The sequence below is a fragment of the Hoeflea ulvae genome, assembly GCF_026619435.1.
Taxonomy (GTDB): Bacteria; Pseudomonadota; Alphaproteobacteria; order Rhizobiales; family Rhizobiaceae; genus Hoeflea; species Hoeflea ulvae.
Window position 1 is genome coordinate 176,387 of the sequence record NZ_JAOVZQ010000001.1, and the last position, 223,642, is coordinate 400,028.

Here is a 223,642-nt window from a genome sequence, read left to right on the forward strand (position 1 = left end):
CCTGCTTCAATCGCCACGATACCCATGATCGCAAATGCAAGCGGATCGTATCCAAGGGTCGAGGCCAGCGGCGCGAACATGGGAACGGTGAGAAGAATGATGGACACCGAGTCGATGAACATGCCCAGGACGAACCAGACCGCCACCATTATGGCCAGGATCAAGAACGGTGAATCGCCAAGGTTCAGGAACAGGTCCTGAATGAAATTGGTAATCCCGCCCAATGCCAGCAGTCGGGAATACATCTGGGCCGTGATCAGCAGGAACAGCAGCGGTGCGGAGATCCGTCCGGTTTCAAGCACTGCCTCGCCCAGTCCGCGCAGATTTACACCTTTCAGGACAGCCATCGCCAGCGCAAGCAAAACGCCCACTCCAGCTGCTTCGGTTGGCGTAAACACGCCAAACCAGATGCCGCCCAGAACGATGACAATCAAACCGCAGACACCCAGGCCGCCAAGCTTCTCCCTGCGGGCTTCGGCAGGATCGCGGGTATCAAGCTCATCCGGTAAACCGGACGCGCCAGTTTCGCCGAAGGCTTCAGGTTTGAGCAGCGCAAAACCGATGATGAAGATGAAGAACATCCCCGTGAGCACGAGCCCCGGAATAACGCCCGCAACAAAGAGACGGCCTATCGACTGCTCCGAAATGACGCCCCAGACAATCAACAGGACGCTAGGCGGGATCAACATGCCGAGCGAGGCGCTGCCGGCGATCGAGCCAAGGGCAGCAGCCTTGTCATAATTGTGCTTGACCATCTGCGGATAGGCGATGCGCGAAAACGCTGCGGCCGAGGCGATGCTGACACCGGTCACGGCACCGAACACCGCGTTGCCCACCACGGTGGCGAGCGCCAGCCGGCCTGGCAGTCGCTTCAACCCGCGGTTTATCAGATTGTAGAGGTCGGTTGCAGTTCCCGACCGGGCTATGAACTCCCCCATGAGCACAAACAGGGGAATGACCGCGAACACATAGTCCCGTATGGCTTCATAGGTCGTGTTGGCCAGAAGTGATCCGGCAATATCGAGACTGCCGGTCAGATATGCGAGACCAAAGAAACTGCAAAGGCCAAGAGCGATCACGACAGGTACGCTGCACAGGATAAGGCCAATCAGTATTGCAATGATTGCAAGTGCAAATTCGGGACTACCCATGGGGCGAGATCTCCTGCGTCGACGAGGAAGCGAAAAGGAAGTGAGAAGAGCCTGAAGGCTGGCGTGCTACAGGTCGACGACTGAACCGGTTGGTTCAGGCTCCCCGCCGGCTGCCTTGGCTATCAAGATGAGATAGTTCAAAACCGCCAGAATGGCGCAGCTGACGATGACAACCTTGACGGGCCACACAGGAACCTGAAAGGAAGCGTGCCCCTCGAATTCCAGCGTCCGGATGGCGCTCATCATCGGCGACCAGGATGCCCAGGCAATCAAGGAAAACAACACCATGCCCAGGGCGGACGTGACGGCTTCAAGAACTGCCTTGCCGCGCTTACCGACCCGGTTGACCAACAATTCCGACCGCAACATGCCGCCGATTCGCACCGCATAGCTCAGCTGAAGAAACGCAATGATGAGAATTCCATTGGCAACAATCTCTGCGATGCCGATGACCGGCTTGTTGAAGATAAAGCGCATGATCACGTCAAATGCGATCAGGACGGCAACGAAGAGCAACAGAGCGGCCGCAACATACTTGAGGGTCTGATTTATCAAACCTACTGCATTGTCAATTTTTACCAGCATGTTAAGTCCGCTCTGTTGAGAGTTCGTTTGGTGGCGCTTATTTAACTTCGTAGCGATAAGGCCAGGCGTGACCGAGCTTTTCGACCTCGTCCATGTAGAAGTTAAGCACTTCGGTTCCCTTGAAGCCGCGCGAGTTCAACTCCGTCGCCATGCGATTGGGGAAATCCTTCAGCGCAGTCGCCCAGTCGGCTTTTGCCGCCTCGGAGATTTCAGTAACCTCGACGTTCAACTCACGCAGCTTGTCGAGTCCTTCCGCATCGTTGCGTGCGCAGACCTCTGCGGTGACGTCGGACCATTCAGCTCCCATCTCCTTGATGATCTCCTGAACTTCAGGGGGCATACGCTCCCAACTCTGCTTGTTGATCGTAACTGCGTTGAGATACTGCGCACCAAAATCGGTCTTGGTGAAATAGGGCGCCACTTCATTGAGCTTGAATTTGTGCCACCATGCCGATGCGCTCAAATACCCTTCGTAGACGCCCGACTGGATTGATTGGTAGGCTTCATTGAGGTTTGACGAGACAGCCGTGGCTCCGACGATCCAGTCGAGATTTGTCCCGGCGCCAGCAATCTTGTGGCCTTCAAGGTCAGCAAAATCCGACCACGCGAAATTCGAACCGAGCCCGTAGTTTTCAAGGCAGGCCCCGCCCAGATAGATCTGGTTGTGCTCAGTCTCGAAGGACGTGTACATTTCAGGAAACTGCTCGAACGTATTGCGCGCAGCTTCCGTCACCACTTTCGCGTCCGGTGAATTGAACGGCAGGAAAAGTGTGAACGTCTGCAGATATCCGTTGGACGGCTCGAAAATCAGGGAAATGAACCCGATATCGAGAATACCATCGCGTGTTGCCTCAAGCACCTCGGTGACCTTCGCCACCTGGCCGGCATGGAGCTCCTGGATGTTGACAGTGTGCTCGGTGCGCGCTTCCACGCGCTTTTTCAGTTCCGGAGCAAACCAGTCATGAGCACTTTCCGTATAGGCCAGCAGGCCGATCGGATGGCCAGAGCCCATGCGGATGTTGATCTCGTCAGCCTGAACCAGGCTGGATGAGGAAAGCAGGACTGCTGACAGAATTAGACCTTGCACGGTTTTTGACATTTTTACCCCTCTGTGGTGATCGATATACATCTGACTTATCGCTTGAAAACGCCAAGCGATGCTTTTGTTGATAATTAAAGGATTCCAGAACAAGCGGGGTTACACAATCTTGAAAATTTGTAAGCCTGATATAAATTTCATTTATGGAGACGATTCAGAATCGTTGAGTTACCGTTCACTCAACAACCAGTTTTTGGTTTAGGAGACTTCTTTGGAACTGCGCGACCTTCATTCGCTAATCGGAATTTCCGAGACAGGCAGCCTGTCTGGCGCCGCCAACAAACTCAATCTGACACAGCCGGCACTCAGCGCGTCGCTGAAGCGATTGGAGGCTGAATTGGGCGTGTTGCTGGTCAGGCGTCATTCCCGCGGAGCCGAGCTCACGCATGAAGGCAAATTCGTTCTTCAGAAAGCCTACGACATCGTACGTGAAGTTGCCGAGGTGACGTCGGTCGTCGAAAGCTTCTCGGAAGAACCGGTAGGCTTGGTCAGGGTTGGACTTCCGACCACCATTGCTGCCGGTCTTATCACCGAATTTTTCCATTGCTGCGGTCACGTTTTCCTCAGATTCGCATCAATGTTGTCGAAGCCATGAGCGGCCGGCTGAGCGAACTCTTGCAATTGGGCAGTCTCGACCTTGCGCTCATGTTTGACATCCAGCCCATGTCGGGTCTACGAACCGAGCCTGTCCTGAGTGAGAAGCTTTGCCTTCTTGTTCCGAGGGATCATCCACTGGCCGGGAAACAGGGCGTCAGGCTTGATGAGATTACGCAGCTCAATCTTGTATTGCCGAGTCCCAGCAATTCTATCCGCAAACATATAAGTGGTGCCTGCGAAGCCGAGGGACTGTCTTTGAATGTGGTCGCGGATATCGATTCTTACGGTGGGCTTCTTGGACTGGTCAAACGTGGGTTCTGCACCATCTTGCCGACTTACCTCGCCCTACAACATGCCGACCGGGCTGAGATGGTCGCCGTTGATTTCATAAGGCCGGAACTGGAATGGACGGTCCACTTAGCTGCGCGGCATGACGCAACCCGCCCGAGGGCGAGCCTGGTTACCGGGCAGTTGCTCACGGAAGTGTGCAAGAATTTGGTTTCAGAGGGCAAATGGCCCGGCGAAATCATCAATCGAGCGTAGAAGCAAATGCCAGACGCAAGTCGAGGCCTTTATCAAGGGCATTCATGTATCCACTCCAGTCCCCAGTCAAAGGGATAGCTGCGGCTTCAAGAACTACCCACCCTTATCAATCGCATAAATGGGAAATGTTGTTAGTCGCATCGGCAGTGTGTCACAAGCACCAATGAGATCCTGCAACAACCATGCCGTAATGTGGTACGAAATGTGGGCCGCAAACAAAGAATATTTCTATTTCTCATAAAAAACAACAAGATAAGTCACAAAATGGCGGAGAGGGTGGGATTCGAACCCACGGTGGAGTTGCCCCCACGCCGCATTTCGAGTGCGGTACTTTCGACCACTCAGCCACCTCTCCGCGTCTTGGTCGGCGCAACATCAGTGCGCGGGCGCTTCCATAACCGGCAAGGCGCGCTTGCACAAGCATTAAGTTTGGCCTCGCGCCACCCAGCCGCACCGAAACGGCAAATTGGCTTGACTCTCGGCCCCGCCTCACGTATCTCGCGACCCGAATGCGGCGTGGGGCTTCCTGCGCCGTTGGCCTTTGGCTGGGCAGTGCCACATTGGCACCCCGGCAAGGCTCCACCCGGCCGCTCCGGCAACGGACCGGCCGATTCGTTCCGACTGGCAAAAAGACGGCCCGCCACAAGGCGAGAGCCGGACGAACACGAAAGGACAAAAGATGTTCGCAGTCATTAAAACCGGCGGTAAGCAGTACCGCGTCGCCGCCAATGACGTTCTGACGATCGAAAAGCTCGAGGGCGCCGCTGGCGATACCGTCGAGTTCAACGAAATTCTCATGGTCGGCGAAGGCGCCGGCGCAACCGTTGGCGCTCCGCTTGTCGAAGGTGCCCTGGTTGTTGCAGAAGTTGTCGAGCAGGGCCGCGCCCGCAAGGTTATCGCCTTCAAGAAGCGCCGCCGGCAGAACTCCAAGCGCATGCGCGGTCATCGTCAGCACCAGACGGTCGTCCGGATCATCGACATCCTGACCGGTGGCGCCAAGCCTTCGAAAAAGGCTGCCGCGAAGAAGGAAGCCGCACCCAAATCGGCTGACGCAGCGCCGGCAACCCTGTTCACCGCGCCGAAGGGCAAGTCCGATGACCTGACCACGATCAAGGGCATCGGCCCGGTCGCAGCCGGTCAGCTCAACGAGCAGGGCATCACCACCTTTGCCCAGATCGCCAAGCTCAGCGACAAGGACATCGTCCGCATCGACGAAGCCATGCCGTTCAGCGCTGACCAGATCTCGGACTGGCGTGACCAGGCCAAGGCACTCGGCAAGTAATCAACCGCCCGTTCGGGCCCTGGCGGCCACAGGCCGCACGTGAGACAATCGCCCCAAAGGGCGGAACAGGAGCAGACCCATGGCACACAAAAAAGCTGGCGGTTCAACGCGTAACGGTCGCGATTCCGAATCCAAGCGCCTCGGCGTGAAGAAGTTCGGTGGCGAAGCCGTGATTTCCGGCAACATCATCCTGCGTCAGCGCGGCACCAAGTGGCATCCCGGCACAGGCGTAGGCCTGGGCAAGGATCACACCATTTTTGCCGTGCAGCCGGGCAATGTTGACTTTCGCAAGAAAGCCAACGGCCGAACCTATGTATCTGTCGTCGCGAAAGCGGAAGCAGCCGAATAAGCCGGATCGCAGTTTACAGGCCGGCGTCTCATCGACCCGGCCCTTGCAGGCGACCTCCGGACTACCGGAACAAGGAAAGGGGAGATGGGACACCATCTCCCCTTTTTCTTTGTCCAAACCGGAGCAACCACCATGAGACAGGATCCCCACAGCAGCCCGGGCGTCAGCGCCAGGGCGCCCAGAGACAGCTTGAGCGACAGCAGCATAAGTCCAAGCGATTCGGAGAGTTTCGAACAAAGGGCACCAAGCTTTGACTGCCCGGTTCTGCTCACCGAAAACCTGGTCCTGCGCGCGCCCCACGCGGAAGACATCGACGCCATTGCCATTCTCGCCGACAATCCGGCCATCGCCACCATGGTGGCGCGCATTCCGCATCCCTATGGACGAACCGACGCCGAAACCTTCGTGCGAACATCGTCCAAACGCGAGAATGGCAATTGCGTCTATGCCATCACCGAAACCGAAACCGGCAAGCTGCTTGGCTGCTGTTCGCTTGACAGCACCGAAGATGGCAATGCGCTCGAGCTTGGCTACTGGATCGGCGAACCGTTCTGGCGGCGCGGCATTGCCACCGAGGCGGTTCATGCGCTGGTCGACATGGCCTTCCGCACCCGCGAGATCAGCCATATCGACGCCTGTTGCCGGGTGATCAACCCGGCGTCACGCCGGGTGCTGCAAAAAAGCGGTTTCCAGTTCCAGGGCAGCGGCATGGTCAACATTCTGGCGATCAACGGCAGTGCCGCGGTCGAACGCTACCGGCTCGACCGCAAGACTTGGGTCTCGCTGATCGGCTGGTCGAATGAAAGCAGGCCGAGGACCTGATCCCCGGCTCGAACCAATCCGGCAGGCCGTTGCCGGCGTAGAAGGGTCATGACCCCCGAAAAGGATTTCATCATGACCCTTCCGCGCCGCTTCAGCCTGCTGGCTGCACTGCTGCTTTCCGCCCTCATCTCACTGCCCGTACACGCAGCCGAGCTACGGCTTGAGGATTTCTTCAAGGGCAAGACCTATGCCTATGGCTCCTTCGGCGCCATCACCGGGCTCAGGCGGTCCTTCCGGGTCGACCTCACCGGCACGGTGCGCGGCAAGGTGCTGACCCTGCGCGAGGATTTTCGCTATGATGACGGCGAACGCGACACCAAGACCTGGATCTTCACCCGCACCGGGCCCCGCACCTATTCCGGCACGAGGGAGGGTGTTGTCGGCGAAACCACCGTGCGGATTTCGGGCAACACCGCCCGCTTCACCTATCGGGTCGATCTCGATCCCGGCGGCAAAGCCAATATTGTCCGCTTCCATGACAAGCTGGTGCTTGAAGACGACGGCACGCTGCGCAACACTGCGCTTGTCACCAAATTCGCCTTGCCCATCGCCCGTGTGAAGGTCAATTTCGCACCGACATTGGCGGGTGCTGAAGCGATCAGACCCTGAGGCGGACCGGCGCGCCGCATTGCCGCCCGTCGCAATTGCTTTGACCTCGCCGCCTCAGCCGTTTATCGATGCCCTGTAAAGCCGGAGGCATGCGCCCGTCCGGCCGCCTCGCGTTCAAAGCCCGGATCGGTACAGCCAGATGAAGTTCCTCGACGAAACCAAGGTCTATATCCGCTCAGGCGACGGCGGCGCCGGCGCCGTCTCGTTCCGGCGCGAGAAATATATCGAGTTCGGCGGACCTGACGGCGGCGATGGCGGCCGCGGCGGAGATGTCTGGGTGGAAGCCGTCGACGGCCTCAACACGCTGATCGACTACCGTTTCCAGCAGCATTTCAAGGGCAAGACCGGCACCCATGGCATGGGCCGCAACCGCACCGGCGCCAATGGCGACCCGGTCACCCTGAAAGTGCCGGCCGGCACCCAGATCTTCGAGGAAGACAACGAGACCCTGATCTGCGACCTGACCGAGGTCGGCCAGCGCTACCGGCTGGCCGCCGGCGGCAATGGCGGCTTCGGCAACGCCCATTTCAAATCCGCCACCAACCAGGCGCCGCGCCATGCCAATCCCGGCCTTGAAGGCCAGGAAAAGAACATCTGGCTGCGGCTCAAGCTGATCGCCGATGCCGGCCTGATCGGCCTGCCCAATGCCGGCAAGTCGACCTTCCTCGCCGCCGTCACCCGCGCGCGGCCGAAGATCGCCAATTACCCCTTCACCACGCTGCACCCCAATCTGGGCGTGGCCACCATCGACGGCCGTGAATTCGTGCTCGCCGACATTCCCGGCCTGATCGAAGGCGCCCATGAGGGCGTCGGCATCGGCGACCGTTTCCTCGGCCATGTCGAGCGCACCCGGGTGCTGCTGCACCTGGTCTCGGCGCTGGAGGAAGATGTCGCCCAGGCCTACAAGACCGTCCGCCATGAACTCGAGGCCTATGGCCACGGCATCGCCGAAAAGCCCGAAATCGTGGCACTCAGCCAGGTCGATGTGGTCGACGCCAGCGAGCGGGCCGAAAAGGTTCGCGCCCTGAAGAAGGCTTGCGGACGCGCACCGTTCGAGATTTCCGCCATCACCAGTGAAGGCATGACCGGCACCTTGCGGGCGCTGCGCGACATCATTGTCGGCGCCAAGGCCGAAGAGGACGCTGCCAAAGCGCCTGCTGCCGGCACCAAGGGCGATGCGGACAGCTGATCATGACGGCGATGCGCAAACCCGTATCCGCGCACAAGCGGATCGTCATCAAGATCGGCTCGGCACTGCTGGTCGACCGCGACAGCGGCCTAAAGGCCGCCTGGCTTGAATCGCTGTGCGCTGATATTGCCGCGCTGAAGGCGACCGGCGCCGAGGTTCTGGTGGTCTCCTCCGGCGCCATCGCCATGGGCCGCACCGTGCTCGGGCTCGCACCGGGCGGACTGCGGCTCGAGGAAAGCCAGGCTGCAGCCGCCGTCGGCCAGATCGCGCTGGCCCGCGCCTGGTCCGCCAGCCTGTCGGAGCACGGCATCGTCGCCGGCCAGATCCTGCTCACGCTTGGCGACACCGAGGAACGGCGGCGCTACCTCAATGCCCGCGCAACCATCGCCGAACTGATGCGCCACAGCGCGGTGCCGATCATCAACGAGAACGACACCGTCGCCACCAGCGAGATCCGCTATGGCGACAATGACCGGCTCGCCGCCCGTGTCGCCACCATGACCGGCGCCGATCTTCTGGTGCTGATGTCGGATATTGACGGGCTCTACACCGCGCCGCCGCATCTTGATCCCGACGCCCGTTTCCTCGAGATCATCGACGCCATCACCCCGGAGATCGAGGCCATGGCCGGCGACGCCGGGTCGGAACTCTCCCGCGGCGGCATGAAGACCAAGATCGATGCCGGCAAGATCGCCACCGGCGCCGGCTGCGCCATGATCATCGCTTCCGGCAAGACCGAGCATCCGCTCTCGGCCATCGACAAGGGCGCCCGCTCGAGCTGGTTCCAGCCCTCGGGCACGCCGCAGACCGCGCGCAAGACCTGGATCGCCGGACAGCTCGATCCTGCCGGCCGGATGATCATCGACGCAGGTGCGGAAACCGCGCTGCGCTCCGGCAAGAGCCTGCTGCCCGCCGGTGTCCGCGCCGTCTCGGGCGAGTTTCACCGCGGCGATCCCGTCGCCGTCTGCGATGCCGCCGGCCGGGAAATTGCCCGCGGTCTGTCTGCCTATGATTCCGATCAGGCCAGACGCATAGCCGGCTGCAAATCCACCGAGATCGAGGCGATCCTGGGCTATTCCGGCCGCGCCGCCATGATCCATCGCGACGACATGGTCATCGGCTGACAGCTTCGGGCCGTCTCACCGCTTTACGGCGTCCCGCCGATTGCGTAAGAAAACCGCCTGACCGTGCGCCCGGAGAGCCGCCATGCTGGAAAAGACCAAGACCCAAGCCGACATCACCGCCCTGATGGCCGATATCGGCCAGCGCGCCCGGGCCGCGTCACGGCCTCTGGCAGTCGCCGGCACCGATCGCAAGAATGCCGCGCTCAACGCCATGGCCGACGCCATTTCCGCCCGCAGCCGGGAAATCCTGGCAGCCAATGCCATCGACGTCGAAGCCGCCGAGGCGACCGGCATGGCAGCCTCCTTTCTCGACCGGCTGAAGCTCGATGACGGCCGCATCGACAGCATTGTCAGCGGCATTCGCGCCATCGCCGCCCTGCCCGATCCCGTCGGCAGCGTCATCGCCGCCTGGGAACGGCCCAACGGGCTGAAGATCGAGCGGGTGCGCACGCCGCTCGGCGTCATCGGCGTGATCTATGAAAGCCGCCCCAATGTCACCGCCGACGCCGGTGCGCTCTGCCTCAAGGCCGGCAATGCGGTGATCCTGCGTGGCGGATCGGATTCCTTCCATTCCTCGCGCGCCATCCATGCCTGCCTGGTCGACGGGCTGACGACCGCCGGCCTGCCCGCCGATGCGATCCAGATGATCCCGGTCTCCGACCGCTCAGCCGTCGGCGAATTGCTCACCGGCCTCAATGGCGCCGTCGATGTGATCGTGCCGCGTGGCGGCAAGAGCCTTGTCGCGCGCGTGCAGGCCGATGCCCGCGTGCCGGTCTTTGCCCATCTCGAGGGCCTGTGCCACATCTATGTCGACAAGTCCGCCGATCCCGCCATGGCCCGCGCCATTGTCGTCAACGCCAAGATGCGCCGCACCGGCATCTGCGGCGCCGCCGAAACCCTGCTGCTCGACAAGGACATCGATCGCCAGGTCGCGGCCGGCATCCTCGCCGATCTCGTCGCCGATGGCTGCGAAATCCACGGCGATCCGGCGATCATGGAACTGGCGCCGCAGGCAATCCCCGCCACCGAGGATGACTGGCGCACCGAATATCTCGACGCCATCATCGCCGCGCGCTTTGTCGACGGCATCGCGGGCGCGATCGACCATATCGCGCAGTGGTCATCCAGTCACACCGAAGCGGTGATTGCCGAAGACCCGGCCGTGGCTGAGCGCTTCTTCGCCGAAGTCGATTCGGCGATCCTTTTGCACAACGCCTCGACCCAGTTCGCCGATGGCGGCGAATTCGGCATGGGCGCGGAAATCGGCATTGCCACCGGCAAGATGCACGCCCGCGGCCCGGTGGGCGTCGAGCAACTGACCTCGTTCAAGTATCGCGTGTACGGTACCGGACAGATCCGGCCTTGAGGGCGACGCGCGCCGGGGCCGCCTCATACCTGAAAATGCCCTATGTCGAGAAGGGCATGACCGTCGGCCTGTTCGGCGGCTCCTTCAACCCGCCGCATCAGGGCCACGAACTGGTGGCCGAGATCGCCCTGCGCCGGATGGATCTTGCCCAGCTGTGGTGGATGGTGACGCCGGGCAATCCGCTCAAGAGCCACAAGGAACTGGCAAGCCTGGAAGACCGCGTGGCCATGAGCCGGGCCATCGCTCCCGGCCCCAGGGTCAAGGTGACCGCCTTTGAAGCCGCCCACAACCTGCATTACACCGCCCAGACGCTGGCTTTCGTCAAGGCGCGCAATCCCGGCGTCCGCTTTGTCTGGATCATGGGTGCCGACAATCTCAAGCATTTCCATCACTGGCAGAACTGGCGCGGCATCGCCGAAACCTTCCCCATCGCGGTAATCGACCGGCCCGGATCGACGTTGGCCTATCTGTCGTCGAAAATGGCCAAGACCTACCAGCACGCCCGTGTCGATGAAGACGATGCGGCCGTTCTGCCGTTCCTCAGGGCGCCGGCCTGGACCTTCATTCATGGTCCGCGCTCGTCGCTGTCCTCGAGCGCCATCCGCAGCGAGCAGGGCAACAAACAGGGCCCCACATCTTGAAAAACGCCGCTGACAATGACTATCTTGAGGGTGCGTCGCGGCCGCGTTGAAGGTTGCGGCGGTTGTTGGACTGTTCAGGACAAGGAAAGGAACCACTCTGAGAACAGAACACGCGAAGGGAAACGCCGAAGGCGATTTCTCACAAGCGACGGGAAGTGGCGAACGAGCCGCTTTGCGCCAGCTTCAGCTGGTCCGCGACATTCTGGCGGACTCCAAGGCAGAAGATATCGTAGCCATCGACATCGCGGGCAAATCGGCGCTGGGCGACCACATGGTCGTGGCATCGGGCCGGTCGAACCGCCATGTGGCATCGATCTGCGATCGCCTGATCACCGAACTCAAGACTGCCGGTTTCGGCAATCCGCGGGTCGAGGGTCTTTCGACCGGAGACTGGGTGCTGATCGACGCCAACGATGTCATAATCCATGTTTTCCGGCCCGAAATCCGGGAGTTCTACAATCTCGAAAAGATGTGGCAGACTCCGGAACTGGCGGACGAGAAACTGCACTGACCGGCGCGCTCTGAGCGGTCTCGCCCAGCCTTCGGGCGGCAACCGATAGAGCGCGGGATCCGTTTACAGTGCCCTTGCACCCTGCAGATGTCCCCGGGCGTGACCGGTTCGGGGCAAAAGCCCTCTTTGCCCTTGCCCGTCGGCGGCGATCCGGCCTTCGCCGCGCAAGGGCCGCACAATCTGGAACACGGCCACAATGCGCATAACCCTGTTTGCCGTGGGGCGGCTCAAGGCCGGACCCGAGAACGAGCTTTCCAGCCGCTATCTCGACCGCTTCGCCAAGGCCGGCAGCGCGCTCGGTCTGGATTTCGCCCGCACCATCGAAGTGGCCGAAAGCCGCGCGTCCACACCCGATCTGCGCAAGAAGGAAGAGGCTGCCCAGCTTGCCCGCGCCATTCCCGACGGCGCGGCGCTGATCCTGCTCGATGAGCGCGGCAAGACACCGGATTCGCCGGGATTTGCCGATCTGCTGGCCCGGCTGCGCGATGATGGCCGCCGCGACCTGGTGCTGGCGATCGGTGGCGCCGATGGTCTGGACCCGGAGCTGATGGCAAAGGCCGACGCGGTGATCTCCTTCGGCCGCATGACCTGGCCGCACCAGCTGGTGCGGATCATGGCCGCCGAACAGCTTTACCGCGCCGTCACCATCCTGGCCGGTCATCCCTATCACCGGTCCTGACGCCCCGGTTCAAGTCACATGGCCGTTCTGCCGGGCCACGGCGGCCCGGGCTCGCAAAGAATTGATCGCTCCGGCAATATGGTTCATGGAGCATTAACGCCGGTCTCGTTAGGGTGAGCCTATGTCGAGTTTCCGATATGAACGGACTGTGCCCGGATCCCTCCGGGCCGCTGCCGGGCGTGCATCCCTGAACCGGGCTGCGCCGGGCTCACCCGCCCTTGCCCTCTGTGCGCTGGCCCTATTCGGTCTGGCCCTTGCCGGCCCTGCGCAGGCCACCGATCCGACCGAACTTGATTCCACCACCATTGCCAGCGAACTGGAGCAGCAGGAGCAGACCAACCGGGTCGAACTGCAGTCGGTCGCCGACCAGGCCGCATTGGCAACAAAGGCGCTGGCCGCGCTTGAAACCGATGTCGCCGCCCTGCGCGCCGACCAGCAGGCGCTCGATCAGCAGATCGCCGAAACCGCCTCGCGCCGCGCCATGCTGGACGAGCGAGATCACTTCCGGCGAACAGGCCTTGACCGGGCTTTCCGAACGCCAGGCATCGGTGCGGCTGTCGCTGGTATCGCGCCGCGCGGTGCTTGCCGAAGTTCTTGCCGCCCTGCAGCGGATCGGCCGCGACCCGCCGCCGGCGCTGCTGGTTAGCCCCGAAGACGCGCTGTCCTCGGTGCGCAGCGCTATTCTGCTCGGTGCCGTGGTGCCGGAAATCCGCGCCGAGACCGAAGCGCTTGCCGGGGATTTGCAGGAACTGGCGGCCCTGCGGCAATCCATCGCGCTGGAGCGGCAATCGCTGGCAAAGGCGCTTGAGGACAATGCCGCCGAAGAACTGCGCCTCGCCAATCTGGCCTCGGAAAAGACCGCCCTGCTGGCCGAAAGCCAGCGGCGGATCGAGATCGAGCGCCAGCGCGCCGAAGCCCTCTCCGAGCGCTCGAGCGAACTCGAAGCCGTGATTGCCAGCCTGGCCGACGAGATCACCACGCTGAAGCAGGCCGCCGATGCGGCCCGGCTGGCCGAGGAAGAGCGCCAGCGCCAGTTGGCCGAGCGGCTCGAGCGGGCGCGCGCCTTCGCCGCAGTGGCAGTGCCCGACAAAAACCGCATTATGCCGGCATATGCATTCTCGAAATTGCCCGGAACGCTGGCCCATCCCGCGGCCGGCGAGACCATCGGCCGGTTTGGCGCCGATGACGGCACCGGGCACGGATTGACGGGCGAGGTTCTGGCCACCGAGAAAGGCGCGACTGTTTACGCACCCGCCGATGGCTGGGTTGCCTATGCCGGGCCATTTCGCAATTATGGCCAGATCGTCATTCTGGACACCGGAGACAATCACCATGTGGTTCTCGCCGGCATGGAAGAAATCGAGGTCCCGGCCGGAAGGTTTGTGGTTTCCGGCGAGCCCCTGGCGAAAATGGGGGAGACGAGATTTGCCGGTTCTGCAGCTTTGACGCTGGCATCGGAGCGCCCTACGCTCTACATTGAGATAAGAAAAGACGGTCAACCAGTCGATCCGCGCCCTTGGTGGAAAGACGAGATGTCTTCGAGAAAGGCAAGCAATGATACGTAAGGTCACACTATTGGCTGTCGGCGCCCTGATGGGTGCAACGGCTGTCAGCGCAATCAACTCCTATGGCGGCTCGGCTGAAGCGGCGGGTTCGGCTACCTACCGGCAGCTCGCGATCTTCGGCAATGTGTTCGAACGCGTCCGCGCGCAATATGTTACCCCGCCGGAAGAAGACAAGCTGATCGAAAACGCCATCAACGGAATGCTGTCCTCGCTCGATCCGCATTCGAGCTATCTCAACCAGGATGCTGCCGATGACATGCGTACCCAGACCCGCGGCGAATTCGGCGGGCTCGGGATCGAAGTCACCATGGAAGACGAGCTGGTCAAGGTGATCACGCCGATCGACGACACGCCCGCTGCACGCGCCGGCGTTCTCGCCGGTGACTTCATCTCCGAAATCGACGGCGAAGCCGTTCGCGGCCTGTCGCTCGGCGAGGCAGTCGACAAGATGCGCGGCCCGGTCAACACCTCGATCGAGCTGACGGTGCTGCGCGAAGGCGCCGACATGCCGATCAAGATCAAGGTCGTGCGCGACATCATCGCGGTCAAGGCCGTGCGCTATCGCGCCGAGGAGGATGTCGGCTATCTGCGGGTGATTTCCTTCACCGAGAAGACCTATGACGACCTTTCCGACGCGATCGAGAAGATCACCGAGGAAATCGGCTCCGACAAGCTCAAGGGCTTCGTGCTCGATCTCCGGCTCAATCCGGGCGGTCTGCTCGACCAGGCAATCAGCGTTTCCGACGCCTTCCTCGATCGCGGCGAAATCGTCTCGACCCGCGGCCGCAATCCGGAAGAAACCCGCCGCTTCAATTCGCGCCCGGGTGATCTGACCGGCGGCAAGCCGGTGATCGTGCTGATCAATGGCGGCTCCGCCTCGGCCTCCGAGATTGTTGCCGGCGCCTTGCAGGATCATCGCCGTGCAACCGTTCTGGGCACCACCTCGTTCGGCAAGGGCTCGGTGCAGACCATCATCCCGCTCGACGCCAAGACCGCGCTGCGGCTGACCACGGCGCTTTACTACACGCCCTCAGGCACCTCGATCCAGGGCACCGGCATCAAGCCGGACATCCGTGTCGAGGAACCCGTGCCCGAGGAACTGCGCGGCCGCGTCAAGCCATCCGGCGAGAGCGAACTGCGCGGTCATATCCAGGGCGAGAACGAGGACGAAAAGGGCTCCGGCTCGATCGCCTATGTGCCGCCGGATCCGAAGGACGACGTCCAGCTCGGCTATGCGCTGGATCTGCTGCGCGGCGTCAAGACCGATGCGGCCTTCCCGCCAAGCCCTGAAGAGGCTGCGGTCAAGAACTGACCTGACACTGTCCCGCCGCCCCGCTTGCGCCGCTCCGGCTTGCAAGCGGGGCGGCGGACTGATTCAATCAGGCCGCATCGGGACGGGGACCGAAAAACGTGGGCGACAATATCCATCAACCGCTGGGTCAGAACCGCAAGCTCGCCAGGCTGCCGGCAGGCAGGCCCCGACGCGCCTGGACGCGGCCCCTGCTGTCGGTGGCGGCCCTGTGCCTGGTCATCGGCGGCGCGGCCTGGATGTCGCTCTCCGGATCGGGCATCGGCGTTGGTGAGCCCACTCTGGTTGCCACGCAGGCCAAACCGGAACCCGCAACCCCCGATCCGTCTGTCGATATCGCATCGGGTGAGGCGGGCAGTGCGGCAGACACCCCCGCCGTGGATGAGTCGCTGAGCCATCTGTCTGGCCAGTCCGGCGCCGATATCGCCATCACTCTTGATGATGACGGCGAGGAAATTCACAAGATCAGCCCGGTACAGCGCCCCGACAACCGCCCTGTGCTGCTCAAGGCGCCCGGCCAGGTTGGCCAGAACCCGCGCCTGGCACACCTTCCCGACCCCGCGGTGATCGAGACCACCGCCGAAGGCAAGCTGCCGGTGCGCGGTCCCGATGGCGAGCGCGCCTTCGACGTCTATGCCCGGCCCTGGTCAGGAACCCGCGGCACCCGCGTCGTCATCATCGTCGGCGGCCTTGGTCTCAGCCAGACCGGCACCCAATATGCGATCAAGACGCTGCCCGAGGAAATCACCCTGGCCTTCGCCTCCAACGGCAACAGCCTGCAGCGCTGGATGCAGGAGGCGCGGCGCGCCGGCCACGAGATCCTGCTGCAGGTTCCCTTCGAGCCGATTGACTATCCCGCCAATGACCCCGGCGCCGGTACGCTGACGGTCGAGGCCGGCGCCGAGGCCAATCTGGCCGATCTGCACCGGGCCATGGCCCGCACCACCAATTACACCGGCATCACCAATTTCATGGGCGGGCGGTTTCTCGCCGATGCCGACGCGCTGGAGCCGATCATGCGCGACATCGCCGCGCGCGGCATCATGTTTGTCGATGACGGCACCTCGGCACGCTCGCTGACCGATCAATTCGCCAAAACCCTCGGCATTCCTTTCGCGGCATCTGACATGGTACTCGACGCGACCCAGGAGCGCGGCTACATTCTATCCAGGCTTGACGATCTGGAACGGACCGCCCGGCGCAATGGAACCGCCATCGGCGTGGCCTCCGCCTTTGACGTCAGCGTCGACGCCATTGCCATCTGGGCAGAGGAAGCCCGGGCACGCGGCATCGAGATCGTATCGGCCTCCGCAGCGGCGGACGACCCGGAAAGATAAGCAGGAAACGATGAGCAAGAAACAGACCGTTCGCCCCGGGGCCGAAGATCTTCCCTATCGCCTCTGCGCCGGCATCATGGTGCTCAATCCGCAGGGGCTGGTCTGGGCCGGCCGCCGCATCTCCGAGGGCAACACCGAATATGATGGCTCGCCGCAGCTCTGGCAGATGCCCCAGGGCGGCATCGACGCCGACGAGGACCCCTACAAGGCAGCGCTGCGCGAACTCCACGAGGAGACCGGCATACGCTCCGCCCAGCTGCTTGCCGAGGCGCCCGACTGGATTGACTATGACCTGCCCGAGCACATGATCGGGATCGGCCTGAAGGGCAAATATCGCGGCCAGCGGCAGCGCTGGTTTGCCATGCGCTTTACCGGCGATGAATCCGAGATCCAGATCAACCCGCCGCCGGCCGGCAACCAGCCCGAATTCGATGCCTGGGAATGGAAGCCGATGCAGGATCTGCCCGGCCTGATTGTGCCGTTCAAGCGCAAGGCCTATGATCAGGTGGTCGCAGCTTTCTCACACCTTGCCGGGAGCCAGGCATGAAACTGATTGGCCTGCTGGGCGGAGTGGGCTGGAAAACCACGGCAACCTACTACCGGATGCTCAACGAACGCATGCAGAAGGAATTCGGTGCCCCGCACACGGCGCGGGTGCTGCTGCATTCTGCCAGCAGCAGCGCCATCATCAGCAGCCGCGAAGAGGGTGACCGGGTCAGGCAGGCCGCAGTTCATGCCGAGGCCGCACTCAGCCTCAAGGATGGCGGTGCCGATTTCATCGTCATTGCCTCCAATGCCATACATGAATTTGCCGATCACATCGCCAAGGCCTCCGGCCTCGACCTGTTGCACATAGCTGATGCCACCGGCGCCGCGATCAAGCGCGACGGCTTTCGCAATGTGGCGTTGCTCGGCACCCGCGCCACCATGGAAGCAGATTTCTACCAGGAGCGGCTGGGCAAGACCTATGGCGTCAGCGTGACCACGCCCGACCAGGCCGAGCGGGCCGAGGTGGACCGGATCATTTTCGAAGAACTGGGTCACGGCGTCATGAGCAGCGGCTCGCGCATGTACCTCGCCGGCCTGATCAGCGCCATGTGCAAGCGCGGCGCCGAGGCCGTGGTGCTCGGCTGTTCCGAACTCACCTCGCTGGTTCCCACCGACAGCGGCATGCCGCATGTCTACGACACCACCCGGCTGCACGCCGCGTCCGCGGTGCAGCGCGCATTGGGAAACAAGCTCCATGTCTGACCGCAATGGCATCGCTGCCAGAACCAGCTACCGCGAAAGCGGCCCTGCCGATCTTGCAGCCATCCAGGCGCTCGAATCCATCGTCTATGCCAATGCCGCCGCCGGTCTCTCGGCCGGGCTGATAAACGGCCAGGATGAGACATTGTCCTGTGTCGCCGAACTCGACGGCCAGATCATCGGCCATATCCTGATGGTTGAGGTCACAGGTCCAGATCGCGCTTTGGCGCTCGCGCCGCATGCGATCCTGCCAGCCTGGCGCGACATGCAGATCGGCACCGAACTGGTCCGCTTCGCACTCGACCTCGCGCGCCGGCGCGATTGGCACTCGGTCTTCGTATTCGGCCAGCCGGATTATTTCTGCCGCTTCGGTTTCCGCTCGGACACCGCCGACTGCGCCGAAACTCCTGCTCAGGGATCGCGGTTCCTGGCTCTGGAACTGCGGCAGGCCGCACTTGCCGGCTGGTCCGGGCGGCTGGACTACCCACAGGCCTTTGTCGAACTGGCGGTCATGCCCAGGCGGCAGTGACGCGGCTGCAAGGTTGAGCGCCGGCCACGAAAAAGGCGGCCCGAGAGCCGCCTGATCAATTCCGCAAAACCATGTCGAAGGCTCAGATCGCCGCTTCCAGCGTGGTCAGGTGATCGAGATATTCCTGCGCCTTCTGCTTGACGGCATCGGTGGATGCATCCGCCACGTCTTCGCGTGCATCCTGAAGCCGCTGGGCAAGGTCGCTACGGTCGATATCACCCACTGCCACAGCCGATTCGGCGAGCAATGTGCAGCCCTCGGGCACGATATCGGCAAATCCGCCGAACACGACGAAACGTTCGCTGTTGCCTTCGGCTGTCACCACGGTGACCACGCCCGGCTTGATCGTGGTCATGGTCGGTGCGTGATGCGCCATCACCGTCATTTCACCGTCGGTGCCGGGAATGACGACTTCGGTCGCGGTTGCCGAGAAAAGCAGCCGTTCCGGGGATACGAGTTCAAAATTGAAGCTGTCAGCCATGACGTTCACTTTATCGCAGTGCTGTTCGGGTGCACCGCGCAACCCGGCCGGAGCCGGATTGCGCGGGCAATTTCAGGTTCAGGCTACTTCAGCGGCGAGGCGCTGGGCCTTTTCAACGGCTTCTTCGATGGTTCCGACCATGTAAAAGGCAGGCTCGGGAAGGTGATCGTAATCGCCGTTCACCAGGCCCTTGAAGCCCTTGATGGTGTCGGCCAGATCGACCAGCTTGCCGGGCGCGCCGGTGAACACTTCAGCCACGAAGAACGGCTGCGACAGGAAGCGCTCGACCTTGCGGGCGCGGGCCACGGTGACCTTGTCCTCTTCCGACAGCTCGTCCATGCCGAGAATGGCGATGATGTCCTGAAGCGACTTGTAGCGCTGCAGGATTTCCTGAACCGCACGGGCCACTTCGTAGTGCTCGTCACCGATGATCAACGGATCGAGCATGCGCGAGTTGGAATCGAGCGGATCCACAGCCGGGTAAATGCCCTTTTCGGCGATCGACCGGTTCAACACGGTGGTCGCATCAAGGTGGGCAAAGGTCGAGGCAGGCGCCGGGTCGGTCAAGTCATCGGCCGGCACGTAAACGGCCTGCACGGAGGTGATCGAGCCCTTGTTGGTGGTGGTGATGCGTTCCTGCATCGCACCCATGTCGGTGCTCAGCGTCGGCTGATAGCCCACAGCGGAAGGAATACGGCCCAGCAGCGCCGACATTTCCGAACCCGCCTGGGTAAAGCGGAAGATGTTGTCGACGAAGAACAGCACGTCCTGGCCATCGTCGCGGAACTGTTCCGCAATGGTCAGACCGGTCAGGGCGACGCGGGCACGTGCGCCTGGAGGCTCGTTCATCTGGCCGAACACGAGGGCGCATTTGGAGCCTTCGCCGCCGCCTTCCTTGTTCACGCCGGATTCGATCATCTCGTGATAGAGATCGTTGCCTTCGCGGGTACGTTCGCCAACACCGGCAAACACCGAGTAACCGCCATGCGCTTTCGCGATGTTGTTGATCAGTTCCTGGATCAGAACGGTCTTGCCGACGCCGGCGCCGCCGAACAGGCCGATCTTGCCGCCACGGGCGTAAGGGGCGAGCAGGTCGACCACCTTGATGCCGGTGACGAGAATTTCGGCTTCCGTCGACTGTTCGGAGAATTCGGGAGCGTCCTGGTGGATGCCGCGGCGGACCTGGGTCTTGACCGGGCCTGCTTCGTCAACCGGCTCGCCGATCACGTTGAGAATGCGTCCGAGCGTCTCGACGCCGACCGGAACCGAAATCGGCTCGCCGGTGTCGACCACTTCCTGGCCGCGAACCAGACCTTCGGTCGAGTCCATGGCGATGGTGCGAACGGCGTTTTCACCCAGATGCTGCGCAACTTCGAGCACCAGGCGGTTGCCCACATTGGTGGTTTCGAGCGCGTTCAGGATCGCCGGCAATGTGCCTTCGTCGAACGTGACGTCCACAACAGCGCCGATCACCTGGGTGATGCGGCCGGTCGCGCCGGCTTTCACCGCTGCGGTTGCAGTTGTGCTCGCCTTTGGTGCGCGCGCTGCTGCGGGCTTCTTGACCGCTGCGGGTTTTTTCGCCGCTGCGGGCTTGGTTGCCGGGGTAGCTGCCTTAGCCATGTATCTTACCCTCTTCCGTGTACCTTAGAGCGCTTCCGCGCCCGAAATGATTTCAATGAGTTCCTTGGTGATCTGGGCCTGCCGCTGGCGGTTGTAGCTCATCGACAACTTGTCGATCATCTCGCCAGCATTGCGGGTTGCGTTGTCCATGGCGGACATTTTCGCGCCCATTTCACCTGCAACGTTTTCGAGCAGCGCCCTGAAGATCTGCACCTTGATCGAGCGCGGCAACAGATCCTCGAGGATTTCCTCTGCACCCGGCTCGTAGTCGTAGATCGCCGAGGCGCTTGCGTCGGCGCTCACGGCTCCGGTGGTTGCCGGGATCAGCTGCTGCCCGGTCGGGACCTGGCTGATGACCGACTTGAACTCCGAATAGTACAGAGTGCAAACGTCGAAGCCGCCCTTTTCGAACAGATCCATGACCTTGCCCGCGACCAGTTCGGCCTGGGCAAAGCTCATCTGCTTGACGTCGCGGAAATCCACGCGCTCGATGATCAGAGCCGAATATTCGCGGCGAAGGATGTCGTAGCCCTTCTTGCCGACGCAGAGGATCTTGACGGTCTTGCCGTCAGCCAGCAGGCGGCGAACCTGATCGCGGGCATAGCGGGCGATCTGGCTGTTGAAGCCGCCGCACATGCCGCGTTCAGCGGTGCAGACGACGAGCAGATGCACATCGTCCTTGCCGGTGCCGGTCATCAGACGCGGCGCCTCGTCACCACCACCCACAGCTTCGGCGATGTTGGACATCACCGCTGCCATGCGTTGCGAATAGGGCCGTGCGGCCTCGGCCGCCTCCTGCGCACGCCGAAGCTTCGCCGCGGCGACCATCTGCATCGCCTTGGTGATCTTCTGCGTCGCCTTGACGGAGGCGATCCGGTTTTTCAGATCCTTGAGTGAAGGCATCCGTTATCCGTCCTCGGTCTTATGCCGTTAAGCAAAGGTTTTTGCGTAAGTGTCGACTGCGGCCTTCAGATTCGACTTGGTGTCGTCGCTGAGGGCCTTTTCCTTGCGGATGGTCTCGAGCACATCTTTGCCTTCGCTGCGCATGTAACCCAGCAGGCCCTGTTCGAACCTGCCGACCTGCTTGACGTCGACCTTGTCGAGATAGCCGTTCACGCCGGCAAAGATCACCGCAACCTGTTCTTCCGTCTTGAGCGGCGAGAACTGGGGCTGCTTGAGCAGCTCGGTCAGGCGCGCACCACGGTTGAGCAGACGCTGCGTCGCGGCATCGAGATCGGAACCGAACTGCGCAAAGGCCGCCATTTCGCGGTACTGCGCAAGCTCGCCCTTGATCGATCCGGCAACCTGCTTCATCGCCTTGACCTGTGCGGCCGATCCCACGCGGGACACCGACAGACCGACGTTCACGGCAGGGCGGATACCCTGGAAGAACAGTTCGGTTTCAAGGAAGATCTGGCCATCGGTGATCGAGATCACGTTGGTCGGAATATAGGCTGACACGTCGTTGGCCTGGGTTTCGATCACCGGCAGAGCCGTCAGCGAACCGCTGCCATTGGCTTCATTGAGCTTGGCGGCGCGCTCGAGCAGGCGCGAGTGAAGATAGAACACGTCGCCGGGATAGGCTTCGCGACCGGGCGGACGGCGAAGCAGCAGCGACATCTGGCGATAGGCAACGGCCTGCTTGGACAGATCGTCATAGGCGATCAGGGCATGCTTGCCGTTGTCGCGGAAATATTCGCCCATTGCGCAACCGGCAAACGGTGCGATGAACTGCAGCGGTGCGGCGTCGGATGCGGTCGCGGCGATCACGATCGAATACTTCATCGCGCCGCGGTCTTCGAGGACCTTGACGAACTGGGCAACCGTCGAGCGCTTCTGGCCGACCGCAACATAGATGCAGTAGAGCTTTTCAGCGTCGGGGCCGTTCTCGTGAATGGCCTTCTGGTTGAGGATCGTGTCGAGAATGATCGCGGTCTTGCCGGTCTGACGGTCACCGATGATCAGCTCGCGCTGGCCACGGCCGACCGGGATCAGCGCATCGATGGCCTTGAGGCCGGTTGCCATCGGCTCATGCACCGATTTGCGCGGCATGATGCCGGGGGCCTTGACGTCGACGCGGGCGCGCAGCTTGCTCTTGATCGGACCCTTGCCGTCAATCGGATTGCCGAGCGCGTCAACGACGCGGCCGAGCAGTTCCGGACCAACCGGCACGTCGACGATGGCGCCGGTCCGCTTGACGATGTCGCCTTCCTTGATGTCCCGGTCGGAACCGAAGATCACGACGCCGACATTGTCGGCTTCCAGGTTGAGCGCCATGCCGCGAATTCCACCGGGGAATTCGACCATTTCACCGGCCTGGACATTGTCCAGACCGTAAACGCGGGCGATACCGTCACCGACGGACAGGACCTGACCGACTTCGGAGACTTCGGCTTCCTTGCCGAAATTCTTGATCTGGTCTTTGAGAATTGCGGAAATTTCCGCGGCGCGGATGTCCATCAGCCAACCTCTTTCAGTGTATGCTTAAGGGTGGAAAGTTTAGTGCGAAGCGATGTGTCAACCTGGCGTGAGCCAACCTTGACGATCAGACCGCCAAGCAGCGACGCATCGACTGTGACGTCAAGCGTCACGGTTTTCCCGGTCACGCTGGAAAGCGTGGCCTTGAGTTCTTGTTCCTGTTCCGGCGACAGCGCATGGGCGGTCGTCACATCGGCGGTGACCTCGCCGCGGTCACGGGCGACAGCCTCGTGATAGGCGCGGATCATCATCGGAACGGCAAAGAGCCGGCGGTTGCTGGCAACGACCTTGAGGAAGTTGCCGACCAGGCCGGTAATGCCCGCCTTTTCAATCAGTGCAATGATCGAACGGGACTGGTCTTCAGCCGAAAAGACCGGGCTGTCGACCAGACGCTGCAAATCGGTGCTGCCGTCGATCATGACCTTGAAACGGTCGAGATCCTTGGCCACTGCATCAACCGAATTGGCTTCAACTGCCAGCTCATAAAGCGAGGAGGCATAGCGTTCGGCGACACCAGAAATATGATGGGAGTTATCTGCCACGGGCGGGATTGTCTCTCATTGGCATCCAAGAGCCTGCACTCGACCGGAATCCGGAAAGGCAAGCCTTTGATTTTGTTTCGGTAAATTTCGGGACCCCCAAGCTCGAAAACTTGTTTTTCCCGAAATGCGCGGTCCGTCTAGCATAGAGCGCGGGGAGTCGCAACACGCCGGAGGCAGCATATGACACCTGCTTTAGCATGACATGCCCCGATCTCGCGGTTTGAGCAAGCGGCAAAACACGATAGCGCTCAGAGCCAGCCCAGTCCATAAAGCAGTGGCGCAGCCGCCAGAACGATCTCGATGACCACCGAGACCAGATTGTAGGGGGTCACGCCCCGGTCCGACAGCATCGAGATGATTCGCCCGAATGCGGTGAACGCCCAGCCCGCTCCCAGCGTCAGATAGATCAGCGGCTGGGCGAACAGCAGCGCGCAGATGCCCACGCCAAGGTAGAATCCGGCCATGGTGGCGCGCGATTCCGACACCGCTTCGGGATGGTCCGGCGCGGTCTGCAGCCGCAGGATCCTGAGCGACAGCCGCGGCGCAAACAGCAGCAGCAGGCCGAACCCGACGGTCGCCAGGGCCGAACTCCAGGCCAGCCATTCGCCCTGTGTTGTCGGCCAGTAAAACTCGATCATTGACGCAATCTCCGCTTGATTCCTGGGTGCCTGCGCGGCGCGCCAGCGCCAAAGTGACGCATCGGGACGTACCGCCGCCACAGGCTTGATGCCGCCTTAGCACGGGCGCGCCCGCCGCCAAAGCCCCGGCCTGTGGTTCAGCGGCGGCCCTGTCAGTCGGGCGCGGCCATGGCCCGTTCCCTGCGGGCAATCGTCCGCTCCCGGTTCATGATGTAGAATCCGCTCAGGCAGATGATCGATGCTCCTACCATGGTCCAGCCGTCGGGGACATCGCCAAAGACGACAAAGCCGAGCAGGGTCATCCACAGCAGCTGCGAATAGACGAACGGCGCCACCTTGGACGCGCTGGCCAGCCGGCTGGCCTTGACCAGCAGCGCATGCCCGCCCATTCCCAGCACGCCGAGGCCGGCCAGCAGCGCAAAATCGAACACCGACTGCGGCATCTGCCCGTAGATCAGCGCCGGCGGCGCCAGCAGGACCGCGGCAAAGATGCAGGAATAGAACACCAGGCTCGACTGGCTTTCCTGCATCGCCAGCTTGCGGGTCAGGATCGAGTAGAGCGAATAGGTCACCGTGGCGGCGATCGACCAGACAATGGCCGGGGTGAACACGTCGGTTCCCGGCCGCACCACGATCAGCACGCCGACAAAGCCCACCATGATCGCCGCCCAGCGCCGTATTCCGGCCCATTCCCCCAGCAGCGGCCCGGCCATCGCCGTCACCATCATCGGCACCGACAGGAAGATGCTGACGGTCTGCGCCAGCTGCAGATCCCGCAAAGCCATGAAATTGAGCAGCGTGGTGGCCGGCAGCAGCAATCCGCGCAGCACCTGCAAGGGTGCGCTGGTCATCCGGTACATGTCGGCCCGGCGCCAGCCCTGGAAGGCAAAGAAGGCGATCACCGCATGGCTGAGAAACCGGCACCAGACCACGAAGATTGTCGCATAGCCGATGGTGACCAGATATTTGGCGGTCGTATCCAGCGCCGCAAACGACATGAAGGTGCACAGCGCCATGACCATGGCCACCGCCGGCATGGCTTCGCGGTCAACATCGTGCCGCACCGGGCGGTGGATAGGTTCGAAATCCAAGGCAAGGCTTTCTGTGCGGCGCGCGCGTCAACAGCAACAGGCGCGGAAACACCAGACATGCACCCCAAACCACGCATCTGTCAAAGCCTGCCGACCAGGTCGGCGGCTCTGGCGCGCGAATATGCGCAACACCAGATCGTCGGGTCTCCGCCTTCGCCCCGCCGCAAGCCCGCGCGGGATCGTGAAAACGGCCGCAACCCGGAGATTGCGGCCATGAGGACAATGTCGTCAAATTTAGGAAGGCTCAGAGACCAGCGCAGTCTAGGCCATTGCGGCCTGCACCATGGCGCTGTCGACGAACTGGGTCATGCGGACAATCTTGCCGTCCTTGACCTCGTAAAGATGAGCAAAGCTTGCCCGCATCGACTTTCCGGTCGCCACATAGGTGCCCTGGTATTCGCCAAAGGCAGCAACCCGGTCGCCGTCTTCCATGAATGTATGGACCTTGGCGGCATAGCCGTCCCATTCCGTGGCCAGTCGCTGAAACACGCCCTTGATGATGGCGTCAGGGCCGACATAGGTTCCCGCATAGGGAAAACCTGCCGCTTCGGTCCATGAGGCATCCGGAGCGAGAGCGGCCATAAGGGCCTGGCCGTTCTCTTCCGAACTACCCTCGTAGGTCGCGCGGACCAGATCGAGGTTGGCCCCCATGATCAGCCCCACTTCATTTCGCCGGTGGCAACCTTTGCCCCCAGCTCGAGATTGGCAACGCCGCCCAGATCAGGGAAGCGGGCCTTCATGGCCGCAATCAGCTCAGCCGAATTGCCGGCCTTGGCCAGCTCTTCTTCAAAGGCCAGAAGATAGGCCTTGGTATACTCGACAGCCACCACGCCCAGCGGTGCATCAGGAGTCATGTGACCCGGAACAACCACTTCGGGATTGCGCGCGATGATGGCATCAAGATTGGCGACCCAGGCAGCGCGCTGTTCCTTGGTCTGCGTATCGGCAACCCAGACATGCACGTCGGAGAAGATCATCACGCCGCCGAACACGGCCTGCAGGTCTTCCGACCAGAGATAGCGGCGATTGGCGAGGCCCTCTGCAGTCACGATCGAGATCTCATGTCCGTCGACGCTCAGCGTCGGCTCATCATAGACCGCAGGTATCACCACCTCGTCGACCGATTTCGGACCGTTATCGCCGAGCTGCGGACCCCAGGTCGCGATCTTCTTTTCCACATTGGCATTGATCGCCGCGACCGTGGCGCTGGCTGCGATGACGCGGGCGTCGGGGAATGCCTCGACGATCGGGCGCAGACTGAAGTAGAAGTCCGGATCGCTCTGGCTCACATAGATGGTGGTCAGCTTTTTCCCGGTGGCCTTGATTTCTTCAGCCAGCTTGCGGCCGTCTGAAAGCGTGAAACCACCGTCGATCAGCAGGGCTTCGGTTTCGCCCGTCACCAGCACGGGTGCGCGGTTGAAACCAGTCTCGCCGGCTGGATAATGCGTCCAGGTGAGACCCGCTTCAGCTGCCTTCGAACCGGTTGAGGACATTAGCGTTGCGGCGCCTGCCGCTGCAGTGAGTTTCATGACAGTTCTCCTGGTAAACATGGGGCTTTTCTTTCTTTTGAGAGGGATTTCGGGTGAGAAGATTTCAGGCGAGCCCGAGGGCAGCCAGCATGGGTTGGGTTCCGGAATAAAGCGCGCTTGCGTTCATCGGCTGGCGCGCGTCGCCGGTGCCGACGATCAGGGCGGGAACACCTTGAACGTGGAATTTTGCCATTGTGGCGTGGGCCTCTGCCGTGCGCTCTTCAAGCAGACGCAAAAGCGCCTCATCAGGTTCGATCACGAGGGCAGCGGATTGGATCAGGCCAAGGCCGCGCAGCAGCTCGGCAACGACCGTGGCGGACGTGATATCCTTGCCGCCGACATAGCGGGCTTCCTGGATCGTCTTGAGCGCCTCGATCACCCGCTCAGGGGCTTCCATCGAGACAGCGGTTACAGCCCGCGTCGCAATCGACGAATCGAGCATCGCACCCTTGGCGCCCAGCACGTCGCGCCGGTAAGCCTCGCTGAACGCGCGGCCGCTCAGTTGCGCAATCCGCTGATCTGCCTGCCAGGCCTGGGCTGCAAAGCCTTCCATCGACCGGGCGCCACGGCCTGAAAACAGGCCGGTCGCAAGCGGCTGAAGCTCGATGGAGGGATGCTTGGCAAGCTCGGCAACGGTCGCCGAGGCGCCGTAGCACCAGCCGCAGAGCGGATCGAACAGATACTGCAATGTGAGTGTCTTGGTCATGCTCTGTTGGGTCATGGTCTGTCTCCTTGGCCCTCAACATGGTGGATTCAGCGGATTAGTAAAAGACAAACGATTTTGACATATTGTTTGCCTAGTACTAACAATCAAATCCATGACAAAGGGCTACAATCTCAACCGCCTCGCCTATTTCGCCGCCGTGGTCGAAACCGGGTCCTTCACCCGCGCGGCCGAGCGCCTGAAGGTGACCAAGGCGGTGGTCTCGAGCCAGATCACCCAGCTGGAGCAGGAGATTCAGGCAACGCTGCTGATCCGCAGCACGCGCAAGGTCAGCGCGACCGAGGCGGGGGAGATCTTCTATGCCCGCTGCGCCACCATTCTTTCGGAAGCCGAGGAAGCTTTCCAGGAGCTGTCACAGATGACAGCCGTGCCGACAGGAACGCTGCGTTTGACGGCACCCAACGACTACGGCACCGCAATCGTCACGCCGGTGGTCGCCGCCTTTCGCCGCCAATACCCGTCCTGCAAGGTGGATTTCCACCTCGGCGAAAGCCGCAGCGACCTGATGACCGGTGAGCTGGATCTGGCAATCCGCGTCGGCTGGCTCACCGATTCGGCTCTGCAGGCGAGAAAGATCGGTGGCTTCCGCCAAGTGCTGGTCGGCGGAAGCGACTATCTCTCCCGAGTGCCGGAGATCAACCATCCCGACGACCTTCAGACGGTCGATTTTGTCTCCAATGCCATGATGACCGAGCCCGATATCTGGCGGTTTGCAAACGCGAAAGGCGACGACGTGACGGTGCAGATGCAGAACACGTTCTCCATCGACAGCACACCCGCCCTTCTTGAAGCGGTGAAGGCCGGCGCGGGACTTGCCGTCCTGCCGGACTACCTGGTCCAGGACCAATTGCAGACAGGCAATTTGCAGATCATCCTGCCCGGCTGGAGCCTGCGGGATGGCGGCATCTACACTGTCTATCCGCCCTCGCGCTTCCGCCCGGCAAAGGTGACGGCCTTCGTCTCGATGCTCATCGTCGCCGAAAAAGCCCGCATCAGCCGGTGATGGAACCGGAACTCAGGCCTGCTCGAACATTTCGCGAATCACCCTGCCGGCATTGCGTGCTTCCACCTCCGAATCGCGCACCAGCGCGTCGAAATGCTCGGTCAGGGCGCTGACCTGCTTGCTGTCGCGATAGACCAGGTAGAACTGCCCGACATAGACCGCCGCCAGCAGCCGGCCGAAAATCGACACCGGCGCCGAATAGACCTTCTTCGAATCATAGAGATAGAGCCGCAGCGAGGGGTAGAGCCCGGTGCAGCGCTCCACCATGAACTCGACCTGCGCCGCCCGCACATCGCGATCGAGCCCTTCCCAGTAGCCCTCGCCGTTCACCAGCGAGCGCAGCTTGTCGGTCGAGACGCAGATCTCGTAATCCGATCCGGGCGCGCGCAGCCATTCAAAGGTCTCGCGCATGGCGCCATGCGCCTGTTGCGGGGTCTTGTTCAGGAATGCGCCATATTCCCATTCCAGCACCGCTTCGGTCTTCAGGATGTCGGGCAGCGAGGCCGGCACGTGCCGGATCTTGTGCCCGGCGGCTTCCTGGTGCCAGGCGATGATCTGCTCGTCCGCCGGTGTGCGCTGCGCCGTGGCCATGCGAAAGTTCGCCGACAGCACTTCCGCCGCTGATTCCGGCCGGTCCGACAATCCCAGCAGCCAGTCGGCACTCACCCCCAGCGCCTCGGCGCATTCCGCCGCCAGATGCGCATTCGGCAGCCTTGTCTCGTCACCGGCCAGCAATTGCGCGATCGTCGAGCGGTCGACACCGGCCGCTCGCGCCAAGGCGCTACGGCTCATGCCAGTGAGCGCCAGCCGGGCGGCCAGACGGGTGCGAAACAGCTCTGCGCGGTCGTGTCTATGCATTGCTTCACTTTCACACGCTTGGTGATTTTAATCAACATTAGTGCGTCTCTGCCGCAAAGATACAGAATTCCGCCGCCCGCCCAAAACGCCTAGACAGCCCCTGCCGCAACCAGCACAGGGAGCCGCCGCAGACCATGGAATCCAAACTCAGAACCATCGCCAAGGCCATCACCTGGCAAGCCCTCGGCCTCGCAGTGACGGGCGCACTGGCCTGGTTCCACACCGGCTCCATGGTGACCGCCATGAGTTTTGCACTGACCACGGCCACCAGCGGCCTGGCGTTTTTCATCGTTCATGAACGGGCGTGGGCGCGAGTGAGATGGGGGATTGGTCGCGAGAGAGCGTGAATGCCGACCTCCGACACAACGCTTTGCATCGACACTTTCGGCCCAGAGCTGCCACTCAGGCTTAGTACCGTAAATGTCGGCTCCGAGGCCATTGCCGCAATAGGGGCCCGACGGCATCCATTCGCCCTCGGGCCGCAGGGATCGCTTACTTGATCCTGAGGTTGTCGAAGTCCTGCCGCAGCGGTGCAGTGTCGTAGATGATCGTAAGTTTTTCGAACCGATCTCGCGCGCTGTTCAGTTCGAACACATCAACACATTCGAACGACACCTGCTTTCCGTCCGCCAAGGTCCACTGATAGCGGAAGTGCAGGGCAACCGATTTCGATGTTTCGGACGTGTCGAACACATTTAGCAAGGAGGTTTCCGACCTGCTCGTGTCCTTGAAAAGTTCGGCATAGAAATCAAAGGCGTTTCGGACCCCATAGAGCGGGGATACAACTTTCGCGTTCTCGCTGAAGAGGGCGCGAACATCCTCGAGACTTCCTTCGTTCAGGGCTTTCAAATAGTCGAGACAAATCTGTCTGGTGGTCATTTCAATCTCCGTTGAAAGAGCCGCAACCAGGGTGCCTGAAAAAGCAAACCGCCCAATCACGGCGGTTTGGATCAGCAACGTCATCCACCGCCTCAGGGACGAGGATAATAGGTGCCTTGAGCAAGTAGGAAACGATGGTTGATCATGGTGGCTCCGGTATCAATGGCGGCGCGAAAAAGCAAGCCGTGTTCGTCCGATTGGTAACTTCGTCCCGCACAGCAGACGTTGAATCATGGCACAGCAAACGTCCGCTTCCCGCCCATTTTCACCAATACAGGACCTGTGGCGAATGCGTGAAACGCCCGTGGAACGTCCATCCCCCGCCCCCCTCACAAAAAACTCTGCGGATCAATATCCACCTGCACCTGCACCGAGCCGCGCGCTTTCGGGCCCTTGGCCAGCATCTGCCGGATGAAGCCCTGCATGTCGCGGCCGCGTTCGCCGTGGACCAGCAGGCGGAAGCGGTAGCGGCCGCGGATCAGGGCCAGCGGGGCTTCGGCCGGACCCAGCACCATGATGCCGGGCATGGCGGGTGCGGCCGCCCGCAGCGCCCTTGCATGCCCCTCGGCTTCCGGCTTGGTGGCGGCCGAGATGATCACCGAGGCGAGCCGGCCGAAGGGCGGCAGCATCGCGCGGCTGCGCTCGTCGGTTTCGCGCTCGTAAAACGCTTCCGGATCGCCCGAGGCCAGCGCCTGCATCACCGGATGCTGCGGCTGAAAGGTCTGGATCAGGCCAAGACTCTTGTGACCCGAACGCCCGGCGCGCCCGGTCACCTGCGACAACAGCTGATAGGTCCTCTCGGCCGCCCGCGGATCGCCATTCGACAGACCGAGATCGGCGTCGACGACACCCACCAGCGTCATCAGTGGGAAATTGTGTCCCTTGGCCACCAGCTGCGTGCCGATGACGATATCGGCCTCGCCCCCGGCGATCGCCTCGAGTTCGATCCTGAGCCGCCGCGTGCCGCCGGCCATGTCGGATGACAGCACGATGGTGCGGGCATCCGGGAAATGCTTGTCCGCCTCCTCGGCAATCCGCTCGATCCCCGGGCCGCAGGCTGCCAGATGATCCAGCGTGCCGCAGGACGGGCAGGCGTTCGGCGTCGGTTCCGTATGGCCGCAATGATGGCATTGCAACTGGCTGCGAAAGCGGTGTTCGACCAGCCAGCTCGAACATTGCGGGCACTCGAAGCGGTGGCCGCAGACCCGGCACAGGGTCAGCGGCGCATAGCCGCGCCGGTTCAAAAACAGCAGCGACTGCTCCTTGCGTTCCAGCGTCTCCGCCATGGCTTTCAGAAGCACCGGCGACAAAAACCCGCCGCGCGCCGGCCCGTGCCTGCGCAAATCGACCAGTTTCAGATCGGGCAGCACCGCTTCGGCATAGCGGCTTGGCAGCACCAGGTGCCGGTACCGGCCCTGGGCCGCATTGACGCGGCTTTCGATCGACGGCGTCGCGGAAGCCAGCACCGCCGGGATGCCGGCCAGCCGGGCGCGCACCACCGCCATGTCGCGGGCATTGTAAAACACCCGGTCTTCCTGCTTGAAGGCCGGGTCGTGCTCCTCGTCGACAATGATCAGCCCGAGATCGGCAAAGGGCAGAAACAGTGCCGAGCGGGCGCCGGCGACGACGCTGACCTGGCCTTCCGCCGTCTGCCGCCAGACCTTTTCGCGCATGCGTGGCGCCAGTTCCGAATGCCATTCCGCCGGCCGCGCCCCGAAGCGCTGGTGAAAGCGGTCGAGAAAGGCGCTGGTCAGCGCGATTTCCGGCAGCAGGATCAGCACCTGTCGGCCCTGGCGGATGGCCTCGGCAATGGCCTCGAAATAGACCTCGGTCTTGCCCGATCCGGTGACACCGTCGAGCAGCGTCACATTGAAGCCGCCCTCGGCCACCGACTTGCGCAATTCATCCGCCACTTCGGCCTGTTCCGGCTCCAGCGACGCCGGCATGTAGTCGGGATCAGGCGCTGCCACCACCGGCGGCGGCGGCAGCCGCACCGGCTCGAACACGCCCTGCGCCGAAAGCCCGTCAATCACGCTGGCGGTCACGCCGGCGGCATGCGCCAGCCCGCTGCGGGTCCAGGCCAGCCCGTCACCGGCCTGTTCGAGCACGCGCTGCCGCGCCACGGTCATCCGTTCCGGCCGCGCCGCAGTCAGCCGCAGCGCATCGATCATCGGTTCGGGATCGAACGCCGCCGGCGCCCTGAGCGCCATCCGCGCCACCAGCCCGGGCGGCGAGAGCGTATAGGCCGAGACCCAGTCGATGAAGCGCCGCATCGTCTCGACAACCGGCGGACACTCGAACACCTGGACGATTTCGCGCAGCTTGTCGGGGTTGATCACGTCCGCCTCGCCATCCCAGACAATGCCCGGCACCAGCCGCGGCCCCAGCGGCACCTGGACGATCTGCCCGGGCTGCGCATCCACCCCTTCGGGCAGCGCATAGGAATAGGCGCGCTCGGCCGGCATCGGGATGAGCACCGGAACCACTTTGCGCGGAAACAGCCCGCCTGAAATTTGTCGCGAATCTTTGGTCATGTGGCGTGACCTTGCCCCCGCTTTGAGCTAAAGGGAACCCAGATTTGATCAATGGTACGCCGGATCTGCCGGCCATGCAGCTTGGGAGACTGAAATGAAGTTTTTTGTCGATACCGCAGACGTCAACGAAATCCGCGAGCTCAACGAACTGGGTCTGATCGATGGCGTCACCACCAATCCCTCGCTGATCATGAAATCCGGCCGTGACATTGTCGAAGTCACCAAGGAAATCTGCTCCATCGTCGAGGGTCCGGTTTCCGCCGAGGTTGCGGCCACCGAATATGACGCGATGATGAAGGAAGCCGCGGTTCTGGCCAAGATCGCCGACAACATCTGCATCAAGCTGCCGCTGACGCTCGACGGCCTCAAGGCCTGCCGGGCGCTGACGTCTGACGGCCACATGACCAATGTCACGCTGTGCTTTTCTGCCAACCAGGCGCTGCTCGCCGCCAAGGCCGGCGCCAGCTTCATCTCGCCCTTCATCGGCCGGCTCGACGACATGGCCATCGACGGCATGGAACTGATCCGCGAAATCCGCCAGATCTACGACAATTACGGCTTCGACACCGAAATTCTCGCCGCCTCGATCCGCACCGTCAACCATGTGCGCGAAGCGGCCCTGATCGGTGCCGATGTGGCGACCATCCCAGCTTCCACCATCAAGGCGCTGGTCAAGCACCCGCTGACCGACAAGGGTCTGGAAGCATTTTTGGCCGACTGGAAGAAGACCGGTCAAACCATAGCCTGACTTGAAAGCAGTTCTGACGATTATAAACGGCCCGAGCGTCCCCGGGCCGTTTTTGTTGCTCCGACCCTTGCCAAAAAGGCGAATCCACCACGACGGCCCCAGCAATCGAGTAGAAACGACCTTCTCCCGTATTCGTGGCGCTAAAATCCGCATTCGCCACAAAATCGTTACCCGTCAACTGCCCCCCTACGCAGCGTAATGGCTTGGCCACAAGATTGCCCCTGATGCAAACAGCATCCAATACGTTAAGGTAATCGTTGCCGTTTCGGCTAAAGCGAAGTCTGACCACCGGCCCGGCATTGGCAGTCCCACGTTTGACTCAATGTTTGGTTGCCCGCCGTAACCGCTTGGCGACAAGAGCAAACCATTCTTCAAGTTCCTGTACGCTTTCCTCGGAAAGATTGTCTGGGTATGTGAACATTACCTCACCCTCTAAGGCATCAAAAACCATGCGCTTAACTTGGCCTGGGGCGCTCGTGTTTGCCTGCTGCACATAGTCTTGTGGCGCATTCTGACTCATTCTGTCAGCCTCTTGCTTTTCAGATCGAGGCGATTCCGACTCTACAATATCGTCATTTCTAGTTTCTTCGGATTCTCCAGCAGCCGCCACGTATTCGCAAGTTTGCAGATAAGCAGGCACCACGGATTTTACGGCAGCACTTGTGAATTCTTGTCTCAACAGATGAGCCCTTAAATTGCCTTCCGAGGGAACGGTCTCAGGAAATCTCTGCCTAAGAGACGAAAATAGATCAGGAGTGAACGCGGCTGCCTGAATCGCTTTGGCGCGCCCTTCTTCGCTCTCTGGTTCGATCAAATCAAGAGCAAGGGTGGTAAGCTGCAACATCCCCTTGCCTGCGTCAGAAGTCAGGCCAAACTGTTTCAGAGACGCCAGAGCAGTCGCTGAAGCCCCATTGAGACTAGAATATCCCATGTGCTGAACAGCAGACTCTCGGTCCACTGGGTTCATTCCGTCTTTCTCGAAGATCCGCCTCACCATCTCTTCCGCCTCCTGCAGCGAGATCGCCGGATATCTTGGGCTCCTAACTCTTTGTTTTATTTTCATAAATATCTCCAGTTCTCGAATAGATCTATTTGATACGTGCAGGATACGCATAAAGGGAGAGAAAATCCAGCGAAATGGCGTATAAGCCTTGACGCGAGAATGGACGGATGTAAGGTCAGACTCATCCGCCGCACTGAGTCGCGGGGCTAAGCTAGGAGGTTACGAAGATGTGTCAGATATAAACGAACCAGCCCGCAAAGCGCTTCACCACTTTGCAGGCTGGAAAAAAGAGGGCGGGGCGCAAATGCCCTGCTCCACCTTGGCCCGAAAATGGTTTCGGGTCAGAACAATGACCGTATAACGGACACTAACAGATTGACCATGATTCATTCCCGAATCCGCGTCAACCGTTATTTGGTCGCTTCCCTTCGAGAAAGGAAGGACATGCACGACCTTGAGCTTACCGCCGAAATGGCGGCAGTTATCAAGCTGGCCCGTAGTCAGAACATCCCTTATTCGTGGATTACGGGTTACTACCCTGGCCTCAACTTTGGCCGTATTGCGGACGTGATGGGAGGCAGGCGGTTTGCCGAAGTGCCGCCTGCCCCTGATTTTCCTCCCGACTTCCCGGTTGCTCTGGCAGCCTAAGAACTGGGGCGGCCTCCGGGTCGCCCCTATTCTATTCCCATAGCTTATGGTGCGGGTTCGCGTCGTGATCGCCGCCGGATATTCGAACGGCTCTCAACAAGCTAAAGCGACGCGAATATCAATCAGGCCGGGGAGGATGAATAACTCAGCCGGCCTGGCTCCAGCCGGCGGGAGCGGCCTCGAATGCCCGGTCCGGGTCTTTGGCAAGCCCGTGCACCGTATGATATTCCAGCGCCTTGACCGCCTCGGCCGGATCGGAATCGAGGTCCTCCGGCAGGATCGTGCCGCCCACGGTGAAGCGGAATGTGTGGCGCTTCTTGTTGAGCAGCTCGTGGAACACGGTCATGTCCCTGAGTTCGGTCGAATGTTTCGACAGCCAGTAGAACAGCCCGGAATTCCGCGCCGAGATATTGACCGGAACGATCGGAAGCCCGTGCCGGCGCGCCAGCGTCACCGCCGACACCTTCCAGGGCCGTTCGGTCAGCTTGTTCTCGTGCCAGAAGGCGATGCGGCCCGAGGGAAACAGCACCGTGGCCTTGCCGTCCTGGACTGCGCGGTTGGTCAGCTGCAGCGTCTCGCGGGTCTTGTCGCGGCTCTTGTGCTCGTCGCGCCATTCCACCGGGATGATGATTTCATTGAGCCGCGGACTGACCCGCACCGCGTCGCGGTTGGCGAAAATCATCATGTCGGGACGGTGCTGGCTGAGAAAATCGAACATCGCCACCCCGTCGGCAATGCCGGTCGGGTGGTTGGCGACCAGCAGAAAGCCGCCCTGTTTGGGGATCCTGTCCGCACCGCGCGACTGGATGTCGAGCCGCAGCAGGTCGCTCAGGTGCTGCAGCGCCTCGCGCCCGGTCAGCGAGCCGACGGCATCGGCCATCCGCACGGCAGCACCATATTGCAGCGTCGCATACAGAAACGGCCGCATCAGCGGCCATCCGGGATGGGCAACCAGCCGGCCGCCGCGCTCGGCGATCAGCTGATCGATGATATGCCCTGGGCGTCCGTGGGCAAGCACCTGCAAACGGTCTGAAATCTCCGCCACATAAGCCATGGACTCGACCCCTCTGGATTCCGCGTTCGCACGTCTATGGCAAGACAATGTGATGCCATGATGACATCGGGCGAACGCTCCCGTTTACTCCGCGCTAAGGCTCCAATGCAATAGTCAGGTCTTGGTTCCGCGACAAATCGCGGACCGGTCACTGGAATTGTCATGCAGCAACCGCTTGTCATCGCCGCCCCGGATGTCATTCTCGAACAGCAACGCTGGCTGCGCCAGCTGATTGACGAGCGCCGCCTGTCGCCAAAAACCGCAGATGCCTATGAGCGCGATGTGCGGCAGTTTTTGGCCTTCCTGACCCGGCACCTGGCCGGCCCTCCGAAAATTTCCGACCTGGCGGATCTGCGCACGCTCGATCTGCGCGCCTTCATGGCCGAGCGGCGGCGCGATGGCGCCGGCGCCCGCACCCTTGGCCGCGGGCTTGCCGGCATCCGCTCCTTTTTGCGCCATCTCGAACGCAAGGGCATGGCCAATGCCGCCGGCGCCTCGGCCACCCGCTCGCCGCGCCAGCCCAAATCCCTGCCCAAGCCGCTGAGCGCGCGCGACGCCCTGCGCGTCGTCGACGCCGATCTGCAGCTCTCCGACGAGCCCTGGGTCGCCGCCCGCAGCGCGGCTGTGCTGACCCTGCTCTATGGCTGCGGGCTGCGCATTTCCGAAGCCCTATCGCTTACCGTCAATGATCTGCCGCGCGATGGCGAGACGCTGCGAATCACCGGCAAGGGCGGCAAGACCCGGATCGTGCCGCTGCTGCCTGCGGCCGGGGAAGCCATCGCCGTCTACCGCAAGCTCTGCCCGTTCTCGCCCGATGCCGACACCCCGCTGTTCCGCGGCGTGCGCGGCGGCCCCTTGCAGCCGGCCATCGTTCAGAAGGAAATGCGGCGTCTGCGCGGTGCGCTGGACCTGCCCGACAGCGCAACCCCGCACGCGCTCCGGCATTCCTTCGCCACCCATCTTCTGGCCGGCGGCGGCGATTTGCGCACCATTCAGGAATTGCTCGGCCATGCGAGCCTGTCGACCACCCAGGTCTATACCGGCATTGATTCGAGCCGGCTGATCGAAATCTACGACCGGGCCCATCCCCGCGCCTGAAACCGGTCGCCCTTCCTGCGGGTCCTGACGGCGCTGAAACACCGCTCGAACCACGATCATCGTGCCGTTTCCCGGCATGATCCGCAGCCGATTCCGGGGTTAACGCCGCATTTACCATTCCGAGAATCCCGGGCCGCAATTAACCGGTTGGTCGCGCTTGAGCGGTTAGACTGCTGTTCGAATCCACAACGGACGGCCAGACCGATGCAGCACCACTCCTATGTCTCTCAGTTACGGACCACCTGCGCCGGACTTCCGGGCGTGATGTTCTGCCTGGCTGCATCCCTGCCCTTCGCGCTGCTGATCCTGCTTGCGGTCGGGCTGTTCTTCGGCGTCGGCAAGTCCCGCGCCACCGAAATTCCGGCCTGTGACGGCAAGAGCCTCGTGACCACGCTCGAATCCGGCAAGCTCGCCGAAGCCCGCGCTCAGGCCAAGGCCACGAACAACGGTTCCGGCCTGCTGTGGAAGGTCGAGAAGGCCGGAACCCCGGCATCCTGGCTGTTCGGCACCATGCATGTCACCGATCCGCGTGTCACCCGCCTGCCCGACGCCGCGCAAAGCGCCTTTGACGCCGCCGGTACCGTGGTCATCGAAACCGTCGACATTCTCGATCCGGCCAAGGCCCAGGCGGCACTTCTGTCCAAACCGGAACTGACCATGTTCACCGATGGCAGCACGCTGAAGTCGTTTCTCAGCGACGAGGACGCAGGCCTGGTCGAAGCCGAACTGTCGCGCCGCGGCATTCCGCTGGCGCTGGTCTCGCGCATGAAGCCCTGGATGATCGCCGGGCTTGTGGCATTGCCGCCCTGTGAACTGGCGCGCAAGACCGCCGGCGCCGAATTCCTCGACGTCAGGATCGCCAATACCGCCAAGGCCGAAGGCAAAACCGTGCTCGGGCTGGAAAGCATTGGCGAGCAAATGGCGGCGATGGCCGACCTGCCGATGGAGTTTCACATTCGCGGCCTGGTCGAAACCATCAAGCTCGCCGAACTGATGCCCGATATCATGGCGACCATGACCGAGCTCTATCTCGAAGGCGAGATCGCGCTGATCATGCCGGTGATCATGGCCTCGGGGCCGGATGGGGCCGATGAGGACATTGACGGCTATGCCGAGTTCGAGGAACGCATCGTGCGCATGCGCAACCATGTCATGGCCGAACGCGCAGCGCCCATTCTCGCAAAGGGCGATGCCTTCATCGCCGTCGGCGCGCTGCACCTGCCCGGTGACGAGGGGCTGGTCTCCCTGCTTCAGACCGCCGGCTACACGGTCAGTTCCGTCCGGTAACAATCTGTGACGCCCGGCGCATCCAGCGCGCCGGAACCTATCTCCCTGTCACCGCGTTTTTTCCGTGTGACAGACAAAGGAGATGTCAAATGGTCGAATACAATCCCTACCCTCGCTCCGGCGACAAGGTTCGTCCGAATGAGCGTGTTCATGAAACGACTGTCGTCAGATCCGGCAACAACAATGGCGTGATTGCCGCAATCATCCTGTTCTTCGTGCTGGCCTTCGCGGTCTTCGCTTTCTGGTCAAACGATGAAGCGGGTGTCCGCGACACCGCTGCGCCTGCCGTCAGCGAACAGGTCGCCCCTGATGCGGCTGTAGACCCGGCCCGCCCGGTTCCCGCACCTGATGCTCCGGCCGAGGTCGCACCGGCAGCCCCCGATGCCGCGGCACCTGCAGCCAATGACGCTGCACCGGCTGGCAATCTGTAACACCGGAACTACAAGCAACAATGCTTCCCCCGCCGCCCGGTTCTGCCGGGCGGTTTTGCGTTGCGAGTACGGAAAAAGTTTATCCGGCCCGCGACAGCGCCGCTGCGACAATGCGTTTGTGAAACGGCATGATAACGGCCAGATAGGCACGGCCGAACCGGTTGTGCCGCCTGACCAGGGTCATCAGCCGCACGGCGGTGCCCGCGGGCCGGACATCGGTTTCAACGACAATGCGGAAATCGAGATGGCTGTCGTCGAAGCCCAACACGATCTCGCGTGCAGTGTTGCTGATGATTGGAAACATGCCGATGCGGCGCGTGCCCGCAGCCGCGGTTTCGGGATCGCCCTTGAGACCGCCCTTGAGACCGAACGGCCGGACGACAAGATTTCGCAGCGCCATCAGCGGCGCCACCCATGAGGGCAGACGCCCGAACGCCTGATGTGCTGCCTGCTCGGCATTCAAGCCGTTCTGATCGCTCTGCACTTCGAAGCAGTCGGCCCAGTCCGCACCCGGCAAGGCCGGATGCGGCAGGTCGACCTCGATCTCCCGGGCCTTCATTGCGCTCGCAATTTTCGCCGCAGGAAAATCACCGGATTACATGTGCAGCGGCTTGAAGAAGGTCGCCAGCGCTGCCTCTTTCACCGCTTCCGACATGGTCGGATGGGCATGGCAGGTGCGGCCGAGATCCTCGGACGAACCGCCGAATTCCATCAGCACGGCGGCTTCATGGATCATCTCGCCGGCTCCGAAGCCGATGATGTGGACACCCAGCACCCGGTCGGTTTCAGCGTCCGCCAGCACCTTGACGAAGCCGTCGGAGGCGAGCATTGCCCGCGCCCGTCCATTGGCCGAGAACGGGAACTTGCCGGTTTTGTACTTGATGCCCTCGGCCTTGAGCTCTTCCTCGGTCTTGCCGACCGCTGCCACTTCCGGATTGGTATAGACCACGCCGGGGATCACGCCGTAATTCACATGGCCTGCCTGACCGGCCATGATTTCGGCCAGCGCCACGCCCTCGTCCTCGGCCTTGTGCGCCAGCATCGGACCGACGATCACGTCGCCGATCGCGTACACGCCGGGCACATTGGTCTGGTAGTGGTGATCGGTGCGCACCCGTCCGCGCTCGTCCAGCACCACGCCTGCGTCTTCCAGGCCCAGGCCTTCGGTAAACGGCTTGCGGCCGGTAGCGATCAGCACCACGTCGGCGTCAATGGTCTCGGCTTCGCCGCCCTTGACCGGTTCGAAGGTCACCCCGGCGCCGTCGCCTGATTTTTCAACGCCGGTCACCTTGGCGCCGAGCTTGAAGGTCATGTTCTGCTTGGCGAGAATGCGCTGGAACTGCTTGGCGACTTCGCCGTCCATGCCGCCCAGAATGGCGTCGAGATATTCGACCACGGTGACCTTGGCGCCGAGCCGGGCCCAGACCGAGCCCATTTCCAGGCCGATCACGCCGCCGCCGACCACCACCATGTGCTCCGGCACCTTGTCAAGCGCGATGGCCCCGGTCGAGGACACGATAACGCTCTCGTCGATATCGACCTTGACGCCGGGAATGCCGGCGACATCGGAGCCGGTGGCGATGACGATGTTCCTGGCTTCGAGTTCGGTCACCTTGCCGTCATTGTCGGTGACCGAGATCTTGCCTTCGCCCAGCACCTTGCCATGGCCGAGAAAGCTGTCGATCTTGTTCTTCTTGAACAGATAGGCGACGCCGTCGACATTGGATTTCACGGTGGCGTCCTTGTGCGCCATCATGTTTTCCAGATTGAGCTTGGGCTTGCCGACCTCGACGCCGAGATTTTCCATGCCGTGACTGGCATGCGCGAAAACTTCGGACGCATGCAGCAGCGCTTTCGACGGAATGCAGCCGATATTCAGGCAGGTGCCGCCGAAGGTTGCGCGCTTTTCCACCACAGCCACTTTCAGGCCGAGTTGCGCCGCCTTGATGGCGCAGACATAGCCGCCGGGTCCGGAACCGATGATGATGACGTCGTAGCTCATGGTCTTGTCCTTATGATCCGAAATTCATTCCTGGCAGGCTTTCAAACGAAACACGTCACCGGGAAGTTTAGTTACTTCTTGGCTCTGCCACGCCTGCGAGCGCATCACCGCCGCGCCGAAATCAGGCAGCAGCAGGCTTTCGCCTGCGGCATGGGCCGCATCCAGCACCGGCAGCCATCCCGCCCCGCCCGTGGCGTCGACCGCGTAGAGCGGCCCTTCCCAGACGGTGCAGGCGGCAATCTCGGCGCCGGTGGCGTCACCCTCGGGGCATTGATGCAGGATCACCCCCAGGGCCGGTCCGGCGCGCCCGCCATCATCACCACGCCATCCATCCTAACACCATTTCCGGCAAAACTCAGGCTGAACCGGTGTTGCATGCCATCGGCATCCGACAGCGGCCCGGCAAAGGCGATCTCCGCCCCGGATGCCGGATCCGCATAGACCGCCAGCGCCTGCGGGCAGGCGGCGATTGCCGATGGGGCGCCTGCAACCAGCGAAAGGGCCGCAAGCGCCAGGAGCCGTGCCGAAGCCATCATGGCCGTCCTAGAGATCGAGAACCAGACGTTCCGGATCTTCCAGGCTGTCCTTGACCCGCACCAGGAAGGTAACGGCGTCCTTGCCGTCGACAATCCGGTGGTCATAGGAAAGCGCCAGATACATCATCGGACGGATCACCACCTGGCCGCCGACAGCCATCGGCCGTTCCTGGATCTTGTGCATGCCCAGAATGCCCGATTGCGGCGAGTTCAGGATCGGCGAGGACATCAGCGAACCATAGACACCGCCATTGGAGATGGTGAAGGTGCCGCCCTGCATGTCGGCCATCGACAATTCGCCATCGCGTGCGGCGCGGCCCAGACGGCCGATTTCCTTCTCGATATCGGCTATGCCCATCTGGTCGGCATCGCGCACGACGGGAACCACCAGGCCCTTTTCGGTGCCGACGGCGACGCCGACATGGCAATAGTTCTTGTAGATCAGATCGGTGCCGTCGATCTCGGCATTGACCGCCGGGATCTCCTTCAACGCATGCGTTACCGCCTTGGTGAAGAAGCCCATGAAGCCGAGCTTGACGCCATGCTTCTTCTCGAACAGGTCCTTGTACTTCTTGCGCATCTCCATCACCGCGCTCATGTCCACCTCGTTATAGGTGGTCAGCATCGCGGCGGTGTTCTGGGCTTCCTTGAGGCGGCGGGCAATGGTCTGCCGCAGCCGGGTCATCTTCACCCGTTCCTCGCGGCTTTCATCGCTTGCCGCGGATGCCGGACGCGGGGCCTGCGGGGCAGCGGCCGGCGCGGCGGCACTTCCCTTGCCGATCGCGTCAAGCACGTCGCCCTTGAGCACCTGGCCGCGCTTGCCCGAGCCGGACACGCTGCCTTCGGCGATGTTCTTTTCCGCCATCAGTTTCTGTGCCGAGGGTGCGGCCGGCATGTCGGTGCCGCTCTTGGCGGCAGGTTCTGCGGCCTTGGCAGCAGGCGCCTCGGCCTTCGCGGCCGGCGCTTCGGCCTTCGCCTCCAATTTGGCCGGAGCGGCCCCTTCGGCACCTTCGGCGATCTGCGCCAGCAATGCATTGACCTCGACGGTTTCGCCGTCGGGCGCCAGGATTTCGCTCAGCACACCGGACACCGGCGAAGGCACCTCGATGGAGACCTTGTCGGTTTCAAGCTCGACCAGCGGTTCATCCACCTTGACGGTGTCGCCGACTTTCTTGAGCCAGGTGCCGATGGTGGCTTCGCTGACGGATTCGCCGAGGGTCGGGACGCGGACTTCAGTAGCCATGATATGTGTTTCCGTTCTTTTTTCAGACAGGTCTCAAAACTGGCGCGCGGGCGGGTCAGCCGCCCAGCGCATCCTCGAGGAAGGCTTCAAGCTGCGCAAGGTGGCGCGACATCAAACCGGTCGCCGTCGACGCCGAGGCCGGCCGGCCGGTGTAGCGAACGCGCTGGTATTTGGCGTCGATATGAGCCAGCACCCATTCCAGATAGGGATCAATGAACGACCAGGCACCCATGTTCTTGGGCTCTTCCTGGCACCAGACCATCTCGGCATTGCGGAAGCGCGACAATTCGTTGATCAGCGCCTTGGCCGGGAACGGGTAGAGCTGTTCCACCCGCAGCAGGTAGACATCGTTGATGCCGCGCTTTTCGCGTTCCTCGTACAGGTCGAAATAGACCTTGCCGGAACAGATCACCACGCGGCGGATCTTGTTGTCCTTGACCAGCTTGATCGGCTCGTTCTTGAGCACTTCGGCATCGTCCCACAGCAGTCGGTGGAACGAGGTCTCGCCCGACATTTCCGCCAGCGTCGACACCGCCCGCTTGTGGCGCAGCAGCGATTTCGGCGTCATCATGATCAGCGGCTTGCGGAAGTCGCGCTTCATCTGACGCCGCAGGATGTGGAAATAGTTCGACGGCGTGGTGCAATTGGCCACCTGCATGTTGTCTTCGGCGCACATCTGCAGGAACCGCTCCAGACGCGCCGAGGAATGCTCGGGTCCCTGGCCTTCATAGCCATGCGGCAGCAGGCAGACGAGGCCGCACATGCGCAGCCACTTGCGTTCGCCGCTGCTGATGAACTGGTCGAACAGCACCTGGGCGCCATTGGCGAAATCGCCGAACTGGGCTTCCCACAGGGTCAGCGCATTCGGCCGCGCCAGCGAGTAGCCATATTCGAACCCGAGAACCGCTTCTTCCGACAGCATCGAGTTGATGACTTCGTAACGCGCCTGGTTGGGCGACAGGTTGGCCAGCGGGATGTAGCGCTCCTCGGTCTCCTGATCGTAGAGCACCGAATGCCGCTGGCTGAAGGTGCCGCGCTCGACATCCTGCCCGGAGAAGCGGATCTTTGTGCCCTCCATGACCAGCGAGCCGAAGGCCAGCGCCTCGGCAAAGGCCCAGTCGATGCCCTCGCCGGTCTCGATCATCTTGGCGCGGTTGTCCATGAACCGCTGGATGGTGCGGTGCGCCTTGAAGCCTTCCGGCACTTCCGAGAGTTTCTTGCCCAGTTCGCGCAATTGCTTGAGCGGCATGGCGGTCTTGCCGCGGCGCTGCTCATCCTGGTTGTCGGCGGTGCGCAAGCCCGACCATTGCCCGTCAAGCCAGTCGGCCTTGTTCGGCTTGTAGCTCTGGCCGATGTCGAATTCGCCTTCGAGATGGGCGCGCCAGTCGGCCTTCATCTTCTCGAATTCGCCCTCGGTGATCACGCCTTCCTCGATCAGGCGGCGCGAATAGACCGTCACCACCGTCTCGTGGCTGCGGATCTTCTTGTACATCTTCGGCTGGGTGAAGGAAGGCTCGTCGCCCTCATTGTGGCCGAAGCGGCGATAGCAGAACATGTCGACCACCACCGGCTTGTGGAAGGTCATGCGGAATTCGGTGGCCACCTTGGCGGCATAGACCACGGCTTCGGGATCATCGCCATTGACGTGGAAGATCGGCGCCTCGATCATCTTGGCCACATCCGAGGGATAGGGCGACGAGCGCGAGAAGCCGGGATTGGTGGTGAAACCGATCTGGTTGTTGATGATGAAATGCACGGTGCCGGCAACGCGGTGACCGCGCAGGCCCGACAGGCCGAGGATTTCCGCGACCACGCCCTGGCCGGCAAAGGCCGCATCGCCGTGCAGCAGCAGCGGCATCACCTTGGAGCGCTCCTTCAGCGGGATGATGTCGCCTTCGAACACGGTGGCCATCATGTCCTGCTTGGCGCGGCACTTGCCCATCACCACCGGATTGACGATTTCCAGGTGCGACGGGTTGGCGGTCAGCGACAGGTGCACCTTGTTATTGTCGAACTCGCGGTCGGACGAGGCGCCAAGGTGATACTTGACGTCGCCCGAGCCCTCGACCTCGTCGGGCTTGAACGATCCGCCCTTGAACTCGTGAAACACCGCCCGGTGCGGCTTGGCCATGACCTGGGTGAGCACGTTGAGCCGGCCGCGATGGGCCATGCCGAAGACGATCTCCTTCAGCCCCATATTGCCGCCGCGCTTGATGATCTGCTCGAGCGCCGGAATCAGCGATTCGCCGCCGTCGAGGCCGAAGCGCTTGGTGCCCTTGTACTTGACGTCGATGAACTGCTCGAAGCCTTCCGCCTCGATCAGCTTCTGCAGGATCGCCTTCTTGCCGTTCTCGGTGAACTCGACGCCCTTGTCCGGGCCTTCGATGCGCTCCTGGATCCAGGATTTTTCTTCCGGGTTGGAAATATGCATGAACTCGACACCGAGCGTCGAGCAATAGGTGCGCTCGAGGATGTCGAGCATCTCGCGGATGGTGGCATATTCCAGACCGAGCACGTGATCGATGAAGATCTTGCGGTCGTAATCAGCCTCGGTGAAGCCATAAGCCTCCGGCGACAGCTCGTTGTAATCATTGTCCGGCTGCTGGGCAATTCCGAGCGGATCAAGCTTGGCATGCAGGTGGCCGCGCATGCGGAAAGCCCGGATCATCATGATGGCGCGCACCGAATCGCGCGTCGCCTGCAGCACATCGCCCGAATCCACCGGCTGCCCGGCGGCCTTGGCCTTGTCCTTGAGCTTGTCACCGACGGCCTTTTCGATCGTGCCCCAATTGCCGTCGAGCGCCGAGACCAGCTCGCCATTGGCCTGCACCGGCCAGTTGGCCTGTGTCCATGACGCGCCGGCTGCGGATTTGCGGACCTGATCGGGATCGTCCTTCAGCTCGGCGAAAAAGCCTTCCATTCGGCCGGCACGCTGCCGGGGTCGTCCTGGAAGCGGGCGTACATTTCCTCGATGTAGTGGGCATTGCCACCATACAGGAACGAGGTCTGCGCCATGATGTCGTTGGCTTCGTCGTTGCGTGCCATGGTTTTCACCTTTTTCCGGGCCGTTGTCTGGCCCTTTTCCCTAGACTCTGTGGCTTGCGCCGCGTTTACGCCGCGAGCCTGCCCAACCCGACCGCCAGCGCCGCAGTGTCGCTGTAGACCTGGTAGCGAACGATCCTGCCGTCGCGTAGCGTGAACATGTTGACTGTTTCCGTCCGCACCTTGCGTGCCGTCGCCTTGACCGTCCATTCGCCCCTGAGCACCGTGATCACGGTGTCTCCGGCCACATGGACTGCAAGCGGTTCGACCGTGTCGATCACCAGGTGATCGCCCACGGCCGCAATGAATGCCTCGAAGCCTTCAAACCCGGTCCAGTCCCCGGCCCAGGGCAGAAGCCCCTCAGGCGCCGGGTAATGAACCTCGGTATCGTCTGACACGACGCCGCGCAGGGCCTCTCTGTCGCCCGCTTTCAGCGCGGCGTAGTAGCGGTCCAGCGTTTCGCGCACGGCGTCGCTCATTGTTCCAGCCCTTGATTAGCCCCGGGATTACCCCTTGAGGACTTCAACCAGCGTTGTGCCAAGACGTGCAGGCGACGGCGACACCGTGATGCCTGCCGCTTCCATCGCAGCGATCTTGTCGTCCGCGCCGCCCTTGCCGCCGGAAATCACGGCGCCGGCATGGCCCATGGTCCGGCCTTCCGGTGCGGTGCGGCCGGCGATGAAGCCGACCATCGGCTTCTTGCGGCCCTTCTTGGCTTCGTCGATGAGGAACTGCGCCGCGTCTTCTTCAGCCGAGCCGCCGATCTCGCCGATCATGATGATCGACTTGGTCTCGTCATCGGCCAGGAACATTTCCAGCATGTCGATGAATTCGGTGCCCTTGACCGGATCGCCGCCGATGCCGACAGCCGTGGTCTGGCCGAGGCCTTCATTGGTGGTCTGGAACACGGCTTCATAGGTCAGCGTGCCCGAACGCGACAGGACGCCGACGGAGCCCTTCTTGAAGATCGAACCGGGCATGATGCCGATCTTGCATTCGTCCGGCGTCATCACGCCGGGGCAGTTCGGGCCGATCAGCCGCGACGACGACTTGTCGAGCCGGGCCTTGACCTTGATCATGTCCTGCACCGGGATGCCTTCGGTGATGCAGACGATCAGCGGAATTTCCGCCTCGATCGCTTCCAGGATGGCAGCCGCGGCGCCCGATGGCGGAACATAGATCACCGAGGCATTGGCGCCGGTGACGTCCTTGCCCTCGGCGACGGAGGCGAAGATTGGCAGATTGGTGCCGCCCGAACCTTCCCAGGTGGAGCCGCCCTTTTTCGGGTGGATGCCGCCGACCATCTGCGTGCCGTGATAGGCCAGCGCCTGCTCGGTGTGGAAGGTGCCGGTCTTGCCGGTCAGGCCCTGAACCAGGACCTTGGTGTTCTTGTCAATCAGAATGGACATGGATCAGGCCCCCTTCACTGCGGCGACGATCTTCTGCGCAGCATCATCCAGATCATCGGCTGAAATGACGTTGAGACCGGATTCGTTGATGATTTTCTTGCCGAGATCGACGTTGGTGCCTTCAAGGCGAACCACCAGGGGAACCTTGAGCCCGACTTCCTTGACCGCAGCGATCACGCCTTCGGCAATGACGTCGCACTTCATGATGCCGCCGAAGATATTGACCAGGATGCCTTTGACGGCCGGGTCGGCGGTGATGATCTTGAACGCGGCCGTGACCTTTTCCGTGGTGGCGCCGCCACCGACATCGAGGAAGTTGGCAGGTTCCTGGCCATAGAGCTTGATGATGTCCATCGTCGCCATCGCCAGGCCGGCGCCATTGACCATGCAGCCGATATTGCCGTCGAGCGCGACATAGGCGAGGTCGTATTTCGACGCCTCGATTTCCTTGGCATCCTCTTCGGAGAGGTCGCGCAGCTCGACAATGTCTTCGTGGCGGAACAGCGCGTTGTTGTCGAACGACACCTTGGCGTCGAGCACCCGCAGCCGGCCGTCCTTCATGACGATCAGCGGATTGACTTCCAGCAGCGCCATGTCCTTTTCGACAAAGGCCTTGTAGAGGATCGGGAACAGCTTTTCGCCGTCCTTGGCCGCTTCGCCGGTCAGTTCCAGCGCGGAATTGAGCGTCGCCAGATCAGCCGCGGTGACGCCGGTTTCGGGGTCGATGGCGACGGTGATGATCTTTTCCGGCGTGTCGTGGGCGACCGCCTCGATGTCCATGCCGCCTTCGGTGGAGACCACGAAAGCGTTGCGGCCGACGGTGCGGTCGACCAGGATCGAGAGATAGAGTTCGCGCTCGATGTCGGCGCCGTCCTCGATATAGAGACGGTTGACCTGCTTGCCGGCATCGCCGGTCTGCTTGGTGACCAGCGTGTTGCCGAGCATTTCCTTGGCATGCGCCTTGGCTTCGTCGATCGAGAAGGCCAGCCGCACACCGCCCTTGGCGTCGGGGCCGAGTTCCTTGAACTTGCCCTTGCCGCGACCACCGGCATGGATCTGGCTCTTGACCACGTAAAGCGGACCGGGCAGCGATTTTGCCGCCGCTTCCGCCTCGTCAGCGGAATGAATGGCGACCCCTTCGGCCACCGGCGCTCCAAAACCCTTCAAGAGGGCCTTGGCCTGGTATTCATGGATGTTCATGGGAACTCCTGGATTGAGTGGGCTGCAAAGCCGCGCTTACTTCAAATTCGGGGCGATGGCGATGCAGGCTTCGCAAAGCCCGGCGACCGATTCCACCGACTTGTCGAAGGCCTTCTGCTCGGACTTGTTGAGCTCGATCTCGATGACCCGCTCGATGCCGCCGGCGCCGATGATGCAGGGCACGCCGACATACATGTCTTTCACGCCATACTGGCCCGACAGGTGTGCCGCGCAGGGCAGAACCCGCTTCTTGTCCTTGAGATAGCATTCGGCCATCAGGATCGCCGAGGAGGCCGGAGCGTAATAGGCAGAGCCGGTCTTGAGCAGTTTGACGATCTCGGCGCCGCCGTCACGGGTGCGCTGGATGATTTCCTCGAGCTTTTCCTTGGTGGTCCAGCCCATCTTGATCAGGTCGGGCAGCGGAATGCCGGCAACCGTCGAATAACGCGCCAGCGGCACCATGGTGTCGCCGTGGCCGCCGAGCACGAAGGCCGTGACGTCTTCGATCGAGACATTGAATTCTTCGGAGAGGAAATGGCAGAAGCGGCTCGAATCGAGCACGCCGGCCATGCCGACAACCTTGTTCTTCGGCAGGCCGGAGAATTTCTGCAGCGCCCAGACCATCGCGTCGAGAGGGTTGGTGATGCAGATGACGAAGGCATTCGGGGCATATTTCTTGATGCCGGCGCCAACCTGTTCCATCACCTTGAGGTTGATGCCCAGCAGGTCGTCGCGGCTCATGCCCGGCTTGCGGGCGACACCGGCGGTGACGATGCAGACATCGGCGCCTTCGATGGCCGAGTAATCATTGGCGCCGGACATGCGGGCGTCAAAACCTTCGACCGGAGCGGACTGGGCGATGTCGAGCGCCTTGCCCTGCGGCGTGCCCTCGGCAATATCGAACAGGACGACGTCGCCGAGTTCTTTCAATGCGGCCAGGTGGGCGAGCGTGCCGCCGATCATTCCCGAACCAATCAATGCAATCTTGTTACGCGCCATTTCGAAACTCTCCGCAGGTCGTTGGTCTCTGGAACCCGCAAAACGCCTGGCCCCGTTTTCGGGATTTCGAATAGACCTATTGAAGGATAGTGGCAACTCCTACTTTTGGTGCCAGCTTTTTCAATCGGTTAGCTTTTGAATTTCTTACGTAAACGTCAAAGTTTTTTGTCCGCCTTGCGCAAATTCACCGCCTCGCTCGCCCGGCTTGTCTCCAGATAAAGCGTGCTCTGCATCTCGTTGAGCCGCGAGGCGGTGCGGGCAAACTCGAAACTTTCGGTGCCGGTCTTGCCCATATACAGCCCCTCCGGATCGGCGGCGGCCGAGATGAACAGCCGGTTCTTGCGGTCATACAGCGTGTCGATCAGGGTGATGAAGCGTTTGGCGGCATTGCGGCTGGTTTCGCTCATCACCGGCACCTGGTCGACAAACACCGTGTGGTAGCGATCGGCAATCGCGGCATAGTCCGAGGCTCCGAGCGCTGCCTCGCACAGATCGGCAAAGGAGAACCGGGCAGCGCCCGCGCCGGCCTGCGGTACCGCCACGTCGCGGCCCTTGACGTGAACCGTTTCGGCCGTGGTCATCTTGCCCGCGGTCGCCCGTGTCCAGGCCAGATCCATGGCATTGCTGCCCTCGCCCTGACTCAGCCGGTGATAGACCGGCAGCCGCGTCGTGGTTTCCATCCGGTAATCGGTCATCGCATCGAGATTGACCACCTCGACATTGTCCTTGAGCAGCTTGATGAACGGCAGGAACAATTGCCGGTTCAGGCCGTCACGGTAAAGCTGGTCCGGCTCGACATTGGATGTTGCCACCAGCACGCAGCCCTGGCTGAACAATTGCTCGAACAGCCGCGACAACAGCATCGCGTCGGTGATGTCGGTGACCGAGAACTCGTCAAAGCACAGGACCCAGGCCTCGCCGATCAGCTGTGTCGCCACCGGCGGCACCGGATCGGCTTCCCCGGTCTCGCCGTTCTTGAGCTTTTGCCTGTGCGCATGAATGCGGTCATGGGCGTCGGCCATGAAATCGTGGAAATGCGCCCGCCGCTTGCGCTTGGCCGGCACCAGTTCGAAGAACATGTCCATCAGCATGGTCTTGCCGCGGCCGACAGCGCCATGCACATAGAGGCCGCGCGGCGGCTTGGTGGATTTCTGCTTGCGCCCGAACATCCAGCCCAGCGCGCTGGACTTGCTTGCCAGCCGGCGGTTGGAGACTTCGAGCAGAAGCGTGTCCAGCCGCCGCGCCAGTTGCACTTGCGCCGCATCCTCGGAAAACTCACCGCTCTTGACACGCGCCGCATAGGCGGCCGCAACGGTATCCAGTTTCTTCCAGGTCATGAACCAGGCCTATCGCGTGAAGCCGCGCCCTGTGCTGCCTTAGCGCGAAAGCGAGATCGGCTGACCCGAAGAGGTCGATCCGTCATAGCGTTCATTGGCCGACTGGTAGAGCCGGGCGACCTGGTTGCCGCTGGAATCGGACAGGATCACCTGCTTGCCCTGGACGTCCCATGCCGAAATGGCTGCAGCACTGCCGACGCAACCGCGCGAGGCGGCGCGGTAACCGCCGGTCCATTTGGTCAGCGACAGGAACACGTCACAGGTGGTTCCGCCGGTTCCCGCGGACCAGCGGCCGATCAGCGCTTCGCGGGTCAGCTCCGGCGCATTGGCGGCGGCAACTTCCGGCGCAACCGTCGAGACTTCCGGCGCGGTCGGCGCTGTCGGGAATTCGCCCGGCGCGGCCATGGTCGGAGGCGCGAGCTGTCCGGACTGTACGCCACCCACTGGCGCGGGCATCAACGGAGCCGGCCGCTGCTGGGTGTTCATGCCGCTGAATGATGTCCGCTGGCAACCGCCAAGCGCTGCGGCGACCGCGACTGCGACCAGCAAGGTGTGCATTTTCATGAGAGATAGCTCCGGTTAGGCGAAACATGCGCTTCGCTGTTCGTCCCCTTAAGACGCATAAAATGGCCATAGGATGGTAAATGCAAGGTTTACCGGTCCTGGAACCGCATCAACAACGCATTATCAGCGAAATAGTTTAGGAAAACCTTCATCTTTCCAAAACTCCTTGCTGAACGCCAGCCTGTGCCACCGATCATCGCCGGCTGCAACGCCCCTTGCAGCTTCCCGGCCCCGTTGCAGCCCTCGCCCCGACGAGACAGCAGGGCCGAGGACCGTTGTCCGGCATGGCCTATTTGACCACGCCATAATGGGCTTCCTCGCCCCACAGTGTCTCGATCTGGCTGTCGCGCCCGCAGGCGCGGCGGTAGTAATTATAGCGCACCGGGCTCTTGGTGTAGAAATCCTGATGATAGTCTTCCGCCGGCCAGAATGTGGGAGCCGGCTCGATGGCGGTGACCACCTCTTTGCCCAGCGCCGCCTCGGCTTCCGCCTTCGCGGCCTTGGCCTGGGCCGCCTGCTCGTCATTCAACGTGTAGACCGCTGTGGTGTAGCTGTAGCCGCGATCACAGAACTGGCCGCCATCATCGGTCGGATTGACCGTGCGGAAGAAGGTCTTGAGCAGTTCCGCATAGCTGACCATCGCCGGATCATATTTGATCTCGACGGCTTCCCGGTCGCCATTGGCGACATGCGACTTGTAGGTCGGATTGTCGGCCTTGCCGCCAATATAGCCCGATATCGTCTCGGTCACGCCCTTGACGTGGTCGAAATCCGATTCCACGCACCAGAAACAGCCGCCGGCAAACACCGCCACGCCGGTTTCGTCGGCATTGGCAGGTGCGGTGGCCAAGGCGCAGGTCATCAGGGCGGACGATAGCAGCAATCTGATCATGGAAGTCTCCTCTGTCTGAGCAGAACCTAGCCCAGAGCGCGCCGATGACAACACACGGTTCCGCACAAAACCGTGAAGCGCCGCTTAGCCGGCACCTCCGGCAGACGCGCTCAGCTGACCGCGTCGAACACGTCCAGCGCCTCGGCGCCATAGATCATCGAGGGTCCGCCGCCCATATAGACGGCGACACCGATGGTCTCGACGATCTCCTCGCGGGTCGCGCCATATTTGTGCGCCGCCTTGGCATGAAACGCCAGGCAGCCATCGCAGCGCGCGGTGATGCCGATGGCCAGCGCGATCAGCTCCTTGGTCTTGGAATCCAGCGCGCCGGGCGCGATCGCCGCCTGCGCCAGTTGCCCCAGCCCCTTGGCCTGCTCCGGCATCGCCTTGCGCAACGCCGCCATGCGCTCATTGGTCTGGTCGATGAAGGAATTCCAGTTGGTTTCGGCCATTTCGTGCCCCCGCTTGTGTTCAGTGTCTGGGGGGCACTGATACCAGCCCGGGCGAAGCACGGATTTGATCGCGGTCAAACCGGCGATTCCGTTACCCGTGGGTGGGCCAGGCGCGGTGCTCGTCATCGATGACAAAGACATGGCGATGGCGCGTACCAGCGACCGGATGATCGCGCAGATGCGGATGATCGGGCGGCAGGTCGCGGTGCTCATGCTCGACCACCTGGCTGTCGTCCGCCGGCCAGGCCGCAACGGCCAGCAAGGCGCCGGCCAGCGCAATGGTCCCGAGAATTGCCATCGCCACCGGCAGGCCGAGCGCATTGCCGGCCCAACCGGCGACCGGATAGGTCATCAGCCAGCAGAGATGCGACAGGGTGAACTGCGCCGCAAACAGCGACGGCCGGTCTTCCGCATGCGCCGAATTGCGCAACAGCCGCCCCGACGGGGTCAGGATCGCCGCATAGAACAACCCGCTCAGGGCCCACAAGGCCAGGAACCAGCCCCAGCCGGGCAGTCCCAGCGTGAACTGATAGACGGCATGCCCGAGAGTCAGGCCGGCCAGCAGGAAGCCTGCAGTGACCATGATGCGGCGATCGGTCAGGCGGTCGAGCAGCCGCGGCAGCACAAGGGCTGCCAGCATCGAGCCGCCGCCAAATGCCGCCAGCGCATAGGCCACCTGCCGGTCGCCCATGCCATATTCGCCGCGCACCACCACCACTGTGTTGACCAGCACGAAGGCGCCGGCCGCCGCGGCACTCAGGTTGAGCGACAGCAGGCCGCGCAGCCGCGGCGTTGCGACATAGATGCGTATGCCGCGAGTCAGCCGGTCGAGGAACGGCCGCATCTTGGCCTGCGGTTTCAGCGCCGGGATCGGAGCCGCCAGAACCAGCAGCGCCGATCCGATGAAGCCCAAAACCGTGCCGCCGAACAGCCAGTGATAGCTGATGAAGATCAGCAGAAATCCCGCCAGCGCTGGGCTCAGCAGGTTTTCCAGATCATAGGCCAGCCGCGACAGCGACAGCGCCCGTGTGTAATCGCGCTCATCGGGCAGAATATCGGGAATGACCGCCTGAAACGCCGGCGTGAAGGTTGCCGACGCCGCCTGCAGCACGAAGATCAGACCGTAGATGTGCCAGACTGAATCGATGAATGGCAAACTCAGCGCCACCGCAGCGCGCACCAGGTCGGCGCCGATCAGAACCCGTTTGCGCGGCCAGCGTCCGGCCAGCGCATTGGCAACCGGCGCCAGCCCGACATAGGCGATCATCTTGATGGCAAACACCGTGCCGAGCACCACGCCGGCGCGCTCGCCGGCGAGATCATAGGCCAGCAGTCCCAGCGCCACGGTGAGTAGGCCAGTGCCTATCAGCGCAATCACCTGCGCCGAAAACAGCCGCGCATAGATCGGATGCTTGAGAACCTCTATCATCGCCGCAAGCTAGCCCATTGCGGGTCCGCAGCGATAGAGGCCGATCAGGCAACCAGCGCGGTTTTTCCGCGGCTTGCCGCAGATCGTCAGGGAGCCGGGCGGACCGGTGCGGCTAGGTCTTTTTGACCCTGCCCGTGTCGATCAATTGCTGGAACATCTCGATCACCGCCGTGTCGACCGGATGATAGTCGAGACCAAGCTCGCGCTCCGACTTGGAATGATCGGCCCGCCAGGGATGGCCCATGTTCCGCGACACGAAATCCCGCGACAGCGATTTGTCGACCAGCGGACCGATCAGCCACAGCAGCCATTTCGGCAGTTCGCGGGTCGGGAACGGCCAGCGGTCGCCGAAATGGCTGCGCAGAATTTTCCCGGCCTGGAGGAAGGACACGGTTTCCGACGAGGTGATGTAGCGGCCCTGTGCGCCCAGGACGAAGCCGGCACGCATATGCGCCTCGGCGACATCGCGGACATCGACCATGCCGATTTCAAGCGGCGGTGCACCGGCCTTCAGCGTGCCGTCGCCGAACTGCTTGACCAGATTGTGCGATTCCGAGGTCGAACTGCCCGAAAGGGTCGGCCCCATCACCAGCGAGGGATTGATGGTGACCAGCTGCCAGCGGCCCTGTGCCCTGGCGATCTCCCAGGCGGCCTTTTCAGCCTCGACCTTGGAGAAGGAATAGGGCGAATGGGTGAGCGAGGAGGTGGTATTCCAGTCATCCTCGGTGAGCACGCCGCCGGGCGCTGCGGCAACATCGATATTGTCGCCATAGATCGCCGCGCAGGAGCTGGTCACCACAACCCGCTGCACGGATTGAGTGGCATTGGCGGTTTCCAGCACATTGCGGGTGCCCTTGACCGCCGGATCGACGAGATCGCGCTGCGCATCGTCAAACTTGCTGGTGAATGGCGAGGCGGTGTGAAACACCACCGCACATCCGGCCATGGCTTCGGCATAGCTGCCCTGGTCGAGAAGATCGGCCTTGAACAGCTTGAGCTGTCCCGGAAGTTCGGCAGCCAGCTTTGTCAGATGTTCGGTCTTCTTGCTATTGGAGGGATCGCGGACGGCCCCGTGAACGGTAAAGCCTTCCTCGAGCAGACGCTTGACCAGCCATCCTGCGACGAAGCCGGTGGCGCCGGTGACAAGGACAGGATGATCCGTGGTGTAAACGGGCTGGGGCATGGGTGTCTTTCCGATCGGCTGCAGAAGCTGCGGCAGGATTTCCTGCCGGGCGAAGCGCGCCGCAAGGCAGCGCACGAGCAATACCTGTGGCCGGGGTCACCGAAAACAAGGCCGGCCCCCACAATCAGCCGCTTCCGTGCTTTCATCTCATCCATAAAATGGACGCGCCAGTTCTTTTGCCATCAGATCAAACACCAGCCGCACCCGCCGGCTGGTGTGAACTTCGCGGTGCGTCACCAGCCAGACCGGAATCACGATCGGATCGAGATCCGGCAGGACCTGAGCCACATCCGGCTCGGCGTCTCCTATGTCGGCGGCCATGATGCCGATACCGAGCCCGTGGCGGACATGGCTCCACTGCACCAGGTGGCTTTCCGACACGATTGGAAAATTGGCTTGCGTCAATGAAAGTCCGAACCGGGTCATGGCCGCGATGAACTCGCCCGAGCGGTTGAAGCCGATAAAATCAGCCTCGCAATATTCCTCCGGCGTCGAGGGATTGCCGATGCTGTCGAGATAGCCCGGCGTTGCGTAGATCCGGCCATGGATGTCGCGGATCTTGCGCGCCACCAGATTGGGCTGGGTCGGCCGGTAGTTGCGGATGGCGATATCGGCCTCGCGGCGCCGCAGATCGCTTTCCGAATTGGTGGCGACAATCTCGACATCGATCCCCGGCGCCATCTGTCGGAGCTGCGCAATGATCGGCGGCAGCCTGAAGGCCGAATCAACTTCGCTGGCGCTGATCGACACCGTGCCCTCGATGGCCTGCGCCTTGCCCGAGGCGCTGAGCGACATCCGCGCCGCCGCCTCGCCCATGGCGCGGACATGGTCCATCAGCTCGAGCCCGCTCGGCGTCAGCGTGAGCCCGCGGCCGACGCGCTCGAACAGCGCCACCCCGAGTTCCTGTTCCAGCGCCGAGACCTGGCGTCCCAGCGTCGGCTGCGCCATGCCGAGCGCCCGCGCCGCCGCCGACAGCGAGCCTTCCTCTGCGGTGACCAGAAACGCCCGCGCCCGGTTCCAGTCGAAATTGACAGATTTCCAATCCATGCGAAAATGCATATCATATCGGCATGTTTGGTCAATTTATTCTGCGTGATCGCATGAGTATATCCGGGTCAGAAACTGGAGAGCATTCCCCATGAAAGCCATCACCTATTTGAAGTATGGACCGCCCGCAGTCCTCACCCTGGCCGACCGCCCCAAACCGGTTCCAAAGCCCGATGAGGTGCTGGTGCGTGTGCACGCCAGCAGCGTCACAGCTGCCGACTACCGCGCCCGCAGCCTTGATCTGCCGGCCGGCTTCGGCCTGATCGGCAGGCTGGTGTTCGGGCTGTTCCGCCCCCGCCGCCAGGTGCTCGGCGCACAATTTGCCGGCGTGGTCGAAGCGGTCGGCGCGGATGTCACAAGCTTCAAGCCGGGCGACCGGGTCTTCGCCTATCCCGGCGCCCGATTGGGCGGTTATGCCGACTATGCCGTGATCAGCCAGACCGCGGCGATCGCCATCGCGCCGGACAATCTCGAACTTGATCAGGCGGCCATCCTGTCCTTTGGCGGCGCCACCGCGCTCAATTTTCTGCGCGACAAGGGCGGCATCAAACACGGTGACAGCGTGCTGGTCATCGGCGCTGCCGGCGGTGTCGGCAGTGCCGCCGTGCAGATCGCCAGATCCTTCGGCGCCACTGTCACCGGCGTTGCCTCCAGCGCCAGCCTCGACATGGTCCGCGCGCTCGGGGCCGATGCGGTGGTCGACTATAGCCGCGAGGACCCGTCCGACGCCCGCGACGCCTATGACATCATTCTCGACACCAGCGGCACCGCCACCTGGGCCCGCTATGGCGCCGCGCTGAAACCCGGGGAAGGCTGCTGCTGGTCTCATCCAGCCTGTGGCATTTGCTCGGCTCCCTGATGGCCCGCAAGACTGGCGGCCGCAAGGCGATTGGCGGCTATGCGCCGGAACGGGCCGAGGATCTCGCCTTTCTGGCAGGCCTTGCCGCAAACGGTGAGTTTACCCCTCCGATCGACCGGCGCTTTCCGCTCGAGCAGGCAGCCGCAGCCCATGCCCATTTTGAAAGCCGCGGCCGCAAGGGCAATGTGGTCATCACGCTGGAACCGACCTGACACGGCCGGGGCCGCACCAGAATGACAGCGTTGAAATTCCCCTCGGGAGTGCATAGACACGAAGGCAACAGCGGGACGCGGCCCGCACCCAAAATCTGGCGCAGGGGCCAGGGAAAGACAGATCTCGCATGACGCTCCCCAATGATCTCAAGCCCTCCACAATCGCAGCCCAGGCCAATGGCGCCATCGACCTGCCATCGGGCGGGGTAGTGCCGCCGCTGCAGCCGTCGACCACCTTTCTGCGCGACGAGGATTACGCGCTGGTCAATCCCGCCAATATCTATTCGCGCGACAATTCCGACATCGTCCGCATCGCTGAGAACGTGCTCGCGCGGCTGGAAAATGCCGAAGAAGCGCTGCTGTTTCCCTCCGGCATGGCGGCGATTGCGGCGATGTTCCGCACCCTGCCCAACGGGGCTACGGTCGTGGTGCAATCCGGCATCTACTGGGGCACCACCAAATGGCTCAGGGATTTTGCTGCCCGCCGCCAGATCACCCTGCATGAGGTCGACGCCGCCGACGCAAGCGCGCTGGAAAAGGCCTGCGCAACCCACAAGCCGGATCTGGTGTTCATCGAGACGCCGTCGAACCCCTGGCTGAAGACCGTCGACATCGCCCACGCGGCCACATGCGCCCATGCCGCCGGCGGTCTGCTGGCTGTCGATTCCACCGCCGCCACGCCGGTGCTGCAGCGCCCGCTTGAGCATGGCGCCGACATCGTCATGCACTCGGCCACCAAGGCGATCAACGGCCATTCCGATGTGCTGGCCGGCGTGCTCGCCACCTCTTCACCCGCAGCAAAGATCTGGACCGACATCAAGGCCGACCGCCACGACGCCGGCGCCGTCATCGGCCCCTTCGAGGCCTGGCTGTTGTTGCGCGGCATGCGCACCCTGCCGCTGCGCGTTGAGCGCATGTGTCGTTCAACGCAAACAATCGCCGAATATCTTGCCACACATCCGAAGGTGGCGGACGTTTACTATCCGGGTCTCGCTAGCCATCCCGGCCATGAGATTGCCGCGCGCCAGATGCAGGGCGGTTTCGGCTGCCTGATGTCCTTCCTGGTCAAGGGCGGCGCCGAAGAGGCGCTTGCCGCCGTCGGCAAGCTCAAGCTGTTTCACCGCGCCACCTCATTGGGCGGCGTCGAAAGCCTGGTCGAGCACCGCCACACAATCGAACCCCACACCGGCATCCCCGAAAGCCTGATCCGCGTCTCCGTCGGCATCGAGGACGCCGGCGACCTGATCGCGGACCTGGGACAGGCGCTGGGGTGAATTCGATACTCGGGGGCTCCCAAATCTCCCCCTTGCGGGGGAGATGTCGGCGTAGCCGACAGAGGGGGTTGAGTTACGCTATGCTCCGAAAGGCTGGTGGGTGCCGGCATATTACCCCCCTTGTATGTTCGACCCGCGCCTTGATGGTATTGTTTTGGCGTGATCCCCCGGAGGTGGCCACCTCCGGGGGATCTGGCGGGCGGGACCGTTCCCCCTTGGTTTGAACCGAGACAGAGCTTGGTCCGTCCGTCTTCACGTTTGTCCTGAACAGATGATGGGGAGCAAGTCCCGCATGCAAGGCAAGGTATCGTTCGAACAAGACGCGACGTCCGCAGTTTATGTCGGTGTGGACGTCTGTAAAGAGTGGCTCGACATTCATGTCCTTCCGCAGGCTGAAAGCCGGCGGTTCGGCAACGACAAGGCTGGCATCCGCCAGTTCAAGCGGATGCTGACCAGACTGCGGCCCGATCGCATCATCATGGAGGCGACCGGCAAGTTCCATCGTCCCGCTCACCGCTCGCTCAGTGGAGATGGTTTTGCTGTGGCGATCGTCGATCCGTGGCGCGCCCGGCAGTTTGCAGGCTGCTACGGCTATCTGGCCAAGACCGATCGGCTCGATGCCCGCATGCTGGCGCTGCTGGCTGCCGCACTTCGGCCGCAGCCGAGTGCGCCTCCAAGCCCGGACATCGAGGCCCTGCGGGAGCTGGTCAATGCAAGGTCGGGCGCCCAAGGCGAGCTCACGGCGCTGAAGAACCGTTGCAAGGCGGCCGATGTCGCCTTTCTGCGGGCAGAGCTTTGCCGGCTCATCGGGGTGCTGGAGCGGCATGTCGAACGGCTGGATTCCGAAATCGAACGCCGTATCGCCGCCCAGCCGGATCTTTGCCGCAAGGCCGAGATCCTGACCTCTGTTCCCGGCATCGGCCGTATCACCGCCAGCGCCCTGATCGCCGGAATGGACGAACTCGGCTCCTGCACCGGCAAGCAGGCGGCGATGCTGGCGGGCGTTGCCCCGATCGCCGACGACAGCGGCGAAAGGCATGGCCGGCGCTCCATTCGAGCGGGAAGGCGCGCCCCGCGGCGCGCGCTCTACATGGCCGCCCTGTCGGCACGGCGCTACAATCCGGCGCTTGCCGCCTTTGCCAAGACGCTCCAGGCTGAAGGCAAACCACCCAAGGTCATCCTTGTCGCCATCATGCGCAAGCTCGTCGTCCTGGCCAATTGCCTGCTCGCCCAGAACCGACTCTGGACACCAACTCCGCCTTGACAGCAAACACAGATGCTCTGTCACTTCGTGACATCTCCCCCACAAGGGGGAGATAATTGGACGCCAGCTTCGGACACAATCGGACACACAAAGGGGGCGCCTGAGCGCCCCTTCTGAACTGTGTATCTCGGACGGCCTACACCCGGCGCTCGACCATCATCTTCTTGATCTCGGCAATCGCCTTGGCCGGGTTGAGACCCTGGGGGCAAGTCTGGGCGCAGTTCGTGATTAGGTGGCAAGGACGAGAATCCCGGCGATTGAGCGGGCTTTTATTTGCCGTCGTAATACGATCTGCCGTAGTCCACAGTTTCAGCTTTACAGCTTTGGCAAGCGTAAACAGCTGATCGGCCCTCGGCTTCCTTCCGGTAATTCATTGGAGACAGCCGATGCTCGACTTCAAAACAGTGCTGACAGTACCATGGCGCTTTTTCAGGGCCATCGGGGCTGTTTTCTGCGACATACACAAAGGCACCACGTTCAAGCCGATATGGCACGTAGCTATCTTTCTTAGAGAGAAATGATTTAATCTCTCTGATTTCGCCTTCGAGTTGCAGATTCCTGTCTACTATTTCATTGTTGACCGCTCTCAGGTCATTCACCCGCTCACTCGCGTCCAAAAGCTGCTCGCGAACCTCACTCAGCTTCGCCTTCGCTTCGGAGTTCTGCACAAGCGGGGCTACGTCTTTAACAAGTCCACTGGTTTGCTTGAGTAATGTAATCGTGGCGCTGATCTTGTCAGCAATATCAGACCAATCGGTCATTCACGAATCTCCAAATCAACCTAGAGAGTAAACATACCACATTCTCGCGTGAGTGTGTTAGAGACAACAACACACTCCATTCCCATGAATCTCCCCCTTTGCGGGGAGATCAGGAGAGCGCAATGCTTGCAGCGGCAAACAGACACAACAAAAAAGAGGCGCCTGAGCGCCCCTTCTGAACTGTGTGTCTCGGCCTGGCCTACACCCGGCGCTCGACCATCATCTTCTTGATTTCGGCACCCGGCGACGCCCGCAGCCGCTGCAAGCGGCGAGGACGCGCAAGGCGATTGTCGATTGCCGTCCTACACCCGGCGTTCCACCATCATTTTCTTGATTTCGGCAATCGCCTTGGCGGGATTGAGACCCTTGGGGCAGGTTTGCGCGCAGTTCATGATGGTGTGGCAGCGATAGAGCCGGAACGGATCCTCGAGATCATCGAGCCGCTCGCCGGTGGCTTCATCGCGGCTGTCGATCAGCCAGCGATAGGCCTGCAGCAGCACGGCGGGGCCGAGATAGCGGTCGCCGTTCCACCAGTAGCTCGGGCACGAGGTCGAGCAGCAGGCGCACAGGATGCACTCATAGAGCCCATCGAGCTTGGCCCGGTCTTCGTGGCTCTGCTTCCATTCCTTGGCCGGCGTCGGCGAGACTGTTTTCAGCCACGGCTCGATCGAGCGGTGCTGGGCATAGAAATGCGTCAGGTCCGGCACCAGATCCTTGACCACCGGCAGATGCGGCAGCGGATAGACCTTGACCGCGCCATCGATCTCGTCGAGACCCTTGGTGCAGGCCAGCGTGTTGGTGCCGTCGATATTCATGGCGCAGGAGCCGCAGATCCCCTCGCGGCAGGAGCGCCTGAGCGTCAGCGTCGCGTCGATCTTGTTCTTGATCCACAACAGACCGTCGAGCACCATCGGCCCGCAATCATCCATATCGATGTGGAAGGTGTCGATGCGCGGGTTTTCCGCATCATCCGGCGACCAGCGATAGACGCGGAATTCGCGGGTGTTGGAAGCACCCGCCGGCTTCGGCCAGGTCTTGCCCGGCTTCGGCTGCGAATTCTTGGGAAGTGTGAGTTCAACCATTGTCTCTGTTCCCTCTTAATACACGCGGGCTTTGGGGGCGATCTTGGCGAGATCGATGCCCTCGGCGATCAGCTCGGTGTGGACCGGGCGATAGTCGAGCGTGACCTTGCCGGCATCATCCAGCCAGGCCAGCGTGTGCTTGCGCCAGTTCTCGTCGTCGCGGCCGCCGAACGGGCCATCGACATAGTCTTCGCGGGCATGGCTGCCGCGGCTTTCCTTGCGGGCTTCGGCGCCATAGACCGTGGTGATGGCGCAGGCCATCAGGTTTTCCAGCTCCAGCGTTTCCATCAGATCCGAATTCCAGATCAGCGACCGGTCGGTCACCTTCACATCGGGAAGTTCGGCCCAGATCGCGCTCATCCGCTTGCAGCCCGATTCGAGCGAGACCTGGGTGCGGAACACCGCCGCGTCGTCCTGCATGGCGCGCTGCATCTTTTCGCGCAGATCCGCGGTTGTCTGCGAGCCATTGGCATGGCGCAGCCGGTCGAAGCGGGTCATGATCTTCTCGAACGAGGTCTCGTTGACCTGCGGGATCGCCGATTTGCGGTCGATGACTTCGCCGGCGCGGATTGCTGCCGCACGGCCGAACACCACCAGGTCGATCAGCGAATTGGAGCCCAGACGGTTGGCGCCATGCACCGAAGCACAGCCGGCTTCACCGACGGCCATCAGGCCCGGCGTCACCCGGTCGGGCGCTTCCGTGGTCGGGTTGAGCACTTCGCCCCAATAGTTGGTCGGGATGCCGCCCATATTGTAATGCACCGTCGGCAGCACCGGGATCGGCTCGCGGGTCACGTCGACGCCGGCGAAGATCTTGGCACTTTCCGAGATGCCCGGAAGCCGCTCGTTCAGCACCGCCGGATCAAGATGATCGAGATGCAGATAGATGTGGTCCTTGTTCTTGCCGACGCCGCGGCCCTCGCGGATTTCCAGCGTCATGCAGCGCGAGACAACATCGCGCGAAGCCAGATCCTTGGCCGACGGCGCATAACGCTCCATGAAGCGCTCGCCTTCGGAATTGACCAGATAGCCGCCTTCGCCGCGCGCTCCTTCCGTGATCAGGCAACCTGCGCCGTAGATCCCGGTCGGGTGGAACTGCACGAATTCCATGTCCTGCAGCGGCAGGCCGGCACGCGCGATCATGCCATTGCCGTCACCGGTGCAGGTATGCGCGCTTGTGGCCGAGAAATAGGCCCGGCCGTAACCGCCGGTGGCCAGCACCACCATCTTGGCGGAAAAGCGGTGAATGGTGCCGTCGTCGAGGTTCCAGGCCACCACGCCGGTGCAGCGGCCGTCTTCTTCCATCAACAGATCGAGCGCGAAATACTCGATGAAGAACTCCGCATTGTGCTTGAGCGACTGGCCATAGAGCGTGTGCAGGATGGCGTGGCCGGTGCGGTCGGCCGCCGCACAGGTGCGCTGCACCGGAGGACCTTCGCCGTAATTCTGCATGTGGCCGCCAAACGGCCGCTGGTAGATGCGGCCATCCTCGGTACGCGAGAACGGCACGCCGTAATGCTCCAGCTCATAGACCGCCTTGGGCGCTTCCATGGTCAGATACTGCATGGCGTCGACATCGCCGAGCCAGTCCGAGCCCTTGACCGTGTCGTACATGTGCCACTGCCAGCTGTCCGGCGTCATGTTGGTCAGCGAGGCGGCAATGCCGCCCTGGGCTGCAACCGTGTGCGAGCGGGTGGGAAACACTTTCGAGATGCAGGCGGTGCGAAAACCCTGTTCGGCCATGCCGAGCGTGGCGCGCAGTCCGGCGCCGCCGGCTCCAACAACAACCACATCATATGAGTGATCGACTACCGTGTAGTCGCGTCCGCCAATGTTGACGCTGGACGTCATTACCATGGTCTGTCAGCCTCCGAAGCCGAGTTTGAGCACCGCGAACAGCGAAACGGCGCCGATCACGATTGCAAAGAATATGTTGAGGATCAGAAGCGCCACCTTCATGCCCTCGGCATGGATATAGTCCTCGATGATCACCTGCATCCCGAGCTTCATGTGAATGAGGCCGGAAATCAGCACCAGGCCCATCACCACCGCCACCAGCGGATTGGACAACGCCCCGGCGACCACCGCATGGGGTTCGCCATTGTAGACGACAAGGAAGCCGACGAAGAAAAGCAGCAGCGGCACATTGGCGACCGCCGTCAGCCGCTGCCGCCAGAAATGATCGGTGCCTTCCTTGGCGGTGCCCAGTCCGCGGACCCGGGAGAGCGGCGTGCGCATGTTCTTGGTGTTCATGTCCATCGTCTCCTAGAGCCGGATTGCGTAGCCGATGATCCAGATCAGGATCGTCAGGGTGATCGAGCCGGCCAGCGTGGCCCAGGCCATCTTGGTCGAGGTTTCGGGATCGAAGCCGCGGCCGGTGTCCCAGATGAAATGGCGGATGCCGCCAAGCATGTGATGCATCAGCGCCCAGGTGTAGCCCAGCAGCACCAGCCGCCCGAGCCAGGATCCGAAAATCCCGTTGACCCAGTCGAAAGTGGCCTCGCCCGAGGCGGCGGCGAACAGCCACCACGCCACCAGCAACGTGCCGGCATAGAGCGCCATGCCGGTGAGCCGGTGAACGATCGACATCACCATGGTCGGGATTTGCTTGTAGATGCTCAGATGCGGCGACAATGGCCGGCTGTGTGTCACATTGGTCATCGGGACCCTGTCCTTCTTTCCCTCAAGGAAAGCCACGAGCGGCCCCGCGAAGCAGGGCCGGTGGCCGTGATTGCGTTTTAGTGCCTTATATGCACCGCGTCAAAGCCGCTTTGGCTTTACGTTCAAGCCTTTGGTCGAATTCGCAAGCTTTGCCACGGAGAAAGGCCGCTTCAATCGATTGAGGTGGCAGATCGCACTGCAATATATTTGACGCAAATGGCCGCGCCGGGTCACCTGGGATGGTCGAATCGGATTTCCCAGCTGGAAAAATCCGCCTTGGTGGCGATTTTCTCGTAAAGCTTGCGCCCGTCTTCGGGCAGCCGCGGCGCGTTGAGCACCAGCCGCGACCAGCCGCGGGCGTCGCTTTCCTCGGCCAGCATGTCGAGCATCGCCTGGGCGATGCCCATGTTGCGGTGCAAATGGCTGACATAGAGATGGTCGACCTGGCCGCAGCGCATGCCGGTGACCGGATCGGGCAGATCGTAAAACACCGCAAAGCCGACCAGCTCGCCATCGAGCCGCGCTCCAAAGATCTGCGCCACCCGGTCCTGCAGCAGCGTCTCGGCATAATAATCATCCGGACGCCGCGGCGCGCCGCGCTTGAGCGACTGCACATAGGCCGCCAGCAGCGGCGAGAAATGGTGTGCATCCTTGAGATGCAGCAGCGAGATGTCGATGGTGTCTGGCATGTTCATGAAGCCATGTTTCGTTCAAACACCGGTTGCGGTCAAGCCTGCGCGATGTCGCAGGAGGGCGCTCACGCCCGGCCTTAGCACCCCGCCGCACGGTCCGGGGCCGGATTAAGGTTAACGGGAGATGACCGGCGCGCATGGATGACACCGCCGCGGCTCTGCGGCACAATGAGGCCAAATTCGCCTGCGACACAGGCCGCTGCAAAGCAGCCGGGCGCAGCCTGACTGCGAATGCGTTTGCCACCGGCACAAGGACACCGTCATGACCCAGATGCAGACCCCGCGCCGCCGCGCTGCCCATGCAGCCTTCGCCCTCATGATCGGGCTTGGCCTGTCCGCGCCCGTCTTCACGCCGGCCCTGGCCTTCGAGCCGACAGCGCCTTCGGCCAAGGTCAAGCCGCTGCGCCACCACAAGAACCGCCATGGCGGCAACACCACCATCATCATCATCGACAAGGATGAACGGCCGAGCCGCTCCTCCGTGCCCCGGCCCGGCGCCAGGACCACAACCACAGGCGCCGGAACCAGCGGCCGCATCAAGCGCGACGATGACACCACCCGGGTCATCATCAAGCAGTCGCGCAGCACCGCCAGCCAGAAGCGCAAGGGCCCGAAAGTGATCATCGTCGACAAGAACACCCGCAACCGCTGCGCTGGCGGCGGCGTCTGCGTGATCCGGCCATAAGGTCTGGCCTCATTCGCATCGCACCAAACTCGGGCCTTCCAGTGTCACTGTAACATCGGAACGGCGCGAGGGGATGTTTTTGGTCTGCAATTACCCCCACCCGGCTCTGTCTTGCCATGCAAGCCAGTCGCCGACCTCCCCACAAGGGGGAGGTGGGGATCAGGTCATCCCGATCATGTGTTGCCTATTTCCAGTCGCGGATATCGACGAAATGGCCGGCGATTGCCGCGGCGGCAGCCATGGCGGGCGAGACCAGGTGGGTGCGGCCCTTGAAGCCCTGGCGGCCTTCGAAATTGCGGTTCGAGGTCGAGGCGCAGCGCTCATAGGGCTTGAGCCGATCGTCATTCATGGCCAGGCACATCGAGCAGCCCGGCTCGCGCCAGTCAAAGCCGGCCGCCTTGAAGATCACGTCGAGACCTTCGGCCTCGGCCTGATCCTTGACCAGGCCGGAGCCCGGAACAATCATCGCGTCGACATTCGGATTGACGGTCTTGCCTTCGACCACCGCGGCAGCGGCGCGCAGGTCTTCGATGCGGCCATTGGTGCAGGAGCCGATGAACACCCGGTCGATCGTGATGTCGGTGATCTTCGTGCCGGGCTTGAGGCCCATATAGTCGAGCGCCCGCCATTTCGAGGTGCGCTTGGCTTCGTCCGGGATCAGGTCGGGATCGGGCACTTCGCCGGTGACCGCGATCACATCCTCGGGCGAGGAGCCCCAGGAAACGATCGGCGGCAGCGAGGCGGCATCGAGACGGACGATCTTGTCGTAATGGGCGCCCTCGTCGGAGACCAGCGACTTCCAGTACTCGACCGCCATGTCCCAGGCCTTGCCCTTCGGCGCGCGCGGACGGCCCTTGATATATTCATAGGTCTTTTCGTCTGGCGCGATCAGGCCGGCCCGCGCCCCGCCTTCGATGGTCATGTTGCAGACCGTCATGCGGCCTTCCATCGACAGCGCGCGGATCGCATCGCCGGCGAATTCGATGACATGGCCGGTGCCGCCGGCGGTGCCGATCTCGCCGATGATGGCAAGGATGATGTCCTTGGCGGTAACGCCGTCGGGCAGTTCGCCATTGACTTCGACCAGCATGTTCTTGGCTTTTTTCTGGATCAGCGTCTGGGTGGCGAGCACATGCTCGACTTCCGATGTGCCGATGCCGTGGGCCAGCGCGCCGAAGGCGCCATGCGTGGAGGTGTGGCTGTCGCCGCAGACGATGGTTGTGCCGGGCAGCGTGAAGCCCTGTTCGGGACCGACAATGTGGACGATGCCCTGGCGCTTGTCGTTCTCGTTGAAATATTCGACATTGAACTCGGCCGCATTGGTGGCGAGCGCCTCGACCTGGATGCGGCTTTCCTCGTTCTTGATGCCCTGGGCGCGGTCCGGCGAGGTCGGCACATTGTGGTCGACGACGGCCAGGGTCTTTTGCGGTGCACGCACCTTGCGGTGGGTGGTGCGCAGGCCTTCAAACGCCTGCGGGCTGGTCACTTCGTGGACAAGATGGCGGTCGATATAGAGCAGGCACGTGCCGTCGCCCTGCTGATCGACCATGTGGTCGTCCCAGATCTTGTCGTAGATTGTGCGCGGTGCGGTCATGATGGTGGTCCGTGTAGAATGAAGGAAAAAAGACGGAGCGAAAACGCGCCGGCCCGATGCCGGCAGAGACTCAAGGCCTCAGGCGCTGCGGCCGGAAATGGCCCCGGACACGCGCGCGAAAAACCGCGCCGGCAGGCGCTTGTGGTCCTGCAGCACAACAATCCGAGGTGCGAGACATCTGAATTTCGATCCCATGGCGCGGTTCATACCAAGTTTTGCCGGCGCGGGCAACGAAATTGGACATCAGGGCAATGGCTGCCCGCGCTGCATGATTTTCCGGTAGAACCCGGCCTGAAGGTCGCGCGGCATGACAACGTCAGCGCCGGTGTCGCGTCTGATCCAGTCATCAAGCTGATCGGCCGGCACCGCGGCGCGGCGCGATCTTGGCCGCAGCACGAATTGGCATAGCTTCGCCAGTCCACCAAGCCACGGCAAATGGTCCGGCGACGCGGGTTTCCGGTCGCTCATCGCTCTTTCCTTTTGATCTTTTGTGGTGTTAGCTTGCCGCGACAACGCTTGTAATTCCAACGGAATTATCATCTGCCCCCATTCAGAGAACTTATGGATGAAGCTGTCGCGAAAATTCCCGCTCAATGCCCTGCGCGTGTTCGAGGCTGTCGCCCGGCATGCCAGTTTTTCGCGTGCGGCAGATGAACTGGGGATGTCGCAGACGGCGGTGAGCTATCAGATCAAGCTGCTGGAGGATATTCTCGGAGAGCAGCTTTTCCTGCGGCAGCCACGCCAGATCGTCAACACCGATGCCGCCAAACGCATGCTGCCCAATGTCGGCACCGCTTTTGAACTGTTGAGCGAAGCCATGATGTCGGCGCGCCAGGCCTCAAGTGAAACACTGGAGATCCACTCCTCGCCGACCTTTGCCTCACACTGGCTCGCCCGCAATCTCGGCAGCTTTCAGCTGGCTTATCCGGCGATTGCGGTGCGCCTGATTCGGGTCAGCAAGATCACCAAATTCGATCGCGATCCGGCTGATGTCGCGATCCGTTGGGGCATCGGCCCATGGCCCGACCTGGATTGCCACCTGCTCGGCCGCTTCACCTATGCGCCGATGTTGAGCCCGGGACTGGCCGCCAGCATCGGAGGTGTGAAACAGCCGGCAGATCTGCTCAAGCTGCCGCTGATCGGCGCAGAGCAGGATGCCTGGCGGCACTGGTTTACGGCAATGGGCGAACCAGTCCCGGATCTGTCAGCCCACAAACGGTACAATTACATCGAGCAGGATCTGTGCGGAAACGCGGCGCTCGCCGGTGAGGGTGTCGCCATGCTCAACCATATCTATTACCCGGACGAACTCGCCTCGGGCCGGCTGGTCGCGCCTTTCCGGACGCCCAGCGGTGACGATATCGGGGTCTGGCTTGTCTATCCGCATAACCGCCGCAACACGCCCCGAATCAAGGCATTCCGCGACTGGATCCTCAGCGCGGTTGCGGCCGACAGGGCTAAGATCGAGCCGCGGGCGCCGGAGACTGCGGCCGGCTAGTTCCGGCTGCGGTCTAGCTGCATCTGGAAATAGCGCATCTGGTTTTCCGGGATCCGGTCGGTCTTGACCCGGCCCTTGCGCAGGTCGAACAGGAACTTCGCCTCCTCATTGGGATCGTTGAATTCGAAACTCGGATTCATCTGCGGTGTCAGGATCGGATCGTAGAGCCGGCCCGACTGGATGGCGTCAAGCCTGCGTCCGCTGCGATAGGAATCGGCCGAGGCGACCGCCGGCAGCAGCAGCGCCCCGATGACGGCGATCAGGAGTGTGCGTTTCACGGGTATGATCCTTCCGGGCTGTGCAACAATATCCGTTCCATGTGGGGTCAGGCCGGCCGCTTGCCAAGGCTCCGGGTGGCGCTGAGCCGGTCACACTGGCGTGATCCGCCGGGCATTTTTCGCGAATACTAGCGGCTGCTGGAGCCGCCGCGCTCCTCATCGGCCCGCCGCAAGCGTTTTTCCAGCGCCCTGAGCCCCAGTGGACAATCCGACGGTCAGCAGCAGATAGACATAGGCCACGATCGAATAGGTCTCGAAGAAGCGGAACGAGCCCGAGGCATAGACCTTGCCCATCTGGGTGAGATCGGCGACGCCGAGCACCGAGACCAGCGAGGAATCCTTGATCATGGCGATGAAATCATTGCCCAGCGGCGGCAGGATGGTGCGGATCGCCTGCGGCAGCACGATGAAGCGGAAGCGCTGCACCGGGGTCAGCCCCAGCGCCTTGGCGGCTTCGATCTGGCCCTCCTCGACGGCGAGGATGCCGGCGCGGAACACCTCCGAAATGAAGGCGGAATAGCCGATCGTCAGCGCCATGATCGCCCGCCACAGCAGCGAGACATCGCGGGTCAACAAGGGCTCGACCAGCCCCGCCTCGATCAGCGGCGAGGCCAGGAAATTCCAGCCGATGACAAAGCCGGGCGCGCCGACGAAGGCGATGTAGAACAACAGCACCAGGATCGGGATGCCGCGGATGATCTCGACATAGAAACGGGCGATCTGCCGCAGCAACAGCGATTTCGACAGGCCCATCACCGCCAGGAGCAGCCCGAAGGCGGTGGCAAGCGCGAAGCCGACCAGCGTGACGAAGATCGTGATCCACACGCCCTTCGAGACGATCGTAAAGATCTGGCTGTAGAGATCGTTGATCGCGATCTGAACAGCAAGAAACAGCGCGATGGCACCGGCAGCCAGCAGCCACCAGGGAAAGTCGGTCTTGTCGGCCTGTTTTGGCGCTGCTGTCACGGGATTGATTTTTCCATCAATGCCTCAGCGGGCGGCGGCCTTACAAACAGCTGTTCGCGCACGCCGCCGTGCCACTGATCGGCATCGCTTTGCGAGCGCAGTCCGAAGCCGTGACGTTCATAGAGCGCGCGGGCCGCCTCAAGCCCGGCAAATGTGGTGAGCCAGACCCGGCCGGAAGCAACCCGGTCGGCGTGATCGATGGCCAGACTCATCAGCTGCTTGCCGAGCCCGCTGCCGCGCGCCGCACCCGAGACCACGAACCAGCGCAGATGCGCCCCGTCGGCGCCGCCGCCCGACACATCCATCGAAATCGATCCGACCAGCGTGTCACCGCGCCAGGCAGTGACAAACAGGTCGCGTTCGGGATCGAAGCGGGCGAGGAAGTCCGACAGCTCAGACGCCAGCTTGGTTTCGAATTTCACCCCGAAATCCCAGGCCTGCGCATAGTAATCCATATGCAGGCCGACAACGCCGGCAAGCGCTCCCGGCCTGTATCCGTCGATTGCGATCGACACGGCTGCGCTAGCCGCCGAGCTTGTAATCGAGGAACCATTTGGTGTTGAGCGCATCGATGGTGCCGTCTTCCTTCATCGCCGCAATCGCCGCATTGACAGGGCCGACCAGATCGGAGCCCTTGGGGAAGATGAAGCCGAAATCATCGGCGCCGAGCGGGCCGCCGACCAGCTTGAGGCCGCCATCCGACGCCTCGACATAGCCCTTGCCGGCAACGCCGTCAGTCAGCACCATGTCGACATCGCCGGTCTTGAGCGCCTGCACGGTGGCGCCAAAGGTTTCCATCAGCTTGATGCGCGCATTCTGCTCGTCGCCGTCGAGCACGTCATAGACGGCGACATAGAACGGCGTGGTGCCGGGCTGGGCGCCGACCAGGCCATCCTCGAAGGCTGCGAAACTGACCGCATCGTCGAACCGGTCCTCGTCGCCGCGCACCAGCATGAACATTTCCGAGCGCAGATAGGGATCGGAGAAATCAACCTTCTCCTTGCGGTCTTCCTTGATCGAGATGCCGGTCATGCCGATTTCGTACTGGCCGTCGGAGACCGCCTGGATCATCGCGTCCCAGGAGGTGTTCTGGTACTCGACGGAAAAATTCAGCCGCTTGGCGATCTCGTTCATCGCGTCATATTCCCAGCCGATCTGCTCGCCGGTCTTGGGATCGATGAACTGCAGCGGCGGATAGGCGTTTTCGGTGACGACGACGACGGTCTTGCCGTCGAGATCGGGCAGATCCTGCGCCTGCAGGCTGGCAGCACCCAGGCCGATGACGGCCGCCGCTGCGGCCATGGACAGTTTGAAAAACGACATGATGCTCTCCCTATGAGGTCTCGGGCGCGGACGGGGTCCCGGAATGAATTGCAGCCTGCTGCCTGTTGACGTGCAGCGCCTGGCTGCACTTTGCAATGCGGTGCCGCAGGCCGCAAGGGGTGGAGCGGAATGAGCGCTGGATGTGGCCTCCGCGGGACCCAAATCTCCCCCTTGCGGGGGAGATGTCACGAAGTGACAGAGCATCTGTGTTTGCTGTCAAGGCGGAGTTGGTGTCCAGAGTCGGTTCTGGGCGAGCAGGCAATTGGCCAGGACGACGAGCTTGCGCATGATGGCGACAAGGATGACCTTGGGTGGTTTGCCTGCAGCCTGGAGCGTCTTGGCAAAGGCGGCAAGCGCCGGATTGTAGCGCCGTGCCGACAGGGCGGCCATGTAGAGCGCGCGCCGCGGGGCGGGCCTTCCCGCTCGAATGGAGCGCCGGCCATGCCTTTCGCCGCTGTCGTCGGCGATCGGGGCAACGCCCGCCAGCATCGCCGCCTGCTTGCCGGTGCAGGAGCCGAGTTCGTCCATTCCGGCGATCAGGGCGCTGGCGGTGATGCGGCCGATGCCGGGAACAGAGGTCAGGATCTCGGCCTTGCGGCAAAGATCCGGCTGGGCGGCGATACGGCGTTCGATTTCGGAATCCAGCCGTTCGACATGCCGCTCCAGCACCCCGATGAGCCGGCAAAGCTCTGCCCGCAGAAAGGCGACATCGGCCGCCTTGCAACGGTTCTTCAGCGCCGTGAGCTCGCCTTGGGCGCCCGACCTTGCATTGACCAGCTCCCGCAGGGCCTCGATGTCCGGGCTTGGAGGCGCACTCGGCTGCGGCCGAAGTGCGGCAGCCAGCAGCGCCAGCATGCGGGCATCGAGCCGATCGGTCTTGGCCAGATAGCCGTAGCAGCCTGCAAACTGCCGGGCGCGCCACGGATCGACGATCGCCACAGCAAAACCATCTCCACTGAGCGAGCGGTGAGCGGGACGATGGAACTTGCCGGTCGCCTCCATGATGATGCGATCGGGCCGCAGTCTGGTCAGCATCCGCTTGAACTGGCGGATGCCAGCCTTGTCGTTGCCGAACCGCCGGCTTTCAGCCTGCGGAAGGACATGAATGTCGAGCCACTCTTTACAGACGTCCACACCGACATAAACTGCGGACGTCGCGTCTTGTTCGAACGATACCTTGCCTTGCATGCGGGACTTGCTCCCCATCATCTGTTCAGGACAAACGTGAAGACGGACGGACCAAGCTCTGTCTCGGTTCAAACCAAGGGGGGAACGGTCCCGCCCGCCAGATCCCCCGGAGGTGGCCACCTCCGGGGGATCACGCCAAAACAATACCATCAAGGCGCGGGTCGAACATACAAGGGGGTGGCCTCTCACCTTGGACTGGTCCATCCGAACACGCCGAAAAATACCCCCTCTGTCGGCCATGCCGACATCTCGCCTGCAAGGGGGAGATCGGACCGCGCAGCAGATCTCGTTGCCGCGCGCGAAAACGCCGGGGTTTGGGAAATTCGGTCCGGAGAGCCGCACGCGGGCTTTGCCTCTGGAAATGGGGTAGTATTGGGTGGCGCAGCGCGCGCGCGGCCCGAGCATCGCCGGATGATGTCCGCATCCGACAGGCGGTGCCTTGCACCCCCGGGGTTTTACGCCCGCCCGGATTGCTCCGGCCACAGCCTGGACCGGCCGCGGGGGATGGTTTTCGTGGTCCGGCACGTCTTTCGGGTCAGTAACCCAAAATCCGCCACAGGCCCGTTCCGGTGCCGCAATCAACTCCGCCCGAGGGCGGGATCTGCCGGTGAGGCAGGATCTGCCCGAAGGCAGCATGACTGCAAACCCGGCCCGGTGGCTGGCTTGGCCGGTTTTTTCAACCGGCTGCCAGCGGAGCCACGATGGTCACCGCCTCCTTCCGCGATCTGCCGCACGTTCCGGCACATCCCGAAAGGCCTTCCACCCGCCTGGTCGAGCACGTTCACGTTCCATCCGGCAGCGGGAGCACGCTGATGATGGCACGGGGCTGCAGGATGTGGAAAAAATGTCGGAGAATATTGATGGGATGGACGGGGCGCTGTGCCAGATTGTCGTCATGCCGGACCCCGATCCGGCATCCAGCGGGCGAGCGTCTGCGAGCCGGTAAACTCCTGCGGCATCATGGTTTTCGGCAAGACGCTCGCCCGCGTCCGCAGAAGCGGACGCAACTGGATCCCGGCTCGGGGGCCGGGATGACGAAGCGAGGGAGCGGCGTTCGATCTTGCGGGTTTTTCCCCGTCAATTCACCAATTGCAGCGTCCAATCCCGCCTTGCGGTGGCGTCCGGAGGACGGGGCGAGACCCGTGGTTTTCGCCAGCAGCCACGACCGAGGGGGCATGTGGCGTTTTATGCTGACAGCGCAGTGTTTGCTGTGACCTTGCCCCCCTCTGTCGCCTACGGTGACTCTCCCCCGCAAGGGGGAGATTGGGCCGTGCCGACACCCAACGCCCTCAATCCTCGGATTTGTCCTCATTGGCTTCGGGGTGGGTGCCGTCGGAGACGCTGCCGGGATGCGGGTCGGAGACCTCGCGGTCGGGCTTGGCGGGTGCGGATCTGGGCTTGTCTGCCTGCGGGTCGGTTTTCGGGGTCATGGCACTCTCCTGTAAAGCTGTGAAACTCCGCAGGCTGCGGGATGGTTCCCGGGGTCTCGCAGGATGATGCCGGTGGGCTTGGGGTGACTGGTTTCGCCATTGCGGCTGTCCCCGAGAGGCATGCTCGGTCACCACTTAAAATTTGCCGCTTTTGCTTGGTTGTCGCGACGACGACCCCACCCGGATCGGCTGCGCTCACGCTTGCCTCTCTGACCTCCCCTCAAGGGGGAGGTGGCAACCGGGCTTCTGCTCAACACCCCAAAACGCAAAAGGCGCCGGTTGCCCGGCGCCTTGAGGGACGGTCCCGAAGGAGCGTCGAATTCGGAGGGAGCGGCCTATTCGCTCTTGGCTTCTTCGGTTGCTGCCGCGTTTGCGGCTTCAGCGGCTTCGGCTGCCGACTTTTCGGCGGCCAGGGCCTGGGCTGCGGCAACCTTCTCGGCTTCGATGCGGGCCTTTTCGGCTGCAAAGGCCTGGCGCTCGGTGTCGTTGAGCTTGCGGGCGCGGGTGCCGGTGTTCTCGACGATACGAGCCGACTTGCCGCGACGATCGCGCATGTAATAGAGCTTGGCGCGGCGCACCTTGCCGCGGCGGACCACTTCAACGGCTTCAACCAGCGGCGAGAACATCGGGAACACGCGTTCCACGCCTTCGCCATAGGAGATCTTGCGAACGGTGAAGCTTTCGTTGAGGCCGGCGCCGGAGCGCGCGATGCACACGCCTTCGAAAGCCTGCAGACGGGTCCGCTTGCCTTCCGTCACACGCACTTGGACCCGCAGCGTATCGCCGGCGGAGAATTCAGGGAACTTGCGGGATTCTTCAATCTTGGCTGCCTGTTCGGCATCCAGTTGAGCAATGATATTCATGGTCCTTGACCTTTCTTTCTTCTCAAACGGTCAGAGCGCTCTCAGCTTGCCAGGTCGGAATTCCCCTTCGGGACATTCCTTCTGGCTATGCCGGTGAAGGCAGGAGCGGGTTCACCATTCATTGTTTGGCAGGCGCCGTATGCACGGCTCTCGGACATTGCCGATCGCGGGCAGATACACCATCACCGCGGTTTTGTCACGCCCGCCCGGGCAATTTTGTTGCGGCCCTTGTGGCGCGGCGCCGGTGATGCTCTAAAACCGGTCCGATCCTCTCGCTGCAGTGTCCCGATGTCCGTTTTCGATGTTGTCCTCCTGTTTTCCGCCGGCTTTCTGTCGAGCGTCGTCAACGCCATTGCCGGCGGCGGCACCTTCCTTACCTTCGGCGCCATGACGCTGGTCGGCGTGCCGCCGATCATGGCCAATGCGACCTCCTCGGTGACCCAGTTTCCGGGCTATGTTACCTCGGCGCTGGCCTATCGCAAGGAGATCCGCGAGGCCGGGCGCGAGGTCTGGCTGCTGGCCGGACTGTCGCTGCTGGGAAGCCTGGTCGGGGCGCTGATCCTGGTGTCGATGTCCAATCCGTCGTTCCGGGCGCTGGTGCCCTGGCTGCTTTTGGGCGCCACGCTGATCTTCGCGGCGGGACCCTATCTGCGGCCAAAGGCCTTGCACGCGGAACAGCCTGTTTCCCGGCTGGGCATGATCGGGCAGTTTGTCACCTCGATCTATGGCGGTTTCTTCGGCGCCGGCATGGGCATCATGATGCTCGCCGTGCTCGGACTGACCAAGGGCGGCGACTATCACAAGCTCAATGCGCTCAAGAATGTCATCGCCGTGGTGATCGCCTTTGTCGCCATCCTGGTGTTTTCCAGCGGCGGCGTGGTTGCCTGGCTGCCGGCGGTGATCATGATCCCGGCCGGCGCGCTGGGCGGCCATGCCGGGGTCTGGGCAGCACGGCGGGTGCCGCAGCCGGTGATCCGCGCCATCGTCGTCGGCGTCGGCCTGCTGCTGAGCTGGTATTATTTCACCAGCTGATCTTAAGGTGTTTCATCGGGCTCGAGCAGATCGGGCCGCCGCGCGCGCGTCAGCCTGAGCGATTCCGCCTCGCGCCAGGCCTCGATCGCCTTGTGATTGCCGGAAGTCAGCACCGCCGGAATCTCGCGATCCTCGAAGACCTGCGGCCGGGTGTAATGCGGATGCTCGAGCTGGCCGGTCTCGAAACTTTCCTGGGTGCCGGACTGGGCATTGCCCATGACGCCGGGCAGCACCCGGATCACCGCATCCAGCAGCGTCAGCGCCGCGGGCTCGCCGCCCGACAGAACATAATCGCCGATCGAGACTTCCTCGAGATCACGCGCCTCGATCACCCGCTGGTCGACGCCCTCGAAGCGGCCGCAGACGATGACGGCGCCGGGACCCTCGGCCAGTTCGCGCACCCGCGCCTGCGTCAGCGGACGCCCGCGCGGGCTCATCAGCAGCCGGGGCCGGGAGTCGTCGCGGGGGCTGACCGCATCGATCGCCGTTGCCAGCACATCGGGCCTGATCACCATGCCGGCGCCGCCGCCCGCCGGAGTGTCATCGACCGAGCGGTGCCGGTCGGTGGCGAAATCACGTATATTGACGGCCTCGATCGACACGTCGCCCCGTTCCAGCGCCCGCCCGGCCAGCGAATGGCCGAGATGACCCGGAAACATGTCGGGATAGAGCGTCAGAACGGTGGCGCGAAAGCTCATCGGTCGCCGCCGCCGTCGCGATCCTCGCCGTCTTCGTCGTCATCGCCGGTGTCGATCAGGCCGGCGGCGATCGGATCGACCAGGATGCGGCCGGCCTCGATATCGACCTGGGGCACGGCGGCGAGCGTGAACGGGATCACCACCGGCTTCTTGCCCTCGTCGCGCAGTTCCAGCAGGTCGCCGCCGCCGAAATCGAGCACGCCCGAGACCTCGCCCCAGAACTGGCCGTCGGCATCCCAGGCTTCCAGACCTTCGAGATCGGCGTGGAAATATTCGCCTTCCTCCAGCTCCTCGTCGTCCAGGCTGGAACGGTCGATGAACAGCTCCAGACCCTTGAGCGCTTCCGCCGCATTGCGGTCATTGATGCCGCGCAGACGCACCACCACGACGGTCTTGGCGGCGCGGGCATCGAGGATTTCGAAACGGCGGCCATCGCTGGTGTAGAGCGCGCCATATTCGGCCAGCGCCATCGGATCCTCGGTGAACGGCTTGATCCGCACCTCGCCGCGAATGCCCTGGGCTGCGCCGATGACGCCGATGAGAACGGGATGGTCAAGCTTGGTCATGGACAGCTCCGGAATGACGGGTAACGCGAAACGGGCGGCCTGGAACATCCAGGGCCGCCCGCACAACTGCGCCGAATCTGCGGGCGGAACTTATTCCGCAGCGGTTTCGGCAGGGGCTTCTTCAGCCGGGGCAGCAGCGGCTGCGGCTGCATCTTCAGCGGCCTTGGCGGCAGCAGCGGCTGCATCCTCTTCCTTCTGCTTTTTCTCGGCGACGCGTTCCTGCGCCTTCTTGCCGGGCTTGGCCTTGTTCGGGTTGTTGCGCGCATCGCGGGTCATCATGCCGGCTTCGGCCATGAAACGGGCAACGCGGTCGGTCGGCAGCGCGCCGTGGTCGAGCCAATGCTGGATGCGTTCCTGGTTGAGGCTGACGCGGGTGGCGTCGTCCTTGGCCAGCATCGGGTTCCAGTAGCCCAGACGCTCGATGAAGCGGCCATCGCGCGGGCTGCGCACGTCGGCAACGATGACGTGGTAGTAAGGACGCTTCTTGGAGCCACCGCGGGCCAGACGAATTTTCAATCCCATTTTCTTTTCCTTCGTTTTAACAAGTGTGTTGTGTGTTTGCGTGGATGCTGTCGGACGCTTCTCAGCGCCAGATCGGTGGTGTCATTTCGCGCCGGCCTGCCTGTGATGCTGGATGACTTCGCGAATGACGAATTCGAGAAACTTTTCGGCAAAATCCGGATCGAGATCGGAGGATCTGGCCAGTTCGCGCAGCCGGGCAACCTGCTCGGCCTCGCGGTTGGGGTCCGATGGCGGCAGATCGGCGGACGCCTTGAGCGCGCCGACCGCCTTGGTCACCCGAAACCGTTCGGCCAGGATGTGGACCAGCGCCGCGTCGAAATTGTCGATCGACCGGCGATATTCCAGCAATTTGGCATAGGCCTCGGTGTCTGTGCTCATGACCGGTCCCTCACTTCTTCTTCGGCAGGCCGGGAAGGCCGCCGCCGAGACCGGGCAGCTTCGGGCCGCCCAGGCCTGGCAGACCACCCGGCAATCCGCCGGGCAGCTTGCCGCCGCCCGCGCCGGGCATGCCGCCGCCAAGACCCGCGGCCTCGGCCTGTTTCTGCAGCGCTTCGAGCTGCTTGGGATCCATCTTCGACAGATCCGGCATGCCGCCGCCCATCATGCCGCCCATGCCGCCGGGCAGGCCCATCTTCGAGGCGAGACCGCCCATGGCCGCGCGCATCATGCCGCCGCCCTTGCCCTTGCCGCCCATGGCTTTCATCATGTCGGCCATCTGCCGGTGCATCTTGAGAAGCTTGTTGATCGCCGCCGCATCGGTACCCGAGCCCTCGGCGATGCGTTTTTTGCGCGAATGCTTGAGCAGCTCCGGATTGGCCCGCTCGGCCTTGGTCATCGAGCCGATGATGGCGAGCTGGCGGGCAAATGTCTTGTCGTCCATGCCGGCCGCCGACATCTGGTCCTTCATCTTGCCCATGCCGGGCATCATCCCCATGATGCCGCCCATGCCGCCGAGCTTCTGCATCTGGCCGAGCTGGTCGGCCATGTCGTTGAGGTCGAACTTGCCCGCCTTCATCCGGGCGGCCATGACCTGCGCCTTGTCGGCGTCGAAATTTTCCGCCGCTTTCTCGACCAGGCTGACAATGTCGCCCATGCCGAGAATACGGTCGGCGACGCGACGGGGGTGGAATTCCTCCAGCGCGTCCATCTTCTCGCCGGTACCGATCAGCTTGATCGGCTTGCCGGTGACGGCCCGCATCGACAGGGCTGCACCGCCGCGGCCATCGCCGTCCATGCGGGTCAGCACCAGGCCGGTGATGCCGACGCGTTCGTCGAAATTGCGGGCCAGATTGACCGCGTCCTGGCCGGTCAGCGCATCGGCCACGAGCAGGATCTCGTGCGGATTGGCGCGCTTCTTGATCTCGGCCATTTCGGCCATCAGCGGTTCGTCGATATGGGTGCGGCCGGCGGTGTCGAGAATGACCACGTCATGGCCGCCAAGCTTGGCCGCCTGCACCGCGCGCGCGGCAATATCGGTCGGCGACTGGCCGGCGATGATCGGCAGGGTGGCGACACCGGTCTGCTCGCCGAGCTGACGCAGCTGCTCCTGCGCTGCCGGACGGCGGGTGTCGAGCGAGGCCATCAGGACCTTCTTGCGGTCGCGCTTTTCCAGCCGCGAGGCAATCTTGGCCGAGGTCGTGGTCTTGCCCGAACCCTGCAGGCCGACCATCATCAGCACCACGGGGGCGGCTGCATTGAGATCGATGGCGACGCCTTCTTCGCCAAGAAGTGCAACCAGCTCGTCGTGAACCAGCTTGACCACCATCTGGCCCGGCTTGATCGACTTGACGATCTCGGCGCCGACGGCCTTTTCGCGCACCCGGTCGGTGAAACCGCGCACCACTTCCAGCGCCACGTCGGCCTCCAGCAGCGCGCGGCGAACCTCGCGCATGGCTTCCGACACATCCTTGTCCGACAGGGCGCCGCGCCCGGTCAGATTGTTGAGGATGGAGCCAAGCCGGTCCTGGAGATTTTCAAACATTTGGTCGTCCTGTTTTTGCCGAAGGAAACGCTTCAGCTCATATGGGACGAACATCAGACAAAGCCAAACAGCACCCGAGGGCGCATCGCGCTGTCGGGTGGTGACCTCCGGGATCGATTTATACCAATAAGGGTCCCGGTCGGCGGCTCGGAGTCATGCTCGTCGCAGATTTGAGCGGGATAAACAGGAAAAGCGGCGGAAAGTCAAGGTTGGGAAGCCCTGAGGCCTCAGCCGGCGATTTCACGGCGCGCCAGATCGGCCAGAAACGCTGAGCGGGTAAGGCCGCGCTGACGCGCTGTTGCATCGACCGCTGCCAGCAGTCCGGCATCCATGGTGATATTGGCCTTTGTGGTGCGGCCCGAAAGCCGGATCACCGGCACGGCGAGCAGGAACGCGCCCTCCCTGAGATCGCGCGCCACATCCGCATCATCGCGCACCGCTTCAAGGGTGCGGGCCTGCGGCAGCGCTTCACCCTCAAGATGCAGCGCCAACGCCTCGCTGGCATTGGCCAGCAGATCGTCCAGTTCATCAGCAGCAGAAAAACAGCCCGGAACATCGGGGAAATGAACCCCGAAGGCGCTGTCCCCGTCCTGATGCACGACACCGATATAATGACGCATGATAAACCTCGTTGTCAGTCGAGCCAGCCGGCTTGTTTGCAGATGGCGCGGACGGTTCCGATCGGCAGGTCCTTTTCCGGATGTGGCACCGTTACGATCTTGTCGTTTTTCTTGAACTTGTGGTGCGAGCCGGTGATCTTGACCAGCTCGAAGCCATCCTTCTCAAGCCTCCGAATGATCTGCCGACTGTTCCGCTCCATCGGAAACGCTCCATTATGCGCATATATATACGCCTAATTAGGTCGGAAATCAAGTTTGATAGGAAGTGACAAAAGATCCGTCCTGCCCATGTCGCAATCAAATTATGGACATAATTCACAAAAATTTAAACAGGTTAGGTGAAAGAACTCGTTTATTGACGATCGAGGTAGAGCCGCAACTGCCCAACTACATTAGCCTGGAAAATCTCTCGACCAGTCAGCTGTAAATGGGCTCCATAATGCGCCTTGTACATCCAGCAGCAGACAAAACTTCCTGCCCCAAATCCAATTTACCTCAGCGTCTGCATACCCCGGTCAAGCAGCTCACGAATAAACCGCTGATATTTCATGCCGCGTTTTTCAGCCTCGGCCTTGATGGCTGCGAGCTGGCGTTCCGGCAGGCGCATGTTGAGGCGTGCGCTCTTGTCTTCAAACTCATAGCGAACGGGCTTCATGGCGCTCCAGTCATATTCGGACAGGTCAGCCTCCTCGACAAATTTTTCAGCCTCTTCATCACTTTTGAAGGTTGGCCATTGTTTTAGCTTGCTCATATCGTTTCACCTCCTTGCGGTGCATGTAACGGGCGCTTATCGGGCGAATGAACATGCCTGTTTCACGTTGCCGATGCGTCAGGACGACAAAGACATGGCGGCCGGTCAGCGCCTGCCCGGCCGTGAAGTAACGCCCTTCATCAGGGTGGGGGTCAGGCATCAGAAATTCGATGGTCCGCAAGACGTGTTCGATTTCAGCCTTGCTGACCCCGTGCTTTCCGCATTTGGGCCAGTTGCCGCTGTCCCATTCGATGCCTGCGAACTTCATCGCATCAGTATGCACGATTGTACACACAAACGAAAGCAAATCTGCCGCCCGAATACAGCCGCGTCCAATCCATCACCGGCACCCCGGTGCGACACCCTGCCGCCCTCTCCATTCCGCCAGGCTGCAAGATTTCGCTGTCCTCGTCCTTGAATTTGTGTGGCTGTGGGGCAATTATCCGTCACCCAGGCTCAGCGTGAAGGCGAAGAATGTATCCGAATTACACAAGGTCCGAACGCATTGCCGACGGCAGCATGCACGCCATCGGCGTTAGCGGGGCGGTGCTTGGCGCCATCCTGTTGCTGATGTGGTCTGTCCCGGTAGCCTCGTCCTGGGAAATTGCGGCTATAACGGTCTATGCGATCACCCTGATCGGCACTTTCTCGGCCTCGGCGTTTTATCACATGACCCCGTGGGAGAGCATAAGGCCGGTGTTGCGCCGGATCGATCATGCCGCGATCTATCTGAAGATCGCCGGCACCTATACGCCGCTGGTGGTGATGATCGGCAGCGGTCTCGCCTATGTCGTGCTCGCCGTCGTCTGGGCGCTGGCGGTGATCGGGATGGTGCTCAAGCTGGTGTTCTGGACCACGCCCGGCCAGTTTGGCCCCGCACTCTACCTGATCATGGGATGGATGAGCGTCGTGCTGTTCTGGTCGTCCTGGTCGGACCTGCCTATTGGCTATATTGCCGCCGGAGGCCTGCTCTACACCGTCGGCGTGGTGTTCTACGCGGCCAAGAAAATGAAATTCTCCAACGCCATCTGGCATGGCTTCGTCATCGCGGCCTCCGCCTGTTTCTTCGTGGCCATCACGGTGGTGACGACACAACCCGGCCTCCTTTAATAGTATCTTCGACGGAACCGATCGGGCCGCGTCAAAGCCATGGCCGCATCTTAGGCCTCCATCAGCCGCTAGAAAACAGCCTGCCCTTGAAAAAATACCAGTTAATATGATTTAATCATATCAACTTAAGGAGTGGCTATGGGCAAGAACACGTCTGTCATCCTCGGCAGTCACTATGAAAAATTTGTCGGCACACAGGTCGGAAGCGGCAAATATGGCTCGACCAGCGAGGTGATAAGGGCCGGGCTGCGGCTCCTGGAAGAGCGCGAAACCGCAGTCAGTACATTGCAGGCAGCACTTGCTGAAGGCGAAAACAGCGGGCTCAGCGCGCGCAGTCCCGATGAGATCATCAGCGCCGTGATCCAGAAGCGGCGCGAGAATGACGCGCTATAGGCTCACCAAGGCTGCCGATCAGGATTTCGAGAGGATTTTCGAATTCGGTATTGATCGGTTCGGGCTTGCGCAGGCGCTCGAGTATCAGAACGGCATGAAACAACGTTTTGAGCAACTGGCCGCGCAGCCGACCCTTTATCAGTCCGTTGACCACATTCGCCAAGGCTACCGTCGCAGCGTCTATCAGGCGCATTCGATCTACTACAGGATCGATCGGGACTTCGTCCTGATCGTCCGCATTCTCGGCCGCGAAAACCCGTCCACATCACTGCCGGATCAGGATGGCGGCTAAACCGGGCTGAGACGCATGCGTCGCCTCATACCGAAGCCCTTCCCGCATTGAGGTCCATACATCTCGCTAAAGCTCATCCGGCCATTTTTGGGCGGCGTGGATCACGGTCAGTATATCAACGTGGTTTTCCGCGACACGGTAAACGATGATGTAGGGACTATCGGCCAGAACCAGCTCACGCGTGGTCCTGATCCTGCCGGCGCGGCCCATCGCGGGATGCGCGGCCAGGGCGTCCACCGCGGTCACGATGCGGGATATGACCCGGGCGGCCGCTTCGGGATTGTCCTGGGCAATATAGGCACCGATGTGATCAAGCCGGCCAAGAGCGCGGCGCGTCCACCTGATTGTCCGCCGGGTCATGCCCGGGGAGCAGGCTGCACATATTTGGCAATTACGCGGTCAACTTCATGGGCGCTGGCAAACTTGCCGCTCTCGGCTTCGGCAAGCCCTGCCTCGATTTCGGCAAGCTGCCATTCTTCACGGGCGACAAAATCCTCGATTGCTTTTGCGGCCATCCAGGAGCGGGACCGATCCTGTTTTTCGGCGAGCTGCTCCAGCCGCCTGGCGGTCTCGTCTGGCACGCGGACGGTAAAGGCGGACATGGTCAAGGCACTCCCTGGTTCAATGTGATTTTAGCTGAACCACATTGAACCAGCAAGGTTCATATTGTTCCGGGGCGATTTGCGGGCGGATCTGAAACGGTGTGGTGCAACCGAAGCCCGTCGCAAGTCACTCCTCTCAAAACGGCCAGACCCAGGCAATCATCGGCACGCCCACCACGATGACGATCACCTCGAGCATCAGGCCCATGCGCCAGTAGTCGCCGAACTTGTAGTTGCCCGGGCCCATGATGATGGTGTTGTTCTTGTGGCCGATGGGGGTGAGGAAGGCGCAGGAGGCGGCCACTGCCACGCCCATCAGGAACGGGTCGGGGCTGGCGCCGATGGAATGGGCGACGGAGACGCCGATAGGTGCTGCGATCAGCGCGGTGGCGACATTGTTGAGAAAATCCGACAGGGTCATGGTGATGATCATCAACACCGCCAGCACGCCCCAGGCCGGCAGATTGGCGGTCTGGGTGACGATCAGATTGGCAATCAGCTGGCTGCCGCCGGTTTCCTCCAGGGCTGCCGCGACAGGAATCAGGCACGCCAGCAGCACGATCACCTTCCACTGGATCAGCGCGTAAAAGTCGCGCCCGCCGATGATACCCAGGCCCAGATAGGCAACGACGCAGAGCCCGAGCGCGATGGCGAGCGAGGTGATGCCCAGCACCGACAGAGCGATTGCCGCGGCGAAGATGGAGATGGCAGAGAGCGCCTTGGTCCGCTGCAGCACCTCGAGCCGGCGGTTTTCGAGCGGCAGCACGCCGAGCCACTGGCTGGCGGCGGCGATGTTCTTGTCGGGTCCGATCAACAGCAGCAGGTCGCCGGCCTTGATCGGCAGATGGCCCACCCGCTCGCGAAACCTGCGGCCCTGCCGCGAGATCCCCAGCAACGTGACGCCGTGGCGCTGGATCAGCCGCAGCCCCAGCATGGTGCGGCCGACCACGCTGGCCTCCTCGGGCACGATGGCCTCGACCAGGCTCAGTGACTTGCCCATCAGCCCGCCATGTTCCTCGGTGCCGATGGTGTTGAGTTCGGCCGCGCCCATGAAGGCCTCGATCTGTTTCGGATCGCCCTCCAGCACCAGGAAATCGCCTTCACGGATCTCGCGCGCCTGGGAAAAGCCGGGCAGCCGCTTGCCCTGCCGGGCAAGGCCCAGAATGGAGACATCGTTCTCGTCGGCCAGCGGGTAGAGTTCGCCCACCGACAGGCCGATGGATTTGGAGCCTTCCTTGACATGCGCTTCGGCGACATAGAGTCCGGCGTCGCCTTCCAGCGACATCGCGTCGGCGCGGGCCGGGATCAGCCGCCAGCCGATGAAGGCGACATAGGCGATGCCGGTGATGGCCACGGCAAGCCCGACGGGGGCGAAATCGAACATCGAAAACGGTTGGCCCAGCACATCCTGGCGGTATTGCGCAATCACGATATTGGGCGGTGTGCCGATCAATGTGATCATGCCGCCCAGAATGGTGCCGAAGGACAAGGGCATCAGCGTCAGCGACACCGCCCGCTTGGCCTTGCGCGCCGCGTCCATGTCGAGCGACATCAACAGCGCAAGCGCTGCGACATTGTTGATGATCGCCGACAGGACGGCGCCGGCCACCGCCATGATGCCGATATGCACCGGAAGCGCGCGGTCGGGGCTGGTGACGAAACGGGCGATGAATTCGACCGCGCCGGAATTCATCAGCCCGCGCGAGACGATCAGCACCAGCGCGATGATGACAACGGCGGGGTGGCCAAAGCCGTGAAAGGCCTCATCTGGCTCGATCAGGCCGGCCATCACCGTGACCAGCAGCGCCACGAAGGCAACCAGATCATAGCGGATGCGGCCCCAGACCAGCATGCCGAACAGGACGATCAGAATGGCAAAAAGCATGATCAGGTCAGTCGACATCGATCCGGTCCCCATTGCGGCATGCCCGTGCAGGCCTGCGACTTGGGTTGCATGGCCGCCAGCAGGGGTCAACCTGTTTTGCAGCCGGCGCGGCCGGGACCGGTCGGGATCCGTGCCACGGTCCCGGCCGGTCTTGTTTCTAGTGGGCCAGATAGGCGTTGGTGGTCCAGGACGACACGTCCGGCATCGTCTCGAGCACATCGCCATTGGCGTCACGCAGGATCCCGGCGGAAAACAGGAAGCCGGTGATGCCGGTGACCAGCGCCGGATCGATCAGCCCGACGGCTTCGCCTTCATCCTTGAGGAAGCCGCCATCGACCAGGGCCTGCATCGAGGCGTGGACCAGCTCGGGATTGGACAGCATGCCGCCGGTTTCGGCGATCAGCATGTCGGCGGCGGCCTGCGGGTTTTCCGCGGCGAAGCCATAGCCGCGCTGCGCCGCCTTGACGAAAGCACCGGCGGTTGCCGTGTTAGCCGCAAGCCAGGTGGCGTTGCCGCCCAGAAAGGTGGTGTGCTGGTCCGGCACGCCGTAATCGGCATAGCTGAAGGCGCGTTGTGGCCGGCCAAGCAGCACGGAATTCACACCCTCCCAGGTGCTGACTTCCAGCGTGAAATCCACCGAGCCATTGGCGAGCGCTTCATAGGCCGAGGTGCCGAGCGTTACCGTGTCGAATGTGCCCTCGCCGCCATCATGCTTGATGATCGAGGAGATCAGCGCGTTTTCCCAGGCGCTGCCGAAGCCTGCATAGATCTTTCCATCAAGATCGGCGGGACGCTGGATGTCGTCGCGCTCGCCATTGAACACCAGCCGTCCGGTCTCGTGCTGCACCACCGCCATCACCGCGGTCATGTCAGCACCCATGGCGCGCTGGCTGTGGAAGCCGACGGCGCTCAGGATTCCGAACTGGGCGACACCGGTCGACACCAGCGTGCCCGACGAGGTGTCCGTATAGGGCAGGATTTCGACATCGAGACCGGCCTCGGTGAACCAGCCTTTGGCCTGGGCGACATAGAGCCCGACATGGTTGGTGTTGGGCGTCCAGTCGAGCGCAACGGTGAGCTTTTCCGCGGCCTGCGCCGGCAGGGCAATGAGCAGGGCGAGGGCTGTGAGAACATGTTTCATGGTCAGTCTCCGGTTTGGGTGAGAAGGGTGTCGAGCAGTTGGGCTTCGAGCTGGACGGCTTCGGCCGAAGGCGCGTGGCCGAGGCGGGGACGGGGGCCGGGCACGGTGAATTCGGCGATGATCCGGGCGGGCCGACGCGAGAACACATAGATCCGGTCCGACAGCGCCACTGCCTCGCGCACATCATGGGTGACCAGCAATGTGGTCCACTGCGCCTGGCTCCAGCGGCGCTCGAACCAGCCCTGCATCTCCGCCCGGGTCAGCGCATCGAGCGCGCCGAAGGGTTCGTCGAGCAATTGCACGGCGCGGTTCTGCACGATGGTGCGCAACAATGCCGCGCGCTGGCGCATGCCGCCCGAAAGTTGCGCCGGATAATGCTGCTCGAAACCGTCAAGCCCGAAGGCCGCAAACAGCGGCAGCACCCTGGCGCACGCCTCAGTCCGATCCATGCCCTGGACTTCCAGCCCGAGAATGACATTGTCGATGATCCGCCGCCACGGCATCAGCGCGTCGCGCTGCGGCATGAAGGCGAAGGCTTCGGGCTTTGAGGACAACGGCGCGCCATTGACGCTGATGCTGCCGCGATCCGCAGACAAAGCACCGGTGAGCAGCCGGAACAGGCTGGACTTGCCGCATCCGGACGGCCCGAGGATCGAGACGAACTCGCCTTTGGCCACATGCAGCGAGATGTCGTCGAGCACCGCGGTGGCGCCCAGGGTCAGCGAGACTGAATCGAGCTCCAGCGCAATGGCATTGCCGGGCGCGCTCATGGCGCAGCTCCCGCATGGCGCCAGCCCAGCACGATGCGTTGCAATAGCGCCGTGGCGCCGAACAGCACCAGCGTCAGCAACGAACTGATCACCACGGCGGCCAGCATCAGGTCCGGGCGAAAACTGTTCTTGGCGTTGAGAATGACGATGCCGAGACCGGCGCGGGCGCCGACATATTCGGCAAATATCGCCGCCACCACCGCATAGGTGATCGAGATCCGCAGGCCCGCGAAGAAATAGGGCATCGCCGAGGGAAAGCGGGCGCGGCGGAAAATGCTCCACCGCGAGGCGCCCATCGAGCCGAGCAGCGCCTCGATGTCGGGCTCGGTGGAGTCGTAGCCATCAACCAGCGCCACCAGCATCGGGAAGAAGGTGACCAGCGCCACCAGCAGGATCTTCGGCGTCAGCCCGAAACCGAACCACAGCACCACCAGCGGCGCGATCGCCACCAGCGGCAGGGTCTGGCTGATGACGAACACCGGAAACAGCGCCCGTCTGAGCTTCGGGGTGAAATCGATCAGCAACGACAGCGCGATGGCCACCGAGACCGAGAATGCGAAGCCGATCAGCGTTGCCTGCAGCGTCGGTAGCGTGTTGGCCCAGAGCATGTCGCGATTGGCGACGATCTGGCCCGCCACCCGCGAGGGCGCGGGCAACACCAGCGGCGAGATGCCCGAGACCCGGACATAGATCTCCCACAGGCAAAGCGCGGAAAGCACGCTTAGAATGGCCGGCAGACCCTGGACAAGCCTTGCCGCCGGAGCACCGGACGGAAACTGAGCCATGGGATCAGCTGATCGAAGGGCTGTTGGCGGAAACCGTCAGATCAATGGTGACATGGCCCGCAGGTGGACCGAAGCGGCAGAAGGCCTCCTGCAGCGTGGCAAACACCGGGCCGGAATCGCCGGTCAGCCTTGTGCAAAAATTCTTCGACCGGTCGAAACAGCCGCTTGATTTGAGAAAGTCGATGCAGCCCATGATCTCGGCCATGTGGTCGCCGGCACCCATGACGTAGAGCGAGAACTGCGCCCGGGCGGTCTCGCCGGTCTCGGGCGCTTCAGCCAAGGCGGCCAGTGCCCCGGCCTGGCGGCTTGCAAGCGGCTCGGAGGGATTGGCCAGCGCTCCGGTCTGGCAGATCGGATCATCGGGTTCGCCGGGGCATCCGCGCGACAGCGTGGCGCGAAGCACGACATGATGCCGGGAAGCGGCGGCGGCGACATAGAGATCGCGCAGGGCCGGAAACAGCACTTCCGGCGGGCCGACAATCAGCGTCGAGATATCATCGGTCTCGATCCTGAGCCGCTCGCGATACGGATCGAGCGCCGAGAGCGACGACAGGATCACGTCGACGAACCCGTCGGTCATGGGGTAAAGGGAGATTTGCGCGCCTGCGAACATCTTGGTTCCTCCTTGCTACGCTGGCATTATCCAGATCAGCTTCGAGGGTACGTGGGCTTGGCGCCCACATCTCAGCCGCGGCTCTACGCGGCACCCCTGTGGTGAGGCGCATTCAACAGGATTTGCATGCAAATGCAAGGGTTTTGCCGCCCTCCCTGCAGATTTTTTTGGCGGTCTTGGAACCACTGACAGGAAAGGTCAGCGGTCCCGTCCGACGGGATCATGACAGAGCGCGAGCGCGGACATCCAGTTGCAACTCGGATGGATCAGGGCAACGCTGCCTTGCGATCTGCCGGAACCACGGGCATGTCGTGGCCTCCCGCAGGGCCCTTGCCAACGGACCCTTCCCGCGCCATTCCGTCGAGATGCTCTCCCCAGACGGTGTCATTGTTGCGCCCGGAAATCTTGGACCGGTACAGAGCGATGTCCGCCGCCTTTGAGCATGCGGCCAGCGACGTTCCGGCTTCGGGAGCGACTGCAATTCCGGCCGAAAAGGACAAGGCGTCCTCCAGCTCGGCAATGGTCCGGGTGGCATATTCATGCCGCCACTGTGCGCATCGCGCCAGCGCCTGGTCGCGGCTCGTGTCCGGCAACACGATGAGGAATTCCTCACCGCCATGGCGGAACGCCATTTCCGAGTCGTTCAAGCTGTCGCTGAGGATCGTGGCAAAGGACGCCAGGACCTTGTCGCCGACATCGTGCCCGTAGCGGTCATTGACCTGCTTGAAATAGTCCAGATCCACGATGATCAACGACACCGGTTCCTGTCCGCTCGCACCCGACAGCACCGGCGGGATGACGGTGCTGGCGTGGCGGCGATTGAAAAGCCCGGTCAGATGGTCGTGAAATGCCTGCTGTTCCAGCTTTTGCTGCAGACGCAGGTTTTCTTCAAGACGAAGCTTCAGCGCCTGCCCGGCATCGGAGAGTTCTTTCTGCGCGGCTTCGCGGGCGGTGACGTCGCGCAACACGATCATGACACTGCCTTGCCGGCCCCATGGTTCCAGCGGCTGGATGGACACCTCGAAAATCTTCCCCATGGCGGTGAAATGAACGAGGGGCTTTCTGCTCTCCCTCTGTGCGTTTGCTGCGAGGAATTGCATCAGCGGATTGGATGACGGGAGTTTTGTCCCCACGGTTTCAGCGCTGAATCCTGTCAGTTTCTCTGCCGCCGGATTGACCTCGAGAACCAGGCCGCTTGGCTCCAGCACCACGATCGGATCCGGCAGGATCTGGAAGATGATGTCTCGCGCAATCGGCGGTGCGATGAACAGCTTTCCGCGATGATGCGCAAACAGGACGGCCATCACGGTCGCGCTGAAGGCAAATGGCGTAGGGTCATCGTTGAAGAGCCGGAATTCGAACAGGACGAAAGCCGCATTGCATGCCCAGGGCACACATGTTGCGACCAGGAGCGCAATCATCTGGCGCCTGTGCAGACGAGACGCCCGTTTCAGCTGCGAAATCGACAGCAGGCAGGCCATCAGCATGCACAGATACATTCCACCCAACAACGCATAAAACAGCCATCCATAGGCGAAGCTCGGCCGCTCTGTGTTGATGATGCCGGTGTAGATCCAGTGGTGATAGCCATCCGTCAGCGCAGCGAAACCTGCAAGCGCGCTGAGGACGAGCATGAGGGCGATTGGCAGGGGTCTGGTAACCCGGCTGAAGCCTGCATGATCAAGAAAGCCTGCCGACCAGAACAGCGGCGTGGCGATGATGCCGAACCAGGCGAGTCGATTGAAGAGGATCTTGTCCGACAGTTCCGCACTGTTGAGCCGCAGCACGACCATGGCGATCCACCAGACCGACGCCACCGCCGCCAGCGCGAAGGCTATGCGCCCCGGCGCTACCGGCGACCGGATGATTCGTCCGACAACAAGGATCGCGAGCAGTGCGATCACCAGCAGGGTCGGGGTCGAATAATTCATCGTCGGTCCTCAAGGCGTTCCGGCAGAGCGGGTTCCGCCGCGCAGCCAGGGATTTCTGATCCAGCCATACGCGAGTATTCCTAACGAAGCTTTGTCATCCGCCACCTAATCTTGCCGCCCTGAACCCGGGCCGGCAAGCCGCGACGCCGCCGCGCTGCGGCCTGCAGGATGGTTTGTGACGGCACCGGCCAGACAAGGATCGCGCGGCGCCGGAAAGGATTTCCCGGCACCGCGTCTGGTTTTCATCACCTCATGGGGCTGAAGCCTGTCTCAGTGCGACCGCGCGTTTCCAAGGAAGGACACCTTCATCTTGCCCGAATAGGCGTTCATCTTGGCGCCGAACAGGGCGTGGTGCTTCTTGGCCAGGTAGGAATATTCGCTTCCGCGGCAGTCGAGCATCTTGATCTGTCTGTAGCCCGAGCGGCGCAGGTTCTCGGCACCGCTGCGGCAATCCTTGCGGCTCACCTTGACCACTTCATTCTTGCGGCCGTTGCGGTGATCGCGGGTGGTGTCCTGCTTGGTGAGGCGGTGGTCGCGGGTCTGGACCGGCGCCGGCGCCCGGTGATCGCGGATCTTGCGTTCGACGGTGGCACGATGATCGCGGGCATTGATCGATGAATCGGCGGCCCGAACCGGGGTCTGGGCGAGGACGGCTGCCAGGCTGGCGGCGGCGAGGGTGAGAATGGATTTCGTCAACATGATGTGGCTCCCTGTGATGTGTGCTTCAATGACCCCACCATGACCCGCAGAGCTTGAACCGTTTCTGAAGCCAGCATTCATGGTCGGTTCATCTTGCCTGTCCGGCTTAGAGGCCGAAGCAGTCCGCACCGTTGCGGGAGCCCGCAAACAGTGTCAGAACTGAGCTCTCACCCGAGCCTGACCTGCTGCCATGCCGGACCCGAATTCATGAAATACATCCTCCCGGTTCTGATCCTGCTGATCTCGTCGGCCTCCGGCGTAAGCGCAAGAACCATCTGCACCCTCATCGCCGATGCCAAATCCGGAGAGCTGTTGCTGAGCCAGGGGGATTGCAGCACCCGGGTCACCCCCGCCTCGACCTTCAAGATCCCGCTCGCGCTGATGGGATTTGAGTCGGGCTATCTCACCGGCGCACATGCACCGGTTCTGCCTTATAAGGCAGGCTATCCTGACTGGGGCGGGAGAAACTGGACCCAGCCCACCGATCCGCAGCGCTGGATGAAATTTTCTGTCGTCTGGTACTCCCAGCAGCTCACGGCTGCCTTGGGCATGGCGGAATTTCAACGATACACGCAGGCTTTCGGCTACGGAAATGCCGATGTCTCCGGCGATCCGGGCAAGAACAACGCGCTTGAACGCGCCTGGATCAGCTCTTCGCTCAAAATTGCACCGATCGAGCAGATCGCGTTCCTGCGTGGGCTGGTCAATGGCGATCTGCCTGTCAAACCCGCCGCCCGTGATCTGACCTTGGCACTGGTCGAGGCCACACCTGCGGCCGGCGGATGGACGATTTTCGGCAAGACCGGAGCTGCCTGTCCGCGCCAGGCGGACGGATCCTTCGACAGGGCGCGCGGCTGGGGCTGGTTTGTCGGCTGGGCCGAAAAAGGCGACCGGACTGTGGTGTTTGCGCGGCTCAACCAGGATGAAAAACGCGAAAAGGGCTCCGCCGGGATCAGAAACAAACAGGCGTTCCTGAAAGCGTGGCCCGAGCTGATCTCGTCCGGTCCGTGATCGCCGGCCATGCAATCCGGGCCGGTCAATTCCGTCCTGCCTTGACCGCATGGCCCTCGCCCCCATATTTCAAACCATGAAACGTCGCTCCTTTCTCAAATTTTCCGCGCTTGCCGCCCTTTTCGGCCTTGGCGCATCGGGGACCTCCATGGCTCTTTCCCGCAATGCCAACCGCTATCATTCCGGTCCGGTCAGCGATCATTTCGACGGGACGCGGTTCTTCAATCCCGACGGCGCCTCGCCCAAGGGATTTTCCGATCTGCTGAAATGGAAATTCGGCGGCACCCAGGTGAAATGGCCGGCGACCGTCACCAGCCCCTTTGCCCCGGCACGGCCCGACCCCCGGGTCGAGGGCGATGCGCTGAAGATCACCATGGTCGGTCACGCCACCATGCTGATCCAGACGGCCGGGCTCAATATTCTCACCGACCCGGTCTGGTCCGACCGCGCCAGTCCGCTCTCCTTTGCCGGGCCGAAGCGGGTCACCGCTCCCGGCATTGCATTCGAGGATCTGCCCGAGATCGACCTGGTGCTGCTCAGCCACAATCATTACGACCATCTCGATCTTGTCACACTGGCGCGGCTCAGACAGGCGCACAATCCGCTGGTGGTCACGCCCTTGGGCAATGACGCCATCATCCATGCGCACACGCCGAGCATGCGGGTGATCACCGCCGACTGGGGCCAGTCGGTCGAATCCGGTCCGGCCACCATCCATTTCGAGCCCTGCCATCACTGGTCGGCGCGCGGCATGAACGACCGTTCGATGGCGCTCTGGGCGGCCTTTGTGATCGAGACCGCCGGTGGCAAGATCCTGCATATCGGCGACACCGGCTTCGACAAGGGCCGGCCCTACAAGAACGCCCGCGAAAAGCACGGCAAGTTCCGCGCCGCGATCCTGCCGGTTGGCGCCTATGAGCCACGCTGGTTCATGAAGGATCAGCACCAGAATCCCGACGAGGCGATTGACGGCTTTCTGATGTCGGGCGCCGAATTTGCGCTGGGCCATCACTGGGGCACCTTCCAGCTCACCGACGAGGGCCGCGACGCGCCGGCGGAGGTGCTTGATGCCAAGCTGGCCGAAAAAGGCGTGGCCAAAGACCGGTTCCGGCCGCTGCATGCCGGCGAAAGCTGGGAAGCGCCCGCCACGAGCGTTTAGGCGCTGAGCCTGGTGGCCCCGCACTGGTAATTGCGGTGCATTTTTGCCATATAGGCCGTCAACAGCAACGGATGCGCAGCATGGAACCGATGGTCCCTTTCGCCAAGATGAACGGACTGGGCAACGACATTGTCGTCATCGACATGCGCGGCCGCAGCGATGCCGTGACTGCGGAAGCCGCGATTGCGCTGGCGTCCGGCGAACGCACCGGCTTTGACCAGATCATGGCGATCCATGACACCGAGATTCACGGCGTCGATTACCGCATCGACATTCTCAACCGCGACGGCACCCGCGCCCAGGCCTGCGGCAACGGCACAAGATGCGTGGTGCAGGCGCTGGCATCGGAAACCGGACGCAAGAGTTTCACCTTCAAGACGCTGGCCGGCATTCTCAATGCCGAAGAGCACGAGGACGGGCTGATCTCGGTCGACATGGGCGTGCCGGAATTCCGCTGGGACAGGATCCCGCTGGCCGAAGAGTTTTTCGACACCACCCGCATCGAATTGCAGATCGGCCCGATTGACGCGCCGCTGCTGCATTCGCCCTCGGTGATGTCGATGGGCAATCCGCATGCGATCTTCTGGGTCAAGGACGATGTCTGGGCGCATGATCTCGAGCGCTTCGGACCATTGCTGGAAAACCACCCGATCTTTCCCGAACGCGCCAATATCTCGATTGCCCGGGTGATCGATGCGTCGACCATGGATTTGAGAACCTGGGAGCGCGGCGTCGGCCTGACCCGCGCCTGCGGCTCGGCCGCCTGTGCGGCCGCCGTCTCGGCCTCGCGCACCGACCGCACCGGCCGCGTCGTCACCGTCAACCTGCCCGGCGGGCCGCTGAAGATCGACTGGCGCGCCAACAATCACGTGGTCATGACCGGCCCGGCCGAATGGGAATTTTCAGGCCGGGTCAATCCCGCAACCGGCGGCTGGCTGGCTGAAGAGGCGGTAGCGTGAGCGGTGTCCGCGTCCTGACATTCGGATGCCGGCTCAACACCTTCGAATCCGAGACCATGCGCACCGCGGCTGAGACCGCCGGGCTCAACAATGCGATTCTGGTCAACACCTGCGCGGTGACCGCCGACGCGGTGCGCCAGGCCGGGCAATCGATCCGCCGGGCGCGGCGCGAAAACCCCGATGCCCGCATCGTCGTGTCGGGCTGCGCCGCCCAGACCGAGCCGGAGACCTTTGCGGCGATGGCCGAGGTCGACGCGGTGATCGGCAATGACGACAAGGGCCGGGTTTCGACCTATCGCAAATTGCCGGATTTCGGCGTCGCCGAGAGCGAAAAGATCCGCGTCAACGACATCATGTCGGTGCGCGAGACCGCGCCGCAGATGATCGAGGCGGTGTCCGGCCATGCCCGCGCCTTCGTGCAGGTGCAGAACGGCTGCGATCATCGCTGCACCTTCTGCGTGATTCCCTTTGGCCGCGGCAATTCCCGCTCGGTGCCGATGGGCGCGGTGGTCGAGCAGATCGCCAAGCTGGTCGACAATGGCTATGACGAAGCCGTCATTACCGGGGTCGACGCCACCAGCTATGGCGCCGACCTGCCCGGACAGCCAAAGCTCGGCACGCTGGCCGCCACCATTCTCAGGCAGGTGCCGGAGCTGAAACGGCTAAGGCTGTCGTCGATTGATTCGATCGAGGTCGACGACACGCTGATGGATCTGATCGCCAGCGAACCGCGCTTCATGCCTCATCTGCACCTGTCGCTGCAGCATGGCGACGACATGATCCTCAAGCGGATGAAACGGCGGCACGGCCGCGACGATGCGATCAAGTTCTGCCGCACCGTGCGTGATCTCAGGCCGGGATTTGCCTTCGGCGCCGATCTGATTGCCGGGTTTCCGACCGAGACGGAAGAGATGTTTGCCCGCTCGCTCGACATCATCGACGAATGCGGCATTGCCTTTCTGCATGTCTTTCCCTATTCGCCGCGGGAGGGAACCCCGGCGGCACGGATGCCGCAGCTTGACCGCGGCCTGATCAAGCAACGCGCCGCGCGGCTGCGGGCCCATGGCGACAAGGCCTATGACGCGCATCTTGCGGACATGGCCGGAAAGGGCGGCACGCATTCGGTGCTGGTCGAGTTTTCAGGCACGGCGCGGACGGAAAATTTCACCCCGGTGGTTGCGTCAAACGCGCCAAGGGGCCAGATGGCGGTGATACGGGTGACCGGACGGGATGGCGATCACCTGACCGGCGAACTGGTTGGCACGGCAGCGGACGACGGGACCCCTCTCCCGACCCGCGCCACGGGCTGACCCCAGCAAGGACGGCAGACAGGCATGGCGCTCAACTTCATCAAGAAAGTTTTCTCCTTCGGGCGGAACAAGGAAGTCGTGCCGGATCCCGCGACCGAACCGGCACCGGAGGCAGCAACACAGAGCCTGCCCGAGACGGCGCCTGCCCCAGAGGCACCCGCAGATGCGCCAGAACAGTCCTTCCCCCAGGACGGCGCCATGCAGTTCACCCCGGAGACAGCCCCCGCGGACGAGCTGTCGCCGCCTGCACCTGCCGACGAGGACCATGCCGGCGAACCGCCAATCCCGGATCAGCCGGCCGAAACCGCGGCCGAAGCCCCGGACGAGGGGCTGCCCCCCGAGGAGATCACCGCCGATCCGGCGATTGCGCCTGCACCCGACGGCGAGATCCCGCCCGCGCCCGAAACTGCGCCCGAGCTTGCAGTGACGCCTGCACAGCCGGTCCATGCCGAGCCCGTGGCCGAAGGCCCCGAGGACGGGCTGGCGCCGGAGGAACTAACCGCCGATCCCGCCATTGCGCCGGTCCCCGATGAGACTCCTGCTCCTGCGGTCGCACCGGTTCCGGAAGAAGGGCCCGAACCCGCAGCACAGTCCGAGCCCGAGCCCGAGCCCGAGCCGGCAGCACAATCCGAGCCGGAACCAGAGCCCGCAACCCAGCCCGAACCGGAGCCGGCACCGGCGCCGCTGCCGCGCAATGTGGTGGTTCGCGACACCGTTTCTGCGCGCGAGCCGGTTGTGGCGCCCGAGCCCGTGCAGGAAGAGAAATCCAACTGGTGGCAGCGTCTGCGCAAGGGACTGTCGCGCACCTCGGGCCAGCTCACCGGCCAGATCAGCGGCATCTTCACCAAGCGCAAGCTGGACGAGGACACGCTGGAAGAACTGGAGGATATCCTGCTGCAGGCCGATCTCGGCGTCGAGACCGCGATGCGGATCACCGATGCGCTGTCGGCCAGCCGCTATGGCAAGGACATTTCACCGGCGGAAGTGCAGAAGGTGATGGCCGACGAGATCACCCGCGTGCTCCAACCGGTGGCCAGGCCGCTGGAGCTCGATCTCAGCCACAAGCCGCATGTGATCCTGGTGGTCGGTGTCAACGGCACCGGCAAGACCACCACCATCGGCAAGCTCTCTGCAAAGCTCAGCGCCGGCGGGCTGAAGGTGATGCTGGCAGCCGGCGACACGTTCCGCGCCGCGGCGATCGAGCAGCTCAAGATCTGGGGCGACCGCACCGGCTCGAAAGTGGTTTCGACCAAGCTCGGCGCCGATGCGGCGGGGCTGGCCTATGAGGCCTTCGAGACCGCGCGCACCGACGGCGCCGATGTGCTGATCATCGACACCGCCGGGCGGCTGCAAAACCGCACCGAGCTGATGGACGAGCTGGCCAAGGTGGTGCGCGTGATCGGCAAGCTGGATCCGGAAGCGCCGCACACGGTGCTGCTGACGCTGGATGCCACCACCGGCCAGAATGCGCTGGGCCAGGTCGAGATCTTCAAGAATGTCGCCGGCGTCAACGGACTGGTGATGACCAAGCTCGACGGCACGGCGCGCGGCGGCATCCTCGTCGCCATTGCCGCAAAACATAAATTGCCTGTCTATTTCGTCGGTGTCGGCGAGGGTGTAGACGATCTCGAACCCTTTGAGGCGGCCGATTTCGCATCCGCCATTGCCGGACAACCGGCCGGAGACATGACATGAGCGCCCCCATCGAACACGGCAACAACAAGCCACCCGAAGCCGGGGCTGCCGAGACCGAAATCCATGTGTTCGAGCGCGATCCGGGCGATCCGCAGCGCAAGCATGTCAATCCGCTGCTCAAGCTGGTGCTGGAGCTGGGGCCGCTGATGGTGTTCTTCTTCGCCAATGCCCGGGGCGCCTGGATCTCCGAGCGGGTGCCGTTCCTGGCCGATATCGGCGGTCCGATCTTTGTCGGCACCGCCTGTTTCATGATCGCCACCGCGATTGCGCTGACGGCCTCCTGGATGCTGACCCGGACGCTGCCGATCATGCCGCTGCTGTCGGGCGTCATCGTGCTGATCTTCGGCGCGCTGACGCTGTGGCTGCAGGACGAGACCTTCATCAAGGTCAAGCCGACCATCATCAACACCATGTTCGGCGTGATCCTGCTGGGCGGCCTTCTGTTCAAGAAATCCTTCCTTGGCTATGTCTTCGATTCGGCCTTCAAGCTCGATGCCGAAGGCTGGCGCATCCTGACTTTCCGCTGGGGCCTGTTCTTCCTGCTGATGGCGCTGATCAACGAGGTGATCTGGCGCAATTTCTCCACCGACTTCTGGATCACCTTCAAGGTCTGGGGCAACATGCCGCTGTCAATCGTCTTCACGCTGATGCAACTGCCGCTGATGCAGCGCCATGCACTGCCCGAAGAGGTGGAACAGAAGCAGGCCTGAGACGCCGATGCGGCCGGAAGGCCGTTGCCGGCCTGAAGCCGGAACCCGGGCGAAACCAACGGAGGACTGAGCCAGATGAATGAAATAGCAAAGCGCACAGCTCTTCAAAGCCATGCTGCCTATCTGGCGGGAGACCATGATTTCCAGTCTGACATAGACATCATGACCGGCAGCGAGGTGATCGGCACGGTGTTGGAAACCATCATGCTGGCCACCAATATGCGCTTTGCCGCCGTCGCCCGGGTGACGGCCGACCGCTGGGTCGCATGCCGTACCGTTGACGAGGTCAATTTCGGCCTTGTCTCCGGCGACGAGATCGAAATCCGGTCAACCTTCTGCCAGTCGGTCCGCACCACCGGACAGCGGGTGCTGTTCAATGATGTTGCCACCGACGATGTGTATCAGAACCACCCCATCGCGATGAACTTCGGCATTGTCAGCTATGCCTCGATCCCGATCTACCGCAGCGATGGCAGCTTCTTTGGTACTTTATGCGCCATCGACACCGAGGTGCGCGATGTCAAGCATCCGCGTGTTGTCGCCATGCTGGAAATGTTTGCCAGCGTGATCAGCCAGACGCTGGAGAACGAGGAACAGTTGGCCGCTCAGGAACTGCTGCTCAGAAAAGAGCGTGAACTGGCGCAGATTCAGGAAGAATTTGTCGCAGTTCTGGGTCACGATCTGCGCAATCCGGTCGCTGCATTCGGTGCAGGGCTTCGCCAGCTTGAAAGACACCCCGAACCTGGAAAAATCACAGCGGTTCTGCCGCTGATGCGCTCCTCGATGCGCCGCATGAACGAACTGATCGACAACATCATGATGCATGCCAAATCCCGTCTGGGCGGCGGCATCCGCATCGCGGCAACCCCGGACGCGCCGCTTGCACAAGCCATCAACGACGTGGTGGAGGAAATCCGCATGGCAGCGCCGCAGCACCGGATCGACCTCGATTTGCGCTTCGACGGACCCGTACATTGCGATGCCTCGCGCATTGCCCAGGCGGTTTCGAACCTGTTGTCGAACGCCACCAATCACGCAACTCCCGGTTCGGCAATCGCCGTCACGGGCACGGATGCCGGCGGTGAAGTGTCAATCACGGTCTCCAACCGCGGCGAGCCGATCCCCGACAACCTCATCGGCGATCTTTTTCGCCCCTTCCGGCGCGGGCAGAAGGCAACAAGCGAAGGGCTGGGACTGGGGCTGTTCATCGCCGCATCCATCGCCCGGGCCCACAATGGCAGCCTTGATGTCGAGTGCCAGGACGGCATCACCGCCTTCGCGCTGAAGCTGCCCCGTCCTGCCGGCAACCCGGTGCTCGAAAGCGAAACACCGGGTGACCGGCAGCACGACTGACCCGGGCACACTGTTTGTCACGAGGCTCCAATGAAGCGCGCGAGCTTGCCCAGGGTCTGCTGGCCCAGCTCGACTGCGCCAAAACCCTTGGCCTCCTGGAACTCGGCTGCGGTAGCGAACACCATGCCCAATGTGATTTTGGTGGCCCCGTCCTCCTCCTCGAAGGCGACCCAGGCATCGGCGTGTTTTGGCCCGTTCTCGCCCCAAAGCAGCGTGTAGCCGATCCTGTCTCCGGTCTTGACGTCGCCATAGAGGTGATGATTGGGGTAGACCGTGCCGTCCGGCCCGATCATGTCGAACACCCATTCGCCACCGGCGCGCAGGTCGATCCGCTTCGTCTTGCAGGAAAACCCGTCCGGGCCCCACCATTTGGGCAGCGATTCGGGATTGAGCCAGGCGCCCCAGACTACATCGCGCGGCGCCTTGATCACTCGGCTGAGCAGCATAGTCCGCTCGCTCACCGCGTCGAGATTATCGAGCCCGGCGCCGTATCCCTGGCGGTAGCCATATTCCATGTCTTCCGACAGCGATGACAGCTGCACGGTCACGACCATCCGGCTGCCTTCGCCCTGGCTGGAGAAATTTGCCGTCACCAGCGACGCCGACTGGGTGATCCCTTCTGACGAGATCACCTCGTAATTGACGCTGCACAGGGCGGGCTGCAGTTCCAGCCAGCCAGCCTCGCAGCGGGTGTCGGGATGGCCGTCCACCTTGCACAGCGAGATCTCGCGTCCGCCGACACGGGTATCGGCCTCGAGAAATTCCACGGTGACCGTGGGCGAAGGCGGAGCCCAGAGCGCCCGGGCGGCCGGCGCGGTCCAGGCTTCCCACAGGGTTTCGACCGGCGCGGCGAACTGCCGCTCGAAGGTCAGCATGGCAAAACGTCCGCCCATCACGCGAGTCCTTTCGCATAGGTTTCAAGCTGCGTCACCACCGTGCCCCAGCCGTCGAAAAAGCCCATCTTCTCATGCTTCGCCCTGGTATCGGGGTTCCTGTGCCGGGCAATCGCGGTGTAGCTGGTGCCGCCGTCCGGGGTATCGGACAGAAGCAGGATCGCGGTCATGAAAGGCTCGGACGCCGGCTTCCAGCCTTCGCTGTAGGCGTCGGTGAACACCAGCCTTTCCTGTGGCACCACCTCGAGATAGACGCCGGAATTTTCCATGATGTTTCCCTCGACATCGAAGGTGGTGTTGAACCGCCCGCCAACCCGCAGATCGATCTCCACCGCCGTCACCTTGTGGGGGGCGGGGACGAAGAAATGCGGGATGTGCTCAGGCATGGTCCAGCATTCCCATACCAGATGCCGCGGCACCGCCAGCGTGCGGGTAAAGTTCAGATCCGTGGCCGGATCCAGCTCCAGGTTCAGTGTCATTTCTTTCGCTCCTCCATCACCATTTTCACATAGTCGTCCAACCGGTCGAGCCGGGATTCCCAGATTTGCTTCTGCTCATCGAGCCATGTCCGCATCGGCGTCAGCGCCTCGGGCACGATGGCGCAGGTGCGCACTCTCCCGTCCTTCGAGGTCGCGATCAGGCCTGCGTCTTCGAGCACCGAAAGATGCCGCATCACCGTGGGCAGACGCAGTCCGGTGGGCTCGGCCAGCTCGCTCACCGGCGCGGCCCCCTTGGCCAGACGCGTCAGCATTGCCCGCCGGGTCGGATCCGCCAGCGCGTGAAAGAGGTTCGAGAGTTCGGTGTTATGCTTAGCCATACAGCTAAGTATCCCGGCCGCGAGCCGTCGTCAAGAGACAGTTAGCAGATTGGCTAGGTATTTTGCATCAACCCGGCCGTCGCCCGATATCCGGCGATCTCACATCAGGCTGCGAATGCAGCATGGGGGGCAGATCCCGTTTCGGCCCGGCTACCAGACCGACTTGCCGTTGACGATATTTTCCAGATCCATCCGCAACCCGTCTTCAATTGCGCTGGAGCCGCTTGCCAGAGGCCGGTCCGCCCCGAAACTGGTGCGATAGGTTCCGGGCGAGACACCCAGCCTGCGGGCAAACACCCGGCGCAGGGTTGCCGTGGTGCCGAATCCGGCATTGATCGCAACGGCCTGTATCGACTGGTCCGACCCTTCGAGCAGCCTGCGCGCCATGCTCAGGCGAACATCCTCGATATAGTGCGAGATCGTGTTCCTGGTGATTTCCGTGAAGCGCCGGCCCAGCGACCGCTTGCTCATCGCCGCCTGGGCGGCGAGCACGTCAAGCGACAGATCCGCTGCCGGGTTTTCCCAGATATGCAACTGGACCCGGCGGATGCGGGGGTCTTCCGTCGCCTCGGCCATCAATTGCGAGCTGAACTGGGATTGCCCGCTCTGGCGCCGCAGGACCATCACCATGAAGCGCGCAATGTCGAGCGCGAGCTGCCGGCCATGATCCTTCTCGATCAGGGCAAGCGCCATGTCGATGCCGGCCAGCATTCCTGCCGAGGTCCAGAACTTTCCGGACTGGACAAAGATCGCGTCCCGGTCGACCTCGGTGGGCACATCCGGATCCGCATCCATGCGCATGGCCTCGAGCCAGTGCGTTGCAATGCGGTGCCCTTCCGCCACTCCCGACGCCAGCAGCACCGCCGAGCCCGTGCACACGGATCCCATGTTCACGCAACGCGGCTCCAGCTTCCTAACCCAGGACAAGAGCGTCTCGTCCTGTGCCGCGGCAAAACAGCCCGGTCCGCCTGCGATGAGGAGCAGATCCATCCGGCCAGGAAGATCGGTGCAGCCGCATGTGGGGTCGAGCTTCAAAAAACCGCCGGCCACAGGCACCGAAGCTCCGTCGACAGAGGCGGTGACCGGATCGTAAAGCCGCCGGCCGGTGAGGAAATTCGCCAGCCCGAAGGGCTCGAGCGGGCCGCAGACGTCCGATGATGCAACCTGCGGATAGATCAACATGACGACCCGGCGCGGCACAGCGCTGATACGCTCAATATTCATCAGATGATTCCATCACAAACCCGCCGGTTGAGGCTCCCTCAACGCACAATCTGGTCGAAAAAACAGGCCGCAAGCGCATTGAAGGAACATGTGACGCCAAGAATAGCACATCTGCCGCCAAAAGTGTCCCGCCCGGCTTCGGCAACCGGGCGTACTGGGCTAGCATCCCCAAAAATCAATGACAACTTCTAGTGGTCAGTCAACAGAGGGAGAGATCATGCCATGCTGAATTATCTTTTGAGAAAAATGCGGCTGTCAGTCGAAGCCGGGCATGAGGCCTGCGGGACGATGTCGCGCCGCAGCTTTCTGGCCGGCGCCGGCACCGTCATCGGCACGGCCTGCATCTCCTCCAGCCTCGGCGTTGCCGACGCGTCGGCGGCCCCTCTTCCCGCCGCTTCGCCGGTTGACGAAGACAACGATCTCATTGAACTGGCGCAGTCCCGCCGCCGGGAAGACGAGCGCAGACGGGATGACCGCGGAGGACGCCGGCGTGACGACCGCGGCCGGCGCCGGGATGACCGAGGCGGCCGCCGCCACAGCCGCAGGGATCTTGAACGCCAGTGCCGGCGCTCGAAGCGGTTCCGCCGCGAAAACCGCAGGCTCTGCAATCAGGTGACCGGAAGGACTTTTGGACGGCGGGGATCCTGTATCCAGATCGGACCCCTGCAGATTTGTGAATAGGCCTCGAATCCGGGTGTGATACGCCCGTGACAGACAGACTGCGCCCCGGGAGACGCCTCTTGGGGCGCAGTCGTGTAAAGGTTATCGATGCTGATGCGGGGACCATGAGTGCCCCGTCATCGCCGCCTGGAGAAAATTCCGAAGATCCCAGCGCAATCGCGGGTGTCTTCAGCCGCAGGCGAACCGCCGTGGCTATCCCGCATTGCCGAACGGTCCGGCATAGCCCTTTTCCATGACCTCGCGCTCATGGCCGAGCATCCAGTGCACCGTCGGAAAGGCGATCTCGTCCACCGGCAGCTTGTTCCAGTCGAACAGCTCGACCTCGAGGCTTTCCTCGCCGACACCGTAGAGCGCTTTGCCCGCGCCCGGATCGATGAGTTCGGCACGCCAGATCAGTTGCACCTGGCTCAGATGCGGAACGGAATAGATCGCCAGCAATTGGCCGAGTTCGAGATCGGCCAGCGCCTCTTCGCGGGCCTCGCGGCGGGCGCCGTCTTCCGGCTTTTCGTTGAGTTCCAGATAGCCGGCCGGCACGGTCCAGAAACCGCGGCGGGGTTCGATGGCGCGGCGGCACAAGAGCACCTTGCCCTCGTGCCGCACCACCGACCCGACAACGATGCGCGGATTCTGGTAATCGACGAAACCGCAGGTGCGGCAGACATCGCGGACATGGGTGTCGCCGGCGGGAACCAGGCGGTCGAATTGTTTCTCGGTGCTCATGAAGGCAAGGATAGGGCCCGCACCCGGCTATGGCGAGGGCGGCGGCACGCCGTGTCGCGAAAAAGCATCTCAGCCAGCCGGCGCCATCGCCTTTTCAATCGCCGGCAACAGCTTGTCGCGCAGGCTTTCGACGGTGAACGGGCCGATCTGCTTGAACAGGATCTCGCCATCGGGGGCGACCAGATAGGTTTCCGGGATACCGTAGACACCCCAGTCGATCGCCGATTTGCCGACCGGGTCGATGCCGACGGCGGAGAACGGATTGCCGAGCTCGCCCAGGAACCTCAGCGCATTGTCGTTCTTGTCCTTGTAATTGATGCCGACCAGCGTGATCCGCGGATCGCGCGACAAATCCAGGAGGATCGGATGCTCCTGGCGGCACGGCACGCACCACGACGCCCAGACATTGACCAGCGCCAGTTTACCTTCGATCGCCGCATCGGTCAGCGCCGGAACCGGCGCGCCATTGGCCGTCAGCCCTTCCAGCGGCGGCAGGCTCAGCGACGGCGCCTGCGAGCCGATCAGCACCGAGGGAATTTCGCTGGCGTCCTTGCCCGAGCCGAGCTGGTAGAGAAACACGCCGGCCAGCGCGATGAACAGGATCAGCGGCAAAAAGGCGATCAGCATCCGCCTGCGGCCGGGGGCGGCCGGAGACGCGTCCCGGGTCTCTTCGCTCATGATCCGGCTCCCCTGGCGGGCCCTGAGCGCCGCCGCACGCCTTGCGCCTCGAGCTCGGCCAGTTCCGCCCGGCGGGCGCGGCCGTCAAGCAGGATTCCGATCAGCAGTCCGGCCAGCGTCACCGCTGTCGACGCGTAGGAGACAAACACGAAGGCTTCATGGCTCATCATGGGCGCGCACCTCCGGCGCCGATTGCCTGCGCCGCCTGACGCCGCATGGCCTGCACCCGCCGCCTGAGAATTTCGTTGCGCATCGCCATCAGATGCAGTGTGAAGAAGATCAGCGTATAGGCAACAGCCATCACCAGCAGCGGATAGAGCATCGAGGGATGAATGGTCGGGCCGTCAAGCCGCATAACGCTGGCCGGCTGGTGCAGCGTGTTCCACCAGTCGACCGAAAACTTGATGATCGGGATATTGATGAAGCCGACCAGGGTCAGCACCGCGGCCGGACGGGCGGCGCGGGCCGGATCATCCATCGCCCTGTGCAGCGCCATCAGCCCCAGATACATCAAAAACAGCACGAAGACCGAGGTCAGCCGCGCGTCCCACACCCACCAGGTGCCCCACATCGGCCGGCCCCAGAGCGAACCGGTGAGCAGCGACAGGAAGGTAAACGCTGCACCGATCGGCAGCGCCGTCTTGGCCGCGACATCGGCCAGCGGATGGCGCCAGACCAGCGTGCCGATCGAGGCAATCGCCATCACCGAATAGCACATCATCGCCAGCCACGCCGCCGGCACATGGATGAACATGATCCTGACCGTGATGCCCTGCTGGTAATCCTCGGGGGCGGCAAAGGACATGTAGAGCCCGACCAGCAGCGACACGACCGCCGCTGTGGCCAGATAGGGCAGGATTCGCCCCGACAGGGCGAGAAACCGGGTCGGATTGGCGAGGCTGGTAAACCAGCCCTGGGATGCGGTGGTGTCACTCATGGCTTTTTTCTAATGCTTGCCGCGTCCGGTTTCAATGCGGCAAATCAATCCGCCGCTCCTTTGAGCGCCGCAGCCGCCGCAACCGGGCCCAGCGCGGCAAAAAACAGCGCAATCGCCGACAGGATCATGAAAGGCGGCAAAAACGGATCGGGATCGGTCACCGCCGCATAGGATGCGCTGACGCCGAAAATCAGGATCGGGATCGCCAGCGGCAGGATCAGGATCGAGACCAGCAACCCGCCGCGCGGCAGCACCACGGCGACAGCGGCGCCGACCGCGCCGATGAACGAGATCGCCGGCGTGCCGACCAGCAGCGTGAGCATCACCGCCCCGGTCGCCGTCGCGCTCATGTTCATCAGAAGACCCAGCAAGGGCGCGGCCAGCACCAGCGGCAGGCCGGTGGCGAGCCAGTGGGCCAGGCTTTTGACAAACACCGTCAGCACCAGCGAAAACCAGTCCTGCATCACCAGCATGTCGAGCGAGCCGTCCTCGCGGTCGGCCTGAAACAGACGGTCGAGGCCGAGCAGCGAGGCCAGCAGTGCGCCGATCCACAGGATCGCCGGGCCGATCCGCGCCAGCAGATTGAGATCCGGACCGATGCCGAAGGGAATGACCGCCACCACGGCGAGGAAGAACAGCACGCCCAGCATCGCCGCCCCGCCCGAGCGGGTGGCAATCGCCAGATCGCGTTTGAGCAGCGCCATCATGTCCACGACTCCCCGGAGCTTGAGGCCGCGCGGTGAACGCCGGAGAGTTCGAGCGACTGGATATTGTGGAGCCCCAGCGGCTGATGCGTAGCGGCAATCGCCAGCCCGCCCTTCTTCAGATGATCGCCAACCAGATCGGCAAACAGCTGGTCCGAGCGCTTGTCGAGCGCCGCCGTCGGCTCATCAAGCAGCCACAAGGGCCGCGCCGCCACCAGCAGCCGCGCCAGCGCAATGCGGCGCTGCTGGCCGGCGGAAAGATAGCCAAAGGGCAGATGCGCGACGCCGGTGAGGCCCACGGCATCGATCGCCGCATCCACCGACAGGCCCTCGCCGCTGTCGCTTGCGTGAAAGCTTTTCCAGAATGCCAGGTTCTCGGCCACCCGCAGCTCGCGCTTCATGGCGTTGCGATGGCCGAGATAATGGGCGAAATCTGGCACCGGCAGCACCGCGCCGTCATCGCCGGTGAGCAGGAAACGGCCCGAATCAGCCGCCAGCAGGCCGGCAAGCAGCCGCAGAAGCGTCGATTTTCCAGATCCGTTGGGTCCGGTGATGACCAGCGCCTGCCCGCGCGACAGCGAAAAGCCCACATCTTCGAACAGCACGCTGTCGCCGCGCCGTCCCTTGAGTTTCGTGGCTATCGCCTGCATCGGCCCCCGCATTCGGCCCGCTCGCGGAGCCCGGCTGTCCAGTTTCTTACCATCGCCCAGAAAACATTCGACAAAAAATATCGAAATGGGCCTTTGGTTGATCTGGCACGTTCTTACGAAATTATCTATAAGGCCCGCAACCACGCCAGCGGTCGGCGTGAATTCCACCTAGCGCCGAACATGACACCCCGCGAAGGCGTCACGGGCGGACAGCGGAAATGACCGTACCCGCACCCTTCTCCGCGCCGCCGGCGCGCGACAAGGTGTTTGCCTTCAAAATTCGGCTGAACTGACGAAAGCGAGTTGCCTGTGGCCAAATCACTCGACAGCTTCAACTGCCGTTCCGTCCTCAATGTCGAGGGCACCGACTATGTCTATTACAGCCTGATCGAGGCCGAGAAGAACGGCCTCACCGGGATCTCGAAACTTCCTTTTTCGATGAAGGTGATTCTCGAGAACCTGCTGCGCAACGAGGACGGCGGTACAGTCAAGAAGGCTGACATCCTTGCTGTTGCAGCCTGGCTGACCGACAAGGGCACCGCCGGAAGCGAAATCGCTTACCGTCCGGCCCGCGTGCTGATGCAGGACTTCACCGGCGTCCCCGCCGTGGTCGACCTGGCGGCCATGCGCGACGCCATGGTGTCGCTCGGCGGCGATCCGCAGAAGATCAACCCGCTGGTGCCCGTCGATCTGGTCATCGACCACTCGGTCATCGTCGATGAATTCGGCACGCCTCAGGCGCTGGGCCACAATGTCGAGCGCGAATATGAGCGCAACGGCGAGCGCTACCGCTTTCTCAAATGGGGCCAGCAGGCCTTCAAGAATTTCCGCGTCGTGCCCCCCGGCACCGGCATCTGCCACCAGGTCAATCTCGAATATCTGGGCCAGACCGTGTGGACCAAGGACGAAGACGGCGAAATCACCGCCTATCCCGACACCTGCGTCGGCACCGACAGCCACACCACCATGATCAATGGTCTGGGTGTGCTGGGCTGGGGCGTGGGCGGCATCGAGGCCGAAGCAGCCATGCTCGGCCAGCCGATTTCCATGCTGCTGCCGGAAGTCATCGGCTTCCGCCTCACCGGCGCGCTCAAGGAAGGCGTCACCGCCACCGACCTGGTGCTGACCGTGGTGCAGATGCTGCGCAAGAAGGGCGTTGTCTCGAAATTCGTCGAATTCTTCGGCCCCGGCCTTGATTCGATGTCGCTCGCCGACCGCGCCACCATCGGCAATATGGGTCCGGAATACGGCGCGACCTGCGGCTTCTTCCCGGTTGATGAGGAAACCATCAACTACCTGACCATTTCGGGCCGCGAAGAAAACCGCATCAAGCTGGTCGAAGCCTATTCCAAGGCGCAAGGCATGTGGCGCACGTCTGGCGCCGCCGATCCGGTCTTCACCGACACGCTGGATCTCGATCTCGGCTCCGTGGTGCCGTCGATGGCCGGTCCGAAGCGTCCCGAAGGCCGCATTCCGCTGGAAGGCATCGCCGCCGGCTTCGCCAAGTCGCTGGAAGACGAATACAAGAAGCCCGGTCAGCTCGAGAACCGCTACCAGGTCGAGGGCGAGGACTATGATCTGGGCCATGGCGACGTCGCCATTGCCGCGATCACGTCCTGCACCAACACCTCCAACCCGAGCGTGCTGATCGGCGCCGGCCTGCTGGCCCGCAACGCCCGCGCCAAGGGTCTGAAGACCAAGCCATGGGTGAAGACATCGCTGGCTCCCGGCAGCCAGGTGGTGGCCGAATATCTGGCCAAGTCCGGCCTGCAGGACGATCTCGATGCGCTCGGCTTCAACCTGGTCGGCTTTGGCTGCACCACCTGCATCGGCAATTCCGGCCCGCTGCCGGCGCCGGTGTCCAAGACCATCAACGACAAGGGTCTTATCGCCGCCGGCGTGTTGTCGGGCAACCGCAACTTCGAAGGCCGGATTTCGCCGGACGTGCAGGCCAACTACCTGGCTTCGCCGCCGCTGGTGGTGGCCTATGCGCTGGCAGGTTCGGTGCAGAAGGACCTCACCGTCGAGCCGATCGGCGATGACAAGGACGGCAACCCCGTGTTCCTGAAGGATATCTGGCCCTCCAGTCAGGAGATCCAGGAATTCATCATGAAATACGTCACCCGCGCACTCTACGCGGCCAAATATGCCGACGTGTTCAAGGGTGACGAGAACTGGCAGGCCGTGGAAGTTCCCTCCAGCCAGACCTATGCATGGGACGACAATTCGACCTATGTGCAGAACCCGCCCTATTTCGAGGGCATGGGCAAGACCGGTGGCGGCATTGCCGACATCAAGGGTGCGCGCGTGCTGGGTCTGTTCGGTGACAAGATCACCACCGACCACATCTCTCCGGCAGGCTCCATCAAGGCCCAGTCGCCCGCAGGCGCCTATCTGATGGATCATGGCGTCGGCGTGATGGACTTCAACCAGTACGGTACCCGTCGCGGCAATCACGAAGTGATGATGCGCGGCACCTTCGCCAATATCCGGTTGCGCAACCACATGCTCGGACCGAACGGCCGTGAAGGCGGATACACCTTCCACTACCCGTCCCGCGAAGAGGTCTCGATCTACGATGCGGCGATGCAGTACAAGGCCGAAGGCGTGCCGCTGGTGATTTTCGCCGGCGCCGAATACGGCAATGGCTCATCGCGTGACTGGGCCGCCAAGGGCACCAACCTGCTCGGCGTCCGCGCCGTCATCGCCCAGTCCTACGAGCGCATCCACCGCTCCAACCTGGTCGGCATGGGCGTGATCCCGTTTGTCTTCGAGGACGGCACATCCTGGGAAAGCCTCGGCCTGAAGGGCGACGAGACGGTGTCGATCGACGGACTGGCCAATGTCCAGCCCGGCGAGAAGAAGATCGCCAAGGTCACTTTCGCCGACGGCACGGTCAAGGATGTACCGCTGATCTGCCGCGTTGATACGCTCGACGAGCTCGGCTATCTCAAGAATGGCGGCATCCTGCAGACGGTTCTGCGCGACCTGGCCGCCTGACCAAATCCTGCTCGAGACACCTGACTTCAACCCGCCGGTCATCAGACCGGCGGGTTTTTTCATGCCCGCCCGGACCGGCCTGCGCGGCCTCCGCTCAGACGATGGGTTCCAGCGGGCCGATATGGAGCTGTCCCTCAAAGGCGATGGCGATGGAATCGAATCTCTTCGGATCCGGAAGCGGTTCCTCAAACCGGACCGGGCCATCAAAGATGGCCTTCTTGCAGGCACCGGGCAGCGTGGCTGTGAATTCCATCAACAAGGTCCGGCCGGTAAAACCGAACGGCCCCCTGTTGTGCAGATCGAACTGGTAATTGATGCACGGCGCAAACACATTTGCCACGACAATCAAGGTTTCAGGCCCCGGCGGCATGGCATTGACCCAGGCATTGAAGGAATTGATCCGCACGCCGGATGGCGGCAGGGCAGCGGCCTCCAGCGCGATCACGTCCCCCGGTTTCGGTATCGAAGTACCGCTCACGCCGACAATCTCGTCATTAACCACCGCATAGGCAACCAGGCTGGACTTTCCGTCGGTCAGGGGGATACGTTCGATCCGGAAAGTCAGCGCCTTGACCGCTTCCGTGCAGGGCCCGTCATGCCTGACAATGTCAAGGGTGACGCCTTCCGCTTCGGGAAAGGACACCGCGCCATCCGGAACCCCCAGCGTTGCACCGGCTGCCGAGTAGCAGCCATTGGGAACAACGACAATTGCTTCCATCGTGTAGGTTTTCAAACTCGGATCGATCACCAGTCGAACAATAGGTTTGAACATCGTCATGATCTACTCCTCCCGCAAAAAGACAATATGGAACAATACACCATTTCAGCGGCCACTCCAAACAATGATACTTCAACTATTGTGAGTAATGCTTGATTCCTGCAGCAACCGGAACCGGCTCTCGCCGCGCGCGTTGATGAAATGGAGCCGTTCCGCCTCTCACCGCAACGTGATTTGGCCGTGTCCGGGACTCCGCGCTACATTTCCTCACCATACGGAGTATCCTCCGACAAAAAACGGACCCAATCGCATGACCGCCCGCTCCTGTTTCCTTGCATTTGCCCTGCCGCTCCTGACGGTGGCCACCAGCCTTTCCGCCCCGTCGATGGCACGGGCCGGCGAATTCAAGGGTGTGGTGGAACTGTTCACCAGCCAGGGCTGTTCTTCCTGCCCGCCGGCGGACGCGGAACTGGCGCGACTGGTCAAGGAAGGCGACGTGCTGGCGCTGAGCTACCATGTCGACTACTGGAATTATCTCGGCTGGGCCGACACGCTGTCGAGCGCCGCCAATACCGAGCGCCAATATGGCTATGCCCGCACGCTCAGGCGCAACAATGTCTACACGCCGCAAATGGTCATCAATGGCCAGAAACACACCAATGGCGCCGACCGCCAGGAAGTCGACAGGATCATCAAGACCCTGTCCGACGAAGGCGCGGGGCTGACGGTGGACGTGGCGGCGAAGATCGACGGCATCGGACTGAAGATTTCGGTGGGCGCGGGCGAGGGCAAGGCCAATATCGTGGCGGTCTATTTCGACGAGACCACCGAAGTGGACATCCAGCGCGGCGAGAACAGCGGCCGCGCCATCACCTATCACCACAGCGTGCGCGAGATGGAGACCATCGGCATGTGGGACGGCGAGGCCATGAGCCTGATGCTGCCCGCCTCGGTGATGTCGGCCCATCCCGGGCGCGGCTGCGCCATCCTGCTGCAGGTGGTCGGCAAGGACGGCGCGCCCGGACGCATTCTCGGCGCAAGCGTGATCGAGCCCGGCAGCTCGACCTGACCCCAGCCTGGCAGGCTCCGGAAACAAAAAAGGACCGGCATCATGCCGGTCCAAGTTTATGGGGGGCTGCCTCACGCTCCAGTCGCGGGAACGGGCTGAGGCTGCGCGGCGCATCCGTTTTCCGGTCACCAGGACAGGAATATGTCAGCACGCACGGACGATCCGTTCCGGGAACCCCGAGGGGCTGGGGGCTGAAAAACGAGATCCCCGGTTCGAACCTTCTGAGGCAACGCGACAACAATTGCCGCCAAATCGGGCGTGGATTTGGCTGAAATGCGGCCCAATTATGCCAATCTCCCGTTTCGTGGCTGCGCCCGGTCAACAAAGACAACGCCGCGACTTGTTTCGTGATGGTGCAACGCGGGATTGTTTCCGGGCCTTCCGGATTGTGAAAAGAATGTCGCATCCCTTGAAATTGAGACCGTGTCAGGCACACTGAACCGATGACAATGATTTGCAGTCCACATAATGGCTGACGGGGCGGAGTATTCGACAAGCCGCAATGCGGGCGGCGCCGCCGCGACAGTCGATCTGGCCGAACACCGCCGCCGCAACACGCCCGAGCCGGTGACCTTCCAGCGCCGCGAACTGGACCGCATCCTGCAGGTCTATGGCCGCATGGTGGCCGAGGGCCACTGGCGCGACTACGCCATTGACCATCTGCGCGACCGGGCGATCTTCTCGGCTTTCCGCCGCAGCAGCGAAGTGCCGCTCTACCGCATCGAGAAAGATCCCTCCCGCGCCCGCAAGCAGGGCGCTTTCGCCATCATTTCCGCCGCCGGCATGGTGCTCAAGCGCGGCCATGAGCTCGAAACCGTGCTGCGCTATTTCGACAAGGCGCCGCGCGTGGTGCGCTGACAGGCTTAAATCCACGAACAATCTGCTTTGTCGAATTTCGTCGTATGCCTGTTGCTCATCTGAAAAAGTAACTGTCCCCGAATTTTGTCCGTTTTTCACCCGGTAAACAGCGTGCCCGGATAGATCTCGGGGTCCGGATCGGTAGCCTTGCCCTCGCCCAGCGGCCTTTGCATGAACACCGTATCGAGCCATTTGCCGTGCTTGTGGCCCGAGCCGGTGATCATGCCGGAGCTCACAAAACCCGCCTTCTGGTGCACCGCGATCGAGGCCGGATGGGCACCGCCGATCACCGCGATCATCTGCCGGAATCCGAGGCTCTCGCATCGGGAGATCAAGGCCTGCAGCAACGCCAGCCCAGCACCCCGGCCGCGGGCTTCGGGCGCCAGATAGATCGAATCCTCGACCAGCCAGCGATAGGCCGGGCGGGTGCGGAACGCCGAGGCATAGGCATAGCCCAGAACTGCGCCCTCAGCGTCCGTGGCGATCAGATAGGGATAGCCGCTACCCGTGATGGCTGCCATCCGGCGCTCCATCTCGGCCGCGTCCGGCGCCACAAGCTCGTAGCTCGCGACGCCATTGACAACGCTGTCTGTGTAGATGCGGGTGATGTCCGTGAGATCGGCAGGCGTTGCATCGCGAATGATCATGGAAGGCTGGTCCGGTGGGTCAGGCCTCCGGTGTATCGCCGCTGCGCCACGCGGCCAACAAAAAAGGCGACCCGAGGGCCGCCTTTTTCTTGATCAGTGTCGTGCCGACTACTCGCGGTTGCCGAGGAAGTGCAGCAGGAACATGAACAGGTTGATGAAGTCGAGATACAGACGCAGCGCGCCCATGATGGCCTTGCGGCCAGCCGTGGCGTCGGTGTCGCCTTCATAATACATCGACTTGATCTGCTGCGTGTCATAGGCGGTCAGGCCTGCGAAGATCAGCACGCCGATCGCCGAGATGGCGAACTGCAGAGCGCTCGACTGCAGGAAGATGTTGACCACCATGGCGATGATCAGGCCGAACAGGCCCATCATCAGGAACGAGCCCATCGCCGACAGGTCCTTCTTGGTCGTGTAACCGTAGAGCGACAGGGCGCCGAACGAGGCAGCGGTCACGAAGAAGGTCTGCGTGATCGAGGCGCCGGTATAGACCAGGAAGATCGACGACAGCGAAACGCCCATCAGCGCGGCGAACACCCAGAAGGTGGTCTGCGCGGCAGAAACGCTCATCTTTTCGATGCGGGCGCTCAGGAAGAACACCATGGCGAGCGGCGCCAGCATCACCACCCATTTGAGCGGCGAACCGTAAAGCGCTGTGCCCAGGCCGGTCAGCATCTTGCCATTGCCGAGCGTTGCGACGGCAGCGGCCGGATCATTTGTGGTTGCGAACAATGCGATGGCGTAGGCGGCAACACCTGTGATGCCCAGGCCCAGTGCCATCAGATTGTAGACGCGCAGCATGTAGGCGCGAAGGCCTTCATCTATGTCGGCGCCTGCATAGGTGCCGTTGACTGCGCGGACATTCGAATTGCGAAGGTCAGCCATGTTTTCCTCTTTATAAGCCCCGATATTGATTACGGTGTCGGGTTCAAGATCCCAGGCGCCGCTGTGGGGCTCCAGCATGCCTGCCCTCCAATATGAGCATGATCAGCGCCCACGACAAGGCCCCTTGTGCTGCAAGTTGCGCCGAAACCTATGTGTTTGCTTAATAAATGCGCCGGATCGACCTCAAAGTTCCCGCAAAACCGGTGCGGCCTTTTGTCCGAGCACCCGCCAGGTGCCCAGCAATCCGATGCCCACAGTCAGGATCAGGGCCCCGACAAGTGTCGCCAGCGCGATGTCGGGCATGAATGTCGAGGGCAGGGTCATGATCTGGCTGACCACGAACCAGGCCGCGACAGCGCCGAAGCCGAGCGCGAAAATCGCCGTCGCCAGTCCCAGCAGGCCATATTCATAGACATAGGCGCGGATCAGCGTCGCCCGCGTCGCTCCCAGCGTCTTGAGCACCACGGCGTCATGAATGCGCGAGCGGTTGCCGGCAGCCAGCGCCCCGGCCAGCACCAGAACCGAGGCCACAAGCGCCACCAGTGCTGCGGCACGGATGGCGATGCCGATCTGGCCGACCAGCTGGTTGGCCAGCTCCAGCGCATCCTTGACCCTGACACTGGTGATCGTCGGATAGGCCTGGGTGACATTGCGCAGGATCTCGCCCTCGAGCGCCGCGTCGGCGTCCGGATCGGACAGGGTCGCCATCCAGGAATGCGGCGCCCCGGCGAAGGTGTTGGGCGAGAATACCATGACGAAATTGATCGACAGTGATTCCCATTCCACCTCGCGCAGATTGGCGATTTTCGCCGTGATCGAGCGTCCGAGCACCGAGACGGTGATGCTGTCGCCGACATCGAGGCCGATTTCGCGGGCTTCCTCGGCGGAAAACGACACCAGCGGTTCGCCTTCATAATCCGGCGCCCACCAACTACCTGCGTCGAGTTTCGAATTTTCCGGAAGATTCTTGGCATAGGTGACGCCGCGATCGCCGCGCAGCACCCAGCGCGCCTCGGCCGGCACATTCTGCTCATTGACCTCTTCGCCCTTGAGCTGGGTGATCCGGCCGCGCAGCATCGGCACCTTGATGATCTTGCCGCCCGGCGCCAGATCGGTGACGACCTTCTCGAACCCGTCGATCTCGTTCGACTGGATGTCGACAAAGAAGAAATTCGGCGCCCGCTCCGGCAGGTTGCCCGAGAGTTCACGGCGAAGATTGGTGTCGATCAGCGCCAGCGTCACCAGCAGCGCCAGGCCCAGCCCGAGCGAGAGCACCACCGAAGGGGTCAGCGCGCCGGGGCGGTGGATATTGCCGATCGCCAACCGCAAGGGCGTCGAGCGCACCGTCGGCCAGCGCCCGGCGATCGCCTGCACGCCGTAGCCCACCAGCCGCAGCACCACGAAGGCGGCGATCACGGCGGCGACAAAGACCATGGCGATGCGGCGGTCATCGGCAAACCAGATCGCGGCCGCACCCAGCGCCGCCAGCGTGACGCCCGCGGTCAGCAGATAGGGCCAGCGCGGCAGGCCGCCGGTTTCCAGCCCCTGCTGGCGAAACAGGGCCGTGGCCGGCACTTCACCGGCGCGGCCGAGCGGCAGCACCGCAAAGGCGAACGCCGTCACCAGTCCGAATCCGGCGGCAATGGCCAGCGACACCGGATAGACCGAGGCTTCCACCGCAATCGGGATCACGCCCGCCAGTGCGCCGGCGGCAACAAACGGGGTCGCGACACCGAACAGCAGCCCCAGAAACACCCCGAAACCGGCGATCAGCATCACCTGGATGAGATAGATCGCCACCACCAGCCGCGCCGGGGCGCCGACGCATTTGAGCGTGGCGATGACGCCGCGCTTGCCGTCGAGCCAGGCGCGCACCGAATTGGCAATGCCGACGCCGCCGACGATCAGCGCGGTCAGCCCGACCAGAGTGAGGAATTGCGAAAACCGCTCGATATTGCGGGTCAGCGACGGGGCCGCGTTCTGGCTGGTTCGGATCTGCCATCCGGCATCGGGAAAGCGTTGCGTGGCCTCTTCGCGCAGGTCCGAAAGTTCCGCGGCTGAGGCCTGGCCGTCAAGCCGCACCCGGTAGCTGAACTCGACCAGGCTTCCAGGCCGCACAAGGCCTGCCTGTTCCAGCGCGTCGCGCGACATCATCAGCCGCGGCGCAAAACCGAATCCCTCCGACAAGGCATCAGGTTCCGTGGCGATGACGCTGCGGATCTGCAGGCTGGCCTGGCCGACGAGCACCGTGTCGCCGACGTCGAGGCCGAGGCGATCGAGCAGGATCTGTGCGACCGCCGCGCCATAGACGCCATCCTCGGCACCAAAGGCGGCCTCGATCGGCATGGCCGGCACGGTCTCGAAGGCGCCATAGAGCGGGTAGGCCTCGTCGACCGCGCGCAGTTCGACCAGCGACTGGTCGGAGCCGTCGGTCTTGCGCGCCATGGTGCGCATGTTGACGCCGTCCGATACCGTGCCGAGCCCGTTGATATAGTCCCGTTCCGCGTCACCGATGTCGCGATTGTCGATTTCGAAGCGGATGTCGCCTCCCAGAATGGTCTTGCCTTCCGACGCGATCGAGCCGGTCATCATCTGCGACACCGAATTGACCCCGGCAATCGCCCCGGTGCCCAGCGCCACGCAGGCGAGAAAGATGTAGAAACCGGACAGGCCGCCGCGCAATTCGCGCAGCGCCAGACGGGCGGCAAGCCCCAGCCGCAACCGGTTTGCCCCGGCTTGCGCGCCGGCGGGTGAAGCAGGCGCGGCCATCAGGCCACGACCTTGCTGGAGGCCGGGGCGGTGTCTGCGTCGACGATCCGGCCCGAACGCACCGCGATCTGCCGGTTGCAGCGTTCGGCCAGGGTCACGTCATGGGTCACCAGCAGCAGCGTCGCGCCGCGCTCGGACTGCTTGGCAAACAGAAGATCGGTGATCTGCCGTCCGGTCTCGCCATCGAGATTGCCGGTCGGCTCGTCGGCGACGATCAGCGCCGGATTGGGCGCCAGTGCCCGGGCGATTGCCACGCGCTGCTGTTCACCGCCGGAAAGCTGGCCGGGATAATGAGTGAGCCGGTCGCCGAGACCGACGGCGACCAGTTCTGCCCGGGCCCGGTCGAAGGCGTCTGACTTGCCGGCCAGCTCCAGCGGAACCGCGACATTTTCCAGCGCCGTCATGTTCGGAATGAGATGGAAAGACTGGAACACGATGCCGACCGAACGGCCGCGCACGGCTGCCACCGCATCCTCGCTCAGGCCATGCAGCGCATTGCCTGCGACATGGACCTCGCCGGTGTCGAGCCGTTCGAGCCCGGCCACCACCATCAAAAGCGTCGACTTGCCCGATCCGGACGGGCCGACGATGCCGACTGATTCGCCCGCGGCGATATCGATGTCGATGCCCTTGAGCACATGCACCGACGATGCGCCGCTGCCGAGCGTCAGATGGGCCTGCCTGAGTTTGACAATGGGTTCGGCAATGGATTGAGACACGGGATGAATATCCTATATGAAAGAAACAGGCGGGCGCGAGCCAGTTGATCACGAGCACTTAGGACCCTTGCCATGCGATTTAAAGGTTTGACCCATGCGATTGCCGGATTGGCGACCGCATTGTTTCTGGCGACGGGCGTGGTTTCCATGCCGGACCGGGCGCTGGCCGACGATCCGCTGAAACTGGTCGGCTTCGGCGACAGCCTGATGGCGGGCTACCAACTGCAGGGCGAGGAAGGCTTTCCGGCGCAATTGCAGGCGGCCCTGCAGCAGCGCGGCCATGATGTCGAAATCATCGATGCCGGCGTGTCCGGCGACACCACCTCAGGCGGCCTGGCGCGGCTCGACTGGTCGATTCCCGAGGGCGTGGACGGCGTCATTCTCGAACTCGGCGCCAATGATGCGCTGCGCGGCCTGCCGCCCGAAACCAGCCGCGAAAACCTCGAGGCGATGATCACCCGGCTCAAGCAACGCGGCATCGCGGTGATGCTGGCCGGCATGCTCGCGCCGCCCAATCTGGGCACCGAATACGAGGCGGCGTTCAATGCGATCTATCCCGAACTCGCCAGCAAGCACGATGTTTTGCTCTATCCTTTTTTCCTTGACGGCGTGACCGGCGATCCGGCCCTGCAACTGCCTGACGGCATGCATCCAAATGCCAATGGAATCAGCAAGATGGTGGAAAACATCCTGCCGGTGGCGGAACAGTTTCTGGCCGAGATCAAGGCGCCGTGAACGGGCTTTCTGGCCAAAACCCGAAATCTAGTGGCTTGCCCTGAGCGCCGTGTCATGATTCGCTGAGCCTATCCGACGATTCGGGGAAAACAGCGATGCCAAGGCTTTTTACCGCTCTCGAGATTCCGCGCGATGCAGCCCTGTCGCTGTCCCTGCTGCGCGGCGGCCTGCCCGGCGCCCGCTGGATGGATGTCGACAATTACCACATCACTTTGCGCTTTATCGGCGATGTCGACGGGCCGACGGCCGATGAGCTGATCAGCGCCTTCGACCGGATCGACCGGGACTCTTTCTCCCTGTCGCTGTCGGGCATGGGGTCCTTCGGCTCGAAGCGGCCGCATTCGATCTGGGCCGGCGTCTCTCCCTCGCAGGAGCTCAAGGCGCTGCAGGCCGAAATCGAGCGAATCTGCCAGCGCCACGGACTGCCGCCCGATCCGCGCCGCTTCGCCCCGCATGTCTCGCTTGCGCGGCTGCGCAATCCGCGGCTGGGCGATGTAGTCGAATATCTCGGTGCACGCGGCAATTTCCGCACCATGCCCTTTGATGTCGGGCGCTTCGTGGTGATGTCGTCGCGTGATTCGGTCGGCGGCGGTCCCTATATCATCGAGGAAGCCTATCCGCTGGGATGGCGCAGTTCCTTGCCGAGCCTGGAGACCAGCGCGCTGCAGCCCTCCAGCAACAGCTGATAGACATCCTCGAAACCGCTGGCGCCGCCATGATAGGGATCGGGTATATCGGCCCGGCCTGACAGCGTGTGCTCGAGAAACAGGGCAATCCTGTCTCGCCGCGCGGCAGGCGCGCGAGCCCGCAAACCGGCCTCATTGGAGCGATCCATCGCCAGGATCAGGTCGAAGCGGTCAAAATCCTCGGCCACCACGGTCCGCGCCCGCTGCGCGGAGATGTCGATGCCGTGGGCCGCAGCCGTGACGATTGAACGCGGATCGGGCGCGTCACCCTGGTGCCAATTGCCGGTTCCGGCCGAATCGATGCGCACATGCTCCGCAAGTCCCGCCTCCGTCAGCCCCTTGCGCAGGATGCCTTCGGCCAGGGGCGAGCGGCAGATATTGCCCATGCAGACGAAAAGAACCGAGATCGAGGCCTTTTTTCCGCCATCGGTTACGTTAGGTTGCATGATGAAATCGCCCTTTCAATTCCGGAGACCGCCATGAAGCGCCAGAAATTCGATAGCACAGCCATTTCCGAAAAGCTTGCCACGGTTTCCTCCTGGGAGATCGACGCCGGCGAAACCGCGCTGAGCAAGACCTTCAAATTCGTCGATTTCAGCGAGGCCTTCGGCTTCATGGCGCGCGCCGCGCTGGTGGCCGAGAAACTCGATCATCACCCCGAATGGAAGAATGTCTACCGCACTGTCGAGGTGCGGCTGACCACCCATGATGCCGGCGGCCTGACCGGGCTGGATTTCGAACTGGCCATCGCCATGGACCGCATTGTCGGCAGCTCCGGCCATTAGGCTGCCGGTCAGTTACTATTGAAGCAGGCCGGGCAGATCGCCATATAAAGCGGGATGGAACACGGAGGACACAGCATGACCACTCTGGAAGGCGAAATCCTCGAGCCGGGTCACAAGACCGGTGATACCGGCGCCGGTGCGGATGAAAACTCGGTCAAGGCCGGGTTCTGGCGCACCTTTCGCAAGGCTGCCGGACAGATCCCCTTTGCCGAAGATGTGGTGGCCTCCTATTATTGCGCGCTCGACCCGCAGACGCCGGGCAAGTCCAAGGCGGTTCTGATCGGCGCGCTGGCCTATTTCGTCATGCCGATGGATGCGATTCCCGATATTCTGGCCTTTGTCGGCTTTTCAGATGACATTGCGGTGCTGTCGCTTGCCATTGCCACCGTGCGCGCGAACCTGACCGAGGCGCACCGCATCGCGGCCCGCAAATCACTGAAGAACCTTGCGGCCGACAAGAAGCCTGACTGATCGGGACCTTTATACACTGACGGCGTGAGTCGGCGTGGCCCTCAATGCAGCGTCATGTCGCCATCATCCTGTTCAAGTGTCCGGCGCAGCCGCGAAAAGGCCAGACGGATGCGGGACTTGACCGTGCCCAGCGGCAGGCCGGTGTCATCGGCAATCTGGCTGTGCGATTTTCCCAGGAAAAACGCCTCGCGGACCAGGATCGCCTGTTCATCGGGCAGATCAAGCATCGCCTTGCGCACCCGCTCGTCGCGCTGCTCGGCGTCGAGCGCATCGTCGGCGGCCTCGGGTTGCGACGGCTGCAATGCCGGATCGTCCGGATCAAGCAGGCCGGACTTGTCCCGCCGCAGCGCATCGATGCGGCGATTGCGCGCCACCCGGAACAGCCAGGTGGCAAGCGAGGACTTGACCGGATCGAACAGCGCCGCCTTGTGCCACAGGACGATCATCACCTCCTGGGTGATTTCCTCGGCCTGCGAGGCTTCCATGCCGAGCCGGCGCAGATAGGCCTTCAGCCGCGGCGCAAAATAATCGAACAGTTCGGCAAAAGCCTTCTGGTCCCGCCTGACGGCGACCGCCTCTGCGAGGCCGGAAAACCGCTGTTTCAACTCGTCGGACATGTAAGCCTGCGGAACCCCTGTGCATGATGGCGATCACCTGCCATCCCCTTGCCACCATATCAACACGGTCACGGTATTTTACAAAGGTCAAAGTGTTGCCGGATTCAGGTTGTTACAAACGGTGAGCAAGGGACGCAACGGACCGCACCCGCACCCCATTTGCGAAAATGACGTGGGATATATTGACGGTTTGGTAACCAGGATTAAGTCAAAATGAACCAATCACCTCGCAACCAGCGGGAACTTTCAGGACCACGGGTCCGGAGAATTCGACCAAGAACCGGTAGGAAAGCTATGTTTGGGAAGACAATCGCAACCGCAGTGACGGCGCTATTCGTTTTGACCGCCGCCGCCGCCGCGCAATCACCCACCAGAATCAAGCAGTTTGATGCCTGGGGAGCCTATTCGTACGATTCGGCAGGCGGCAAGGTCTGCTATGTCCTGTCCTTGCCGATCAGCTCCGCGCCATCCAATGTCGACCATGGCGACATGTTCTTCCTGGTCTCGCAGCGGCCGGGCCAGAATGTCAGCTATGAGCCGCATGCTATGATGGGCTATCCGCTGCAGGAATCGTCGAAGGTCACCGTCAATGTCGATGGGCGCGACTTCACCCTGTTTACACGCGGCAATTCGGCATGGGTGGAAAACGCCGCCCAGGAACCACAGCTTGTGGCGGCGATGAAGGCGGGCACGGCCATGACGGTCAAGGCCGTGTCGCGGCGCGGCACCAACACCTCCTACAGCTATTCGCTCAAGGGCGTGACCGCTGCACTCGACCAGATCGCAAGCTGCAAGTAATTTCGCGCAGCCAGACGACGACATTCAGGAAGGCCGGGCAACCGGCCTTCTTGCATTGAGCCCCGACAGCAATGCGACGCGCCGCTCCGTGGCTCAGACCGGGTTGGCAGGCAGCGCCGCAGCCGCTTCCCAGCGGTTGAGATCCGGCCACATTGCCCGGAGCACATCGCCCTGCCCGGCAAAACCGTCTTCCAGAACCTCACAGCCATAGATCCGGTCGGTGCGAAAATGCCGGAATCCCGCGCGCAATTCGCACCAGCACGCCAGCATGACGCATTCCAGGTGATAGACCAGCGCCAGCGGCCGCACAGTACGCACCGTCTGGCAGCGCTGTTCGTCCTGATAGGTCAGTTCCAGCTTGCGTTCGTTGCGAATCGCATCGCGCAGCATCGACACCGACACGCATCCCTTGTCCGGGTCATCCGGCGGCGCGCCCCAGGGCGCCACCCGAAGCCAGTCGGCAGGACCATGCAGCGCATCGATCTTTTCATGGATCCGGCCGGCAGCACGCAACAGCGCGCTGTCGCCGGTGCGCGACAACAGCGCCAGCCCGACCCGCAGCGCCTCGACCTCCTCGAGATCGAAATTGAGCGGCGGCAGGTCATAGCCGCGGCGCATCACATAGCCGATGCCCGGCTCGCCCTCGATCGGCGTGCTCATCATCTGCAGCGCGGAAATGTCGCGATAGATGGTCCGCACCGAGACTTCCAGTTTCTGCGCCAGCGCCTCCGCCGTCATCGGACGGGTGGCCGAGCGCAGGATCTGGATGATTTCGAACAGGCGGTTTGAACGGTGCATCGCATATCCTCGCACAACACTGCTGACACTCTAGCACCTCCCACTGACAACAGGGTGTCAGGAGTGTCATGGCAAAAAAGTCCTGCATTCAACAGGACAAGACCCATGAGCTATTATGATCACGCAACGATGATGGCCGAAAGACTGGGCCCGTGGGCTGACACGGCGCGGCCGCAACCCACGGCCTTGCAGATCGAAATTCTCAGGCACCAGGAGATGGCGCGCCCGAGAACCCGCCACACGGCGCCAGGCGTGCTCGGGCGGCTGTGGCAGCAGTTGAAGCGGAGCAAGGCCCCCCGATCCCGGTGCTGTGAGCCGTTGTGATCGGCGCTGATGGTGACGAAGCCGGCAAAACCTGATAAAGCCCGGCTCTAATCCAACAAGAGCACCATCTTCCGATGCCAGCCACGATCGATCTGACAGACCCTTCCGCGCGTCCCGTGCGGCCCTCGACCCCGCCAACCGCCAGCCAGGCGATGGACGGCAAGCCGACGCTTGTCGGGATGAACCGCGAGGAGATGGTCGCCGCCATGGCCGATGCCGGCGTGCCCGAGAAGCAGCGCAAGATGCGGGTCAACCAGATCTGGCACTGGCTCTATGTGCGCGGCTCGTCGGATTTTGCCGACATGCACACGATCTCGCGGGACCTGCGCGAGCAGCTTGACGCCAGATTTACCATTGCACGGCCGGAAATCGTCGAAGAGCAGATTTCCAATGACGGCACCCGCAAATGGCTGATGCGGTTTCCGCCGCGCGGCGCCGGCCGTCCGGTCGAGGTCGAGACCGTCTATATTCCCGAGGAAGGCCGCGGCACGCTGTGCATTTCCAGCCAGGTCGGCTGCACGCTGACCTGCACCTTCTGCCACACCGGCACCCAGAAGCTGGTGCGCAACCTGACCGCCGAGGAGATCCTTGCGCAGTTGCTGGTGGCCCGTGACCGGCTCGGCGATTTTCCGCACCGGGACACGCCGCAGGGCGCCATCGTGCCGACCGAAGGCCGCAAGGTGACCAACATCGTGATGATGGGCATGGGCGAGCCGCTGTACAATTTCGACCACGTCAAGAAAGCGCTGCTGATCGCCGCCGATGGCGACGGGCTGGCGCTGTCGCGCCGCCGCATCACGCTGTCGACCTCGGGCGTTGTGCCCGGCATTGTCCGCACCGGCGAGGAAATCGGCGTCATGCTGGCGATTTCGCTGCACGCCGTGCGCGACGAATTGCGCGACGTGCTGGTGCCGATCAACAAGAAATACCCGCTGAAAGAACTGCTCGACGCCTGCCGGACCTATCCCGGCGTCTCCAATGCGCGCCGCATCACCTTCGAATATGTGATGCTCAAGGGGGTCAATGACTCTCTTGCCGACGCCAAGGAACTGGTCCGCCTGCTCAAGGGCATTCCGGCCAAGATCAACCTGATTCCGTTCAATCCCTGGCCCGGCTCCGATTATGAGTGCTCGGATTGGGACACGATCGAGACCTTCGCCGATTTCGTCAATGCCAATGGCTATGCCTCGCCGATCCGCCGCCCGCGCGGCCGTGACATCCTGGCCGCCTGCGGTCAGCTCAAGAGCGAATCCGAACGCATGCGCAAGACCGACCGGCTGGCGCTGGAAGCGGTGATGATCGCCGGCCACGGCGCCGACTGACGCACCGGATGAGCGATATTCTGCGCCTTCTCGTCCGGATGTTTGCCATAGGCTTCGGCTTCTTCGCCGGCTGCCTGGCTGCGGGTCTTGCCTATGCCTTTCTCGCCCGGCTGGTGGTGCCCGAGGATTTCGGCCGCATCGACGATGTCGAGCTCACCGTCACCCTGGTGGTCGGCGTGATCGGCGTGTCGAGCCTGTTTGCCCGCGCCGCGCTGCTGCCGGCACTGGTGATCATTTCCGCCTTCGAATTCCTGCGGCGCCGCGACTGGCTCAGCCATGCGCTCGCCGGTGGCGCCATCGCGCTGCTGGCCGCCGGCCTTCCCTTGGCCACTGGGCTTTATTCAGGCAATGGCGAAGTGCTCGAGCCGCCCCAGATGATCGCCATCCGCACCGCCTGCGGCATCATCGGCGCCAGCATTTACTGGCTCTTGGCCGGCCGCAATGCCGGCCGCTGGCTGCCGAGCGAACGCCAGCCCCGCTCTGACCTGACCGGCACGAACTGAGGTGACAGTTTACTTTTGCGGCAAGGCCGCAAAAGTAAACTGTCACCGACATATATCAGCGGCTCTGGGTCAGCAGGATCTTGACCGCAAACACCGAAAACACCGCCGCGAAGACATAATCGACGATCCGCATCACCTGCGGCTTGCGTCTGAGCCAGTCCGCCAGCCCGTTGGCGCCGAGCACCACGATGATGGCAATCGGCAGCGCGATCAGGATCGACAGCACGCCCAGAAAGATCAGCTTGCCGGTCACATGCGGATCATTGACGCTGACAAATTGCGGCAGGAAAGTCATGAAGAAGATGATCACCTTGGGATTGAGAAGATTGACCCACAGCCCGTTGAGAAATGCCTTGCCCATCGAGGCACTGCTCTTGCCGGTGGTTTTCACCGACAGCACCGAGCGGTTGCGCACCGCCTGAATGGCAAGCCACAGCAGATAGCCTGCACCGCCGGTCTTGAGCACCAGGAACGCCACCGGCGAGGCAACCACCAGCGCCGAGACGCCAAAGGCCACCAGCAGCGTGTGAATGCCGATGCCGAGATTGGTGCCGAGCAGGGTCATCATGCCGATCGCCCGTCCGTCGCGGATGGTGCGGCTCATCCACAGCGTCATGTCTGGGCCGGGTGTGATCGCCAGCAGAAGCGTCGCCAGCGCGAAGGCAGCAAGGATGGGCAGTGCGGGAATATAATCCATCAACATGGCAATGATCCTGATCGGTGATCAAACACCTCTAAGCCGGTTTCACAGGTCTGTTAATCGGCAGTCTTCCCATGATCCTGAAAGACTGCGCGGATCGCTCTACTGTTTGAGAAAATCCTTGAACTTCTCCGCATAATCCGGGTGCCAGCGCGACAGCGGCGGGCGGTTCTCGATGATGTCGCCGGCGGCCCAGGCGATACGCTTCTCGTCGGTGGCGCGGTCGACATCATTGTCGGGGCAGAGGATGTAGAAATCGCCCTTTTCCAGGCTGTCCATCATGAAATCCACCGTCTGTTCCGCGGTCCAGGCAGCCTCCGGCTTTTCGGTCCGTCCGCGGGCGGCCAGCGGCGTGTAGACAAAGCCCGGAATCAGCAGATGGGCGCTGACCTGGCAATCGGCCGTGCTGCGCAACTCGTGCGCGAGCGCTTCGCTGAACGCCTTCACCCCGGCCTTGGCCACATTATAGGCCGGGTCACCCGGCGGCGTGGTGATGCCCTGTTTGGAGCCGGTGTTGATGATCATGGCAGGCTCGCCATGGACGATCATGCCGGGTCCGAAGACGCGGGTGCCGTTGATGATGCCGTTGAGATTGACGCCGAGCACCCTGTCCCAGTTGACCTGCGGGCCGAACAGGCTGCTGCCGGGCTGGATGCCGGCATTGTTCATCAGCAGGTGAACCCGGCCAAAGCGCTCCATCACCGCCCGCTCCAGCGCCTCGACATCGCCGAGATCGCTGACGTCGGTCTCGATCGCCACGATGTCGCTGGCGGGATCGGCCGAAAGCGCCGCCACCTGTTTTTCGGCTTGCGTCAGCCGGTCCCTGTCATTGTCGACAAGCACCACGCACATGCCGCGCGCGGCGAATGCGCAGGCGGCGGCAAGACCGATGCCCGAGGCTGCCCCCGTCACCACCGCAACCTTGTCCTTGCCCATCACCGATTGAATATCAGGCATGTCCACCTCCCGTTTTTCACACTGATCGGTTGAAGGGATAATGCGTCCGGCAACCACCCGTCAATTGCGGCGGCCGTCAGCCGGCGGGCGCTGAGCGGGCTTAACTCTTGCATGGCGCGGCAAACCCGCTAAAAGTGCGGCAAAATTCAAGGCCGCTGAAAGTCAGGACGCTCAGGGGCAAAGCTTCAAGACAGGAAGAGCAATTCATGGCATCGCACAAGGACGTCAAGAAGGTCGTTCTCGCCTATTCCGGCGGTCTCGACACCTCGATCATTCTCAAATGGCTGCAGACCGAATTCGGCGCCGAAGTCGTCACCTTCACCGCCGACCTCGGCCAGGGCGAAGAGCTGGCGCCGGCGCGCAAGAAGGCCGAGATGCTCGGCATTCCCGACGCCAACATCTATATCGAGGATGTGCGCGAGGAATTCGTCCGCGATTTCGTCTTCCCGATGTTCCGCGCCAATGCCGTTTATGAAGGCGTCTATCTGCTCGGCACCTCGATTGCCCGGCCGCTGATCTCCAAGCGCCTCGTCGAGATCGCCCGTGAAACCGGTGCCGACGCGATTGCCCATGGCGCCACCGGCAAGGGCAATGACCAGATCCGCTTCGAGCTGTCGGCCTATGCGCTCAACCCCGACATCAAGATCATTGCGCCCTGGCGCGACTGGTCGTTCAAGAGCCGCACCGACCTGATCAAGTTCGCCGAAGAGCACCAGATCCCGGTCGCCAAGGACAAGATGGGCGAAGCCCCGTTCTCGGTCGACGCCAATTTGCTGCACTCCTCATCCGAGGGCAAGGTTCTGGAAGATCCGGCGGTCGAGGCCCCCGAATATGTCCATATGCGCACGATTTCGCCGGAAGCGGCACCTGACAAGGCCACCATCATCAAGATCGGCTTCGAGCAGGGCGATGCCGTCTCGATCAACGGCGTCCGCAAGAGCCCGGCAACAATTCTGGCCGAACTCAACGACTATGGCCGCGACAATGGTATCGGCCGGTTGGATCTGGTTGAAAACCGCTTTGTCGGGATGAAATCGCGCGGCGTCTACGAAACCCCGGGCGGCACCATCCTGCTGACTGCCCACCGGGCGATGGAATCGATCACGCTTGACCGCGGTGCAGCCCATCTCAAGGATGAGCTGATGCCGCGTTATGCGGAGCTGATCTATTTCGGCTTCTGGTTCTCGCCGGAGCGCGAAATGCTGCAGGCGGCAATCGATCTGAGCCAGAAACATGTCGAGGGTGAAGTCACTCTCAAGCTCTACAAGGGCAATGTCATGGTCACCGGCCGCGAAAGCGACAAGTCGCTCTATTCCGACGCGCTGGTCACCTTCGAAGACGACCGCGGCGCCTATGACCAGAAGGATGCCGAAGGCTTCATCCGCTTGAACGCCCTGCGCCTGCGCACCCTGGCTGCCCGCGACCGCAAGGCATAGGCACAGCAATGCATTGCGCAACCAAGGGCGGGACCGAAAGGCTCCCGCCCTTGAAGTGCTGAAAAGCCCCGTGACTTTCACTACATGACGTTTGGCGGCGGCATTCCATCGGCACAGGTCATGCCAGACTTGATTCCGCATCCAGCGCGATCAAGGACTTGATCGCAAAAGGGTTTTTCACGGCGCGGACGCGCCGTGGCTGGATTCCGGCTCAAGGCCGGAATGACGGAGGTGGGACCGGCGATTCCGGCCGGAACTTCAAGAACAAGACGAGGGCAAGACCCGTCGGGGGTTCCGCCCTTTGCATGTCCTGAGCCGCCTCCCGACTTGTCCGAAGCCCTTTGCGGGCCTACATGGTGGCGTAACAAGGAGCCATTCATGACATCACCTGCTTCACCCGTATTCGACTGGACCGGGCCGCTCGGTCTGCCGGAATTCACCGGGATCGCCGACACCGACTTCGCACCGGCCTTCGAGATCGCCTTTGCCGAGCATGACGCCGAGATCGATGCGATCGCCGGCAATGCCGAGGCGCCGAGCTTCGCCAATACGGTGGAAGCGCTGGAACTTGCCGGCGACAAGCTGTCCAAGGTCTCGAGCCTGTTCTGGAACCGGGCCGGGACCGACACCAATGATGTGATCCAGGCGCTTGAGCGGGAGATTGCGCCGCGCATGTCGCGACACTATTCCAGGATCGCCATGAACCGCGCCCTGTTCGAGCGGGTCGATGACCTCTACCGCAAACGGGCCGATATCGGATTGTCCGCGGAACAGGACCGGGTGCTGGAGCGGATCTGGAAATCCTTCGTCAAATCCGGCGCAGCTCTGGATGAAGCAGGCCAGACGCGGCTTGCCGAAGTCGGCGAGACATTGGCAGGTCTCGGCGCCCGGTTCGGTCAGAACGTGCTGGCCGACGAGAAGAACTATCTGCTGCTGCTCGAGGATGGGCCCGATCTGGACGGATTGTCCGATGATCTGCGCGCCGCCATGGCAGCCGTGGCCGAAGATCTCGGCCACAAGGGTAAATATGCCGTCACCCTGTCGCGCTCGATCATCGAACCGTTCCTGAGCTCCAGCGCACGCCGCGACCTGCGCGAGACCGCCTTCAAGGCCTGGACGGCGCGCGGCACCGCTGGCGACACCGACAATTCGGCGCTGATCTCGCAGATCGTTGCCCTGCGCACCGAAAAGGCCACGCTGCTGGGCTATGACAGCTACGCCGCCTACAAGCTCGACGACACCATGGCCAAGACCCCGGAAGCCGTCGAAGGCCTGCTCGGCGATGTCTGGACCCGCGCCGTCAAGAGCGCCGGGATCGATCAGGCCGATCTGGCAGAGCTGATCGCCGAAGAAGGAGGCAACCACGAGGTCGCGGCCTGGGACTGGCGCCATTACGCCGAAAAGCTGAAAGCCCGCCGGTTTGACTTTTCCGAAGCAGAGCTGAAACCCTATTTCCCGCTGAGCGGCATGATCGAGGCATGTTTCGACGTCGCCAACCGGCTTTTCGGCATCACCATGACCGAACGTCCCGACATCCGCGGTCCGCACAAGGATGCCCGCGTGTTCGAGGTGGCCGATCGCGACGGCAAGATGATCGCCACCTTCATCGCCGATTATTTTGCCCGGCCGTCAAAACGCTCCGGCGCCTGGATGAGCGGCATGCGCAGCCAGCACAAGCTGACCATGCCCGACGGTTCGACCGGCGAAGTGCCGATCATCACCAATGTGATGAATTTCGCCAAGCCGGCCGCCGGACAGGAAGCGCTGCTGTCGCTCAACGACGCGCGCACCCTGTTTCACGAATTCGGCCATGCCCTGCACGGCATGCTTTCGGATGTGACCTATCCGTCGCTGTCGGGCACCTCGGTCAGCCGCGACTTCGTCGAGCTGCCATCGCAGCTCTATGAGCACTGGCTGACAGTCCCCGAAATCCTTGAAAAACACGCGCGTCATTACAAGACCGGCGAGCCGATCCCGCGCGCGCTGCTCGACAAGGTGCTGGCGGCCCAGACCTTCAATGCCGGTTTCGCGGCCGTTGAATTCACCGCCTCCGCGCTGGTCGACATGGCCTGGCACACCGCTGGCGACAAGGCCGATCCGGCCACCTTCGAGGCTGAAACGCTGAAGAAACTCGGCATGCCCGAGGCCATCGTCATGCGCCACGCCAGCCCGCATTTCCTCCACGTGTTTTCCGGCGAAGGCTATTCGGCCGGCTACTACTCCTATATGTGGTCCGAAGTGCTTGATGCCGACGCCTTTGCGGCATTCGAGGAAACCGGCAATCCGTTTGACACCGAGACCGCCGAAAAGCTGCGCACCCATGTCTATTCGGCCGGCGGATCCCGCGATCCGGCGGAACTCTACCAGGCGTTCCGCGGCCGCATGCCCGACGCCACGGCCATGCTGGAAAAACGCGGTCTCGCCTGAGGCCGGACTGGCAGGCCGCAACGGCGCCCCGGCGCCGAAAATGGCCGATCACGCCCGCCCAATGGGCAAGGTGATTTGTTACGTCACCGGTATGAAGCAATCAGAGAGGGCGTTCTGCGCCCTTTCTTGACGACAGGACCGCTCTGTGGTCATAGCCTCTTTCGCAACTGCGAAAAACCCTGTATAAGCCGCACGAATTCCGGCGTTTGCCGGCCCGCGCCGGATCCACGTCCGGCGCTTTTGTATTCTCCAGAATGAGACCTTACCTATGTCCCTGCGCAATATTGCGATTATCGCCCACGTTGACCATGGCAAGACCACGCTTGTCGACGAAATGCTCAAGCAGTCCGGTGTCTACCGCGAAAACGAACGCGTCCAGGAACGCGCGATGGATTCGGGCGATATCGAAAAAGAGCGCGGCATCACCATTCTCGCCAAGGCCACTTCGGTGGACTGGAAGGGCAACCGCATCAACATCGTCGACACCCCTGGCCACGCCGACTTCGGCGGCGAGGTGGAGCGCATTTTGTCGATGGTCGACAGCGCCATCGTGCTGGTCGACGCCGCCGAAGGCCCGATGCCGCAGACCAAGTTCGTGGTCGGCAAGGCCCTGAAGGTCGGGCTTCGTCCGATCGTCGCCATCAACAAGATCGACCGTCCCGACGCCCGCGTCGATGAAGTCATCAACGAGGTCTTCGATCTGTTTGCAGCGCTCGACGCCACCGACGAGCAGCTCGACTTCCCGATCATGTATGGTTCAGGCCGCAATGGCTGGATGTCGACAGGTCCCGACCGTCCGGAAGATGGCGGCACGCTTGCGCCGCTGTTCGACCTGGTTCTCGACCACGTGCCGGAGCCCAAGGTCGAAGAAGGCCCATTCCGGATGATCGGCACCATTCTGGAAGCCAACCCGTTCCTCGGACGCATCATCACCGGCCGCATCTATTCCGGCACCGTCAAGGCCAATCAGTCGGTCAAGGTGCTGCATGGCGACGGAAGCCTGGTTGAAACCGGCCGCGTCTCCAAGATCCTGTCGTTCCGCGGCCTCGAGCGCGTGGCGCTTGATGAAGCCCATGCGGGCGACATCGTTGCCATTGCCGGCCTGTCCAAGGGCACCGTGGCCGATACGTTCTGCGACCCGTCGGTCACCGAGCCGCTGCACGCCCAGCCGATCGATCCGCCGACAGTGACCATGAGCTTCATGGTCAATGATTCGCCGCTGGCCGGCACCGAAGGCAGCAAGGTCACCAGCCGCGTCATCCGCGACCGCCTGCTGCGCGAAGCCGAAGGCAATGTCGCGCTGAAGATCGAGGAATCGAGCGCCAAGGATTCGTTCTACGTCTCCGGACGCGGCGAATTGCAGCTCGCCGTGCTGATCGAGACCATGCGCCGCGAAGGCTTCGAGCTGGCCGTGTCGCGTCCGCGCGTGGTCATGCACAATGATGAAAACGGCAAGCTGATGGAGCCGATCGAGGAAGTCGTCATCGACGTTGATGAAGAACATTCCGGAATCGTCGTGCAGAAGATGGCCGAGCGCAAGGCCGAGATGACAGAACTGCGGCCCTCGGGCGGCAACCGTCAGCGCCTGGTGTTCCACGCGCCGACACGCGGCCTGATCGGCTACCAGTCGGAACTCTTGACCGACACCCGCGGCACCGCGGTGATGAACCGTCTGTTCCATGAGTATCAGGCCTACAAGGGCGATATCGCCGGCCGCACCAATGGCGTGCTGCTGTCCAACATGTCCGGTGAAGCCGTCGCCTATGCGATGTTCAACCTGGAAAGCCGTGGCCCGATGATCATCGAGCCGGGCGACAAGGTCTATATGGGCATGATCATCGGCATCCATACCCGCGACAACGACCTTGAAGTCAACGTGCTCAAGGCCAAGCAGCTCAACAACATCCGCGCCGCCGGCAAGGATGAGGCGATCAAGCTGACCACGCCGATCCGCATGACGCTGGACCGTTCGCTGTCCTGGATCCAGGACGACGAGCTGATGGAAGTCACGCCGAAGTCGATCCGCCTGCGCAAGCGTTATCTCGACGCGACCGACCGCAAGCGCTTCGGCAAGACCGGCGCCACCGCCGCCTGACATGGCTGACGCGCGCGAAATCGACCTTGCGACCTGGTCACGGGCCGGACAGTTTCAGCTGTTCAGGACCTATGACCGGCCGCAATTCGCCACCACCGCGCGCGTCGACGTCACCCAGTTGATGACCCGGGGCAAGCCCCGGGGCGTCTCCCCCTACCGCGCCTTCATCCATGCCATCGGCTCGGGCGTGCACGCCGTGCCGGCGCTGAAGATGCGCTTTGTCGGCGAGCGGGTGCTGGAATATGACACGATTTCGCTGTCAGCCACCGTACCCCGCCCCGGCGACAGTTTCGGCTATGCCTATATTCCCTATTTCCAAGACTGGGCCGCATTCGACGAAAGCTGCAAGGCGATCATCGAAGAGACCGCCAGGGGTGTGGATCTCGGCGCCAATACCGGCGAGCGGCATGATCTTGCCTATCTCTCCTGCCTGCCCTGGCTGGACTTCACCGCGCTCGACAACGCCCTTCCCGGCCCCGACGACTGCATTCCGCGGTTTTCCTGGGGCAAGCTCGTCGAAGGACCGGATGGCCGCTGGAGCTGTGCGGTCGCTGTCCAGGTGCACCATGCGCTGGTCGACGGATTGCAGGTCGGCCAGTTTTTCGAGGCTGCGCAGGCCAGCCTGGACCGGTTTGCCGAGCCTGCCTGAACGCACTGCTTCGTTCCACTTTCCCTTGCATAATTCGTTAACAGGCGGTTAACTCATAAAACGCCGTCCACAGAACAATGCTGTGGGCAGACCCCGGAGGATGGCCGCAAGCGCCTTCTTCGCATGTCCCTGGAGCGGTAATGTGAGACCATGAGCGCATTAACTATAGACATACGGCATGCCGAACCGCGGGATGCCGAAGCCATCGCGGGCACCCATCGGGTTGCCTGGAGCCATGCCTATGCCGGAATTCTGCCCTACAAGGCACTGCGCCACATGCTCGAGCGGCGCAATGTCGGCTGGTGGCGGCGCGCCATCCGCGGCTCGACCTCGATTCTGGTTCTCGATGTCGGCGGCACCATTGCCGGCTACGCCACGCTGGGGCTGAACCGGGCCCGCTCGCTGCCGCAGGAAGGCGAGATTTACGAGCTCTATCTCAAGCCAGAATATCAGGGCGTCGGGCTGGGCAAGCGGCTCTTCGCCGAAGCCCGGCAACTGCTTGAATCGCTCGGCTGCAAGGGCGCGGTGGTCTGGTGTCTCGAGGACAATCATGCCTCCGTCGATTTCTACCGGTTCCAGGGCGGCCGCGATGTGGCCGAGGGACACGAGACCTTTGATGGCAAGACACTCAAGAAACTCGCCTTTGTCTGGGCCTGACCGCTGCATTTGACCGGTCACGCCGAAAGTCCTGTTGCGCTGCGGCAGGTTTCGCTTTATTTCCGGAGCACAACCGGTGTGCCGCAGGTCAGCTTGGCCGTGCAGAGGCATACCGGGCCCTGAATTGACGCATGAACCTTTGGCCCTGGTCTCCCTCCCGGGCACGGCATGCAAAATATCCGGATTGGAGCGATCATGCGCCTGGACGCCATCAGCATCGGCGAGAACCCGCCACACGACGTCAATGTCATCGTTGAGGTGCCGGTCGGCGGCCAGCCGATCAAGTACGAGATGGACAAGGACGCCGGCATGCTGGTGGTCGACCGTTTTCTCTACACACCGATGACCTATCCGGGCAATTACGGCTTCGTGCCGCATACCCTGTCCGATGACGGCGACCCGATCGACGTGCTGGTCTGCAACACCCGGCCGCTGATCCCGGGCTGCCTGATCAATGTCCGGCCGATCGGCGTCTTGGTGATGGAAGACAATGCCGGACAGGACGAGAAGATCATCGCGGTGCCGTCAGCGCATCTGACCCAGCGCTATTCCAAGGTCATCGATTACACCGACATGCCGGAAATCACGCTGCAGCAGATCGAGCATTTCTTCGAGCACTACAAGGATCTCGAACCCGGCAAATGGGTCAAGATCGGCGGCTGGCGCAATGCCGAAACCGCGCGCAAGCTCATCGTCGAATCGATCGAGCGGGCCAAGACCAAGGGCTGAGCCTACGGGCCGGGGCCAAAGTCGGGACCAAAGTCAGACAAGACTCTTTATCGCTGCGACAAGATCATCCGGATCGCCATCGATGCGGAGGGTCTTGCTGCGGCTTGTCTCGCCCGAGACGACCGTGACGGTGGATTTTGCGATCTTGAGCCGCTTGGCGATCAGCTTTTCCAGCGCCCGATTGGCCTTGTTGTTTTCGGCCACCGCGCGCACCCGCGCCTTGAGCCGGACCACGCCCGCCGCATCCGCGACCAGCCCGTCTATTGCGTCAAGCGAGGATGCCGGTGTCAGCCGGACGCCGAGATCGACAGCGCCGTCGCCTGGTTTCAACCAGTCGCTCAGAAGAACATCGGCGCGACCGAGGTCGCCAGGAAGGTGCGCACGAAGAAGATCGCGATCAGCAGGATGATCGGCGAGATGTCGAGCCCGCCCAGATCCGGCATGATCCGCCGGATCGGCCTGAGCGCCGGTTCGGTCGCCTTGTACAGGAATTCGCCGATCATGCCGACGAAGCGGTTGTTCGAATTGACCACGTTGAAGGCGTAGAGCCAGGAGAAAATGGCACTGCCGATGATGATCCAGGTGTAAAGGCCCAGCACCATGTCGATCGTTTGAAACACTGCAATCATGAGATTCTCCGGCTGTTCTTCGCGAGACAGACATGTAGACATTGAAACCGCGTGCGGCAAGAGCGCAGGCTGCGATCGGTCCGGGCGCGCCGGGCCGGGCGCCGGCAGCCGGACCGGCGGGAGCACAAGAAAGTGGCGCGCGGCGACGGCTCGTGTATAGCTCCGATGCACCAACCGGAAACACACCATGCAATCCCCCTTCTGGCGGAAGACCGTTTTGCCGCTTTTCGGCATCGCCCCTTCACCTATTATTTCGCCGCACGCTTCCTGTCCTCCTTCGGGCTCCAGATCATCAGCGTCTCCGTCGGCTGGCAGATCTACGACCTGACCCGCGACCCGTTTGACCTCGGCCTGGTGGGCCTGATTCAGTTCATGCCGGCGCTGGTGCTGCTGTTGTTCACCGGTGCTGCCGCCGACCGCTATGGCCGCCGCACCATCATGCTGATCAGCGAGATCGTCATCGGGCTTTGCGCCGCCGCCTTTGTCTATTTCGCCTGGCGCGGCCTGACCTCGCCGCTGCCGATCTTTGCCGTGCTGCTGGTCATCGGCATCGCCCGGGCGTTTTTCGCCCCGGCCTCGCAATCGCTGGCGCCCAATCTGGTGCCGGCGCGCAATCTGCCCAATGCAATTGCCTGGAATTCGACCTCCTGGCAGACCGCCACCATTGTCGGCCCGGTCGCCGGCGGCTTGCTCTACGGTCTGGGCGCCATGGTGCCCTATCTGACCGCCTTCGTCTTTCTCGCACTCGCCATCACCGCGCTTGCCCTGGTGCCGCCGCCGCTGCAACGCTCGCGCGGCCAGGCCCAGAGCTGGAAGGCGCTGGTCGCCGGCTTCAGCTATGTCCGCAATCAGAAGATCGTGCTCGGCGCCATCTCGCTCGACATGTTTGCCGTGCTTCTGGGCGGGGCAATCGCGCTGATGCCGGTCTTTGCCCGCGACGTGCTGGACCTGGGGCCCTGGGGGCTCGGTTTCCTGCGCGCCAGCCCGGGCATCGGCGCCATCGGCATGGCCATCTATCTGGCCTCGCGGCCGATCCGCCGCCATGCCGGCCGGGCGATGTTCATCGCCGTCGGTGTCTTTGGCGCGGCAACCATGGTGTTCGGCCTGTCGAAATCGCTGCCGCTTACCATGGCGGCGCTGATCGTCATGGGCGCCTCCGACATGATCTCGGTCTATGTCCGGCAGAGCCTGGTGCAATTGTGGACGCCCGACGAGCTGCGCGGCCGGGTCAGCGCGGTCAACATGGTCTTCATCGGCGCATCCAACGAGCTCGGCGAGTTCCGCGCCGGCCTGATGGCCTCGCTGATCGGGCCGATTGCCGCCGTCGTCATCGGCGGCGCCGGAACGCTGGCCGTGGCGCTGGCCTGGAGTTTCGGCTTTCCGCAATTGCGCCAGATCGAATCGCTCGACAAGGACGCCGAGGAAAGCCGGGCGGCACTCAGGGCCGAACTTGACCGGCAGCCAAAGGCGCGCCCGGGACCAGGCTGACGCAGCATCAGGTGCCGCGCCCGGTCCGTATCAGTCCGTGTCGCCGGCGGCGTCACCGTCGGCAATGCCTGCGGCTGCCAGCGCGCGCTGCCGCGCCAGCACCCGCTCCCGGCTCGACACCCCCATCAGATCGGCGATCCGCCACACCACATGGTCTTCCAGCTCGTGCCGGTAGCCATCGGCATAGGCCAGATGCCAGAGCAGCTCGATGAAATGGACTTTCGCGTCCGCATCCAGCGCCCGGTTGAGCACGCTGGTGAAGGCAAACAGATCGACCGCTTCCCGGTCCGCCTGTTCGCCCGCCTCGATCAGCTGCCGCATCTCCGCGCCGCTGACGCCATATTCCTCGATGATCAGCGATTTGAGCTTTTCCGACTCGACCTCGTCGACCACGCCATCGGCGCCGATGACATGGAAGAACAGCGCGACGGCGGCGACATCGGGATCGCTGGCGTCGGGCGTTTCCGGACGCTCGGCACGCAATCCGTTCAGGAATGTGCGCAGTTGTTCAAGCATTCAGATTTCCTTTCACCGCACTCTCAGAACAACCGGAACCGGCCCGGCTTTTCCGGTTCGGCATTGACATCAATCCCCGGATCGTCGGGACGATGGGTCAGAAAGGCTGCTTCCTTGGCCCGCGCGTCCTCTTCCGGATCCGCCGGAGTAGCGGGCGCATCGGCTTCTGCCGCAGCTTCTTCGGGCGCCGGGGCCGTAGACGCATCGGCTGCCGGCACCGTGGCCTTGGCGGTCTTGTCCTCGTCATGCGGGACCGGCGCGTCTGCCTTGCCGTCGGAACCATTTGGCGCAGCTGCAGCCGCTACAAGCTTTGGCTGCGGTTTCGACTCCGGCTCGGCATCGGGTTGGGCGATCGGAGACGGCTTGACTGACGGTGCTTCGTCGGCTTTCGAAATCACCACGGGCGGCTCCGCTTCAGGCTCCTCAACCGCCGGCTTGACCGCCTCCATGGCGACCGTGGTCGGCGCGCCGGCCAGACCATCGGGTCCGCGCACCGGCGGCAGGCTTGCCATGGCGCGCTCGAAGGGCTCGCCCTGCGGTTCGTTGTCCAGGCTCGGACCGGCCAGCTGCTCGACCGGCACCTTCCATTCGAACGCGTCGAGCTTGCCTGTGACCGGCGAGACCGGTTCCCAGCTTTCCGACACATAGCCGTCCGCCGTCCAGGCCGGATCCCGCGGCGCCCGCACGGCCTGGCTCAGCCAGTGCCGAACGCGACCCTGATCGCCGGTTTCGGCTTCCTCGATATCGGCCAGCAGCAGATAGAGGCCCTCGCAGGGCTGCAAACGCGCTGCCGCCTGGGCTTTCTCGCGGGCCAGATCGAACTGATGCGCCTCCAGGGCGGCGCGGGCGACGGCCTCGAAGGACAGCGCATTCATCGGCCTGAGCTTTTCCAGCCGCTCGGCGCGCTTGAGCCGGTCACCGGAGGTGTCACCCATGCGGGCATGGACATAGGCCTCGGCAATCTCGGGATGCGGCTGGGTTTTCCAGGCCGATTCGAGGATCTTGGCGGCCTTGCGCAGATTGTCCTGACGCAGCAGCGCCTTGGTTGCGACAACGGCGGCAGGCGGGAAGGCCGGCGCCAGCTTGAGCGCAGCCAGCGCATCATCGCGGGCGGAGGCCGGATCAGCGTCAACATTTTCGCGGCCGCGCGCCGTCAGCAGCACCGCCTTGGTGCGGTCGGCCTCTGACGCCTCGACGGTGCCCGCCTGGCGCTGACGTTCGAGCAGGCGAAGCGCCTCGTCCCATTTGCCCTCGCGGGTCCGGTAGGCAAGCGCCGCCGAGCCTGCCCACGGCAGTTGCGGCGCCTGTTCGGCGGCAGTCTCGGCATAATGCTGGGCTGCCTCGTCCGCGCCCTGTCGCTTGGCTTCGAGATAGAGCCCGCGCAGCCCCAGAAGCTTGGTCTCCGGGTCCTCGGCCATGGCTTCAAACAGCTTGCGGGCCTCCTCGTGACGGCCCTCGATCAGTGCGGCCTGCACATCGAGCAGATGAATCAGCGGCTCCTGATCCGCCTTCAGCAGCCCCTTGGTGCGCTTGTTCATCTTGCGCGCCATGGCCGCATCTCCCGCGCCTGCCGCCAGCAAGCCGGTTGACAGCGCCTGGTAACCCCGGTCACGCTTGTTGGCGCGGAAATAGCGGCTCACGGTGCGCGGCGACAGCAGGATCGCGCGGATCAGCCACCAGCTGATCATGATCGCCGCAATCAGCGAGGCGATGACAGTGACCGCGGTCATCAGCGACATTTCGATACGGCGGTCCTGCCAGACAATGAAAAGATCGCCCGGCCGGTCTGCAAGCCAGGCAAAGCCGAAGCCGAGGGCCAGAACCAGCGCAACAAAGAACAATAAACGAATCATGATGCGTCTCCTAGTTGGCCGGGGTTTCGGCCGGGGCAGCTGCGACAGCCGGCGCCATCGAGGCGACGATCAGCATCTCGACCCGGGCGCGCGCGGCCAGCGCCTCGCCAAAATCGGACGCGGCACGGCGCGACGCCTCGGGCAATGTGTTCCACTCCGTCAGCGCGCCATCGAGATTGCCTTCCAGCAACCGCGCCTCGGCCCGCGCCGCAATGGCCTCGGCACTGTCGCCCTCGACATCGCCGACCTTGCGCACCTTGACCACCGACATGGCGCTCGACATCAGCCTGTCGACCAGTCCGGCGTTTTCATCCACCGGCTCGGCGGCTGCGATCGCCCTGCTGGCGGCATCGGGGAAACCCTCGATCAGCTCGGAGCGGCTGGGCACGCCGCGGGCGGCCAGGTCCCTGAGTTCGGGCACCGCCGGATCATCCGGCGCCACGGAGGCGAAGGCTTCAAGCTCGGGCATGAACGGGCCGCCGCGATCAATGGCCGATTTGAGCCCGGCTGCGGCAATGGCGCGGGCCAGATCAATCTGCCTGCCCGGCTCACCCAGCTGCTGGCTGAGCTCGGTCTGGACCTGTTCGATCTCGGCGATCTTGCCCGACAGGGCTTCGGTGCGGCTCTGAAGCTCGGCAATGCTGTCCTGCAGGCCGCTCTGCGCTGCCTGCAGCTCGGAGACCGTGCCTGACAATACAGGGTCCGGGGCAGGATCGGCGGCACCGGTGCTGCCGGCCTGTTCAAGCGAGGCGATTTCGGCTTCGACAGCGGAAAGGCGGGACTGCAACGCCTCGGTCACGCCGGGGTCCGGCGCTTCGCCGCTGCCTGCGGACGGCAGGTCCTGAACCGCGGTTTCCAGACTGTCGAGCCGCGCCGAGAGCTGGGCCGAGATATCGGTCGCTCCGGCGCTGGCCGATTCAGCCATCTGCGTGGAGAGAGTGTCGACTGTGCCCGACAGGGCCTCGACCTTAGCAGTCAGCGCAGACACCTGGGCGCTGTCGCTTGCCGGAACCGGGAGCAGGCCGCCCGATTGCAAGGCATAGCCGCCACCCAGCGCGATCACCGCGCCGATCACGCCCGACGCCACCATGCCCAGTCCACCGCCACGCTTTTCTGCCGCATCCGGCTTGCTGCCGGCCGGCGGCGTCTTGCGCTCGGTGTCACCTGGGCTGCCCTTGCCGGTGTCCTTGGTCGTGTCTTTTGCCGTGTCCGCGAGTTTTGCATCGAGTTTTGCCGCCGAAGCTGCAGCAGCATCGGTCTTGCCGTCGGAACCCGGCTTTGCCGTGCTGTCGGTCTTGGGCTTGTCCGGCGTCACCGTAGCCCCGGGTTTGGCCGATGTTTTTACGTCATCGGTTTTTGAAACCGCCGGTGTCGACTTGGCCGGCCCAGGTTTTGGCGCAGCGGCTGCGGCTGCCGCCGGCTTGGCGGCCGTCTCCTCGGTCTTCGGCGTCACATCGGTGGCGTCGAGATCGATGGTGACCGGTTTGGGCGATTTGGAGTGTCGCGGGGTAGGGCCCTTGTTCATGGCATATCCTGCTTGATCTGGTTACGGCGGGATCGATACCGCACTGCTTTCGCAGTCTGGAACAATCCCGGCCAAGATGTCCGCAAATCAGCCCAACGAAGCCAGTGATGCAAGCAGGCTGTCCTCGTCGGGTCGCTGAGCGATGATGCTCCGTCTCTGCCACGGATCGGGCAATTCCGTGGCAATGGCCTGCGAAAGACAGACAAATCGCGCCGATTCAAGCCTTTCACCCAGTTCATTGCCCTTAAAAAGACCGCAAAACCTGCGTGCGGCATTGGCCGAATAGAGCAACACCAGATCCGGCGCGGGTGACAATATGTCTGATTTTAAAAAGTCAGTTGTATAACTTATTTCGTCCATTTTGTAGCATTCGAGCACCACAAGCGCCTCACGGGCAGCGGCAAAAACCTCTTCAAGCGTCGTCGTGCGCGGCACTCCGGCAAGATAGACCAGCGGAGTCCTGCTGCGAGACTCAGTTGCCTGACTGTCCGCCTGGGGGCGGTCCTCTCGCGGATGATGGAGCGGGCAAGCGCCTCGGCCGTGCCCTGGCCTTCGAGGATATCGCCAAAGCCCGCCTTGCGCGCGGCCTCCGCCGTGGCCGGGCCGACCACATGCACCGGCAGCTCGCGAAATCCCGGCGCGGGCCCACCGGATCCCTCGAACAGGGCCAGGGCCCGGGCGCTGGTGGCAATGAATCCGGCAATTGTCCCGGCCGGTGGCAGGTCATCCGGCGTGGCGACGACCCGGGACCTGAACAACGGCATCAGCACCGGATCATGGCCGAGATCGGTGAGCCTCCGGGCCGTTCTCGATCCGGCCTGTCCGGGCCGTGTGACCAGAACACGCATGGCCGGGTTCAGTCCCAGCTTTCGAAGAAGCCGGGTCCGGCCTTCGCGCGAGCCTCGTCGCCCGCCGCCCGGCCCAGGGCTGCGGCGTCGGAGGCCAGACCTTCGGCTTTCACCTGGTGCCAGACGGAACCGTCCGGCGTCAGAATCATGCCGGAAAACGAGATCCGGTCGCCTGAAACCCGCGCAAGACCGGCAATCGGCGTCCGGCAGGAACCGTCCAGCGCCGCCAGGAACGCCCGCTCGCAAGCCAGCGCCGACTGCGTGTCGGCATGGTTGATCGGAGCCAGCAAACCGGCCACCCGCGCATCATCGGTCCGCGCCTCGATGCAGATCGCGCCCTGCCCCGGCGCCGGAGGAAAGCTTTCGGGGTCGAGCAGCTCGGTGATCACCTCGGTATTGCCGAGCCGTTTCAGCCCGGCATGGGCCAGAAGCGTGGCGTCGACCTGACCCTCTTCCAGCTTGCGCAACCGGGTTTCCACCTGGCCGCGAAAGGTGATCACCGACAGATCCGGCCGCAGCCGCCGGATCAGCGCCTGGCGCCTGAGCGATGACGATCCGACCACGGCATTGAGTGGCAGATCGGCCAGCCGTTGCGCCGTGCGGCCGATAAAGGCATCACGCACATCCTCGCGCTCGAGAAAAGCCACCAGCCCAAGTCCTTCGGGCAGCGCCGTCGGCATGTCCTTGGTTGAATGCACCGCCAGATCCAGCCGCCCGTCGCTCAATTGCTCCTCGAGTTCCTCGGTGAACAGGCCCTTGCCGCCGATCTCCGACAGCGGCCGGTCGGTGATCCGGTCGCCCTTGGTCGACAGCACCACGATCTCGAAGGCTTCTTCCGGCAGGTCATGCGCCACCATCAGCCGGGCGCGCGTTTCCGACGCCTGCGCCAGTGCCAGCGGGCTGCCACGGGTTCCGATGCGGTAAGGTTTCATTTGCAAGACATCCGTTCCGTTGTTACCGACAAACAGGTATCGGGATCATCCCGCGAGCGCAACGACAGAGACAGGCATGAGCATCGGCAATCTGGACATTCTGGGCATCGAGACGAGCTGCGACGAGACCGCAGCCTCCGTCGTCCGCCGCCATGCCGACGGCAGCGGCGAGATCCTCTCCGATGTGGTGCTGAGCCAGCTGGACCTGCATGCGGCCTTTGGCGGCGTGGTGCCGGAACTTGCCGCCCGCTCGCATGTCACCACCCTCGACCGGCTGGTCAAACAGGCGCTCGAGGAGAGCAAGGTTTCGCTAAAGTCGATCGACGCCGTGGCGGTAACATCCGGGCCGGGGCTGATCGGCGGGCTGATGGTTGGACTTATGACCGCCAAGGCCATTGCCATGGCGGCAGACAAGCCGTTTATCGGCATCAATCATCTCGAGGGACACGCGCTGACGGCACGGCTGACCCATGCGGTGAAATTCCCCTATCTGCTGCTGCTGGTTTCCGGCGGCCATACCCAGATCGTGCTGGTAAAGGGCGTTGACGATTATGAGCGCTGGGGCACCACCATCGACGATGCGCTGGGCGAAGCCTTCGACAAGACCGCCAAGCTGCTGGGGCTGGGCTATCCCGGCGGACCGGCAGTCGAGCAGGCCGCCCTTCAAGGGGAGGCTAAGCGCTTCCGCCTGCCGGTGCCGATGCGGCGCGATCCGCGGCTCGATTTCTCCTTTTCCGGCCTGAAGACCGCGGTGCGGCAGATGGCCGAGGAGCAGGCGCCGCTGTCGCCGCAAACCATCGCCGATCTCTGCCTGGCGTTCCAGACCTCGGTCACCTCAAGCATTGATGACCGGATCTCGATGGCACTGGAGCGCTTTGCCCAGCGTTTCGGCACCGAATCGGAACCGGCGCTGGTGGTGGCGGGCGGTGTGGCGGCCAACACCGCGATCCGCACCACGCTGGAAACCCGCGCCGCAAAATCAGGCTTCCGCTTCATCGCGCCGCCGCTCAATCTGTGCACCGACAATGCCGCCATGATCGCCTGGGCCGGTGCCGAACGCATCGCCGCCGGGCTGGAAGGCGACGCGCTCGACCTTGCGCCGCGGTCGCGCTGGCCGCTGGACGGGTCGGCCAAGGCGGCGATCGGCCACGGCAAACGCGGCGCCAAGGCCTGAGCCGGTCAAACAGGGGCAGGATTGAGGCCCGCGCGGGATTGAAACCCCTGGCCGCGCAGGGCATAGAATGGCCCGCATCTGACCCGCCGGTGCGAACCGGCATCCTACGCCCTACCTGATGGAGATTTCATGTTTTACGCCCTGATCTGCAAAGACAAGCCCGGCTCGCTCGACCTGCGGATAGCGACGCGTCCGCCCCATGTCGAATATCTCAAGAGCATGGAAGCCAAGGGCGTGTTGAAGATGGCCGGCCCGCTGCTGGGTGATGACGAAAAGCCGATCGGCAGCATGTTGGTCATTTCGGTGGCTGACCGCGCGGAAGCCGAAGCCTTTGCCGCGGGCGATCCCTATGCGGTCGCCGGCCTGTTCGCCTCGACCGAGATCCGCGCCTTCAACTGGACCTTCGGAAACCCGGAGGCGTAATGATGGCCTACTGGTTGTTCAAGTCCGAGCCGTTCAAATGGTCCTGGGAGATGCAAAAGGCCAAGGGCGACATTGGCGAACAATGGGACGGCATCCGCAATTATCAGGCGCGCAACAACATGCGCGCCATGAAACTCGGCGACAAGGCCTTCTTCTACCATTCCAATGAGGGTCTTGAAGTGGTCGGCATTGCCGAGGTCTGCGCCCTGATCCATCCCGACACCACCATCGACGATCCCCGCTGGGAATGTGTCGACATCCGCGCCGTCTGCGACATGCCCCGGCCGGTGACGCTCAAGGAGGTCAAGGCCAATCCGAAGCTGGCCGAGATGAGTCTCGTCACCTCGATGCGGCTGTCGGTGCAGCCGGTCACCGAGGCGGAATATCTCGAGGTCTGCCGCATGGGCAATCTCGCCGATCCGCCGCGCTCGCCGGAGTGACGCCTGAAACCGGAGCCTGCGGGTGAAAACCGATCCCGAGAGCTTCATTCGCGCCAACACGGCGCTGGCCACACCGCCGCATGTGCCGGAGATCCGGCTGCATCTGGCTGATGAGGCGCATGAATTGTGGCTCAAGACCGAGAATGAACTCGACGCGCTCGGCTTGCCACCGCCGTTCTGGGCCTTTGCCCGGGCCGGCGGTCAGGGCCTGGCCCGGCATATACTCGACACGCCGGATCTGGTAGCGGGCAAGACGGTGCTGGATTTCGCCACCGGGTCGGGGCTGGTCGCCATCGCCGCCAGTCTGGCTGGCGCAGGCCTCGTCACCGCCGCCGATATCGATCCCTGGTCGGCAACCGCCACGCGGCTCAATGCGGAGCAGAACAATGTCGCCCTCGACATCCGTCCCTCCGACCTGGTCGGCACCGACGAAGGCTGGGACGTCGTGCTGGCCGGCGACGTGTTTTACGACCGTGCCATGGCGGAACTGATCAAACCATGGCTGACACAACTGGCGCGGCGCGGCGCGCTGGTGCTGGTCGGCGATCCCGGACGGGCCTATTGCCCCCGCGACGAAATGGAGCTGCTCGCCACCTACATGGTGCCGGTCACCCGGGCGCTCGAAGACAGCGAGATCAAGCGCACCTCGGTGTTTCGTTTCATCGGCTGACCTCAGGTTCCGACACTTGAACTGTATATACATTTAGTATATACATTACTGCAGATCCCTACCCATTGGAAACCGGGGGTTTTAGGGTGGAATTCGAGTGGGATGAAACCAAACGTGCAGAAATTTACAAAAAACATGGCGTTGACCTCCTGGAGGCAGCCCTGATTTTTGAAAATGAAGTTCTGGAGAAGGAAGACACGCGCGAGGATTACGGCGAAAGGCGCCTCATTGCCCTGGGTATGGTCGACAACCAGATCTACATTGTCGTCTATACCAAGAGGGATGCAATTTATCGCCTGATCACAGCGTGGAAAGGAGGTCGACGTGACCGGGAAGAATATGAAAAGCGGAAGTCTTGACGACCTGCGCAGGATGAAGGAACGGGGCGAAACACAGCCTTCTGTCAATGCAGACCCCGCACCTGACCTGCCAAGGCAGTTTTGGGATGACGCGGTCCTGGTCAATCACACCAGGACCAAGGAGCCGATCAGCTTGCGTGTCGATTCCGATGTGCTCGAATTTTTCAAAGCCCAGGGAAAAGGTCATCTGACACGCATGAATGCGGTGTTGCGCTCCTATGTCGAGGCACAGCGGTCGAAGACTCCTTGAGCCTGGCAGGGCGTACAGGAATCCCGGAAACGCCAAGCTTCTGACGTCTCGATGGAGGGCCAATCCGTGATATGATCGGCCTTTTGAGGGAGAGGCACATGAATTTCGCGGGCATGAACTATCTGGCGATTCTGGTCGCCGCCATCGTCGCCTTCATCATCGGCGCCATTTATTATTCGACCCTGGCCAAGCCATGGATGAAGGCGGCGAAGATCGATCCGTCCGGACCCAAGCCGGCCATGGCGCCATTGATGATCACCACCTTCATCCTCCAGCTTCTGCTGGCCTTTGTCACCGCAGGCGTGATCGGCCATCTCGGCACGGATCAGGTGACGCCGTTAAACGGGGTGATCTCCGGGATCTTCCTCTGGGCCGGGATCATTTTCACCACCATGACCATCAACAACCGCTATCAGGGCTTTGGCTGGGACCTGACCCTGATTGACGGTCTGCACTGGCTGCTGGTGATGATCGGCATCGGCGCGACGATCGGCCTGTTCGGGGTGCCGTCCGCATAGCGGTGAGGATCAGACGACGCGGACGATTGTTCCGCGCCGGATGAACGGCATCAGCCGCAGCAGGTCGCCGCGGGCGAGCGCGACGCATCCTTGCGTCGGCGGAAAGCCGGGCCTGGCGACATGCAGGAAAATGGCGCTGCCCGCCCCGCGCCGCCGCGAGCTGATGTTCCAGTCGAGCACGAGACCGAAATCATAGAGCACATCGTCGCGGATCAGCGTTTCGTGGCTGGCCGCGAAAGGCAGCCGGACAGGACGGTTATAGGCCGCATGCGCCGGGGCGTCGCACCAGCCATCCCGCGCACCCACCCTTTCAAGCGCGATGCCGGCCCGGTCCGGCACCAGCATGCGGGCGCGGCGAAAGCCGCCCAGCACCGCCATTGCCGCGCGCGGGGTCGCGCCGTCGCCCTCGCGCTTGAACGCTGTGATTCCGCCGCGGCCGAGGGCGGCGCGAAAGCTCAGCGGCCCGAACCGGACCACCGCCTTCAACCGGTCGGACGGCAGGGCGCGGACCATGATCCTGCGCGGTTCGGGTCTTTCGGCTGCGGCTTTGTATGACGTCCGTCTCACGATCAAGTGCTCCCGCTGTGACCTGCGGGGTACATTTAACACTTTGCCCCCGCCTCGAAAGTGCCTAAACAGGAACGCAATGCTATTTGATAGAATTGATTGCGGTGCCGTAGATTTTGCGCCGGGGACACCATGAAGAAGGAATGCCGCCATGACCGCTCGTTCGATCCTGCTGGTAGATGACGACAACGATCTCAGGGAGACGCTTGTCGAACAGCTTTCGCTGTATGAGGAATTCGCGATCTCGCAGGAATCCTCGGCCACAAAGGGCGTCCAGACCGCAAGAGCCAACCATGTCGACCTGTTGATCATGGATGTCGGGCTGCCGGACATGGACGGTCGCGAGGCCGTCAAATTGCTGCGCAAGGGCGGCTTCAAGTCGCCGATCATTATGCTTACCGGCCACGACACCGATTCCGACACGATTCTGGGCCTGGAAGCCGGCGCCAATGACTATGTCACCAAGCCGTTCCGCTTCGCGGTGCTTTTGGCGCGCATCCGGGCGCAGCTGCGCCAGCATGAGCAGAGCGAGGACGCCACCTTCACCGTCGGCCCCTACACCTTCAAGCCGAGCCAGAAATTGCTGCTCGACGACAAGGGCGGCAAGATCCGGCTGACCGAGAAGGAAGCCGCGATCATCCGCTATCTCTACCGGGCCGATCAGAAAGTGGTCACCCGCGACGTGCTGCTGGAAGAGGTCTGGGGCTACAATTCCGGCGTCACCACCCACACGCTGGAAACCCATGTCTACCGCCTGCGCCAGAAGATCGAGGCCGATCCGTCAAATGCGGAAATCCTGGTCACCGAAAGCGGCGGTTACAAGATCATTCCCTGATGTCGGGCGCTGGCATGGCTGCGTGCAAGTGATAAGCTCGACGCATCGATTCACCCGGTTGCAGCGGGTTGGCGGGTTCATCCGGACCCGGCGCCGCGGAACCGGGCGGCACTGCCTGACACCGGATCTCAAGGAGATCATCCGTGGCCCTGAATGACGACATTGCCCTGCTGTCCACCGTCTCGCTGTTTGGCGATCTCGGCGAGGACAAATTGCGCCTGATTGCCTTTGGCGCCGAACGCCGCACCTTGCAAGCCGGCCAGCTGCTGTTTCGCGAAGGCGCGCCGGCCGATTGCGCCTTTGTCGTTGCCAGTGGCCGCTTCGAGCTGACCCGCACCGGCCGCGACGGCGCGGCCAAGGCGCTGGGCTTTGCCGAACGCGGCGCGCTGCTGGGCGAACTGGCAATGGTGACCGCGATCAACCGCTCGATGACCGCCATCGCACCCGACACTGCCGAAGTCATCCGCATCAACCGGCCGCTGTTCCGGCGCATGCTTGAGGAATATCCCGATATCGCCGGCATCGTGCAGCAGCGCATCAATGACAATCTGGCGGTTCTCAATGCCGATCTCGGCAAGATCGCCGACCGTTTCGCCGGCTGATCACCGCCCGGCAACCTCTATAAGGCCGGAATATTTCTCAGAAATCGAAATGCGCTGTCACCGGCACATGGTCGGACGGCCGCTCCCAGCCGCGGGCTTCGCGCAGCACGTCAACGCGCGTGAGCGACGGCAGCAGGTCGGCTGAAGACCAGACATGGTCCAGACGGCGGCCGCGATCGGCGGCCTCCCAGTCGCGCGCCCGATAGCTCCACCAGGTGAAGATCTTCTCTTCGGGCGGAATATGGGCCCGGATCAGATCGACCCAGGCGCCGTCGCGCTGCATGGCGATGAGGTTTTCGGTCTCGATCGGGGTGTGGCTGACCACCTTGAGCAATTGCTTGTGCGACCACACATCGGTTTCAAGCGGCGCGATATTGAGATCGCCGACGAGGATCGAGGAAATGCCCTCGGCCTGCTCGGCATCGGCATGCAGACAGCGCATTTCCTCGATGAAATCCAGCTTGTGGGCGAATTTCGGATTGATCTCGCGATCCGGCTCGTCGCCGCCCGCCGGCACATAGAAATTGTGGATGCGGATGCGCCGCGCTCCGGGTGCTGCAACGACGGCGGAAATATTGCGGGTGTGGTCTATGTCGCAATAGGTTTGCCGGCGGTCATCCGACAGCGGAAGCCGGGAAATGATCGCCACCCCGTGATAGCCCTTCTGGCCATGGATGGCGATGTGTTCATAGCCGGCTTTGCGAAATGCCGCACTGGGAAACGCGTCATTGGGACACTTGGTTTCCTGCAGGCACAGAACGTCCGGGCTGGCGCTGTCGAGAAATTGCAGAACCTGCGGAAGCCGCAGCCGGACGGAATTGATATTCCAGGTCGTAACGGAAAACGCCAAATCGAAATCGCCTTTGTGGATGGAAGCCCAGATGCTCCGGCCTTATTTGGCCGATAAGCCGAAGCAGGGCAACCCGATCCTGCCGGATCGGCGTTCATCCACACGTCATGACAGGCTTTAATCCGGCTCAGCCGCCGCCGCGCTGCACCTTGTGCACTTCCTCATAGGGAACCTTGAACACATTCTTGGCGAATTTGACCCCGGTGCGGACATTGAAGATCATCACCGAAGTGTCCTTGCCCTGGGCATCGCGGATGGTCCACTGCCGCAGCTCGAAGGTCTTGGGATCAAACATCAGACTGATGGTCGAATCACCGAAGATCGACTTGTTGCCGAGAATGATCGTGGTCAGGTCCGGATCTTCCGTCACCGACTGCACCGTGTCGGCGGACAGATCGATGCGTTCCGACAGAAGCAGCTTGAGCGGCGTCTTGTCGAGCGGATAGAGATCCCAGGTCCTGAGCTTGCGATTGCCGATCACCACGGCCTTGCCGTCGGCTATCACCCGGATCGGCGAGGGCGCCTCATAGTTGAAGCGCAGCTTGCCGGGACGGTCGATGAAGAACTTGCCGCCGGTCTGTTCGCCATTGGGGCCGAACTGGATGAACTCGCCGGTCATGGTCTTGACCGAGGAAAAATGGTCGGCCAGCCTCTGCGCCGTGTCGGACGAGCGCGCGCTGCCGGGAAATGCCAGCAGGCCGGTGGCCGCCGCCATCAGCGACAGACCCAGGCCCAACCCGCCGCCCAGGAGCGCCCGTCGCGCCGGATCATGTTGGTCTGCCGTGGTGGACGTGGTCAGTTTCGACATTGCTGTCTCCGTTTCGTTGTGCCCGTGATGTCGCGCAAGACTGCGGCGCCAGTATGACGCGCCGGGAATCGCCATGGCGGTCACCGCGGCTCGATGTCCTCTTCGGTCGGCACCAGGATCTCGCGCTTGCCGGCGTGATTGGCCGCACTGATGACGCCTTCGTTCTCCATCCGCTCGATCAGCGAGGCCGCCCGGTTGTAGCCGATGCCGAGACGGCGCTGGATATAGGAGGTCGATGCCTTGCCGTCGCGCAGCACGATGGCCACCGCCTGATCGTAAGGATCGTCCGAGTCGGCCAGGTTGCCGGTTCCGGCCGGTCCGCCACCGCCGCCGCCATCGCTCTCGTCATCATCTTCGGTGATCGAATCAAGATATTCGGGCACGCCCTGGGTCTTGAGGAACGACACCACATCCTCGACTTCCTTGTCGGAGACGAAGGGCCCGTGCACGCGCTGGATCCGCCCGCCGCCGGCCATGTACAGCATGTCACCCATGCCCAGCAGCTGCTCGCCGCCCTGCTCGCCCAGAATGGTGCGCGAATCGATCTTGGAGGTGACCTGGAAGGAGATACGGGTCGGGAAATTGGCCTTGATCGTGCCGGTGATGACATCGACCGACGGGCGCTGTGTCGCCATGATGACATGGATGCCCGCCGCACGCGCCATCTGCGCCAGCCGCTGCACCGCGCCTTCGATGTCCTTGCCGGCGACCATCATCAGGTCGGCCATCTCGTCGATCAGCACGACGATATAGGGCAGCGGCGTCAGATCGAATTCCTCGGTCTCGTAGACCGCCTCGCCGGTTTCCCGGTCGAAACCGGTCTGCACGGTCACTGGTGATCGGGTCGCCGGAGCTCCTGGCCTGTTCGACCCGGGCGTTGAAGCCGTCGATGTTGCGCACGCCGATCTTCGACATGTTCTTGTAGCGCTGTTCCATCTCGCGGACGGTCCATTTCAGCGCCACAACCGCCTTTTTCGGGTCCGTCACCACCGGGGTCAGCAGATGCGGAATGCCATCATAGACCGAAAGCTCGAGCATTTTCGGATCGATCATGATCAACCGGCATTTTGACGGATCCATCCGGTACAGGATCGACAGGATCATGGTGTTGATCGCCACCGACTTGCCCGAACCGGTGGTACCCGCCACCAGCACATGCGGCATCTTGGCCAGGTCGACGATCACCGGTTCGCCGCCGATGGTCTTGCCCAGCGCCAGGCCCAGCTTGGCCTTGGAGGTTTCGAAATCGCGGCTCGCGATCAGCTCGCGCAGATAGACGGTTTCGCGTTTCTGGTTCGGCAGTTCGATGCCGATCGCGTTGCGTCCCGGAACCACGGCGACACGCGCCGCAATGGCGCTCATCGAGCGGGCGATGTCATCGGCGAGACCGATCACGCGCGAGGACTTGATGCCCGGCGCCGGTTCGAGTTCGTACAATGTGACCACCGGACCGGGACGGACATGGATGATCTCGCCCTTGACGCCGAAATCCTCGAGCACGCCTTCGAGCATGCGGGCATTCTGTTCAAGCTCCTGCGGCGACAACAGCGTGTCCTTGACCACATTGGGGGCTTCATTGAGCAGATGCACCGATGGCAGCGAGAAACCGTGCTCCTCGAGCATCGAGCCTTGCGCGTCGCGCTGGACGCGGGCGCCGGGCTTCGGCCGTTCGGCGGGTGCCGAGATCCGGGTGGAGGCCTGGGCCGGCCGGGCCGGCGCCGGCGCGCGGGCGGGAGCGTCCTGCGGGCGCCAGTCGGCGGCAGGATCATCATCTTCGTCGTCGAAATCACCCGACAGCACGCCCTCGGGCAGTTCCTCGTCATCAATGTCGAAGGGCGGCGCATCATCCACCGGCCTGGCCTGTCTTGCCGACACCTCGCCAAAGCCGGGCTCGACCCGCTCCGATCCTGTCGGCGGCAGGTCGCCATAGGGAGAGCCGCCGGAGCGCTCATAGTCGCTGTTGAGATCGAGCGGACCATCGGGCAGCGGGCGCAGCCTGCGCATGGCGGCGATGCCCGTCAGCCGCTTGAAACGGCCGCGCAATGTGTACCAGCCATGAACAATGGCGCCCAGCGCCAGGGCGCCGCTCGACATATCATCTTCTTCCTCGTCCTCGACCGGCCGGACTTCGGCCACCTCGTCGCTGGCGGGACGGCCGAGCAGGCCGGCGCCATAGCCGAGCAGCCAGGCAGCGGGCGGCGCCAGCAGCAGGCCCAGAACGACGGCAACGATGCCGGAGGGGAATCCGCCGGTGAACAGCGAGGGAATCTTCAACGCCATGTCGCCAAGCACGCCGCCAAGCCCGTTGGGCAGGGGCCAGCTTTCCGAGCTCGGCATCAGGCCGAACAGCGCCGCGGTCAGCCAGGCGCCGCCGAACCAGGCGGCACCCCGGCGCGAGATCCGGTCAACGGGGCGGTTGCGCACCAGGCCGAGCGCCCAGAACAGGGCCGGCAACAGGCCGATCACGCCGGCAAGGCCGAAAAACTGCATCACCAGGTCGGAAAACGCCGCGCCGGAAAAGCCCAGCGCATTGTGCGCATCCGCGCCATTGGCATTGGAAAAGCTCGGATCGGCGACATTCCATGTGGCCAATGCGGCAATGGCAAGTGCCAGACCGGCGAACATCGCCACGCCGGCGACGAATCTGAGCTGCCGCCGCAGCAGGTCGCCGAGCACGGAATTGCGTGATGTGACGCCTGACGAAAGAGTGGAAGAGCCTGACTGCATGGTTCAACGTGTCCGAATCGGGTTTTGGGCCCTGGCGACCCCATCCCGGCGAACTTACCCGCTGCGGGGTTAATGCCGCATTAACCATGGAACGATTGAGCGCGCCCGAAACGCAAGACGCGGCCCGGAAACTCCGGGCCGCGTCTGTTGGGCTGGTTCGAGCGGCTGAAATCAGCCGTGATAGGCAGCTTCGCCATGCGAGGCCAGGTCAAGGCCCTGACGTTCGTCTTCGATGCTGACCCTGAGGCCCAGCGTCATGTCGACGATCTTGAACAGAACGAAGGAGGCAATGCCACACCACACGATTGTGATGCCGACCGCCGAGGCCTGGATCATGAACTGCGATCCGACGGCATAATCTTCGCCGCCGGCGCCGCCGAGACCCGGCATGTTTACGATCGCGGTGCCGAGCGCGCCGACAATGCCGCCGATGCCGTGAATGCCGAAGACGTCGGCGGTGTCGTCATAGCCGAACTTGTTCTTCACCACGGCGACAAAGTAGTAGCAGACCGCCGAAGCGACCGCGCCCAGCGCAATGGCGCCAACCGGACCGGAGAACCCGGCGGCAGGCGTGACGGCAACCAGGCCGGCAATCATGCCCGAAACCGCGCCCAGCAGCGACGCCTTGCCGCGATGCAGGGTTTCGATCGCTGTCCAGGCCAGGATCGCGCCGGCCGTTGCGGTGAATGTGTTGATCATCGCAAGGGCTGCGCCGCCATTGGCTTCGAGATTGGAACCGGCGTTGAAGCCGAACCAGCCAAACCACAGCAGGCAGGCGCCCACCATGGTCAGCGTCATCGAGTGCGGCGCCATCATGTCACGACCGAAACCGGTCCGCTTGCCGACCATGATTGCACCGATCAGGCCGGCGATACCGGCATTGATATGCACGACGGTTCCGCCGGCAAAGTCGAATGCGCCCATCTTGAACAGCAGTCCGTTGGCGTCCCACACCATGTGGGCGACCGGGAAGTACACGAAGGTGATCCACAGCGCCACGAACAGCATCACCGCCGAGAACCGGATGCGTTCTGCAAAGGCGCCGACGATCAGCGCCGGGGTGATGCAGGCAAATGTCATCTGGAAGGCGATGAAGATATATTCCGGGATCATCACCCCGTCGGTGAAGGTGGCGGCTTCGCTCAACGGCGTGACACCGGCCAGGAACATCTTGGCGGTACCGCCCCAGAAAGCGCTTTCCGACCCGCCAAAGGCGAAGGAATAGCCGTAAATAACCCAGATCACCATCACCATGGCGGTGATCAGGGTGCACTGGATCAACACCGACAGCATATTCTTGGTGCGGACCAGGCCGCCGTAAAACAGGGCCAGGCCCGGCAGGATCATCAGCAGCACCAGGATGGTCGACACCATCATGAAGGTGGTGTCGCCCTTGTCCATCGTGGTTGCGGCAATCTCGGTGGTTTCCTGGGCAAACGCCGGAACGGCGAGGCCCGCTAGCGCGGCGGCTGCCATCAGGCCGAGCCGAAGCGGGGATGTGTGTGACATCTCAAGTGTCATGGGTGTGTCTCCTGTTGCCTTACAACGCGTCGGTGTCGGTTTCGCCGGTGCGGATGCGCATGGCCTGGTCAATCGAATAGACGAAGATCTTGCCGTCGCCGATCTGGCCGGTCTTGGCGGCGAGTGCGATTGCCTCGACCGCCTTGTCGACCGCGTCCGATGCGACCCCGATCTCGATCTTCAGTTTCGGCAAAAAGCTCACGGCATATTCGGTGCCGCGATAGATTTCGGTGTGCCCTTTCTGCCTGCCATAGCCCTTGACCTCGCTGACGGTCAGGCCCTGAATGCCGATCGCTGTCAGTGCTTCGCGCACCTCGTCCAGCTTGAACGGCTTGATGATGGCCATCACAATTTTCATCTGGTTTCCCATCCTGGTTGCCCGCGGCCCGTGCCGCTTCTGCCGACCGGAGATCCGACATGTCGGACCACCCACCTGCCAATCCCCTATCAAGAGCCGTGCCAGTTGGGCTTTGCCATGCAGAATCAGCCAAAACAGCGGGCAGCACGCCCGTCAGGCAAGCAGTCTGTCGGTTTTTTGTGCAGTTTTGCGCCAACAACTGACGGTTATTTGATCACTGCCGAAATGCGCGCCACTTCCGGACCTTGGCGGAGAGAGGTGTTTTTCCATGAAAAAGGGGCCCGGAAAACCGGGCCCCAAGGCAGGGATGGACATCCACCCCGACGGGATTCGTCACCGGGTCGGATCAGACCTTGGTGAATTCCGGATAGGCTTCGACACCGACTTCCGCCATGTCCATGCCCATCATTTCCTGTTCTTCCGTGGCACGGATGCCGACAGTCGACTTGAGGATGAACCAGATCACGCCGGACAGCACGAAGGTGAAGACGCCGATCGACACGATGCCGAGGATCTGGGTGCCGTAGGACATGTCCGGATTGGAGAACGGTACGATGAAGGTGCCCCAGATACCGGCCAGAAGGTGAACCGGGATCGCGCCGACAACGTCGTCGATCTTGAACTTGTCGAGCATCGGCACGGCAAACACCACGATCACGCCGCCGATGGCGCCGATGACGATGGCTGTCAGCGGCGAAGGCATCAGCGGTTCAGCGGTGATCGAGACCAGGCCGGCAAGCGCGCCGTTGAGTGCCATGGTGACATCGACCTTCTTGTACATGATCTGGGTCAGGATCATCGCGGCAACCACGCCGCCGCAGGCAGCAAGATTGGTGTTGGCGAAGATGCGGGAGATGTCGGATGCATCACCGTTGGAACCCAGTGCCAGCTGCGATGCGCCGTTGAAGCCGAACCAGCCGAGCCACAGGATGAACGTGCCCAGCGTGGCCAGAGCCATCGAGGAACCCGGCATCGGCGTGACCTTGCCGTCCGCACCATATTTGCCGCGGCGTGCGCCGAGGATGATGGCGCCGGCCAGAGCAGCCCAGCCGCCGACCGAGTGAACCAGCGTCGAGCCGGCAAAGTCGGAGAAGCCTGCTTCGGAAAGCCAGCCTGCGCCCCACTGCCAGGAACCGGTGATCGGGTAGAGCACACCGGTCAGGATCGCGGTGAAGATCAGGAAGGGCCACAGCTTGATGCGTTCGGCCAAGGTGCCCGAAACGATCGAAGCGGTGGTGGCGCAGAACACCATCTGGAAGAACCAGTCGGACGCAACCGAATAGTCGCCTTCATTGGCCGCACCGGCATCAGGCCAGCTATAGGGCATCGGCGTGCCGAAATAGCCGCCATTGACGTTGGTGTACATCAGCGAATAGCCGATGACCCAGAACATCAGGCCGGCGATAGAATAGAGCGCGATGTTTTTCAGGCACTGCATCGAGACGTTCTTGGACCGAACCAGGCCGGCTTCCAGCATGGCAAAGCCGGCGGCCATCCACATCACCAGGAAACCGCCGATGAGGAACAGCAGCGTGTTGAAGATGAAGGCTGTTTCCGCAGCCGTGGCGAATTCGGGTGCCGCAGCAGCTTCTGTTGCTTCCTGGGCAAACGCCGGAACGGCGAAAGCCGCCAATGCGCCCGCAGCCATCAGGCCAAGCCGAAGCGGGGATTTGTGTGACATCTGAAGTGTCATGGGTGTGTCTCCTGTTGCCTTACAACGCGTCGGCGTCGGTTTCGCCGGTGCGGATGCGCATGGCCTGGTCAATCGAGTAAACGAAGATCTTGCCGTCGCCGATCTGGCCGGTCTTGGCAGCGAGCGCGATTGCCTCGACCGCCTTGTCGACCGCGTCCGATGCGACCGCGATCTCGATCTTCAACTTGGGAAGAAAGCTCACGGCATATTCGGTGCCGCGATAGATTTCCGTATGTCCCTTCTGTCTGCCGTAGCCTTTGACTTCGCTGACGGTCAGGCCCTGAATGCCGATCGCTGTCAGTGCTTCGCGCACCTCGTCCAGCTTGAACGGCTTGATGATGGCCATCACAATTTTCATCTGGTTTCCCATCCTTTTTGTCCGCGGCCATGCCGCCCCTAATGACTGGCGCTCCGACACATGCCGGGAGCCTGCCTGAACAGAAGGGAATCAAGAGTCGTGCCAGTTTCGAAAAAAACTGACAACGCTTTGATAAACTGGATAAAATCAGGACAACGCAAAATAAACGGGCAGCATGCTGCAACGCAATAGTCTATTTTTTGTGCAATTATTAACGAGAGCCTAAATATTAGGCTTTGGTTCGATTCCGGATCAGGCCCTCTTGCGCCACCGAGGCGATCAAGGTGCCGTCACGCTGGTACAGGCTGCCCCGGGTGAAGCCGCGGGCGCCGTTGGAATTGGGCGAGATCCATGCTGTAGAGCAGCCAGTCATCCAGCTTGCAGGGCCTGTGAAACCACATCGCGTGATCGAGGCTCGCCACTTGCAGGCTGCGGTCAAACACCGACTTGCCATGCACGAAAAGCGCGGTGTCGAGCAGTGTCATGTCGGACAGATAGGCCAGGATCGCCGCCTGGATGATCCGGTCATCGGGCACCGGGCCGGTGGTGCGTATCCACACCTTCTGCTCGGCCTCGAGCTTGCGGTCGGAGATATAATGCTCGAGCGACAGCGGCCGCACCTCGATCGGCCGGTCCCGCTCCCAGTAGTTGCGGATATGATCCGGCGCGCCGGTCAGAAATGCTTCCCGCATTTCCTCCTTGCCCGGCAGGTCCTCCGGCGGGGTCGCATCCGGCATCGGCGCCTGGTGCTCGAGCCCGCCCTCTTCCTTCTGGAACGAGGCCGACAGCGAGAAGATGGCCTTGCCGTGCTGGATTGCCACCACCGAACGGGTTGCAAAGCTCAGCCCGTCGCGAATCCGGTCGACTTCATAGATGATCGGCGCTTCGGGATCGCCCGGCCGCATGAAATAGCCATGCAGCGAATGTACCGGACGGTCGGCCGCAATGGTGCGCTGCGCCGCGACCAGCGCCTGGCCGATCACCTGACCGCCAAACACCCGCTGCCAGCCGACCTGCGGGCTGGTTCCGCGGAACAGATCCTGTTCGAGCGGCTCGAGGTCAAGAACTAAGACCAGTTGTTGCATGGCAGTGAGGGCAGGACGCGACATTATGGTTCTTTCGCGGAGGTGGGCTGGAAGACGAACATGCGGTATACGGTGTCCGGACGCCGCTGCAAAGTCCGCGCTTCACGCTAAAGCCTGACCATTGTAGAATCGGCGCGATTGGAAGGATCGGACTCTTGACCACTGAGACCCTGGATATTTTGGTCTGCGGCGCCGGCTATGTCGGCCTCTCGGCCGCGCTGGCCATCAAGCTGGCGACGCCATCGCTCAACATTGCCGTCATTGACGCTGCCCCGCCCGAGGTCTGGCGCAAGGACCAGCGCGCCTCGGCGATTGCAGCCGGCGCAAGGAAATTGCTGACGACGCTGGATGTCTGGTCATCCATCAATCCCGAGGCGCAAGCCATCAACGAGATGATCGTGACTGATTCGCGCACCTCCGATCCGGTCCGGCCGGTGTTCCTGACCTTTGGCGGCCAGATCGAGGACGGCGGACCCTTTGCCCATATGGTGCCCAATGTCACCATGGTTGCCGCCCTGCGCGACAAGGCCGCCGAAGCAGGCCTGCCGATCCACCAATCCGCCGCCGCAACCGCCCTGAGCTTTACCGATCAACTGGCCCGCGTCGAAACCGCCGACGGGCGGGTGTTCGAAGCCAGGCTGGTGGTCGCCGCCGACGGGGTCAAATCCACCCTTCGCGACATGGCCGGCATCAAGGTGCAGCGCTGGGACTATGGCCAGTCCGGCATTGTCGCCACCGTCGCCCATGAACGCCCGCACAATGGCCGCGCCGAGGAACATTTCCTGCCGTCCGGCCCCTTCGCCATCCTGCCGCTGAGCGGAAACCGCTCCTCGCTGGTCTGGACCGAGCGCACCGACGCCGCCAAGCGGCTGCTGGCGGAAGATGATTTCGTCTTCGAGGCCGAGCTCGAACGCCGCTTCGGGCATCATCTCGGCGCGCTTCATGTCGAGGGCGGCCGCAAGGCGTTTCCGCTCGGCCTGACGCTGGCCCGGGAATTCGTAAGGCCGCGGCTGGCGCTGGCCGGCGACGCCGCCCACGGAATTCATCCCGTTGCCGGCCAGGGGCTCAATCTCGGTTTCCGCGATGTCGCCGCCTTGGCCGAAACCGTCGTCGACGCCCACCGGCTCGGGCTCGATATCGGGGCCATGACCGTGCTCGAGCGCTACCAGACCTGGCGCCGCTTCGACACGGTGCGCATGGGCCTGACCAGCGACATCCTGACCCGGATGTTTTCCAACGACATCACGCCATTGCGGCTGATTCGCGATTTCGGCCTCGGCCTTGTCGACCGGATGCCGGCGATGAAGAGCTATTTCATCAAGCAGGCAGCCGGCATTCCCGACGCCTCGGGCCCGCGGCTGCTCCGTGGCGAGACGATTTGAATCGGGGTGACCGGAGCTGCGCCGCGCCGGAATCCGCTCAGAGGTTCCAGCTGAATCCGGTTGCCTTTTCCGAGACCTCCCACAGCCTCGCCATGACAGCTTTGTCATGGGCGTGTGGTTCCAGCGTGCCCTTGCCGACCGGGCCCACGAACTCCATGCGACCCGTGGGACCGTAGAGCGCGCGCGGCTGCAAGTGACTTTCGGTGGCGCACATGACTTCGGGATAGGCGCCTCTTTCCGCAGACTGGACCATGGGCGATTTGGTCATGAGCCACCAGGCAAACCGCGTCAGGCGACCGCCGCTGGTGCTGATCAGGGATGTCGCCGACGACCCCGGATGACAGACATAGATGTCGACGTTCTTGCTGGCTGCCCTGGCGCGGTCCTGCAATTCATAGGCAAACATCATTTGCGCCAGCTTGCTCTGGCTGTACACCGGGTTGGCGCTGTAGTTTCTGTCCCAGTTCATGTCGTCGAACTGGATCGTTCTGCTTCCCAGCTTGTAGCCGAGACTTGCCACGACCACGATCCGGCCTCCTGTCACATCGATGCGGTCGAACAGCATCCCGCTCAGGACGAAATGACCGTAATGATTGGTGCCCAGCTGGCTTTCGAATCCGTCAACTGTCAGTTTCTGTGTCGGCACCTGTGCGATGGCTGCATTGCATATCAGCGCGTCAATTCGCGGCGTGGTTTCGAGCACCACCTGCGCTGCTGCCCGCACGCTGGCCAGGTCAGACAAGTCCAGACGGACGAAACTCACGTCAGCATCTGCACCGAACTCCTGTTTCAGCTCCCTTACGGCCGCAGCCGATCTTTCTGCGCTGCGGTTCAGCATCACAACCTTCGCACCCTTCGACAAGAGGATGCGCGTGGCCGCAAACCCCGCACCGGCATTGCCTCCGGTAATGACATAGGTCTTGCCCTTCAGTGAGCCGAGGCGTTCGGGCGTCCAGCCCTCGGGTCCGAATGTCGTGTCTGCCATGGTCTGGTTCCTCATACCGCCGGCGGCGGGCCGTGCGTTGGGTGAGCGCTGATCTGATCATGTAGATAACTCTCACATAGCCACTAAGACAGGCGATATCGTCGCATATATTTGCCTGATTGTATCATCGCGGTTGCCAATGCCTTCGCGGCGGTCATAGATTGATCGCATGAGCAAACACCATATCCTGAAAATGATCCAAGGCAGGATCGTCGAAGACGGCCTTTTCGAAACAGGGGTGGCGGGGGTCAGGCTATTTCGGGCCACCGCTGCTGTTCCCTGCGCCCCCGCGGTGTATGAACCCTGCGTGATTGCCATCTTGAGCGGAGCCAAGGAAGCCGTGCTCGATGGTGAGCGTTATATCTATGACGAGAGCCGCTACATGTGCTGTCCGACATCGATGCCGGTGAAAGCGGGGACGCCCACAGCTTCACCGGACAACCCCTTGTTAGGCGTGATGATTTCACTGGACCAGCGCGTGATGAACCAGTTGGCGCTTGAGATGGAGAACGCCGGGAGTGCGATCCGGCCAGACGCGGGCAGTGCAGGCGCGCAAGGGATAAGGCTCGCGCGGTGGGACGCAGCATTTACCGACGCCCTGATGCGAATCCTGCAACTGGGCGATGACGACACCGACACCGCTATCCTTGGTACCGCGCGCCTGCGGGAACTCTGCTACGCGATCTTGAAAGGCGAAGCTGGCCATTTTGCCAGACGGGCCTTTGGCGCAGGCAATGCCATCGCCCGGTCCATTGCGCATGTATCTTCCAACCTGGACGCACCGGTGTCGATCGACGACATGGCCGCCCGCGCGCATATGAGCCGCGCCGCGTTTCACCGCAAATTCAAGCAGGCAACCACGATGTCGCCCATACAATTTGTGAAATCCATGCGTCTCAACACTGCCGCGATGAAAATTGCGGGGGGCATCACCGTGAACCAGGCGGCGATGGAGGTGGGCTATGTGAGCCCGTCGCAATTCAGCCGCGAGTTCAAACGGATGTATGGCCAGTCCCCGCGGCAATGGAGCGACATCCAGACCGGCCCGCAATCCGTGGCCTGATGTCATCATCGGGCTGAATTCGTGCGGACGCAGGCAAATCCGGCTCAGGAGCCGATCTGCAGGCTGCGTTCGGCGCGGCGCAGGCTTTCGGCCAGCACGGTCATGTCGTTGAAGGCATGGGCCAGCGCGATGCCGCCCTGCCACTCGATCACCACCGCGCGCGCCCGGGCCATGGCAATGGATGGTCTCGGGCCGGTTTTCTGCAATTCCCGCGCAATGAAACTGACCAGCAATTCGAAACTCTGCCCGGCACGGACCGAGGCTTCCGGCACGGACTTGCGAAAATCCCGGACCGCGGCGCTGATCGGACAGCCATTGTCGACACGGCTGCGGTTTGACTGGGCCAGCCGCCGCAACAGGAACCGGATGCGCTCGCGCGGATCGGGCGAGGCGGCCTCGGCCTCGGTCACCAGCGATTGCGTGCCTTCGACAAACACATCGGCCACCGCCTTGGCAAGGTCCGCCTTGGTCCGGAAATAGTAGAACATGTTGCCCTGAGGCACCTCGGCGTCACCGGCAATGTCGGCAATGCTGGTCGCGGAAAATCCCCGCTCCCAGAACAGTCGGGCTGCGGCCGCAACGATGGCTTCACGCCTTTGATCGCCCTTCCTGGACACAGGGCCTCACCTTTCTGGTCTCGCCATCACTGCCGGCGCTCCGGAGCTAGATCTCATCGGGCAATTGCCGCGCTTCGGAAACCAGCATGATCGGGATGCCGTCGCGCACCGGATAGGCCAGGCGGGCGCGTTTCGAAACCAGTTCTTCGGTCTCCGAATCAAAGCGCAGGGTCCCGTAGGTCAGGGGACAAACCAGCAGTTCAAGCATCTTGACGTCAACGACGCCGGCTGAACGGGCACTCTTGGCAAAGTCAGCAGTCTTTCTCATGATCCGGGCAGCCGCCTATTGCAGGACATGCCCATTCTCGTCCGAATCGCGCGCCAGGGCAATCTCGGTGATCGCAATCAGCGTTTCCGCCCGCGTCTTCAGGTCGTCGGCTTCCAGCAGCGCCTGTTTCTCGGCCGGGCCATAGGGCGACATCATCGACAGCGAATTGACCAGCGTCTCGGTGCTGGCCCGCTCCACCGACGCCCAGTCGGCTTCCAGATTGTTGGCTTCTAGATAGGCCTTGAAACTGTCGAGCAGCGCCTGCCGGTCGACTTCGGCGCCATTGTCGCCGCTGGTGTCCAGATCGCCCAGGAACGGCGAGATCCTGCAGACCCGATAGGGCTTGCGGCCCTTGCCCAGCTCCTCGATCACCCGGAACCGGCAGATGCCGCTCAGCGACACGACATACCGGCCGTCTCCGGTTTCCGAAAACGAGGTGATGCGGCCCAGGCAGCCGATGCTGCAAAGATCCGCCACCGGGGACTGGCCGGAGGCCTTTTCGTCGAGCGCGGGCTGAATCACGCCGATGATCCGGTTCGAGCTCAGCGCATCGTCAAGCATCGCCAGATAGCGCGGTTCGAAAATGTTCAGCGGCAGCTGCGCGCCCGGCAAAAGCAGCGCGCCAGACAGCGGAAACACCGGCACATCTGCCGGTATGTCCGATTGCGTCCGATAGGATTTGTTGCCAACCTGCATGCTCTTAGCCCTGATGTTCACTGTACCGCAAATGTGGGGCGGGGCAGAAAATTCTCAAGTGGCCGGCGGCAAATCATCCGGTCAGGAAAACAGCAGCGACGACAATTTCCGCCGCGCCGACAGGGTTGCCGGATCCATCGGGCCCCAGGCCTCGAAAAACTCCAGCAAGGCCTTGCGCGCGCCCTCGTCTTCCCAGGTGCGGTCCATGCGCATGATGGTGAACAGCTCGTCGGCGGCAGCCTCGCGCTCGCCCTTCGCATTGAGGATCTTGGCAAATTGCAGCCGTGCTTCATGATCGGCGGGATTGGCGGCAAGCCGGGCCTCGAGTTCGGCCGGATCGCCAAGACTGGCAACTTCGCGCGCCATTTCCAGCCGCTTGACCACCGAAGCCACCTCCGGGTCCTTGCGGTCGTCTTCGCTGATCACCGCAAGCAACTGTTCCGCGCGATCGAGCTCGCCGGCAGCCAGCATGCAGCCGGCCATTCCGGCGGCCGCGCCGGCATGGGCCTGGTCCATCTGCAGGATCGCGCCAAAGCCCTGCGCCGCGCGCTGCAGATCACCGGCCGCAAGCGCTTCGCGCGACTGGGCCAGCACCTGGGCGATCTGTTCGTCGGCCGATGATTCGGGCGCAGGGCCCGCGACCTTCTCGATGAATTCGCGGATCTGGCTTTCGGGCAGGGCGCCCATGAAGCCGTCGACCGGCTTGCCGCCGGCAAAGGCGACCACGGCGGGAATCGACTGGATGCCCATCTGCCCCGGAATCGCCGGATGCTCGTCGATATTGAGCTTGACCAACCTGACCCGGCCATTTGATTCGCGCACCGCCTTTTCGATGATCGGCGTGAGCTGCTTGCACGGTCCGCACCACGGAGCCCAGAAATCGACCAGCACGGTTACATCCTGCGACGCCTTGATCACGTCCTCGGCAAAACCGCTCGTGGTGGTGTCCGAAATCAGCTCGCCCGCGCCCGCGGCCGTACCGGCGGCCGGTTTCGGCTTGTCGCCGAAAGTCACCGTGCCGCTCATCTGGCCGGCCTGGGACGGGGCGTAGGGATTGTCAAAGTCGCTCATGGGTCTGATTCCGTAACTGCAAAAAGATATCTTGGCTCAAGGTCGTGTCTCAGGTCGAGACTTTCAAGATCAGCGGTTCGTGTCCGGTATGGCTGAGAAACCGCAACAGGTCTTCGCGACCGATGGATGTGGTGGCATCATTGCGCAACGGATGCGCGTTCACAACGTCGTGGTCGAGCAGCGGTGCGTCAATGACGATTGTCACCTCGTGCTGAGGATCGTTGATCGCGCAGAAGATCGTCACCGATCCCGGCGCCACGCCGAGCTTTTCCATCAGCGCTTCGGGTTTTCCGAACGACACCCGGCCGCTGGCGCCGATCAGCGTGTGGATAGTCTTGAGATTGACCTCGGCATTTTCCTCGAGCGTGACAAGGAAATAGGCGCCCTTCTTGTCCTTGAGGAACAGGTTCTTGGTGTGGCCCCCGGCGATCTCGTCGCGCAGGCTTACTGATTCGGCAACGGTGAACACCGGCGCATGCTCTTTTGTCGGATGGGAAATGCCAAGCGAATCAAGGCACTCAAACAGCTCTTCGCGGGTTTTGGGCATGGCATCAATCTCTGCTCGAAGGGACGGCTGGGTGATGATCGGGTGCAAGATGACGCCGCCGATCCGCCGTCTCCTGCCCGATTGCCCCTCTTGATAGGCAACCGGGCCGGTCAGTGCAATGCCGGGCAAAGCGCAACGCGAAGCCATGCAAATCGCCATGTCCGGAAATTCGTTGCATCTGTGCTGAAATTCCCTGTTGCAATTGAAAGCAGGTTGCGCCATATAGCGCCGGTCCGGGCCCATTGGGAACGGATCGCAGGCCCACCCACCCACGGGTCTGATGATGAGCGGGCGTAGCTCAGGGGTAGAGCACAACCTTGCCAAGGTTGGGGTCGGGCGTTCGAATCGCCTCGCCCGCTCCAGTTTCTCGACATTGCAAAATTCATGAAACTGGTTTCAGACAGCCGGTGCGAAAGCACCGCCGCTGTTTTTGTTTGCTTTTTGCATCTCAACCCGCTGAATACCGCCAATTAGGGCCGGATGGCGCGCCGGGCCGGTTTGATACGGGTCAACGCCCAAGGCGGCAAATTTGCCGACACTTGCGGTGAACCAGGACCGGAGCAGCCCAATGATCTCGGAACTCATCATCGGCACCTTGACCATACTGGCCTCCACGGCGGTGATGATTGCCTTTGTCCTGATGACCATCCGGCTGGTGCGCCGGGCGGAGACCAATTACGCCGACCACCGCCCGGGAATCCTGCAGTTCTTCCTGCTGCTTTCCAGCGCCGTGGTGATGGTGCTGATCGCCAACACCCTCTGTGTCTGGATGTGGGCGCTGCTGTTTCACTTTCTCGATGTGTTCCCGACGCTGGAGGAAGCGGTCTATTTCTCGATGGTCTCGTTCAGTACCGTCGGTTATGGCGATGTGGTGGTCGAACATGGCTGGCGCATTCTCTCAGGCTTCGTCGCCGTCAACGGACTTCTGGCCTTCGGCGTGTTCACCGCGGTGCTGATCGAGATCATCCGCGGCCTGTCGGATCGCTACATTCCGCGCCGCTGACGCTTGCCCCCAATATCTAGCCCTCGAAAGCGCCGGCAAACTCACCTATATGAACTGTCATGACCGTGCCGGGTCATCAAATGCAAAAGGGATAGTGTATGGCGCGTATTGATCAGACAGGCGATTGGCAGGACCGGCACGCGCCTTCTCTGGGCGAATTCGAATCGCTGGCAATCAGCGCCTACGCCAATCTGCCTGCACATTTTCACCAGCTTACCGGCAATCTCGCGATCATCGTGGCCGACTTTCCCGATGACGAGATCTTCGAGGACATGGGCCTGGAAACCCCGTTTGACCTGCTCGGCCTGTTCGAAGGCCAGGGGCTGAGCGAGCGCTTCACCATCGAAACCGGTGAACTGGCCAACCGGATCTGGCTCTACCGCAGGCCGATCCTCGATTACTGGGCTGAAAACAACGAGACCCTGGGCGACATCATCACCCATGTGCTGATCCATGAGATCGGCCATCATTTCGGTCTTTCCGATGACGACATCGAGCGCATAGAGGCCACCGTCCCCTGATCGCCTTCTATCCGCAGATGTCGCGGGCAATATGCTCGAACAGCGCGATGCCGGGTCCGAGCAGCTCATCGGGAAAGTCGAAATCGGGATTGTGCAGCCGCGGATGGTCCTCGCCCGAGCCCAGCACGAACAGCCCGGTCCTGGCGACGCTGCCGAAACGGCCGAAATCCTCCGACCAGCGGAACGGATCGCCGACCTCGATACGGTCTGCCCCCAAAGCTGACGCTGCGGCTTCGATCCGGGTGACGGCTTCGGCATCATTGTGCCCGGCGGCGAAATTCTCGTGACGGGTAAAACCGACCCCCAGACCGCCGGCCTCGGCCAGCCGTCGCGCCAGCGCTTCCGCCTCACCCATCAGCCCGGCCTGCAGTTCGTCGTCGATGGCGCGGATGGTCACCCAGATGTCCGCCTCGCCCGGGGCGATCCCGAAGGCTGCCTCGCCGAGCCGGGCATGCGACAGCGTCACCAGCGAGTGGCCCGGCCTGTGGCCCAGCGTTTCAGGTAGCGCCGGAAGCGCTTCCATCAGCCTGCCCATCACCGCCCCAGGACTGAGCCCCGCCTCAGGCTGAGCCGCGTGCGAGGTGCGGCCGGACAGCCGGATCGCCAGTCCCTCCGAGGCAAAGGTGAACGGACCGGGCCGGACACCGACAGAACCCAGCGGCAGGCCCGGAAGATTGTGAAGCGCGAAGGCAAAATCCGGACGAATACGCTCGAAGCGCGAGATCGGCGATGACATCCGCGGCCCCCGCGCCGGTCTCCTCGGCGGGCTGGAACAACAGCACCACCCGGCCGCGGGAAGGGCGTGCTTCGGCCAGCCGCGCGGCAAGCCCGCACAGGATCGCCATATGCCCGTCATGACCGCACAGATGGCCCTTGCCCGCGATCTCCGAGCACCATGGGGAGCCGGAGATCTCGGTGATCGGCAAGCCATCGAGCTCGCACCGGAACAGCACGGTGGGTCCCGCGACGCCGCTGTCATAGACAGCCGCCACGCCATGGGTGCCAAGGCCGGTGAGAATCTCGTCCGGGCGGCAGCGTTCAAGCTCGGCCGCAATCCGCGCGGCGGTGTTGTGCTCCTGGCCCGAAAGCTCCGGCCTGCGGTGAAGCGCGTGCCGCAGGGCAACCAGTTCGGCCGACGCGGCCCGGCTCAGAAATTCACTCAAGATCACTGCGCTCCAAGCTTCATGTCCGGATCATAATCGACCCCGTCGACATCCTTGGTGACGGCCTGGCCGCACAGAACCTTGCCGGTGGTGGCGTCGAAAGCCAGTGATGGCGAGCCATGCAACTGCCAGCCCCTGGACAGCGCCAGGCTGACCTTGTGACAAAAATCGGCGCCTTCATCGGGCCCGGTGAGAAAACGATACAGTTTCATGTCTCTTTGTCTCCATCATGCCGCGCCGCGATCCGCGCCGCCTTTTCAATCAACCTTTCGGCCATGTCCAGATGCAGCCGCTCGACCATTCGCCCGTCCAGGCTGATAACGCCGCGATCGGTGTTGTCCGGCAGCGCGAACGCCTCGGTAATCCTCCGGGCCTCGGCCAGCCGCTCCGGCGCGATGCCGAACGCCCGGTTGGCCGTTTCGATCTGGGCGGGATGGATCAGCGTCTTGCCGTCAAAGCCCATCGCCTGGCCGTCGCGGCATTCGTCTGCCAGACCAGGCTCGTCCCTGAAATCATTGAACACCCCATCAAGCACGTCCAGCCCGTAGGCGCGCGCAGCCAGGATGATCTGCATCAGCCAGGGCGACAGCCACGGCCGGCCCGGCAGTGCCGCCACGCCGGTTTCCTTGATCAGGTCATTGGTTCCGGTAATGAAACAATCGAGCCGCGCCCCGTCGGTGCGCGCAGTCCGGGCGATCTGGCCGGCATTCATCACCCCTTTCGGGGTTTCGATCATTGCCCAGAGCCGCAAGCTCGGCGGTGCATCGGTCTGCTCGAGCGCGTCTTCCACCGCGACGATGTCGTCCGGCGCATCGACCTTCGGAATCAGGATCGCATCGGGCTTGCAGCCCCGTGCCGCCAGCAGATCCTCGCCGCCCCAGGGCGACGACAGCGGATTGATTCGGATGACGGTCTCCATTCCCTCGGGCAGGGCGGCGGCATGGCCGTCCTTGAAAAAACGCCGCAGGGTCTCCCGCGCCTCCTCCTTGGCGCCGGGGACCACCGAATCCTCGAGATCGAAGATCACGCTGTCGCAGGCCAGGCCCTGCAACTTGCCGAGCGCACGGGAATTGTTTGCCGGCAGATACAGCACGGACCGGCGCGGGCGGATCGCCCTGGAGGAAGATGTCTGGTTCATGCCGTGTTTATTGCCCCTGACCGGGCGGCCATGCAAGAGGGCTCGGGCGCGCCGGCCGTGACAATTGCCGCGCCGCAACCGCCGCGGGCCTGACTATTGAACAGCATGCTTTCCATCCCCAAATAGGGGAGGAACAAGGAAACACTGTCATGAGAAATCTTCTCGCAATCTTTGCCGGCCTCGGTTTGCTGCTTGCCACTTTTGCAGGCATTGCCCTGGCGCTGGTCCTGGGCGTCGTCGCAGCGGGCACGATCGCCATCGCGCGGCTGTCGGGACGGTTTCAGCCGGCCATGGCGAAGGCTTCTTCGACCACGCGCCGGCCTGGCACTGAAGCCCAGTACCGGGTCTGGAACGACGGTCGCGGCACCATCATCGACATGTAAACCTCCGCTGACGCGGCGGTTCTGACGCTATCTTGTCGCGAAGTCGCCACCGGGCACTTCTATTTTGGCGCTTTGTTTGTTAAATGCTGCGGCACAGACAGACAGGACCATCAAGCCATGGAAAAATTTACCCGCCTCACCGGCGTTGCCGCACCTCTTCCGGTCGTCAATATCGACACCGACATGATCATCCCCAAGGATTATCTCAAGACCATCAAGCGCACCGGCCTGGGCCAGGGCCTGTTCGCCGAAGCGCGCTACAATGAGGACGGAACCGAAAATCCGGACTTCGTGCTCAACAAGGCCGCCTGGCGCAATGCCTCCATCCTGGTCGCGGGCGACAATTTCGGATGCGGCTCCTCGCGCGAACACGCCCCCTGGGCGCTGCTCGACTTCGGCATCCGCTGCGTCATTTCGACCAGTTTCGCCGACATTTTCTACAACAACTGCTTCAAGAACGGCATTCTGCCGATCGTTGTCAGCCAGGAAAATCTCGACAAGCTGATGGATGACGCCAGCCGCGGCGCCAATGCGACCGTGTCCATCGACCTCGAACAGCAGGAAATCCGCGGCCCGGACGGCGGCGTGATCAGCTTCGACATCGATTCCTTCAAAAAGCACTGCATGCTCAACGGCCTCGACGATATCGCGTTGACTCTCGAGAAGGCCAGCGCCATCGATGGTTACGAGACCAAAGCAGCAGACAACCGTCCATGGCTTTGAGCGTTAAACACAAGTAAGCCGGAATCTGGTCTGTCACTGCGGACAGATGAGTTGAGGGGAAAATCCATGGCCAACGATATCGAAGCTTCGATCATCGCGCTGATTGCTTCTGCGGGAGATATCGAACCCGGCGTGATCACCAGCGAGACCGAACTGGCGGAACTCGATATTGACTCGCTGGTCCTGACCGAGATCGTCATGGACATCGAGGATGAACACGACATCGAGATCGACCTCAACACGGCCGAAGCGTGGGAATCGCTCAAGACCGTGGGCGATATCGTCAACATGGTCAAAAAACTCGTCGCGGAACAGCATTGACCATGGACCAGCGGCGGGTCGTCATCACCGGCATGGGCGGGATCTGCGCTCTCGGCGGCAATGCCGATGACATCTGGACAGGCATGAAAGAAGGCCGCGACGGCTGCAAGCCGCTTGTCTTCGAAGCCCGCGACCTCAAGGTCGGCGTCGGCTGCGCCGTCACCGGCTATCCCGAAGATGACGGAATCGACAAGCGCCACGGCCTGACCATGAGCGGCATCAGCCGCATGGCGGTGATTGCCGCACGCGAGGCGATGCGCGATGCCGGTCTGGCGGCGGGCGAATTCGATCCGCAGCGGTCGGGCGCCGTGGTCGGGGTCGGCATCTTCGGAACCGATGCCGTCGACCAGAGCTATGTCGATATCTTCCTCGAGAAGAAGAAGCGCGCCCATATCTTCACCGTCCCACGGGTGATGCCGAGCGGGCCGTCCGGCCATGTCTCGATCGATATCGGGCTGCAGGGCCCGGTGTTCGGCGTGTCATCGGCCTGTGCCTCGGGCAATCACGCCTTCATTTCCGCCGTCGACCAGATCCGCCTCGGCCGTGCCGATATGATACTCGCCGGCGGCGCGGAACTGGCTCTCGTCTATGGACCGCTGAAAGCACTGGGAATCGCTCCGGGTTCTTGCCCGCTCCGCCTGCCGGCCGTTCTCAGCCGATCGCGACGGGCTGGTGCTGGGCGACGGCGCAGCCATGGCGGTTCTCGAATCCTACGAACACGCCAAGGCCCGCGGCGCCAACATTCTGGCCGAGATCATCGGCGTCGGCATGTCCGGAGATGCCTCCGACATCGTCAACCCGACGGTTGAGGGGCCTGCAACGGCGATGCGCAACTGCCTGGCCGATGCCGGCATTTCCGCCAATCAGGTCGATTACATCAACGCCCATGGCACCGCCACCCAGGCCAATGACCAGACCGAAACCCGCGTCATCCGCGAGGTCTTCGGCGCTGCCGCCGACACGGTTTCGATCTCCTCGACCAAATCCATGCACGGTCATTGCCTTGGCGCCTCGAGCGCCATCGAGCTGATTGCCTGCGTCAATGCGGTGCGCAAGGACGTGATTCCGCCAACCATCAATTTCACCAGTCCTGACCCGCTGTGTGACCTTGACGTGACGCCGAATGTGGCGCGCGACAGAAAGGTCACCATCGCCATGTCGAATGCATTCGCATTCGGCGGCACCAATGCGGTGATTGCGGTGAAGAAAGTCTAGGACCCAAAAACCGGTCCGCCGAGTCAGCCTCGCCGGATCCATCTGCTTGGCCCGCTGACAGGGCGGCTCTCTACATCGAAAGGCATGATCCATGACGTCACGTTCGCTTTTTCTGCTCCCAGGCGATGGCATTGGCCCGGAAGCCATGGCCGAAGTCCACAAAGTCATCGCGGTCATGAACGAAAAGGAATCCGCCGGCTTCTCGACCGATGAAGGCCTTGTCGGCGGCTGTGCCTATGATGCCCACGGCCAGGCGATTTCCGACGCCGACATGGACAAGGCCATGGCTGCCGACGCAGTGCTGTTCGGCGCCGTTGGCGGCCCGAAATGGGACGCCGTTCCCTATGAGGTGCGCCCAGAGGCCGGGCTGCTGCGCCTGCGCAAGGACATGGAGCTGTTCGCCAATCTGCGGCCCGCAATCTGCTACCCGGCGCTGGCGAATTCATCGTCGCTGAAGCAGAACATCGTCGAAGGCCTCGACATCCTGATCGTGCGCGAACTCACCGGCGGCGTCTATTTCGGCGAACCCAAGGAAATCATCGATCTCGGCAATGGCCAGAAGCGCGGCATCGACACCCAGGTCTATGACACCTACGAGATCGAGCGCATTTCCGCCGTCGCCTTCGAACTGGCGCGCACCCGCCGCAACGAAGTCTGCTCGATGGAAAAGCGCAATGTGATGAAATCCGGCGTGTTGTGGAACGAAGTGGTCACCGCCACCCACAAGGCCCGCTTCTCCGACGTCAAACTCAGCCACATGCTGGCCGATGCCGGCGGCATGCAGCTGGTGCGCTGGCCCAAGCAGTTCGACGTCATCGTCACCGACAATCTGTTCGGCGACATGCTGTCCGATATCGCGGCAATGCTGACCGGATCGCTCGGCATGCTGCCATCGGCCTCGCTCGGCGCGCCCGATCCCAAGACCGGCAAGCGCAAGGCGCTCTATGAGCCGGTGCACGGCTCGGCGCCCGACATTGCCGGCCAGGGCATCGCCAACCCGATCGCCATGATCGCGTCATTCGCCATGTGCCTGCGTTATTCCTTCAACATGGTGGCCGAGGCTGACCGTCTCGAAGCCGCAATCGCCACCGTGCTCGACAAGGGCCTGCGCACCGGCGACATCATGTCCGATGGCTGCCAGCAGATCACCACGGCTGAAATGGGCGACGCCATTGTCGCAGCCTACGCCAGCTGAGGCTTTTCTGTCGCAACATCCGCGCATCTTGAACCCGGGCCTGCATCACGCTGGCCCGGGTTTTTCATGCGCCAGTCAGACCGGCATGCGGCCACGCAAAGGCGAGGATTTGATGATCGCCGTGTTGGTTTCGGCCTTGTCGTGAAACGGCAGCAGCACTGGATCGAGATCGGCAATCGAGCGCAGCGCCAGCCGTGTGACAAAGCAGTCCTCGCCAGTCACCTTGTCGCAGTCGAGAAAACCCGGTTCGTTGAGGATCATGTCCTCGACAATATGCATGTTGCCCGGGCGCGGCTTGATCCGGACGATGGCCTGCAACGGGTAGCCCAGAGCGGTGAGATCGAGATCGACGGTAAAGCGGGAGATGATCCCGCCCGCTTCCATCCGACGGATCCGTTCGCTCGTCGATGGGCCCGAGAGCCCGACCTGCCTGGACAATTCGCTCACCGGCATGCGCGCATCATTGCTCAACAGCCTTACAATCAGGCGATCCTTGTCATCCATCTTGATATTTGAGGCCATGTTCGACAATCCCCGCGTTTGATAAGGTATTATGTCTATTCAGCCTTTATAAATCCAAAGCCAGACTTCCGCAAATTTTCTATGCTCCGGCCAGATTTGCATTGGAAAGGACACCCTCATGAACGTTCAGAGAATCGCTGCATTTGCCGATGGCGGCCGGGGCGGAAATCCGGCCGGAATCGTGCTCGCGGAACGCTTTCCGGCTGAAGCCGACATGCGCCGCATCGCCGCGGAGGTCGGCTATTCCGAAACCGCCTTCGCCGTCCCCGATGGCGATACCGGCAAATGGCGGGTCCGTTATTTCTCGCCAGAATCGGAAGTGCCCTTCTGCGGCCACGCAACCATCGCGCTGGGGGCGGCTCTGGCAAGACACGCCGGCCCCGGCCAGTTCACGCTGCAGCTCAACGATGCCGGCATCACCGTCGAGGCCAGCGCCTCGGGCGAGGGGTACAGCTCTGCGCTGCAATCGCCGCCCACCCGCAGCGCCGCCGCCCGGACAGAGCTGGTCGACAAGGCGCTCGCCCTGTTCGGTTACCGCCCGGACCAGCTTGATCCGGCGCTGCCGCCGGCTAAGATTCACGGTGGCGCCGATCATCTGGTGCTGGCGCTGAAGCATCGCAGCGACCTTGCCGCCATGAGCTATGATCTCGATGCCGGGCGGGCGCTGATGCGGGACCATGGCCTTGTCACCATCATGCTGGTTCATGCGCGCGGCACCACCGAATTTGACGTGCGCAATGCCTTTGCCTCCGGCGGCGTTCTCGAGGACCCGGCCACGGGTGCGGCAGCGGCCGCCTTTGCCGGCTATCTGCGCGATCTCGGCTGGGCGCATGGCAACCGGATCCACATAATCCAGGGCGAGGACATGGGGGCAAGATCCGTTATCGAAGCCCGCTTTGAAGACGAACCCGGCAGCTCGATCCGGGTTTCGGGCGCCACCCGCGACATCGCCTGATCCCTGATCCGCGCTTGGTTGGGCCCGGCCGGTACCGCCGCTGGGCCCGCCCGTCCTTGCCGTGCCTGAGGCAGCGGATGCCGCCATGCGGTCAGACGCCGGCTGGCGGTCGAAAACTCGGGACGGGGTGGAATTGACATTTTGCAGCACTTGCATCAAAACACCGCCACCATGCGCACCACGATCAAAACCAAAACCACGATCTGACCCGTTCCGCCCCATCACTCTCCCCGGGGCGGGAAGAGTGGCGCTTGACCGCTAACAAGGGGAGAGAGGAGCACGGGAACCATGGGTTTCAAAATCGCAATTGTCGGTGCGACAGGCAATGTCGGCCGCGAAATGCTCAACATCTTGTCGGAGCGCGCCTTTCCTGTCAGCGAAGTCGTGGCGCTCGCCTCCAGCCGCTCGGTGGGCACCGAAGTGTCTTTCGGCGACAAGACCCTGAAGGTCAAGAATCTCGAAAACTATGATTTCACCGGCACCGATCTCTGCCTGATGTCGGCCGGCGGCTCGATCAGCAAGACATGGTCCCCCAAGATCGCCGCGCAGGGCTGCATCGTCATCGACAATTCCTCGGCCTGGCGCTACGACGCCGATGTGCCGCTGATCGTGCCGGAAGTGAACCCGGACGCGATTTCCGGCTATACCAAGCGCAACATCATCGCCAATCCGAATTGCTCGACCGCCCAGCTGGTCGTCGCGCTCAAGCCGCTGCATGACCATGCCAAGATCAAGCGCCTGGTGATCTCGACCTACCAGTCGGTTTCCGGCGCCGGCAAGGACGGCATGGACGAGCTGTTCAACCAGACCCGTGCGGTTTTCGTGGCCGACTCGATCGCCACCCACAAATTCACCAAGCGCATCGCCTTCAACGTCATCCCGCATATCGATGACTTCATGGAAGACGGCTACACCAAGGAAGAATGGAAGGTGCTGGCCGAAACCAAGAAGATGCTCGATCCGAAGATCAAGGTCACCTGCACCGCCGTGCGCGTGCCGGTGTTCATCGGTCACTCGGAATCGGTCAATATCGAGTTCGAAAACGAGATCAGCCCGGAAGAGGCCCGCGACATCCTGCGTGATGCGCCGGGTTGCCAGGTCATCGACAAGCATGAGGACGGTGGCTACATCACCCCTTATGAATGTGCAGGCGAAGACGCGACCTTCATCTCCCGCATCCGCGAGGACGCCACCGTTGAAAACGGCCTCAACATCTGGGTGGTCTCGGACAATCTGCGCAAGGGTGCTGCCCTCAACACCATCCAGATCGCCGAACTCCTGGTCAATCGCCGCCTGATCACGCCGCGCCTGGCTGCCTGAACCGCAGACGCTGCATCGGCTCAAGGCCCCGCCATCCGAACCGGTGGCGGGGCCGGTTCATTGGGCCCTACGGGCCGCCCGGCACCGCAAGGCAATCCTGGCGCGCAGGGCCCGCACGGCCGAGCAAGGCCGGCGGATTTCGCCCCGGTGAGGGGTTCACATCATCATCGGAAGCGTGACTTTCCGGCGAGATCGCTGGCAAAGTCCGGCCCGAACCGGTTACACATGCAAGGGTTGGATAACATGAAGCGCAGCACTCAAGGACTGACAGCATGGGGATTTGCGGCACTGATCGCCATCGGCATCAGCGGCCCGGCGCAGGCAGCCCAATGCGGCAATACATCCAGCGGTTTTGGCAGCTGGGTCGAGCAGTTCAAGAAGGAAGCCAGCGGCGCCGGCATCAGCCAGAACACGCTTGACCGGGCGTTCAAGAATGCGCGTTACGCCACCAAGACGATTTCGGCCGACCGCAACCAGAAGAGCTTCAAGCTCTCCTTCGATCAGTTCATGCAGAAGCGCGGCGCGGCCACCATCATTTCCAAGGGCAAGCGGCTGAAGAAGCAGAACGCCGGCATGTTTGACGCCATCGAGAAGAAATATGGCGTGCCCGCCGGTCCGCTGATCGCGATATGGGGCATGGAATCGGGCTTCGGGTCCTTCACCGGCAACCAGCACACGGTCTCAGCCGTTGCCACGCTCGCCTATGATTGCAGACGCTCTGCCTTTTTCACCGAACAGCTCTACTCGCTGCTGCAGCTGATCCAGAAAGGCTGGATTTCACCGGATTTCAAGGGCGCTGCCCATGGTGAAATCGGCCAGACCCAGTTCCTGCCCGGCAATGTGGCGCGCTTTGGCGCCGACGGCGACCGCAATGGCAGCATCAATCTGGGATCATCGGCCGACGCGCTGGCCTCGACCGCGAATTTCCTTCAGGGCCATGGCTGGAGCCGGGGCGGCGGCTATCAGCCGGGCCAGACCAATTACCGGGCGATCCAGGGCTGGAACGCGGCGGGGGTCTACCAGAAGGCGATTGCCAAGATCGGCGCCGAAATCGACGGCTGACCCCGCGCAATCAGGCCGGGCGCCCGGAACCGCGCTATCGTGCGGGTTCCCGGCCAACGCGCTTTCTCGGCACGCCGGAAGCGTCAGAACTCCTCGCAATCATCGGCAACGGTCGTCTGAACGCTGCTGACGATCTTGGTGCCGCGAAATTCGAAGCTTTCGCGTATCAGCATGGCATTGTCAGGAAACTGGTAGCAGACCAGCACGGACGCGGATGTCTGGTCAGCCGGACGGTCTTCCTCGAGCTGCCAGGCAAGATCAGCGGTCTTGACGATATCTTCCCACTCGTCCAGCGCCTCGATGAATTCGGACTTGGTCTGGGTGACCCCGAGATCCTCCAGCGTGATCACCGCATCATCGGCCAGCAGATCGGCAATGGCGATGCGATTGACATCGAAAAGCGCCGTGTACCACCGATCAAGCAGGGCGCTCTGCGCCGACGCTGCCGACACAGGCAGCAGCAGCCCCAGAACCAGTGCTGCAATGACTGATCGAAGCCACATCTTCCGTCCTCCCCAAATGCGCGCACACCGCGCCTGCAGCCTGCCTGAAAGATCACGCAATGCGATCGGTCAGGCCAGGACTGCACCGGGCACATGGAACCGGAGAACAGGCCGCCATGTCAAGCGAGCGGCAGTTCGGGCCTGTAAAAATCACCGCTTTGGGTATCCATCACCCACAATTCGCCGGTCGAAATATCGAACCAGGCACCGTGGATCTGCAGCTTGCCGCGTTCCTCGAGGATCTTGACGCAGGGAAAGGTCCGCAGATTGGCAATCGAGTTGCGGATCGAGATCCGCTCGAGCGCGATCTGGCGCTCCCCGCTGGTCAGGAGCTGACTGTCCTGGATCTGCTGGGCCGCCGGTTTGAGCAGCCGCACCCAATGGCCGATGAAATCGCCCGGAGACAGCGGCGTTGCATCCGGATCGAGCGCCGCCTTGATGCCGCCGCAGCGGCCATGGCCCATCACCACGATCTGGCGGATCTTGAGCGATTGCACCGCGAATTCAAGCGCTGCCGATGTGGCATGGAGATTGTCGTCGGGCTGATAGGGCGGCACCAGATTGGCGACGTTGCGCACCACGAACATCTCGCCGGGACCACAATCGAACACGGTTTCGGGCGCGCTGCGGGAATCGCAGCAGGCAATCACCATGGTATGGGGTTCCTGACCGGTCTCGGCCAACTGGCGATAACGGTTCTTCTCGGCCAGATAGCGGCCGCTCATGAATGTCTGGTAGCCTTCAATAAGGCGGGTCGGGAATGTCGACATGCCCTCGCACATAAACGGCTGAGCCGCGAAGATCAATCAACCTTTGACTGTGAGGCGCTCACCGGCCGCAAATTCCGCATGCGCGAGGCGCTGCCGGCGCACTTTGCTCAAGCCGCTGGCTCAGGACTTGTGGCGATCCGCCGTGGTCCTTATCCGCCGCATGCTGACCATCGCCATCGGCGTGCGCAGGCTCTGGGCATCGGTTTCCAGGGTCAGCTCGTCGGCGCCGCGCCGCGCGGTGCGCGCCAGGATCTCGAACACGGCCCCGGTTGCCATCTGCAGCGCCTTCTCGTCGGCCACGCCTTCCAGCAGGCGGGCCAGAAAGGTGGCCGACATCAGATCGCCCAGACCGTTGGGCGCATCGGGAATGAGCCTGTGTTCGGCCATCATCGTCTGGCTGCCGCTGAACAGCATGTTGCCGGTGCTGCCGGCCATCATCGCGATTGCCGATGTCACCAGCACGCGCGCCGGCCCCAGCGTTTCCGCCGCAGCAATCAGCGATTTCGAATCGGCGATCGGCGCGCCGGACAGCCAGCCGAGTTCGTGCACATTTGGCGTGGCGATATCGGCGATCGGGATGAGCTTCGATGCGATCGCCGCGGCCACCGGCTCGGGCACGTAAAGCCCGCCGGTGTCGCCGATCACCGGGTCACACAGATACAGCGCCTCCGGATTGACCTTCCGCACGGCGCCGACAAGCCGCGCCACGTCTGCCGCCTGCCCGACATCGCCGAGATAGCCGCTGAGCACAGCGCCCACCTCGCCCAGCCAGGGCGCGCCGCACAGATCATCGATCAGCGCGGTGAAATCGTCAGCCGCCGGCACGATCCGGGTGGCGCGGGAATGGCCCGGATGCCAGGGCAGCGTCACCGTCGGAACCGCCCAGACCGGAAAGCCGAGCGTTTCCAGCGCGAACACCGCCGCCCGGTTGCCGACCGAGCCACGCACGACATGGCTCGAGATTACGATCACCGAGGGGCGGATATCCGAATTGCGCTGGCTGTCCGGCGTCATCACAGAAACTGCCCGACCAGAAACCACAACAGCCCGACAAAGGCTGCCAGCGCCAGCCCGCGGGCAATCCGCGTGCCCCAGAGCTCGATCCTGTCGCTCTTGTCTGCATCCTCGGCGGCGAAATGGTCGCGCAGGCCACCGGCCGCCGACTTCAGCACCGGCGTCGCCGAGAGCCCGCCGTCCCGGCCAAGCCGGTCGAGGTCGCGCTTCGCCTTGCGGACAATTTCATCGTCTTTCATGAGCTGGCTCCCGGCTGCCTGGCATCGCAGGTCAGCAAAACAGTCTGGCGTTCATTGTCCGCATATCCGGCTCAACGTGCAAGGCCGTGATACTCCGGATTTGGCCGCATGTCAGTTGCCGATGCCATCCGGTTGGTCATGTTGAAAAACGAAGTCACCGCGGAGATGTCCCAGATGTCCCGGTCGGAAAATCCCGCATCGCGCAACCGCTGGCGATCCGCCTCGACCACGCGCGCCGGGTCCTCGGTGACCAGCACGGCAAAATCGATCATCGCGCGCTGGCGCGGCTCAAGATCCGCAACCCGGTAGTTCATCACCATCTGCTCGCCCAGCGCCGGATCGCCCGACAGCTGCCGCACGGCTGCGCCATGCGCGGTCAGGCAGTAATAGCAGCTGTTGATCGAGGACACCGCGACCGCGATCAGCTCGCGGTCGAGCTTGCTCAGATTGGAGGCGCCGAGCATCAGATCATTGTAGAACGCAACAAAGGCCTCGAGCTTGTCATTGTTGAATGCATAGGCCTTGAGCACATTCGGCACCATGCCCAGTTTTTCGTCACATTTGGCGAAATAGGCCTCCATCACCGGGCTCAAGGGCGATTCCGGCGCCAATTCCAGCGCGGTTGCGGCTTCCGGCGCGTTTTCATCCGCCATTTTCATGATTCGTCTCCCAACCGTTTCGCGTTTCATCTCGCATTGCCTGATACTTCTGCTAGGTTCGGTGTGGATATCAAGTGCTGGAGGGACGGAAATGGCTGCCAAGACCAAACGCAGGTCGGATTCTCTGCTTGCGGAAGCCGCATCAATCGCTTCCAAGGGCAAGAAACCCTTCGTCAAGCCCGAGGTCCTGTTCTCCCGCGTCAGCATGGACGATCTGCGGCTTTTCCCGGCCGAAAGCCTTGCCGCATTCGCAGTCCTTGCCGAAACCGAGATCCGCGCCTGGGACGGCAAGACCTCGCGGCTGAGCCTGGTCAATGAGGACCGGGCCACCACCGATGGCCACGATGTCTCGGTGCTGACGATTACCACGCGCAACAAGCCGTTCCTCTATGATTCGGTGATGGGTGAACTCACCTCCGACGTGCGCGACATCTTCATGGCGCTGCACCCGATCCTGGTCGTGTCGGGCAAGGCGCCTGCGGTGCTGTATTCGCATGGCGACGAAAGCGAACCTTCGCAGCGTGTCTCCCATATCCAGATCCACATGCCGCGGCTCGACGAGGCCGCCGCCAAGGACCTGACTGCCCGCATCCGCCACGTGCTTGATCAGGTCAAGGCTGCGGTGTCGGACTGGAAATCCATGCTGGCGATGCTCGATCACAGCGCCGCCGACCTGGTGGCGCTCGACGTCGACAAGACGCTCGAGCCCGCCCGACAGGAGGCCCTGGCCTTCATCGCCTGGCTGCGCGACAACAATTTCACCCTGCTGGGCATGCGCGAATATGTCTATTCCGGCGAGGGCGACGCGGCGCAACTCAGCCGCGCCTCGTCCGAAGGCCTCGGCATCCTCTCCGACCCCGATGTGCTTGTTCTCAGGCTCGGCAAGGACCAGGTCACCACCACGCCGGAAATTCTCGATTTCCTGCAGGGCCCGGATTTTCTGATCGTCACCAAGGCCAATGTCCGCTCGGTCGTGCACCGCCGCACCTATATGGACTATATCGGCATCAAGCGGTTCAACTCCAAGGGCAAGGTCATTGGCGAACTCCGCGTGGTCGGGCTTTTCACCTCGACCGCCTATACCCGTTCGGTGACCAAGATCCCGCTGCTGCGCTCCAAGGTGCAGGCGGTGGTTTCGGATTTCGGTTACGACCCGGAAAGTCATTCCGGCAAATTGCTGCTCAACACGCTCGAAGCCTATCCGCGCGACGACCTGTTTCAGATCGATGCGCCCTTGCTCGCCCGGTTCTGCAACCAGATCAACGAGCTGGCCGACCGGCCGCGGGTCCGCGTGCTGGCGCGGATCGACCGCTTCGACCGGTTCGTGTCGCTGATCGTCTATGTCCCGCGCGACCAGTATGATTCGATCGCCCGCGAGCGCATCGGCGCCTATTTCAAGACGGTCTACAATGGCCGTGTGTCGGCTTACTATCCGGCCTTTCCCGAGGGCGGCGTGGCGCGCGTGCATTTCATCATCGGCCGCTCCGAGGGCAAGACGCCGCAGATCTCGCAGGAACAGCTCGAGCGCGACGTCCGCTCGATCGTCACCCGCTGGGAAGACCAGTTCCGCCTGCTCGGCGGCAGCGCCACCGCGCGGGTAAGCGTCAGCCAGTCCTACAAGGAACGGTTCCGCCCCGAAGAGGCCCTGGCCGATCTCGATGACATTCTGGCCTGCACCGAATCCGGCGCCATCCGGATTGCGTTTTACCGCAACGACGATGCTGCCGATCACCATCTGGCGTTGAAGATCTTCCACGCCGGCGAGCCGGTGGCGCTGTCGCGCCGCGTGCCGCTTCTGGAAAATCTCGGCTTCAAGGTGATCAGCGAGCAGACCCACGAAATCTTCCTCGATGAAAAATCGGGCAATGCCCGCACCGTGGTGGTTCATGACATGGAAATCGTCCATGAGGATGACCGCATCATCGATCTGGGGTCGGACGGACAGCGGCTGGAAGACACCTTCCTGTCGGTCTGGCACGGCGGCACCGACAATGACGGCTACAACAGGCTGGTCACCAATGCCGGCCTGTCGGTGCGCGAAGCCATGGTGTTGCGCGCCTATGCCCGCTATCTGCGGCAGGCAGGCATTCCCTATTCGCAGGAATATATCGCCCGCAGTCTCAACCGCCATTCGGCCATTGCCGCCCAGCTGTTTGAACTGTTCCGGATCCGGTTTGAACTCGGTCTCACCGCCGGCAAGCGCGAAGACCTCACCACCAGGCTGACCGCCGACATCGAAGCCGCGCTGATGCAGGTTCCCAGCATCGACGATGACCGGATCCTGCGTCGCTATGTCAATGCCATCCAGTCCTCGCTCCGGACCAATTATTTCCAGACCGACGCCGAGGGCGCCCCGCGCCCGGCGCTGGCCTTCAAGCTCGATCCCAAGCAGCTGGAAGGCCTGCCCGAGCCGCGACCGTTCCGCGAGATCTTCGTCTATGGCGCCGAGGTCGAGGGCCTGCATCTGCGCTTCGGACCGGTGGCCCGCGGCGGGTTGCGCTGGTCGGACCGCGCCCAGGACTACCGCACCGAGGTGCTCGGGCTGGTCAAGGCGCAGCAGGTCAAGAACGCGGTGATCGTTCCGGTCGGCGCCAAAGGCGGCTTCTACCCCAAACGCCTGCCGACCGAGGGCGGCCGCGATGCGATATTCGAAGCCGGACGCGACGCCTACAAGCTGTTCATCCGCACCCTGCTGTCGGTGACGGACAACATTGTCGGGGACGCCATCGTCCCCCCGGACAACACGATCCGCCACGACACCGATGATCCCTATTTCGTCGTCGCCGCCGACAAGGGCACCGCGACCTTCTCCGACACCGCCAATGCGCTGAGCCAGGAACGGGATTTCTGGCTCGATGACGCCTTCGCCTCCGGCGGCTCGGCCGGCTATGACCACAAGAAGATGGGCATCACCGCGCGCGGCGCCTGGGAGGCCGTCAAGCGCCATTTCCGCGAGATGGACATCGACATCCAGACCACGCCCTTCACCGCCGCCGGTGTCGGCGACATGTCGGGAGACGTGTTCGGCAACGGCATGCTGCTGTCGGAAAAGATCCGGCTTCTGGCGGCCTTTGACCACCGCGATATCTTCATAGATCCCGATCCCGATTGCGCTGTCGGCTTTGCGGAACGAAGCCGGCTGTTCGATCTGGGCCGCTCGAGCTGGCAGGACTACGACACCTCCAAGCTGTCCAAGGGCGGTATGATCATTCCGCGCACGCTCAAATCCGTGGATCTGACCCCGGAAGCAGCCGCCGCCATCGGTCTGGACAGCCTCAAGGCCACACCGCAGGACATCATGACCGCGATCCTGTCGATGGAGACCGATCTGTTGTGGTTCGGCGGCATTGGCACCTATATCAAGGATGCGGGCGAGAATGACGCCGATGTCGGCGATCGCGCCAATGACGCCATCCGCATCACCGCGCGCCAGGTGCGCGCCAAGGTGATCGGCGAAGGCGCCAATCTCGGCGTGACCCAGAAGGGCCGCATTTCCTATGCGATGCGCGGCGGACGCTGCAATTCCGACGCCATCGACAATTCCGCCGGGGTCAACTCCTCCGACGTCGAGGTCAACATCAAGATTGCGCTGGCCAACGCGATGCGCGAGGACCGGCTCACCCGCCCCAAACGCAACACGCTGCTGGCATCAATGACCGACGAGGTCGCCACACTGGTGCTGCGCAACAACTATCTGCAGACGCTGGCGATCTCGATCGCCCAGGCCAAGGGCATTTCCGGCGTCGGCGAGCTCAACCGGGTGATGGGCAATCTCGAAAGCCGCGGCCTGCTCAATCGCAGCGTCGAGGATCTGCCCGATGATGCCACCATTGCCGAGCGCATCGCCGCCGGCCGGGCGCTGACACGGCCCGAAATCGGAGTCCTGTTGTCCTATGCCAAGCTGGTGCTGTTTGACGAGATCGTCGCCAGCCCCCTGCCGGACGATCCCTATTTCGACGACACGCTGAAATCCTATTTTCCCAAGGGCATGCAGAAGGCCCATGCCAGCGACATCGCCAGCCACCGGCTGCGCCGCGAGATCATCTCGACGCTGCTTGGCAATGACGCGATCAACCGCGGCGGCCCGGCCTTTGTCATCGCCCTTGGCGACAAGTCCGGCGCCACCGCCTCCGAAATCGTCAAGGCCTTCGTGCTGGCCCGGGACGGGCTGTCGCTCGACAAGCTCTATGCCCAGGTCGATGCGCTCGACACCAGGGTTGCCGGCACGGTGCAGAACCGGCTCTACGCCGAGATCGGCGACACGCTGAAGACGGTGACCGGCTGGGCGCTGAAGACCGGCGCCGCGCAAGGCCCGCTGGGGACGGCGATCAAGACCATGCGCGACAGCGTTGGAAAGCTGGAAAGCGAACTGGCTGCGGCGCTGCCCGATTTCATGCGCGGCCAGGCCGAATCCACCAGGGCGGAGCTGGTGTCGGAAGGCGTGCCCGAAGCGCTTGCCAGCCAGATTGCAGGCCTGGTCAGCCTGACACTGGCGCCAGACATCTGCCATGTCGCCGCCTCGTCGAACACCGATCTGAAACGGGCGACCGAGACATTCTTTGCCGTCACCGATGCCTTTCGGGTCGGCAAGATCGTTGCGGTGGTCGACCGGATCCCGGTGTCCGACCATTTCGAAAGCCTGGCGCTGGCGCGCGGGCTGGACGAGATCTCCGAAGCCCGCCGGATCATTGCCGCAACGGCGCTCGACACCAACCCCAAGGCCAGTGGACCCGTCGGGCGAATGGCTCAAGGTCAACAAGGATCGCATCGCCCATGTCCGCAGTCAGATTCTCACGCTGACCGACAGCGGCGAGCTGTCGGTCGCCAAGCTCACCGTCGCCGCCGGCATGTTGAGCGATCTCGCCCGGTCCTTGCGCGCATAACCGGAACCTTGCTGCTTTTGGGGAACAATGATGACTGACGTAACCGGTTTGCCGCCGAAGGCTGCGGTCCAGCGCCGCGGCGTTCTCGGCTGGATGATGTTCGACTGGGCGGCGCAACCGTTCTTCACCGTCGTCACCACCTTCATCTTTGCCCCCTATTTCATCAGCCGCATGGCCAGCGATCCGGCCACCGGCCAGGCCGCCTGGGGCTATGGCATTGCCGCGGGCGGATTCCTGATTGCGGTTCTGTCGCCGGTGCTCGGCTCCATTGCCGACCAGACCGGGCCGCGCAAACCCTGGATCGCGTTCTTTGCGGTGATCAAGATACTGGCGCTGTACGGATTGTGGTTCGCAGCCCCTGGATCCAGCCTTGTCGGCGTCGTGGCGCTGTTCACCCTGGCCGCGGTGGCGGCGGAATTCTCGATCGTCTTCAATGATTCGATGTTGTTGCGGCTGGTGCCGAAGGCCGATATCGGCCGGGTGTCCAATCTGGCCTGGGGGCTGGGCTATCTCGGCGGCATGATCGTGCTGATCTTCATCATCGCCTTTCTCGCCGCCTCGCCGGAAACCGGCAGGACCATCATCGGCATCTCACCTCTTTTCGGCCTCGATCCGGTGCTCGGAGAGGACGCCCGCGCCTCGGCGCCGATATCCGCGCTCTGGTACGGCATCTTCATCCTGCCGATGTTCCTGTTCACACCCGACGCCGGCAACCGCCGGGCATTGGGCGTGGCGGTGCGCGACGGCCTGATCGAATTGAGATCGACACTGGGCGAGGTCCGTCGGCGCGCCGGCATCTTCCGCTTCCTGGTTGCCCGCATGATCTATCAGGACGGCGTCAATGCGCTGCTGGCCCTTGGCGGCGGCTTTGCCGCGGCGATGTTTGGCTGGTCGATCACCGAAATCGGCGTCTACGGCATCCTGCTCAATATCGTGGCGATCTTTTCCTGCCTCTATGCCAGCCGGCTCGACACCCGGCTCGGCTCCAAGTCGGTTGTCCTGATCGCCATCGCATTGCTGCTGACCGCCACCATCGGCATCGTCTCGACCGGACCCGGATTCACCTTTTTCGGCGCGCTGATGCTTGGCGACGCCGATACCGGCGGACTGTTCGGAACCGCGGCGGAAAAAGCCTATATCGCCTTCGGGCTGTTGATCGGCATTGCCTTCGGGCCGGTGCAGGCCTCATCACGTGCCTATATGGCGCGCAGCGTCACGGAAGAGGAATCCGGCCGCTATTTCGGCATCTATGCGCTGGCCGGCCGCGCCACCAGTTTTCTGGCGCCCTTCATGGTCGCCACGGTCACCGCCCTGTCGGGCTCGCCGCGGCTGGGCATGGCGACCATCGTGCTCTTCTTCGCCGCAGGCCTGATCATCCTCTGGACCACGCCCTACCCGGCCGATCAGCCGGGGACTGCCCCGGCCGCGCCGTAACGGATGTCAGTGCCGGAAATGGCGCATGCCGGTGAAGACCATGGTGATGCCCGCCGCGTCGGCCGCATCGATCACGTCCTGATCGCGCATCGAGCCACCCGGCTGGATCACCGCCGTTGCCCCGGCTTCGATGGCTGACAAAAGTCCGTCGGCAAAGGGGAAGAAGGCATCGGATGCCACGACGCTGCCCTGGGTCAGCGGCTGCGCCAGACCCAGCACGTCTGCAGCATCAACCGCCTTGCGCGCGGCGATGCGGGCCGAATCGACCCGGCTCATCTGCCCGGCGCCGATGCCCACCGTGGCGCCATTGAGCGCGTAGACGATGGCATTCGACTTGACGTGCTTGGCAACGCAGAAGGCAAAATCCATGTCGGCCAGTTCACGGGCATCCGGCGCCCGCACTGGTCACCACCTTGAAGTCCTGCGGCAGAACGATGCCGTTGTCGCGGCCCTGCACCAGCAGGCCGCCGGACACGGTCTTGACCATCATCCCGGGCTGACGCGGATCGGCCAGCGCCCCGGTGGTCATCAGCCGCAGGTTTTTCTTGGCCGACAGGATCTCGCGCGCCTCGTCGCTGGCATCCGGCGCAATGATCACTTCGGTGAAGATCTTGACGATTTCCGCGGCGGTCTCGGCGTCCAGCGTGCGGTTGAGCGCGATGATGCCGCCAAAGGCCGAAGTCTGATCGCATTCGAGTGCCCGGCGATAGGCGTCCACCAGGCTGTCGCCCACTGCGACACCGCAGGGATTGGCGTGCTTGATGATGGCGCAGGCCGCACGGTCCTGATCGAACTCGCTGACCAGTTCGAACGCCGCATCGGTGTCGTTGATGTTGTTGTAGGACAGTTGCTTGCCCTGCAGCAGCGCGGCCGTTGCCACACCCGGGCGGTTTTCGCCGGTCGCATAGAAGGCCGCAGCCTGGTGCGGATTTTCGCCATAGCGCATGACATCGAGCAGCTTGCCGCCGAACGCGCGGTGGCGCGGGGCTTCGAGCGCCAGATCCTGGGCAAACCAGCCCGACACCGCCGCGTCATAGGCAGCCGTGCGGGCGAAGGCCAGTGCCGCCAGTTCGCGCCGCAATGCCAGCGAAACCGAACCGTCCTGGCTTTCCAGCGCGGCAAGCACCCGGCTGTAATCTTCCGGATCCGTAACGACAGTGACATAGGCATGGTTCTTCGCCGAGGCGCGGATCATTGCCGGCCCGCCGATATCGATGTTCTCGACGATCGTCGCCGCATCGGCGCCGCCGGCAACGGTCTGCTCGAAGGGATAGAGATTGACCACGGCCAGGTCGATGTCGACGATGCCGTGCTCCTGCATGGCTGAGCGGTGATCAGCGTCGTCGCGAATGCCAAGCAGGCCGCCATGCACGCCCGGATGCAGGGTCTTGACCCGGCCATCCATGATTTCGGGAAACTGGGTGAGTTCCGAGACGTCGCGAACGGCGAGGCCTGCTGCCTGAAGTGCGGTACGCGTGCCGCCGGTTGAAACCAGCTCGACGCCGGCAGCCGCAAGCCCCTTGGCAAAATCGACCAGTCCGGTCTTGTCGGACACCGAGAGCAGGGCGCGGCGAACCTTGACCAGATCCGGCGCCGGGTGATTTTTGGAAACAACAGCCATGAACATCCCTCGCAAAAAGCTGCGTTAGCACAGCCGACGCCGCGATAAAACATGCAAGCCGCCTTATCTGTGGACCGTCGCGGCTTCCGCCGGCGCACCGGGCCGGGTCGCGCCATCGGTTGCCCTGTTGCGGGCTGCGCAAGGCCGGCCAGTCTGTGGCATCCCGCCGGTCAGCTCATGGAGCGGGGCAATGTCGTGCGGATCAGCTGCCAGTCGACCTGCGCGCATTCGCCGACAACACAGGTCAGGGTGATCTGCTTGCTGGTCCGCGCGCCGGCAAGATCGGCAAAATGTACGTCTTCCTCGATCTCCAGCTTGAGATCGTTGCAGACAAAGGCCCAGCTGTCGCCGTCCCGCGCGGTCAGATGGACCACACCGGTCTCGTCCTGCGACACCGAGATTGTCGGATGAATGTGAAACCGCGCAACCGCGACGGTCTTGTCGGAAGCCGGGGGATTGTCTTCGTCCGGCTTGAGAAACTGGTCGCGGCCATGCAGCTCATGTCCTGACGCCATCAGCCTGATCTCGCGGCGATGCAGGAGCCTCAGGCTGCTGACATAGCCGTCATGGGTCGCGCTGAACCCGAGCTGCACGCCCTCCTGGTCAAGCGACTTGACGGTGACCCGCCGCACGCCGGACGTGACGATCGGGCCGAGAAAGGGCGAATGCGAGATCTTCACCGACGAGGTGTCATTGAAGGTGACGGTGCTGTGGGCCGCGGTCAGCCGGCTGAACTCGGCATGATCGGGGTGAAAATACACCGGCGCCCCGGCATTGACGATGAAGCGGCTGCGCCCCGAGGACAGCTCGAAGGACAGGCAGCCGGCATGGGATGTCGCCGACACATTTCCCTTTGGCGGCGGCCCGGTATCGGCGATCAGAACCACCGCTCCCGCGGCCAGCCTCTGATAGTGCGAATGCGGCATTTCGCGATAGGCCGCGCCGGAAGTCTCATCATAGCGCAACACGCCGAGCAGCCGGTCTGCCGAAACGGCCGAGGCGCCGTTGAACAGCGCCAGTTCGCCATTGGCGTGGCGGAAGAAGCGCAGTGCCGTGAACATTCTGTCCATCCCGGCGATCATGTTGCCGGGCGGCTTCTGGCCGAGATTGACATAGGTCTGCCTGAGCGGCAGCAGATCGGTCAGCAGATTGATCAGCACCATCGGATTGCGCGAGATGTGCCCCCCGTCAGGCAGGATCTGCAGGTCGAACTCGGCCGACAGCAGCCGGGAGGCGGAGCGGATGGTGCCGGCGCTCGAGGGCAGGCACAGGCTCGCCATTGCCAGCGCTATCCGTGCCCTGAACCGGATGGCATCGGCCGGCAGCGCCAGCGTCACATGACGCAAATAGCGGGTTTGCAGGGCAATACTTTTCAAAAACCGCCGGTAGAAACCGTGATCGGCCCCGCGCAGCACGATGGGAGAGTGCGAAAACCAGGCAATCAGCCGCGTGGACAGAACCTGGGGATCATAGGCCAGACCGCCCAGATCGCGGCCCTGCACGGTGATCCAGTCATCGACCAGCGCCCGCGCATTGGCAAAGGCCAGGTCGTGATCGGCGGCCCGCATGTGCCTGAGCCAGCCAAAGCCCTGCAGACTGCGCGCGAAGGCCTGGTTTTCGACTTCGATCTGGAACGGGCTGCCGCCGCCGGTGTCGACCATGGTCCCGCCCATGGCGAACCGCCCGGAATAGATTTCTTCGGCGATATGCGAGTCGGCGATACGCAGATCGATCGGCGCAACCACGAGCCGGTCCGGCACGCCGCCGGCAAACCGCATCGCATTGATCCGCCCCAACGCCATGCGTCTGGCAAAGCGTCGCCAGATCTCCGCCCCGTACAAATATGCCGAGCGTTGCGAATCGAGTATCGAAATGGTCAAAAGGAATTCCTGAAATCCGGTCCCGGCCCTCCACCGGACCGGAATCGTAGCACAGTCGGTTAATTGTTCAACTGCCGCTGGTATTTCCGGCACCGTGAGACAGTATCGCCCCCCGGCATGACTTCACACAGCGGCCTCAACCTCAGGTCCGGGTCAATACCACCGCATAAAACCCGTCCAGACCTGCAAGCCTCGGGTCTTCGTGGCCCAGCATTGCCGGATGCGTCCGGATCGCGCCGGTGGAGGTGACTGCCGCTTCCAGCCCCGGCCATCTGTCGGGGCTTATCGGCCGGATGCGCCAAGCCGGATGATCGGCGAGGAATCCTGCCACCATGGCCTCACCCTCTTCGGGATCGAGCGAGCAATTGGAAAACACCAGTTCGCCGCCGCGCCGGACCAGACCGGCCGAATGATCCAGCAGATCGCGCTGCACCCGTGCCAACCGCGTGATGTCGTCGGGGCTCTTGGTGTAGGGGATATCGGGATGCCGGCGCACAGTGCCGGTCGACGAACATGGGGCGTCGAGCAGCACGCCGTCAAAACCGTCGGGAGCGATCAGATCCTGAGCCCGGGTCAGCTGCGTTGTCACGTCCAGGCCGAGCCGCTCCAGATTGCCGCGCAACCGCTCGAGCCGGTTTGCCGACTGGTCGCAGGCCGTCACCCGGGCGCCCGACAGCGCCAGTTGCGCCGTCTTGCCGCCGGGTGCTGCGCACAGATCGACAATCTCCAGCCCTTCCAGCTTCGAAAACATCTGCACCGGCAGGCTGGCGGCCGCATCCTGCACCCACCAGGCGCCCTCGTCATAGCCGGGCAATCCCGACACCGGGCCTTCCGGCCGCCCGATCCGCACCGATCCGGTGGGCAACACCAGGCCGCCGAGCCTTTCGGCCCAGCCGGCGGCATCCGACTTGACCGTCAGGTCAATCGCCGGCGGTTCCGACAGGATGGCCAGAATCGCTTTCGCATCACCGGCATAATATTGGGTCAGCCGATCTTCGAACCAATCCGGAAAATCCGGGGTTACCGAGGAAATTTCCGGTAAAAGCTGATCCTTTTCCCGCGTCATCCGCCGCAACAGCGCATTCACCAGCCCGGCAAAGCGCCGGTTGCGCGGATCGCCGTCCGCCTGGCTGACCGCCAGGTCCACTGCGGCGCGGTCAGGAACATCAAGATAGAGGATCTGCGCGGCAGCGACCCTGAGCACCTGCCTGAGTGCGCGCGCGCCGTCGGGCAGGGGATTGTCGACCAGCCTGTCGATGAAGGCGTCGATCACCCGCAAATGTCTCAGCGCCGACAGCAGGATCGCCCGCACCAGCAACCGGTCCTGGTCGCCGAGCCCGGTGAAGGCCGGATTGCCGCCTGACGGATCGAGAAGCCCGTCCAGCGACGCCTGGCTTTCGGTGACTGCCGAGAGCAACCGGGCTGCCGCCTGACGCGCGGCAAGACCCGGCTTCAGATCAGCCGGATCGCGACGGGTGTGTGATTTCTGAGGTCTTCTGCGCTGCCCGGCCGGCCCTGTGCCGGTCAAGACCAGGGCCCCTTGCGGGACGAGCCGTCACGGCCCCATGGCCCCGATGGCGGAACCGATGTCCTGGCCGGACGCGCCCGGCGCGACGGGGCAGGGGCGGGCGCAAATTCGGCGACCATGGCTTCGAGCGCCGCGATGCGGTTCTCTGTTGCCGGATGGGTTGAAAACAGACTGTCCATGCGCTGCCCATTCAAAGGGTTGATAATAAACATATGGGCGGTCGCAGGATTGCGCTCCGCGTCTTCATTGACCACGCGGCTGGCGCCCATGGCAATCTTCCTCAGGGCCGAGGCCAGCCACAGCGGATTGCCGCAGATTTCGGCGCCGCGCCGGTCGGCGGCATATTCGCGGGTGCGGCTGATGGTCATCTGCACCAGCATCGCCGCAAAAGGCGCCACCAGCATTGCCACCAGCACGCCGATGAAGCCGAAGGGATTGTTGTTGTCGCGATTGCCGCCGAAGAAGAAGGCGAAATTGCCCAGCATCGAGATCGCGCCGGCCAGCGTCGCGGTGATCGTCATGGTCAGCGTGTCGCGGTTCTGCACATGCGCCAGCTCATGCGCCATGACCGCCGCCACCTCCTCGTCGGTGAGCGCTTCAAGCAGCCCGGTGGAGGCCGCCACGGCAGCGTTTTGCGGGTTGCGGCCGGTGGCGAACGCATTGGGCTGGGCATTGCGGATGACATAGACCTTCGGCATCGGCAGCCCGGCATTTTGCGCCAGATCCGCAACGATCTGATAGAATTCCGGCGCCGTGCGGGCATCCACTTCCACCGCGTGATGCATGCGCAGCACCATCTTGTCCGAATTCCAGTAGGAAAACAGGTTCATCCCGGCAGCAATCACAAGGGCGATCATCATGCCGCCGGCGCCACCAATCAGGTAGCCCACGCCCATGAACAGGGCGGTCATCAGTGCGATCAGCATGGCAGTGCGAACCAGATTCATGCCAGTTTCCTTTCCAGCGACCTTTTGTCCGGTGTTCCGGGGTTGAACGAGGGTTTGGATTTCGTCGCTTGTGACGTTAAACATGGGGTGTTTCAAGCGAATCTTCAATCCACCCCCCAATCCGGCAGACCAGACCATGACCACGACCTCGAAAGCCGACGCCTCGACCCTCACCCCGCCCGATGCCGCGGCCAATGGTGAAGCGGTGCAGGCCGAACCGCGCGAGCTCAGCCCCGCCGCCCGGCGCGCACTGGCCGAGGCGGAAGCGCGGCGCGAGGCGCGGGAAGCAGAAACGCTCAAGGCCGAACGGGAAATAGGCGGACGCGGCGGCGCCGATCCGGCACGCTATGGCGACTGGGAAATCAACGGCCGCGCCATCGACTTCTAGACCCCGCAGCTTGATCTGCCGGCAACAAAGGAATATATTCCTTTGTCATGCGATTCCCGTTCTCCATTCCCTGTGCAGTGGTTGCATTTCTTGGTCTGGCCCTTGCCGTGTCCGGCGCGGCAGAGGAGGCTGACACAAAGTGGCGCAGCATCCCGGGGCCGGTCCTGGCGCAGGTGATACGCGTCATCGACGGCGACACGCTCGAGGTCGACGCCCATCCCTGGCCGGGACATGCGGTGCGGGTGTCGGTCAGGTTGCGCGGCATCGACACGCCGGAGCGCCGCTCCTCCTGTTCGGCCGAACGGCTGGCCGCAGATCATGCCCGCCGCGAGCTTGCGCGGCTGGTGGCAGGGGTTTCGAGTGTCGAGCTGATCAATGTCTCGGGCGGCAAATATTATGGCCGCGTGCTGGCCGACCTCAGGGCAGGAAGCCGCGACATCGCTGCCGCCATGCTGGAAAGCGGGCTGGCCAGACCCTATCACGGTGGCAAGCGCCACAAAGCTTTGTGCGGCGCGTTCGGCAACTAGGCTTCCGGCAAATCAAAAAGGCCACCCTTGCGGGTGGCCTTCGTGAATTCCAGCGCCGGTCGGACGCCTGCCCGATCACATCAGGGATGGATCAGGACTTGCCAGTTTTACCGGCGCTTCAGAGGCTGCTCCGAAGTCCGGCAATCCGACTCGCACGAACCGGCTTTTGGGAATCACTCGACATCAGATCACCTCCTTTTCATTTGTTGAAGACACAGACAATGTGGGCCAGTCTTCCCGGCTTGCCAAGCACCGGAGGCAAATTAATTTCATCATCTTGCCGCAGGCAGACGAAAGGCCCGCACGGGAATGATCCGTACGGGCCTTGTCCTTGTCGTCAAGCACCGCAGAACACCGCGGCCCTGATCAACCCTTCTTGTTCTGCCGGTTGGCGATCAGATCATCGACCACGCCCGGATCGGACAATGTCGAAGTGTCGCCGAGTGCTCCGAACTCGTCCTCGGCGATCTTGCGCAGGATCCGGCGCATGATCTTGCCCGAGCGGGTCTTGGGCAGACCGGGCGAGAACTGGATCTTGTCGGGCGAGGCGATCGGGCCGATTTCGTGGCGCACATGCGCAACCAGCGCCTTGCGCAGCGCATCGTCGCCCTCCTGACCCTCCATCAGCGTGATGTAGCAATAGATGCCCTGGCCCTTGATGTCGTGCGGATAGCCGACCACGGCGGCCTCCGAGACCGAATCATGCGACACCAGCGCGCTTTCGACTTCCGCCGTGCCCATGCGGTGTCCCGAAACGTTGATCACGTCATCGACCCGGCCGGTGATCCAGTAATAACCGTCCTCGTCGCGGCGGCAGCCGTCACCGGTGAAATATTTCCCCTTGTAGGTGGAGAAATAGGTCTGGATGAACCGCTCGTGGTCGCCATAGACCGTGCGCATCTGTCCCGGCCAGGAATCGGTAATGCACAGATTGCCTTCCGTCGTGCCTTCGAGCACATCGCCGTCGCCATCGACCAGTTGCGGCTGCACGCCGAAGAACGGCCGCGTCGCCGAGCCTGGCTTGAGATCGGTGGCGCCGGGCAGCGGCGTGATCATGATCCCGCCGGTTTCGGTCTGCCACCAAGTGTCGACGATCGGACAGCGCTTGTCGCCGACGACTTCGTGGTACCAGATCCAGGCTTCCGGATTGATCGGCTCGCCCACCGATCCCAGCGTGCGCAGCGATTTGCGCGAGGACTTCCTGACATGATCGTCACCGGCGCCCATCAGCGCCCGGATTGCGGTCGGCGCCGTGTAGAAGATGTTGACCTGATGCTTGTCGACCACATCCCAGAAACGGCTCGGGGAGGGGTAGTTCGGCACACCTTCAAACATCAGCGTTGTCGCGCCATTGGCGAGCGGGCCGTAGACGATATAGGAATGCCCGGTGACCCAGCCGACATCGGCGGTGCACCAGTAGATGTCGCCCTCATGATAATCGAAGACATATTCATGGGTCATCGAGGCATAGACCAGATAGCCCGCCGTGGTGTGCAGCACGCCCTTGGGCTTGCCGGTCGAGCCGGAGGTGTAGAGGATGAACAGCGGATCTTCGGCCTTCATATGGGCCGGCGGACAGTCCGGCTTCGCGGCGGCTGTTGCCTCGTGATACCAGATATCACGGTCTTCGAACCACTCGATCTTCCCCGCGGTGCGCCGCACCACCAGCACGTTCTTGACCACGACGCCGTCCCTGTGGGCGATCTCGATGGCGAGGTCCGTATTGTGCTTGAGCGGAACCTTCTTGCCGCCGCGCAAGCCCTCGTCGGCGGTGATCACGAAGGTTGATTCGCAATCGCTGATTCGGCCGGCCAGCGCATCGGGTGAAAATCCGCCAAACACGATCGAATGCACCGCGCCGATGCGGGTGCAGGCGAGCATTGCATAGGCGGCTTCCGGAATCATCGGCATGTAGATGGTGACCCGGTCACCCTTCTTGACGCCGTTCGATTTCATCACATTGGCAAGGCGGCAGACCTGATCGTAAAGCTCACGATAGGTGATCTTCTTGTCGTCATAGGGATTGTCGCCTTCCCAGATGATCGCCACCTGGTCGCCGCGCTTTTCGAGGTGCCGGTCGATGCAGTTATACGACACATTGGTCAGGCCGTCTTCAAACCACTTGATCGCCACATTGCCGGTAAAACTGGTGTTCTTGACCTTTGTATAGGGTTTGAACCAGTCAATCCGCTTGCCGTGCTCGCCCCAGAATGTTTCCGGATCCTCGATGCTCTGGGCATACCATTTCTGGTAGGTTTCATCATCAATCAGTGCCCGGGACTTGGCATCTTTCAGGACTTTGTAGGTTTTCTGCGGCATTGGGACCTCCTCACAAACAGGTATGCGCCTCTCACTCATCTTAAGCGCAACACGGCTTTCATGACGACCATTAATAACAGCGCAAATCACCGCCGCAATTAGACATTGGACCGGTTTGCGAAAGCGTGATGCAACAATTGCAATTGACCGGGCTTGCGGTTATAACGACGCCGATTTCCCGGAAATGGTGGTTTCATCCACGGCCCGCGCCCCCGGAGCGGACGGACAGGAGGATTGTATTCATGGCACAGCAGCTTCTCATGCCGAAGGCGACCGCCGTCTGGCTTGTCGACAACACCGCGTTGAGCTTCGATCAGATCGCACAATTCTGCAAACTTCACCCGCTCGAGGTGAAGGCGATCGCCGACGGCGAAGCCTCGCAGGGCATCAAGGGTCTTGACCCGGTCAACACCGGCCAGTTGTCACGGGAAGAAATTTCCATGGCCGAAGCCAACCCGGATTACCGGCTGAAGCTTTCCGAGCCGAAGGTTCGCGTTCCCGAGACCAAGCGCAAGGGTCCGCGCTACACGCCGGTCTCCAAGCGCCAGGATCGCCCCAATGCGATCTTGTGGCTGGTTCGCAACCATCCCGAACTCAAGGATGCGCAGGTCTCGCGTCTGGTCGGCACCACCAAGTCGACCATCGAACAGATCCGCGGACGCACCCACTGGAACGCCGCCAATCTGACGCCGATGGATCCCGTGACGCTGGGTCTTTGCACACAGATCGATCTCGACCTCGAAGTCGAACGCGCTGCCAAGACCCGTGGCGCCGTGCCCGCCTCCGAACATGGCAGCGTGCTGGTGTCTGCCCGCGAAACCGAAGTCGCAACACCGGTGGATGAAGACGGCGAGAAGGAAATCGATGCAGATGCAGTCTTTGCAAAGCTGACATCGATGAAGCGCACCGAGCCGGAAGAAGACGAAGACATCTGAGACCGGTCACCGACTGTTCTTGTGCAAAAGGCCCGGATTTCCGGGCCTTTTTTGTTTGAGCTGCAGGTTTTGTCCGGAGACTATTCCTTGACCGGCACCGTGTAGTTAAGCGGCATCCGGCCACCATCGGCATAGATCGTCTGCCCGGTCACATAGCTTGCCTCCGACGACAGCAGGAAGGCGGTCACCGCGGCAATTTCGGACGGATCGCCGATCCGGCCCAGCGGCGTGCGCGACAGCACCCGGGTGCGAAGCTCGGGATTGTCAGCCACGGAGGCCAGCATGTCGGTCATGATCGAACCCGGCCCGACCGCATTGACCCGGATGCCATGCTGCGCCAGCGACAGGGCCATCACCCCGGTCAACTGGCTGACACCGCCCTTCGACACCGAATAGGGAACCTGGTTGGCAATCGCCAAAGTGTCGTTGATCGAGGACATGTTGACGATCGAGCCCGGCTCGTCCCCCTCTCCGATCCGCTCGACCATGTGCCGCGCCACCGCCTGTCCGCACAGGAACGCGCTCTTGAGATTGACATTCATGACCCGGTCGAAATCGGCTTCGGTGAGATCCAGGAAATCGGCCGCATGCACGATCCCGGCATTGTTGACCAGCGCATTGATCGAGCCGAAGGCATCGATCGTCCTGGCCACCAGATTGTGGACATCAAGCCGCTCGGACACGTCAGCGGCGGTAAACCGCACCTCGCCGTCACCCGAGATCGCTTCCACCGCAGCCGCGCCGGCCGCTTCGTCGATGTCGGCGATCATCACCCGCGCGCCGTCCGTCACCAGCCGCCGGACGATCGCCAGCCCGATACCATTGGCGCCGCCGGTGACAATCGCTGTGCGTCCATCCAGTCTCATGATTTTTCCTTCTCAGCCAAAGCGGCGATAACTGGTGCGGCCTGTCACAAAGGTCAATCGCTTTTGGTCTTGATGCCGCGCTCTGCCAGCACCTCGGCGATTTCATCGAGAATGCCGGGATCGTCAATGGTGGCCGGCATCTTCCAGTCCTGGCCGTCGGCGATTTTCTGCATGGTGGCCCGCAGTATCTTGCCCGAGCGGGTCTTGGGCAGCCGCTTGACCACCATCACGGTCTTGAACGCCGCCACCGGCCCGATCTGGTCGCGAACCAGCTTGACCACTTCCTTCTCAACATCATCATCGCTGCGGCCATGACCATTGTTGATGACGATGAAGCCGGCCGGGATCTGCCCCTTCATGGCGTCGGCGATGCCGATGACCGCGCATTCCACCACATCCGGATGGCCCGAGACTGCTTCCTCCATGCCGCCGGTCGACAAGCGGTGACCGGCGACATTGATGATGTCATCGGTGCGCGCCATGATGAACAGATATCCGTCCTCATCAATGAAGCCGGCATCGGCGGTTTTGTAGTAACCGGGAAATTCCATCAGATAGGCGTCACGGAAACGGTCTTCCGCGTTCCACAGGGTCGGCAGGCATCCGGGTGGCAGTGGCAGTTTGACGACGATATTGCCCAAGGTTCCGGATGATACCGGATGGCCTGCGTCATCAAGCACCTGCACGTCATAGCCAGGCATCGGCACGGCGGGCGAGCCGTATTTGACCGGCAGCAGCCCCAGCCCCATCGGGTTGCCGGCAATAGTCCAGCCGGTTTCGGTCTGCCACCAATGGTCGATCACCGGCACATCAAGAATCCGCTCGGCCCACTGGATGGTATCGGGATCAGCCCGTTCGCCGGCCAGAAACAGCGCCCGGAAGCCGGACATATCGTAATCCTTGACCAGACTGCCTTGCGGATCTTCCTTGCGGATGGCGCGAAACGCCGTCGGCGCCGTGAAAAGCGCCGCGACTTTGTGTTCGGAAATCACCCGCCAGAATGTGCCGGCGTCCGGCGTTCCCACCGGCTTGCCTTCAAACAGGATGGTGGTGTTGCCGTGAAGCAGCGGCGCATAGACGATGTAGGAATGGCCGACCACCCAGCCGATGTCGGAAGCCGCCCAGAACACCTCGCCCGGTTTGACGTCATAGATCGCGTGCATCGACCAGTGAAGCGCCGCCATATGGCCGCCATTGTCGCGCACCACGCCCTTGGGCTGACCGGTGGTGCCCGATGTGTAGAGCACATAGAGCGGATCCGTCGCCAGAACCGGGGTGCAGGGCGTCTTGCGGCCCGCATTGGCCTCGATCAGCGCCGCATAGTCAAAATCCCGGCCCTCGATCAGATCGCAGCGATGCTCCTGCCGCTGGAACACGATGGTGGCTTCCGGCTTGTGGTGCGAATGCTCGATGGCTGCGTCGAGCAAGGGCTTGTAGGCAATGATCCGGCCCGGCTCGATGCCGCAGGAGGCGGTGACGATCAGCTTGGCATGGCTGTCCTCGATGCGGGTGGCGAGCTCGGTTGCGGCAAACCCGCCAAACACCACCGAATGAATAGCACCCAGCCTGGCGCAGGCCAGCATCGCCACCACCGCCTCGGGCACCATCGGCATGTAGATCACCACCCGGTCGCCCTTGCCCACGCCCTTGTCGGACAAGGCGCCGGCAAAGGCCTCGACTTCAGCCAGCATGGCGGTGTAGCTGATGGTTCGCTTCGCCCCGGTGATCGGGCTGTCATAGATGATGGCGGCCTGCTCGCCGCGGCCCGCCGCGACATGCCGGTCGAGGCAGTTGTGGCAGGTGTTGGTCACGCCATCGGGGAACCATTTGCCATAGGCGCCGAGATCGGGTTCAAACGCGGTCTCGGGTTTGGTAAACCAGTCAATCGCTGCCGCCTGCTCCATCCAGAAACCTTCCGGATTGTCGCGCCAACTCGTGTAGACTTCACCATAACTGCTCGACATCATCGTCTCCTCCGACAAAATAACATCAGCGTTGCGCGCAAAATATAGCCGCACCGGTCCGCTGTGTCCCAAACTGGCGGCACCCTATGCCTGTCGCCACGTCCCGAAAACTAGACCTTGGACTAGCAAAACGGCTCAAATCGATTAGCGCGCACCAAAAATGGCCGATCCGACCCTGACCTCCGTCGCACCGAAGCCAATGGCGGTCTCGAAATCATCCGACATGCCCATCGACAGGGTTTCGATTGCGTTCTCACGCGCAATCTTGCCGAGCAGGGCAAAATGCGGACCGGGATTTTCATCCACCGGCGGAATGCACATCAGGCCTGAAATCGTCAGCCCCAGATCATCACGGCACAATCTTATGAAATCGTCGGCCTGATCAGGCTCGATGCCGGCCTTTTGCGGCTCCGAGCCGGTGTTGATCTGGACATAGAGCCGGGGCGACTTGCCCTGTTTTCGGGTTTCCTTCGAAATCTCCCTGGCGATCTTTTCCCGGTCGACGGTCTGGATCACGTCAAACAGCGCCACCGCATCGGCGGTCTTGTTGGATTGCAGCGGTCCGATCAGGTGCAGTTCGATGCCGGCGGTTGCAGCTTTCAGCCCGGGCCATTTCGCCTGCGCCTCCTGCACGCGGTTCTCGCCGAATACCCGCTGTCCGGCCTCGATGACCGGAGCGATTTCCTCGGCCGGTTTGGTCTTGGACACCGCCACCAGCCGCACCGAGCCTTTTGGCCTTTGCGCCTCGGATTCTGCGGCGGCAATGGCCGCTCGCACCGTTTCCAGATTTTCCGCTGCGCTCACGCTGTGCTCCACTCCATTGCTTTGACCTCGGGCAACCGGTGTTAGCGCAGCCGCCACCGCTTGCCAATCGGCCCGGGCTCGCCATTGTGTCGCTGCGGGGACTGCCGCCGGCTGCAATCACCGCTCAAACTGCGACTGAAGCCGCTCAATGGTTGACGCTTGGCGGGTTTCATGATGAAGGTCGCGACAAAATCTGACAGGTTTTCTGGTGATCCTTTATGGCAATTGAACGATACAATCCCAAACAGGCGGAAATCCGCTGGCAGCGCATGTGGGAAGAGGCGCGGATTTTCGAAACGGACGACGCCAGTCCCGATCCGAAATACTACGTGCTCGAGATGTTTCCCTATCCGTCCGGCCGGATTCACATGGGCCATGTCCGCAATTATGCCATGGGTGATGTGGTGGCGCGCTACAAACGTGCCCGCGGCTTCAACGTACTGCATCCGATGGGCTGGGATGCCTTCGGGATGCCGGCCGAAAACGCCGCGATCCAGAACAAGGTCCATCCGCGCGACTGGACCTATGCCAATATCGATTCCATGCGCAAGCAGCTCAAGTCGATGGGCCTGTCGCTCGACTGGAGCCGGGAATTCGCCACCTGCGATGTCGCCTATTACAAGCAACAGCAGGCGCTGTTCCTCGATTTCCTCGCCGCAGGCCTGATCTACCGCCGCAATTCCAAGGTCAACTGGGATCCGGTCGACATGACGGTGCTCGCCAATGAGCAGGTGATTGACGGCCGTGGCTGGCGCTCGGGCGCGCTGGTCGAGCAGCGTGAACTGACGCAATGGTTCTTCCGCATTTCCGATTTCGCCGAAGATCTGCTGGTTTCACTCGACGAGCTCGACCAATGGCCGGAAAAGGTCCGGCTGATGCAGAAAAACTGGATCGGCAAGTCCGAAGGCCTGTCGCTGCGCTGGGAGATCGACGATCCCGCCCAGGCTGGCGGCGCCTCGGACATCGAGGTCTACACCACCCGCCCCGACACCCTGTTCGGCGCCTCGTTCCTGGCCATTGCCGCCGATCACCCGCTGGCCAAGGAATTGTCCGCCAAGGATCCGGCCGTCGCCGAGTTCTGTGATCAATGCCGCCGTGCCGGAACATCGCTGGCTGCACTTGAGACCGCTGAGAAAGTTGGCTTCAAGACACCGATCACTGTTGTGCACCCGCTTGATCCGGACTGGACCGTGCCGGTCTACATCGCCAATTTCGTGCTGATGGATTATGGCACCGGTGCGATTTTCGGCTGCCCGTCTGGCGACCAGCGTGACCTTGATTTCGCCCGCAAATACAATCTTCCGGTCACCCCGGTGGTGATGCCCGCGGATGCCGATGCCGCAAGCTTTGTCATCACCGACACGGCCTATGTCGGCGACGGGGTGATGATCAACTCGCGGGATCTTGACGGCATGACGCCCGACGAGGCCTTCGAGGCCGTCACCGGCCTGCTGGAAGCCCGGACGCTTGGCGGCGTCCCACAGGCCACGCGCAAAACCAACTTCAGATTGCGCGACTGGGGGCTTTCCCGTCAACGCTACTGGGGCGCACCCATTCCGGTGATCCATTGCGATGACTGCGGAGCGGTTCCTGTGCCGGCTAAGGACCTGCCTGTTCAGCTTCCCGATGATGTCACGCTCGACAAGCCGGGCAATCCTCTCGACCACCATCCGACCTGGAAACATGTCGACTGCCCGACCTGCGGCAAGGCTGCACGGCGTGAAACCGACACGATGGACACATTCGTCGATTCCTCGTGGTATTTCGCCCGTTTCACCGCACCGCACCACGACACGCCGACCAATCCGGCCGTGGCCAGCGCCTGGCTCCCGGTGGACCAGTATATCGGCGGCATCGAGCATGCGATCCTGCATCTGCTCTATTCGCGCTTCTTCACCCGCGCCATGCAGCAGACCGGCCATATCGATCTCAAGGAACCCTTCCGCGGTCTGTTCACCCAGGGCATGGTGGTTCATGAAACCTACCGCGCCGACAATGGCGGCAAGGGCGAATGGGTCCCGCCGGCCGAGGTGGTGATCGAGGAAGTCGACGGCGTGAGGCAGGCGCGCAATGCAAAGACGGGCGCGCCGCTGACCATCGGCTCGATCGAGAAAATGTCGAAGTCGAAGAAGAACGTTGTCGACCCCGATGACATCATCGACAGCTATGGTGCTGATACGGCACGGTTTTTCATGCTTTCGGACTCGCCACCGGATCGCGATGTGATCTGGACCGAAGCCGGCGTCGAAGGCGCCCACCGCTTTGTCCAGCGCATCTGGCGCCTGCTGGGCGAAGCTGCAGAAACGCTCAGCACCGTCGAGGGCCGCACCGGAACATCGGACAAGGCTCTGGCTGTCTCGCGCAGCGCCCACAAGACCGTCAAGGCGGTCGGCGAGGACATTGACAAGCTCGCCTTCAACAAGGCTGTGGCCCGGCTCTATGAGCTGGTCAACACGCTTGCGGCACCGCTGTCGGACGTGGCAAGCGGCAAGGCCGATGCCGACCTCACCGCCGCCTGCAAGCAGGCCGCGGACATGGTTGTGCTGCTGATTGCGCCCATGATGCCGCATCTGGCGGAGGAATGCTGGAAGCTGCTCGGAAATGACGGCATGGTGGCCACCACGCCCTGGCCCACCTTCGAGGCGAGCCTGGTCACTGACGACCAGGTGACGCTGCCGGTGCAGATCAACGGCAAGAAGCGGGGAGATTTGACAATCGACCGCAATGCCGATCAATCTGCTGTCGAGGCGGCGGTGCTGGCGCTGGATTTCGTCCAGGCAGCCACCGGAGGCAATCCGCCCCGCAAACTCATTATCGTGCCCCAGAGGATCGTCAATGTCGTCATCTGAAAACCCCGGATCAGGCTGGAAATCACGGATAGCGGCAACATTCGCGGCTATGACGATGCTGGCCGGATGCCAGGCTCAGCCGCTTTACGGAACGATGTCCGCCCAGACCCGGTCGGTGTCGGTTTCCGTGGCCGATTCCCGCGTGGGACAAACCGTGCGCAACGAGCTCGTGCTCGGTTTTGGCGGCGAACACCCGGATGCCGCCTACAAACTCGATCTGTCGGTGTCATCCATCGTCGGTGGGCTGTTGCCCGGCGGTGTCGACAATGAGTTTTCCGCCGCGCGCGCCACTGTCACAGCCCGCTATACGCTCTCGACGGTCGCCACCGGGGAAACGATCAAATCCGGCTCCCGGTTTGCCGATGCGCAGCTGGACCTTCCCTCGCAGAATTTCGCCCAGGAACGTGCCAAACTCGAGGCCCAGGACCGTGCAGCGCGCTCGGTCGCGGCCCTCGTCCGGGCAGATGTCGCGGCAGCTCTTGCCCGATAGATCATAGACCGATTGCGCTGATCATGGCTCAACTCAAATCCCATGAATATGCAAGCTTCATCCGCCGTGAAGGTACGCCCTACCGGATCATCCTGGTCTATGGTCCCGACCGGGGCCTGGTCTCGGAGCGTGCGGCACAGGTGGCTGCCAAGACCGGTGTCGATCTCAAGGATGATTTTGCCGTCCTCAAGCTCGAATCCTCGGATCTGTCCGGGGATCCGGGCCGGCTCGCCGACGAGTTCGGCGCCATCAGCCTGTTCGGTGGAGACCGGCTGGTCTGGATCAAGAATGCCGGCAATGAAAAGGGACTGATCGATTCGCTTTCTGCCCTTGCCGAGACCGATCCCGGCTCGTCGCATCTGCTGGTCGAAGCGGGAGACCTGAAAAAGGGAAGCGGGCTGCGCAAGCTGATCGAGAACGGGCGCTCGACGCTGGCGATCCCCTGCTATTCAGACGACGCCAGCGGCGTCCAGAGCCTCATCGACGAGGAGCTCGGCGGTTCGGGTCTGGTGATTGAAGGCGATGCCCGCCGGCGGCTGACACAGCTTCTCGGTGGCGACCGGCTGGCAAGCCGTAACGAATTGAAAAAGCTCGCTCTTTACTGTCACGGCACCAGAACAGTCACCGAGGAGAACGTCATCGACGCGATGGGCGACGTTGCCGCACTCTCCGTCGATGATGCGATTGATGCTGTGTTTTCCGGCGACACGGTGCGCCTGGAATCCGCGCTTGAGCGGATCCTGTCTTCGAAAACATCGGTGTTCCTGGTGCTGCGCGGCTGCATTGTCCAGTTTGAACAGCTTGACGCCATGCGGGCACTGATCGAGCATCACAACAAGCAGCCCGCCCAGGCGCTGGCCGAAAAGGGCCGCGGCATCCACTTCAAGCGCAAGCCGGTCGTGGAACGGGCATTGCGCCACTGGCCGATCAAGGCCATCAACCGCGAGATGCGGCGGCTCTATGACGCGGTTCTGGAAACCCGGCGGCGTCCGCATCTGGAATCGGCCATTGCCCGCCAGGCGCTGTTGCGCACCTGCCTGCTCAGCCGATAGATCGCAAGCATCTGTTCTGACGCTATTTTCCGCCCAGCAGCCGGCATATTTCATCCAGCTGCTCGAGCGATTTGTAGTCGATGCGGATCTGGCCGCCCTGGCCCTTGTGTACGAGCGCCACATTCAGGCCAAGCACATCGGACAGGCTGCGCTCGAGCGCCACCGTATCGGCATCCTTGGTAGCGGACTGGCTGGCCGGCTTGGTATCAAGACCCTGCGGCTTGCTCGACTGATCGGCATCCTTTTGCGCCAGACGTTCCGCATCCCGCACCGACAGGCCACGGTCGGCGATCAGCTTGGCCAGCCCGATCGGGTCGCTGGTCGAGACGATGGCGCGGGCGTGGCCGGCCGACAGCGCGCCTTCTGCCAGCATGTTGCGGACTTCATCTGGAAGCTTGAGCAGGCGCAGCGAATTGGCCACATGGCTGCGGCTCTTGCCGATGACTTCGCCGAGATCATTCTGGGTATAGCCGTACTGGGCAATGAGCTGTTCATAGCCCTGCGCCTCTTCCAGGGCATTGAGATCCGCGCGCTGAACATTTTCGACAATGGCGATTTCGAGCGCTGTCTTGTCATCGACATCGCGCACGATCACCGGGATCTCGACCAGGCCTGCCATCTGCGCCGCACGCCAGCGGCGTTCACCGGCGATGATTTCATAGCGGCCGACATCGCCTGTGCGCACCATCACCGGCTGCACGATCCCGTGCTGCCGGATCGATCGCGACAGATCCTCGAGATCTGCCGGGTCGAAGCTGCGCCGCGGATTGCGCGGATTGCGGCTGACATGTTCGATCGGAACGAAACGGTCAGCCGATACCGTGGGGGCCGTTTGCGCGGAAGCCGGCTGGTCAATTTCGCCGATCAGCGCTGCCAGGCCGCGTCCGAGACGCTTTTTCGAAACATCTTCTACCATAATGTTATCCATTCCTGCGTCTGTCCCCGATGGTTCAGGCGGCCTTTCGATTGCGTTCACGCTGAATGACTTCAGATGCCAGCTGCAGATAGGCCTGGCTTCCGGCGCATTTGAGGTCATAGAGGATTGCCGGCTTGCCATAAGATGGCGCTTCCGAAACCCGGACATTGCGCGGAATCAGCGTCTTGTAGACCTTTTCGCCGAGATGGGCCCGGACATCATCCACCACCTGATGCGCAAGATTGTTGCGCGCATCATACATGGTCATCACGATGCCTTGGATATCCAGCGTCGGATTGAGCGAATCGCGCACCTGTTCAACGGTTTCAAGCAGCTGGCTCAGCCCCTCAAGCGCGAAGAATTCGCATTGCAGCGGAACCAGAATCGAATGCGCCGCGGCCATGGCGTTCATTGTCAGCAGATTGAGCGATGGCGGGCAGTCGATCAGCACATAATCATAATGGCGCGCATCTTCGGCCTGCAGCGCCTTCTTCAACCGGAACACCCGGTCCGACATGCCGGCAATTTCCATCTCGACCCCGAGCAGATCCATCGTCGAGGGAATGATGCTCAGATGCGGAACCGCTGTCTGCATTACCGTTTCGCTGACCGTGGCATTATGGGTCAGCAGATCATAGGCGGAGACACCGCGATCCTTGCGGTCAATCCCGAGGCCGGTGCTGGCATTGCCCTGCGGATCGATATCGACGATCAGCACCTCTTCGCCAATCGCCGCCAGCGCCGTTGCGAGATTGATGGCGGTGGTGGTTTTGCCCACGCCACCTTTTTGATTGGCAATGGTGATGATCCGGTTCTTCGAAAGTTTCATCAAGAAGGGTCCGCGGCCTGGTTTTTTCTGGAAAGATTGCTGATATGCAGGATCGCCGATCCATCCTGCGCCAGACTATGGTGTTCTATCAGATCAAAGCCCCACAGGTCACGTGCTGATCGCAGTTCTTCAGGGTAATCCAACCCTTTGTGGAACCACATCTCCAGATGGGGGTTTTTCTGCGCGATGGATTCGCAATAGGCCAGAAGATCGGTCAGCGATGCCAGTGCGCGTGCCGAAACCGCCTGAACGTCGTCAATTCCGGGCCCTGCAGACTCCACCCGGAACGGATGAACGCTGGCGCGGGCGCCGGTTTTCAGGATCACCTGCCGGAGAAACGCAGCCTTCTTGTTGTTGCTTTCGACCAGATGCACCCAGCCCGCGTCGAGGTCGCGCAGACAGATTGCGGTCACCAGTCCAGGAAAACCGGCGCCGCTGCCCATATCGATCCAGGTCAGTGGTTTCCGCTCGAGCCTGAACAGTTGCAGACTGTCGAGAACATGCCGCTCCCACAGCACCGGTAAAGTGTTGGGAGAGATCAGATTGAACGAGACCTGCCATTTCCGCACCAGATCTGCATAGAGTTCGAGCCGGTCCCATGTTTCACGTGAAACAAATGCGGAATCCGGAAAGAAGCCTTTGACCGATTCACTCTTGTTCATGTCAGCTTGCCACTTTGCTTGCAGAGTCCTGCGGTCCCTTGCGCAGATGGGCCAAAATCAAGGCCACGGCTGCGGGCGTCATGCCCTCAATGCGTTCTGCATGGCCAATCGATGGCGGCCTGGCGGCGTCGAGTTTCTGCCGCAACTCTCGGGAGAGGCCTGACAGATTGTCATACTGAAACCAATCCGGAATCAGCCGGGCTTCGTCACGCTTCTGGTTTTCAATGTCCTGGCTTTGCCGGACCATATAGACTGCATAGCTTGCATCAATCGATGCGGCTTCCAGTGTCTTGGGCTCATAATCAGCCAGATCCGGCCAGATCCGGATCAAATCATCGATTGTAATAGTCGGATAGGACAGCAACTGAAACGCAGACCGGCGTATTCCGTCCTGGTTCAATGCCAGCCCATGGGCCGCAGCTTCGTTCGGGGACAATTGCCGCGCCTTCAGATCCTGCAAACATTTCGCAAGCGAATCAAAATGACGCTTGAACTTCTGCTTTCGCTTCTCCGATACCGCCCCGAGCGCGATTGCCTTCGGGGTAAGACGCAGCTCGGCATTGTCGGCTCTGAGCGAGAGCCGGTATTCGGCGCGGGATGTGAACATCCGATAGGGCTCGCTGACACCCTTGCTGGTCAGATCGTCAATCATTACACCGATATAGGAATCCGTTCGGCTGAACAGACAGGCTGGACGCGCCTGCGCCTTCAGCGCGGCGTTGAAACCGGCAACCATCCCCTGGGCCCCGGCTTCTTCGTAGCCGGTGGTCCCGTTGATCTGCCCGGCTAGGAAGAGCCCACCGATCCGGCGGGTCTCCAAACTCTGGGCCAGCTCCCGCGGATCGACATGGTCATATTCAATGGCATAGCCGGGCTGGATGATCTTTACATCCGCCAATCCGGGGATGGTTCGCAGAAACGCATCCTGCACATCTTCCGGCAGCGAGGTCGAGATACCATTGGGATAAACCGTTGAATCATCGAGCCCTTCCGGCTCGAGAAAGATCTGATGGCCGTCCCTTTCACCAAAACGGACAATCTTGTCCTCGATGGAGGGGCAATAGCGCGGACCGACGCCGCCGATCTGCCCGGAATACATGGCCGATCGGTGAATATTGTCCTGAATGATCTTGTGGGTGGCGGGCGTCGTGCGGGTGATCCCGCACCGAACCTGCCGGGCTTCGATCCTGTCAGTCATGAAAGAAAAGGGGACAGGCTCCGCATCTGCCTCCTGCCATTCAACCTGGCTCCAGTCGATGCTGTCGCCATCGAGCCGCGCTGGTGTTCCCGTCTTCAAACGGCCGAGCTTGAACCCGGCGCGTTCCAGTGTCGTAGACAATCCCAGCGCGGGCTCCTCATTCATACGACCCGCCGGTATCTTGCGATCGCCAATATGAATGAGCCCGCGAAGAAAGGTTCCGGTGGTCAACACTACGGTGGCACAAGCAATGGACTGGCCCTCCTTCAGCCTTACAGCCGATACAAATCCATCCGACAGCTCGAGATCATCCACTTCGCCTTCTATGATCTCCAGATTGGGGGTCTGCTTCAGAAGCCTCTGGATGGCCTGGCGGTAAAGCTTCCGGTCCGCCTGGGTCCGCGGACCCCAGACAGCGGGACCCTTGCGGCGATTGAGCATCCGGAACTGGATACCCGATTGATCGGCGGCCAGACCCATCAATCCGTCCATGGCATCGATCTCGCGAACCAGATGGCCCTTGCCGAGGCCTCCAATCGCCGGATTGCAGGACATGGTTCCGATGGTGTCGAACCGGTGGGTAACCAGCGCGGTCCTGGCGCCAAGGCGTGCAGACGCGGCCGCGGCTTCACTGCCTGCGTGTCCACCGCCAATCACAATGACATCATATTGCATGCTCACTCTCCGGAAGGCGCTTGTCTTTGGCTATAAGAGGATTGTTGTCAAGGCAATAGGTTTCACGTGAAACAATTGCTCGGATTTATGGACAGAGATTCAATGAAAGTTTCACGTGAGTCACTGATTGAGCGTGAAAACGGCGAAACATGTTTCACGTGAATCACTTGCCGACGCAAAATTCCGAGAAAATCACGCCGAGAAGATCTTCCACGTCCACGGTTCCGGTGATCCTGCCCAACGCTACAGCGGCAAACCGCAGGTGTTCCGACCGAATTTCAATCGGGGCAGAAATGGCGTCAAGAGCAGCGCCGACTTCTTTCAGGCAAGTCTGTAGCAGCAAAACATGGCGCTCTCGTGTCGGGAGACCTTCCGTAGTCCCCCGACCTAACTTGTCCAGTCTCTCGCTGATCAGGGCAACAAGCGCGTCCAGTCCGTGTCCGGTTTTGCTTGAAATAGCAAGGCCATCGGATTTGGCTCGTAATTCCTGCCCCTCCATCAAATCGGACTTGGTCCAGAGCATGAGAACCTTGTCATCCGGAAGGGGCGGATGAGTGAGCGCAACTCCGGTGCCCAATTCCCGCAATTCCAGAACCAGGTCGGCGGTGTCGGCGGTCAGCCGGCTTCGCCTGATACCTTCCAGTTCAACCGGGCTCTCGGTGTCGCGCAATCCCGCCGTGTCCTGCAGCACCACCAGGTGACCACCGAGATCCAGGCGGGTTTCAATCACGTCCCGCGTTGTCCCGGGGATATCGGACACGATGGCGATATCGCGTCCCGCGAGACTGTTGAGCAGGGAGGATTTGCCGACATTCGGCGCACCGACCAACGCCACCCGGAATCCATCGCGCACAATCTCCCCATAGCGGGCCTTGTTCAAATGGTCGGAGATTTCCTCCGCCAAAAGCTTCATCTCCGGCCAGATCCGGTCCGTCACGGATCCGGGAATGTCATCTTCATCAGAAAAATCGAGTTCCGCCTCGATCATGGCTCGAGCATGGGTCAGACGTTTGGCCCAGGTATCGTAGAGAATTTGCAACGTCCCATCGGCCTGGCCGAGGGCTTGCCGCCGCTGGGCCTCTGTTTCAGCCCGGATCAGGTCAGACAGACCTTCGACAGCGGTCAGATCCATACACCCGTTCTCGAACGCGCGGCGCGTATATTCTCCGGCCTCGGCAGGCCGATAGCCCTCGAGTTCTGACAATGACTCCAAAACTGCTGAAATCGAAGCGCGGCTGCCGTGGATCTGTAACTCGGCGACATCTTCGCCTGTAAAGGATTGTGGACCCGGAAAATACAGAACCAAGCCGCGATCAAGCACCAGTCCGTTGCTGTCACGAAGGGCGCAGAGACGTGCAACCCGGGCAGGCGGCACGGATCCTGTCAATGTTTCGAGTCCGAATCGAACCCCGGGTCCGGATATCCGGATGACAGCGACACCCGCAGGCGGATGCCCTGTCGACAGAGCGAAGATGGTCTCTCGCATAATTGTACCGGTATCGAATCGAACCGCCGATAACGGCGATTCGTCAGGTATTCATCGAATCGAAGAAGTCGCTGTTGGTCTTTGTCTGCTTGAGCTTGTCGATCAGGAACTCGATTGCATCGGTGGTTCCCATCGGCGCAAGGATACGGCGCAGCACGAAGATCTTCTGCAAATCCTGCTTGGGAACCAGCAGATCTTCCTTGCGAGTGCCGGATTTGAGAATATCCATTGACGGGAAAATTCTCTTGTCTGCAACCTTGCGGTCAAGAACGATTTCCGAGTTGCCGGTGCCCTTGAACTCTTCGAAGATCACCTCGTCCATGCGCGAGCCTGTATCGATCAGCGCCGTGGCGATGATGGTCAGCGAGCCGCCTTCTTCAATGTTACGCGCCGCACCGAAGAAGCGCTTCGGCCGCTGCAGCGCATTGGCGTCAACACCACCGGTCAGCACCTTGCCCGATGATGGCACGACGGTGTTGTAAGCCCGGCCCAGACGCGTGATCGAATCCAGCAGGATGACGACATCACGGCCATGTTCGACCAGGCGCTTGGCCTTTTCGATCACCATTTCGGCGACCTGGACGTGACGTACGGCAGGTTCATCGAAGGTTGATGCCACAACCTCGCCCTTAACCGAGCGCTGCATGTCGGTGACTTCTTCCGGCCGTTCGTCGATCAACAGCACGATGAGATAGCAATCGGGATGGTTGGCCGTAATCGAATGGGCAATGTTTTGCAGCAGAACAGTCTTACCGGTGCGCGGCGGAGCCACGATCAGGCCACGCTGGCCCTTGCCAATCGGCGCCACCAGGTCGATGACCCGTGCGGAAATGTCCTTGGTGGTCGGATTGTCGACCTCCATCTTGAACCGCTCATCGGGATAGAGCGGTGTCAGATTGTCGAAATGCACCTTGTGGCGGATCTTTTCAGGATCCTCGAAATTGATCGTGTTGACCTTGAGCAGCGCGAAATAGCGCTCACCTTCCTTCGGTCCACGGATCGGGCCTTCAACCGTATCGCCGGTTTTCAGCGAGAAGCGGCGGATCTGCGACGGCGAAATATAGATGTCGTCGGGGCCGGGGAGATAGTTGGCATTGGCCGAGCGCATGAAGCCGAAGCCGTCCTGCAGCACTTCGACAACACCTTCGCCGATGATTTCGACTTCCTGTGCCGCCAGTTGCTTGAGAATCGCAAACATCAGTTCCTGCTTGCGCAGAACACCGGCGTTCTCGACCTCGACGGATTCAGCAAACGCCAGCAAATCGGTGGCGGTTTTGTTCTTGAGCTCTTGAAGCTTCATTTCCTGCATGGGAAATCCAAATTTTGTTTTTAAGATATGGGAAGTGGCGGGCATGAGGCGATCCGGCCTGGGAAGCCGGCCAGACTGGTACTGGCGCCCGCCATAGAAGACGTTGTCTGTTAGATAGCGATTCACGTGAAACGCCGCAAGCCCTGTCATGCAGCAAAATGCGGCCGGACAGGCCCTATATGGCCGATTGATCGCCGGATCAGGCGAATGGCTTGATGATCACCATGATTACAGCAATGATCATCAGCACGGTCGGGATCTCGTTGGCCATGCGCCATTGCCGCGCCGTCCAGCTGTTTTCGCCCCTGGCAAAGCGCTTCGCAGACCGGCTCAGGAACACGTGGAACACGGTCAGTCCGACAACGGCCGCGATCTTGACCCACAGCCACAGGCCGAAAAAGCCGAAACCGCTCCAGGCCAGCCAGAGACCCGCGGCCCAGGAAATCATCATGGCCGGCGCCATGATCACCTTCACCAGCCGCTGCTCCATTACCACGAAGGTTTCCGCCGGTTCGCTGCCGGCTGGCGCCTCGGCATGATAGACGAACAGCCGCGGCAGATAGAACAATCCGACCATCCAGGAAATCACTGCAACGACATGCAGCACCTTGAGCCAGCCATAAAGCCAATCGGGATCAAACCACCAGGCCATGGCCGCCAGCCCGACCACCACTGCAATCGACAGATAGGCCTTGCCACGGGCCTTGTTGCCTTCACCGGCACTGGTTGCGCGCTCCTGGGTCACTGCTGCTGAGCGCCCCTGACACGGTTGATCAGACGTGTGACATTGTCCGGGTCCGCCTGCGGCGTGATTCCGTGGCCCAGGTTGAAGATCAGCGGGCCATTGCCCAGCGTTTCCAGTACCTCGTCGACACCCCGATCCAGAGCAGACCCGCCGGCCACCATCAGCAAGGGATCGAGATTGCCCTGTACGGCGCCGCCCTTCTGGATCTCGCGCGCCAGTCCGGACGGAACCGTCCAGTCCAGCCCGACGCAATCGATCCCGGTCAAGTCGCGATAGTTGAGAAGCATTGCACCGGCGCCCTTGGCAAAACCGATGATCGGTATGCCAGGTCTTTCGGCGCGGATCCTGTCGACCATCCGCTTCATTGGCCCGACAGAGAAATTGGCAAAATCCCGCTCGCCCAGCACGCCGGCCCAGGAATCAAAGATCTGCACCGCATCCGCGCCCGCATCGATCTGGGCGATCAGGTAGTCGGCCGAAATCTCCGACAGCAGGTTGAGCAGGGTCATGAATTCGTCGGGATGCTGCATGGCAAACAGCCGCGCCGGTGCCTGGTCAGGCGTTCCACGGCCGGCAATCATGTAGGTCGCCACGGTCCAGGGCGCACCGCAAAACCCCAGCAGCGTCGTTTCTGAAGGCAATTCCGCACGCAACCGCCGCACGGTTTCATAAACCGGTGCCAGATGGGCATGCATCCCGGAGGCATCAAGTTGGCCGATGGCTTCAGGTGAAATCGGATCCATCAAGGGCCCGGTTCCCTCGACAAAACGCACATTACGGTCAAGCGCATCGGGAATAACCAGAATGTCCGAAAACAGGATCGCCGCATCAAAGCCAAACCGGCGGATCGGCTGCAAAGTCACTTCGACGGCCAGATCCGGTGTGTAGCAGACATCCAGAAATCCCTTGGCTGTCTTCCGTGTCGCCCGGTACTCCGGCAGATATCTCCCTGCCTGTCGCATCAGCCAGATCGGTGGTGGGAACACTGTCTCCCCAGTCAGCACTTTCATCACCTTGCGATCAATCGGATTTGTCATCCACCACTTCCTTAAAACAAATCCTATTTGAAAAGGATTCTGATTCTATGAGTCTGTGTTTTACGGGGATTGGACTCTGTCCACAGCCTATCCACAGCTTGATCCTATAAACCGTGCCAATCCGGAAGGCCAATCCGATTTCATACCATCTCCGCATCGAGCTGATAAAAGCCAATTGATTCAATCACTCTCCTTAACTCCCGAAGGGCGATCCGGTTTCCGTCCCCGACAATTATTCCCGGAATGCAAAAACCGTCGCCGAAAACTCTCCCGGCTTTGCCCATTGTGGACAAACCCTGTGGTTATCCCTTGCAATCACATGGCCGCTTCTCTTACCTCGAGCCTGTCCCCGGTTATCAACACCCCTCGGAGAATAATGTGGAGCAGAGCAAAAACTACTTCCATCTGCACCTGATATCGGACTCCACGGGAGAGACTCTGATGGCTGCCGGCCGCGCTGCAGCCGCGCAATTCCAGAGTGCGCAGGCACTTGAGCATGTCTATCCGCTGATTCGCACCCGCAAGCAGTTGTTTGCGGTGCTCGATGCCATCGATGGCGCACCGGGCATCGTGCTCTACACCCTGATTGACGCAGAGCTGTCCTCGATCATCGAACTGAAGTGCCGCGACATGGGGCTGCCCAGCGTTTCGGTGCTCGAACCGGTGATCAATGTGTTCCAGAACTATCTCGGTGCCCCGTCACGCCGCCGGGTTGGGGCGCAGCACGCGATGGGAGAAGAGTATTTCAAGCGAATCGATGCGCTGAATTTCACGCTTGATCATGATGACGGCCAGTTGCCGGCCGATTTCGACGAGGCCGATCTGGTGATCATCGGCATCAGCCGCACATCAAAGACCCCGACAAGCATCTATATTGCCAATCGCGGCATCAAGACAGCCAACATTCCGATCGTCCATGGTGTGCCGCTTCCCGAAGGCTTGGCCAAGGCGACAAAACCACTGGTGGTTGGTCTCATTGCTTCCGTTGACCGCATTGCCCAGGTCCGGCAGAACCGGGTGCTCGGTTCGACCACCGGCTATCAGGGCGAACACTACACTGACCGCTCGCTGATCAGCGAAGAGCTCAAATATGCCCGGTCGCTGTGCGAACGCCACGGTTGGCCGGTGATCGATGTCACCCGCCGATCCATCGAGGAGACCGCAGCGGCGATCCTTGCCTTGCGTCCCAAGTGGCGCTAACCCGGTTTCACGCCAGCCCCACGGTTCCAGGAGTTACCCATGCCACCACGTCTCGTGCTCGCATCAGCCAGCCCTTTCAGGAAAGCCCTGCTTGAAAATGCCGGTCTGGCCTTTGATGTCGAGTCGGCCCGCATTGATGAGCGCGTCATCGAACAGACGCTTGACGGCCTTACCGCGGAAGACGTCGCCACCGTGCTTGCCGAAGCCAAGGCGCAGGACGTTTCCGACCGCAATCCCGGCGCGCTGGTCATCGGCTCGGACCAGACCCTGTCGCTTGGTGGCGAGATCTTTCACAAACCCGCCGATATGGAAGAGGCGCGGCGGCGGTTGTTGCAATTGTCAGGCCGCACCCATGCGCTCAACAGCGCCGTGGCCCTGGTGCGCGACGGCGAGACCATCTGGCGCCATGTCTCGGTGGCGCGCATGACCATGCGCGAGCTCGATCCGGGTTTCATCGGCCGCCATCTGTCCAATGTCGGCAGCCCGGCGCTGTCCTCGGTGGGCGCCTATCAGTTTGAAGGCGAGGGGCTGCAATTGTTCGACCGCTTTGAGGGTGACTACTTCACCATCATCGGCTTGCCGATGCTGCCATTGCTCGCCAAACTCCGGGAGTTGCAGGCCATTGACGGATAAGACCAGCCAGATTGCGCCGCGCGCATTTGTCATCGGTCATCCGATTGGCCATTCCCGCTCGCCGATGATCCATCGCCATTGGCTCAAACAGGCCGGAATCGCCGGTAGCTATGATCCGGTTGATGTGTCCCCGGACGACCTGCGGGGCTTCTTCCAGGCGCTGAAGGACGGCTCCTCCGGTTTTGCCGGCGGAAATGTCACCGTGCCGCACAAGGAAGCCATCTTCGGCCTTGTCGATGAGGTCGATGAAACAGCCCGGCAGATCGGTGCGGCCAACACGGTCTGGCTTAACAAGGGAAAGCTGATGGCGACGAACACCGATTCTCTCGGATTTGCCGCCAATCTCGACGAAACCGCGCCCGGCTGGGATAGCGGCCAGAGGGCAATCGTGCTGGGCGCCGGCGGCGCCAGCCGCGCAGTCATCCATGCGCTTCTGTCTCGCGGTTTCACCGACATCAGCATAGTCAATCGCACATTGACCCGTGCCGTCGCCCTGGCCGAACGCTTTGGTTCGCATGTCACGGCCCATGCCATGGACGACCTTGCCGATGCCGTCAGTGGCGCGCATCTTTTCGTCAACACCACCACGCTCGGCATGGCCGGCAGCGAGGCCCCGGAGATTGATTTCACCACCATGGAATCTGGCGCGCTTGTCACCGATATTGTCTATATCCCGTTGCAGACCCCTATCCTGACAATGGCAAAGCGCCAGGGACTGGCCACGGCCGATGGTCTGGGCATGCTGCTTCATCAGGCCGTGCCCGGATTTGAAAAATGGTTCGGGGTGAGGCCGGTGGTCACGCAACAATTGCGGCAACTGGTCATCGCCGACATGGAGGCGCACTCATGATCGTCATCGGTCTGACCGGCTCGATCGGCATGGGCAAATCCACCACCGCGGAGATGTTCAAGGCTCTGGGCGTGCCGGTGATCAGCGCCGACGAGATCGTGCATGATCTCTATCGCGGCGAGGCGGCGCCACTGATCGAGGCGGCGTTTCCCGGATCCGCGCCCGATGGTGTGGTCAACCGGGAAGTACTGTCGGAAAAACTGATGGCGGCACCGGCGGAATTTGCCCGGCTGGAAGCGATCATTCACCCGTTGGTGCGGGCGCGTGAGAAAAGCTTCATTGAAGAAGCGCGCGCCAGAGATGAGCCGATGGTGCTGGTCGATATTCCGCTGCTGTTTGAAACCGGCGCCGAGGACCGGGTCGACGTCATCGTCGTCGTCAGTTGTGCGCCGGAGATCCAGCGCGAGCGGGTGATGGCGCGTCCGGGGATGACGTCTGACAAGTTCGAAGCTATCCTGGCGCGGCAGGTTACCGATGCTGAAAAACGCGCCCGCGCCGACCATGTCATTGACACCGGCGGCGGACTGGAGGCGGCCCGCCAGCAGGTTGCCGACATCGTTGCAAAACTGACCGAATCCTCGAAGAAGGGCCTATAGAATGCGCGAGATTGTCTTCGATACGGAAACCACCGGACTGAGCAACCAGTCCGACCGGATCATCGAGATCGGCTGCATCGAGCTCGAGAACCAGTTTCCGACCGGCCGCACATTGCATCTGTTCATCAATCCCGATGGCTGCAAGGTGCATCCCGATGCGCTGGCCGTGCACGGCATCACCGATGACTTTCTGGCTGACAAGCCGCTGTTCAGCGCTGTCGCCGACCAGATCGCGGATTTCTTTGAAGGGGCACATTACGTCGCCCACAATGCCAGTTTCGACATGGGATTTCTCAACGCCGAATACAAACGCATTGGCCGGCCGGCGATCTCGCCGGATCTGGTGATCGACACGCTCTCGCTCGCCCGGCGCCGGCATCCGATGGGCCCCAACAGCCTGGATGCACTGTGCCGGCGCTACGGAATCGACAATTCGCACCGCAACAAGCACGGCGCGCTGCTCGATGCCGAATTGCTGACAGATGTCTATATCGAGATGAATGGCGGCCGGCAGGCGGCGCTGGGCTTGTCGACCGATGATGTCAAAACCGTTGAGCAGGACGTCGATCACGAGGTCGTCGAAATCGGCGAGCGGCTGCGGCCCTTGCCACAGCGCCTGAGCGCTGCCGAAATCGAAGCGCATGCAAAGCTGATTGCCCGCATCGGCGCCGACGCCTTGTGGAACAAGGCCTGATCGATCCTGCCGAACCGGCCTTGGCCGCTGATGGCGGGGCAGGGCACCACCGGACCAGGTGAGAGCGATCCCCGAAACGCAAAAGGCCGCCCGGAGGCGGCCTTTCACATTCGTCCTGACCAGTGCCGGCTCAGTTGACCTGATTGGTGGCAACCTGCGCCTTGGTGTTTTCTTCAGCCATGCGCTGCTGGAACATCTGGGCAAAATCGATCGGATCGATCAGCAGCGGCGGGAAGCCGCCATTGCGTGTTGCATCGGCGATGATCTGGCGTGCAAACGGGAACAGGATGCGCGGGCATTCGATGAACAGCAGCGGCAGCATGTGTTCCTGCGGGAAATTGGCAACCCGGAAGACGCCGCCATAGACCAGCTCGACATTGAACACGACGGTGTCGCCGGTCTTTGCGGTGGCATTCATTGTCAGCAGCACGTCGAATTCTGTCTCGCCCAGAGGATTGGCGTTGACGTTGACATTGATGCTGATTTCCGGCGCTTTTTCGCGCGGGCCGAGTGATTTCGGCGCGCCCGGATTTTCGAACGACAGATCCTTGATGTACTGGGCCAGAACATTCAGCGAAGGTGCTTCGCCATTGCCTTTGACGTCAGTCGCTGCGGCATCACCTTTTTGGGTTGTGTCTTTTGCCATGTGGCTCTTCCCTGTTTTTCATCCGCCAAGGCGGTTGTCCTGAAAATTGTTCGGGCATGGGCTAGCATTTCGCCAGCGGGCTTACAACCCGTTTGCGCTGCCGCCATCCTTGCGGCCGGGCTTTGTCAGGCTTTCGCGGTCGTCCGACCAGGGCGAAGACGAATCATTGGTGCGCTCATATTCATCCTCGTTGAGATCGACCACGCCGTCAGGTGCACCGCTTCCCCGACGCGGATCAGCGCCGGGATTGCGCGGATCGGCGCTGAAGCCGCCCATGGTCTGAACCACGATCCGGTCCTTGATCAGGCGCCAGACGCCATCCCGGATCGCGGGGACGAACAGCAGGAAGCCGAGCGAATCGGTGACAAATCCGGGTGTCAGCAGCAGCACGCCGGCAATCAGGATCATCACCCCGTGCACCAGTTCGCGGCCGGGCACCCGGTTGGCGCGCATCTCGGCATTGATCCGGTTGAACAGCCCCACTCCCTGCCAGCGCAGCAGGAAACTGCCCAGGATGGCGGTGAACAGCACCATGCCGAGCGTGGCCCAGACACCGATCTGACCGCCGATGACGACAAAGGCCGCAATTTCGGCCAGTGGCACGGCAAGAAGCAGAAATGGAATCAGGGAAAACCGCATGAAGAACAATCCGTGGTCAAAAAGCGCCCGCTTTTCGCAGGCGGCGGGAAATAGAATGGCCAGACCCTTTGATTGATTGGCCCAAGGGCATTATATGCTTCCTGTTTGATGATGTAACCGAAAGAAGGCGGGAATGGGTTCCTTTGATTTTGTGACGTTCTTCTTTTTTGTGGCGGCGGTGATCATATTCATCCAGCTTCGGTCAGTGCTTGGCAAGCGCACCGGCCATGAAGCCCCGCCGCGCGACCAGATGGCCCGCCGCGACCAGGCCCCGGCGGCCGAAGGTCTCGATGATCCCAAGGTCGTCACCCTCCCGCGCCGCGGCCGGGAAAGCAGTGAACCCGAAACGTTTGCGGCTGTGGATGCCTATGCCGAACCCGGCAGCGAGCTCAACAAGGGTTTGCGAGAGGTTGTTGCGGCTGATCCGAGCTTCGATCCCGTGGAATTTGTCGCCGGCGCCACCACCGCCTATGAGATGATCGTGTCGGCCTATGCGGAAGGCGATCGCAAGACCCTCAAGGGGCTGTTGTCGCGCGAAGTCTATGACGGGTTCGTTGCAGCGATCGACGAACGCGAGGCCCGCGGCGAAACCGTCCGGTCGAATTTTGTCGGCATTGAAAAGTCGAGCATTATCCAGGCCGAGATGAAGGGCACGGAAGCCAATATCACGCTGCGAATCATGAGCCAGCTGATTTCCGCCACCCTGGACAAGGATGGCGAGGTGATAGAAGGCGATCTGGCGGATGTGACCGACGTCAATGACGTCTGGACATTTGCCCGCGACACGCGCTCGCGTGATCCGAACTGGCGCCTGATTGCGACGGAAGCCGATCAGTAATGGGGTTGTCGCTTCGGCGAGAGCAATTCTCCAAACTCCCCGGCTGGGCGGATGATACGCCCAGCCACGCATTCGCGGCGTTCCGCCGCTCGGCCGCCCATGCCATGCACAACCGGCCCTATCGCACCGGATCACTTGGTCTGAGCCATCAGGATTTTCAGCCATCCTTTGCCGCAGCCCTGGCGGTGAACGCCGCTGACTCCGGCTATCTATCCCCGTCTCAAGCGCGTGAATTCTTCGAGACATGGTTCCGTCCGGTGGCCCTTTGTCCCGATGATGGCCGGGGATTCGTAACCGGCTATTATGAGCCTGACGTCACGGTCGGCTACAGGGCTGAATCCGGCTACAGATTTCCGTTCCTGCGCAAGCCGGACTCCCTGGTCAAGGTTCCCGATCCCGACAATCCGCCGCCGGGGATCCCGGAGGGTTATGCCTTCATGATCGATGACGGCGGCAAACCGGCTTGCTGTCCCGACCGCGCCGAAATCGAAAATGGCGCCTTTGACGGCCATGATCTCGAGATCGCCTGGGCCGAAAGCCGGGCCGATGTGTTCTTTGCCCATGTCCAGGGCTGCGCCCGGCTTCGCTTCCCCGACGGTCAGGTCCGGCGCATCACCTATGCCGGCAAGAGCGGCCATCCCTTTACCGGCATCGGCCGGTTGCTGGTCGAGCGGGGCGAGATTGCCGCCGAAACCGTGTCCATGGCAGCGATCCGGGACTGGCTCGCCGTCGAGCCGGAACGGGCCGACCGGCTGATGCGGGAAAACCGGTCCTACATCTTTTTCCTGGAAGCCGAAGTCGACGATGAACGGCTGGGGCCGGTGGCGGCCGCCAAGGTGCCGCTGGAGCCGGGACGCTCGCTGGCGGTGGATCGCCACATCCACAGTTTTGGCACCCCGATCTTCGTGTCCGCGCCGGAGCTTGCGGATTTTGATCACGCGCGCCCCTTTGCGCGGCTGATGATCGCCCAGGATACCGGCACCGCGATTGTCGGCCCGGCCCGGGGCGACCTGTTCGCCGGGTCGGGTGCCGCGGCCGGCGCCACCGCAGGATCGATCAAGGCAAAGGCGGAATTCGTGGTCCTTGCTCCGGCAGGATCGGAGATCGCACGGCGGGCCGGGCATGAGTGACGGAAAGCCCAAGCTCAGTCATGAAGACCGGATCATCTGGGCACAGGTGGCCCGCACGGTGGATGCTTATCCGGGCAAGCAGGTCGAGGCGGACGACTGGTTTGCGCTGGAAACGCCGGCGCCGCCCAAGCCTGCACCGGAAAAGCCGGTCAAGCGCCCGCACTCCATTCTCAGCGTCAATCCTCCGGCCAGGCCAAAGCCGCATCCGATCGAAAAGCCGGTGGTGCGCAAGCTGGCGCGCGGAAAACTGCCGATTGACGGCCGCATCGATCTGCATGGCCTGACCCAGAGCGAGGCCCACAATCTGCTGTTCGGCTTCCTCGCCCGCGCCCATGAGCGGGGCCTGCGCCATGTGCTGGTCATCACTGGCAAGGGCACCTCGCGTGGCGGTGAGGGCGTGCTCAAGCGGGCCGTGCCTGACTGGCTGAGCAAGCCGGAATTCCGCTTCCTGATCTCGGGCTTTGAGGACGCGGCCCGCGGCCATGGCGGCGAAGGCGCTTTGTATATCCGTCTGCGCCGCGAGAAGGGGAGCGCCGGATGACGCCGTTCGGTCAAGCGCTGCGCCGTCTGCGCGCCGCACGCGGCGTGACCCAGCGCCAGATGGCTGCCGCCATGGGTGTCTCGCCCGCCTATCTCTCGGCGCTTGAACACGGCAGACGCTCCGAGCCGAGCTGGGAATTCATCCAGCGCACGATCGGCTATTTCAACATCATCTGGGACGAGGCCGAGGAGCTGCAGATGCTGGCGCATCTGTCGCGGCCGAAGGTGACCATCGACACGTCGGGCCTGTCGCCGAAAGCCACCGAGATCGCCAACCGGTTGGCCGGGGCGATTGCCCGGCTGGACGAGCCGGCGCTTGAGGAAATCGGCAAATTGATCGATGCGGCCAAACCCGCTTCCGGGTCGGGGGGCGGCGGAAAGCCTGCACGCAGCCGGCATAAAAGCCGGTCTTCGCAGGATTAGAGCGTCGCCACCATACGGCTGGCGCGAAATCAGCGGGCGATCATCTCCCGCAGCTCGTCTTCATGCTCATTGACCAGCCAGCCATAATAATTCTCGCGCGGGAGCAGCGGCTTCAGGCCGCGCTTCTTGCGCTTGTCGTTTTCCTCGGCCAGCTCTTTCGCCCGGCGCGCCGGATTGCCGACATTGTACAAGGTCGCGGTCAGGCCGGGATTTTCGGAAATGTCGAACCCGGCAATATCACGGTAGTTCTCGATGGATTCGGCAATCGACGCGGCCATATAGGCCAGGGTCGAATCCGGCTCCATGATCGCGTTGTAGACTTGCGAGGCATTGCCGGCGCTGAGCTTTCTCAGTCTCGAGACCTTGTTGACCCTGTCGGTGTGGATCAGCGCGGTCAGCGGATTGAGCTGGCCAAGCCCGAAGGTCTGGCCGGCATAGAACGGCTGGAAGAACACGGCGCCGAAGCGGTCGTCCGGAAACGCCGTGCCCGACACCTTCTTGCCGCGGAATGTGGCTTCCCACACATCTTCCCGGCAGGTCCACAATCTGGCTGAATCCCAGTCTTCGTCGCACTCCTCGAATTCCGGCCGCTTGACGAATTCGACAACGCTTTCGCCGTCATGATCGAAGCGGAACTTTTCGCCGGCATAGGAGATCGCCTTGACGTAATAGGTCTGCAACCGGTCATAGGCATCGACATTGTAGGTGTGCTCGCCGACAAGTGCGCCGACGATATGGATCGGATCGATCTTGTACTGCCCGGCGACATTGACGATCTTGCGCTTGAGCTTGGTATCGTCGGCGATCAGGTTGCGGATCTTCTCGTATTTCTCGTCGAAACTGGATTTCGTCGCCTTGGTGCGCCGCTTGGAGGCACCCGGCACGTCCGGCTGCGTGGCGCTGCGGTTGCCCGCAGGCACCAGTTCGGCGGCATGGCCGGCAGGGACCTGCATCAGGCTCATGGTGAGCGCGATCGAGATCGCCATCACGGTCTTGAGCTTGCTGCTGGCCACAAACATGGTTCTCTCCATAGCGCTATCAGACCCGGGACCATGCCCGGGGCGCAGCTCGTTTTCAGTGTGACGCGCTACCTTGGAAAAGCGGCTTAAAGAATGAACCGCGACAGGTCGGTATTCTGCGCAAGGTCACCAACGTGCTCCCGCACATAGTCCGAATCGATCGTGATTGTCGAGCCCGGCTGGTCTGGCGCGGTGAAAGATATTTCATCCAGAACCCGTTCCATCACCGTCTGCAAACGCCGTGCGCCGATGTTTTCGATGCTCGAATTCAGATGCACCGCAACCTCCGCCAGCGCGTCGATCGCGTCCTCGGTAAAGCTCAGCGTCAGGTCCTCAGTGGCCATCAAAGCCACATATTGCTTGATCAGGCTGGCTTCGGTCTCGGTCAGGATGCGGCGGAAATCATCCTTGCCCAGCGCCCGCAACTCGACCCGGATCGGCAAGCGGCCCTGCAGTTCGGGCAGCAGGTCGGAGGGTTTGGAGACGTGGAACGCACCTGACGCGATAAACAGAATGTGATCGGTTTTCACCGGCCCATACTTGGTTGCTACCGTGGTGCCCTCGACCAGCGGCAGCAGATCGCGCTGCACGCCCTCGCGGGAGACGCCGGCGCCCATGCCGCCTTCACGCGACGCGATCTTGTCGATCTCGTCGATAAAGACGATGCCGTCATCCTGTGCCGACTTCACTGCCTCCTGCTGGATCTGCTCCATGTCGAGCAGCTTGTCGGACTCGTCATTGATCAGCGTGTCGTAGGATTCCTTGACCGTGGTCTTGATCTTGCGGGTGCGGCCGCCCATCGCCTTGCCGAACAGGTCGCCGAGATTGAGAACGCCGACATTGCCGCCCTGCATGCCGGGAAGCTCGAATTGCGGCATGCCGGCGGAGGTCTCGGCCACCTCGATCTCGATGTCCTTGTCGTCGAGCTGGCCGTCGCGCAGCTTCTTGCGAAACGAGTCCCGGGTTGCCGGCGAAGCGGTGGAGCCGACCAGCGCGTCGAGCACCCGCTCCTCGGCATTGAGCCGCGCCTTGGCTTCGACCTCGCCGCGCTTGCGTTCGCGCACGATGGTGATGCCGACTTCGACGAGATCGCGGATGATCTGTTCGACGTCGCGGCCGACATAGCCGACTTCGGTAAACTTGGTCGCCTCGACCTTGATGAAAGGCGCACCGGCAAGCCGCGCCAGGCGGCGCGAAATCTCGGTCTTGCCGACGCCGGTCGGTCCGATCATCAGGATGTTCTTGGGCATCACCTCTTCGCGCAGCGGGCCGTCAAGCTGCTGCCGCCGCCAGCGGTTCCTCAGCGCAATCGCGACTGCGCGCTTGGCGTCGTTCTGGCCGATGATGAACCGGTCGAGCTCGGTTACGGTTTCGCGGGGGAAAAATTGCTCATGTCGGGATCATGCCTTTATCGGGGGAGTCTGTCGAGCATCGATGTGGGAAGAAGCGGCCGGATTATCAAGCGCCGGATGCGCTGCCAGCCAGCGCCGAACAGGATCACCACGGCTCCGATGGCAATCAGGATCAGGGCAAAGGGCGGAATCCCGGTGGTGTTGGCGGCACCATTGATCAGATAGTAGATGCCCACCGAGCCGAAATAGGCCAGCGTCGGAGCCAGCAGGGAACGCCGGTCGATGGCCAGCGCCACCAGCACGAAAAGCGCCATCATCAAGGCGAGCAGCACGCTGGCGGTCACGCCCGGTTCGATGCGGCCTGACAACACCTCCTGTCCGGTTGCCAGGATGAACAGCGGATGCACCAGAAGCGGCGCCGACACCACGTGCAGCCAGAAGGCGCAGTCCGACCAGACGGTCTGGCGGTCCCGGTCGCGCAGATCAAGCAGCACCGCCACGGCAAAGATGATCAGCCCGCAGACCAGTGGCATCACCAGGGCGCTGGAGAGCACATCGGCCAGTTGATCGGAGGCAGGCGCTGCCGCGGCACCGCTGACAATCCGGTCATGATAGACCAGCACCGTTGCCAGAAAGGCCAGGCCGGTGGCGGCAATCGCCGTCACCGCCGCCAGCACCGGCACCTTGAAGCGAACGAAATAAACCGACGCCGCAGCGATCAGCCCGCCGCCGATCGTCAGGCCGATGGGCAAGGCCTCGGCGCGCAGCGCAAACAGCGAAAAGGCATTCACCGTCTCGGGAAGATCGAACCGCGCGACAATGAATTCGACAAGCAGTGACAGGATTGCGCCGCAGAAGATCAGCGCCAGCAAGGTGCTCGACAGCCGCATGCGCTTTTGCCGCGTGACGATTTCGGCAACAACCCAGCTTGCGGCGGCCATGCTCGCGGCCAGCCACATGCTGCCGGGTGACATCACTGCCT

Annotated in this window: 230 protein-coding genes, 2 tRNA genes, 12 pseudogenes and 1 riboswitch (2 of these 245 cut by a window edge); of the genes and pseudogenes, 99 read left to right on the top strand and 145 right to left on the bottom strand. The window is 62.5% G+C overall.

Annotation, left to right across the window (positions count from 1 at the left end; translation table 11 throughout):
* The 3 genes from OEG82_RS00855 to OEG82_RS00865 all read right to left on the bottom strand — a co-directional run.
* Positions 1-1,151, bottom strand: the 5' portion of a protein-coding gene (locus OEG82_RS00855; protein WP_267610574.1) for a TRAP transporter large permease. 181 nt of this gene lie to the left of the window's left edge; only the first 1,151 of its 1,332 coding nucleotides appear in the window; its start codon is at positions 1,149-1,151; its stop codon lies beyond the left edge, outside the window.
* A 66-nt stretch (positions 1,152-1,217) separates the two neighbouring features.
* Complete coding sequence (locus tag OEG82_RS00860; protein ID WP_267610575.1) at positions 1,218-1,736, bottom strand: TRAP transporter small permease subunit; 519 nt, start codon at positions 1,734-1,736, stop codon at positions 1,218-1,220.
* 37 nt (positions 1,737-1,773) lie between these two features.
* Positions 1,774-2,835, bottom strand: coding sequence for a C4-dicarboxylate TRAP transporter substrate-binding protein (locus OEG82_RS00865; RefSeq protein WP_267610576.1), 1,062 nt, complete (start codon positions 2,833-2,835; stop codon positions 1,774-1,776).
* A 211-nt stretch (positions 2,836-3,046) separates the two neighbouring features.
* Here OEG82_RS00865 and OEG82_RS00870 point away from each other — a divergent pair, with 211 nt between their 5' ends.
* Positions 3,047-3,430 carry a LysR family transcriptional regulator gene (locus tag OEG82_RS00870; protein ID WP_267610577.1) on the top strand — a complete coding sequence of 128 codons (384 nt, stop codon included), beginning with the start codon at positions 3,047-3,049 and terminating at the stop codon, positions 3,428-3,430.
* Entirely contained in the window at positions 3,427-3,975 is a 549-nt protein-coding gene (locus OEG82_RS00875) for a LysR substrate-binding domain-containing protein (RefSeq protein WP_267610578.1), read from the top strand. Before OEG82_RS00870 ends, OEG82_RS00875 begins: the two co-directional genes overlap by 4 nt.
* 265 nt (positions 3,976-4,240) lie before the next feature.
* Here OEG82_RS00875 and OEG82_RS00880 read toward each other — a convergent pair.
* Positions 4,241-4,330 (bottom strand) — tRNA-Ser (locus OEG82_RS00880).
* 324 nt (positions 4,331-4,654) lie between these two features.
* Here OEG82_RS00880 and OEG82_RS00885 point away from each other — a divergent pair.
* From OEG82_RS00885 to rlmH, 10 genes are all read left to right on the top strand, one after another.
* Positions 4,655-5,257, top strand: coding sequence for a 50S ribosomal protein L21 (locus OEG82_RS00885; RefSeq protein ID WP_267610579.1), 603 nt, complete (start codon positions 4,655-4,657; stop codon positions 5,255-5,257).
* 79 nt (positions 5,258-5,336) lie between these two features.
* Complete coding sequence (gene rpmA, locus OEG82_RS00890; RefSeq protein WP_267610580.1) at positions 5,337-5,606, top strand: 50S ribosomal protein L27; 270 nt, start codon at positions 5,337-5,339, stop codon at positions 5,604-5,606.
* A gap of 132 nt (positions 5,607-5,738) precedes the next feature.
* The gene (locus OEG82_RS00895) at positions 5,739-6,428 is read left to right on the top strand and encodes a GNAT family N-acetyltransferase (protein WP_267610581.1); all 690 of its coding nucleotides are present in this window, start codon (positions 5,739-5,741) and stop codon (positions 6,426-6,428) included.
* Positions 6,429-6,500: 72 nt separating this feature from the next.
* Positions 6,501-7,037, top strand: a complete 537-nt coding sequence (locus tag OEG82_RS00900; RefSeq protein WP_267610582.1) for a DUF3833 family protein — start codon at positions 6,501-6,503, stop codon at positions 7,035-7,037.
* 139 nt (positions 7,038-7,176) lie between these two features.
* Positions 7,177-8,226 carry a GTPase ObgE gene (obgE, locus tag OEG82_RS00905; protein ID WP_267610583.1) on the top strand — a complete coding sequence of 350 codons (1,050 nt, stop codon included), beginning with the start codon at positions 7,177-7,179 and terminating at the stop codon, positions 8,224-8,226.
* Positions 8,227-8,228: 2 nt separating this feature from the next.
* A complete protein-coding gene (gene proB, locus OEG82_RS00910) occupies positions 8,229-9,350 on the top strand; it encodes a glutamate 5-kinase (protein ID WP_267610584.1) in 1,122 nt (373 codons plus the stop codon).
* Positions 9,351-9,432: 82 nt separating this feature from the next.
* Entirely contained in the window at positions 9,433-10,716 is a 1,284-nt protein-coding gene (locus tag OEG82_RS00915; protein WP_267610585.1) for a glutamate-5-semialdehyde dehydrogenase, read from the top strand.
* A 35-nt stretch (positions 10,717-10,751) separates the two neighbouring features.
* Positions 10,752-11,357: a nicotinate-nucleotide adenylyltransferase gene (locus OEG82_RS00920; protein WP_267614808.1), complete on the top strand. Its 606-nt coding sequence runs from the start codon at positions 10,752-10,754 to the stop codon at positions 11,355-11,357.
* 46 nt (positions 11,358-11,403) lie between these two features.
* Complete coding sequence (rsfS, locus tag OEG82_RS00925) at positions 11,404-11,868, top strand: ribosome silencing factor (protein ID WP_425497500.1); 465 nt, start codon at positions 11,404-11,406, stop codon at positions 11,866-11,868.
* Between the two features lie 196 nt (positions 11,869-12,064).
* Entirely contained in the window at positions 12,065-12,547 is a 483-nt protein-coding gene (gene rlmH / locus OEG82_RS00930; protein WP_267610586.1) for a 23S rRNA (pseudouridine(1915)-N(3))-methyltransferase RlmH, read from the top strand.
* A gap of 238 nt (positions 12,548-12,785) precedes the next feature.
* Here rlmH and OEG82_RS00935 read toward each other — a convergent pair whose 3' ends face one another.
* Positions 12,786-13,049: a hypothetical protein gene (locus OEG82_RS00935; protein ID WP_267610587.1), complete on the bottom strand. Its 264-nt coding sequence runs from the start codon at positions 13,047-13,049 to the stop codon at positions 12,786-12,788.
* Positions 13,050-13,065: 16 nt separating this feature from the next.
* On the opposite strand from OEG82_RS00935, the gene OEG82_RS00940 reads away from it, so the two are divergent.
* The 6 genes from OEG82_RS00940 to OEG82_RS00965 all read left to right on the top strand — a co-directional run bounded on the left by OEG82_RS00940 (position 13,066) and on the right by OEG82_RS00965 (position 18,535).
* Positions 13,066-14,112, top strand: coding sequence for a murein hydrolase activator EnvC family protein (locus OEG82_RS00940; protein ID WP_267610588.1), 1,047 nt, complete (start codon positions 13,066-13,068; stop codon positions 14,110-14,112).
* On the top strand, positions 14,102-15,424 hold the full coding sequence (locus tag OEG82_RS00945) for a S41 family peptidase (protein WP_267610589.1): 1,323 nt from the start codon (positions 14,102-14,104) through the stop codon (positions 15,422-15,424). Before OEG82_RS00940 ends, OEG82_RS00945 begins: the two co-directional genes overlap by 11 nt.
* A 98-nt stretch (positions 15,425-15,522) precedes the next feature.
* On the top strand, positions 15,523-16,758 hold the full coding sequence (locus OEG82_RS00950) for a divergent polysaccharide deacetylase family protein (protein WP_267610590.1): 1,236 nt from the start codon (positions 15,523-15,525) through the stop codon (positions 16,756-16,758).
* Between the two features lie 10 nt (positions 16,759-16,768).
* A complete protein-coding gene (locus OEG82_RS00955) occupies positions 16,769-17,305 on the top strand; it encodes an RNA pyrophosphohydrolase (RefSeq protein ID WP_267610591.1) in 537 nt (178 codons plus the stop codon).
* Positions 17,302-18,009 carry an aspartate/glutamate racemase family protein gene (locus OEG82_RS00960; RefSeq protein WP_267610592.1) on the top strand — a complete coding sequence of 236 codons (708 nt, stop codon included), beginning with the start codon at positions 17,302-17,304 and terminating at the stop codon, positions 18,007-18,009. The genes OEG82_RS00955 and OEG82_RS00960 overlap by 4 nt, the downstream gene beginning before the upstream one ends.
* Positions 18,002-18,535 carry a GNAT family N-acetyltransferase gene (locus tag OEG82_RS00965; protein WP_267610593.1) on the top strand — a complete coding sequence of 178 codons (534 nt, stop codon included), beginning with the start codon at positions 18,002-18,004 and terminating at the stop codon, positions 18,533-18,535. Before OEG82_RS00960 ends, OEG82_RS00965 begins: the two co-directional genes overlap by 8 nt.
* An 82-nt stretch (positions 18,536-18,617) precedes the next feature.
* Here the strand turns inward: OEG82_RS00965 and OEG82_RS00970 are convergent, their stop codons facing one another.
* The 10 genes from OEG82_RS00970 to OEG82_RS01015 all read right to left on the bottom strand — a co-directional run bounded on the left by OEG82_RS00970 (position 18,618) and on the right by OEG82_RS01015 (position 27,635).
* On the bottom strand, positions 18,618-19,016 hold the full coding sequence (locus OEG82_RS00970; protein ID WP_267610594.1) for a F0F1 ATP synthase subunit epsilon: 399 nt from the start codon (positions 19,014-19,016) through the stop codon (positions 18,618-18,620).
* Positions 19,017-19,094: 78 nt separating this feature from the next.
* The gene (atpD, locus tag OEG82_RS00975) at positions 19,095-20,636 is read right to left on the bottom strand and encodes a F0F1 ATP synthase subunit beta (protein ID WP_267610595.1); all 1,542 of its coding nucleotides are present in this window, start codon (positions 20,634-20,636) and stop codon (positions 19,095-19,097) included.
* Between the two features lie 24 nt (positions 20,637-20,660).
* Complete coding sequence (locus tag OEG82_RS00980) at positions 20,661-21,539, bottom strand: F0F1 ATP synthase subunit gamma (RefSeq protein ID WP_267610596.1); 879 nt, start codon at positions 21,537-21,539, stop codon at positions 20,661-20,663.
* A gap of 27 nt (positions 21,540-21,566) precedes the next feature.
* Positions 21,567-23,096, bottom strand: coding sequence for a F0F1 ATP synthase subunit alpha (gene atpA, locus OEG82_RS00985; protein WP_267610597.1), 1,530 nt, complete (start codon positions 23,094-23,096; stop codon positions 21,567-21,569).
* Complete coding sequence (locus OEG82_RS00990; RefSeq protein WP_324288918.1) at positions 23,096-23,656, bottom strand: F0F1 ATP synthase subunit delta; 561 nt, start codon at positions 23,654-23,656, stop codon at positions 23,096-23,098. Before OEG82_RS00990 ends, atpA begins: the two co-directional genes overlap by 1 nt.
* A gap of 248 nt (positions 23,657-23,904) precedes the next feature.
* The gene (locus tag OEG82_RS00995; protein ID WP_267610598.1) at positions 23,905-24,294 is read right to left on the bottom strand and encodes an AGROH133_08824 family phage infection protein; all 390 of its coding nucleotides are present in this window, start codon (positions 24,292-24,294) and stop codon (positions 23,905-23,907) included.
* 152 nt (positions 24,295-24,446) lie between these two features.
* Complete coding sequence (locus OEG82_RS01000) at positions 24,447-25,385, bottom strand: DMT family transporter (RefSeq protein ID WP_267610599.1); 939 nt, start codon at positions 25,383-25,385, stop codon at positions 24,447-24,449.
* A 261-nt stretch (positions 25,386-25,646) separates the two neighbouring features.
* Entirely contained in the window at positions 25,647-26,036 is a 390-nt protein-coding gene (locus OEG82_RS01005) for a nuclear transport factor 2 family protein (RefSeq protein WP_267610600.1), read from the bottom strand.
* A 2-nt stretch (positions 26,037-26,038) separates the two neighbouring features.
* On the bottom strand, positions 26,039-26,935 hold the full coding sequence (locus tag OEG82_RS01010) for an MBL fold metallo-hydrolase (protein WP_267610601.1): 897 nt from the start codon (positions 26,933-26,935) through the stop codon (positions 26,039-26,041).
* Positions 26,936-26,978: 43 nt separating this feature from the next.
* Positions 26,979-27,635, bottom strand: a complete 657-nt coding sequence (locus OEG82_RS01015) for a DsbA family protein (protein WP_267610602.1) — start codon at positions 27,633-27,635, stop codon at positions 26,979-26,981.
* A gap of 97 nt (positions 27,636-27,732) precedes the next feature.
* Between OEG82_RS01015 and OEG82_RS01020 the strand changes: the two genes are divergently transcribed.
* Positions 27,733-28,641 (top strand): LysR family transcriptional regulator, encoded by a 909-nt coding sequence (locus tag OEG82_RS01020; protein WP_267610603.1) that lies wholly within the window; start codon positions 27,733-27,735, stop codon positions 28,639-28,641.
* Between the two features lie 12 nt (positions 28,642-28,653).
* Here the strand turns inward: OEG82_RS01020 and OEG82_RS01025 are convergent, their stop codons facing one another.
* The gene (locus tag OEG82_RS01025; RefSeq protein ID WP_267610604.1) at positions 28,654-29,499 is read right to left on the bottom strand and encodes a helix-turn-helix domain-containing protein; all 846 of its coding nucleotides are present in this window, start codon (positions 29,497-29,499) and stop codon (positions 28,654-28,656) included.
* A gap of 134 nt (positions 29,500-29,633) precedes the next feature.
* Here OEG82_RS01025 and OEG82_RS01030 point away from each other — a divergent pair, with 134 nt between their 5' ends.
* A complete protein-coding gene (locus OEG82_RS01030; protein WP_267610605.1) occupies positions 29,634-29,846 on the top strand; it encodes a DUF2061 domain-containing protein in 213 nt (70 codons plus the stop codon).
* A gap of 145 nt (positions 29,847-29,991) precedes the next feature.
* On the opposite strand, the gene OEG82_RS01035 is transcribed toward OEG82_RS01030, so the two are convergent.
* Both OEG82_RS01035 and OEG82_RS01040 read right to left on the bottom strand, forming a co-directional pair.
* A complete protein-coding gene (locus OEG82_RS01035; protein ID WP_267610606.1) occupies positions 29,992-30,462 on the bottom strand; it encodes a nuclear transport factor 2 family protein in 471 nt (156 codons plus the stop codon).
* Positions 30,463-30,707: 245 nt separating this feature from the next.
* Positions 30,708-32,912 (bottom strand): primosomal protein N', encoded by a 2,205-nt coding sequence (locus tag OEG82_RS01040; RefSeq protein ID WP_267610607.1) that lies wholly within the window; start codon positions 32,910-32,912, stop codon positions 30,708-30,710.
* A 94-nt stretch (positions 32,913-33,006) separates the two neighbouring features.
* Here OEG82_RS01040 and fsa point away from each other — a divergent pair, with 94 nt between their 5' ends.
* A complete protein-coding gene (fsa, locus tag OEG82_RS01045) occupies positions 33,007-33,660 on the top strand; it encodes a fructose-6-phosphate aldolase (protein ID WP_267610608.1) in 654 nt (217 codons plus the stop codon).
* Between the two features lie 319 nt (positions 33,661-33,979).
* On the opposite strand, the gene OEG82_RS01050 is transcribed toward fsa, so the two are convergent.
* Positions 33,980-34,723 carry a hypothetical protein gene (locus tag OEG82_RS01050; protein WP_267610609.1) on the bottom strand — a complete coding sequence of 248 codons (744 nt, stop codon included), beginning with the start codon at positions 34,721-34,723 and terminating at the stop codon, positions 33,980-33,982.
* A 315-nt stretch (positions 34,724-35,038) separates the two neighbouring features.
* Here OEG82_RS01050 and OEG82_RS01055 point away from each other — a divergent pair, with 315 nt between their 5' ends.
* Entirely contained in the window at positions 35,039-35,311 is a 273-nt protein-coding gene (locus OEG82_RS01055) for a hypothetical protein (protein ID WP_425497501.1), read from the top strand.
* Positions 35,312-35,456: 145 nt separating this feature from the next.
* Here the strand turns inward: OEG82_RS01055 and OEG82_RS01060 are convergent, their stop codons facing one another.
* Positions 35,457-36,365 (bottom strand): GNAT family N-acetyltransferase, encoded by a 909-nt coding sequence (locus OEG82_RS01060; RefSeq protein WP_267610610.1) that lies wholly within the window; start codon positions 36,363-36,365, stop codon positions 35,457-35,459.
* 162 nt (positions 36,366-36,527) lie between these two features.
* Here OEG82_RS01060 and OEG82_RS01065 point away from each other — a divergent pair, with 162 nt between their 5' ends.
* The 3 genes from OEG82_RS01065 to OEG82_RS01075 all read left to right on the top strand — a co-directional run bounded on the left by OEG82_RS01065 (position 36,528) and on the right by OEG82_RS01075 (position 39,181).
* On the top strand, positions 36,528-37,463 hold the full coding sequence (locus tag OEG82_RS01065; RefSeq protein ID WP_267610611.1) for a tyrosine recombinase XerC: 936 nt from the start codon (positions 36,528-36,530) through the stop codon (positions 37,461-37,463).
* Positions 37,464-37,667: 204 nt separating this feature from the next.
* The gene (locus tag OEG82_RS01070) at positions 37,668-38,750 is read left to right on the top strand and encodes a TraB/GumN family protein (RefSeq protein ID WP_267610612.1); all 1,083 of its coding nucleotides are present in this window, start codon (positions 37,668-37,670) and stop codon (positions 38,748-38,750) included.
* Between the two features lie 89 nt (positions 38,751-38,839).
* The gene (locus OEG82_RS01075) at positions 38,840-39,181 is read left to right on the top strand and encodes a hypothetical protein (protein ID WP_267610613.1); all 342 of its coding nucleotides are present in this window, start codon (positions 38,840-38,842) and stop codon (positions 39,179-39,181) included.
* A gap of 79 nt (positions 39,182-39,260) precedes the next feature.
* Here the strand turns inward: OEG82_RS01075 and OEG82_RS01080 are convergent, their stop codons facing one another.
* The 17 genes and pseudogenes from OEG82_RS01080 to OEG82_RS01160 all read right to left on the bottom strand — a co-directional run bounded on the left by OEG82_RS01080 (position 39,261) and on the right by OEG82_RS01160 (position 56,516).
* Positions 39,261-39,740 (bottom strand): DUF2867 domain-containing protein, encoded by a 480-nt coding sequence (locus OEG82_RS01080; protein WP_267610614.1) that lies wholly within the window; start codon positions 39,738-39,740, stop codon positions 39,261-39,263.
* 36 nt (positions 39,741-39,776) lie between these two features.
* A complete protein-coding gene (gene lpdA, locus OEG82_RS01085; protein WP_267610615.1) occupies positions 39,777-41,183 on the bottom strand; it encodes a dihydrolipoyl dehydrogenase in 1,407 nt (468 codons plus the stop codon).
* 24 nt (positions 41,184-41,207) lie between these two features.
* Positions 41,208-41,468, bottom strand: coding sequence for a hypothetical protein (locus OEG82_RS01090; protein WP_267610616.1), 261 nt, complete (start codon positions 41,466-41,468; stop codon positions 41,208-41,210).
* Entirely contained in the window at positions 41,465-41,716 is a 252-nt protein-coding gene (locus OEG82_RS01095; protein WP_267610617.1) for a hypothetical protein, read from the bottom strand. The genes OEG82_RS01090 and OEG82_RS01095 overlap by 4 nt, the downstream gene beginning before the upstream one ends.
* Before the next feature lie 10 nt (positions 41,717-41,726).
* Positions 41,727-42,962: a 2-oxoglutarate dehydrogenase complex dihydrolipoyllysine-residue succinyltransferase gene (gene odhB, locus OEG82_RS01100; protein WP_267610618.1), complete on the bottom strand. Its 1,236-nt coding sequence runs from the start codon at positions 42,960-42,962 to the stop codon at positions 41,727-41,729.
* 55 nt (positions 42,963-43,017) lie between these two features.
* Positions 43,018-46,007: pseudogene (locus OEG82_RS01105) on the bottom strand (2-oxoglutarate dehydrogenase E1 component).
* Between the two features lie 65 nt (positions 46,008-46,072).
* Positions 46,073-46,483: a nuclear transport factor 2 family protein gene (locus OEG82_RS01110; protein WP_267610619.1), complete on the bottom strand. Its 411-nt coding sequence runs from the start codon at positions 46,481-46,483 to the stop codon at positions 46,073-46,075.
* 27 nt (positions 46,484-46,510) lie between these two features.
* Positions 46,511-47,413 carry a succinate--CoA ligase subunit alpha gene (gene sucD / locus OEG82_RS01115; protein WP_267610621.1) on the bottom strand — a complete coding sequence of 301 codons (903 nt, stop codon included), beginning with the start codon at positions 47,411-47,413 and terminating at the stop codon, positions 46,511-46,513.
* Between the two features lie 3 nt (positions 47,414-47,416).
* On the bottom strand, positions 47,417-48,613 hold the full coding sequence (gene sucC, locus OEG82_RS01120) for an ADP-forming succinate--CoA ligase subunit beta (protein ID WP_267610622.1): 1,197 nt from the start codon (positions 48,611-48,613) through the stop codon (positions 47,417-47,419).
* 36 nt (positions 48,614-48,649) lie between these two features.
* On the bottom strand, positions 48,650-49,612 hold the full coding sequence (gene mdh, locus OEG82_RS01125; protein ID WP_267610623.1) for a malate dehydrogenase: 963 nt from the start codon (positions 49,610-49,612) through the stop codon (positions 48,650-48,652).
* A 155-nt stretch (positions 49,613-49,767) separates the two neighbouring features.
* The gene (gene zapE / locus OEG82_RS01130) at positions 49,768-50,949 is read right to left on the bottom strand and encodes a cell division protein ZapE (RefSeq protein WP_267610624.1); all 1,182 of its coding nucleotides are present in this window, start codon (positions 50,947-50,949) and stop codon (positions 49,768-49,770) included.
* Positions 50,950-50,988: 39 nt separating this feature from the next.
* Complete coding sequence (locus OEG82_RS01135; protein WP_267610625.1) at positions 50,989-51,513, bottom strand: protease inhibitor Inh/omp19 family protein; 525 nt, start codon at positions 51,511-51,513, stop codon at positions 50,989-50,991.
* A gap of 289 nt (positions 51,514-51,802) precedes the next feature.
* Entirely contained in the window at positions 51,803-52,405 is a 603-nt protein-coding gene (gene msrA / locus OEG82_RS01140; RefSeq protein ID WP_267610626.1) for a peptide-methionine (S)-S-oxide reductase MsrA, read from the bottom strand.
* 110 nt (positions 52,406-52,515) lie between these two features.
* On the bottom strand, positions 52,516-52,857 hold the full coding sequence (locus OEG82_RS01145) for a carboxymuconolactone decarboxylase family protein (protein WP_267610627.1): 342 nt from the start codon (positions 52,855-52,857) through the stop codon (positions 52,516-52,518).
* A 91-nt stretch (positions 52,858-52,948) separates the two neighbouring features.
* The gene (locus OEG82_RS01150; protein ID WP_267610628.1) at positions 52,949-54,286 is read right to left on the bottom strand and encodes an MFS transporter; all 1,338 of its coding nucleotides are present in this window, start codon (positions 54,284-54,286) and stop codon (positions 52,949-52,951) included.
* Positions 54,287-54,398: 112 nt separating this feature from the next.
* Positions 54,399-55,469 (bottom strand): SDR family oxidoreductase, encoded by a 1,071-nt coding sequence (locus tag OEG82_RS01155; RefSeq protein ID WP_267610629.1) that lies wholly within the window; start codon positions 55,467-55,469, stop codon positions 54,399-54,401.
* A 147-nt stretch (positions 55,470-55,616) separates the two neighbouring features.
* Positions 55,617-56,516 carry a LysR family transcriptional regulator gene (locus OEG82_RS01160; protein WP_267610630.1) on the bottom strand — a complete coding sequence of 300 codons (900 nt, stop codon included), beginning with the start codon at positions 56,514-56,516 and terminating at the stop codon, positions 55,617-55,619.
* Positions 56,517-56,607: 91 nt separating this feature from the next.
* Between OEG82_RS01160 and OEG82_RS01165 the strand changes: the two genes are divergently transcribed.
* The 4 genes from OEG82_RS01165 (at position 56,608) to OEG82_RS01180 (ending at position 60,125) form a co-directional block, all read left to right on the top strand.
* Entirely contained in the window at positions 56,608-57,375 is a 768-nt protein-coding gene (locus OEG82_RS01165; protein WP_267610631.1) for an NAD(P)-dependent alcohol dehydrogenase, read from the top strand.
* Positions 57,375-57,587: a zinc-binding dehydrogenase gene (locus OEG82_RS01170; protein WP_267610632.1), complete on the top strand. Its 213-nt coding sequence runs from the start codon at positions 57,375-57,377 to the stop codon at positions 57,585-57,587. The genes OEG82_RS01165 and OEG82_RS01170 overlap by 1 nt, the downstream gene beginning before the upstream one ends.
* A 128-nt stretch (positions 57,588-57,715) precedes the next feature.
* A complete protein-coding gene (locus OEG82_RS01175; RefSeq protein ID WP_267610633.1) occupies positions 57,716-58,861 on the top strand; it encodes a trans-sulfuration enzyme family protein in 1,146 nt (381 codons plus the stop codon).
* 292 nt (positions 58,862-59,153) lie between these two features.
* A complete protein-coding gene (locus OEG82_RS01180) occupies positions 59,154-60,125 on the top strand; it encodes an IS110 family RNA-guided transposase (RefSeq protein WP_267610634.1) in 972 nt (323 codons plus the stop codon).
* Positions 60,126-60,261: 136 nt separating this feature from the next.
* Here OEG82_RS01180 and OEG82_RS01185 read toward each other — a convergent pair.
* From OEG82_RS01185 to OEG82_RS01215, 7 genes and pseudogenes are all read right to left on the bottom strand, one after another.
* A pseudogene (locus tag OEG82_RS01185) lies at positions 60,262-60,363 on the bottom strand (succinate dehydrogenase iron-sulfur subunit); the annotation flags it as partial.
* Between the two features lie 31 nt (positions 60,364-60,394).
* Positions 60,395-60,886 carry a hypothetical protein gene (locus tag OEG82_RS01190; protein ID WP_267610635.1) on the bottom strand — a complete coding sequence of 164 codons (492 nt, stop codon included), beginning with the start codon at positions 60,884-60,886 and terminating at the stop codon, positions 60,395-60,397.
* Positions 60,887-61,188: 302 nt separating this feature from the next.
* Entirely contained in the window at positions 61,189-61,968 is a 780-nt protein-coding gene (locus OEG82_RS01195) for a succinate dehydrogenase iron-sulfur subunit (RefSeq protein WP_267610636.1), read from the bottom strand.
* A 15-nt stretch (positions 61,969-61,983) separates the two neighbouring features.
* A complete protein-coding gene (sdhA, locus tag OEG82_RS01200) occupies positions 61,984-63,819 on the bottom strand; it encodes a succinate dehydrogenase flavoprotein subunit (RefSeq protein WP_267614812.1) in 1,836 nt (611 codons plus the stop codon).
* A 12-nt stretch (positions 63,820-63,831) separates the two neighbouring features.
* Positions 63,832-64,221 (bottom strand): succinate dehydrogenase, hydrophobic membrane anchor protein, encoded by a 390-nt coding sequence (gene sdhD / locus OEG82_RS01205; RefSeq protein WP_267610637.1) that lies wholly within the window; start codon positions 64,219-64,221, stop codon positions 63,832-63,834.
* Positions 64,222-64,233: 12 nt separating this feature from the next.
* Entirely contained in the window at positions 64,234-64,629 is a 396-nt protein-coding gene (gene sdhC / locus OEG82_RS01210; RefSeq protein WP_267610638.1) for a succinate dehydrogenase, cytochrome b556 subunit, read from the bottom strand.
* Between the two features lie 230 nt (positions 64,630-64,859).
* Positions 64,860-65,324 (bottom strand): GNAT family N-acetyltransferase, encoded by a 465-nt coding sequence (locus OEG82_RS01215; RefSeq protein WP_267610639.1) that lies wholly within the window; start codon positions 65,322-65,324, stop codon positions 64,860-64,862.
* Between the two features lie 259 nt (positions 65,325-65,583).
* On the opposite strand from OEG82_RS01215, the gene OEG82_RS01220 reads away from it, so the two are divergent.
* Positions 65,584-66,006 (top strand): hypothetical protein, encoded by a 423-nt coding sequence (locus OEG82_RS01220; RefSeq protein WP_267610640.1) that lies wholly within the window; start codon positions 65,584-65,586, stop codon positions 66,004-66,006.
* A gap of 184 nt (positions 66,007-66,190) precedes the next feature.
* On the opposite strand, the gene leuC is transcribed toward OEG82_RS01220, so the two are convergent.
* Entirely contained in the window at positions 66,191-67,600 is a 1,410-nt protein-coding gene (gene leuC, locus OEG82_RS01225) for a 3-isopropylmalate dehydratase large subunit (protein ID WP_267610642.1), read from the bottom strand.
* A gap of 243 nt (positions 67,601-67,843) precedes the next feature.
* On the bottom strand, positions 67,844-68,068 hold the full coding sequence (locus OEG82_RS01230; protein ID WP_267610643.1) for a hypothetical protein: 225 nt from the start codon (positions 68,066-68,068) through the stop codon (positions 67,844-67,846).
* Between the two features lie 97 nt (positions 68,069-68,165).
* Here OEG82_RS01230 and OEG82_RS01235 point away from each other — a divergent pair, with 97 nt between their 5' ends.
* Entirely contained in the window at positions 68,166-69,098 is a 933-nt protein-coding gene (locus OEG82_RS01235) for a LysR substrate-binding domain-containing protein (protein WP_267610644.1), read from the top strand.
* Here the strand turns inward: OEG82_RS01235 and OEG82_RS01240 are convergent.
* The 7 genes and pseudogenes from OEG82_RS01240 to rplS all read right to left on the bottom strand — a co-directional run bounded on the left by OEG82_RS01240 (position 69,095) and on the right by rplS (position 75,146).
* Entirely contained in the window at positions 69,095-69,376 is a 282-nt protein-coding gene (locus OEG82_RS01240) for a hypothetical protein (protein WP_267610645.1), read from the bottom strand. The two genes, OEG82_RS01235 and OEG82_RS01240, sit on opposite strands and share 4 nt — an antisense overlap.
* A 128-nt stretch (positions 69,377-69,504) precedes the next feature.
* Positions 69,505-70,342: pseudogene (locus OEG82_RS01245) on the bottom strand (amino acid ABC transporter permease).
* Positions 70,339-70,857: a GNAT family N-acetyltransferase gene (locus OEG82_RS01250; RefSeq protein ID WP_267610646.1), complete on the bottom strand. Its 519-nt coding sequence runs from the start codon at positions 70,855-70,857 to the stop codon at positions 70,339-70,341. The pseudogene OEG82_RS01245 and the gene OEG82_RS01250 overlap by 4 nt, the downstream one beginning before the upstream one ends.
* A 7-nt stretch (positions 70,858-70,864) precedes the next feature.
* A pseudogene (locus OEG82_RS01255) lies at positions 70,865-71,596 on the bottom strand (transporter substrate-binding domain-containing protein); the annotation flags it as partial.
* Positions 71,597-71,881: 285 nt separating this feature from the next.
* Positions 71,882-72,853, bottom strand: coding sequence for an IS110 family RNA-guided transposase (locus tag OEG82_RS01260; protein WP_267610647.1), 972 nt, complete (start codon positions 72,851-72,853; stop codon positions 71,882-71,884).
* 1,289 nt (positions 72,854-74,142) lie between these two features.
* Positions 74,143-74,283 (bottom strand): hypothetical protein, encoded by a 141-nt coding sequence (locus OEG82_RS01265; protein WP_267610648.1) that lies wholly within the window; start codon positions 74,281-74,283, stop codon positions 74,143-74,145.
* Between the two features lie 335 nt (positions 74,284-74,618).
* Entirely contained in the window at positions 74,619-75,146 is a 528-nt protein-coding gene (gene rplS / locus OEG82_RS01270; RefSeq protein WP_267610649.1) for a 50S ribosomal protein L19, read from the bottom strand.
* A gap of 288 nt (positions 75,147-75,434) precedes the next feature.
* Between rplS and OEG82_RS01275 the strand changes: the two genes are divergently transcribed.
* Positions 75,435-76,178, top strand: a complete 744-nt coding sequence (locus OEG82_RS01275; protein WP_267610650.1) for a sulfite exporter TauE/SafE family protein — start codon at positions 75,435-75,437, stop codon at positions 76,176-76,178.
* 2 nt (positions 76,179-76,180) lie between these two features.
* Here OEG82_RS01275 and trmD read toward each other — a convergent pair whose 3' ends face one another.
* From trmD to OEG82_RS01320, 9 genes are all read right to left on the bottom strand, one after another.
* On the bottom strand, positions 76,181-76,876 hold the full coding sequence (gene trmD / locus OEG82_RS01280) for a tRNA (guanosine(37)-N1)-methyltransferase TrmD (RefSeq protein WP_267610651.1): 696 nt from the start codon (positions 76,874-76,876) through the stop codon (positions 76,181-76,183).
* Entirely contained in the window at positions 76,873-77,442 is a 570-nt protein-coding gene (gene rimM / locus OEG82_RS01285; RefSeq protein ID WP_267610652.1) for a ribosome maturation factor RimM, read from the bottom strand. The genes trmD and rimM overlap by 4 nt, the downstream gene beginning before the upstream one ends.
* Positions 77,443-77,532: 90 nt before the next feature.
* Positions 77,533-77,964 (bottom strand): 30S ribosomal protein S16, encoded by a 432-nt coding sequence (gene rpsP / locus OEG82_RS01290; protein ID WP_267610653.1) that lies wholly within the window; start codon positions 77,962-77,964, stop codon positions 77,533-77,535.
* Between the two features lie 81 nt (positions 77,965-78,045).
* Positions 78,046-78,342 (bottom strand): chorismate mutase, encoded by a 297-nt coding sequence (locus tag OEG82_RS01295; RefSeq protein WP_267610654.1) that lies wholly within the window; start codon positions 78,340-78,342, stop codon positions 78,046-78,048.
* A 10-nt stretch (positions 78,343-78,352) separates the two neighbouring features.
* Positions 78,353-79,945 (bottom strand): signal recognition particle protein, encoded by a 1,593-nt coding sequence (gene ffh / locus OEG82_RS01300; RefSeq protein WP_267610655.1) that lies wholly within the window; start codon positions 79,943-79,945, stop codon positions 78,353-78,355.
* Positions 79,946-80,172: 227 nt separating this feature from the next.
* A complete protein-coding gene (locus tag OEG82_RS01305; RefSeq protein WP_267610656.1) occupies positions 80,173-80,565 on the bottom strand; it encodes a type II toxin-antitoxin system HicB family antitoxin in 393 nt (130 codons plus the stop codon).
* Positions 80,566-80,579: 14 nt separating this feature from the next.
* Complete coding sequence (locus OEG82_RS01310; protein WP_267610657.1) at positions 80,580-80,765, bottom strand: type II toxin-antitoxin system HicA family toxin; 186 nt, start codon at positions 80,763-80,765, stop codon at positions 80,580-80,582.
* A gap of 290 nt (positions 80,766-81,055) precedes the next feature.
* Positions 81,056-81,316, bottom strand: coding sequence for a CopG family antitoxin (locus tag OEG82_RS01315; protein WP_267610658.1), 261 nt, complete (start codon positions 81,314-81,316; stop codon positions 81,056-81,058).
* On the bottom strand, positions 81,279-81,584 hold the full coding sequence (locus tag OEG82_RS01320) for a BrnT family toxin (protein WP_267610659.1): 306 nt from the start codon (positions 81,582-81,584) through the stop codon (positions 81,279-81,281). The genes OEG82_RS01315 and OEG82_RS01320 overlap by 38 nt, the downstream gene beginning before the upstream one ends.
* Positions 81,585-81,790: 206 nt before the next feature.
* On the opposite strand from OEG82_RS01320, the gene trhA reads away from it, so the two are divergent.
* The 3 genes from trhA to OEG82_RS01335 all read left to right on the top strand — a co-directional run bounded on the left by trhA (position 81,791) and on the right by OEG82_RS01335 (position 83,111).
* Positions 81,791-82,426 (top strand): PAQR family membrane homeostasis protein TrhA, encoded by a 636-nt coding sequence (gene trhA / locus OEG82_RS01325; RefSeq protein ID WP_267610660.1) that lies wholly within the window; start codon positions 81,791-81,793, stop codon positions 82,424-82,426.
* Positions 82,427-82,564: 138 nt separating this feature from the next.
* Positions 82,565-82,819 carry a type II toxin-antitoxin system ParD family antitoxin gene (locus tag OEG82_RS01330; protein WP_267610661.1) on the top strand — a complete coding sequence of 85 codons (255 nt, stop codon included), beginning with the start codon at positions 82,565-82,567 and terminating at the stop codon, positions 82,817-82,819.
* On the top strand, positions 82,806-83,111 hold the full coding sequence (locus OEG82_RS01335; protein WP_267610662.1) for a type II toxin-antitoxin system RelE/ParE family toxin: 306 nt from the start codon (positions 82,806-82,808) through the stop codon (positions 83,109-83,111). The genes OEG82_RS01330 and OEG82_RS01335 overlap by 14 nt, the downstream gene beginning before the upstream one ends.
* A gap of 66 nt (positions 83,112-83,177) precedes the next feature.
* On the opposite strand, the gene OEG82_RS01340 is transcribed toward OEG82_RS01335, so the two are convergent.
* The 9 genes from OEG82_RS01340 to OEG82_RS01380 form a co-directional block, all read right to left on the bottom strand.
* Positions 83,178-83,471 (bottom strand): type II toxin-antitoxin system RelE/ParE family toxin, encoded by a 294-nt coding sequence (locus OEG82_RS01340; protein WP_267610663.1) that lies wholly within the window; start codon positions 83,469-83,471, stop codon positions 83,178-83,180.
* Entirely contained in the window at positions 83,468-83,713 is a 246-nt protein-coding gene (locus tag OEG82_RS01345) for a CopG family ribbon-helix-helix protein (RefSeq protein ID WP_267610665.1), read from the bottom strand. The genes OEG82_RS01340 and OEG82_RS01345 overlap by 4 nt, the downstream gene beginning before the upstream one ends.
* A gap of 136 nt (positions 83,714-83,849) precedes the next feature.
* The gene (locus OEG82_RS01350) at positions 83,850-85,616 is read right to left on the bottom strand and encodes an SLC13 family permease (protein ID WP_267610666.1); all 1,767 of its coding nucleotides are present in this window, start codon (positions 85,614-85,616) and stop codon (positions 83,850-83,852) included.
* A gap of 139 nt (positions 85,617-85,755) precedes the next feature.
* Positions 85,756-86,739 (bottom strand): ABC transporter substrate-binding protein, encoded by a 984-nt coding sequence (locus tag OEG82_RS01355; protein ID WP_267610668.1) that lies wholly within the window; start codon positions 86,737-86,739, stop codon positions 85,756-85,758.
* Positions 86,740-86,741: 2 nt separating this feature from the next.
* On the bottom strand, positions 86,742-87,509 hold the full coding sequence (locus OEG82_RS01360) for an ABC transporter ATP-binding protein (protein WP_267610669.1): 768 nt from the start codon (positions 87,507-87,509) through the stop codon (positions 86,742-86,744).
* Positions 87,506-88,294: an ABC transporter permease gene (locus tag OEG82_RS01365; RefSeq protein ID WP_267610670.1), complete on the bottom strand. Its 789-nt coding sequence runs from the start codon at positions 88,292-88,294 to the stop codon at positions 87,506-87,508. The genes OEG82_RS01360 and OEG82_RS01365 overlap by 4 nt, the downstream gene beginning before the upstream one ends.
* A gap of 4 nt (positions 88,295-88,298) precedes the next feature.
* Entirely contained in the window at positions 88,299-88,907 is a 609-nt protein-coding gene (locus tag OEG82_RS01370) for a YkoF family thiamine/hydroxymethylpyrimidine-binding protein (protein WP_267610671.1), read from the bottom strand.
* Positions 88,902-89,015, bottom strand: a riboswitch (TPP riboswitch). Its footprint overlaps the gene before it by 6 nt.
* A gap of 158 nt (positions 89,016-89,173) precedes the next feature.
* Positions 89,174-90,838, bottom strand: coding sequence for a diguanylate cyclase (locus OEG82_RS01375; RefSeq protein WP_267610672.1), 1,665 nt, complete (start codon positions 90,836-90,838; stop codon positions 89,174-89,176).
* A 270-nt stretch (positions 90,839-91,108) separates the two neighbouring features.
* Positions 91,109-91,537, bottom strand: coding sequence for a hypothetical protein (locus tag OEG82_RS01380; protein WP_267610673.1), 429 nt, complete (start codon positions 91,535-91,537; stop codon positions 91,109-91,111).
* Between the two features lie 207 nt (positions 91,538-91,744).
* Here OEG82_RS01380 and blaOXA point away from each other — a divergent pair, with 207 nt between their 5' ends.
* From blaOXA to OEG82_RS01415, 7 genes are all read left to right on the top strand, one after another.
* Positions 91,745-92,548, top strand: a complete 804-nt coding sequence (gene blaOXA, locus OEG82_RS01385) for a class D beta-lactamase (RefSeq protein WP_267610674.1) — start codon at positions 91,745-91,747, stop codon at positions 92,546-92,548.
* A gap of 76 nt (positions 92,549-92,624) precedes the next feature.
* On the top strand, positions 92,625-93,707 hold the full coding sequence (locus OEG82_RS01390) for an MBL fold metallo-hydrolase (protein ID WP_267610675.1): 1,083 nt from the start codon (positions 92,625-92,627) through the stop codon (positions 93,705-93,707).
* Positions 93,708-93,787: 80 nt separating this feature from the next.
* Positions 93,788-94,666 (top strand): diaminopimelate epimerase, encoded by an 879-nt coding sequence (gene dapF, locus OEG82_RS01395; protein ID WP_267610676.1) that lies wholly within the window; start codon positions 93,788-93,790, stop codon positions 94,664-94,666.
* The gene (mtaB, locus tag OEG82_RS01400; protein ID WP_267610677.1) at positions 94,663-95,976 is read left to right on the top strand and encodes a tRNA (N(6)-L-threonylcarbamoyladenosine(37)-C(2))-methylthiotransferase MtaB; all 1,314 of its coding nucleotides are present in this window, start codon (positions 94,663-94,665) and stop codon (positions 95,974-95,976) included. Before dapF ends, mtaB begins: the two co-directional genes overlap by 4 nt.
* Positions 95,977-96,000: 24 nt before the next feature.
* Positions 96,001-97,671: a signal recognition particle-docking protein FtsY gene (gene ftsY / locus OEG82_RS01405; protein ID WP_267610679.1), complete on the top strand. Its 1,671-nt coding sequence runs from the start codon at positions 96,001-96,003 to the stop codon at positions 97,669-97,671.
* Positions 97,668-98,381 carry a septation protein A gene (locus OEG82_RS01410; protein WP_267610680.1) on the top strand — a complete coding sequence of 238 codons (714 nt, stop codon included), beginning with the start codon at positions 97,668-97,670 and terminating at the stop codon, positions 98,379-98,381. Before ftsY ends, OEG82_RS01410 begins: the two co-directional genes overlap by 4 nt.
* 75 nt (positions 98,382-98,456) lie before the next feature.
* Entirely contained in the window at positions 98,457-99,734 is a 1,278-nt protein-coding gene (locus OEG82_RS01415) for a GAF domain-containing sensor histidine kinase (RefSeq protein ID WP_267610681.1), read from the top strand.
* A 17-nt stretch (positions 99,735-99,751) separates the two neighbouring features.
* On the opposite strand, the gene OEG82_RS01420 is transcribed toward OEG82_RS01415, so the two are convergent.
* The 4 genes from OEG82_RS01420 to OEG82_RS01435 all read right to left on the bottom strand — a co-directional run bounded on the left by OEG82_RS01420 (position 99,752) and on the right by OEG82_RS01435 (position 102,668).
* On the bottom strand, positions 99,752-100,627 hold the full coding sequence (locus OEG82_RS01420) for an SRPBCC family protein (protein WP_267610682.1): 876 nt from the start codon (positions 100,625-100,627) through the stop codon (positions 99,752-99,754).
* Positions 100,627-101,106 carry an SRPBCC family protein gene (locus OEG82_RS01425; RefSeq protein WP_267610683.1) on the bottom strand — a complete coding sequence of 160 codons (480 nt, stop codon included), beginning with the start codon at positions 101,104-101,106 and terminating at the stop codon, positions 100,627-100,629. Before OEG82_RS01425 ends, OEG82_RS01420 begins: the two co-directional genes overlap by 1 nt.
* Positions 101,103-101,444: an ArsR/SmtB family transcription factor gene (locus tag OEG82_RS01430; protein ID WP_267610684.1), complete on the bottom strand. Its 342-nt coding sequence runs from the start codon at positions 101,442-101,444 to the stop codon at positions 101,103-101,105. Before OEG82_RS01430 ends, OEG82_RS01425 begins: the two co-directional genes overlap by 4 nt.
* A 150-nt stretch (positions 101,445-101,594) precedes the next feature.
* Entirely contained in the window at positions 101,595-102,668 is a 1,074-nt protein-coding gene (locus OEG82_RS01435; protein WP_267610685.1) for a GlxA family transcriptional regulator, read from the bottom strand.
* 222 nt (positions 102,669-102,890) lie between these two features.
* On the opposite strand from OEG82_RS01435, the gene OEG82_RS01440 reads away from it, so the two are divergent.
* Entirely contained in the window at positions 102,891-103,349 is a 459-nt protein-coding gene (locus OEG82_RS01440) for a hypothetical protein (protein WP_267610686.1), read from the top strand.
* 192 nt (positions 103,350-103,541) lie between these two features.
* Here the strand turns inward: OEG82_RS01440 and OEG82_RS01445 are convergent, their stop codons facing one another.
* The 6 genes from OEG82_RS01445 to ccmA form a co-directional block, all read right to left on the bottom strand.
* Positions 103,542-104,069, bottom strand: a complete 528-nt coding sequence (locus tag OEG82_RS01445) for an NUDIX hydrolase (protein ID WP_267610687.1) — start codon at positions 104,067-104,069, stop codon at positions 103,542-103,544.
* A 69-nt stretch (positions 104,070-104,138) separates the two neighbouring features.
* The gene (locus OEG82_RS01450; protein ID WP_267610688.1) at positions 104,139-104,747 is read right to left on the bottom strand and encodes a DsbE family thiol:disulfide interchange protein; all 609 of its coding nucleotides are present in this window, start codon (positions 104,745-104,747) and stop codon (positions 104,139-104,141) included.
* Positions 104,744-104,917 carry a heme exporter protein CcmD gene (ccmD, locus tag OEG82_RS01455; protein WP_267610689.1) on the bottom strand — a complete coding sequence of 58 codons (174 nt, stop codon included), beginning with the start codon at positions 104,915-104,917 and terminating at the stop codon, positions 104,744-104,746. Before ccmD ends, OEG82_RS01450 begins: the two co-directional genes overlap by 4 nt.
* Positions 104,914-105,684: a heme ABC transporter permease gene (locus OEG82_RS01460; RefSeq protein WP_267610690.1), complete on the bottom strand. Its 771-nt coding sequence runs from the start codon at positions 105,682-105,684 to the stop codon at positions 104,914-104,916. Before OEG82_RS01460 ends, ccmD begins: the two co-directional genes overlap by 4 nt.
* 44 nt (positions 105,685-105,728) lie before the next feature.
* Positions 105,729-106,391 (bottom strand): heme exporter protein CcmB, encoded by a 663-nt coding sequence (ccmB, locus tag OEG82_RS01465; protein ID WP_267610691.1) that lies wholly within the window; start codon positions 106,389-106,391, stop codon positions 105,729-105,731.
* Positions 106,388-107,038, bottom strand: coding sequence for a heme ABC exporter ATP-binding protein CcmA (gene ccmA / locus OEG82_RS01470; RefSeq protein ID WP_267610693.1), 651 nt, complete (start codon positions 107,036-107,038; stop codon positions 106,388-106,390). The genes ccmB and ccmA overlap by 4 nt, the downstream gene beginning before the upstream one ends.
* A 309-nt stretch (positions 107,039-107,347) precedes the next feature.
* On the opposite strand from ccmA, the gene acnA reads away from it, so the two are divergent.
* Positions 107,348-110,038 (top strand): aconitate hydratase AcnA, encoded by a 2,691-nt coding sequence (gene acnA, locus OEG82_RS01475; RefSeq protein WP_267610694.1) that lies wholly within the window; start codon positions 107,348-107,350, stop codon positions 110,036-110,038.
* Between the two features lie 94 nt (positions 110,039-110,132).
* Here the strand turns inward: acnA and OEG82_RS01480 are convergent, their stop codons facing one another.
* Positions 110,133-110,816 (bottom strand): hypothetical protein, encoded by a 684-nt coding sequence (locus OEG82_RS01480; RefSeq protein ID WP_267610695.1) that lies wholly within the window; start codon positions 110,814-110,816, stop codon positions 110,133-110,135.
* Positions 110,817-111,066: 250 nt separating this feature from the next.
* Between OEG82_RS01480 and OEG82_RS01485 the strand changes: the two genes are divergently transcribed.
* Both OEG82_RS01485 and OEG82_RS01490 read left to right on the top strand, forming a co-directional pair.
* On the top strand, positions 111,067-111,825 hold the full coding sequence (locus OEG82_RS01485) for a DUF1223 domain-containing protein (protein WP_425497503.1): 759 nt from the start codon (positions 111,067-111,069) through the stop codon (positions 111,823-111,825).
* A gap of 468 nt (positions 111,826-112,293) precedes the next feature.
* Positions 112,294-112,683 (top strand): DUF2794 domain-containing protein, encoded by a 390-nt coding sequence (locus OEG82_RS01490; protein WP_267610696.1) that lies wholly within the window; start codon positions 112,294-112,296, stop codon positions 112,681-112,683.
* 95 nt (positions 112,684-112,778) lie between these two features.
* Here the strand turns inward: OEG82_RS01490 and OEG82_RS01495 are convergent, their stop codons facing one another.
* The 4 genes from OEG82_RS01495 to OEG82_RS01510 all read right to left on the bottom strand — a co-directional run bounded on the left by OEG82_RS01495 (position 112,779) and on the right by OEG82_RS01510 (position 117,691).
* On the bottom strand, positions 112,779-113,330 hold the full coding sequence (locus tag OEG82_RS01495; protein ID WP_267610697.1) for a GNAT family N-acetyltransferase: 552 nt from the start codon (positions 113,328-113,330) through the stop codon (positions 112,779-112,781).
* Positions 113,331-113,438: 108 nt separating this feature from the next.
* Complete coding sequence (locus OEG82_RS01500) at positions 113,439-114,215, bottom strand: Bax inhibitor-1/YccA family protein (RefSeq protein ID WP_267610698.1); 777 nt, start codon at positions 114,213-114,215, stop codon at positions 113,439-113,441.
* A gap of 183 nt (positions 114,216-114,398) precedes the next feature.
* Positions 114,399-116,984, bottom strand: a complete 2,586-nt coding sequence (locus tag OEG82_RS01505; RefSeq protein ID WP_267610699.1) for an ABC transporter permease — start codon at positions 116,982-116,984, stop codon at positions 114,399-114,401.
* Complete coding sequence (locus OEG82_RS01510; protein WP_267614815.1) at positions 116,984-117,691, bottom strand: ABC transporter ATP-binding protein; 708 nt, start codon at positions 117,689-117,691, stop codon at positions 116,984-116,986. Before OEG82_RS01510 ends, OEG82_RS01505 begins: the two co-directional genes overlap by 1 nt.
* Before the next feature lie 84 nt (positions 117,692-117,775).
* Here OEG82_RS01510 and OEG82_RS01515 point away from each other — a divergent pair, with 84 nt between their 5' ends.
* Positions 117,776-118,438: an arylesterase gene (locus OEG82_RS01515; protein WP_425497505.1), complete on the top strand. Its 663-nt coding sequence runs from the start codon at positions 117,776-117,778 to the stop codon at positions 118,436-118,438.
* Positions 118,439-118,533: 95 nt separating this feature from the next.
* The gene (gene thpR, locus OEG82_RS01520) at positions 118,534-119,124 is read left to right on the top strand and encodes an RNA 2',3'-cyclic phosphodiesterase (RefSeq protein ID WP_267610700.1); all 591 of its coding nucleotides are present in this window, start codon (positions 118,534-118,536) and stop codon (positions 119,122-119,124) included.
* Here the strand turns inward: thpR and OEG82_RS01525 are convergent.
* On the bottom strand, positions 119,052-119,570 hold the full coding sequence (locus tag OEG82_RS01525) for a low molecular weight protein-tyrosine-phosphatase (protein WP_267610701.1): 519 nt from the start codon (positions 119,568-119,570) through the stop codon (positions 119,052-119,054). The two genes, thpR and OEG82_RS01525, sit on opposite strands and share 73 nt — an antisense overlap.
* 33 nt (positions 119,571-119,603) lie before the next feature.
* Between OEG82_RS01525 and OEG82_RS01530 the strand changes: the two genes are divergently transcribed.
* Together OEG82_RS01530 and OEG82_RS01535 are read left to right on the top strand one after the other, a co-directional pair.
* On the top strand, positions 119,604-119,909 hold the full coding sequence (locus OEG82_RS01530; protein WP_267610702.1) for a 4a-hydroxytetrahydrobiopterin dehydratase: 306 nt from the start codon (positions 119,604-119,606) through the stop codon (positions 119,907-119,909).
* A 75-nt stretch (positions 119,910-119,984) separates the two neighbouring features.
* Positions 119,985-120,380: a YkvA family protein gene (locus tag OEG82_RS01535; RefSeq protein WP_267610703.1), complete on the top strand. Its 396-nt coding sequence runs from the start codon at positions 119,985-119,987 to the stop codon at positions 120,378-120,380.
* 41 nt (positions 120,381-120,421) lie between these two features.
* Here the strand turns inward: OEG82_RS01535 and OEG82_RS01540 are convergent, their stop codons facing one another.
* Entirely contained in the window at positions 120,422-120,997 is a 576-nt protein-coding gene (locus OEG82_RS01540) for a sigma-70 family RNA polymerase sigma factor (RefSeq protein ID WP_267610704.1), read from the bottom strand.
* Between the two features lie 294 nt (positions 120,998-121,291).
* On the opposite strand from OEG82_RS01540, the gene OEG82_RS01545 reads away from it, so the two are divergent.
* Positions 121,292-121,795 (top strand): invasion associated locus B family protein, encoded by a 504-nt coding sequence (locus OEG82_RS01545; RefSeq protein WP_267610705.1) that lies wholly within the window; start codon positions 121,292-121,294, stop codon positions 121,793-121,795.
* 93 nt (positions 121,796-121,888) lie between these two features.
* Here OEG82_RS01545 and OEG82_RS01550 read toward each other — a convergent pair whose 3' ends face one another.
* Positions 121,889-122,593 carry a helix-turn-helix transcriptional regulator gene (locus tag OEG82_RS01550; RefSeq protein ID WP_267610706.1) on the bottom strand — a complete coding sequence of 235 codons (705 nt, stop codon included), beginning with the start codon at positions 122,591-122,593 and terminating at the stop codon, positions 121,889-121,891.
* 398 nt (positions 122,594-122,991) lie between these two features.
* On the opposite strand from OEG82_RS01550, the gene rlmN reads away from it, so the two are divergent.
* Positions 122,992-124,239: a dual-specificity RNA methyltransferase RlmN gene (gene rlmN, locus OEG82_RS01555; RefSeq protein WP_425497506.1), complete on the top strand. Its 1,248-nt coding sequence runs from the start codon at positions 122,992-122,994 to the stop codon at positions 124,237-124,239.
* Between the two features lie 8 nt (positions 124,240-124,247).
* Positions 124,248-124,742 (top strand): hypothetical protein, encoded by a 495-nt coding sequence (locus OEG82_RS01560; protein WP_267610707.1) that lies wholly within the window; start codon positions 124,248-124,250, stop codon positions 124,740-124,742.
* A 55-nt stretch (positions 124,743-124,797) separates the two neighbouring features.
* Here the strand turns inward: OEG82_RS01560 and OEG82_RS01565 are convergent, their stop codons facing one another.
* Together OEG82_RS01565 and OEG82_RS01570 are read right to left on the bottom strand one after the other, a co-directional pair.
* Positions 124,798-125,439, bottom strand: coding sequence for a LysE family translocator (locus tag OEG82_RS01565; protein WP_267614819.1), 642 nt, complete (start codon positions 125,437-125,439; stop codon positions 124,798-124,800).
* Positions 125,440-125,544: 105 nt separating this feature from the next.
* The gene (locus tag OEG82_RS01570; RefSeq protein ID WP_267610708.1) at positions 125,545-126,399 is read right to left on the bottom strand and encodes an SDR family NAD(P)-dependent oxidoreductase; all 855 of its coding nucleotides are present in this window, start codon (positions 126,397-126,399) and stop codon (positions 125,545-125,547) included.
* Positions 126,400-126,605: 206 nt separating this feature from the next.
* Here OEG82_RS01570 and OEG82_RS01575 point away from each other — a divergent pair, with 206 nt between their 5' ends.
* The 6 genes from OEG82_RS01575 to ppa all read left to right on the top strand — a co-directional run bounded on the left by OEG82_RS01575 (position 126,606) and on the right by ppa (position 134,392).
* Positions 126,606-127,835, top strand: a complete 1,230-nt coding sequence (locus OEG82_RS01575; RefSeq protein ID WP_267610709.1) for an argininosuccinate synthase — start codon at positions 126,606-126,608, stop codon at positions 127,833-127,835.
* 378 nt (positions 127,836-128,213) lie between these two features.
* The gene (locus OEG82_RS01580; RefSeq protein WP_267610710.1) at positions 128,214-130,262 is read left to right on the top strand and encodes a M3 family metallopeptidase; all 2,049 of its coding nucleotides are present in this window, start codon (positions 128,214-128,216) and stop codon (positions 130,260-130,262) included.
* A gap of 268 nt (positions 130,263-130,530) precedes the next feature.
* Positions 130,531-132,357 carry a translational GTPase TypA gene (gene typA / locus OEG82_RS01585; RefSeq protein WP_267610711.1) on the top strand — a complete coding sequence of 609 codons (1,827 nt, stop codon included), beginning with the start codon at positions 130,531-130,533 and terminating at the stop codon, positions 132,355-132,357.
* 1 nt (position 132,358) lies between these two features.
* On the top strand, positions 132,359-133,006 hold the full coding sequence (locus OEG82_RS01590; RefSeq protein ID WP_267610712.1) for a chloramphenicol acetyltransferase: 648 nt from the start codon (positions 132,359-132,361) through the stop codon (positions 133,004-133,006).
* Positions 133,007-133,156: 150 nt separating this feature from the next.
* Positions 133,157-133,663 carry a GNAT family N-acetyltransferase gene (locus OEG82_RS01595; protein ID WP_267610713.1) on the top strand — a complete coding sequence of 169 codons (507 nt, stop codon included), beginning with the start codon at positions 133,157-133,159 and terminating at the stop codon, positions 133,661-133,663.
* A 195-nt stretch (positions 133,664-133,858) separates the two neighbouring features.
* Positions 133,859-134,392, top strand: coding sequence for an inorganic diphosphatase (gene ppa, locus OEG82_RS01600; protein WP_267610714.1), 534 nt, complete (start codon positions 133,859-133,861; stop codon positions 134,390-134,392).
* 33 nt (positions 134,393-134,425) lie between these two features.
* Here ppa and OEG82_RS01605 read toward each other — a convergent pair whose 3' ends face one another.
* Together OEG82_RS01605 and OEG82_RS01610 are read right to left on the bottom strand one after the other, a co-directional pair.
* On the bottom strand, positions 134,426-134,722 hold the full coding sequence (locus tag OEG82_RS01605; protein ID WP_267610715.1) for a DUF167 family protein: 297 nt from the start codon (positions 134,720-134,722) through the stop codon (positions 134,426-134,428).
* A gap of 8 nt (positions 134,723-134,730) precedes the next feature.
* Complete coding sequence (locus OEG82_RS01610) at positions 134,731-135,021, bottom strand: YggT family protein (protein WP_267610716.1); 291 nt, start codon at positions 135,019-135,021, stop codon at positions 134,731-134,733.
* A 165-nt stretch (positions 135,022-135,186) separates the two neighbouring features.
* On the opposite strand from OEG82_RS01610, the gene OEG82_RS01615 reads away from it, so the two are divergent.
* A complete protein-coding gene (locus OEG82_RS01615; protein ID WP_267610717.1) occupies positions 135,187-136,509 on the top strand; it encodes an MFS transporter in 1,323 nt (440 codons plus the stop codon).
* Between the two features lie 30 nt (positions 136,510-136,539).
* Here the strand turns inward: OEG82_RS01615 and OEG82_RS01620 are convergent, their stop codons facing one another.
* The 6 genes from OEG82_RS01620 to hemC all read right to left on the bottom strand — a co-directional run bounded on the left by OEG82_RS01620 (position 136,540) and on the right by hemC (position 142,189).
* Complete coding sequence (locus OEG82_RS01620) at positions 136,540-137,025, bottom strand: tellurite resistance TerB family protein (RefSeq protein ID WP_267610718.1); 486 nt, start codon at positions 137,023-137,025, stop codon at positions 136,540-136,542.
* Between the two features lie 23 nt (positions 137,026-137,048).
* Positions 137,049-138,878 carry a heme biosynthesis protein HemY gene (locus OEG82_RS01625; protein WP_267610719.1) on the bottom strand — a complete coding sequence of 610 codons (1,830 nt, stop codon included), beginning with the start codon at positions 138,876-138,878 and terminating at the stop codon, positions 137,049-137,051.
* A gap of 10 nt (positions 138,879-138,888) precedes the next feature.
* On the bottom strand, positions 138,889-140,403 hold the full coding sequence (locus OEG82_RS01630) for a COG4223 family protein (protein WP_267610720.1): 1,515 nt from the start codon (positions 140,401-140,403) through the stop codon (positions 138,889-138,891).
* An 87-nt stretch (positions 140,404-140,490) separates the two neighbouring features.
* Positions 140,491-140,856, bottom strand: a complete 366-nt coding sequence (locus tag OEG82_RS24270; RefSeq protein ID WP_425497620.1) for a uroporphyrinogen-III synthase — start codon at positions 140,854-140,856, stop codon at positions 140,491-140,493.
* A complete protein-coding gene (locus tag OEG82_RS24275) occupies positions 140,751-141,251 on the bottom strand; it encodes a uroporphyrinogen-III synthase (protein ID WP_425497507.1) in 501 nt (166 codons plus the stop codon). The genes OEG82_RS24270 and OEG82_RS24275 overlap by 106 nt, the downstream gene beginning before the upstream one ends.
* 8 nt (positions 141,252-141,259) lie before the next feature.
* A complete protein-coding gene (gene hemC / locus OEG82_RS01640; protein ID WP_267610721.1) occupies positions 141,260-142,189 on the bottom strand; it encodes a hydroxymethylbilane synthase in 930 nt (309 codons plus the stop codon).
* A gap of 70 nt (positions 142,190-142,259) precedes the next feature.
* On the opposite strand from hemC, the gene tsaD reads away from it, so the two are divergent.
* From tsaD to OEG82_RS01675, 7 genes and pseudogenes are all read left to right on the top strand, one after another.
* The gene (gene tsaD / locus OEG82_RS01645) at positions 142,260-143,357 is read left to right on the top strand and encodes a tRNA (adenosine(37)-N6)-threonylcarbamoyltransferase complex transferase subunit TsaD (RefSeq protein ID WP_267610722.1); all 1,098 of its coding nucleotides are present in this window, start codon (positions 142,260-142,262) and stop codon (positions 143,355-143,357) included.
* Between the two features lie 129 nt (positions 143,358-143,486).
* Positions 143,487-143,780 (top strand): YciI family protein, encoded by a 294-nt coding sequence (locus OEG82_RS01650; protein ID WP_267610723.1) that lies wholly within the window; start codon positions 143,487-143,489, stop codon positions 143,778-143,780.
* Between the two features lie 2 nt (positions 143,781-143,782).
* Positions 143,783-144,220, top strand: a complete 438-nt coding sequence (locus tag OEG82_RS01655) for an EVE domain-containing protein (protein WP_267610724.1) — start codon at positions 143,783-143,785, stop codon at positions 144,218-144,220.
* Positions 144,221-144,242: 22 nt separating this feature from the next.
* Positions 144,243-144,890 (top strand): annotated as a pseudogene (locus tag OEG82_RS01660) (class I SAM-dependent methyltransferase); the annotation flags it as partial.
* 86 nt (positions 144,891-144,976) lie between these two features.
* Complete coding sequence (locus OEG82_RS01665; RefSeq protein ID WP_267610725.1) at positions 144,977-145,249, top strand: BrnT family toxin; 273 nt, start codon at positions 144,977-144,979, stop codon at positions 145,247-145,249.
* A complete protein-coding gene (locus OEG82_RS01670) occupies positions 145,215-145,499 on the top strand; it encodes a BrnA antitoxin family protein (RefSeq protein WP_267610726.1) in 285 nt (94 codons plus the stop codon). The genes OEG82_RS01665 and OEG82_RS01670 overlap by 35 nt, the downstream gene beginning before the upstream one ends.
* A 98-nt stretch (positions 145,500-145,597) precedes the next feature.
* A complete protein-coding gene (locus OEG82_RS01675) occupies positions 145,598-146,017 on the top strand; it encodes a DUF1761 domain-containing protein (RefSeq protein ID WP_267610728.1) in 420 nt (139 codons plus the stop codon).
* Between the two features lie 9 nt (positions 146,018-146,026).
* Here the strand turns inward: OEG82_RS01675 and OEG82_RS01680 are convergent, their stop codons facing one another.
* Positions 146,027-146,584: a L,D-transpeptidase family protein gene (locus OEG82_RS01680; RefSeq protein WP_324288921.1), complete on the bottom strand. Its 558-nt coding sequence runs from the start codon at positions 146,582-146,584 to the stop codon at positions 146,027-146,029.
* A 151-nt stretch (positions 146,585-146,735) separates the two neighbouring features.
* Between OEG82_RS01680 and OEG82_RS01685 the strand changes: the two genes are divergently transcribed.
* The gene (locus OEG82_RS01685; protein WP_267610729.1) at positions 146,736-147,419 is read left to right on the top strand and encodes a response regulator transcription factor; all 684 of its coding nucleotides are present in this window, start codon (positions 146,736-146,738) and stop codon (positions 147,417-147,419) included.
* 143 nt (positions 147,420-147,562) lie between these two features.
* On the top strand, positions 147,563-148,021 hold the full coding sequence (locus tag OEG82_RS01690; RefSeq protein ID WP_267610730.1) for a cyclic nucleotide-binding domain-containing protein: 459 nt from the start codon (positions 147,563-147,565) through the stop codon (positions 148,019-148,021).
* 37 nt (positions 148,022-148,058) lie between these two features.
* Here OEG82_RS01690 and OEG82_RS01695 read toward each other — a convergent pair whose 3' ends face one another.
* The 8 genes and pseudogenes from OEG82_RS01695 to tesB form a co-directional block, all read right to left on the bottom strand.
* Complete coding sequence (locus OEG82_RS01695; protein WP_267610731.1) at positions 148,059-148,871, bottom strand: exodeoxyribonuclease III; 813 nt, start codon at positions 148,869-148,871, stop codon at positions 148,059-148,061.
* Between the two features lie 127 nt (positions 148,872-148,998).
* Positions 148,999-149,679 (bottom strand): outer membrane lipoprotein carrier protein LolA, encoded by a 681-nt coding sequence (locus OEG82_RS01700; RefSeq protein WP_267610732.1) that lies wholly within the window; start codon positions 149,677-149,679, stop codon positions 148,999-149,001.
* A gap of 80 nt (positions 149,680-149,759) precedes the next feature.
* Positions 149,760-152,406, bottom strand: a pseudogene (locus OEG82_RS01705) (FtsK/SpoIIIE family DNA translocase).
* A gap of 171 nt (positions 152,407-152,577) precedes the next feature.
* The gene (locus tag OEG82_RS01710) at positions 152,578-153,927 is read right to left on the bottom strand and encodes an ammonium transporter (RefSeq protein WP_267610733.1); all 1,350 of its coding nucleotides are present in this window, start codon (positions 153,925-153,927) and stop codon (positions 152,578-152,580) included.
* Positions 153,928-153,946: 19 nt separating this feature from the next.
* Positions 153,947-154,297 (bottom strand): P-II family nitrogen regulator, encoded by a 351-nt coding sequence (locus tag OEG82_RS01715; RefSeq protein WP_324288922.1) that lies wholly within the window; start codon positions 154,295-154,297, stop codon positions 153,947-153,949.
* A gap of 334 nt (positions 154,298-154,631) precedes the next feature.
* Positions 154,632-155,978 carry an ammonium transporter gene (locus OEG82_RS01720; protein ID WP_267610735.1) on the bottom strand — a complete coding sequence of 449 codons (1,347 nt, stop codon included), beginning with the start codon at positions 155,976-155,978 and terminating at the stop codon, positions 154,632-154,634.
* Between the two features lie 19 nt (positions 155,979-155,997).
* Entirely contained in the window at positions 155,998-156,348 is a 351-nt protein-coding gene (locus OEG82_RS01725; protein WP_324288923.1) for a P-II family nitrogen regulator, read from the bottom strand.
* 217 nt (positions 156,349-156,565) lie between these two features.
* Positions 156,566-157,445, bottom strand: a pseudogene (tesB, locus tag OEG82_RS01730) (acyl-CoA thioesterase II).
* A gap of 131 nt (positions 157,446-157,576) precedes the next feature.
* Between tesB and OEG82_RS01735 the strand changes: the two are divergent.
* Positions 157,577-158,803 (top strand): ubiquinone biosynthesis hydroxylase, encoded by a 1,227-nt coding sequence (locus OEG82_RS01735; RefSeq protein WP_267610737.1) that lies wholly within the window; start codon positions 157,577-157,579, stop codon positions 158,801-158,803.
* Positions 158,804-158,840: 37 nt separating this feature from the next.
* Here the strand turns inward: OEG82_RS01735 and OEG82_RS01740 are convergent, their stop codons facing one another.
* Positions 158,841-159,788 (bottom strand): SDR family NAD(P)-dependent oxidoreductase, encoded by a 948-nt coding sequence (locus OEG82_RS01740; protein ID WP_267610738.1) that lies wholly within the window; start codon positions 159,786-159,788, stop codon positions 158,841-158,843.
* A gap of 169 nt (positions 159,789-159,957) precedes the next feature.
* On the opposite strand from OEG82_RS01740, the gene OEG82_RS01745 reads away from it, so the two are divergent.
* On the top strand, positions 159,958-160,851 hold the full coding sequence (locus tag OEG82_RS01745; protein WP_267610739.1) for an AraC family transcriptional regulator: 894 nt from the start codon (positions 159,958-159,960) through the stop codon (positions 160,849-160,851).
* 44 nt (positions 160,852-160,895) lie between these two features.
* Here the strand turns inward: OEG82_RS01745 and OEG82_RS01750 are convergent, their stop codons facing one another.
* The 5 genes from OEG82_RS01750 to OEG82_RS01770 form a co-directional block, all read right to left on the bottom strand.
* The gene (locus OEG82_RS01750; protein ID WP_267610740.1) at positions 160,896-161,468 is read right to left on the bottom strand and encodes a TetR/AcrR family transcriptional regulator; all 573 of its coding nucleotides are present in this window, start codon (positions 161,466-161,468) and stop codon (positions 160,896-160,898) included.
* A 46-nt stretch (positions 161,469-161,514) separates the two neighbouring features.
* A complete protein-coding gene (locus tag OEG82_RS01755) occupies positions 161,515-161,736 on the bottom strand; it encodes a Trm112 family protein (protein ID WP_267610742.1) in 222 nt (73 codons plus the stop codon).
* A 15-nt stretch (positions 161,737-161,751) separates the two neighbouring features.
* Positions 161,752-162,432 carry an LON peptidase substrate-binding domain-containing protein gene (locus OEG82_RS01760; protein ID WP_267610743.1) on the bottom strand — a complete coding sequence of 227 codons (681 nt, stop codon included), beginning with the start codon at positions 162,430-162,432 and terminating at the stop codon, positions 161,752-161,754.
* Between the two features lie 81 nt (positions 162,433-162,513).
* On the bottom strand, positions 162,514-163,503 hold the full coding sequence (gene trxA, locus OEG82_RS01765; protein ID WP_267610744.1) for a thioredoxin: 990 nt from the start codon (positions 163,501-163,503) through the stop codon (positions 162,514-162,516).
* A 49-nt stretch (positions 163,504-163,552) separates the two neighbouring features.
* Positions 163,553-164,050, bottom strand: a complete 498-nt coding sequence (locus OEG82_RS01770) for a prolyl-tRNA synthetase associated domain-containing protein (RefSeq protein ID WP_267614822.1) — start codon at positions 164,048-164,050, stop codon at positions 163,553-163,555.
* Positions 164,051-164,337: 287 nt separating this feature from the next.
* Here OEG82_RS01770 and OEG82_RS01775 point away from each other — a divergent pair.
* A tRNA-Gly gene (locus OEG82_RS01775) sits at positions 164,338-164,412 on the top strand.
* Between the two features lie 34 nt (positions 164,413-164,446).
* Here the strand turns inward: OEG82_RS01775 and OEG82_RS01780 are convergent.
* Positions 164,447-164,635, bottom strand: a complete 189-nt coding sequence (locus OEG82_RS01780) for a hypothetical protein (RefSeq protein ID WP_267610745.1) — start codon at positions 164,633-164,635, stop codon at positions 164,447-164,449.
* On the opposite strand from OEG82_RS01780, the gene OEG82_RS01785 reads away from it, so the two are divergent.
* The gene (locus OEG82_RS01785) at positions 164,619-165,053 is read left to right on the top strand and encodes a potassium channel family protein (protein WP_267610746.1); all 435 of its coding nucleotides are present in this window, start codon (positions 164,619-164,621) and stop codon (positions 165,051-165,053) included. The two genes, OEG82_RS01780 and OEG82_RS01785, sit on opposite strands and share 17 nt — an antisense overlap.
* A 98-nt stretch (positions 165,054-165,151) precedes the next feature.
* Positions 165,152-165,574, top strand: coding sequence for a metallopeptidase family protein (locus OEG82_RS01790; RefSeq protein ID WP_267610747.1), 423 nt, complete (start codon positions 165,152-165,154; stop codon positions 165,572-165,574).
* Positions 165,575-165,581: 7 nt separating this feature from the next.
* Here OEG82_RS01790 and OEG82_RS01795 read toward each other — a convergent pair.
* The 3 genes and pseudogenes from OEG82_RS01795 to OEG82_RS01805 form a co-directional block, all read right to left on the bottom strand.
* Positions 165,582-166,737, bottom strand: a pseudogene (locus OEG82_RS01795) (amidohydrolase).
* 2 nt (positions 166,738-166,739) lie between these two features.
* A complete protein-coding gene (locus tag OEG82_RS01800; RefSeq protein WP_267610748.1) occupies positions 166,740-166,949 on the bottom strand; it encodes a DUF1737 domain-containing protein in 210 nt (69 codons plus the stop codon).
* Entirely contained in the window at positions 166,946-167,875 is a 930-nt protein-coding gene (locus OEG82_RS01805; protein WP_267610749.1) for an HpcH/HpaI aldolase/citrate lyase family protein, read from the bottom strand. The genes OEG82_RS01800 and OEG82_RS01805 overlap by 4 nt, the downstream gene beginning before the upstream one ends.
* Before the next feature lie 149 nt (positions 167,876-168,024).
* On the opposite strand from OEG82_RS01805, the gene OEG82_RS01810 reads away from it, so the two are divergent.
* The 5 genes and pseudogenes from OEG82_RS01810 to leuB all read left to right on the top strand — a co-directional run bounded on the left by OEG82_RS01810 (position 168,025) and on the right by leuB (position 171,712).
* Positions 168,025-168,258, top strand: coding sequence for a hypothetical protein (locus OEG82_RS01810; protein ID WP_267610750.1), 234 nt, complete (start codon positions 168,025-168,027; stop codon positions 168,256-168,258).
* Between the two features lie 117 nt (positions 168,259-168,375).
* Positions 168,376-168,981, top strand: coding sequence for a 3-isopropylmalate dehydratase small subunit (leuD, locus tag OEG82_RS01815; protein ID WP_267610751.1), 606 nt, complete (start codon positions 168,376-168,378; stop codon positions 168,979-168,981).
* A 66-nt stretch (positions 168,982-169,047) separates the two neighbouring features.
* The gene (locus OEG82_RS01820) at positions 169,048-169,302 is read left to right on the top strand and encodes an acyl carrier protein (protein ID WP_267610752.1); all 255 of its coding nucleotides are present in this window, start codon (positions 169,048-169,050) and stop codon (positions 169,300-169,302) included.
* A 2-nt stretch (positions 169,303-169,304) separates the two neighbouring features.
* Positions 169,305-170,517, top strand: a pseudogene (locus OEG82_RS01825) (beta-ketoacyl-[acyl-carrier-protein] synthase family protein).
* A 91-nt stretch (positions 170,518-170,608) separates the two neighbouring features.
* Positions 170,609-171,712, top strand: coding sequence for a 3-isopropylmalate dehydrogenase (gene leuB, locus OEG82_RS01830; protein ID WP_267610754.1), 1,104 nt, complete (start codon positions 170,609-170,611; stop codon positions 171,710-171,712).
* A gap of 75 nt (positions 171,713-171,787) precedes the next feature.
* Here leuB and OEG82_RS01835 read toward each other — a convergent pair whose 3' ends face one another.
* Positions 171,788-172,234, bottom strand: a complete 447-nt coding sequence (locus OEG82_RS01835; RefSeq protein ID WP_267610756.1) for an Lrp/AsnC family transcriptional regulator — start codon at positions 172,232-172,234, stop codon at positions 171,788-171,790.
* Between the two features lie 118 nt (positions 172,235-172,352).
* Between OEG82_RS01835 and OEG82_RS01840 the strand changes: the two genes are divergently transcribed.
* The 3 genes from OEG82_RS01840 to OEG82_RS01850 all read left to right on the top strand — a co-directional run bounded on the left by OEG82_RS01840 (position 172,353) and on the right by OEG82_RS01850 (position 175,571).
* Positions 172,353-173,189 (top strand): PhzF family phenazine biosynthesis protein, encoded by an 837-nt coding sequence (locus OEG82_RS01840; RefSeq protein WP_267610757.1) that lies wholly within the window; start codon positions 172,353-172,355, stop codon positions 173,187-173,189.
* A gap of 288 nt (positions 173,190-173,477) precedes the next feature.
* Positions 173,478-174,509, top strand: a complete 1,032-nt coding sequence (locus tag OEG82_RS01845; protein WP_267610759.1) for an aspartate-semialdehyde dehydrogenase — start codon at positions 173,478-173,480, stop codon at positions 174,507-174,509.
* 243 nt (positions 174,510-174,752) lie between these two features.
* Positions 174,753-175,571 (top strand): lytic murein transglycosylase, encoded by an 819-nt coding sequence (locus tag OEG82_RS01850; protein ID WP_267610760.1) that lies wholly within the window; start codon positions 174,753-174,755, stop codon positions 175,569-175,571.
* An 83-nt stretch (positions 175,572-175,654) separates the two neighbouring features.
* Here the strand turns inward: OEG82_RS01850 and OEG82_RS01855 are convergent, their stop codons facing one another.
* From OEG82_RS01855 to OEG82_RS01875, 5 genes are all read right to left on the bottom strand, one after another.
* Positions 175,655-176,074: a nuclear transport factor 2 family protein gene (locus OEG82_RS01855; RefSeq protein ID WP_267610761.1), complete on the bottom strand. Its 420-nt coding sequence runs from the start codon at positions 176,072-176,074 to the stop codon at positions 175,655-175,657.
* 119 nt (positions 176,075-176,193) lie between these two features.
* Entirely contained in the window at positions 176,194-176,844 is a 651-nt protein-coding gene (locus tag OEG82_RS01860; protein WP_267610762.1) for a carbonic anhydrase, read from the bottom strand.
* A 120-nt stretch (positions 176,845-176,964) separates the two neighbouring features.
* A complete protein-coding gene (gene pdxY, locus OEG82_RS01865; RefSeq protein WP_267610763.1) occupies positions 176,965-177,858 on the bottom strand; it encodes a pyridoxal kinase PdxY in 894 nt (297 codons plus the stop codon).
* A complete protein-coding gene (locus OEG82_RS01870) occupies positions 177,858-178,097 on the bottom strand; it encodes a hypothetical protein (protein WP_267610764.1) in 240 nt (79 codons plus the stop codon). The genes pdxY and OEG82_RS01870 overlap by 1 nt, the downstream gene beginning before the upstream one ends.
* Positions 178,098-178,168: 71 nt before the next feature.
* On the bottom strand, positions 178,169-178,756 hold the full coding sequence (locus OEG82_RS01875) for a peroxidase-related enzyme (protein WP_267610765.1): 588 nt from the start codon (positions 178,754-178,756) through the stop codon (positions 178,169-178,171).
* Between the two features lie 91 nt (positions 178,757-178,847).
* Here OEG82_RS01875 and OEG82_RS01880 point away from each other — a divergent pair.
* Positions 178,848-183,639: pseudogene (locus OEG82_RS01880) on the top strand (NAD-glutamate dehydrogenase).
* Positions 183,640-183,669: 30 nt separating this feature from the next.
* Positions 183,670-185,073: an MFS transporter gene (locus OEG82_RS01885; RefSeq protein WP_267610766.1), complete on the top strand. Its 1,404-nt coding sequence runs from the start codon at positions 183,670-183,672 to the stop codon at positions 185,071-185,073.
* Between the two features lie 6 nt (positions 185,074-185,079).
* Here the strand turns inward: OEG82_RS01885 and purH are convergent.
* The 4 genes and pseudogenes from purH to htpX form a co-directional block, all read right to left on the bottom strand.
* A pseudogene (gene purH, locus OEG82_RS01890) lies at positions 185,080-186,694 on the bottom strand (bifunctional phosphoribosylaminoimidazolecarboxamide formyltransferase/IMP cyclohydrolase).
* 170 nt (positions 186,695-186,864) lie between these two features.
* Positions 186,865-188,496, bottom strand: coding sequence for a heparinase II/III family protein (locus OEG82_RS01895; protein WP_267614823.1), 1,632 nt, complete (start codon positions 188,494-188,496; stop codon positions 186,865-186,867).
* Positions 188,497-188,716: 220 nt separating this feature from the next.
* A complete protein-coding gene (locus OEG82_RS01900; RefSeq protein WP_425497621.1) occupies positions 188,717-190,108 on the bottom strand; it encodes an RsmB/NOP family class I SAM-dependent RNA methyltransferase in 1,392 nt (463 codons plus the stop codon).
* A complete protein-coding gene (htpX, locus tag OEG82_RS01905; RefSeq protein WP_267610768.1) occupies positions 190,099-191,049 on the bottom strand; it encodes a zinc metalloprotease HtpX in 951 nt (316 codons plus the stop codon). Before htpX ends, OEG82_RS01900 begins: the two co-directional genes overlap by 10 nt.
* 136 nt (positions 191,050-191,185) lie before the next feature.
* On the opposite strand from htpX, the gene OEG82_RS01910 reads away from it, so the two are divergent.
* Both OEG82_RS01910 and OEG82_RS01915 read left to right on the top strand, forming a co-directional pair.
* Positions 191,186-191,437, top strand: coding sequence for a DUF1674 domain-containing protein (locus OEG82_RS01910; RefSeq protein WP_267610769.1), 252 nt, complete (start codon positions 191,186-191,188; stop codon positions 191,435-191,437).
* A 47-nt stretch (positions 191,438-191,484) separates the two neighbouring features.
* Positions 191,485-191,964, top strand: a complete 480-nt coding sequence (locus OEG82_RS01915; protein ID WP_267610771.1) for a thermonuclease family protein — start codon at positions 191,485-191,487, stop codon at positions 191,962-191,964.
* Positions 191,965-192,330: 366 nt separating this feature from the next.
* Here the strand turns inward: OEG82_RS01915 and acs are convergent, their stop codons facing one another.
* Positions 192,331-194,283 (bottom strand): acetate--CoA ligase, encoded by a 1,953-nt coding sequence (acs, locus tag OEG82_RS01920; RefSeq protein WP_267610772.1) that lies wholly within the window; start codon positions 194,281-194,283, stop codon positions 192,331-192,333.
* Between the two features lie 242 nt (positions 194,284-194,525).
* On the opposite strand from acs, the gene OEG82_RS01925 reads away from it, so the two are divergent.
* The gene (locus tag OEG82_RS01925) at positions 194,526-195,218 is read left to right on the top strand and encodes a DUF1013 domain-containing protein (protein ID WP_267610773.1); all 693 of its coding nucleotides are present in this window, start codon (positions 194,526-194,528) and stop codon (positions 195,216-195,218) included.
* Between the two features lie 80 nt (positions 195,219-195,298).
* Here OEG82_RS01925 and OEG82_RS01930 read toward each other — a convergent pair whose 3' ends face one another.
* The 3 genes from OEG82_RS01930 to OEG82_RS01940 all read right to left on the bottom strand — a co-directional run bounded on the left by OEG82_RS01930 (position 195,299) and on the right by OEG82_RS01940 (position 198,852).
* Complete coding sequence (locus tag OEG82_RS01930; RefSeq protein ID WP_267610774.1) at positions 195,299-196,084, bottom strand: SDR family NAD(P)-dependent oxidoreductase; 786 nt, start codon at positions 196,082-196,084, stop codon at positions 195,299-195,301.
* Positions 196,085-196,137: 53 nt separating this feature from the next.
* Positions 196,138-198,048: a propionyl-CoA synthetase gene (locus OEG82_RS01935; protein ID WP_267610775.1), complete on the bottom strand. Its 1,911-nt coding sequence runs from the start codon at positions 198,046-198,048 to the stop codon at positions 196,138-196,140.
* Between the two features lie 144 nt (positions 198,049-198,192).
* On the bottom strand, positions 198,193-198,852 hold the full coding sequence (locus OEG82_RS01940) for a YggS family pyridoxal phosphate-dependent enzyme (RefSeq protein ID WP_267610776.1): 660 nt from the start codon (positions 198,850-198,852) through the stop codon (positions 198,193-198,195).
* Positions 198,853-199,070: 218 nt separating this feature from the next.
* On the opposite strand from OEG82_RS01940, the gene leuS reads away from it, so the two are divergent.
* From leuS to holA, 3 genes are read left to right on the top strand one after another with little or no spacing between them, the layout of a single operon-like run.
* Entirely contained in the window at positions 199,071-201,701 is a 2,631-nt protein-coding gene (leuS, locus tag OEG82_RS01945; RefSeq protein WP_267610777.1) for a leucine--tRNA ligase, read from the top strand.
* The gene (locus OEG82_RS01950; RefSeq protein WP_267610778.1) at positions 201,688-202,191 is read left to right on the top strand and encodes a hypothetical protein; all 504 of its coding nucleotides are present in this window, start codon (positions 201,688-201,690) and stop codon (positions 202,189-202,191) included. The genes leuS and OEG82_RS01950 overlap by 14 nt, the downstream gene beginning before the upstream one ends.
* 23 nt (positions 202,192-202,214) lie before the next feature.
* Entirely contained in the window at positions 202,215-203,243 is a 1,029-nt protein-coding gene (holA, locus tag OEG82_RS01955) for a DNA polymerase III subunit delta (protein ID WP_267610779.1), read from the top strand.
* 22 nt (positions 203,244-203,265) lie between these two features.
* Here the strand turns inward: holA and OEG82_RS01960 are convergent, their stop codons facing one another.
* From OEG82_RS01960 to hemE, 8 genes are all read right to left on the bottom strand, one after another.
* Positions 203,266-204,159 carry a ParB/RepB/Spo0J family partition protein gene (locus OEG82_RS01960; RefSeq protein WP_267610780.1) on the bottom strand — a complete coding sequence of 298 codons (894 nt, stop codon included), beginning with the start codon at positions 204,157-204,159 and terminating at the stop codon, positions 203,266-203,268.
* Between the two features lie 34 nt (positions 204,160-204,193).
* Entirely contained in the window at positions 204,194-204,988 is a 795-nt protein-coding gene (locus OEG82_RS01965; RefSeq protein WP_267610781.1) for a ParA family protein, read from the bottom strand.
* On the bottom strand, positions 204,988-205,650 hold the full coding sequence (gene rsmG / locus OEG82_RS01970; protein WP_267610782.1) for a 16S rRNA (guanine(527)-N(7))-methyltransferase RsmG: 663 nt from the start codon (positions 205,648-205,650) through the stop codon (positions 204,988-204,990). The genes OEG82_RS01965 and rsmG overlap by 1 nt, the downstream gene beginning before the upstream one ends.
* Before the next feature lies 1 nt (position 205,651).
* On the bottom strand, positions 205,652-207,523 hold the full coding sequence (mnmG, locus tag OEG82_RS01975; protein WP_267610783.1) for a tRNA uridine-5-carboxymethylaminomethyl(34) synthesis enzyme MnmG: 1,872 nt from the start codon (positions 207,521-207,523) through the stop codon (positions 205,652-205,654).
* A 163-nt stretch (positions 207,524-207,686) separates the two neighbouring features.
* Entirely contained in the window at positions 207,687-209,009 is a 1,323-nt protein-coding gene (gene mnmE, locus OEG82_RS01980; protein WP_267610784.1) for a tRNA uridine-5-carboxymethylaminomethyl(34) synthesis GTPase MnmE, read from the bottom strand.
* Between the two features lie 43 nt (positions 209,010-209,052).
* Positions 209,053-210,318 carry a transcription termination factor Rho gene (gene rho / locus OEG82_RS01985; RefSeq protein WP_267610785.1) on the bottom strand — a complete coding sequence of 422 codons (1,266 nt, stop codon included), beginning with the start codon at positions 210,316-210,318 and terminating at the stop codon, positions 209,053-209,055.
* Positions 210,319-210,517: 199 nt separating this feature from the next.
* Positions 210,518-211,063 carry a protoporphyrinogen oxidase HemJ gene (gene hemJ, locus OEG82_RS01990; protein WP_267610786.1) on the bottom strand — a complete coding sequence of 182 codons (546 nt, stop codon included), beginning with the start codon at positions 211,061-211,063 and terminating at the stop codon, positions 210,518-210,520.
* Positions 211,060-212,100 (bottom strand): uroporphyrinogen decarboxylase, encoded by a 1,041-nt coding sequence (gene hemE, locus OEG82_RS01995; RefSeq protein ID WP_267610787.1) that lies wholly within the window; start codon positions 212,098-212,100, stop codon positions 211,060-211,062. Before hemE ends, hemJ begins: the two co-directional genes overlap by 4 nt.
* Positions 212,101-212,478: 378 nt before the next feature.
* Here hemE and OEG82_RS02000 point away from each other — a divergent pair, with 378 nt between their 5' ends.
* From OEG82_RS02000 to dnaQ, 5 genes are read left to right on the top strand one after another with little or no spacing between them, the layout of a single operon-like run.
* Entirely contained in the window at positions 212,479-213,300 is an 822-nt protein-coding gene (locus tag OEG82_RS02000) for a pyruvate, water dikinase regulatory protein (protein ID WP_267610788.1), read from the top strand.
* 39 nt (positions 213,301-213,339) lie between these two features.
* Positions 213,340-213,933 carry a Maf-like protein gene (locus tag OEG82_RS02005; RefSeq protein ID WP_267610789.1) on the top strand — a complete coding sequence of 198 codons (594 nt, stop codon included), beginning with the start codon at positions 213,340-213,342 and terminating at the stop codon, positions 213,931-213,933.
* Entirely contained in the window at positions 213,923-214,783 is an 861-nt protein-coding gene (locus OEG82_RS02010; RefSeq protein WP_267610790.1) for a shikimate dehydrogenase, read from the top strand. The genes OEG82_RS02005 and OEG82_RS02010 overlap by 11 nt, the downstream gene beginning before the upstream one ends.
* A complete protein-coding gene (coaE, locus tag OEG82_RS02015) occupies positions 214,780-215,379 on the top strand; it encodes a dephospho-CoA kinase (protein WP_267610791.1) in 600 nt (199 codons plus the stop codon). Before OEG82_RS02010 ends, coaE begins: the two co-directional genes overlap by 4 nt.
* Position 215,380: 1 nt before the next feature.
* Positions 215,381-216,073 carry a DNA polymerase III subunit epsilon gene (gene dnaQ / locus OEG82_RS02020; RefSeq protein WP_267610792.1) on the top strand — a complete coding sequence of 231 codons (693 nt, stop codon included), beginning with the start codon at positions 215,381-215,383 and terminating at the stop codon, positions 216,071-216,073.
* 130 nt (positions 216,074-216,203) lie between these two features.
* Here dnaQ and secB read toward each other — a convergent pair whose 3' ends face one another.
* Both secB and OEG82_RS02030 read right to left on the bottom strand, forming a co-directional pair.
* Complete coding sequence (gene secB / locus OEG82_RS02025; protein ID WP_267610793.1) at positions 216,204-216,719, bottom strand: protein-export chaperone SecB; 516 nt, start codon at positions 216,717-216,719, stop codon at positions 216,204-216,206.
* A gap of 81 nt (positions 216,720-216,800) precedes the next feature.
* The gene (locus tag OEG82_RS02030; RefSeq protein WP_267610794.1) at positions 216,801-217,358 is read right to left on the bottom strand and encodes an FxsA family protein; all 558 of its coding nucleotides are present in this window, start codon (positions 217,356-217,358) and stop codon (positions 216,801-216,803) included.
* Positions 217,359-217,491: 133 nt separating this feature from the next.
* On the opposite strand from OEG82_RS02030, the gene OEG82_RS02035 reads away from it, so the two are divergent.
* From OEG82_RS02035 to OEG82_RS02050, 4 genes are read left to right on the top strand one after another with little or no spacing between them, the layout of a single operon-like run.
* On the top strand, positions 217,492-218,196 hold the full coding sequence (locus OEG82_RS02035; protein ID WP_267610795.1) for a Tim44/TimA family putative adaptor protein: 705 nt from the start codon (positions 217,492-217,494) through the stop codon (positions 218,194-218,196).
* Positions 218,196-219,326 carry a murein transglycosylase A gene (gene mltA, locus OEG82_RS02040; protein ID WP_267610796.1) on the top strand — a complete coding sequence of 377 codons (1,131 nt, stop codon included), beginning with the start codon at positions 218,196-218,198 and terminating at the stop codon, positions 219,324-219,326. Before OEG82_RS02035 ends, mltA begins: the two co-directional genes overlap by 1 nt.
* Complete coding sequence (locus OEG82_RS02045; protein ID WP_267610797.1) at positions 219,319-219,867, top strand: Smr/MutS family protein; 549 nt, start codon at positions 219,319-219,321, stop codon at positions 219,865-219,867. The genes mltA and OEG82_RS02045 overlap by 8 nt, the downstream gene beginning before the upstream one ends.
* Positions 219,864-220,289 carry a helix-turn-helix domain-containing protein gene (locus OEG82_RS02050; RefSeq protein ID WP_267610799.1) on the top strand — a complete coding sequence of 142 codons (426 nt, stop codon included), beginning with the start codon at positions 219,864-219,866 and terminating at the stop codon, positions 220,287-220,289. The genes OEG82_RS02045 and OEG82_RS02050 overlap by 4 nt, the downstream gene beginning before the upstream one ends.
* 29 nt (positions 220,290-220,318) lie before the next feature.
* On the opposite strand, the gene OEG82_RS02055 is transcribed toward OEG82_RS02050, so the two are convergent.
* The 3 genes and pseudogenes from OEG82_RS02055 to OEG82_RS02065 all read right to left on the bottom strand — a co-directional run.
* Entirely contained in the window at positions 220,319-221,308 is a 990-nt protein-coding gene (locus OEG82_RS02055; RefSeq protein WP_425497512.1) for a DUF1402 family protein, read from the bottom strand.
* A gap of 86 nt (positions 221,309-221,394) precedes the next feature.
* Positions 221,395-222,693, bottom strand: a pseudogene (gene hslU / locus OEG82_RS02060) (ATP-dependent protease ATPase subunit HslU); the annotation flags it as partial.
* Positions 222,694-222,716: 23 nt separating this feature from the next.
* A protein-coding gene (locus OEG82_RS02065) for a hypothetical protein (protein WP_267614825.1) crosses the window boundary here: on the bottom strand, positions 222,717-223,642 show its 3' portion. It continues 226 nt past the right edge of the window; the window shows 926 of its 1,152 coding nt (coding positions 227-1,152); the start codon falls outside the window, past its right edge; the stop codon is at positions 222,717-222,719.

Excerpts from the sequence above, each read along its gene's own strand:
- OEG82_RS00860 (WP_267610575.1), bottom strand. The coding sequence starts at position 1,736 with ATGCTGGTAAAAATTGACAATGCAGTAGGTTTGATAAATCAGACCCTC.
- OEG82_RS00865 (WP_267610576.1), bottom strand. The coding sequence starts at position 2,835 with ATGTCAAAAACCGTGCAAGGTCTAATTCTGTCAGCAGTCCTGCTTTCC.
- OEG82_RS00875 (WP_267610578.1), top strand. The coding sequence starts at position 3,427 with ATGAGCGGCCGGCTGAGCGAACTCTTGCAATTGGGCAGTCTCGACCTT.
- OEG82_RS00885 (WP_267610579.1), top strand. The coding sequence starts at position 4,655 with ATGTTCGCAGTCATTAAAACCGGCGGTAAGCAGTACCGCGTCGCCGCC.
- rpmA (WP_267610580.1), top strand. The coding sequence starts at position 5,337 with ATGGCACACAAAAAAGCTGGCGGTTCAACGCGTAACGGTCGCGATTCC.
- OEG82_RS00895 (WP_267610581.1), top strand. The coding sequence starts at position 5,739 with ATGAGACAGGATCCCCACAGCAGCCCGGGCGTCAGCGCCAGGGCGCCC.
- OEG82_RS00900 (WP_267610582.1), top strand. The coding sequence starts at position 6,501 with ATGACCCTTCCGCGCCGCTTCAGCCTGCTGGCTGCACTGCTGCTTTCC.
- obgE (WP_267610583.1), top strand. The coding sequence starts at position 7,177 with ATGAAGTTCCTCGACGAAACCAAGGTCTATATCCGCTCAGGCGACGGC.
- proB (WP_267610584.1), top strand. The coding sequence starts at position 8,229 with ATGACGGCGATGCGCAAACCCGTATCCGCGCACAAGCGGATCGTCATC.
- OEG82_RS00915 (WP_267610585.1), top strand. The coding sequence starts at position 9,433 with ATGCTGGAAAAGACCAAGACCCAAGCCGACATCACCGCCCTGATGGCC.
- OEG82_RS00920 (WP_267614808.1), top strand. The coding sequence starts at position 10,752 with ATGCCCTATGTCGAGAAGGGCATGACCGTCGGCCTGTTCGGCGGCTCC.
- rlmH (WP_267610586.1), top strand. The coding sequence starts at position 12,065 with ATGCGCATAACCCTGTTTGCCGTGGGGCGGCTCAAGGCCGGACCCGAG.
- OEG82_RS00945 (WP_267610589.1), top strand. The coding sequence starts at position 14,102 with ATGATACGTAAGGTCACACTATTGGCTGTCGGCGCCCTGATGGGTGCA.
- OEG82_RS00955 (WP_267610591.1), top strand. The coding sequence starts at position 16,769 with ATGAGCAAGAAACAGACCGTTCGCCCCGGGGCCGAAGATCTTCCCTAT.
- OEG82_RS00960 (WP_267610592.1), top strand. The coding sequence starts at position 17,302 with ATGAAACTGATTGGCCTGCTGGGCGGAGTGGGCTGGAAAACCACGGCA.
- OEG82_RS00965 (WP_267610593.1), top strand. The coding sequence starts at position 18,002 with ATGTCTGACCGCAATGGCATCGCTGCCAGAACCAGCTACCGCGAAAGC.
- OEG82_RS00970 (WP_267610594.1), bottom strand. The coding sequence starts at position 19,016 with ATGGCTGACAGCTTCAATTTTGAACTCGTATCCCCGGAACGGCTGCTT.
- atpD (WP_267610595.1), bottom strand. The coding sequence starts at position 20,636 with ATGGCTAAGGCAGCTACCCCGGCAACCAAGCCCGCAGCGGCGAAAAAA.
- OEG82_RS00980 (WP_267610596.1), bottom strand. The coding sequence starts at position 21,539 with ATGCCTTCACTCAAGGATCTGAAAAACCGGATCGCCTCCGTCAAGGCG.
- atpA (WP_267610597.1), bottom strand. The coding sequence starts at position 23,096 with ATGGACATCCGCGCCGCGGAAATTTCCGCAATTCTCAAAGACCAGATC.
- OEG82_RS00995 (WP_267610598.1), bottom strand. The coding sequence starts at position 24,294 with ATGATCGAGTTTTACTGGCCGACAACACAGGGCGAATGGCTGGCCTGG.
- OEG82_RS01005 (WP_267610600.1), bottom strand. The coding sequence starts at position 26,036 with ATGGGGGCCAACCTCGATCTGGTCCGCGCGACCTACGAGGGTAGTTCG.
- OEG82_RS01010 (WP_267610601.1), bottom strand. The coding sequence starts at position 26,935 with ATGTTTACCAGGAGAACTGTCATGAAACTCACTGCAGCGGCAGGCGCC.
- OEG82_RS01015 (WP_267610602.1), bottom strand. The coding sequence starts at position 27,635 with ATGACCCAACAGAGCATGACCAAGACACTCACATTGCAGTATCTGTTC.
- OEG82_RS01020 (WP_267610603.1), top strand. The coding sequence starts at position 27,733 with ATGACAAAGGGCTACAATCTCAACCGCCTCGCCTATTTCGCCGCCGTG.
- OEG82_RS01025 (WP_267610604.1), bottom strand. The coding sequence starts at position 29,499 with ATGCATAGACACGACCGCGCAGAGCTGTTTCGCACCCGTCTGGCCGCC.
- OEG82_RS01030 (WP_267610605.1), top strand. The coding sequence starts at position 29,634 with ATGGAATCCAAACTCAGAACCATCGCCAAGGCCATCACCTGGCAAGCC.
- OEG82_RS01035 (WP_267610606.1), bottom strand. The coding sequence starts at position 30,462 with ATGACGTTGCTGATCCAAACCGCCGTGATTGGGCGGTTTGCTTTTTCA.
- OEG82_RS01040 (WP_267610607.1), bottom strand. The coding sequence starts at position 32,912 with ATGACCAAAGATTCGCGACAAATTTCAGGCGGGCTGTTTCCGCGCAAA.
- fsa (WP_267610608.1), top strand. The coding sequence starts at position 33,007 with ATGAAGTTTTTTGTCGATACCGCAGACGTCAACGAAATCCGCGAGCTC.
- OEG82_RS01050 (WP_267610609.1), bottom strand. The coding sequence starts at position 34,723 with ATGAAAATAAAACAAAGAGTTAGGAGCCCAAGATATCCGGCGATCTCG.
- OEG82_RS01060 (WP_267610610.1), bottom strand. The coding sequence starts at position 36,365 with ATGGCTTATGTGGCGGAGATTTCAGACCGTTTGCAGGTGCTTGCCCAC.
- OEG82_RS01065 (WP_267610611.1), top strand. The coding sequence starts at position 36,528 with ATGCAGCAACCGCTTGTCATCGCCGCCCCGGATGTCATTCTCGAACAG.
- OEG82_RS01070 (WP_267610612.1), top strand. The coding sequence starts at position 37,668 with ATGCAGCACCACTCCTATGTCTCTCAGTTACGGACCACCTGCGCCGGA.
- OEG82_RS01075 (WP_267610613.1), top strand. The coding sequence starts at position 38,840 with ATGGTCGAATACAATCCCTACCCTCGCTCCGGCGACAAGGTTCGTCCG.
- OEG82_RS01080 (WP_267610614.1), bottom strand. The coding sequence starts at position 39,740 with ATGAAGGCCCGGGAGATCGAGGTCGACCTGCCGCATCCGGCCTTGCCG.
- lpdA (WP_267610615.1), bottom strand. The coding sequence starts at position 41,183 with ATGAGCTACGACGTCATCATCATCGGTTCCGGACCCGGCGGCTATGTC.
- OEG82_RS01095 (WP_267610617.1), bottom strand. The coding sequence starts at position 41,716 with ATGGCTTCGGCACGGCTCCTGGCGCTTGCGGCCCTTTCGCTGGTTGCA.
- odhB (WP_267610618.1), bottom strand. The coding sequence starts at position 42,962 with ATGGCTACTGAAGTCCGCGTCCCGACCCTCGGCGAATCCGTCAGCGAA.
- OEG82_RS01110 (WP_267610619.1), bottom strand. The coding sequence starts at position 46,483 with ATGAGCGACGCCGTGCGCGAAACGCTGGACCGCTACTACGCCGCGCTG.
- sucD (WP_267610621.1), bottom strand. The coding sequence starts at position 47,413 with ATGTCCATTCTGATTGACAAGAACACCAAGGTCCTGGTTCAGGGCCTG.
- sucC (WP_267610622.1), bottom strand. The coding sequence starts at position 48,613 with ATGAACATCCATGAATACCAGGCCAAGGCCCTCTTGAAGGGTTTTGGA.
- mdh (WP_267610623.1), bottom strand. The coding sequence starts at position 49,612 with ATGGCGCGTAACAAGATTGCATTGATTGGTTCGGGAATGATCGGCGGC.
- zapE (WP_267610624.1), bottom strand. The coding sequence starts at position 50,949 with ATGACCTGGAAGAAACTGGATACCGTTGCGGCCGCCTATGCGGCGCGT.
- OEG82_RS01135 (WP_267610625.1), bottom strand. The coding sequence starts at position 51,513 with ATGAAAATGCACACCTTGCTGGTCGCAGTCGCGGTCGCCGCAGCGCTT.
- msrA (WP_267610626.1), bottom strand. The coding sequence starts at position 52,405 with ATGATCAGATTGCTGCTATCGTCCGCCCTGATGACCTGCGCCTTGGCC.
- OEG82_RS01145 (WP_267610627.1), bottom strand. The coding sequence starts at position 52,857 with ATGGCCGAAACCAACTGGAATTCCTTCATCGACCAGACCAATGAGCGC.
- OEG82_RS01150 (WP_267610628.1), bottom strand. The coding sequence starts at position 54,286 with ATGATAGAGGTTCTCAAGCATCCGATCTATGCGCGGCTGTTTTCGGCG.
- OEG82_RS01155 (WP_267610629.1), bottom strand. The coding sequence starts at position 55,469 with ATGCCCCAGCCCGTTTACACCACGGATCATCCTGTCCTTGTCACCGGC.
- OEG82_RS01160 (WP_267610630.1), bottom strand. The coding sequence starts at position 56,516 with ATGGATTGGAAATCTGTCAATTTCGACTGGAACCGGGCGCGGGCGTTT.
- OEG82_RS01165 (WP_267610631.1), top strand. The coding sequence starts at position 56,608 with ATGAAAGCCATCACCTATTTGAAGTATGGACCGCCCGCAGTCCTCACC.
- OEG82_RS01170 (WP_267610632.1), top strand. The coding sequence starts at position 57,375 with ATGGCCCGCAAGACTGGCGGCCGCAAGGCGATTGGCGGCTATGCGCCG.
- OEG82_RS01175 (WP_267610633.1), top strand. The coding sequence starts at position 57,716 with ATGACGCTCCCCAATGATCTCAAGCCCTCCACAATCGCAGCCCAGGCC.
- OEG82_RS01180 (WP_267610634.1), top strand. The coding sequence starts at position 59,154 with ATGCAAGGCAAGGTATCGTTCGAACAAGACGCGACGTCCGCAGTTTAT.
- OEG82_RS01190 (WP_267610635.1), bottom strand. The coding sequence starts at position 60,886 with ATGACCGATTGGTCTGATATTGCTGACAAGATCAGCGCCACGATTACA.
- OEG82_RS01195 (WP_267610636.1), bottom strand. The coding sequence starts at position 61,968 with ATGGTTGAACTCACACTTCCCAAGAATTCGCAGCCGAAGCCGGGCAAG.
- sdhA (WP_267614812.1), bottom strand. The coding sequence starts at position 63,819 with ATGACGTCCAGCGTCAACATTGGCGGACGCGACTACACGGTAGTCGAT.
- sdhD (WP_267610637.1), bottom strand. The coding sequence starts at position 64,221 with ATGAACACCAAGAACATGCGCACGCCGCTCTCCCGGGTCCGCGGACTG.
- sdhC (WP_267610638.1), bottom strand. The coding sequence starts at position 64,629 with ATGACCAATGTGACACACAGCCGGCCATTGTCGCCGCATCTGAGCATC.
- OEG82_RS01215 (WP_267610639.1), bottom strand. The coding sequence starts at position 65,324 with ATGAACATGCCAGACACCATCGACATCTCGCTGCTGCATCTCAAGGAT.
- OEG82_RS01220 (WP_267610640.1), top strand. The coding sequence starts at position 65,584 with ATGACCCAGATGCAGACCCCGCGCCGCCGCGCTGCCCATGCAGCCTTC.
- leuC (WP_267610642.1), bottom strand. The coding sequence starts at position 67,600 with ATGACCGCACCGCGCACAATCTACGACAAGATCTGGGACGACCACATG.
- OEG82_RS01230 (WP_267610643.1), bottom strand. The coding sequence starts at position 68,068 with ATGAGCGACCGGAAACCCGCGTCGCCGGACCATTTGCCGTGGCTTGGT.
- OEG82_RS01235 (WP_267610644.1), top strand. The coding sequence starts at position 68,166 with ATGAAGCTGTCGCGAAAATTCCCGCTCAATGCCCTGCGCGTGTTCGAG.
- OEG82_RS01260 (WP_267610647.1), bottom strand. The coding sequence starts at position 72,853 with ATGCAAGGCAAGGTATCGTTCGAACAAGACGCGACGTCCGCAGTTTAT.
- OEG82_RS01265 (WP_267610648.1), bottom strand. The coding sequence starts at position 74,283 with ATGACCCCGAAAACCGACCCGCAGGCAGACAAGCCCAGATCCGCACCC.
- rplS (WP_267610649.1), bottom strand. The coding sequence starts at position 75,146 with ATGAATATCATTGCTCAACTGGATGCCGAACAGGCAGCCAAGATTGAA.
- OEG82_RS01275 (WP_267610650.1), top strand. The coding sequence starts at position 75,435 with ATGTCCGTTTTCGATGTTGTCCTCCTGTTTTCCGCCGGCTTTCTGTCG.
- trmD (WP_267610651.1), bottom strand. The coding sequence starts at position 76,876 with ATGAGCTTTCGCGCCACCGTTCTGACGCTCTATCCCGACATGTTTCCG.
- rimM (WP_267610652.1), bottom strand. The coding sequence starts at position 77,442 with ATGACCAAGCTTGACCATCCCGTTCTCATCGGCGTCATCGGCGCAGCC.
- rpsP (WP_267610653.1), bottom strand. The coding sequence starts at position 77,964 with ATGGGATTGAAAATTCGTCTGGCCCGCGGTGGCTCCAAGAAGCGTCCT.
- OEG82_RS01295 (WP_267610654.1), bottom strand. The coding sequence starts at position 78,342 with ATGAGCACAGACACCGAGGCCTATGCCAAATTGCTGGAATATCGCCGG.
- ffh (WP_267610655.1), bottom strand. The coding sequence starts at position 79,945 with ATGTTTGAAAATCTCCAGGACCGGCTTGGCTCCATCCTCAACAATCTG.
- OEG82_RS01305 (WP_267610656.1), bottom strand. The coding sequence starts at position 80,565 with ATGCGTCATTATATCGGTGTCGTGCATCAGGACGGGGACAGCGCCTTC.
- OEG82_RS01310 (WP_267610657.1), bottom strand. The coding sequence starts at position 80,765 with ATGGAGCGGAACAGTCGGCAGATCATTCGGAGGCTTGAGAAGGATGGC.
- OEG82_RS01315 (WP_267610658.1), bottom strand. The coding sequence starts at position 81,316 with ATGAGCAAGCTAAAACAATGGCCAACCTTCAAAAGTGATGAAGAGGCT.
- OEG82_RS01320 (WP_267610659.1), bottom strand. The coding sequence starts at position 81,584 with ATGAAGTTCGCAGGCATCGAATGGGACAGCGGCAACTGGCCCAAATGC.
- trhA (WP_267610660.1), top strand. The coding sequence starts at position 81,791 with ATGTATCCGAATTACACAAGGTCCGAACGCATTGCCGACGGCAGCATG.
- OEG82_RS01330 (WP_267610661.1), top strand. The coding sequence starts at position 82,565 with ATGGGCAAGAACACGTCTGTCATCCTCGGCAGTCACTATGAAAAATTT.
- OEG82_RS01335 (WP_267610662.1), top strand. The coding sequence starts at position 82,806 with ATGACGCGCTATAGGCTCACCAAGGCTGCCGATCAGGATTTCGAGAGG.
- OEG82_RS01340 (WP_267610663.1), bottom strand. The coding sequence starts at position 83,471 with ATGACCCGGCGGACAATCAGGTGGACGCGCCGCGCTCTTGGCCGGCTT.
- OEG82_RS01345 (WP_267610665.1), bottom strand. The coding sequence starts at position 83,713 with ATGTCCGCCTTTACCGTCCGCGTGCCAGACGAGACCGCCAGGCGGCTG.
- OEG82_RS01350 (WP_267610666.1), bottom strand. The coding sequence starts at position 85,616 with ATGTCGACTGACCTGATCATGCTTTTTGCCATTCTGATCGTCCTGTTC.
- OEG82_RS01355 (WP_267610668.1), bottom strand. The coding sequence starts at position 86,739 with ATGAAACATGTTCTCACAGCCCTCGCCCTGCTCATTGCCCTGCCGGCG.
- OEG82_RS01360 (WP_267610669.1), bottom strand. The coding sequence starts at position 87,509 with ATGAGCGCGCCCGGCAATGCCATTGCGCTGGAGCTCGATTCAGTCTCG.
- OEG82_RS01365 (WP_267610670.1), bottom strand. The coding sequence starts at position 88,294 with ATGGCTCAGTTTCCGTCCGGTGCTCCGGCGGCAAGGCTTGTCCAGGGT.
- OEG82_RS01370 (WP_267610671.1), bottom strand. The coding sequence starts at position 88,907 with ATGTTCGCAGGCGCGCAAATCTCCCTTTACCCCATGACCGACGGGTTC.
- OEG82_RS01375 (WP_267610672.1), bottom strand. The coding sequence starts at position 90,838 with ATGAATTATTCGACCCCGACCCTGCTGGTGATCGCACTGCTCGCGATC.
- OEG82_RS01380 (WP_267610673.1), bottom strand. The coding sequence starts at position 91,537 with ATGTTGACGAAATCCATTCTCACCCTCGCCGCCGCCAGCCTGGCAGCC.
- blaOXA (WP_267610674.1), top strand. The coding sequence starts at position 91,745 with ATGAAATACATCCTCCCGGTTCTGATCCTGCTGATCTCGTCGGCCTCC.
- OEG82_RS01390 (WP_267610675.1), top strand. The coding sequence starts at position 92,625 with ATGAAACGTCGCTCCTTTCTCAAATTTTCCGCGCTTGCCGCCCTTTTC.
- dapF (WP_267610676.1), top strand. The coding sequence starts at position 93,788 with ATGGAACCGATGGTCCCTTTCGCCAAGATGAACGGACTGGGCAACGAC.
- ftsY (WP_267610679.1), top strand. The coding sequence starts at position 96,001 with ATGGCGCTCAACTTCATCAAGAAAGTTTTCTCCTTCGGGCGGAACAAG.
- OEG82_RS01410 (WP_267610680.1), top strand. The coding sequence starts at position 97,668 with ATGAGCGCCCCCATCGAACACGGCAACAACAAGCCACCCGAAGCCGGG.
- OEG82_RS01415 (WP_267610681.1), top strand. The coding sequence starts at position 98,457 with ATGAATGAAATAGCAAAGCGCACAGCTCTTCAAAGCCATGCTGCCTAT.
- OEG82_RS01420 (WP_267610682.1), bottom strand. The coding sequence starts at position 100,627 with ATGGGCGGACGTTTTGCCATGCTGACCTTCGAGCGGCAGTTCGCCGCG.
- OEG82_RS01425 (WP_267610683.1), bottom strand. The coding sequence starts at position 101,106 with ATGACACTGAACCTGGAGCTGGATCCGGCCACGGATCTGAACTTTACC.
- OEG82_RS01430 (WP_267610684.1), bottom strand. The coding sequence starts at position 101,444 with ATGGCTAAGCATAACACCGAACTCTCGAACCTCTTTCACGCGCTGGCG.
- OEG82_RS01435 (WP_267610685.1), bottom strand. The coding sequence starts at position 102,668 with ATGAATATTGAGCGTATCAGCGCTGTGCCGCGCCGGGTCGTCATGTTG.
- OEG82_RS01440 (WP_267610686.1), top strand. The coding sequence starts at position 102,891 with ATGCTGAATTATCTTTTGAGAAAAATGCGGCTGTCAGTCGAAGCCGGG.
- OEG82_RS01445 (WP_267610687.1), bottom strand. The coding sequence starts at position 104,069 with ATGAGCACCGAGAAACAATTCGACCGCCTGGTTCCCGCCGGCGACACC.
- OEG82_RS01450 (WP_267610688.1), bottom strand. The coding sequence starts at position 104,747 with ATGAGCGAAGAGACCCGGGACGCGTCTCCGGCCGCCCCCGGCCGCAGG.
- ccmD (WP_267610689.1), bottom strand. The coding sequence starts at position 104,917 with ATGATGAGCCATGAAGCCTTCGTGTTTGTCTCCTACGCGTCGACAGCG.
- OEG82_RS01460 (WP_267610690.1), bottom strand. The coding sequence starts at position 105,684 with ATGAGTGACACCACCGCATCCCAGGGCTGGTTTACCAGCCTCGCCAAT.
- ccmB (WP_267610691.1), bottom strand. The coding sequence starts at position 106,391 with ATGATGGCGCTGCTCAAACGCGATCTGGCGATTGCCACCCGCTCGGGC.
- ccmA (WP_267610693.1), bottom strand. The coding sequence starts at position 107,038 with ATGCAGGCGATAGCCACGAAACTCAAGGGACGGCGCGGCGACAGCGTG.
- OEG82_RS01480 (WP_267610695.1), bottom strand. The coding sequence starts at position 110,816 with ATGACGATGTTCAAACCTATTGTTCGACTGGTGATCGATCCGAGTTTG.
- OEG82_RS01485 (WP_425497503.1), top strand. The coding sequence starts at position 111,067 with ATGACCGCCCGCTCCTGTTTCCTTGCATTTGCCCTGCCGCTCCTGACG.
- OEG82_RS01490 (WP_267610696.1), top strand. The coding sequence starts at position 112,294 with ATGGCTGACGGGGCGGAGTATTCGACAAGCCGCAATGCGGGCGGCGCC.
- OEG82_RS01495 (WP_267610697.1), bottom strand. The coding sequence starts at position 113,330 with ATGATCATTCGCGATGCAACGCCTGCCGATCTCACGGACATCACCCGC.
- OEG82_RS01500 (WP_267610698.1), bottom strand. The coding sequence starts at position 114,215 with ATGGCTGACCTTCGCAATTCGAATGTCCGCGCAGTCAACGGCACCTAT.
- OEG82_RS01505 (WP_267610699.1), bottom strand. The coding sequence starts at position 116,984 with ATGGCCGCGCCTGCTTCACCCGCCGGCGCGCAAGCCGGGGCAAACCGG.
- OEG82_RS01515 (WP_425497505.1), top strand. The coding sequence starts at position 117,776 with ATGCGATTTAAAGGTTTGACCCATGCGATTGCCGGATTGGCGACCGCA.
- thpR (WP_267610700.1), top strand. The coding sequence starts at position 118,534 with ATGCCAAGGCTTTTTACCGCTCTCGAGATTCCGCGCGATGCAGCCCTG.
- OEG82_RS01525 (WP_267610701.1), bottom strand. The coding sequence starts at position 119,570 with ATGCAACCTAACGTAACCGATGGCGGAAAAAAGGCCTCGATCTCGGTT.
- OEG82_RS01530 (WP_267610702.1), top strand. The coding sequence starts at position 119,604 with ATGAAGCGCCAGAAATTCGATAGCACAGCCATTTCCGAAAAGCTTGCC.
- OEG82_RS01535 (WP_267610703.1), top strand. The coding sequence starts at position 119,985 with ATGACCACTCTGGAAGGCGAAATCCTCGAGCCGGGTCACAAGACCGGT.
- OEG82_RS01540 (WP_267610704.1), bottom strand. The coding sequence starts at position 120,997 with ATGTCCGACGAGTTGAAACAGCGGTTTTCCGGCCTCGCAGAGGCGGTC.
- OEG82_RS01545 (WP_267610705.1), top strand. The coding sequence starts at position 121,292 with ATGTTTGGGAAGACAATCGCAACCGCAGTGACGGCGCTATTCGTTTTG.
- OEG82_RS01550 (WP_267610706.1), bottom strand. The coding sequence starts at position 122,593 with ATGCACCGTTCAAACCGCCTGTTCGAAATCATCCAGATCCTGCGCTCG.
- rlmN (WP_425497506.1), top strand. The coding sequence starts at position 122,992 with ATGCCAGCCACGATCGATCTGACAGACCCTTCCGCGCGTCCCGTGCGG.
- OEG82_RS01560 (WP_267610707.1), top strand. The coding sequence starts at position 124,248 with ATGAGCGATATTCTGCGCCTTCTCGTCCGGATGTTTGCCATAGGCTTC.
- OEG82_RS01565 (WP_267614819.1), bottom strand. The coding sequence starts at position 125,439 with ATGGATTATATTCCCGCACTGCCCATCCTTGCTGCCTTCGCGCTGGCG.
- OEG82_RS01570 (WP_267610708.1), bottom strand. The coding sequence starts at position 126,399 with ATGCCTGATATTCAATCGGTGATGGGCAAGGACAAGGTTGCGGTGGTG.
- OEG82_RS01575 (WP_267610709.1), top strand. The coding sequence starts at position 126,606 with ATGGCATCGCACAAGGACGTCAAGAAGGTCGTTCTCGCCTATTCCGGC.
- OEG82_RS01580 (WP_267610710.1), top strand. The coding sequence starts at position 128,214 with ATGACATCACCTGCTTCACCCGTATTCGACTGGACCGGGCCGCTCGGT.
- typA (WP_267610711.1), top strand. The coding sequence starts at position 130,531 with ATGTCCCTGCGCAATATTGCGATTATCGCCCACGTTGACCATGGCAAG.
- OEG82_RS01590 (WP_267610712.1), top strand. The coding sequence starts at position 132,359 with ATGGCTGACGCGCGCGAAATCGACCTTGCGACCTGGTCACGGGCCGGA.
- OEG82_RS01595 (WP_267610713.1), top strand. The coding sequence starts at position 133,157 with ATGAGCGCATTAACTATAGACATACGGCATGCCGAACCGCGGGATGCC.
- ppa (WP_267610714.1), top strand. The coding sequence starts at position 133,859 with ATGCGCCTGGACGCCATCAGCATCGGCGAGAACCCGCCACACGACGTC.
- OEG82_RS01610 (WP_267610716.1), bottom strand. The coding sequence starts at position 135,021 with ATGATTGCAGTGTTTCAAACGATCGACATGGTGCTGGGCCTTTACACC.
- OEG82_RS01615 (WP_267610717.1), top strand. The coding sequence starts at position 135,187 with ATGCACCAACCGGAAACACACCATGCAATCCCCCTTCTGGCGGAAGAC.
- OEG82_RS01620 (WP_267610718.1), bottom strand. The coding sequence starts at position 137,025 with ATGCTTGAACAACTGCGCACATTCCTGAACGGATTGCGTGCCGAGCGT.
- OEG82_RS01625 (WP_267610719.1), bottom strand. The coding sequence starts at position 138,878 with ATGATTCGTTTATTGTTCTTTGTTGCGCTGGTTCTGGCCCTCGGCTTC.
- OEG82_RS01630 (WP_267610720.1), bottom strand. The coding sequence starts at position 140,403 with ATGAACAAGGGCCCTACCCCGCGACACTCCAAATCGCCCAAACCGGTC.
- OEG82_RS24275 (WP_425497507.1), bottom strand. The coding sequence starts at position 141,251 with ATGCGTGTTCTGGTCACACGGCCCGGACAGGCCGGATCGAGAACGGCC.
- tsaD (WP_267610722.1), top strand. The coding sequence starts at position 142,260 with ATGAGCATCGGCAATCTGGACATTCTGGGCATCGAGACGAGCTGCGAC.
- OEG82_RS01650 (WP_267610723.1), top strand. The coding sequence starts at position 143,487 with ATGTTTTACGCCCTGATCTGCAAAGACAAGCCCGGCTCGCTCGACCTG.
- OEG82_RS01655 (WP_267610724.1), top strand. The coding sequence starts at position 143,783 with ATGGCCTACTGGTTGTTCAAGTCCGAGCCGTTCAAATGGTCCTGGGAG.
- OEG82_RS01675 (WP_267610728.1), top strand. The coding sequence starts at position 145,598 with ATGAATTTCGCGGGCATGAACTATCTGGCGATTCTGGTCGCCGCCATC.
- OEG82_RS01685 (WP_267610729.1), top strand. The coding sequence starts at position 146,736 with ATGACCGCTCGTTCGATCCTGCTGGTAGATGACGACAACGATCTCAGG.
- OEG82_RS01700 (WP_267610732.1), bottom strand. The coding sequence starts at position 149,679 with ATGTCGAAACTGACCACGTCCACCACGGCAGACCAACATGATCCGGCG.
- OEG82_RS01710 (WP_267610733.1), bottom strand. The coding sequence starts at position 153,927 with ATGACACTTGAGATGTCACACACATCCCCGCTTCGGCTCGGCCTGATG.
- OEG82_RS01715 (WP_324288922.1), bottom strand. The coding sequence starts at position 154,297 with ATGGGAAACCAGATGAAAATTGTGATGGCCATCATCAAGCCGTTCAAG.
- OEG82_RS01720 (WP_267610735.1), bottom strand. The coding sequence starts at position 155,978 with ATGACACTTCAGATGTCACACAAATCCCCGCTTCGGCTTGGCCTGATG.
- OEG82_RS01725 (WP_324288923.1), bottom strand. The coding sequence starts at position 156,348 with ATGGGAAACCAGATGAAAATTGTGATGGCCATCATCAAGCCGTTCAAG.
- OEG82_RS01740 (WP_267610738.1), bottom strand. The coding sequence starts at position 159,788 with ATGGCAGACACGACATTCGGACCCGAGGGCTGGACGCCCGAACGCCTC.
- OEG82_RS01745 (WP_267610739.1), top strand. The coding sequence starts at position 159,958 with ATGAGCAAACACCATATCCTGAAAATGATCCAAGGCAGGATCGTCGAA.
- OEG82_RS01755 (WP_267610742.1), bottom strand. The coding sequence starts at position 161,736 with ATGAGAAAGACTGCTGACTTTGCCAAGAGTGCCCGTTCAGCCGGCGTC.
- OEG82_RS01760 (WP_267610743.1), bottom strand. The coding sequence starts at position 162,432 with ATGCAGGTTGGCAACAAATCCTATCGGACGCAATCGGACATACCGGCA.
- trxA (WP_267610744.1), bottom strand. The coding sequence starts at position 163,503 with ATGAGCGACTTTGACAATCCCTACGCCCCGTCCCAGGCCGGCCAGATG.
- OEG82_RS01770 (WP_267614822.1), bottom strand. The coding sequence starts at position 164,050 with ATGCCCAAAACCCGCGAAGAGCTGTTTGAGTGCCTTGATTCGCTTGGC.
- OEG82_RS01785 (WP_267610746.1), top strand. The coding sequence starts at position 164,619 with ATGATCTCGGAACTCATCATCGGCACCTTGACCATACTGGCCTCCACG.
- OEG82_RS01780 (WP_267610745.1), bottom strand. The coding sequence starts at position 164,635 with ATGAGTTCCGAGATCATTGGGCTGCTCCGGTCCTGGTTCACCGCAAGT.
- OEG82_RS01790 (WP_267610747.1), top strand. The coding sequence starts at position 165,152 with ATGGCGCGTATTGATCAGACAGGCGATTGGCAGGACCGGCACGCGCCT.
- OEG82_RS01800 (WP_267610748.1), bottom strand. The coding sequence starts at position 166,949 with ATGAAACTGTATCGTTTTCTCACCGGGCCCGATGAAGGCGCCGATTTT.
- OEG82_RS01805 (WP_267610749.1), bottom strand. The coding sequence starts at position 167,875 with ATGAACCAGACATCTTCCTCCAGGGCGATCCGCCCGCGCCGGTCCGTG.
- OEG82_RS01810 (WP_267610750.1), top strand. The coding sequence starts at position 168,025 with ATGAGAAATCTTCTCGCAATCTTTGCCGGCCTCGGTTTGCTGCTTGCC.
- leuD (WP_267610751.1), top strand. The coding sequence starts at position 168,376 with ATGGAAAAATTTACCCGCCTCACCGGCGTTGCCGCACCTCTTCCGGTC.
- OEG82_RS01820 (WP_267610752.1), top strand. The coding sequence starts at position 169,048 with ATGGCCAACGATATCGAAGCTTCGATCATCGCGCTGATTGCTTCTGCG.
- leuB (WP_267610754.1), top strand. The coding sequence starts at position 170,609 with ATGACGTCACGTTCGCTTTTTCTGCTCCCAGGCGATGGCATTGGCCCG.
- OEG82_RS01835 (WP_267610756.1), bottom strand. The coding sequence starts at position 172,234 with ATGGCCTCAAATATCAAGATGGATGACAAGGATCGCCTGATTGTAAGG.
- OEG82_RS01840 (WP_267610757.1), top strand. The coding sequence starts at position 172,353 with ATGAACGTTCAGAGAATCGCTGCATTTGCCGATGGCGGCCGGGGCGGA.
- OEG82_RS01845 (WP_267610759.1), top strand. The coding sequence starts at position 173,478 with ATGGGTTTCAAAATCGCAATTGTCGGTGCGACAGGCAATGTCGGCCGC.
- OEG82_RS01850 (WP_267610760.1), top strand. The coding sequence starts at position 174,753 with ATGAAGCGCAGCACTCAAGGACTGACAGCATGGGGATTTGCGGCACTG.
- OEG82_RS01855 (WP_267610761.1), bottom strand. The coding sequence starts at position 176,074 with ATGTGGCTTCGATCAGTCATTGCAGCACTGGTTCTGGGGCTGCTGCTG.
- OEG82_RS01860 (WP_267610762.1), bottom strand. The coding sequence starts at position 176,844 with ATGTCGACATTCCCGACCCGCCTTATTGAAGGCTACCAGACATTCATG.
- pdxY (WP_267610763.1), bottom strand. The coding sequence starts at position 177,858 with ATGACGCCGGACAGCCAGCGCAATTCGGATATCCGCCCCTCGGTGATC.
- OEG82_RS01870 (WP_267610764.1), bottom strand. The coding sequence starts at position 178,097 with ATGAAAGACGATGAAATTGTCCGCAAGGCGAAGCGCGACCTCGACCGG.
- OEG82_RS01875 (WP_267610765.1), bottom strand. The coding sequence starts at position 178,756 with ATGAAAATGGCGGATGAAAACGCGCCGGAAGCCGCAACCGCGCTGGAA.
- OEG82_RS01885 (WP_267610766.1), top strand. The coding sequence starts at position 183,670 with ATGACTGACGTAACCGGTTTGCCGCCGAAGGCTGCGGTCCAGCGCCGC.
- OEG82_RS01895 (WP_267614823.1), bottom strand. The coding sequence starts at position 188,496 with ATGGCGTTGGGGCGGATCAATGCGATGCGGTTTGCCGGCGGCGTGCCG.
- htpX (WP_267610768.1), bottom strand. The coding sequence starts at position 191,049 with ATGAATCTGGTTCGCACTGCCATGCTGATCGCACTGATGACCGCCCTG.
- OEG82_RS01910 (WP_267610769.1), top strand. The coding sequence starts at position 191,186 with ATGACCACGACCTCGAAAGCCGACGCCTCGACCCTCACCCCGCCCGAT.
- OEG82_RS01915 (WP_267610771.1), top strand. The coding sequence starts at position 191,485 with ATGCGATTCCCGTTCTCCATTCCCTGTGCAGTGGTTGCATTTCTTGGT.
- acs (WP_267610772.1), bottom strand. The coding sequence starts at position 194,283 with ATGCCGCAGAAAACCTACAAAGTCCTGAAAGATGCCAAGTCCCGGGCA.
- OEG82_RS01925 (WP_267610773.1), top strand. The coding sequence starts at position 194,526 with ATGGCACAGCAGCTTCTCATGCCGAAGGCGACCGCCGTCTGGCTTGTC.
- OEG82_RS01930 (WP_267610774.1), bottom strand. The coding sequence starts at position 196,084 with ATGAGACTGGATGGACGCACAGCGATTGTCACCGGCGGCGCCAATGGT.
- OEG82_RS01935 (WP_267610775.1), bottom strand. The coding sequence starts at position 198,048 with ATGTCGAGCAGTTATGGTGAAGTCTACACGAGTTGGCGCGACAATCCG.
- leuS (WP_267610777.1), top strand. The coding sequence starts at position 199,071 with ATGGCAATTGAACGATACAATCCCAAACAGGCGGAAATCCGCTGGCAG.
- OEG82_RS01950 (WP_267610778.1), top strand. The coding sequence starts at position 201,688 with ATGTCGTCATCTGAAAACCCCGGATCAGGCTGGAAATCACGGATAGCG.
- holA (WP_267610779.1), top strand. The coding sequence starts at position 202,215 with ATGGCTCAACTCAAATCCCATGAATATGCAAGCTTCATCCGCCGTGAA.
- OEG82_RS01960 (WP_267610780.1), bottom strand. The coding sequence starts at position 204,159 with ATGGTAGAAGATGTTTCGAAAAAGCGTCTCGGACGCGGCCTGGCAGCG.
- OEG82_RS01965 (WP_267610781.1), bottom strand. The coding sequence starts at position 204,988 with ATGAAACTTTCGAAGAACCGGATCATCACCATTGCCAATCAAAAAGGT.
- rsmG (WP_267610782.1), bottom strand. The coding sequence starts at position 205,650 with ATGAACAAGAGTGAATCGGTCAAAGGCTTCTTTCCGGATTCCGCATTT.
- mnmG (WP_267610783.1), bottom strand. The coding sequence starts at position 207,523 with ATGCAATATGATGTCATTGTGATTGGCGGTGGACACGCAGGCAGTGAA.
- mnmE (WP_267610784.1), bottom strand. The coding sequence starts at position 209,009 with ATGCGAGAGACCATCTTCGCTCTGTCGACAGGGCATCCGCCTGCGGGT.
- rho (WP_267610785.1), bottom strand. The coding sequence starts at position 210,318 with ATGCAGGAAATGAAGCTTCAAGAGCTCAAGAACAAAACCGCCACCGAT.
- hemE (WP_267610787.1), bottom strand. The coding sequence starts at position 212,100 with ATGACAAATCCGATTGATCGCAAGGTGATGAAAGTGCTGACTGGGGAG.
- OEG82_RS02005 (WP_267610789.1), top strand. The coding sequence starts at position 213,340 with ATGCCACCACGTCTCGTGCTCGCATCAGCCAGCCCTTTCAGGAAAGCC.
- coaE (WP_267610791.1), top strand. The coding sequence starts at position 214,780 with ATGATCGTCATCGGTCTGACCGGCTCGATCGGCATGGGCAAATCCACC.
- dnaQ (WP_267610792.1), top strand. The coding sequence starts at position 215,381 with ATGCGCGAGATTGTCTTCGATACGGAAACCACCGGACTGAGCAACCAG.
- secB (WP_267610793.1), bottom strand. The coding sequence starts at position 216,719 with ATGGCAAAAGACACAACCCAAAAAGGTGATGCCGCAGCGACTGACGTC.
- OEG82_RS02030 (WP_267610794.1), bottom strand. The coding sequence starts at position 217,358 with ATGCGGTTTTCCCTGATTCCATTTCTGCTTCTTGCCGTGCCACTGGCC.
- OEG82_RS02035 (WP_267610795.1), top strand. The coding sequence starts at position 217,492 with ATGGGTTCCTTTGATTTTGTGACGTTCTTCTTTTTTGTGGCGGCGGTG.
- mltA (WP_267610796.1), top strand. The coding sequence starts at position 218,196 with ATGGGGTTGTCGCTTCGGCGAGAGCAATTCTCCAAACTCCCCGGCTGG.
- OEG82_RS02045 (WP_267610797.1), top strand. The coding sequence starts at position 219,319 with ATGAGTGACGGAAAGCCCAAGCTCAGTCATGAAGACCGGATCATCTGG.
- OEG82_RS02050 (WP_267610799.1), top strand. The coding sequence starts at position 219,864 with ATGACGCCGTTCGGTCAAGCGCTGCGCCGTCTGCGCGCCGCACGCGGC.
- OEG82_RS02055 (WP_425497512.1), bottom strand. The coding sequence starts at position 221,308 with ATGTTTGTGGCCAGCAGCAAGCTCAAGACCGTGATGGCGATCTCGATC.